This window comes from Rhizobium sp. Leaf321 (assembly GCF_001423215.1).
GTDB classification, from domain to species: Bacteria; Pseudomonadota; Alphaproteobacteria; order Rhizobiales; family Rhizobiaceae; genus Neorhizobium; species Neorhizobium soli.
Genome location: NZ_LMOF01000005.1, coordinates 1 through 169,634, shown reverse-complemented (window position 1 = coordinate 169,634; position 169,634 = coordinate 1). Strand labels below are relative to the sequence as shown.

At 60.2% G+C, this 169,634-nt stretch carries 149 protein-coding genes and 7 pseudogenes; 68 read left to right on the top strand and 88 right to left on the bottom strand.

Annotated elements, in window-relative coordinates:
- The 17 genes from ASF70_RS24405 to ASF70_RS04405 form a co-directional block, all read left to right on the top strand.
- On the top strand, positions 1-2,212 hold a 2,212-nt coding region (locus ASF70_RS24405), incomplete at its 5' end, for an Ig-like domain-containing protein (protein WP_200943510.1).
- Between the two features lie 84 nt (positions 2,213-2,296).
- Positions 2,297-4,504: a type I secretion system permease/ATPase gene (locus ASF70_RS04480; RefSeq protein WP_244473958.1), complete on the top strand. Its 2,208-nt coding sequence runs from the start codon at positions 2,297-2,299 to the stop codon at positions 4,502-4,504.
- 4 nt (positions 4,505-4,508) lie between these two features.
- Positions 4,509-5,708 carry an HlyD family efflux transporter periplasmic adaptor subunit gene (locus ASF70_RS04475; protein ID WP_062577794.1) on the top strand — a complete coding sequence of 400 codons (1,200 nt, stop codon included), beginning with the start codon at positions 4,509-4,511 and terminating at the stop codon, positions 5,706-5,708.
- 6 nt (positions 5,709-5,714) lie between these two features.
- Positions 5,715-7,427 (top strand): hypothetical protein, encoded by a 1,713-nt coding sequence (locus ASF70_RS04470; RefSeq protein ID WP_062577792.1) that lies wholly within the window; start codon positions 5,715-5,717, stop codon positions 7,425-7,427.
- Positions 7,428-7,608: 181 nt separating this feature from the next.
- Entirely contained in the window at positions 7,609-8,553 is a 945-nt protein-coding gene (locus ASF70_RS04465; RefSeq protein ID WP_162237948.1) for a DMT family transporter, read from the top strand.
- A 58-nt stretch (positions 8,554-8,611) separates the two neighbouring features.
- Positions 8,612-9,892 carry a 3-oxo-tetronate kinase gene (otnK, locus tag ASF70_RS04460; protein ID WP_062577788.1) on the top strand — a complete coding sequence of 427 codons (1,281 nt, stop codon included), beginning with the start codon at positions 8,612-8,614 and terminating at the stop codon, positions 9,890-9,892.
- A gap of 5 nt (positions 9,893-9,897) precedes the next feature.
- On the top strand, positions 9,898-10,545 hold the full coding sequence (locus ASF70_RS04455; RefSeq protein WP_062577786.1) for a class II aldolase/adducin family protein: 648 nt from the start codon (positions 9,898-9,900) through the stop codon (positions 10,543-10,545).
- Positions 10,546-10,565: 20 nt separating this feature from the next.
- Complete coding sequence (locus ASF70_RS04450) at positions 10,566-11,354, top strand: shikimate dehydrogenase (RefSeq protein WP_062577784.1); 789 nt, start codon at positions 10,566-10,568, stop codon at positions 11,352-11,354.
- A 124-nt stretch (positions 11,355-11,478) separates the two neighbouring features.
- Complete coding sequence (locus tag ASF70_RS04445; RefSeq protein ID WP_062577782.1) at positions 11,479-12,588, top strand: ABC transporter ATP-binding protein; 1,110 nt, start codon at positions 11,479-11,481, stop codon at positions 12,586-12,588.
- A 53-nt stretch (positions 12,589-12,641) separates the two neighbouring features.
- Complete coding sequence (locus ASF70_RS04440) at positions 12,642-13,463, top strand: ABC transporter permease (RefSeq protein WP_062578383.1); 822 nt, start codon at positions 12,642-12,644, stop codon at positions 13,461-13,463.
- Positions 13,460-14,251 carry an ABC transporter permease gene (locus tag ASF70_RS04435; RefSeq protein ID WP_062577781.1) on the top strand — a complete coding sequence of 264 codons (792 nt, stop codon included), beginning with the start codon at positions 13,460-13,462 and terminating at the stop codon, positions 14,249-14,251. The genes ASF70_RS04440 and ASF70_RS04435 overlap by 4 nt, the downstream gene beginning before the upstream one ends.
- A gap of 43 nt (positions 14,252-14,294) precedes the next feature.
- Positions 14,295-15,362, top strand: coding sequence for an extracellular solute-binding protein (locus ASF70_RS04430; protein WP_082471756.1), 1,068 nt, complete (start codon positions 14,295-14,297; stop codon positions 15,360-15,362).
- Between the two features lie 115 nt (positions 15,363-15,477).
- Positions 15,478-15,828: a hypothetical protein gene (locus tag ASF70_RS04425; RefSeq protein ID WP_062577779.1), complete on the top strand. Its 351-nt coding sequence runs from the start codon at positions 15,478-15,480 to the stop codon at positions 15,826-15,828.
- Complete coding sequence (locus ASF70_RS04420) at positions 15,818-18,064, top strand: N,N-dimethylformamidase beta subunit family domain-containing protein (protein ID WP_062577777.1); 2,247 nt, start codon at positions 15,818-15,820, stop codon at positions 18,062-18,064. The genes ASF70_RS04425 and ASF70_RS04420 overlap by 11 nt, the downstream gene beginning before the upstream one ends.
- An 82-nt stretch (positions 18,065-18,146) precedes the next feature.
- Positions 18,147-19,814, top strand: a complete 1,668-nt coding sequence (locus ASF70_RS04415) for a N,N-dimethylformamidase beta subunit family domain-containing protein (protein ID WP_062577775.1) — start codon at positions 18,147-18,149, stop codon at positions 19,812-19,814.
- Between the two features lie 61 nt (positions 19,815-19,875).
- Complete coding sequence (locus ASF70_RS04410; RefSeq protein ID WP_062577774.1) at positions 19,876-20,742, top strand: transketolase; 867 nt, start codon at positions 19,876-19,878, stop codon at positions 20,740-20,742.
- Positions 20,739-21,737 (top strand): transketolase C-terminal domain-containing protein, encoded by a 999-nt coding sequence (locus tag ASF70_RS04405; RefSeq protein WP_062577772.1) that lies wholly within the window; start codon positions 20,739-20,741, stop codon positions 21,735-21,737. The genes ASF70_RS04410 and ASF70_RS04405 overlap by 4 nt, the downstream gene beginning before the upstream one ends.
- A 23-nt stretch (positions 21,738-21,760) precedes the next feature.
- Here the strand turns inward: ASF70_RS04405 and ASF70_RS04400 are convergent, their stop codons facing one another.
- Positions 21,761-22,483, bottom strand: coding sequence for a GntR family transcriptional regulator (locus ASF70_RS04400; RefSeq protein ID WP_156461761.1), 723 nt, complete (start codon positions 22,481-22,483; stop codon positions 21,761-21,763).
- A 247-nt stretch (positions 22,484-22,730) separates the two neighbouring features.
- On the opposite strand from ASF70_RS04400, the gene ASF70_RS04395 reads away from it, so the two are divergent.
- Entirely contained in the window at positions 22,731-23,978 is a 1,248-nt protein-coding gene (locus ASF70_RS04395; protein WP_244473980.1) for an aminotransferase class III-fold pyridoxal phosphate-dependent enzyme, read from the top strand.
- 106 nt (positions 23,979-24,084) lie between these two features.
- Here the strand turns inward: ASF70_RS04395 and ASF70_RS04390 are convergent, their stop codons facing one another.
- The 6 genes from ASF70_RS04390 to ASF70_RS04365 form a co-directional block, all read right to left on the bottom strand.
- A complete protein-coding gene (locus ASF70_RS04390) occupies positions 24,085-25,188 on the bottom strand; it encodes an FAD-dependent oxidoreductase (protein WP_062577768.1) in 1,104 nt (367 codons plus the stop codon).
- Entirely contained in the window at positions 25,181-25,855 is a 675-nt protein-coding gene (locus ASF70_RS04385) for an ATP-binding cassette domain-containing protein (protein ID WP_062577766.1), read from the bottom strand. The genes ASF70_RS04390 and ASF70_RS04385 overlap by 8 nt, the downstream gene beginning before the upstream one ends.
- The gene (locus ASF70_RS04380; RefSeq protein WP_062578377.1) at positions 25,855-27,543 is read right to left on the bottom strand and encodes an ABC transporter permease subunit; all 1,689 of its coding nucleotides are present in this window, start codon (positions 27,541-27,543) and stop codon (positions 25,855-25,857) included. Before ASF70_RS04380 ends, ASF70_RS04385 begins: the two co-directional genes overlap by 1 nt.
- Before the next feature lie 42 nt (positions 27,544-27,585).
- Complete coding sequence (locus ASF70_RS04375) at positions 27,586-28,806, bottom strand: ABC transporter substrate-binding protein (protein ID WP_062577764.1); 1,221 nt, start codon at positions 28,804-28,806, stop codon at positions 27,586-27,588.
- 96 nt (positions 28,807-28,902) lie between these two features.
- Positions 28,903-29,148, bottom strand: a complete 246-nt coding sequence (locus ASF70_RS04370; RefSeq protein WP_062577762.1) for a zf-HC2 domain-containing protein — start codon at positions 29,146-29,148, stop codon at positions 28,903-28,905.
- A gap of 35 nt (positions 29,149-29,183) precedes the next feature.
- Entirely contained in the window at positions 29,184-29,975 is a 792-nt protein-coding gene (locus ASF70_RS04365; RefSeq protein WP_062577760.1) for a TVP38/TMEM64 family protein, read from the bottom strand.
- A 154-nt stretch (positions 29,976-30,129) separates the two neighbouring features.
- Here ASF70_RS04365 and ASF70_RS04360 point away from each other — a divergent pair, with 154 nt between their 5' ends.
- Positions 30,130-30,738, top strand: coding sequence for a sigma-70 family RNA polymerase sigma factor (locus ASF70_RS04360; protein ID WP_062577759.1), 609 nt, complete (start codon positions 30,130-30,132; stop codon positions 30,736-30,738).
- 17 nt (positions 30,739-30,755) lie between these two features.
- On the opposite strand, the gene ASF70_RS04355 is transcribed toward ASF70_RS04360, so the two are convergent.
- The 9 genes from ASF70_RS04355 to ASF70_RS04315 form a co-directional block, all read right to left on the bottom strand.
- On the bottom strand, positions 30,756-31,373 hold the full coding sequence (locus ASF70_RS04355; protein WP_062577757.1) for a CDP-alcohol phosphatidyltransferase family protein: 618 nt from the start codon (positions 31,371-31,373) through the stop codon (positions 30,756-30,758).
- A complete protein-coding gene (locus tag ASF70_RS04350) occupies positions 31,370-32,872 on the bottom strand; it encodes an FAD-dependent oxidoreductase (RefSeq protein ID WP_062577755.1) in 1,503 nt (500 codons plus the stop codon). The genes ASF70_RS04355 and ASF70_RS04350 overlap by 4 nt, the downstream gene beginning before the upstream one ends.
- 164 nt (positions 32,873-33,036) lie before the next feature.
- Complete coding sequence (locus ASF70_RS04345) at positions 33,037-34,296, bottom strand: DUF2254 domain-containing protein (protein WP_062577753.1); 1,260 nt, start codon at positions 34,294-34,296, stop codon at positions 33,037-33,039.
- A 254-nt stretch (positions 34,297-34,550) separates the two neighbouring features.
- The gene (locus tag ASF70_RS04340) at positions 34,551-36,539 is read right to left on the bottom strand and encodes a BCCT family transporter (RefSeq protein WP_062577752.1); all 1,989 of its coding nucleotides are present in this window, start codon (positions 36,537-36,539) and stop codon (positions 34,551-34,553) included.
- A gap of 363 nt (positions 36,540-36,902) precedes the next feature.
- Positions 36,903-37,613 (bottom strand): ribonuclease activity regulator RraA, encoded by a 711-nt coding sequence (locus ASF70_RS04335; protein ID WP_062577750.1) that lies wholly within the window; start codon positions 37,611-37,613, stop codon positions 36,903-36,905.
- Between the two features lie 20 nt (positions 37,614-37,633).
- The gene (gene araD / locus ASF70_RS04330; protein ID WP_062577748.1) at positions 37,634-39,370 is read right to left on the bottom strand and encodes an L-arabinonate dehydratase; all 1,737 of its coding nucleotides are present in this window, start codon (positions 39,368-39,370) and stop codon (positions 37,634-37,636) included.
- Between the two features lie 49 nt (positions 39,371-39,419).
- Positions 39,420-40,919: a tripartite tricarboxylate transporter permease gene (locus ASF70_RS04325; RefSeq protein WP_062577746.1), complete on the bottom strand. Its 1,500-nt coding sequence runs from the start codon at positions 40,917-40,919 to the stop codon at positions 39,420-39,422.
- A gap of 51 nt (positions 40,920-40,970) precedes the next feature.
- Positions 40,971-41,450 carry a tripartite tricarboxylate transporter TctB family protein gene (locus tag ASF70_RS04320; RefSeq protein WP_062577743.1) on the bottom strand — a complete coding sequence of 160 codons (480 nt, stop codon included), beginning with the start codon at positions 41,448-41,450 and terminating at the stop codon, positions 40,971-40,973.
- Between the two features lie 62 nt (positions 41,451-41,512).
- Positions 41,513-42,493: a tripartite tricarboxylate transporter substrate binding protein gene (locus ASF70_RS04315; protein WP_062577741.1), complete on the bottom strand. Its 981-nt coding sequence runs from the start codon at positions 42,491-42,493 to the stop codon at positions 41,513-41,515.
- 240 nt (positions 42,494-42,733) lie between these two features.
- On the opposite strand from ASF70_RS04315, the gene ASF70_RS04310 reads away from it, so the two are divergent.
- Positions 42,734-43,759 carry a LacI family DNA-binding transcriptional regulator gene (locus tag ASF70_RS04310; protein WP_062577739.1) on the top strand — a complete coding sequence of 342 codons (1,026 nt, stop codon included), beginning with the start codon at positions 42,734-42,736 and terminating at the stop codon, positions 43,757-43,759.
- 11 nt (positions 43,760-43,770) lie between these two features.
- Here ASF70_RS04310 and ASF70_RS04305 read toward each other — a convergent pair whose 3' ends face one another.
- Entirely contained in the window at positions 43,771-44,943 is a 1,173-nt protein-coding gene (locus ASF70_RS04305) for a mandelate racemase/muconate lactonizing enzyme family protein (protein ID WP_156461758.1), read from the bottom strand.
- Positions 44,944-45,058: 115 nt separating this feature from the next.
- On the opposite strand from ASF70_RS04305, the gene ASF70_RS04300 reads away from it, so the two are divergent.
- Positions 45,059-45,958, top strand: coding sequence for a LysR family transcriptional regulator (locus tag ASF70_RS04300; protein WP_062577736.1), 900 nt, complete (start codon positions 45,059-45,061; stop codon positions 45,956-45,958).
- A 211-nt stretch (positions 45,959-46,169) separates the two neighbouring features.
- Here ASF70_RS04300 and ASF70_RS04295 read toward each other — a convergent pair whose 3' ends face one another.
- The 5 genes from ASF70_RS04295 to ASF70_RS04275 form a co-directional block, all read right to left on the bottom strand.
- A complete protein-coding gene (locus tag ASF70_RS04295) occupies positions 46,170-47,051 on the bottom strand; it encodes a dihydrodipicolinate synthase family protein (protein ID WP_062577734.1) in 882 nt (293 codons plus the stop codon).
- Between the two features lie 15 nt (positions 47,052-47,066).
- Entirely contained in the window at positions 47,067-48,692 is a 1,626-nt protein-coding gene (locus ASF70_RS04290) for an ABC transporter ATP-binding protein (protein ID WP_062577732.1), read from the bottom strand.
- A complete protein-coding gene (locus ASF70_RS04285; RefSeq protein WP_062578373.1) occupies positions 48,685-49,614 on the bottom strand; it encodes an ABC transporter permease in 930 nt (309 codons plus the stop codon). Before ASF70_RS04285 ends, ASF70_RS04290 begins: the two co-directional genes overlap by 8 nt.
- A 14-nt stretch (positions 49,615-49,628) precedes the next feature.
- Positions 49,629-50,543: an ABC transporter permease gene (locus ASF70_RS04280; RefSeq protein ID WP_062578371.1), complete on the bottom strand. Its 915-nt coding sequence runs from the start codon at positions 50,541-50,543 to the stop codon at positions 49,629-49,631.
- A 97-nt stretch (positions 50,544-50,640) separates the two neighbouring features.
- Positions 50,641-52,158: an ABC transporter substrate-binding protein gene (locus tag ASF70_RS04275; RefSeq protein ID WP_062577729.1), complete on the bottom strand. Its 1,518-nt coding sequence runs from the start codon at positions 52,156-52,158 to the stop codon at positions 50,641-50,643.
- Positions 52,159-52,506: 348 nt separating this feature from the next.
- On the opposite strand from ASF70_RS04275, the gene ASF70_RS04270 reads away from it, so the two are divergent.
- The 3 genes from ASF70_RS04270 to ASF70_RS04260 are packed head-to-tail and all read left to right on the top strand — an operon-like array spanning position 52,507 to position 55,777.
- Positions 52,507-53,703, top strand: coding sequence for an exo-alpha-sialidase (locus tag ASF70_RS04270; protein ID WP_062577727.1), 1,197 nt, complete (start codon positions 52,507-52,509; stop codon positions 53,701-53,703).
- A complete protein-coding gene (pdxA, locus tag ASF70_RS04265; protein WP_062459984.1) occupies positions 53,700-54,659 on the top strand; it encodes a 4-hydroxythreonine-4-phosphate dehydrogenase PdxA in 960 nt (319 codons plus the stop codon). Before ASF70_RS04270 ends, pdxA begins: the two co-directional genes overlap by 4 nt.
- The gene (locus tag ASF70_RS04260; RefSeq protein ID WP_062577725.1) at positions 54,656-55,777 is read left to right on the top strand and encodes an iron-containing alcohol dehydrogenase; all 1,122 of its coding nucleotides are present in this window, start codon (positions 54,656-54,658) and stop codon (positions 55,775-55,777) included. Before pdxA ends, ASF70_RS04260 begins: the two co-directional genes overlap by 4 nt.
- A 93-nt stretch (positions 55,778-55,870) precedes the next feature.
- Here the strand turns inward: ASF70_RS04260 and ASF70_RS04255 are convergent, their stop codons facing one another.
- The 9 genes from ASF70_RS04255 to ASF70_RS23500 all read right to left on the bottom strand — a co-directional run bounded on the left by ASF70_RS04255 (position 55,871) and on the right by ASF70_RS23500 (position 65,803).
- Positions 55,871-56,575, bottom strand: coding sequence for a FadR/GntR family transcriptional regulator (locus ASF70_RS04255; RefSeq protein ID WP_062577723.1), 705 nt, complete (start codon positions 56,573-56,575; stop codon positions 55,871-55,873).
- A gap of 2 nt (positions 56,576-56,577) precedes the next feature.
- Positions 56,578-57,606 (bottom strand): four-carbon acid sugar kinase family protein, encoded by a 1,029-nt coding sequence (locus ASF70_RS04250; protein WP_062577721.1) that lies wholly within the window; start codon positions 57,604-57,606, stop codon positions 56,578-56,580.
- Between the two features lie 832 nt (positions 57,607-58,438).
- Positions 58,439-59,491 carry a sn-glycerol-3-phosphate ABC transporter ATP-binding protein UgpC gene (ugpC, locus tag ASF70_RS04245; RefSeq protein ID WP_062577719.1) on the bottom strand — a complete coding sequence of 351 codons (1,053 nt, stop codon included), beginning with the start codon at positions 59,489-59,491 and terminating at the stop codon, positions 58,439-58,441.
- Between the two features lie 63 nt (positions 59,492-59,554).
- Positions 59,555-60,880 carry an alpha-glucosidase/alpha-galactosidase gene (locus ASF70_RS04240; protein WP_062577716.1) on the bottom strand — a complete coding sequence of 442 codons (1,326 nt, stop codon included), beginning with the start codon at positions 60,878-60,880 and terminating at the stop codon, positions 59,555-59,557.
- 58 nt (positions 60,881-60,938) lie between these two features.
- Positions 60,939-61,781, bottom strand: a complete 843-nt coding sequence (locus ASF70_RS04235) for a carbohydrate ABC transporter permease (RefSeq protein WP_062577714.1) — start codon at positions 61,779-61,781, stop codon at positions 60,939-60,941.
- Positions 61,782-61,793: 12 nt separating this feature from the next.
- On the bottom strand, positions 61,794-62,702 hold the full coding sequence (locus tag ASF70_RS04230) for a sugar ABC transporter permease (RefSeq protein WP_062577712.1): 909 nt from the start codon (positions 62,700-62,702) through the stop codon (positions 61,794-61,796).
- Between the two features lie 78 nt (positions 62,703-62,780).
- Positions 62,781-64,067, bottom strand: a complete 1,287-nt coding sequence (locus ASF70_RS04225) for an extracellular solute-binding protein (protein WP_062577711.1) — start codon at positions 64,065-64,067, stop codon at positions 62,781-62,783.
- Positions 64,068-64,133: 66 nt separating this feature from the next.
- Positions 64,134-65,210, bottom strand: a complete 1,077-nt coding sequence (locus ASF70_RS04220; RefSeq protein WP_062577710.1) for a LacI family DNA-binding transcriptional regulator — start codon at positions 65,208-65,210, stop codon at positions 64,134-64,136.
- 440 nt (positions 65,211-65,650) lie between these two features.
- Complete coding sequence (locus ASF70_RS23500) at positions 65,651-65,803, bottom strand: DUF2256 domain-containing protein (RefSeq protein WP_342344795.1); 153 nt, start codon at positions 65,801-65,803, stop codon at positions 65,651-65,653.
- 230 nt (positions 65,804-66,033) lie between these two features.
- On the opposite strand from ASF70_RS23500, the gene ASF70_RS04210 reads away from it, so the two are divergent.
- Complete coding sequence (locus tag ASF70_RS04210; RefSeq protein ID WP_062577706.1) at positions 66,034-66,684, top strand: DUF2461 family protein; 651 nt, start codon at positions 66,034-66,036, stop codon at positions 66,682-66,684.
- Positions 66,685-67,564: 880 nt separating this feature from the next.
- Here ASF70_RS04210 and ASF70_RS24560 read toward each other — a convergent pair.
- Together ASF70_RS24560 and ASF70_RS04200 are read right to left on the bottom strand one after the other, a co-directional pair.
- Positions 67,565-67,755, bottom strand: a pseudogene (locus ASF70_RS24560) (ribokinase); the annotation flags it as partial.
- Positions 67,756-67,943: 188 nt separating this feature from the next.
- Positions 67,944-68,966, bottom strand: coding sequence for a LacI family DNA-binding transcriptional regulator (locus ASF70_RS04200; RefSeq protein ID WP_062460074.1), 1,023 nt, complete (start codon positions 68,964-68,966; stop codon positions 67,944-67,946).
- 314 nt (positions 68,967-69,280) lie between these two features.
- On the opposite strand from ASF70_RS04200, the gene ASF70_RS04195 reads away from it, so the two are divergent.
- The 8 genes from ASF70_RS04195 to treS all read left to right on the top strand — a co-directional run bounded on the left by ASF70_RS04195 (position 69,281) and on the right by treS (position 79,098).
- Positions 69,281-70,567: an extracellular solute-binding protein gene (locus tag ASF70_RS04195; protein ID WP_062578369.1), complete on the top strand. Its 1,287-nt coding sequence runs from the start codon at positions 69,281-69,283 to the stop codon at positions 70,565-70,567.
- Between the two features lie 213 nt (positions 70,568-70,780).
- Positions 70,781-71,728, top strand: a complete 948-nt coding sequence (locus ASF70_RS04190) for a sugar ABC transporter permease (protein WP_062460076.1) — start codon at positions 70,781-70,783, stop codon at positions 71,726-71,728.
- Entirely contained in the window at positions 71,725-72,669 is a 945-nt protein-coding gene (locus ASF70_RS04185) for a carbohydrate ABC transporter permease (RefSeq protein ID WP_062577702.1), read from the top strand. Before ASF70_RS04190 ends, ASF70_RS04185 begins: the two co-directional genes overlap by 4 nt.
- Positions 72,666-72,854: a hypothetical protein gene (locus tag ASF70_RS04180; RefSeq protein WP_062577700.1), complete on the top strand. Its 189-nt coding sequence runs from the start codon at positions 72,666-72,668 to the stop codon at positions 72,852-72,854. Before ASF70_RS04185 ends, ASF70_RS04180 begins: the two co-directional genes overlap by 4 nt.
- A gap of 3 nt (positions 72,855-72,857) precedes the next feature.
- Positions 72,858-73,955, top strand: coding sequence for an ABC transporter ATP-binding protein (locus ASF70_RS04175; protein ID WP_062577698.1), 1,098 nt, complete (start codon positions 72,858-72,860; stop codon positions 73,953-73,955).
- On the top strand, positions 73,948-74,943 hold the full coding sequence (locus ASF70_RS04170; protein WP_062578367.1) for an ABC transporter ATP-binding protein: 996 nt from the start codon (positions 73,948-73,950) through the stop codon (positions 74,941-74,943). The genes ASF70_RS04175 and ASF70_RS04170 overlap by 8 nt, the downstream gene beginning before the upstream one ends.
- An 11-nt stretch (positions 74,944-74,954) precedes the next feature.
- A complete protein-coding gene (locus tag ASF70_RS04165; protein ID WP_062577697.1) occupies positions 74,955-76,607 on the top strand; it encodes a dihydroxyacetone kinase subunit DhaK in 1,653 nt (550 codons plus the stop codon).
- Positions 76,608-77,031: 424 nt separating this feature from the next.
- On the top strand, positions 77,032-79,098 hold the full coding sequence (gene treS, locus ASF70_RS04160; protein ID WP_062577695.1) for a maltose alpha-D-glucosyltransferase: 2,067 nt from the start codon (positions 77,032-77,034) through the stop codon (positions 79,096-79,098).
- A 210-nt stretch (positions 79,099-79,308) separates the two neighbouring features.
- Here the strand turns inward: treS and ugpC (ASF70_RS04155) are convergent, their stop codons facing one another.
- The 7 genes from ugpC (ASF70_RS04155) to ASF70_RS04125 all read right to left on the bottom strand — a co-directional run bounded on the left by ugpC (ASF70_RS04155) (position 79,309) and on the right by ASF70_RS04125 (position 86,039).
- Positions 79,309-80,430, bottom strand: coding sequence for a sn-glycerol-3-phosphate ABC transporter ATP-binding protein UgpC (ugpC, locus tag ASF70_RS04155; protein ID WP_062577692.1), 1,122 nt, complete (start codon positions 80,428-80,430; stop codon positions 79,309-79,311).
- Between the two features lie 85 nt (positions 80,431-80,515).
- Positions 80,516-81,388, bottom strand: a complete 873-nt coding sequence (locus tag ASF70_RS04150) for a carbohydrate ABC transporter permease (RefSeq protein ID WP_062577690.1) — start codon at positions 81,386-81,388, stop codon at positions 80,516-80,518.
- A complete protein-coding gene (locus ASF70_RS04145) occupies positions 81,378-82,298 on the bottom strand; it encodes a sugar ABC transporter permease (RefSeq protein ID WP_062577688.1) in 921 nt (306 codons plus the stop codon). Before ASF70_RS04145 ends, ASF70_RS04150 begins: the two co-directional genes overlap by 11 nt.
- Before the next feature lie 75 nt (positions 82,299-82,373).
- Positions 82,374-83,093 (bottom strand): tyrosine-protein phosphatase, encoded by a 720-nt coding sequence (locus ASF70_RS04140; RefSeq protein WP_082471797.1) that lies wholly within the window; start codon positions 83,091-83,093, stop codon positions 82,374-82,376.
- 89 nt (positions 83,094-83,182) lie between these two features.
- On the bottom strand, positions 83,183-84,481 hold the full coding sequence (locus ASF70_RS04135; RefSeq protein WP_062578365.1) for an ABC transporter substrate-binding protein: 1,299 nt from the start codon (positions 84,479-84,481) through the stop codon (positions 83,183-83,185).
- Positions 84,482-84,510: 29 nt separating this feature from the next.
- Positions 84,511-85,362 (bottom strand): metallophosphoesterase, encoded by an 852-nt coding sequence (locus ASF70_RS04130; RefSeq protein ID WP_062577685.1) that lies wholly within the window; start codon positions 85,360-85,362, stop codon positions 84,511-84,513.
- Positions 85,363-85,403: 41 nt separating this feature from the next.
- Positions 85,404-86,039 carry a TetR/AcrR family transcriptional regulator gene (locus ASF70_RS04125; protein ID WP_174197842.1) on the bottom strand — a complete coding sequence of 212 codons (636 nt, stop codon included), beginning with the start codon at positions 86,037-86,039 and terminating at the stop codon, positions 85,404-85,406.
- A 1,409-nt stretch (positions 86,040-87,448) separates the two neighbouring features.
- Here ASF70_RS04125 and ASF70_RS24815 point away from each other — a divergent pair.
- Complete coding sequence (locus tag ASF70_RS24815) at positions 87,449-87,901, top strand: BA14K family protein (protein ID WP_082471752.1); 453 nt, start codon at positions 87,449-87,451, stop codon at positions 87,899-87,901.
- Between the two features lie 246 nt (positions 87,902-88,147).
- A complete protein-coding gene (locus tag ASF70_RS04115) occupies positions 88,148-89,197 on the top strand; it encodes a patatin-like phospholipase family protein (protein WP_244473956.1) in 1,050 nt (349 codons plus the stop codon).
- On the opposite strand, the gene ASF70_RS04110 is transcribed toward ASF70_RS04115, so the two are convergent.
- Together ASF70_RS04110 and ASF70_RS04105 are read right to left on the bottom strand one after the other, a co-directional pair.
- Positions 89,157-89,579: an ABC transporter permease gene (locus tag ASF70_RS04110; RefSeq protein ID WP_062463200.1), complete on the bottom strand. Its 423-nt coding sequence runs from the start codon at positions 89,577-89,579 to the stop codon at positions 89,157-89,159. The two genes, ASF70_RS04115 and ASF70_RS04110, sit on opposite strands and share 41 nt — an antisense overlap.
- Before the next feature lie 282 nt (positions 89,580-89,861).
- Positions 89,862-90,248, bottom strand: a complete 387-nt coding sequence (locus ASF70_RS04105; RefSeq protein ID WP_062577677.1) for a hypothetical protein — start codon at positions 90,246-90,248, stop codon at positions 89,862-89,864.
- 202 nt (positions 90,249-90,450) lie between these two features.
- Between ASF70_RS04105 and ASF70_RS04100 the strand changes: the two genes are divergently transcribed.
- The gene (locus ASF70_RS04100) at positions 90,451-90,765 is read left to right on the top strand and encodes a hypothetical protein (RefSeq protein ID WP_244473955.1); all 315 of its coding nucleotides are present in this window, start codon (positions 90,451-90,453) and stop codon (positions 90,763-90,765) included.
- Positions 90,762-91,385 (top strand): exopolysaccharide biosynthesis protein, encoded by a 624-nt coding sequence (locus ASF70_RS04095; RefSeq protein ID WP_062577675.1) that lies wholly within the window; start codon positions 90,762-90,764, stop codon positions 91,383-91,385. The genes ASF70_RS04100 and ASF70_RS04095 overlap by 4 nt, the downstream gene beginning before the upstream one ends.
- A gap of 309 nt (positions 91,386-91,694) precedes the next feature.
- Here ASF70_RS04095 and ASF70_RS24555 read toward each other — a convergent pair whose 3' ends face one another.
- Positions 91,695-92,012: an FCD domain-containing protein gene (locus tag ASF70_RS24555; RefSeq protein WP_280136583.1), complete on the bottom strand. Its 318-nt coding sequence runs from the start codon at positions 92,010-92,012 to the stop codon at positions 91,695-91,697.
- A gap of 18 nt (positions 92,013-92,030) precedes the next feature.
- On the bottom strand, positions 92,031-92,369 hold the full coding sequence (locus tag ASF70_RS24810) for a hypothetical protein (protein ID WP_348270986.1): 339 nt from the start codon (positions 92,367-92,369) through the stop codon (positions 92,031-92,033).
- A 154-nt stretch (positions 92,370-92,523) separates the two neighbouring features.
- Here ASF70_RS24810 and ASF70_RS04085 point away from each other — a divergent pair, with 154 nt between their 5' ends.
- Entirely contained in the window at positions 92,524-93,177 is a 654-nt protein-coding gene (locus ASF70_RS04085) for an NAD(P)H-dependent oxidoreductase (RefSeq protein ID WP_244473953.1), read from the top strand.
- Positions 93,178-93,273: 96 nt separating this feature from the next.
- On the opposite strand, the gene ASF70_RS04080 is transcribed toward ASF70_RS04085, so the two are convergent.
- On the bottom strand, positions 93,274-93,780 hold the full coding sequence (locus ASF70_RS04080) for a DUF427 domain-containing protein (RefSeq protein WP_062577673.1): 507 nt from the start codon (positions 93,778-93,780) through the stop codon (positions 93,274-93,276).
- A 284-nt stretch (positions 93,781-94,064) separates the two neighbouring features.
- Here ASF70_RS04080 and ASF70_RS04075 point away from each other — a divergent pair, with 284 nt between their 5' ends.
- Positions 94,065-94,505 (top strand): HAMP domain-containing protein, encoded by a 441-nt coding sequence (locus ASF70_RS04075; protein ID WP_062577671.1) that lies wholly within the window; start codon positions 94,065-94,067, stop codon positions 94,503-94,505.
- Between the two features lie 134 nt (positions 94,506-94,639).
- Here ASF70_RS04075 and ASF70_RS04070 read toward each other — a convergent pair whose 3' ends face one another.
- From ASF70_RS04070 to ASF70_RS04035, 8 genes are all read right to left on the bottom strand, one after another.
- Complete coding sequence (locus tag ASF70_RS04070) at positions 94,640-96,325, bottom strand: ABC transporter ATP-binding protein (protein WP_062577669.1); 1,686 nt, start codon at positions 96,323-96,325, stop codon at positions 94,640-94,642.
- Positions 96,322-97,266, bottom strand: a complete 945-nt coding sequence (locus tag ASF70_RS04065; protein ID WP_062577668.1) for an acetamidase/formamidase family protein — start codon at positions 97,264-97,266, stop codon at positions 96,322-96,324. The genes ASF70_RS04070 and ASF70_RS04065 overlap by 4 nt, the downstream gene beginning before the upstream one ends.
- A gap of 187 nt (positions 97,267-97,453) precedes the next feature.
- A complete protein-coding gene (locus ASF70_RS04060; RefSeq protein ID WP_062577666.1) occupies positions 97,454-99,082 on the bottom strand; it encodes an ABC transporter substrate-binding protein in 1,629 nt (542 codons plus the stop codon).
- A gap of 22 nt (positions 99,083-99,104) precedes the next feature.
- A complete protein-coding gene (locus ASF70_RS04055) occupies positions 99,105-100,025 on the bottom strand; it encodes an ABC transporter permease (protein WP_062577663.1) in 921 nt (306 codons plus the stop codon).
- Entirely contained in the window at positions 100,025-100,873 is an 849-nt protein-coding gene (locus ASF70_RS04050) for an ABC transporter permease (protein WP_062460046.1), read from the bottom strand. The genes ASF70_RS04055 and ASF70_RS04050 overlap by 1 nt, the downstream gene beginning before the upstream one ends.
- On the bottom strand, positions 100,873-101,454 hold the full coding sequence (locus ASF70_RS04045) for an ANTAR domain-containing protein (protein WP_062577661.1): 582 nt from the start codon (positions 101,452-101,454) through the stop codon (positions 100,873-100,875). The genes ASF70_RS04050 and ASF70_RS04045 overlap by 1 nt, the downstream gene beginning before the upstream one ends.
- Positions 101,451-102,578, bottom strand: coding sequence for a transporter substrate-binding protein (locus tag ASF70_RS04040; RefSeq protein WP_062577659.1), 1,128 nt, complete (start codon positions 102,576-102,578; stop codon positions 101,451-101,453). The genes ASF70_RS04045 and ASF70_RS04040 overlap by 4 nt, the downstream gene beginning before the upstream one ends.
- Before the next feature lie 260 nt (positions 102,579-102,838).
- Positions 102,839-103,636: a hypothetical protein gene (locus ASF70_RS04035; RefSeq protein ID WP_062463101.1), complete on the bottom strand. Its 798-nt coding sequence runs from the start codon at positions 103,634-103,636 to the stop codon at positions 102,839-102,841.
- Between the two features lie 110 nt (positions 103,637-103,746).
- Between ASF70_RS04035 and ASF70_RS04030 the strand changes: the two genes are divergently transcribed.
- Positions 103,747-105,261, top strand: a complete 1,515-nt coding sequence (locus tag ASF70_RS04030) for an amidohydrolase family protein (protein WP_244473952.1) — start codon at positions 103,747-103,749, stop codon at positions 105,259-105,261.
- A gap of 59 nt (positions 105,262-105,320) precedes the next feature.
- On the opposite strand, the gene ASF70_RS04025 is transcribed toward ASF70_RS04030, so the two are convergent.
- Both ASF70_RS04025 and ASF70_RS04020 read right to left on the bottom strand, forming a co-directional pair.
- Positions 105,321-106,958 carry an alpha/beta-hydrolase family protein gene (locus ASF70_RS04025; protein ID WP_062577657.1) on the bottom strand — a complete coding sequence of 546 codons (1,638 nt, stop codon included), beginning with the start codon at positions 106,956-106,958 and terminating at the stop codon, positions 105,321-105,323.
- Positions 106,959-107,518: 560 nt separating this feature from the next.
- Positions 107,519-108,529, bottom strand: coding sequence for an NAD(P)-dependent alcohol dehydrogenase (locus ASF70_RS04020; RefSeq protein ID WP_156461754.1), 1,011 nt, complete (start codon positions 108,527-108,529; stop codon positions 107,519-107,521).
- A 148-nt stretch (positions 108,530-108,677) separates the two neighbouring features.
- Between ASF70_RS04020 and ASF70_RS04015 the strand changes: the two genes are divergently transcribed.
- From ASF70_RS04015 to ASF70_RS03965, 11 genes are all read left to right on the top strand, one after another.
- On the top strand, positions 108,678-109,574 hold the full coding sequence (locus ASF70_RS04015; RefSeq protein ID WP_062577655.1) for a LysR family transcriptional regulator: 897 nt from the start codon (positions 108,678-108,680) through the stop codon (positions 109,572-109,574).
- Positions 109,575-109,703: 129 nt separating this feature from the next.
- Positions 109,704-110,093 carry a hypothetical protein gene (locus ASF70_RS04010; protein ID WP_156461753.1) on the top strand — a complete coding sequence of 130 codons (390 nt, stop codon included), beginning with the start codon at positions 109,704-109,706 and terminating at the stop codon, positions 110,091-110,093.
- A gap of 90 nt (positions 110,094-110,183) precedes the next feature.
- Positions 110,184-110,390, top strand: a complete 207-nt coding sequence (locus ASF70_RS04005) for a hypothetical protein (protein WP_062577651.1) — start codon at positions 110,184-110,186, stop codon at positions 110,388-110,390.
- Positions 110,391-110,467: 77 nt separating this feature from the next.
- Positions 110,468-110,779 (top strand): hypothetical protein, encoded by a 312-nt coding sequence (locus ASF70_RS04000; protein WP_062577649.1) that lies wholly within the window; start codon positions 110,468-110,470, stop codon positions 110,777-110,779.
- A gap of 150 nt (positions 110,780-110,929) precedes the next feature.
- On the top strand, positions 110,930-111,316 hold the full coding sequence (locus ASF70_RS03995; RefSeq protein WP_062577647.1) for a sigma 54-interacting transcriptional regulator: 387 nt from the start codon (positions 110,930-110,932) through the stop codon (positions 111,314-111,316).
- A gap of 738 nt (positions 111,317-112,054) precedes the next feature.
- Complete coding sequence (locus tag ASF70_RS23875) at positions 112,055-112,255, top strand: hypothetical protein (RefSeq protein ID WP_274604878.1); 201 nt, start codon at positions 112,055-112,057, stop codon at positions 112,253-112,255.
- Positions 112,256-112,388: 133 nt separating this feature from the next.
- The gene (locus ASF70_RS23480) at positions 112,389-112,607 is read left to right on the top strand and encodes a Rid family hydrolase (protein WP_062577645.1); all 219 of its coding nucleotides are present in this window, start codon (positions 112,389-112,391) and stop codon (positions 112,605-112,607) included.
- Between the two features lie 281 nt (positions 112,608-112,888).
- On the top strand, positions 112,889-114,073 hold the full coding sequence (locus ASF70_RS03980) for an FAD-dependent monooxygenase (protein WP_082471749.1): 1,185 nt from the start codon (positions 112,889-112,891) through the stop codon (positions 114,071-114,073).
- Between the two features lie 15 nt (positions 114,074-114,088).
- Complete coding sequence (locus ASF70_RS03975; protein ID WP_062577640.1) at positions 114,089-114,583, top strand: (2Fe-2S)-binding protein; 495 nt, start codon at positions 114,089-114,091, stop codon at positions 114,581-114,583.
- Positions 114,580-115,563: a xanthine dehydrogenase family protein subunit M gene (locus ASF70_RS03970; RefSeq protein WP_062577638.1), complete on the top strand. Its 984-nt coding sequence runs from the start codon at positions 114,580-114,582 to the stop codon at positions 115,561-115,563. The genes ASF70_RS03975 and ASF70_RS03970 overlap by 4 nt, the downstream gene beginning before the upstream one ends.
- Complete coding sequence (locus tag ASF70_RS03965; RefSeq protein ID WP_062577636.1) at positions 115,560-117,860, top strand: xanthine dehydrogenase family protein molybdopterin-binding subunit; 2,301 nt, start codon at positions 115,560-115,562, stop codon at positions 117,858-117,860. Before ASF70_RS03970 ends, ASF70_RS03965 begins: the two co-directional genes overlap by 4 nt.
- A gap of 56 nt (positions 117,861-117,916) precedes the next feature.
- On the opposite strand, the gene ASF70_RS03960 is transcribed toward ASF70_RS03965, so the two are convergent.
- From ASF70_RS03960 to ASF70_RS03945, 4 genes are all read right to left on the bottom strand, one after another.
- On the bottom strand, positions 117,917-119,416 hold the full coding sequence (locus ASF70_RS03960) for an ABC transporter substrate-binding protein (RefSeq protein WP_062577634.1): 1,500 nt from the start codon (positions 119,414-119,416) through the stop codon (positions 117,917-117,919).
- A 257-nt stretch (positions 119,417-119,673) separates the two neighbouring features.
- Positions 119,674-121,068, bottom strand: a complete 1,395-nt coding sequence (locus tag ASF70_RS03955) for a dihydroorotase family protein (protein ID WP_062577632.1) — start codon at positions 121,066-121,068, stop codon at positions 119,674-119,676.
- A gap of 42 nt (positions 121,069-121,110) precedes the next feature.
- Positions 121,111-121,788: an isochorismatase family protein gene (locus ASF70_RS03950; protein WP_062577630.1), complete on the bottom strand. Its 678-nt coding sequence runs from the start codon at positions 121,786-121,788 to the stop codon at positions 121,111-121,113.
- The gene (locus ASF70_RS03945; protein ID WP_062577628.1) at positions 121,785-122,672 is read right to left on the bottom strand and encodes an oxaloacetate decarboxylase; all 888 of its coding nucleotides are present in this window, start codon (positions 122,670-122,672) and stop codon (positions 121,785-121,787) included. Before ASF70_RS03945 ends, ASF70_RS03950 begins: the two co-directional genes overlap by 4 nt.
- A gap of 259 nt (positions 122,673-122,931) precedes the next feature.
- Between ASF70_RS03945 and ASF70_RS03940 the strand changes: the two genes are divergently transcribed.
- Entirely contained in the window at positions 122,932-123,837 is a 906-nt protein-coding gene (locus ASF70_RS03940) for an amidohydrolase family protein (RefSeq protein WP_062577626.1), read from the top strand.
- A 43-nt stretch (positions 123,838-123,880) separates the two neighbouring features.
- Here the strand turns inward: ASF70_RS03940 and ASF70_RS03935 are convergent, their stop codons facing one another.
- The 4 genes from ASF70_RS03935 to ASF70_RS03920 all read right to left on the bottom strand — a co-directional run bounded on the left by ASF70_RS03935 (position 123,881) and on the right by ASF70_RS03920 (position 128,494).
- Positions 123,881-124,567, bottom strand: a complete 687-nt coding sequence (locus ASF70_RS03935) for a GntR family transcriptional regulator (protein ID WP_082471747.1) — start codon at positions 124,565-124,567, stop codon at positions 123,881-123,883.
- Positions 124,568-124,752: 185 nt separating this feature from the next.
- Complete coding sequence (locus tag ASF70_RS03930) at positions 124,753-125,505, bottom strand: enoyl-CoA hydratase-related protein (protein ID WP_062577622.1); 753 nt, start codon at positions 125,503-125,505, stop codon at positions 124,753-124,755.
- On the bottom strand, positions 125,502-126,884 hold the full coding sequence (locus ASF70_RS03925; protein ID WP_162237946.1) for an AMP-binding protein: 1,383 nt from the start codon (positions 126,882-126,884) through the stop codon (positions 125,502-125,504). Before ASF70_RS03925 ends, ASF70_RS03930 begins: the two co-directional genes overlap by 4 nt.
- A gap of 107 nt (positions 126,885-126,991) precedes the next feature.
- Positions 126,992-128,494 carry an ABC transporter substrate-binding protein gene (locus tag ASF70_RS03920; RefSeq protein WP_062577618.1) on the bottom strand — a complete coding sequence of 501 codons (1,503 nt, stop codon included), beginning with the start codon at positions 128,492-128,494 and terminating at the stop codon, positions 126,992-126,994.
- 225 nt (positions 128,495-128,719) lie between these two features.
- Between ASF70_RS03920 and ASF70_RS03915 the strand changes: the two genes are divergently transcribed.
- Positions 128,720-129,547 carry a cupin domain-containing protein gene (locus ASF70_RS03915; protein WP_062577616.1) on the top strand — a complete coding sequence of 276 codons (828 nt, stop codon included), beginning with the start codon at positions 128,720-128,722 and terminating at the stop codon, positions 129,545-129,547.
- Between the two features lie 10 nt (positions 129,548-129,557).
- On the opposite strand, the gene ASF70_RS03910 is transcribed toward ASF70_RS03915, so the two are convergent.
- A complete protein-coding gene (locus tag ASF70_RS03910) occupies positions 129,558-131,249 on the bottom strand; it encodes an alpha/beta hydrolase (protein ID WP_062577614.1) in 1,692 nt (563 codons plus the stop codon).
- A gap of 133 nt (positions 131,250-131,382) precedes the next feature.
- Between ASF70_RS03910 and ASF70_RS03905 the strand changes: the two genes are divergently transcribed.
- Positions 131,383-132,981, top strand: a complete 1,599-nt coding sequence (locus tag ASF70_RS03905) for an FAD-binding oxidoreductase (RefSeq protein WP_082471744.1) — start codon at positions 131,383-131,385, stop codon at positions 132,979-132,981.
- A gap of 4 nt (positions 132,982-132,985) precedes the next feature.
- Here the strand turns inward: ASF70_RS03905 and ASF70_RS03900 are convergent, their stop codons facing one another.
- The 3 genes from ASF70_RS03900 to ASF70_RS03890 are packed head-to-tail and all read right to left on the bottom strand — an operon-like array spanning position 132,986 to position 136,849.
- Complete coding sequence (locus tag ASF70_RS03900) at positions 132,986-135,094, bottom strand: ABC transporter ATP-binding protein (RefSeq protein ID WP_200943509.1); 2,109 nt, start codon at positions 135,092-135,094, stop codon at positions 132,986-132,988.
- Complete coding sequence (locus ASF70_RS03895; RefSeq protein ID WP_062577609.1) at positions 135,091-135,930, bottom strand: ABC transporter permease; 840 nt, start codon at positions 135,928-135,930, stop codon at positions 135,091-135,093. The genes ASF70_RS03900 and ASF70_RS03895 overlap by 4 nt, the downstream gene beginning before the upstream one ends.
- A 1-nt stretch (position 135,931) precedes the next feature.
- Positions 135,932-136,849, bottom strand: coding sequence for an ABC transporter permease (locus ASF70_RS03890; protein ID WP_062577608.1), 918 nt, complete (start codon positions 136,847-136,849; stop codon positions 135,932-135,934).
- A 421-nt stretch (positions 136,850-137,270) separates the two neighbouring features.
- Here ASF70_RS03890 and ASF70_RS03885 point away from each other — a divergent pair, with 421 nt between their 5' ends.
- Positions 137,271-138,356 (top strand): Zn-dependent alcohol dehydrogenase, encoded by a 1,086-nt coding sequence (locus ASF70_RS03885; protein WP_062577606.1) that lies wholly within the window; start codon positions 137,271-137,273, stop codon positions 138,354-138,356.
- A 13-nt stretch (positions 138,357-138,369) separates the two neighbouring features.
- Positions 138,370-139,863 carry an aldehyde dehydrogenase family protein gene (locus tag ASF70_RS03880; RefSeq protein WP_062577604.1) on the top strand — a complete coding sequence of 498 codons (1,494 nt, stop codon included), beginning with the start codon at positions 138,370-138,372 and terminating at the stop codon, positions 139,861-139,863.
- A 55-nt stretch (positions 139,864-139,918) separates the two neighbouring features.
- On the opposite strand, the pseudogene ASF70_RS23475 reads toward ASF70_RS03880, so the two are convergent.
- From ASF70_RS23475 to ASF70_RS03860, 3 genes and pseudogenes are all read right to left on the bottom strand, one after another.
- Positions 139,919-140,531: pseudogene (locus ASF70_RS23475) on the bottom strand (3'-5' exonuclease); the annotation flags it as partial.
- 151 nt (positions 140,532-140,682) lie between these two features.
- Complete coding sequence (locus ASF70_RS03865) at positions 140,683-141,429, bottom strand: phosphoglycerate mutase family protein (RefSeq protein ID WP_062577598.1); 747 nt, start codon at positions 141,427-141,429, stop codon at positions 140,683-140,685.
- 108 nt (positions 141,430-141,537) lie between these two features.
- A complete protein-coding gene (locus ASF70_RS03860) occupies positions 141,538-141,729 on the bottom strand; it encodes a hypothetical protein (RefSeq protein WP_062578360.1) in 192 nt (63 codons plus the stop codon).
- A gap of 125 nt (positions 141,730-141,854) precedes the next feature.
- Here ASF70_RS03860 and ASF70_RS23470 point away from each other — a divergent pair.
- Positions 141,855-142,025, top strand: a pseudogene (locus ASF70_RS23470) (transposase domain-containing protein); the annotation flags it as partial.
- 329 nt (positions 142,026-142,354) lie between these two features.
- Here ASF70_RS23470 and ASF70_RS03855 read toward each other — a convergent pair.
- Genes ASF70_RS03855 through ASF70_RS03835 form a run of 5 tightly spaced genes read right to left on the bottom strand, consistent with a single transcriptional unit; the run spans position 142,355 to position 146,258 of the window.
- A complete protein-coding gene (locus ASF70_RS03855; RefSeq protein WP_062577596.1) occupies positions 142,355-143,143 on the bottom strand; it encodes a transporter substrate-binding domain-containing protein in 789 nt (262 codons plus the stop codon).
- Positions 143,144-143,202: 59 nt separating this feature from the next.
- Positions 143,203-144,186 carry an agmatinase gene (locus ASF70_RS03850; RefSeq protein WP_244473951.1) on the bottom strand — a complete coding sequence of 328 codons (984 nt, stop codon included), beginning with the start codon at positions 144,184-144,186 and terminating at the stop codon, positions 143,203-143,205.
- Positions 144,170-144,826 carry an amino acid ABC transporter permease gene (locus ASF70_RS03845; protein WP_062577595.1) on the bottom strand — a complete coding sequence of 219 codons (657 nt, stop codon included), beginning with the start codon at positions 144,824-144,826 and terminating at the stop codon, positions 144,170-144,172. Before ASF70_RS03845 ends, ASF70_RS03850 begins: the two co-directional genes overlap by 17 nt.
- Positions 144,826-145,635: an amino acid ABC transporter ATP-binding protein gene (locus ASF70_RS03840; protein ID WP_062577593.1), complete on the bottom strand. Its 810-nt coding sequence runs from the start codon at positions 145,633-145,635 to the stop codon at positions 144,826-144,828. The genes ASF70_RS03845 and ASF70_RS03840 overlap by 1 nt, the downstream gene beginning before the upstream one ends.
- Complete coding sequence (locus ASF70_RS03835; protein WP_062577591.1) at positions 145,632-146,258, bottom strand: urea carboxylase-associated family protein; 627 nt, start codon at positions 146,256-146,258, stop codon at positions 145,632-145,634. Before ASF70_RS03835 ends, ASF70_RS03840 begins: the two co-directional genes overlap by 4 nt.
- A gap of 356 nt (positions 146,259-146,614) precedes the next feature.
- On the opposite strand from ASF70_RS03835, the gene ASF70_RS03830 reads away from it, so the two are divergent.
- The gene (locus ASF70_RS03830; protein ID WP_062577590.1) at positions 146,615-147,790 is read left to right on the top strand and encodes a M24 family metallopeptidase; all 1,176 of its coding nucleotides are present in this window, start codon (positions 146,615-146,617) and stop codon (positions 147,788-147,790) included.
- 73 nt (positions 147,791-147,863) lie between these two features.
- On the opposite strand, the gene ASF70_RS03825 is transcribed toward ASF70_RS03830, so the two are convergent.
- From ASF70_RS03825 to pxpB, 8 genes are read right to left on the bottom strand one after another with little or no spacing between them, the layout of a single operon-like run.
- Positions 147,864-148,277, bottom strand: coding sequence for a VOC family protein (locus ASF70_RS03825; RefSeq protein WP_062577588.1), 414 nt, complete (start codon positions 148,275-148,277; stop codon positions 147,864-147,866).
- 35 nt (positions 148,278-148,312) lie between these two features.
- A complete protein-coding gene (locus ASF70_RS03820; RefSeq protein ID WP_062577585.1) occupies positions 148,313-149,497 on the bottom strand; it encodes a Xaa-Pro peptidase family protein in 1,185 nt (394 codons plus the stop codon).
- Positions 149,498-149,507: 10 nt separating this feature from the next.
- Positions 149,508-150,149, bottom strand: a complete 642-nt coding sequence (locus tag ASF70_RS03815; RefSeq protein WP_062577583.1) for a GntR family transcriptional regulator — start codon at positions 150,147-150,149, stop codon at positions 149,508-149,510.
- On the bottom strand, positions 150,146-151,402 hold the full coding sequence (locus tag ASF70_RS03810; protein WP_062577581.1) for a hydantoinase/carbamoylase family amidase: 1,257 nt from the start codon (positions 151,400-151,402) through the stop codon (positions 150,146-150,148). The genes ASF70_RS03815 and ASF70_RS03810 overlap by 4 nt, the downstream gene beginning before the upstream one ends.
- Positions 151,399-152,346, bottom strand: coding sequence for an NAD(P)-dependent oxidoreductase (locus ASF70_RS03805; RefSeq protein ID WP_062577578.1), 948 nt, complete (start codon positions 152,344-152,346; stop codon positions 151,399-151,401). Before ASF70_RS03805 ends, ASF70_RS03810 begins: the two co-directional genes overlap by 4 nt.
- Positions 152,343-152,987: a GntR family transcriptional regulator gene (locus ASF70_RS03800; protein WP_062577576.1), complete on the bottom strand. Its 645-nt coding sequence runs from the start codon at positions 152,985-152,987 to the stop codon at positions 152,343-152,345. Before ASF70_RS03800 ends, ASF70_RS03805 begins: the two co-directional genes overlap by 4 nt.
- Positions 152,980-153,954 carry a biotin-dependent carboxyltransferase family protein gene (locus tag ASF70_RS03795; RefSeq protein ID WP_062577574.1) on the bottom strand — a complete coding sequence of 325 codons (975 nt, stop codon included), beginning with the start codon at positions 153,952-153,954 and terminating at the stop codon, positions 152,980-152,982. The genes ASF70_RS03800 and ASF70_RS03795 overlap by 8 nt, the downstream gene beginning before the upstream one ends.
- Positions 153,939-154,694, bottom strand: a complete 756-nt coding sequence (pxpB, locus tag ASF70_RS03790; RefSeq protein WP_062577571.1) for a 5-oxoprolinase subunit PxpB — start codon at positions 154,692-154,694, stop codon at positions 153,939-153,941. Before pxpB ends, ASF70_RS03795 begins: the two co-directional genes overlap by 16 nt.
- Before the next feature lie 241 nt (positions 154,695-154,935).
- Between pxpB and ASF70_RS03785 the strand changes: the two genes are divergently transcribed.
- From ASF70_RS03785 to ASF70_RS03760, 6 genes are all read left to right on the top strand, one after another.
- Positions 154,936-155,703, top strand: coding sequence for a 5-oxoprolinase subunit PxpA (locus tag ASF70_RS03785; protein ID WP_062577570.1), 768 nt, complete (start codon positions 154,936-154,938; stop codon positions 155,701-155,703).
- A gap of 14 nt (positions 155,704-155,717) precedes the next feature.
- Positions 155,718-156,572, top strand: coding sequence for a D-amino-acid transaminase (locus ASF70_RS03780; protein ID WP_062578355.1), 855 nt, complete (start codon positions 155,718-155,720; stop codon positions 156,570-156,572).
- Between the two features lie 454 nt (positions 156,573-157,026).
- Positions 157,027-158,007, top strand: coding sequence for a TRAP transporter substrate-binding protein (locus ASF70_RS03775; RefSeq protein ID WP_062577567.1), 981 nt, complete (start codon positions 157,027-157,029; stop codon positions 158,005-158,007).
- Positions 158,008-158,085: 78 nt separating this feature from the next.
- Positions 158,086-158,619, top strand: a complete 534-nt coding sequence (locus ASF70_RS03770; protein ID WP_062577566.1) for a TRAP transporter small permease — start codon at positions 158,086-158,088, stop codon at positions 158,617-158,619.
- Positions 158,620-158,622: 3 nt separating this feature from the next.
- Entirely contained in the window at positions 158,623-159,924 is a 1,302-nt protein-coding gene (locus ASF70_RS03765; protein WP_062577564.1) for a TRAP transporter large permease subunit, read from the top strand.
- A gap of 738 nt (positions 159,925-160,662) precedes the next feature.
- Positions 160,663-162,315, top strand: a complete 1,653-nt coding sequence (locus ASF70_RS03760) for a sensor domain-containing diguanylate cyclase (RefSeq protein WP_162237945.1) — start codon at positions 160,663-160,665, stop codon at positions 162,313-162,315.
- Between the two features lie 164 nt (positions 162,316-162,479).
- On the opposite strand, the gene ASF70_RS03755 is transcribed toward ASF70_RS03760, so the two are convergent.
- Together ASF70_RS03755 and ASF70_RS24805 are read right to left on the bottom strand one after the other, a co-directional pair.
- Complete coding sequence (locus ASF70_RS03755) at positions 162,480-163,193, bottom strand: PH domain-containing protein (protein WP_062577560.1); 714 nt, start codon at positions 163,191-163,193, stop codon at positions 162,480-162,482.
- A 91-nt stretch (positions 163,194-163,284) separates the two neighbouring features.
- Positions 163,285-164,100 (bottom strand): annotated as a pseudogene (locus ASF70_RS24805) (HD domain-containing phosphohydrolase); the annotation flags it as partial.
- 581 nt (positions 164,101-164,681) lie between these two features.
- Between ASF70_RS24805 and ASF70_RS24545 the strand changes: the two are divergent.
- Positions 164,682-165,036 (top strand): annotated as a pseudogene (locus tag ASF70_RS24545) (IS5/IS1182 family transposase); the annotation flags it as partial.
- Positions 165,037-165,257: 221 nt separating this feature from the next.
- Here the strand turns inward: ASF70_RS24545 and ASF70_RS03740 are convergent.
- Entirely contained in the window at positions 165,258-166,073 is an 816-nt protein-coding gene (locus tag ASF70_RS03740; protein WP_062577554.1) for a diguanylate cyclase, read from the bottom strand.
- Between the two features lie 618 nt (positions 166,074-166,691).
- Between ASF70_RS03740 and ASF70_RS23455 the strand changes: the two are divergent.
- Positions 166,692-166,891, top strand: a pseudogene (locus ASF70_RS23455) (GntR family transcriptional regulator); the annotation flags it as partial.
- A 138-nt stretch (positions 166,892-167,029) separates the two neighbouring features.
- Here ASF70_RS23455 and ASF70_RS03730 read toward each other — a convergent pair.
- A complete protein-coding gene (locus tag ASF70_RS03730; protein WP_082471741.1) occupies positions 167,030-167,299 on the bottom strand; it encodes a limonene-1,2-epoxide hydrolase family protein in 270 nt (89 codons plus the stop codon).
- Here ASF70_RS03730 and ASF70_RS03725 point away from each other — a divergent pair.
- Positions 167,290-167,607: pseudogene (locus ASF70_RS03725) on the top strand (LysR substrate-binding domain-containing protein); the annotation flags it as partial. The gene ASF70_RS03730 and the pseudogene ASF70_RS03725 sit on opposite strands and share 10 nt — an antisense overlap.
- A 488-nt stretch (positions 167,608-168,095) precedes the next feature.
- On the opposite strand, the gene ASF70_RS23865 reads toward ASF70_RS03725, so the two are convergent.
- Entirely contained in the window at positions 168,096-168,266 is a 171-nt protein-coding gene (locus tag ASF70_RS23865) for a hypothetical protein (protein ID WP_156461751.1), read from the bottom strand.
- Between the two features lie 320 nt (positions 168,267-168,586).
- Between ASF70_RS23865 and ASF70_RS03720 the strand changes: the two genes are divergently transcribed.
- Positions 168,587-169,615, top strand: a complete 1,029-nt coding sequence (locus tag ASF70_RS03720; protein WP_062577549.1) for a zinc ribbon domain-containing protein — start codon at positions 168,587-168,589, stop codon at positions 169,613-169,615.
- Positions 169,616-169,634 lie beyond the last annotated feature (19 nt).

Here is a 169,634-nt window from a genome sequence, read left to right as displayed (position 1 = left end):
TGCCGATGCGGATGCCGACGCGGATGCGGACGCGGATGCGGATGCCGACGCGGACGCGGATGCTGACGCCGATGCGGATGCAGACGCGGATGCCGATGCAGACGCAGACGCAGACGCGGATGCCGATGCTGATGCGGATGCAGATGCTGATGCGGATGCAGATGCTGATGCAGACACAACCGCCTACGACAATACCGCCGTCGCCTCGATCAACCTTTCCCCCGTGGTGACCAACGTTGATATAGGTACCCAGACTTACGGCGTTGCCGTCAGCCTTGGTGGCTTGGATCTCCAGGTGCTTCCGAACGTCGAAACGATCGATTTCAACGTCGAGGAGGGCCATACGCTCGATGCACGTTTTGAACTCGACGAGGGCCTAAGTCTCGGCGTTCTGTCCGATTATCAGGTGGTCATCCAACGATTTGACGGTGTCCAGTGGACCAACGTCACAGGCACCGGCACCGGCAATGCCACACTGCTGGACCTGCAGTTGCTGGATGGTGCACCGACAGTGAGCCTGGAGGATCTTGGACCGGGCCAGTACCGCGCCTTTATCGCCTATGACGGCTTGCTGGGTGCGGGCCTCGGAAGCGAGCTGACGATCACCGGGACGGATACCGACACAACCAGTATCGGCGCCATCGCCGTAGTTGCTGCCAGCGGCAACGTGATCACCGACGCAGGTATCGGCGGCGAAATCGACGCGGTCAATCCCGGCACCATCATTCAGAGCATCAATGCCACACCGGTGACCGCTGCAGGCGCAACCATCCAGGGAGATCACGGTACACTGGTCATCGGCCAGGTTGGCAGCTACACCTACACCCCGAACCCCGATGCAGCCGGCATCGGACGGGTAGACTCCTTCGAATACACGATCTTCGATCCGCAAACCCAGGCGACTTCGACTGCGGAACTGCATGTCCAGATCGACAGCGAGGGACAAAACCTCACCTTCTCGACGATTGATCCAACGGCGGATGCGAGCCTTGGAATTGTCGCCACGGACGACGCTGGGGCGGCGACCGTCGTGACCACTCACCCGGTGACGGAGGCCGTGAACGCCGACTTCCTCGATGTCTCGTTGGGACTGTTTGGGGGAAGTGAAACGGGAACGTTCACGGTGGCCGCCGGATCCGTGGCAACGGTTCAGATCGGCGCGGACACAGACCAGCTTCTGGGTCTCCTCGGGACAACGACGATCGCCGTCGAAATGCAGCAGGCTGACCTCAGTTGGACGGTCGTCGAAACCAGCACAGGTGCCAATCTGGCCGAGCTTGCCGGTTTGCTTGGCGGCTCCACAGGCCTGGAACTGCAGGACCTGGACGCGGGCAACTACCGCGTTACGGTATCGCAGGATGGCGTGAACATCGGTGGCAACATCGACGTTCAGCTCGCCACGTCGACGAGTGACCTCGGAACGGTCATTTCCGATGGCGTAGTCGCGGCAGTCGGCAACGTTCTGGACGGTGATACGCTCGGCTCCAACTTCACCAACTTCCAGGTATCCAATGGGACAGTGTTTGTCGATCCGGCCGCCGCAGGTACCGTCATCGTGGGTGATCACGGCACGCTCAAAGTCTCTGCCGATGGCAGCTATTCCTATGAGCCGAACGACACACTCGGCCTTGATGGAATGACCGACAGCTTCACCTACCGTCTCGTTCATCCCAATGGAGAGGTCGTTGAAGCAGAGTTGACGATCCTCATCGACCAGGCCGAGCCCATCGCCGGAACGTCGATGATGATGGCGGCCGATACAGGCTCTGAAGCTTTGCAGCCGAGCATGCTGACGTCCGCGTTCGCAGACTTCGACCTCCTGGATCTCGATACCGGAAGTCACGGCCGTTTCGGCGATCTGACAGACGTCATCTCGCTGGATGGTGTGAGCACCGAACTCGGTGAGTTCATCGATCTCGGGAGCGTCAGCGTACTGCCGATCGACGTTGGCCTCCACGAACTTCTGAGCGGAGACCAGGGCCTTGTCGTGGACGGTGACCTTGATATCGGCGGGCTCGCCGGAGCCGACGGTGTTGCCGACCTGCCCGAGTTTGCCGGCAACCTCGTCCCCACGGTCTTGGAGGACACGACCGTGGACCTGCTGGACGGTTCGGCCGCAGACAGTGTGCTGCATGGCGGCTTGCTGGGGGGAACTGTGGGCAGCCTGCTCGACGACGACGCTCTGCACCATGCCGGTACCTCAGTGATCTAGCCCTCAGTCGTGCTGCTGCCGGTTCTGCGGCAGCGGCACGACACCCGCTCGCCCGTCGTTTGCAGACGCTTGAAAGGCACGGCATTGACCCAAGCAACACCTCAGTTCGACGTCGTGCAGCAGAACCAGGCGGACGGCTGGATCGAAATGTTTGAGCAGGTTGCCCGGATTTACGGACTGGGCTTCTCGATCGAAGCGGCCCGCAAGGCTGCGGCGGCTTATTCGCTGGAAGACCAGGCGAAATACGTCCAGCGGCTCGCGCAAAAATTCGGGCTTCGTGTGAAGCTGGCTCAACCCAGTCTGGACATGATGACCAGCTGGAGGCTTCCCGTCATCGTGCAGCTCAAGGACGGGTCGGTTGCAACGGTTGTCGCCATCGATGCGCGACGCAATGGCGCCGTCGTCTTTGCCGGCGACAACGGTCTGAAAACGACGCTGGCGATCGATGTGCTGTGTGCCGAGGCAACGCTTGCGGCCATTCCCAGGCCGGCACGCTCCACACCTGACTCGAGGGTAGACACCTATATCGCCCCGCATGACGAAAGCTGGTTCAGACGGTTCGCGCTCGGTGACCTGCGCCCCTATGGCTATGTTCTGGTGGCATCACTGATCGCCAACGCGCTGTCACTCGCCGGCGTCATCTTTTCGATGCAGGTCTATGACCGCGTTGTCCCCGCCAACTCCATGAGCACGCTTTATGTGCTGTTTGCAGGCGTCATGCTCGCCGTGCTGTTCGACTTTGTCGTTCGCAAGATCAGAGGTTCGATCATCGATATCCTCGGCAAGCGCTGTGATCTGCGACTGTCCGATCTGATCTTCGGCCACGCGCTGCGTGTGAAAAACAGCGTCCGCCCAAGATCGACCGGAACATTCATTGCTCAGTTGCGGGATCTTGAGCAGGTCCGCGAGGTGTTCACCTCGACCACCGTTGCCGCAGTCGCGGACCTGCCGTTCTTCTTCCTGTTTCTGGTCATCTTCTGGTTCGTGGGCGGGATGCTGGTCGTCATTCCGGCGGTCGCACTCGTGCTGCTTGTCCTGCCCGGAATTCTATCACAACGAAGACTGCACCAGAGCGCCAGCGCTGCAATGCGCGAGGCATCACTCCGCAACGCGATCCTGGTAGAGAGCATTCAGGGCATCGAAGACATCAAGATGCTGCAGGCGGAGGAGCGCTTCCAGCAGAAGTGGAATAACTACAACGCGGTCAATGCCGATGCCCAACTGAAGATGCGCGTTCTGACGTCGTCTCTGACCGGCTGGAGCCACAGCGTTCAGACGAGCGTTTACGCGTTCATCGTATTCTTCGGCGCACCGATCGTCATGGCTGGGGACATGACAACGGGTGCGCTTGTTGCCTGCTCCATTCTCGGTTCCAGGATGATGGCGCCGATGGCGCAGCTCACCCAGGTTCTCAGCCGTGTCCAGCAGGCAAAAATCGGGCTGAAGAGCCTTGACGCGATCATGCAGATGCCCGTCGACCATCCGGTCGCCGAGACACGCATATCCATCTCCGCCATTGCCGGAACCTACGAATTTCGATCGACCGCGTTCCACCACGCGGAGCCTGCCAGTAAACCCGCGCTGGTCTTGAGAAGCCTCAAGATCGCCGCCGGCGACAAGATTGCCGTACTGGGCAAGAACGGTGCAGGGAAATCGACTTTTCTGCAGGCGCTATCTGGGATGATCGAACCGAGTTCCGGCGAAGTCATGCTCGACAATATTGCGCTGAGACATATCGATCCGTCGGATCTGCGCCGTGACGTGGGGCTGCTGACCCAGAACTCCCGCCTGTTCCACGGGACCCTGAGGGAGAACGTTACGCTCGGTGCCTCCAACGCCTCCCAGTCCGCAATCCTCGACGCGCTCTCGATCGTCGGTGCCGACGAATTTATCCGCGCGCTGCCGAAGGGACTGGACTACCCGTTGCAGGAGGGCGGCAACGGGCTGTCCGGCGGGCAGCTGCAGGCGCTCCTCCTCGTCCGCCTGCTGGTGCGCGATCCCAATGTCGTCCTGCTCGATGAGCCGACAGCCGCCATGGACGAGGCCACGGAGCGGTTGTTCATATCGCGCTTCCAGACCTGGTCGCGCGACAAGACGGTTGTCATCGCAACCCATCGCATGCGGGTTCTGGAACTGGTCGACAGGGTGATGGTGTTCGACAAGGGTCAGCTGGTGCTCGACGAGGCAAAGGCAGATGCGATGACGACGCTGAAGGGCATCAAGCCGCTCGCCCCAGAAAAAACAGTGCCACCCAAACTGGTTCCTGTTCACAACACGTCTGGCGGGATTTGAAGACATGGCAGAGATCTCGAGCGACAAGGCTTCGGACTACGGGTGGGCTTTCGGTGACGAGGACGATGTCCAGCTGTCAAAGGCAAAGACCGTCATTCTTTTGGCCATGATCCTCCTGACAATCGCGACGGTTTGGGCTTATTTCGCCATGCTTGAAGAGGTCTCCACCGGCGCGGGTCGTGTCGTTCCGATCAGGCGCGAACAGGTCATCCAGTCGCTTGAGGGGGGCATCGTTTCGGAGCTCTTTGTTCGCGAAAACCAGATTGTAGAAACCGGTCAGCTTCTGGCGCAGCTGGATCCGACGATCACCGAATCGGATGTCGGTGAATCATCGGCCAAATACCGTGCCTCGCTTGCGGCCGCCGCACGCCTGACGGCCGAGATCAACCGGACAGCTTTGACCTTTCCGACCGAGCTGAATGCCTATCCGGATCTCATCCGTTCGGAAACCCAGCAATTCGAGGCGCGGACGACAAGCCTTGAACAGTCTCTGGAATGGATGGAACAAGCGATCGTGCTGGCCAAACGCGAGCTGGAAATGAGCGAGTCGCTTGCCAAGATCGGCGCCGCCAGCAATGTCGAGATCATCCGGCTGAAGCGGGAATTGGTCGATCTTGAAATGAAGAAGGTCGATATCGCCGCCAAGCAGAACCTCAGCGCCCGCGAGGAACTCGCCAAGGCAAATTCCGACATCACATCGCTGTCCTCGACCATCAAGGGACGGTCCGACAGCCTGCAGCGCCTGACGCATCGCTCACCGGTTCGGGGCATCGTCAAGAATATCGAGGTGTCGACGATCGGTGGCGTCGTGCCGCCAAACGGCAAGCTGATGGATATCATCCCGCTCGACGACGAGTTGCTGATAGAAGCGCGTATATCGCCACGCGATATCGCCTTCATTCACCCCGATCAGCGCGCCAGCGTCAAGATCAGCGCCTATGACTACGCCGTCTATGGCGGGCTGGAGGGACGGGTAACTGCGATTTCCCCCGATACCATGCGCGACGAGGTCGATCCCAACACGTTCTATTACCGTGTGTTCGTGCAGACCACCACAGATGCGCTGGTGACCGCGCAAGGGACGCGCCTGCCGATCGTTCCGGGCATGGTGGCAACCGTCGATGTCAACACGGGCAGCAAGAGTGTGTTGGACTACTTGATCAAACCCTTCAACAAGGCGCGCGAGGCGCTGCGCGAGCGATAGGTGACCATGCCCGCAGAAACTTTCGGCCTTGCGCGGCTGGATCGCCTTCGAGACCCTGTTCGGCAGGTCATCCAACCACTCGACGCACCGCATCCGGCTTATGTGCTGTTTGTCTCGATCAGCGACGGAGACAGACGAGCGTCCGTTGCAACGTTCGGCGCCGACAGTTTTGACGCAGCTTGGCAAAAGGCTCTAATTGCCGCCGGCGACCTCCTGGACAGCCAGAGGCTCGACGGCCGTCTGTTGCGGATCGACTGGCCGGTGCGGATCGAGAAGATCACGGTCAAGACCCTCCACAAACAGCTTGGTCGCACCAAGAGAAACTACTTCCGGCTCGGACTGTCGCTGGACGATCAATTCGAAACCGCGTTCCTTGACAACGAACTGAACGCCAACGCCATGCTTTATGGTGGCAACAAGGTCGAGCACTGCGTTCTAAACGAACGAAACTTCGCGCTCTATGCGAAGACACGATTTGGAAAAGCGTTCGAAACGGATTTTGCCGAGGCGAGAGCGCTCTGGGCGTTTACAACGAGCGGTTTTTTTCTCGATGAGGAAGGCCGACACTACCGTCTTTGCGGCGAAGGTGCGGGAAGCGGTCAGCGTGAAGGTCAGCCGCTTGATCGTGCCATGCTCGATCGCCTGATCGACTCCTCATCCAGCTATCTTGCGTCTCAGGTCAAGCCGGACGGCGCGTTCGTCTACGGCTATCACCCGTGCTTCGACCGCGAGATCCGCACCTACAATGTCCTGCGCCATGCAAGCACGACCTATGCAATGATCGAAGCTTACGAGGTAACGAGGGATAGCAAGACGAGAGCTGCAATAGAGCGCTCGCTCGGGCAGCTGACCGGTCATCTTACCCGGATCGCGAGACTGCCTGATGGGGCCGAGGCCGCCTTTCTGATCGACGTCGGTTCGGAGATAAAGCTCGGCGGCAATGCCGTCTTCCTCCTGGCGCTCGCGAAATATACAAGTGTCATGAGCGATGATCGATATCTGCCGCTGATGGATAAACTCGCCACCGGTATCGTTCATATGCAGGACGCAAAGACCGGTGAATTCCGCCACGTCCTGCTTTACCCGGACCTTTCCACCAAGGCCGAGTTCCGCACTGTCTATTACGACGGCGAGGCCGCCTTCGCGCTGATTCGCCTTCATGCGCTCACCCACGACATCCGCTGGCTCGGCGCGGTTGAAAAGGCTTTCGAGCATTTCCTGCGCCGGAACTACACGCAACATCACGACCACTGGCTGGGTTATTGCGCCAACGAACTGACGCTGTTTCGGCCGGAGGAACGCTATTTCCGCTTCTGCGTCGAAAATGTCAGCACCTATCTCGATTTTGTCGCCAATCGCATAACCACCTTTCCGACACTGCTGGAACTGATGATGGCAACCCGGCAGGCGCTGTCGCGGATTGCTGACCACCCGGATCTGGTTCCGCTCCTCGGCGAGATCGACCTTGCAGCGTTCGAGGTAGCGCTCGAGAAACGCGCTCATTACCTGCTGAACGGTCATTTCTACCCGGAGGTGGCGATGTTCATGCGCAACCCAAGGCGGATCATGGGTTCGTTCTACATCCGCCACCACGCGTTTCGCGTAAGGATCGACGATGTGGAACACTATCTGTCCGGGCTGATCGCCTATCGTGCGTATCTGAACGAGAAAGAGGCGTTCAAATCGCTGGTCTCTCGGCAAGAAGGAGCCGGTTCATAGTAGGGCTCAGCAAGGGCGAGTGGCGTAATGATCGGTTCGTCGCGCGGTGACATTTCCCCTATCAAGAATGACCATTGGGGAAGCTCGAACAGATCGAGATAAAGGATCCTCAGAAACTAGCGACCCTGGGCGTGGAAATATGATATATTTTCCATGTTCTATGCCATGGGATCGAATTGTCTTGAGACGTGTCTACATCCATGCACTCCTTGCCTATGCGGCCTTCTCCATCACTGACGCTAGTGTAAAGGCCGCCGGTGGCGGCCATTTGTCGGTCTTCCAGATGGCATTCATCGTCAACGTCTTCGCAGCTCTGGCCGTTCTCTTCACCCGCCATCCCGGCGAACGATGGCGCGACTTCTGGCGCACCGCCCATCCTCTTGCCGTGCACGGCCGCGCGATCTGCGGCGTTGTCGCCAGTCTTACAGGTGTCTACGCTTTCACCGCGATCCCGCTGGCGCAGGCCTACGCGCTGGTGTTCATGGCGCCCCTGTTCGTGACCATCATGTCGGCACTGGTGCTGAAGGAGCATGTGGGGATGTGGCGCTGGTCAGCCGTTATTATCGGCTTCATCGGCGTTCTCCTTGTCGTGAAGCCGGGCCACGAGGCATTCGAGGGCGGCCATCTTGCCGCGATATTCACCGGCCTCGGCACTGGCACGGCGGTCATCATTCTTCGGCGCGTTAACGGCAAGGTTAAGACAACGAGTGTTCTGGGAACACTCATCGCCTACCTTCTCCTAGTCAACGCGGGGGTTATGCTCATCCACGGCGCCATCGTGCCGACGTTGAAGGAATGCGCCCTGCTGGCGCTTGCCGGCATGTCTTACGGCCTTGGTCAATGGGCCTTCGTGTCGGCCACGCGCCACGGAAACGCTACCCAGATCGCGCCAATGCACTACTCGCAGCTGGCGTGGGCTGTGGTCTTCGGCGCATTGATCTTCGACGAATTTCCCGATGCCGTTGCGCTTGTCGGTATCTCGATCATAATTTTCGCTGGCCTCTTGACGGTCTTGCGCGAGAAAATGCGTGGCACGAGCGGTCCGATCGGTAAGGGTGCAACCGTTGACAACGCCGACCTCGGGCACGATGCCGCGGAAAATTATCCGCCACCCATTCCCAAATAAAATATTTGATATATCATGTATCGTCTATCTGAAGCGCAACAGGGATGGTCGTGCAGACATGATGGGCAAGCCGGTGTTCGGGGTCGTGGCCGACGATCTCACAGGTGGAATGGAAACTGCCGCAATGCTTGTCGCGCACGGCGTCGACTGCGCATTTGTGACCGATCCTGAGGCTGTGGATACAATCGGCGATGTCGACGCTATCGTCGTTGCGCAGAAAACCCGCGTCATTCCGGCGGCACAAGCCGTTGCAAGAACCGAAAGAGCGGCCCGAGCATTGCTTGCGCGCGCCACACGCCAAATCTTCTTCAAGTATTGCGCAACGTTCGACTCGACCGATGACGGAAATATCGGCCCCGTGGCTGACATCCTGATGGCGACCACCGGCGCGCCCTATGCCGCCTTCTGTCCTGCCTCGCCGGCACTGAAGCGTACAGTCTACAACGGGCACCTGTTTCTCGGCAGCCAACTGATTTCGGAATCCCCCAAGCGGCACGATCCACTGACACCAATGACCGATCCGGACCTCGTCCGCGTGCTGCAGCGGCAGACGAAGACCCGAGTCGGGCTACTTGCACACCCCGCCGTCAGCGAGGGCGGCACGACGCTCCGGCTGGCCGTCGCCGACCAAGCAGCAGAGGGCATCCGCTATTTCATTACCGATACGATCTACGATCGTGATCTCGAAGCCATCGCCGAACTGACCTGCGACTGGCCTCTAGTGACCGGCAATGCCACAATCGTCCAGCACTATCCGGCGCTGTGGCGACAGAGAGGTCTCCTGACCGGCGAACCGCATACGCGCAGCCTTCAGCCTGTGTCAGGCAAGGGTGTCGTGCTGTCTGGCAGTTGCGCCGAACGGACACTCGAACAGCTCGCCGACTTCGAGCGGTCGCATCCCGTCCTGCGGATCGATCTAACTGACATCGACAGCGCCGAGTCCGCGGTCGATGCAGCCCTCCGTTGGGCGCTGCCAAAACTCGAGACCGGCCCAGTCGGACTGTCGACATCCGCCGCGCCAGAGGCCGTTGCCGCTGCGCAGGCGCGGTACGGCAGGGATGGCGCTGCGGCGCTTGGCGAAAAGATCGTCGGCGACCTTGCCGTCGCCTTCCATGGCGCCGGCGTGCGGCGGTTCGTCGTCGCCGGTGGAGAAACGTCCGGGTCCGTCGTCGAGCGCCTCGGCATCCGCGGCCTGAATGTCGGTCCCTATGGCGGCCCGGGCGTCGGCACGGCAACCACGAACGGTGACGATCCCGTCGCTTTCTGCCTGAAGTCCGGCAAACTCGGCCCTGTCGACCTTTTCACCCGGGCGCTGGCGTCCATGAAGAACCCGGAGTAAATCGTATGAACGAGATGGACCTGCGAAAGACGATGCTCGACCTCGTCGCGAAGCTGGAAGTCAAGGGCTTTAATCACGGTTCGAGCGGCAATGTTAGCTGCCGCATCGGCGACGACATGCTGGTCACACCGACCGGTGGCAACAGCAGCAACATGACCGTGGAGCAACTGGTGCGGCTGGACCGGAATGGCGACAACGTCGGCAATGGCATCCCGTCCAGCGAATGGCATATGCATCAGGCAATTCTCCAAGCCTATCCGCATGTCCAGGCGATAATTCATACCCATGCGGACTGCTGCGTGGCGCTCTCCTGCCTCGCCAGGCCAATCCCTGCATTTCACTACATGATCGCCAGCTTCGGCGGCACGGACGTGCCATGCGCACCCTACGCCACGTTCGGCACGAAAGCGCTGGCGGATGGCGCCGTCGCGGCGCTGAAGGACCGGAAGGCGTGCCTTCTCGCCAATCATGGCATGATCGTTGCCGCCCCTTCCTTGCAGCAGGCCTTCGACCTGACGGTGAAGCTCGAGACGCTTGCCCGCCAGTACATTCTCGCCCGTCAGGCCGGCGAGCCTGCAATCATTCCCGACGACGAGATCGTACGGGTTCTGGAACGCTACAAGGGCTACGGCCGCAGCCGGTTGCCCGGCTGATCGTAAGGGGAGGATGCACCATGGAGATCACCGGCACCTCTAAGATCATGTTCGTACTTGCCGATCCCGTGGACCACGTCCGCGCCAGCGCCGTGCTGAATGCCTATTTCGCCGAGAGCGGCGAGGACCTCGCGACATCGCCGCTTGCCGTTCGCCCGCGGGACCTCGGCACCGTCGTCGACGCGATCCGCTGCATGGGCAACGTCGTCGGCTTCGGCGTCACTATCCCGCACAAGGTGGCGATCATGCCGCTGCTAAATGAGGTCACCAACCGGGCCCGGATGATTGGCGCCGTGAACTTCGTCCGGCGAAGCCGTGACGGCTGGCTGGTTGGCGACAATCTCGATGCACCAGGCTTTCTTGCCGGCCTCGACGCCCACGGATGCTCGGTCGAAGGCAAACGGGTTCTGCAACTCGGCGCGGGCGGTGCCGGCCGCGCCACGGCAATGGCAATTGCAGAAGCCGGCGCTGCGGAACTGCGGATCTCCAATCGTGACGAAGCGCGCGGCCACGCTCTCGCCGACGCGGTACAGGCCCTGTTCCCGGCAACAAGGGTATCGGCCGGACCCGCTCCGCCGGAAGACTTTGATCTGATCGTCAATACAACGCCACTCGGAATGAAGCCTGGGGATGCGGTCCCGGCAGAGATCGGCGGCATCGCCAGTTCTACTGTGGTTTACGACATCATCGTCAATCCGCCAGTGACCAGGCTGATGGATGCGGCCTGCGCGCGCGGTGCCGTCACCATCGGCGGAAAAGCCATGCTCGACGCGCAAATGGCCCTTGTCGCAACATTCATTAAGCAGTAGCATTCCGATATATCAAATATCGAACGGAGTTCGCCACGTATAGGTCCAATACTAATCGCATTCTGAAGGGTCTCGCGCCCTGAGCCAAGCCAAACAAAAAAAGTGGGAACAGGCTTCATTGACTATGGCAACAAACAGAGCACCGGCGGCTGGCGCGTCTATCCGCATAAGTCGTCTTGAGAAGCGCTTCGGGAGCGTCTTCGCCGTCAACGGCGTCGACATCGAAATCGCTGCAGGAGAATTTTTGGCGCTGCTCGGACCAAGCGGCTCCGGCAAGACGACGATCCTTATGAGTGTGGCGGGTTTCGAGTTTCCCACGAGCGGAAACATTGTCGTCGATGAGGAAGACCTCACCTATCTCCCCGCGAACAAGCGCAACCTGGGAATGGTATTCCAGAACTACACGCTGTTTCCGCACATGTCCATTTTGGACAACGTTGCCTTTCCCCTAAAGATGCGTGGCATGGCGAAAGCCGAGCGACACGCCAAGGCTGAAGAAGCGCTCGCCACCGTACGCCTCGCCGGTTACGGGGAGCGCTTTCCAAACCAGTTGTCCGGCGGCCAGCAGCAGCGGATCGCGCTGGCTCGGGCAATCGTCTATCGCCCCCGTGTCCTGCTGATGGACGAGCCTTTAAGCGCTCTCGACAAGAACCTTCGCGAGGATATGCAGCTTGAAATCAAGCGCCTGCATGCCGAGCTCGGCATTACCGTGATCTTTGTCACCCACGACCAGAGCGAAGCGCTCACCATGGCGGACCGGGTCGCGGTGCTGAAGGACGGCAAGATCCAGCAGATCGGACCGTCGCGCGAGCTTTATGAGCGTCCAGCCAATCTCTTCACCGCCGGATTTATCGGCGAGATGAACTTCATCAACGTCACGGTGGAAAGCATCGTCGACACGATGACGGTCCTGCTGCCGTCGGGCGAACGCTGGACCGTTCCGGCCGCTGCGGCCGTCGACACAATGCAGACTGGCCAGAAAGCCGTTCTAGGCTTCAGGCCCGAGCGCTTGGCTCTCGGCACCGGTGTTTCCGATTACTCGCTGCAAGTCACCCTGTCTGACGTCGTCTATGCGGGGGCCGCCCTGCTGCTGATTGGCACATTGCCCGACGGAACGGAAATCCGCGCTCGCCTTCCCGGCGCTTCCGATCTCGCCGCACTGACACGCGGCGCGACAGCGACCTTCAGCGTTCCGAAAGAAGCGATCCTGCTCTATGCCGAGGGGACAAAGTGACCAGTCGCACCCGATCCCAGTTCTGGCATTCTGACGGTCGACGCCTCAGCGGACTGGCAACGCTGCTGCTGCTGGCGCCGTTCTTCGCCATCATCGCATTCGTCTTCCTCTACCCAATCGCCCAGCTTCTTTACATCAGCTTCATGGAACCGGCCCCAACACTCGATAACTACGCACGGGTCGTCACAAATCCGGTCTATGCGCGGGTACTGATGCGGACCGTGTGGACTGCTGTGCTGGTAACCGGCCTTGCCATCTTGCTCGGCTTCCCGGTCGCCTACTTTATGAGCCGCGCCCGCGGCACCACGGCTGCCCTGGTCGGCGCCTGCGTCATTCTACCCCTGTGGTCGAGCGTGCTGGTGCGTACTGCTGCGTGGTCGTTCCTCTTCCAGCGTGAAGGCTTAGTGAATTCCGGCCTGATCGCTGTCGGCATCACATCAGAGCCGCTGAAGCTTCTCTACACGCAAGGAGCGGTCGTTGTGGCGATGACTCACGTGCTCCTGCCGTTCATGATCCTGCCGATCTTCGGATCCCTGCGCGCCATTCCCAACGACTATCTACGCGCCGCAGCAGTTCTGGGCGCGTCGCGGTTCGCCACCTTCCGAGAAGTGATCCTGCCACTCAGCCTGCCGGGCATCGCCAGCGGCTCGCTGCTGGTATTCCTGACCGCACTTGGCTTCTTCATCACACCGGCACTGCTCGGATCGCCGCAGGAACTGATGATCGCCACACTTGTCTCGCAGCAAATTCGCGAGGTCCTGGACTGGCCGTTCGCCTCGGCACTCGTCGGCGTCCTGACGCTGTTCGTTACCCTGCTCGCAATCATCTTCAGCAAGACGCTCCGGTTCGATCGTTTGATGGGGGCGCAATCATGAAACCACCCGTCGACAAAGGCTCGCTGGCTCTCGGCGCATATGTCTACGCCGTTCTCGCCTTCATCATCATTCCGCTGGTCATTGTCATCCCGATGTCCTTTGGCACAAGCGACTACCTGAAGTTCCCTCCACGCGGCTTTACGCTGAAATGGTACGAGGAATTTTTCGCCAGCCGCCAATGGCGCAACGCCATGTGGCTCAGCGTGCAGGTTGCCTTCCTCACCGCGATCTCGGCGTCGGTCATCGGCACCGCGGCGACGTACGCCATGGTCCGCGGAAGGAGCAGTCTCGCGACGCTCTTCCAGATCCTGCTGATCGGCCCGATCATTGTCCCGCACATCGCGCTGGCGGTCGGTCTCTACCTGTTTTTCCAGTCGATCGGGCTGTCCGGGACGGTTCCAGGCTTTGTGCTTGCCCACACCATCCTGGCGCTTCCCTTCGTCGTGTTCACAACCGCCTCTGCACTTGGGAAGGTGGATGCGAACCTGGAAGCGGCGGCGATGAGCTGCGGTGCGAGCCGTTTCAACGCTTTCCGTTTGATTACGCTTCCCCTCATTCTGCCGAACGTGGTGAGCGGCGCGCTGTTTGCCTTCATCATCTCCTTCGATGAACCGGTCGTTTCCTTCTTCCTGTCCGGTGTCCGCTACAAAACCCTTCCGCGACGGATGTTCGAAGACATCGAGCAAAACCTGACCCCCATCATTCCGGCGATCGCCACGCTGCTGATCGTCCTCTCCATAATAATACTCGCCGTCGCCTTCCTCATGAGGTCGCGAGCCAAAACCTGACTGGGAACCACGCGTAAAACTCAAAAAGAAGAGGAGAACCATCATGCCGATACAGAACTGGAAATGGACCACCGCAGCGATCACAATCGCCGCAGGAATAGCCGCCACGACGCCCGCCGTCGCGCAGGAACTGGAGGAGCAGCTGGTCATCGCCACGACAGGCGGCCTGATGGGCAATTCGCTTGCCAAGTATTTCTACGAACCGTTCGCCGAGGCCAAGGACGTTGAAGTGGTGCCCGTCGCCATCGAGGTTCCCGACCAGTGGGCGCGTGCGGAAGCGATGACGCGCACAGGAAACGTCGAATTCGATATCGTCACTGCCACCGGCCCCGATCTCGTCGCGCGCACTAACATGCTCGAGAAGATTGACTGTAGCCAGCTTCCCAGCGTGCAGAAATTCGGCGTTGCGGATGCTTGCACGCCCTACGGCGTCGCCCGGACCACCGGTGGCATGCTGATCAACTACAATACCGACGTGTTCAAGGACAAGGCGCCGAAGACCTGGGCGGACTTCTGGAACGTCAAGGACTTCCCCGGCCCGCGCGGCCTGCCTGACACGGGCGATCGCGACTGGTGGGTTCCGGTCGCCGCACTTCTGGCAGACGGAGTGAAACAGACCGAACTCTTCCCGCTCGATCTTGAACGCGCGTATAAAAAGCTCGATGAAATCAGGCCGCATGTCGCGGTCTGGTGGAAGACCGGCGACCAGGTGCAGCAGATCATGCGCAACAAGGAAGTCGTGATGACCATGAGCTACTCCGGCCGCGCGCTGGCAGTGGTCAAGGAAGGCGCGCCGGTTGCCATGTCCTGGGACGGAGCCATCCGCGACACCGGCTATATGGCGATCCTCAAGGGTGCGCCCGACAAGAATGCTGCGCTTGCCTATCTCGACTTCTTCTACGCCAATTCCGAAGCGCATGTGCCTTTCATGCGTGACGTGAACTACGCGACCGGCAGCAAGACCGTCTACGACCAGCTGAAGCCGGAGGAAGCAAAGCTGTTTGCGACTTCGCCGGAGAACTACGAGAAGCTGGTGAAACCGGACTTCACATGGATCGGCGCCCATCGCGACGAACTGCGTCAGCGCTGGACAGCCTGGCTGACCCGCTAATCGCTTTAAAACGGTCAGTCACAACTGCTCCTCATCGCCTTCTCCCCGTCTGTGGGGGGAAGGCCCAACATGCCGATAAGCAAATCCATACGACTGCAACGACAGGACGATTTCCATGGATCACACCAGTGACCCGAACGCGCTGCGCTATGTCATCGACCCGCAACGGCTCGATCTGGTGGAGGAGTTCCGCGACAGCCCGCTTGGCGTGCATGGGGCCGAACTTCGCAAGATGCTGGCCAAAATGCGCTGGGGCAAAGCCCAGGGTCGTCTCGTGCTGGTCGTGCTGGAGGCCGGCAAGGCCTGGCGCCTGTCGCGCATTCCCGAGCGGCGCGGCGATCCGATGCCTTTCGTCGACGAGCGCATCTTCACCTCGCTGGCCGAGGCGGAATGGCATGTCTTCAAGATCCGCTGGCAGGCCATGACGGGTGCAACATTACCCCCGGAGTATCAAGGTGATCTATAAGACCAACGAGTATCTCGGCTACCCCGACCGCATCAGCGTTCCGGCCGGAGAAACCGTCAAATTCCAGCTGTCGAGCAAACGCGACGCCGTCAAGGTTGAAGTCATGCGCCTCCGCTGCGGTGACGTCGACGTCAACGGACCGGGCTTCAAGTACGACCTGATGAATAGCACCATCGATGGCGTCCACACCTGCCTCGACCAGGAAATCCGCCCCGGCTCCTGCGCGGTGATCCCTCATGGTGGCGCACTCGTACCGAGCGGTACCGCATGGTCTTTCGGCTGCTACATTTATCCGACCCGCATCGCCGACAACGCCCGAGGTATCATGGGCAGCTGGTGCGAAAGCACAGCCGAAGGATATGCGCTCGAACTCGATGTCGAGGGCCATCCCGTTCTGCGCACCGGAAGCCTTAGCCTGACCCTCGACGTCAAGGCGCGCGAGCGTGTCTGGTCCTTCATCTCCGCAACTCTCGACTTCGCAAAGAAGACTGCAACGCTGTCGTTGATCGTGCCTGCCGACGGCACGCGTCCGGCTGTTGCCCATGCCGAGACTTTCGACCTTTCCGACATGTCGGCACTCGACAGCGGCCTGGATTTTCTAATCGCAGCGCATCATCTGGACGGCGCGAAACGTTACACTGCCCACTTCGACGGCAAGATCGAGGCGCCGCGGGTCGTGTCGCTGGCGCTGAGTGCCGAAGCGCTGAGGGTTTACGACTGCCAGCCTCGCACCGGCTCTGCCGCACCCGGTCTTGTCGCCTCCTGGGATTTCGGCGAAGGTATCACCTCGCTCGACGTGAAGGATCTTTCCGCCAACTGCCTGCACGGGCGTCTGCACCAGTTGCCCCGCCGCGGCGTCACGGGCTTTTTCTGGTCCGGTGCGGTTCATGACTTCCGGCTTGCGCCGCGCGAATACGCCGCCATCCATTTTCACAACGATGACATCTACGACTGCCAGTGGCAGGCGACCTTCTCTCTCGATGTGCCCGAGGAGTGGCGAACCGGCGTCTATGCGCTGCGGCTGACGCCGGCCGGCGACGAACCGGAGCCGGACTGCGAGAGCTATGTGACGTTCTTCGTCACACCCGGCGAGAAGACGAAGCGGGCCGACCTCGTGGTCGTGCTTTCGGTTGCCACCTATCTGGCCTATGCCAACAGCGCGCTGCGTCTCTATCAGGTGCATTTCGAGACGCTGATGGAGCACGTGCTGTGGCTGCCACTGGACGATGTCTACATGCAGGAGCATCCTCAGATCGGCCAGTCTACCTATGACAGCCATGTCGATGGATCCGGCCGCGCCTATTCGTCCTGGCTCCGTCCGGTGCTCAGCATGCGGCCGCGCGGCTACTGGTTCAACCTGATCAACGACACCCATATTCTCGACTGGCTCGAGGAAAAGGGCATCGCCTACGACGTCATCACCGATGTCGAGCTGGACCGGGAAGGCGCTCGGGCGCTCAAACCCTACCGGGCGATGATGACGCCGACGCACGCCGAATACTACTCGTTCAACATGATGAACGGCATCATGGAGTACCAGAATGCAGGCGGTCGCCACGTCTCGATGGGCGGCAATGCCTTCTACTGGCGCTGCGGCTTCCACCCGGCGGCTCCGGCGGCGCTCGAAGTGCGCCGCGGCATGGCGGGTACGCGCACCTGGGAGTCCGAGCCGGGCGAAGTGCATCTGGCCGGTACCGGCGAACCGGGTGCACTCTGGCGGCACAGCGGCTTTGCGCCACAAAAACTGGTCGGCACGGGCTTCTCGGCCATGATCAACGACACCTGTACCTACTATGTGCGCATGCCCGACAGTGAGGATCCGCGAGCGGCCTTCATCTTCGAAGGCACCGGCAGATACGAAAAATTCGGCGATTTCGGCTTCCGCTATGGCGGCGCCGTCGGCAGCGAGATCGACCGTCTCGACTACGAACTCGGAACGCCGCGCCACGCGCTGCTGCTTGCAACCTCCGAAGGTCTCGGCGCCGGCGCGCTTCCGACACCGGAGGAGTTCCGAACCATGGTCGACGGGCTCGACGGCACCCAGAACGCACTTGTCCGCGCCGACATGGTGTTCTTCGAGACAGCCAATGGCGGGGCGGTCTTCGCTTCGGGCTCGATCACGTTCGGCATGTCGCTAGGCTACAACAACTACGACAACAATATCAGTGCCATCACGCTCAACGTCGTGAAGCGGTTCCTCGACCCGGAACCGTTCGTCCTGCCGAGTTTGGCATAGGCGGAAATGCCGGGCCGCACATGCCAGTGCGGCCTTTCGAACCCGGCGGCATCGGCCGCAAATATCGCAAGAGACCATCACCATGGCAGACAGACCGGAATTCCAATCGCCTGAACTCGGCACCATGAATGTTGCGCCCCGCAAGGTGCGGCCGATGTATGCCGACGATCACTGGAACAGCCAGCCATGGTACGAAGCGCCGCGCGAAGATCCCGATATTCCCGAGGTCTATACCTACACAGATGCGATCTCCTACGATCCGGGCGACGAGGTCACCTTCCACTCGACCTCGACTGCCAAGACATGGCGCATGCAGATCTATCGTGACGGTTTGCACCCGGAGACGGTGCATGAGGTCGAGGCAATCAACGGCGTATTTTCGTCAACACCCAAGGATGCCTACCGTAACGGCTGCAACTGGCCGGTCAGCCATCAGTGGACGCTTCCGGTCGACCTCAAGTCTGGCTTCTACAGGGTCGTCTCGACCTGCGAGAGGCCGAACGGCATCAAGTTCGTCCAGCATCACTTCTTTGTCGTGCGCCCCACGGACAAAACCCGCCGCGCCAAGATCCTGATGGTCCTGCCTACCGGCACCTGGACGTCCTATAATGACTTTGGCGGTGCTAACCACTATTTCGGCGTCGAGGGCGAAAATCAGGACCAGCCCTCGCCCGTCCTCTCGCTGGAACGGCCCTGGACGCGCGGGATCGTCTGGCTACCAGCGGGTGCCCCGCGCATCTGCGCCGATCCCGCGCCGGAAATGGGTGATGCACCGCGATACGCGATGAAGGAATGGGCCTACGCCAACGGTTTTGGCCAGTATTATGCGGCTGCCGGCTGGGCGCAATACGACCGTCACTTCGTGCTTTGGGCCGAAAAGGAGGGGTTCGAGCTGGACATGATTACCCAGACCGACCTGCACTACCGACCGGAACTGCTCGACGCCTATCCTTGCGTCACAATTATCGGTCATGACGAATACTGGACCTGGGAGATGCGCGAGACGATTGAGCGCTATGTCGAAGGCGGTGGACACCTCGCTCGCTTCGGCGCCAACTTCCTCTGGCAGATCCGGCTTGAGGAGGATGGCAAACGCCAGATCTGCCACAAATTCAAAGCAAGCCAGAAGGACCCGGTCGCCGGCACGGACAAGGCGCACCTGCTCACCAGCGCCTGGGAAGACCACACTGTGAAGTGGCCAGGCGCCTCCACCGTCGGCGTCAACGGCGCGCACGGGATGTACGCATCCTGGGGTGGTTTCGCCCCGAACGGCCAAAAAGGCATGACCGTTTACCGACCGACCCACTGGGCATTTGCGGGGACCGGACTGCACTATGCCGATATCTTCGGCGACAAGCAGCATATCTTCGCCTACGAGGTGGACGGGCTGGACTACACGTTCCGCCACGGCCTCCCCTACCCCGTCGAGGTCGAGGGTCAACCCGACACGATCGAGATCCTTGCCATGTCGCCGGCGGTTCTCGCCGAAGACGAGCCCGAAGGCGAAGGCTTCCGCTACTATGTGCGCGGCAGCGACCATGAGGGCCTTGTCGAATGCGTGACCGGCGAAGTGACGCCGGAGGGGCTCGCCAAATACAAGTACGGTTCCGGCATGATGGTGCACATGACCCGCGGCAAGGGCGAGGTTCTAACGGCCGCCACCTGCGAATGGGTCATGGGCCTGAAACGCGGCGATCCCTTTACCCAGCGCATCACGCGCAACATCCTCGACCGGTTCACGGCCCGCTGAACCGCACTGAGGGAGCCGGAACAATGTCAGAAATGAACGATGGCTTAGGAGCGCCTTATCGATGAACAGTGCCATCAGCCGTGAACGACAGCCCGCCGCCCGCATCCGTGATGCAGCTGAACTCGCGCGCATCGCCCGGTTACTCCGGCGTGACGTGATCAATCTCGTGGCGCCCACCGGCCAGGGCTATGTCCAGCAGGGACTTGGTGCAGCCGATCTCTTTGCCGTCCTGTACTTCGCCGAAATGCGGATCGATCCGACCGACCCGAGGTGGCCGGATCGCGACCGCTTTCTTCTCTCGACGGCGCATAACACTGCGATCTTTTACGCGACGCTTGCTGCGTGCGGGCTCGTCGACCGAAATCTGGTGCGCGACTACTGCAAGGACGGCTCCGTATTCGAGGTCAACGCGTCGGAGCGGGTCGGCACGGCGATCGAAGCAACGCTTGGCTCGCTCGGACAAGGCCTTTCGGTTGGCATCGGCATGGCGCTGGCAGCACGGCGCAGGAAGTCGGACAGCCGCATCTATGTGGTGCTTGGCGACGGCGAATTACAGGAGGGCCAGCTCTGGGAGGCTGCCCTCTACGCTGGCAGCGCCGGTCTCTCCAATCTCTGTCTGATCATCGATTACAATAGCATGCAGGTCGAAGGTCACATCGACAAGGTAGTATCGGTTGAGCCCGTTGCCGAGAAGTTCAAGGCATTCGGATGGGCATCCGAGAACATCGACGGACACGATATTCCGGCATTGCTAACGGCGCTCGATCAAGCCCGTGGTCGGGACAGGCCGACCTGCCTCGTGGCCACAACGATTGCCGGCAAGGGCGTGCCTTCGCTCGAAGGGATCCTCGCACACAATCTGAAACTGCCAGCCGACGTCGCCGAGGAAGCGCTGGTCGCACTTGCTGACGCAAAGGAGCGCACATGAGCCAGAGCAAAGATCGCGGATCGCTGGAAGTCCTGGACTTCAACGCGCGTGGTGCGTCTGCGGCAACTGCACGGAAACACTACGGCGAAGCGCTATTGCAGGCCGCGCGCGACGACGAACGGATTGTATGCCTGACGGCGGATCTGACACTTCCAACGGAGACGGACCTGTTTCGGGATCAGTTGCCTGCGCGCTTTCACCAGGTCGGCATCGCCGAAGCCAATATGATCGGCATCGCCGGGGGCTTGGCCCGGTCCGGCGAAATCCCATTCGTTCACAGCTTTTGCGTCTTTGCAACCCGTCGATGCTACGACCAGGTGGCGATGCAAGTCGCCTATCCACGCGCCAACGTGAAGATCGTCGGCGTCATTCCCGGATTGACGACACTGCTTGGTGTATCCCATCAGGCGATCGACGATATTGCCCTGATGCGCGCTTTGCCGAACATGACGGTAATCGAACCGAGCAGCCCGGACCAAGTACGTGCATCGGTCGCCGCGATCGCCAAGTATGACGGTCCCGTCTACCTTCGGCTAAAGCGCACCGACGGGACGGAAAGAGCCGGTGAAATCGCGTCCGAATTCAGCATGGGGAAGATGCGGGTGCTGCGCGAGGGCAGACAGGGTCTGATTGTCGCCTGCGGCATGATGGTCGACATCGCACTGTCGGCCGCTGACGAACTGAGCCGCGAGGGCGTCGAAATGACGATCGTCGACATGTCGACGATCAAGCCGCTCGATCCCGACTTGATCGACCTCGCCCGACGGATGCCGCTCGTGGTTACGGCGGAGAATCACTCGATCATCGGCGGGCTCGGCAGCGCGGTGGCGGAGATGCTGATGGAGAACGACGTGTCGTCGAAATTCCGCCGCATCGGCGTCCGCGACACGTTTGCGGAAGGCGGCACCACGCCATTTCTCTTCGAGAAATATGGACTATCCGCAAATGCCCTAGCCGCGACGGTGCGACAGAGCCTAGCGCAACAGGAGCAATGACAGGCGCGACAAATTTTGCAGGGTCAGGGAGTGGGTGGCGGCAGGTAGCGGGTACCGCCGGATTTCTCTAGCAGGCGCACTAGGTTTTGGCCACCCTCCATCATGTCTGCCTGAATGGCCTCGCGTACCTTGTCCGCACGACGCTGCCGCAAGTACTTGAGGACGGAGAGGTGCTGATGCTCGTTCGGGTAGGTCGGGGGAGCGCTCGGGTAGTGAAAGTTCAAGAGCGGACCGTTGCGCATCCAGATATCGTCTAGTATGGCCAGGACCTCCGGCAGTTCGGACCCCTCGTACAGGCCGCGATGGAACTGCCAGTTGGCGCGCACGGCATCCGACCACCGCTGCTGCTTCTCCGCGGCAATCAGTTCGGCGTGGATGGCCTCCATACGATCGATGTCTGCTTCCGATACACGCGTCGTCGCGTGTTCCGCCGCAAGGCCCTCCAAGAACAGCCTGACCGTCCGCAGCTCGATATACTGCTTGGCGGTCATGTGGGACACGGCGATTGAACGACCCGCCTGCATTTCTAAAGCTCTGGCGCGAACGAGCTGCATTAGGGCTTCGCGAATCGGTGTTTCGGACACATTCATCGTTGCAGCCAGGTCGCGGATCTTAAAGCGATGGCCCGGCCAGAAACGCCCTTCCATCAAAGCCTGTCGAAGGTTGTTGTAAACCAGTCCGGTAAGGCTATCGCGTGCGACTGGTCCAACACCATTCGGGTCTGTCGCCCGATCCGATCCACTCATCTCATTCCCCATCACAGCCGAACCATGCCAACCAAAGCCACGGACTATATATAATATACGTGGAGGGCGCCGGTTGTTTCAAGCTTCGGCGGCCGGAGCGTTGATTTGGGTGCAGATGATGCCCTGCCTCCCACGGTTCTCTCACCATTTGTTATGATACGTCGGCGGCACGAGACAGGGGTACGCGTTCGAATTTCTCTATTAAATATTGTTTGCCACCGACATATATGATATATCAGATTATCAGATGGAGTTTTCGATGTTGGAGCTGGTCAGGATGCAAGACGCCGCGTTGCGCGCACGTGCACAAAAAGTCGTTCCTGGTGGAATGTGGGGACACCTGAATGCTGCAAAGCTGCCGGACAGATATCCGCAGTTTTTCAGCCACGGCGAAGGTGGCCTGCTTTGGGATGTCGATGGCAACCGCTATGTTGACTTCATGTGCAGTTGGGGTCCCAATCTCCTGGGTCACAAGCACCCCGAAGTCGAGGAGGCGGCCGAACGCCAGAGGCGCATGGGTGATTGCCTCAACGGACCAGCTGAAGTCATGGTCGAACTGGCCGAACTCGTAGTGGATACTATTTCCCACGCCGACTGGACAATGTTCCAGAAGAACGGCACCGACGCTACTACAACCTGCGTCACTGTTGCTCGCGCGGCGACCGGTAAGCGGAAAATCCTTGTCGCCAAGGGCGCCTATCACGGCGCAGTTCCGTGGTGCTCTCCGTCGCTCATCGGCGTAACGGCAGAAGATCGTGCTCACCTCGCCTACTACACGTTCAATGATATTGAATCGCTCGAAGGTGCGGTCAATGGAGCTGGTGACGACATTGCCGCGATCGTCGTCTCGGCCTATCGCCACGACATGAGTTTTGATCAGGAACTGCCCACTCAGGATTTTGCCAGGGCCGTAAGACGGCTTGCCGACGCCAAAGGTGCGGCCGTTATCCTCGACGAGGTTCGCACCGGTTTCCGTCTTCATACGGCCGGCAGCTGGGAGCCGCTTGGCGTCAGTCCCGATCTTTCCGCCTGGAGCAAGGCAATCGCCAACGGTTACGCCCTTTCGGCGGTGACCGGCAGTGACTGGCTGCGCAAAGCGGCCTCGCAGGTGTTCGTCACGGGCTCATTCTGGGCTGGTGCCGTGTCGATGGCTGCCGCTCTTGCAACGCTGAAGGTGGTCCGCCGCGACAACGTCCCGGACAAGATTGCGCGGCTTGGTCAAATGCTGCGCGATGGTCTGGAAACACGTTCACGCCAGTTCGGTCTATCGATCCGTCAGTCAGGCCCCGCGCAGATGCCGACCGTTCTGTTTGACGACGACGCCGACTTCGCAAAAGGATATGCGTTCTGTAACGCAACCCTTGCCAAGGGGGTGTACTTCCATCCCCGGCACAACATGTTCCTTTGCGCGGCCCATACGGAAGCTGACATCGCCGACGCTCTCGAAGCCGCCGAGCACGGATTTGCAACTGTTGCCAAGACCGCTCCGAATTAGCTCGGCGTGCCTCATGCGGCGTTGCAACGGTTACAGCTCGCTCGAGGCGCACTGAACGATCAACCAGAATGGGCTCGCTTCGAGAAATAGCGACAAGGCGGCCGCTTCACTCCCGATATTTCCGCATGAAGCGGCAGTCGATGCGATGCTTCCATTTGGCCACCCAGCGGCCGGCCACGGCTATGTTCCACTTGTCGGCAATGGCCCGCCCGTCGGCGAGAGAGATCAGTGCCAGCCACTGCCGTTGCGGTTGATAAGAAAGCGGGGCTTCTCCGCAGAGGCTGCGGCGGATGTTCTCGGCCAGGACCGGTCCTTGGCGCACGGCAAACACGCCGGCCTTTGGACGGGGGCTCGGCAGAGATGCGACGTCGCCGGCAGCGAAGACATCCGGATGCGAAAGGGATCTCAACGTTTCGTCCACACAAATGAAACCGTTTTGGTCGAGGAGAAGGCCGGTCTCGCGCAAGAAGCCTGGTGCGCCGCTCGACGTCGTCCAGATGACCTGATCTGCTGCGAGCCGCCGCCCATCACGGGCGATGAGTTCAGCGTCGTGGAAAGCGACGACATCGAACGCGGGGTGATGGGCGATGGCCGCCCTTCGCAATTCCCGCTCCAACAAATGCCGCGCCCGCCGACTGCGCTCCGGAACCGGCTCCGCTGCCCGTCCGACGAGTATTATGCGGATGTCTCGTCCGGAAAACCGGCGTCTGAGCGCAAAGGCGACCTCCACGCCTGCCACCCCCTGCCCGACGACCGCGATCGTTGAGAGCCGTCCTTCTGGGGCCAGCGCATCGAGCCGGGCAAGGCGATCGGCAAAGCTTGCGATCGGCTTTACGGAGATGCCGGCCGATATGCCGTCGGGCAGTATAGGGGTGGAGCCGATATCGATCGAGAGCAGCCCGTAGCCGAGGTTTTGGCCGCTCGCGACTGAGACCACCCGGCGTTCCGGGTCGATAGCGGTCGCCGTGGTTTCGGCAAAGGCGCCGCCAGCGCGCGCGCACAAGGTCGCCAGATCGATGTGGAAATCGTCGAAACCGTATTCCCCCGAGATATGGCCCGGAAGCATGCCGGAATAAGGCGCATAGCGCGATGGCGAAACCAGCGTGATCTGCGCGCCGAGACCCATCTGCCCCAACAGGCGCACCACCTCGACATGGGCGTGGCCACCACCGAGAAGCACGACCGGGATTTTCGCGTTCGCCTCAGTCATGAGCTGCTCCCTTCATGCCAATACGATGAACGGGACCGCCAGCGGCCTCGGCATCCGCTTCGTCATGGGTGACAAGAATGACCGGCAGGCCGGCGGTTCTTGCACGCTCGAACACGAGGGTTCGCATCTGGGCGCGCAACTCCATATCGAGCTTGGAGAAGGGCTCGTCGAGAAGCAGCAATCTCGGCCGGGAGACGAGAACGCGAGCAAGCGCCACCCTGCCCTTTTGCCCGCCGGAGAGCGTGGCCGGGTCCCGATCCGCAAAATCTGCAAGGTTCATGTCGGCGAGAATGTCTGCCGCGATCTGCCGGCGTTGGCGGCGATCTCGCACATCTGCCGGAATGGCGAAGGCGACATTGGCGCCAACAGACATATGCGGGAAGAGCAGCGGGTCCTGGAACAGGATCCCGGCGCGACGGGCTTGCGGCTCCAGCGACAGGAGATCGACACCATCGACAAAGACGGTCCCTTTGGCGTCGAATACAGGATCGAGAAACCCGCCGATGAAGGACAGCAAGGTGGATTTGCCCGATCCCGAAGGTCCCATGACGGTGACGACTGAACCGGGAGGAACGTCCGCGGTCAGCGCAATCAGGCTGACATCACCCAGACGGATCAACACATTCGAGAGGGAGAGGCCATTGGTCGGCTGTCGCTGGACGATCATCAGACCCTCATATCCCGGCGGTTGCGGTGGAGCGCTGCGGGGATCAGCGCGAAGAGCACGAAGGCGAGGAAAGGCAGGATGGTCTGCAGCAGGGCATAGACTCCGATGACACGGCGGTTGTTGCCGGAGGCTAGAGCGACGGCCTCCGTGGTGATGGTCGAGAGCCGCCCCTCCCCGATCAGGAGGGTTGGCAGATACTGCCCAACCGAGACGGCAAAGCCAAGGGCAAGTGCTGTCAGGATCGGACGGACCAGCATGGGCAGGCGGATCGACACGAGCACCGACAGCCGTGACCGGCCGAGTGCTGTCGCAATGATCTCGTAGCGACGATCGAGCGCGCGCCAGGGATCGGCGAGCGAGAGAAAGACATAAGGCAGCACAAAGACCAGGTGCACGAGCACGAGGGCTGTCAGCCTGTAATCGCCGCCACCACTACCGATGAAAAGCAGCTGCAGGCCGAAAACGAAGGTGATCTGCGGCACGATCAGCGGCAGGTAGAGCATCAACAGCGCCTTCTGGCTCACGCGGCGTCCCGTCTGAATCTCCCGCTCCAGGCAGCCGACGGTCAGCAGGATGGCCAGCAGCGTCGAGGCGAGACCTGTCACCAGTGTCGTTACGAGCGGATCGCCAATGCGCGGCAAGGCACCCATCCAGCTCCTCGGCGTAAAACTCTGCGGCAGGATATCGGGAAACTGCCACAGACCGGCGACAGACCAGATGGCCAGAATGGCGAGGCCTGCGAAGACGGCTCCGCCGATCAGGCCGACGACCAGGATCGACGCGCGGCGCAGCAACTGGTCGCGAACGAACCGCCATCCCCTGTCCCGCGATGCGCGGAGCAGGACCGCAGCGACCCGCTCCAGCATCAACCACAAGAGCAATCCTGCCAGGGTGACGCCCAGTTGCAGGACGGCACCGGCCGAGGCGAGGAAACGCACGGACAGATCCGGATCGTTCATCCACTGGACGAGCCGGGTCGCGAGCGTGCCGGGCAGGTTGGGACCAAGGATCAGCGCCACATCCACGACCGAGGACGAGTAGGCGATGACGGCATAGACGGCAAAACGGATCTGCCGGTAAAGCGACGGCCAGAGCAGGTAGACGAAGCCCGCAATACGCCCATAACCGAAGGAGGCTGCAAGCCTTCGCGCTGCGGAAAGCTCCACCTGCGGCAGGGCCGCCAACGTGACCAGAAACAGGAACGGTGTTTCCTTGATCACGAGGCCCGCGATCATCGTCAGCCCCATCGGGTCATGGGGGATAAGAATGTCCGGCGGCCGATCAATGCCAAAGAGAGGCGCGACGAGGCGAATAAGGAAACCCGATGGCGCGATCAGGAAGGCGAGCCCGAAAGCGGCCGCCGCATGGGGCACGGCCAGGAGAGGCGACAGCAGATGCTGCAGGCGTGACAGCGTCGGTGTGCCGGCGTAACTCGCAACGAAGATCAGCGTGATGCCGAGAGAAATCAGGGTGGCGGCGAGGCCGGTTGCTACACTCAAGACTGCCGCTGTTGGCAGACCCGGTGTCGCCGCAAGATCTCGAAAGGGTTGCAGGCTGAGGTCATGTCCGCCGAGTGCGGGCAGATAGCCGAAGGCCGGCAGCAACGTGCCGAGGAGCCCGAAAGTGATCGGCAGGACCAGAAGGCCAAGCGTGAGGGCAACCGCACTCCTCGGAAGAAGTGCGGTCATTCCGTTCAAAAAGGAGCGATCGGTCGCCTGGGCTGTCACAGCTCAGTTTCCGCTGGCGTAGCGCCGGCGCCATTCGACCTCGATGCGCTCCATCCAGCTCGCATGCGGCTCGGCAATCACGGGGCCGAGCTTGTCCGGCGCAAGGGTGGCTGCGCCGAGGTCGAGCGCTTTGAAGGCGGCACGATCCGGCTCCGGCAGTTTTGACATGGCGAGAACGGTCGGATCACCCCAATAAGTCGGGTCCTGCTTGCGAAGCTGCGCTTCAGGCGAGATGAGGAAGTTCGCCGTCACCAGCGCCCCCTCCTTCGCATTGGCATTGTAGGGAATGGCGACGAAATGGGTGTTGCCGAGCGTGCCTTTGGAGAAGGTGAAGGAGCGCACGGTCTGGGGCAGTTCGCCGGCCTTGATCCCGGCAGAGGCTTCCGACGGATTGAAGGCGAAGATGATGTCCAGTTCGCCGTCGGCCAGCTTCTGTTTCATATCCGAATAGTTCTGCGGGAATGTCTTGCCCGAACGCCAGGCTGCCGGATGCAACTGGTCGAGATAGGCAAAGAGCGGCTCGACATCAGCGTTAAAAGTCTCTTCGCTGACCGGCTTCGCCAGTTTGGAGGGGTCGGCGATCACCTCGCTCAAAACCTGTTTCAGAAAGGACGAGCCTGTAAAATCCGGTGGGGCCGGATAGGAAAACCGGCCTGGGTTCTTCTTCGCCCAATCGAGAAGCGCAGTCGCGTTGTCCGGCATGGCGACGGCTTCGGTGCGCGCGCTGTCATGGAAGAAAACCATCTTCGCGCCACCCCAGGGGCTTTCAAGGCCCTCTGTCGGCTCGGTGAAATCTGTGAGGATGGTCGGCTGGTTTTCGACATCGACATAGGCCCAGTTGGGCAGCGAGCTTGCCCAGCCGGGGGTGAGGAGCAGCCCTTGCTGCTTCATCGAGACGAAGTTTTCGCCGTTGATCCAGATGAGATCGACCGAGCCGCCGTCATTCTTGCCGGCGGCTTTCTCGGCGATCACCTTGGCGACCGCGCTTGCGGTATCCTCAAGCTTCACCTGCACCACGCTCACCCCGTAGCGTGACTGCATCTCGGCGCCCACCCATTCGAGATAGGCGTTGATGTTTTCCGAGCCGCCCCAGGCGTTGAAATAGACCGTCTGGCCGGTTGCTGCCTTCTCGACGGCTGCCCAGTCGGAAAGCTCGGGGCCGGCGGCTTTCGCCGGAAAGCTACTTGTGGCTGCCATCAAAGCGGCGGCGAAAATCCCTGTCATCAATCGCATTCTGTGCCCTACTCCCTGAAAGTCGACCGCCTGACGCTGACGCGCTGCGGCTCCTGTTTGAATTACGTCTTCGAGATGCTCCGGGTTTCATGCTTTCTTGCCGGGCCCCATTTTTCGTCGCGCGAGCGCGGCCGCAATCTCCTCGCTTGGTGCCGGATCATGCAGGGCGCCCGCCATTGCAGTCAGATCATGGGTGATGCGCATCTGTTCGACGAAGGCCCGGCATCCCCGGCAAATCGCCAGGTGGAGCTTGATGTTGAACCGCGGCCAGAAGCCGAGATCGCCGTCGATCAGAAGGCTGGCGCGCTCGACCACTTCATTGCATCGAAACATGGCTCAGCCCTCCCCGGATGTGGTAAAGTGAACGCTCATTGCGAACTCCTGCGCTTGGCGATCTGTCGCACGAGCGTCGGGATCAGCGCCACCAGCGCCAGCGCGAAGAAGGCGAGCGTGATATCGCGCGTCACGAGATCCGAAATCTGCGCTTGCCTTCCGCTCGCCTGCGCGGCGACCAGCACACTGTCAACTCCCTGGCCGAGATAGGCATAGGCGAAAGTGCCGGGCAGGATGCCGAAGAACGTGGCGGCTATGAAACGCCCGAGGCTGATGTCGAACAGGGCAGCCGCGATATTGACGACGAAGAAGGGAAAGACCGGAGCGAGACGGATGACGAAGAGATAGCCGAAGGCATTCTCCCGGAAACCGTCCACCATCTTCTTGATGACGCCATCAACCCGGTGGCGCAGAAAATTGCCGAAGGCCGAGCGCGTGGCGAGGAACAGGATCACCGCACCGACCGTGGCACCAACGGCCACCAGCGCCCCCCCGATCATCCAGCCAAAGAGGAAACCACCGAAGATGGTCAGCACGGACGCTGCCGGAAACGAGAAGGCGACGGCCGCGATATAGACGAGCAGGAAGATCACGGCCGACCAGAGGACATTGGTGTCGACGTAACTCCTCAAAGCCTGCCGTTGTTCGGCAAGAAATCCGAGGCTGAGATAGTCCTGCAGGCCGAAGGCATAGCCGAGTGCGAGGCCGGCTATGACGAGGACCAAGGGCATATAACGCCACATGCTACCTTTGCCGACAGCGCCCTTCGAGGTGGCGGGCTCGTCATCCGGCGGCGCGCCGTGTTGTGGGGAACGGCTGTCAATCATGGCGGTTTCCGTGAAGCTGCGGCACGCCTTGTGGGATCGGATGTACCGGCGCGACAGATCCCTCGTGGTCACTATGGCTTGATAGGATCGAATGCGGCTGGACTTTGAAGGCGATTGTTTTGCTAATGACGCCTGAGCTGAGGCTGGGGGCAGCATGGCGCAGGTTGATGGTGATGATCGGGCTCTGGCGCTGCGTCTCGTCGAGGGGGATGCGGTAGCGTTCGAGTTGCTCTATCGCCGGCACAATGCCGCGATGATCCGTCTTTGCAACGGCATCGTCCGCTCGCGTGTCATCGCGGAAGACGTCGCGCAGGACACCTGGGTAACAGTGCTCGACCGCATCGATCTCTTCGAAGGGCGCGGATCGCTTGCAAGCTGGATCTACACTATCCTGATCAACAAGGCGCGCAGCCGCGCCAGACGCGAAGGCCGCACGGTATCCTTCGACGATTTTGGTGTCGACGGCACCCTCAACGACGCGTTCGACGGGCGCGGCCACTGGCGCACCATGCCCGCACTTTGGGAAAATCTGACGCCGGAACGCCATGTCGAGGGTCGAAGCGTTCTGCAGCATGTGGAAGCCGTCATCGAAACGCTGCCGCAGGCGCAGCGCGCGGTGCTGATCCTGCGCGGCCAGCAGGAGCTCGATCCGGCGGAGGTCTGCACCCTTCTCGACATTTCCGAGGGCAATATGCGGGTACTTCTGCACCGAGCGCGGCTGACGGTGCGCAACGCGCTTGACCGGCTGAATGCGGATCCCTGAGAGCGACACGGCGTCGCTCATTGATCATCTCCGGAAAAGGCGACCCAGCCCTGGCGCCAGCGGATGACGGTCGTCACCCCGCAAAGCGCGGCAAATCCATAGGCAATCAGCGGGAAATGCCAAGGCAAGAGGCACATGGCGATGAAGACCGCGATCGTCTCGAAGCCTTCGGCGAGACCGCCAGCGTAGTAGATGCCCTTGGTGGGAAATTCCGGGGCCTCGCGGCCGAGTTTCGCCGCAACTGCCGAGAAAGCGAGGAAGGACGAGCCTGTGCCGACGAAGGACACGATCAGCACCGCTGCGGGCAGCGCATTGATCTCGGGCACCGCAACCGCGAAACCGAGCGGGATCAGCGCGTAGAAGACCATGTCGAGCGCGATGTCGAGATAGGCGCCACGATCCGTCGGACCATGGATGCGGGCAACCGCACCATCGAGCCCGTCCAGCGCCCGGTTCACAAGGATCAGCAGAAGCGCCACCCAAAAGTAGCCGAGGCAAAGCGCGGCAAAGGCGCCGAGCCCGCCCATGAAACCAACGAGGCTGATCTGATCTGCACGACCCCCGCGATGGGCCAGAAACGCAGCGATGGGCTGCAGAGCTGCCTTCTGCAGCGGCAGGATCTTGGCGTCGATCATCCGCGCCTCCAGGTCTGGAAGCGTTCAAGCAGCGAGAGCAGAAACCCGTTGATGTGATTGCGGCGCCACTGACCGGCCACCAGCTTGTTGGCCTCTGCGAGCGTCGGGTAAATGTGGATCGTGCCGAGGATCTTGCCGAGCCCATGGCCATGTTTCATGGCGAAGACGAATTCCGCCAGCAGGTCGCCTGCATGCTCGCCGACAATCGTTGCACCCAGGATCTTGTCCTTGCCCGGCACCGTCAGCACCTTGACAAAGCCACGGGCGGCCCCATCGACGATCGCGCGATCGAGATCGTCCAAGCCAAAACGCGTTACCTCATGCGGTATCTTCTTCTCACTCGCCTCGGTCTCGGACAAGCCCACCCGCGCCACTTCCGGATCGGTGAAGGTCGCCCACGGAATGACTGAGTAATCAGCCTTGAAGCGCTTGAGATCACCGAACAGCGCATTGACAGCGGCAAACCAGGCCTGATGTCCGGCGACATGGGTAAACTGGTAGGGCCCTGCCACATCGCCGGCGGCGAGAATGTTCGGATGAAGGGTCTGGAGGTATTCGTTGGTCTCCACCACACGATCGACCTTGATGCCGAGATCCTCGAGCCCGAACCCCTTCAGCCGCGGGGCGCGTCCGACCGCGACGATGATCTCGTCGAAGCCGATGCGGAACCTAGCCCCGTCCTGTTCGACCTCGATCCATTTTTCACCGGCATCCGACCCACAGGCGACCGCCTTGTGGCTGGTCAGCACATTGACGCCGTCCGCCTTCATCGAGGCTTCGACGACCCTGGCCGCATCATCATCCTCACGCATCATCAGCCGTGGTGCCATCTGGATCTGCGTGACCTCGGAGCCAAGTCGAGCAAAACTCTGAGCCAGCTCGCAGCCGATCGGCCCTCCGCCCAGAACGACGAGCCTCTGCGGCACAGAAGGGCGATCGCGGAGCCGCTCCCACATGGTATCGGATGTGAGATAGCCAATTTCGGCGAGGCCCGGTATCGGGGGCACAAAGGCCTGGGCGCCGGTCGCAATGATGATCGCGCGCGTCGTCAGACGCTGCATGCCGCCTCCGTTCAGGGCAATCTCCACCGTCCAGGGATCGATCAGCTTTGCGTAGCCTTGCAGGACGTCGACGCCCAGCCCCGTATAGCGTTCGACGCTGTCATGCGGCTCGATTTCGGCGATCACCTTGTGGATCCGCTCCATCACCGCAGAGAAAGGCACCTTCGGCTCGACCGGCTCCAGGCCATAATGGTCCGCATGGCGCATCTGGTGCGCCACCTTTGCGCTCTTGATCAGGGCCTTCGAGGGGACGCAGCCATAGTTCAGGCAATCGCCGCCCATCTTGTTCGCCTCGACCAGCGTCACCTTCGCCTTGGCGGCGGCAGCGATATAGGCCGACACCAGCCCGGCGGACCCGGCGCCAATGATCACCAGGTTGCGATCGAAACGCTTCGGCCGCGTCCAGGTGGATCGGGAAAAGCCCTCGTTCTGGTCCATAGATTTCGTCTTTCCACCCGCAATAGACGTTGCTTCAGGAAGACGCGCAGGAATCCACATTGTTACAAGGCTTCATCAAGATTTCCTGTGATGAATGGATTTTCCCTTCAGAACAGCGCTATTACGCGATGCTGGCTTCGCTCGTCACGCTTGAACAACCGCAGCTACAATCCCCCAACCGCCTCTGCCGCGGCTTTTACGCGCTCGAAATCCGCCGGCAAAGTCAGTCCATGTTTGGCCCGCTCAAGGGCCTCCCTCGAGTGGCGTATGGCATTTTCGCGATAGCGATCATGTTCAAACGTCGCGAGAATTCGCAGCACTTTCTGCAATCTCAGCCCGACTTCGACAACGCCGGCGCCGTCCCGCGCGATCGGTGTGAAGAGATCATCAAACAGTTCGTCAAGGCTGATCGCCGGCACGTAGACATTTGGATACGGCACTTCATGCTCATCCTCCCCTGTCGTTTCGTTCCAGACAGCCAGAACCCGCACTGTCCGCGTGAGAACATCGATCGCGGTACCGGGATCGTTGGTGGCCGCCGAAAGGGCGCGAGACGCAATCTCCGACAGAACTGCAGCGCCAAATCGCGGGTCCTGATCATAGGACCTGGTATCGCCCACCGTGAAACAGCGGGAGATTGCCGTTGTCTCCTCGCCGTCATCGGCGCCCTCGATCCACGCAACCGGCGTCGACGGATCCACAAACTGACCCGGAATCATGTGAATGTATATCTGCGCTTTCGCGTCGGTTGCGATGCCGGAAAGGGCGCCGGTATCAAGATGCTGCACGTACCCTATCCGATCGACAAAGACCGGTCTCGCCGTGGCCGGAATGGTCTCTGCAGCGCTTAACCGGCTTCCGCCGAGATACGGTTGCTTACGCCGGGACCGCATCGCCTCTACGGTGACCTTTTCCACTCTCTCGGTCGTTTCTGTGACACGCCCGAGCCTGGAAAGGTGGTCGATCCAATGCAAGAGCGTGACGACAATCAGCACAATCACGGCAACTGTCACAACAAAGAGAACGACGCGACCGCGGTCGCCGTAGGCGCCGGTGCTCAAAGCGATGATCCCGACAAGACTGAAGAGGAAGGAGCCGATGAAGGTCGCGAGCACGTTTTGCGTCGTGCTGTCCTCCATGACCAGCGTGGTCGCGCGGGGCGTGACGTTGCTGGTTGCAGCCGAATAGGCCGACACCATCGTGCTGAGAGAGAATGTCGTGACTGTCAGCATACTTGAGGCAATGATGCCTAGTATATTATCGACAGCGTCAGCGCCAATCTTCGTGGGAAGATCACCCGGAATGAACGGACTGGCGACGATGGCGACAAGTGCGGTGATAATGGCAAGGATGGAAAACAGACTTGCCCGAAACCAGATTTTCCGGACCAGTTTCGACAAAAGCCAAACCCAGCGTGACGTCATCGGTATTCTCACTCTTCTGGCTCATCGCGGGCCGTCTCTTGTCGACGTCTCAGGTGTACGCCTTTGCCTGCCAAGTTGGGATTAATCAGGTCGCCCGTCAGTCTGCCGCGACAGTTGGTGTCCGCTTTGGAGCTCAACCCACGTAGCGGGACCGAGGATCAAGCGTCTGCGAACAGACCGCCTTCCGCTACGATGAGCGTCGGACCTGTTATGGTAACAGGCGCGCCTTGCAACGAGGCCGCCCCCCATAACAGCTATATTCCGGATGGATGTTCTGGAGCACTGTGGACCAGCTGAAACTCCGGCGAATGCACCAGGTGAAGATAGCGTTCGAACTGCGCCAGGACGTCGCTGATGAGTTGATCGCGCGACATCCCCATCACGTCATACCCGCGATTGCCGCTCGAGAAATAGGTCCGCACCTCAAAGCGAAACTCAGGCTCTCCGGCCCGCACAGGCGTAAAACTCGCGACGCGCTGCTTTGTGGGTGTGACACCGTAGACAAAGTCACGAACATCTTGTGCGGGTGAGCGCAGGACGATCGCTCCGTCCGTGTCATCGACCACCTCAGCATGCCGTCCCCTGGAGGTCAGTTCCTGCGCGACCTGATCAAGGGCTGGACGCACATGCGTGTCGATGAAGCGACGGACATCGGCTTCGGTCGCGGTGGCCAGCATCAGGGCCAGTCTCCGCTGCCAGGTCTGCCCGGATGCCGGCTGGGCAGCCGGAAGTGTGGCGCCGTTGTGCGCATCGCGCTGTGCAAGGTCCTCTCGCATGCCCAGATACAGCGAAAGGACAAGACCGAGCATGATCACGGCGAACGGCAGCGCGCTGGCGACAGTGGCAGATTGCAGCGCCGTCAGGCCACCGGCGAGCAGCAGGCACCCCGCCACGAAACCCTCCATAACGCACCAGAAAACCCGCTGTCCTGTTGTCGTGTTCGTCTCGCCGCCGGCTGCAATGGAGTCCACGACCAGCGCACCCGAATCTGCCGAGGTGATGAAGAAGATTGACACCAGCAGAACCGCGAGCGTCGAGGTAATTGCCGGCAGCGGCAGATACTCGAAGAACCGGAACAGCCCGACTGAGACGTCGTTGGCGATAGCCGCGCCGAGAGCGCCGTTGGCGATGCCGGTATCGATGAACATCGCCGTATTGCCGAACACCGTCATCCAGAAGAAGGTGAACCCGGCGGGAATGAAGAGGACGGCGACGACGAATTCGCGCACGGTTCTGCCGCGGGAAATGCGGGCGATGAACATGCCGACGAAGGGCGACCAGGAGATCCACCAGGCCCAGTAGAACAGGGTCCAGGCATCAACCCAGGGCGTCGGCTCATAGGCGTAGATGTTGAATGTGCGCAGGACCAGCGTGTCGAAATAGAGACCGAGGTTCTGCACGAAATCCCGAAACAACAGGCTGGTCGGACCAACCACGAGAACGAAGATCATCAACAGGATGGCGACGATAAGGTTGGTTTCCGACAGGATGCGGACGCCCTTGTCGAGGCCGGTCACGACCGACACGGTCGCCATCGCGGTCACAACTGCGATCAACGGCAACTGCACAGCGATGCCGATCGGAACGCCGAGAAGATGGTTGAGACCCGCATTGATCTGCGAGACGCCGACACCGAGCGACGTGGCGATCCCAAACATCGTGCCGACAATCGCAAAGATATCCACCGCGTGACCGATCGGACCATCGATACGGTTTTTGAGAAGCGGATAGAGGCCGGAACGGATCGTCAGCGGCAGGTTGTAGCGATAGCCGAAATAGGCGAGCGACAGGCCGACAACGGCGTAGATTGCCCAGGCGTGTATCCCCCAATGGAAGAAGGTCACGGTCATTGCTTCGCGCATGGCTGCGACCGAACGCGGCTCGGCCGTCGGCGGCGCCATGAAATGCGTCATCGGTTCACCGACGGCGTAGAACATCAGGCCGATCCCCATGCCGGCGGCAAACAGCATGGCGATCCACGACAGGAAGCGGAAATCGGGAACGGAATCATCCGGACCAAGCTTGAGCTGTCCGAAGCGGCCAAAACAGAGCAGCAGGACGGATGCGAGAAATATGCCGACGGAAAGCAGATAGAACCAGCCGAACGCGCCGAGGATCGATGCCTGTACGGCGCCAAAAAAAGCGCCCGCTTGCCCGGGTATGGCGATGCCGACCACCAGAAACAGACCGATGACGATGACTGAGCCGTAGAAAACCGGGGGGTTGATGACAAAACTTTTCATACCGCGGATTTGTCCTCCTGCGCTCCGACTTGCGGATCATTGGGACGGACGATCCCGCCCCAATCCGGCCGCTTTTCATGGAAACTAGGCGGCGCTCCTGAAAAGTCCACAATGACGACGCAAGCCGATGCCTATCGCAAATGTCCATTCTTCGACCATGACGGCGAGACATGATACGAGACCGAAGTTTGCAATCGTGCTCCAGCTTGGCCGTCGTTACTCGCGAACAGCGTATGTCGGCCTCCGGTGAGGCGTTGAAACGCGCGGCAACCATCGATCATCGTGGTAGGGCAAAATAGCTCCGCAAGCGCCTTCTCCAGAGGTTTTGGCCGACCATCACCCTGGACCCCGACCTCCATCCCCTCACCGACCATTCGCCTTTCTCCATTCGGCAAAGATCGACAAATTGTTCTCGTCCGTGGCGGGATACAGGCCGATGATCGTGTGGCCGGCCTTGACCCGTTCGGCGACAAAATCCTCGTAGGCCGTCATCTCGACCGCCTCGTCTGCGATGTCGTCGGCGATTTCCAGCGGGATGATGATGACACTGTCGTCGTCGCCGACCACGATATCGCCCGGGAATACGGCGACGTCGCCGCAGCCGATCGGCACGTTGATGTCGATCGCTTCGTGCAGGGTGAGGTTTGTCGGGCTGGAGGGTCGGTGATGATAGGCGGGGATGTCCAGTTCGCCGATCACCATCGCGTCACGAAAGCCGCCATCGGTCACGACCCCTGCCCCGCCGCGCACCATCAGGCGGGTAATGAGGATATCGCCGGCGGACGCTGCACGCGCATCCTTTCGGCTGTCCATCACAAGCACATGCCCCTGAGGGCAGGTCTCGATCGCGTGGCGCTGCGGATGCTGCGGGTTGCGGAACACCGTCATGGGATTGCGGTCCTCGCGCGCCGGCATGTAGCGCAGCGTAAAAGCGGGCCCCACCATGTTGCGCCCCTTCGGCTTGACCGGCCGCACGTCCTGGATCGTCTGGTTCCTGAGGCCACGCTTGTAGAGCGCCGAGCAGAGCGTCGCGACGGAGACGCCCATCAGTTTGTCACGGGTTGCGGGGTTCATAGTTTCTCCTTGATGCTTGCTCAGTTGATCGCCGGCTCGGTCACCTTGGCGCCGAAGTCCGTCTTCAGGAAATCGAAGTCGCAGCCCTTGTCGGCCTGCTCGATGTGTTTGGTGAACATGAAGCCATAGCCCCGTTCATAGCGCGGTTCCGGCGCCACCCAGGCGGCTCGACGCGCGTCGAGCTCTTCGCCCGCGACCAGCATGTTGAGGCTGCGCGCCGGAATATCGAGTTCCACCATGTCACCGGTCTTCAGGAGCGCCAGCGGGCCGCCGACAAAGGCTTCAGGCGAGGCATGCAACACGCAGGCGCCAAAACTCGTGCCCGACATGCGCGCATCGGAAATCCGCACCATGTCGCGCAGTCCAAGCTTCAGAAGCGCCTTCGGCATCGGGATCATGCCCCATTCCGGCATGCCCGGCCCACCCTGCGGCCCTGCATTGCGCAGAACCAGCACGGTTTCCGGCGTCAGCGGGTAATCCGGGTCGTCGATGATCGTCTTCAATTCGGCATAGCTGTCGGCCACCAGTGCCGGGCCCCGGTGCTTGTGGAATTTGGGATCGCAGGCGGCGGGCTTGATCACCGCTCCATCCGGGCAAAGGTTGCCCTTCAGCACGGCAAGAGACCCTTCATGATAGACCGGATTGTCGAGCGGCCGAATGACGTCCTCGTTGTAGATCTTCACCTGATCCAGACCGTCAGTCAGCGGCAGGCCGGTAACGGTGATCGCCGTCGGATCGAGCTTGTCGCCCAGTTGCTTCATCAGTGCCCTCAGGCCGCCGGCATAAAAGAAGTCTTCCATCAGATAGGTGCTGCCGGATGGGCGGATATTGGCAATGACGGGCGTGGTGCGGCCGATCCGGTCAAGGTCGTCGAGTTCGAGCGGAATGCCGGCCCGGCGCGCCATGGCGATCAGGTGAATGATCGCATTGGTCGAACACCCCGTCGCCATCGCGATCGTCACGGCATTGTTCACGGCAGCCTGTGTGATCACCTTGTCCGGCGTCAGATCCTCCCACACCATCTCGACGATCCGCCTCCCGCAGGTGGCCGACATGCGCTGGTGGTTGGCATCTGCAGCCGGAATGGAAGAGGCGTTCGGCAGCGTCAGCCCCATGCCTTCGGCAATCGCCGTCATCGTGGAGGCCGTGCCCATCGTCATGCAGTGCCCATAGCTTCGGGCGATACCGCCCTCGATCCCCTGCCATTCCTCCTTCGAGATCGTGCCTGCCCGTCGCTCGTCCCAGTATTTGAACCCGTCCGTACCTGAGCCCAGCGCCTTGCCGGCATAGTTGCCCCGCAGCATGGGTCCCGCCGGCAGGTAGATAAAGGGAACGCCCATCGATACCGCGCCCATCACCAGGCCCGGCGTGGTTTTATCACACCCGCCCATCAGCACGGCGCCATCGATGGGGTGCGAGCGGAGAAGCTCTTCCGTCTCCATGGCCAGCATGTTGCGATAAAGCATCGTGGTCGGCTTCACGAAATTTTCAGACAGCGACAGCGCCGGCAGCTCCATCGGGAAACCGCCCGCCTGCAGAACGCCGCGCTTCACCCATTCCACACGCTCGCGAAAGTGCATGTGGCAGGGCTGCGCGTCAGACCAGGTGCTGATGATCGCGATGATCGGCCGGCCTTCCCAGTCCTCCGGGGCGTAGCCCATCTGCATCGTTCGCGACCGATGTCCGAACGAACGCTGATCATCCGGCATCATCCAGCGCGCCGAGCGTAGTTCTTCGTAAGTCTTCCTGCCTGCCATTCCAAACTCCCGTGCCGCGAGGGCACTCTTCCAAGATCAAGATGATCGCTTATTCGGTAAACGCCTCTTCGCGTTTGCGGCTGATGCTCGGCGCCAGAACGAGCGCGAGAACGGCGACGGCGAAGATCAGCAGCGACAGGCTGAGCGGGCTGCGCACGAAGATCGACGGATCGCCCTGGCTGATCAGCATCGCGCGCCGCAGGTTCTCCTCCAGCATCGGCCCGAGAATGAAGCCCAGCAGAAGCGGCGCCGGCTCGAAGCGCATCTTGCTGAGCGCAAAACCGATGACGGTGAAGGCTGCCATGACGAAGACGTCGAACACGCTGTTGTTGATGCTGTAGGCGCCGATGCAGCAAAATCCGATGATGGCCGGAAACAGCAAATGATAGGGGACCGTCAGCATCCGCACCCAGAGCCCGATCAGGGGCAGGTTGAGGATCACAAGCATCAGATTGCCCGACCACATCGAGACGATCATGCCCCAGAACAGTTCCGGCTCGTCGGAGATGACATTTGGGCCGGGCGTGATGCCCTGGATGATCATTGCGCCCACCATCAGCGCCATCACCGGGTTGCCGGGAATGCCGAGCGTCAGCATGGGGATGAACGAGGTTTGCGCGCTGGCATTGTTGGCCGCTTCGGGCGCAGCCACACCTTCGATCGCCCCTTTGCCGAATTCGGCCCGGTTGGGAGAGATCCGTTTTTCCACGGCGTAAGAGGCAAACGATGCCAGCATCGCCCCGCCACCCGGCAGCACGCCGAGGAAGGAACCGAGTGCTGTGCCGCGCAGGACCGGCGCGATAATCCGCTTGAAATCCTCCTTGGTCAGCATCAGGCCGGTCACCTTCTTGACGCCGACGGAGCGTTCCTGCTCGCTTTCCAGATTGCGCAGGATTTCGCAGATGCCGAATATGCCCATGCTGACGGCGACGAAATTCAGTCCGTCATAGAGTTCCGGAATGTCGAAGACATAGCGCGGCGTTCCGCTTTCGACGTCTGTCCCGACCGTGCCGAGGATCAGTCCGAACACGATCATCGCGAATGCCTTGAGCAGCGATCCGCTGGCAAGCGCCACGGACGCGACGAGGCCGAGAACCATCAGCGAGAAATATTCCGCCGGCCCGAAATTGAGGGCGACCGCGGCAAGCGGCGGTGCTGCGACCGCAAGCAGGATCGTCGCAACTGTGCCGGCGAAGAAGGATCCGAGAGCTGCGGTCGCAAGCGCTGCTCCGGCGCGGCCGTTTCTGGCCATCTGGTAACCGTCAATCGCGGTGACGACGGACGAGCTTTCGCCGGGAAGGTTGATGAGCACCGCCGTCGTCGAGCCGCCATACTGGGCGCCGTAGAAAATACCGGCGAGCATAATGAGGGCCGATTCCGGCGGCAGTCCGAAGGTGATCGGCAAAAGCATGGCGATCGTGGCCGTCGGGCCGAGGCCCGGCAGCACGCCGATCGCGGTGCCCAGGAGACAGCCGACAAAGCCGTAGAACAGGTTCATCGGCATGAAGGCGGTCGAGGCGCCGAGCCAGAGGTTAGAAAAGAGATCCATATGCAATCCAATCCGGTTTCGTCGGCTGCCCTAAGGCATCAGATGCGAGCGTCAGATGAGTTCGCCGATAAAGGGCACCCATGGGCCGAAGGCGCTGACAGGAAGCGAAAGGAGTTTTGTGAAAAGCAGAGAGGAACAGACCGCGAGAAACAGTCCGAGCAGGATCGAGTGCCGCCAGTTTGCGTATTTGCTTGCGGTCGCGACCCCGACGATCATGAGGAACATCGTAGGCGCAAGACCAAGGCCCGCGAGCAGCAGGCCGAAGGCGACCGGCGCCGCAATCACCAAGGCATAGGCCTTCCAGTTCCAGACCTCCGGCTCGCTCGCCTCGACGCCGACCATCACCGCCTGCACGATGATCAGCCCACCGATCCCGATCAGGAGCAGGCTCAGCATGATCGGGAAATAGCCGGGGCCCATCTGGAACGAGGTGCCGACTGCGAGCTCGCGGCCGAACCAGATGAACAGAAGTCCGGCGCAAATCATCGTCACGCCGCCGACGAAGTCGCGGCCGTTTCTAATTTTCAGCATGGCTTGATACTCAGGTGTGAAAGATGTGCCGGCCGGAGACTAGACCCGGCTGGCAGATTGTCTCACTGCAGCGGCACGTTGGCGGCCTTGATGACTTCGGCCCACTTCGCAGTTTCCTTGTCGATGAAAGCCTGGAACTCGGCCGACGTATTGCCGACAGGCGTCACGCCCATCGCTTCGAGCTTTGCCTTCATCGCCGGATCGGCAACGATCGCCTGCACTTCCTTGCTGAGCTTTTCGACGATTTCCGGCGGCGTGCCGGGAGGAGCAAAGAGCCCGTGCCACGAGGTCGCCTCGAAGCCGGGGATGACGCTTGCCATGGTCGGCACGTCAGCCAGCAGATTGGCCTTTTCCAGACTGGTGACGGCCAGCGCCTTTACCTTGCCGGCTTTTACCTGCTGTGCGGCCGTGGGAATATTGTCGAACATCATATCCACATGTCCGGCGACAACGTCCAGGATGGCCTGGCTGCTACCCTTGTAAGGGACATGCGTGATCTTGATACCGGTCTTTGTCGCGAGCAGCTCACCTGCAAGGTGGATCGACGTGCCGACACCTGACGAAGCGTAGGTATGCTTGCCGGGCTCCGTTTTCAGGAACGCGATCAGCTCCTCGACAGTGTTGGCCTTGATCTTGTCCGGGTTGACGACGAGCACGTTTGGCAGGCTGGCGATCAGCGAAATCGGCGCAAAGCCCTTTTCCCGGTCGTAAGGCAGGTTCTTGTAAAGTGTCTGGTTGATCGCGTTCGAGCTCACTGTCCCCATGCCGATCGTGTAGCCATCGGGCTTGGAGCGGGCGAGATCGCCAAGGCCGATATTGCCGCCGGCACCTGGCTTGTTCTCAACGATGAAACGCTGGCCCAACCGCTTGTCGAGTTCTTCCGCGACGAGGCGGCCGAATGTGTCGGTATTGCCACCGGCCGCAAACGGAACGACGACGGTCACGGTCTTTGTCGGATAGTCCTGTGCGCGGCTACCCGTCATGCCGGCCACAGATATCGCGGCCGTAGCGGCCGCCAGCGTCATCAAACGCTTGAGGTTCATAATACTTCCTCCACTTGTCCGGTAGCTGGCCGGTCCCATTAAACCACTCTTCGAAATCCTCCTCCCGAAGAAATGGAAGCGCTTTCATTCTATCGTCAAAATCTCCAACCGCAACCTCGAAGAGCAAATTTAAAATTATTTGGAATCAGATTGATACGCACATGATAGTACAATTTATCCTGTTCGCACTTGATTAGTTCTAAAATGAAAGCGTAACTCATTTTGAGAGGGACTTTCACGATGACAGACGATTTCAATAGCAAGCGCATGACGAGCAACAGCCCGGTGACACTTGCCGATATCGCGAAGCTCGCAGGGGTCTCGCCTGTCACTGTGTCCCGTGCCATCAACACGCCCGCTCTGGTCAAACCACGAACGCTGGAGGCGATCGAGAAAGTCATTGCGAGGACGGGCTATGTGCCCAATCTTCTCGCGGGCGGCCTTGCTTCCCGAAGGACCAGGCTCATCGCCGCGATCGTTCCCTCTGTGGCCAGCACCATCTTTGCCGAAACGATCGAGGGCCTCAATGCCGAACTGGTCTCTGCCGGTTATCAGCTTCTGCTCGGCCTCTCCGGCTATGAGCCAGCGCGCGAACTGGAACTGACCCGAGCCATTCTCGCTCGCCGGCCCGATGGCGTGATCCTTACCGGCATCACACATCTCAAGGAAACCCGGGCGATGCTGACGGGCGCCGGCCTACCAATCGTCGAGATCTGGGATTCGACACCCTCGCCGCTTGATACTGCCGTCGGGTTTTCGCATGCCGCTGTCGGCGCACTGGTTGCCGAGCATCTTCTCATCCGGGGATATGACCGTTACGCACAGGTCGGCGCCAACGATCCCCGCGCCGTCCAGCGCCGCGATGGTTTCGTCAGCCGCCTGAGAGGCGTCGCCGATGTCGAACTGCCGGACCTGGAAATGAATTCGCCCTCCACCTTCCGCGACGGAAGGCTGGCGATGGCGCAGCTTCTCGATCGCGGAAAGGGAACTCTCGGGGTCTTCTGCTCGTCGGACGTGGTTGCCCACGGGGCACTGGCGGAAGCTTACGCCCGCGGATGCCGCATGCCGGACGAACTTGCCATTGTCGGGTTCGGTGATTTCGACTTTGCGCCTCACACCCACCCGCCGCTGACCACCGTGCGCATCGATCGCCGCGATATCGGAACCAAAGCGGCCCAGTCGATCCTCAGAAAGATTGCTGGCGGCAAGGATGTGGAAGCGATGATCAATATCGATTTTCACATCGTTGTCCGTGGAACCGCCTGAGTCTCAGTGCCTCAGGCCCGCTTGCCGAACTCCGCCGTGCCGCGTGTCCAGTGGGCAGCCTGTTCCGAAAGCGTGATCCCGAGGCCCGGACGGTTTGGTACCAGCATGCGCCCGTCTCTGATCTTGAGCCGTTCGTTGAACAGCGGATCGAGCCAGTCGAAATGCTCCACCCACGGCTCCAGCTCGTAGGCTGCGGCAAGATGCAGATGGATCTCCATGGCGAAATGCGGGGCGAGCTGGAGTTTCTTTGTCTCGGCCAGCGCACAGATCTTCAGAAACGGTGTGATGCCGCCCACTCGCGGGGCGTCCGGCTGGATGAAATCGACCGAATTGTTCTGGATCAGTGCCACATGCTCCAGCACACTTGTGAGCATCTCACCGGTGGCGATGGGCGTATCGAACTGGGCGGCAAGCGCGGCATGCCCCTCGACGTCATAGGCATCCAGCGGCTCCTCGATCCAGGTCAGGTGATAGGGCTCCATCAGGCGGCCGAAGCGCATGGCGGTCGGGCGGTCCCATTGCTGGTTGGCATCGACCATCATCGCTGCCCGCTCGCCGATACGCTCGTGCACGGCCGCCACACGTTTCAGATCGTTCGCCATGTCGGGCTGGCCCACCTTGATCTTGATACCGCCGATACCCGCCGCGATCGACTGCTCGACATTCTCAAGAACCTCCTCGATCGGAGAAGAAAGAAAGCCACCAGAAGTATTGTAACACTGCACGCTATCGCGATGCGCTCCCAGCAGTTTTGCGAGGGGCAGTCCTGCGCGCTTGGCCTTGAGGTCCCACAGCGCCACATCAAAAGCCGCGATCGCCTGCACCGCAAGCCCGCTGCGCCCAACCGATGCCCCCGCCCAGCACAGCTTGTTCCACAGCTTGCCGATATCGTTCGGATCCTCGCCAATCAGCACATCGGCAATTTCCTTGGCATGCTCGTACTGGCCAGGTCCTCCGGCGCGCTTGGAATAGCTGAACCCTATACCGGAATGGCCATGCTTCGTCTCGATCTCGGCAAACAGGAACGCCACTTCGGTGAGCGGGCGTTGCCGCCCGGTCAGCACCTTCGCATCACTGATCGGTGTCTTCAGCGGCAGGAAGACCGAAGACAGCTTGATCCAGGCGATGCTATCCGCCTCAACGGCGGCCTGCGATGCAGTCTTCTTTTCCATTTGCGCGTCCATGTCTCCAACTCCTCCTGTCGTGCGCCCGCAAGGAGCGTCCTGCTTGACGAATACGCGTCCGATCAATTTAAGTCCAAACCGAAGATTGTCGCTCAGCGATACAGGAATTGAATAGATGCTCGATATGGTTCAGGTGAAATCCTTCGTCGCTGTCGCGTCGGAACTCAATTTCAGCCGCGCCGCGAGGCAGTTGAACATGACCCAGCCGCCACTCAGCCGGCAGATCAGGCTGCTGGAACAGCAACTCGACGTGACGCTCTTCGAGCGCAACAGCCGGCGCGTCACGCTGACCCCGGCGGGCCTCGCGTTTCTCGCCGAAGCGCAAAAGCTTCTGGCACAAGGTGATGCAGCGATAACGGCAACACGCCGCGCCGCCCGCGGCAGCGCCGGCTCCATCCGGATCGCTTTCGTCGGCGCCGCAACCTACGGCTTTCTGCCGCACTTCATATCAGCCGCCCGGACGCTTACGCCGCAGATCGAACTCGACCTGGTACAGATGGAAACGGCCGAACAGTTGCAGGCGATCAATCGCGGCGATGTCGACCTCGGCTTTTCCCGCCCGCTTTCCGGCACGCATCAACTGCAAAGCCTGTGCGTTGTGCAGGAACCGATGATGCTGGCCATCCCGCGGGCACACCCGCTGGGATCGCGGCGAAGGCCGACGCTGGAGGCGCTGAACGGCGAACCGATCATCATGTTCTCACCCCAGGCCCGCTATCTGCACGAAAAGCTCGCCGCATTGATGACCGACAACAACATCACGCCCCACATCGTCCAGAGCATGACCCATTCACAGGCCATCCTGTCGCTGGTCAGCGCCGGCATCGGCCTCGCCATCGTCCCGGCGGCAACGCGCCACGCATGCTACGACAACGTCGTCTTCCGCCCGCTCGACCTCAGGCAGGAATGCGTCGCGGAACTGCATGCCATATGGAGCAGCGAAAACCGCAATCCCCTATTGCCGGAGATTCGCTCTCTTGTTGGAAGCTCCGCAGTGCGTGATCTCTCCAGCTAGATCTGCAGAGGCAGTCGGTGCTCGATTTCAGGACCATCTCTCGCCAATCCAGTTCTCGGACGAGTCTTGGATGTTAATCGGGCCTCGTGCTGCCTGACTCCACTCTTCGTGGCCGAGTGCCCCAGAATAGCTGATCGCAGCATCAGGATCCGTCAGCGCTGCATGACTGGAGCACGGTTCCGGTCCGGACCTTCAATATCTCAGTCGCTGCTTACAGCAGTCCGAACGTCTTCAGCGTTTCGCCGATGCGGGCGTCCTGCTCCGCATTCGGCAGCAATGCCGGTTGGCGGCTGGCGCCGACGGAGGGATCCTGAAGGTAGAGCGCGCGCTTGACCATGGCCGGCGGGAAGCCGTGGGCATAGAGCTCGGTGCGGAAGGCGGTGTAGATCTCCTGCTGACGTTCGGCTTCTGCGATATCGCCTGAATTGAAGCCACCGACGATGCCGGCCAGCACGTCAGGCATGGCGTTTCCGAGACCGGAAATGCAGCCGGCAGCGCCGTTCTGCAGCGCCCAGAGCACCAGATGGTCGGGACCGGAATAGACTTCGAAACCTTCGACCTCCTTGGAAACCTGAAGATAGGCGGCGAGCGTTTCCTGCGCGCCACCGGAATCCTTGATGCCGGCGATGTTGCCGTGGGTCGCCAGTTTGCGGGCGGTTTCCGGCTCGATATGGTTCTGGGTCCGGGCGGGAATATCATAGAGATAGACCGGGGTGTCGACGGAATCAGCGACCGTCGAGAAATGGCGGACGAGACCATCCTGCGTGCAGGCTATGAAGAACGGCGTGATGACGGCGATGCCGGTCACGCCGATCCGGTCAAATTCCTTGGCAAGCTGCAGCGTTTCGAAAGTGGCCGGCATGCCGGCATTGACGATGACATCGACCTTGCCGCCGACTTCGTCGACCACTTCCTCGAGCAGCTTGATCTTTTCGCCGTGGGTCAGCGCCGAAAAATCGCCATTGGTGCCGGCGCACATGATGTTGTTGCCGGCCGCCACCTGACGGCGCACCTGGGCGCGCGTGGCCTCGTAATTGATGGTCTCGTCGTCGTTGAAGCATGTCACGATCGCGACGAAGGCTTTCTTGGTCATTATTCTACTCCGGGATCAAATCTGGGAAACGCGTGCGAGGCGCGCATTGCGGTTTGTGGCCTGCACGTCCGGGTCGGGGTCGAGACTGGCGGCAAGAAGCGCCTGCGTATAGGGCATTTGCGGATTGTCGAAGACCTGCGTGACAGTGCCGAACTCGACGACCTCGCCCTTCTGCATGACCATCACGTAATCGGCGAAATCGCGCACCAGCGGCAGGTCGTGGGCGATGAAGATAAAGGCGATGCCCATCTTCTTGCGCAAGCCGTCGAGCAGCCGGATCACCTGCGCCTGGACAGACACGTCGAGTGCCGACACGGCCTCGTCGCAGACGATCAGTTGCGGCTCGAGCGCAAGGGCGCGGGCAATGGCGATGCGCTGGCGCTGACCGCCGGAAAACTGGTGCGGATAGCGCCCCATATGCTCAGGCGACAGGCCGACCTGATCGAGCAGTTCCGCGGCCCGCGCGCGCCACTTGGCTTTGGGCAGGATTTCCGGATGGATGACCCAGGCCTCGGAGATCAGCTGATAGACCGTCATGCGCGGATTGAGCGACTGGGTCGGGTCCTGAAACACCATCTGCAGATCGCGGCGCAGCTTGAACAGGTCGCCCGGCGACATCGTGAAGAGGTCCTTGCCCTTCCAGCGCGCAGTGCCGCCATCTGGCTCTTCGAGGCGCAACAGGACGCGGGCAAGCGTCGATTTTCCCGACCCGCTTTCGCCAACGACGGCGACGGTTTCACCGGGCTTCAGCTCGAAGGACACGCCCTTCAGCGCTTCGAAGCCCCCATAGAACTTGCGGACATCCTTGACGCTGAGGATCGATGCGCCGTGTGCGTCCGGCTCATGCATGTCGCCCTTGCCGGGGGCGGCGGCGATCAGCTTCTTGGTGTAGGCGTGCTGAGGGTTGCGGTAGACGTCGCGCACAGTGCCGCTTTCGACAAGCTGGCCCTTTTCCATCACGACGACGCGGTCGGCGACCTCAGAGACGACGCCGAGATCGTGGGTGATGATCAGAACACCCATTCCCGTTTCGCGCTGCAATTCCTTCAAAAGTGCCAGCACTTCCGCCTGTACGGTGACATCGAGCGCGGTGGTCGGCTCGTCGGCAATCAGCAGGTCGGGTTTGAGCGCCAGCGCCATGGCGATCATGACGCGCTGACGCTGGCCGCCGGAAAACTCGTGCGGATATTTGTCGAGCGCAGCTTCAGGATCCGGCAGCGCCACGCGCTTGAAGAGACGCAAGGCTTCGGCCTGCGCCTGTGTGGTGCTGATGCCGTGGGTTTTTAGCGCCTCGCGCATCTGCCAGCCGACGCTATAGACCGGGTTGAGGTGGCTGAGCGGATCCTGAAAAATCATCGCGATGCGCCGGCCGTTGACCGCGCGGCGAGCCTCCCCCGACATTTTCAAGAGATCCTTGCCGTCGAGAAGGATCTCGCCCGATGTGATCTTGCCCGGCGGCATGTCGATCAGGTTCATGATCGCCGCTGACGATACCGATTTGCCCGAACCGCTTTCTCCGAGGATGGCGAGCGTTTCGCCACGGTCGAGATAGTAGGAGATGTTGCGCACGGCGTGGACGGTGCCGGTCACCGTATGAAAGTCGACGGAGAGATCGCGGACCTCGAGAAGATGATCAGCCATTTTTCGATCCTTTCATTTCCAGGCGCCAGCGCTGGACGGGGTCGAGCGCAATCCGCAGCCAGTTGGAGAGAAGGTTGAGCGACAGCGTGGTCAGGATAATTGCAAGGCCGGGCCAGAAGGACAGCCACCAGGCGTTGGTGAGGTACTGGCGCCCCTGGGCAATCATCAGGCCCCAGGTGATTTCCGGCGGCTGGATTCCGATGCCGAGGAAGGAAAGCGCGCTTTCGGCCAGCATCACATAGGCAAAGTCGAGTGTGGCAAGCGTCATCAGCGTCGGGAAGACGACGGGCAGGATGTGGCGGAAGAGAATGCGCTTGGACGATGCGCCCATGACGCGGGCGGCCTGCACGAACATGCGGCTCTTGATTTCGAGAACTTCGGCGCGGGTGGTGCGCAGATAGACCGGGATACGGGTGATCGACAGAACCAGCATCAGGTTGAGGATGGAGGAGCCGAGAATATAGAGAACGATCACCGCGACCAGCAGCGACGGGAAGGACATGATGACGTCGGCGATACGCATGATGACCTGGCTCGTCCGCTCCGACGCGAAGCCGGCGATCAGGCCAAGCAGCGTGCCGATGACAGCGGAGATCAGCACGGCACCTGCCGCGACCATGATCGTGTTTTGCGTGGCGACAATGATGCGCGGCCAGAGCGGGCGACCCAGCGCATCGGCTCCGAGCCACATGAACCAGTCGCGGCTGAAATCGAACGGCGCAAGGTTGCGGCCGCGCAGGTTCTGCTTGGTGGCGAGATCATCGAGAAGGGTCGGGCCGATGATCGCCATCACAATGACGAACACCAGAAATATCGCGGCGCAGAGCGCGAACTTGTCGGCCCACAGCATACGCGCCATGCGGACGAAGAAGCCCGGCTCGGCGGCAATGGCATTTTCGGGCGCGGGGGATGGGACGGCCATGGTCATGTCGATCCTCAGTAGCGGATGCGTGGATCAAGCAGAGCATAGGCAAGGTCGATCACGAGGTTCATGAGGAAGATGGCGAAAGCGGTGACAAGGATCGCCGCCAGCACGACGTTGAAGTCTCGCTGCAGGATGCTGTCTATCATCAGCTTGCCGACGCCCGGGAAACCGAAGATGGTTTCGACGATGACCGCGCCGTTGAGAAGGCTGGCAGCCTGATCGCCGATCACGGTTATGACCGGCAGCATGGCGTTGCGCAGGGCGTGGATAAAGATGATCGGCCCTGATTTCACGCCCTTGGCGCGAGCCGTCTTCACATAAGCCGAAGACAGCGCCGAAATCATCGAGCCGCGCACCACCTGGACGATGATACCGAATGGGCGCACGAACAGCACGCAGATCGGCAGGATCCAGTGCGAAAGCGTGCCCGTGCCCGAGGTCGGCAACCAGGACAGCTGGATGGCAAACGCCACGATCGCGACGATCGCGAGCCAGAAATCCGGGACGGAAGCGCCGATCAGCGACACCATCGAGGAAAACCGGTCGAAGAAGCCGCCGGTGCGAAACGCGGCAAGCGAGCCGACGACGATGGCCGCGATGGTGACCAGCGTCATGGTGATGACGGCAAGCCACAGCGTCCAGGTGAAGGCTTCGAGAACGACATCGAGTGCCGGGCGCGCCTTGCGCAGGCTTTCGCCGAGGTCACCGGTTACGACATTGCCGACATACTGGCCGAACTGCACGAGAAGCGGCTGATCGAGGCCGTGCAGTGCACGGAACTCGGCCTTCATTTCGGCCGATGCTTCGACGGGGAGAAAAAGGGAAGCCGGGTCGCCTGTCAGGCGCGACAGGAAAAACACCATGACCAGCAACCCGACGAGCGAGATGAGGCTGGCAAAGGCGCGCTTGCGAACGAAAGTGAGCATGGTGACCTCGATCTTGCTGGAATGGACGGCGGCAGGAGCGCCGCCCATTTCACTTCGATTGGGACGATCAGAATACGTCCTCGGAGTATGGTCCGCGTTAGTTCTTGATGCCGATCTCGGAGAGCTGCAGCATCGAGTTGGTGGCGATGCTCGGCTTGAAGTCGAGACGTTCGGACACGCGGGAATAACCAACCATGTGGAAGAGCAGAACGTCAGCGACGAGATCGTCGTGGACGTAGGCGATCAGCTCCGACCACAGCTTTGCACGTTCATCACCAGTGGCAGCGGAGGCGCGGGACACGAGGTCATCGACCTTCGGATCGGAATAACCCGACTGGGTGCCCTTCGAGTCGTATTTGAAGAACATGGTGAAGGACGGATCACCCTTGGAATTGTCGTGCATGGCGGCAACGATCTGCGGACCGCGACCTTCCTTGAACGGCTTCGAGTAGTAAACCTCGTGCTCGGCTACTTCGACAAACCGGAGGTCGATCTTGAAGCCTACATCCTGCAACTGTGCCTGGATGGCTTCCATGATCTCCGTCACGTTCGGGAAATTGGCTGTTCGAGCGACGACGGTGATCGGCGTGTCGACTGCAACACCGTCAGCTTTTGCCTCATCGAGCAGCTTCTTCGCCTCGTCCGGATCATACGGGAAAACTTTCACATCCGGATTCCAGCCGAGTGTCGTCGGCGGTACAAGCGCCGTTGCGAGAACCGCGTCCTGCGGCACGAGTGTGCCGATAAAGGCCTCCCGGTCGATGGCGAGGTTCAGCGCCTTGCGGACGCGGACATCATTGAGCGGCGCGATATTGCCATCGATGCGAAGATAAACGGTTTCGCTGTCGAGATAGGAGAAGTCCGTCTTGTCGTTGGTCGCTTCCACCTGCGAGATCGACGGAGCAAGATCCGCTTCGCCGGTCTGAACCATGGCGGCGCGCACGGCCGGATCGGAACGGAAAAGGTAGGTCGCCTTGGTAACCGCTGGCTTCTTGCCCCAGTAATCGTCACGCGCGTCGAGCACGATCTGCTGGCCCGGCGTCCAGTTGGACAGTTTGTACGGGCCGGTGCCGACCGGCTCGCGGATAAATTCGAGCGGCGTGCCCTCCGGAACGATCGTGACTAGCGACAGCAGCAGCGGCAGGATTGGCTGCACCGGATCGACCTTGAAATCGATCGTGGTCTCGTCGACGATCTTCACGTCGAACTTCATGCCGCCGAAGTAACGGCGGGATTCGCAGATGTTCTTGTCGCTGAAAATACGATCGAAGCTGTATTTGACGTCCTTGGCGCCGAAGGCTTTGCCGTCGGAGAATGTCACGCCCTGGCGGAGATGGAAGCGCCAGGTGCCGTCGCCGGTCTGCTCCCACTTTTCAGCAAGTCGCGGCATCACGCCCTGCTTGCCGCGCACATCGAGCTCGGTCAGCGTTTCGCTGACATTCTCCATGATGACGCGGCCGATATTGGAGCGCGTCGCCATGCAGGGCTCAAGCAGGTCGGCTTCCTCAGGCAAGACGATTTTGATGTCGCTCGACGCAGCCTGCGCCGGAGAAAAACCGGTACCAAGTGCAAGGACAGAGCACAGAAAGGCTCCAAATAGATGCGAAGTTTTCATGTCATTCTCCTCCCTCTAGCTGCGGATCGCACTGGTCAGTGCTCATCTTGCGATGGTCTCCCGACTGTGCGCTTCAGGCATTCCTCCGTGTGGCCCTGTGCGTCGGTCGGGATGCCTCCGTCCGTTTCGTCGCCATAAGCGGGCTGACGCAGACCATCTGATGTCTGACCAAGTTTGTCAAATTAATTATTCCGCTATAGGATTTGGACAAACTTTCGTGAGGATAAATACATTTATTATCATGATGATGAGGCTGAAGAACTGGCCTCAATCTTCAAATTTCAACGTCATTCAAACTTGACAACTTTGTTATTTTGGTGATTTTCACGGTGGCCAGAGGAGACGCCGATGACGCCTGAACAGATTGCAACCGTCATGACCGGCACGGTGAAAGCCGTCGGAAATGGACGACACGAGGCCATGCTGGCTTCCCCGATGATCCAGAACCACGCCTCATTCCTGCACCTCGCCGAAGACGGCGCGCTGATCTGCGCCTGGTTCGGCGGCACGCTGGAAGGCAAGTCGGATATCTCGATCTTTGCTTCCGTTCTGGCGCCGGGGTCTGACACATGGGGCGAGCCGCAGCGGTTGAGTTTCGACCCCGCCCATTCCGAACAGAACCCGGTTCTGTTTGCGGCACCTGAAGGCGGCCTGCTCTTGTTCCACACGTCTCAGCCTTCAGGCAATCAGGACGAATGCCGTATCCGCATGGCGGAGGTAAATCGCGATGCCGGTGACGCGACCAAACTGACGGTCAGCGATGGACGCTATCTCGATTTGCCGCGCGGCTGCTTCGTTCGAGCACCGCTGACCGTTCGCGACGATGGAGCCTGGCTATTGCCGATCTTCCGCTGCATCCAGCGCCCTGGCCAGAAATGGAACGGCAGCCATGATCGCGCAGCCCTCGGCATTTCCGAAGATCACGGCAAAACCTGGCGTCTGGACGATCTTGAGCAGTCGACCGGCTGCGTCCATATGAGCCCGGTGTCCATCGGAGACAACAAATACGCCGCCGTGTTCCGCCGCAGGCAGGCCGATTTCGTCTATCGCACCGAGAGTGTCGATGGCGGGCGTACATGGTCCGCGCCCGAAGCGACCGACGTTCCCAACAACAATTCATCGATCGCCGCAACCCGCCTGCAGGATGGCCGTATCGCGATGATCTGCAACCCGACCAATGCGGACATGTCCACAGACCGCCGCGCCTCGCTTTACGACGAGTTGGGCGAAGACGACGACCGGCCGGATGCCAATCCGGATGGCGGCTGCGTGCCGATCTGGGGTGTGCCCCGTGCGCCGGTTACCGTCTGCATTTCCGACGACGAAGCAAAAAGTTTCTCGCAACGGATCATCATCGAGGATGGTCCCGGCACCTGCCTGTCGAACAATTCGATCGACGGTCACAACAAGGAAATGTCCTATCCGTCGCTGCTTGAGGGTAACGACGGCAGCCTTCATATCGCCTACACCTACTACAGGCGCGCCATCAAATACGTTCGTCTGGCGCCAGGCTGGGCCAGTTCAGGAGCGGGAGAACAAGCATGAGCAATATCATCGGCATCACCATGGGTGACCCCTGCGGCGTCGGACCTGAAATCACGGTGCGGGCGCTGGCCGAAATGAGCGACGCGGATCGTGCGGTCACGCGCATCTATGGAAACCTGCCGACGCTGGAAGCCGCCCGCAAGGCGCTGAACGTCGAGATCGATCTTGCGGCCTATGTCGTTGACCTGCCGATCGAAGGGGCACCGCTACCCTGGGGCCAGCTTTCACCGGTCGCCGGAGATGCGGCATTCCGCTTTATCGAAAAGGCCGTGCGCGATTCCGAAGCCGGCGTGATCGGCTGCATCGTGACCGCCCCAATCAACAAGGAAGCCCTCAACCTTGCCGGCCATCATTACGACGGCCATACCGGCATGCTGCGCAGCCTGACGAAATCGGCAGCCGCCTATATGCTGCTCGCTTCGGAAAAGCTGAAGGTCATCCACGTTTCCACCCATGTCTCGCTGCAGGAAGCGATCCGCCGCGCCACCACCGAACGGGTGCTGGCCACCATCAAGGCCGGCAACAATCACCTGAAGCGCACCGGTTACGAGCGTCCGCGCATCGCGGTCGCCGGTATCAATCCGCATTGCGGTGAAAACGGCCTGTTCGGCACCGAGGATGACGACCAGATCGCGCCGGCTGTGGCTGCCGCCCGCGCCGAAGGCATCGACGCCTACGGCCCGATCTCGGCAGACACCGTGTTCCACCGTGCCTATTCCGGCGGCTTCGACCTGGTCGTCGCGCAATACCACGATCAGGGCCATATCCCGATCAAGCTCGTCGCTTTCGATACGGCCGTAAACGTCTCTGTCGATCTCACGATCGACCGCACATCCGTCGACCACGGCACAGCCTTCGACATTGCCGGCAAGGGCATTGCCAACCACGGCAACATGCTGTCGGCCATCGCCTATGCCCGCAAGCTGGTAGCCGGCGGCAAGGGAGAGCAGACATGAGCAGCGCTCCATTAATCGTCTTGCATCAACCAAAACGACTTGTCATCGGCGCCGGTAGCGTCGGCGAGGTCGGCAACTGGGCTGGAGCGGTTTCCTCCGCGCTGGTAATCGCAACACCGATTACCGCTGGTTTCGTCGACCGGTTGAAACTGCCGGGCAAGGTTACCCTGTTCGACGCCATTCCAGGCGAGCCGGAGATCGAAACGCTTGATGCCGCACTGGCGGCAGCGCGCGCCGCAAAGCCGGATCTCGTCGTCGGCCTCGGCGGCGGTTCCGTCATGGACGTCGCCAAGCTTGTCGCGGCCCTTTGGGATAGCGAGCAGACCCTGTCCGATGTCGCAGGACCCAACAAAGTGGCGGGGCGCAGCACGCGCCTGGCGCAGGTTGCCACCACGGCTGGAACAGGCTCCGAAGCCGGCATCCGCTCGCTGATCACCGATCCCGTAAAGGGCGCGAAGATTGCCGTCGAATCCCCTCACCTGATCGCCGATCTTGCAGTGCTAGACCCGGAACTCACCTACTCGGTTCCGCCGGCGGTCACCGCTGCAACCGGAGTCGATGCGATGGCGCATTGCGTCGAGGCCTTCACCAGCAAGCGTTCGCATCCGATGATCGACGGTTTTGCGCGCATGGGCATTCACCTCGTCGGCAAGTTCTTGGGCCGCGCGGTCAAGGACGGCGCAGATCGTGAGGCCCGCGAAGGGCTGATGCTGGCGTCCTATTACGGCGGCATCTGCCTCGGGCCTGTCAATACCGCGGCAGGCCATGCCATCGCCTATCCGCTCGGCACGCTGCTGCATCTGCCGCATGGACTGGCCAATGCCATCGTGTTTCCCCACGTCTTGGCGTTCAACGCGCCAGTGGCAAAGGACAAGACTGCGGAAGTAGCACAGGCGCTGGGGCTAGGCCAAAATCTCTCGCAGGCCGACCTGTCCGCGCAGGCCTATGGCTTCTGTGCTGATCTCGGCATCGAGATGTCATTGGAAAAACATGGCGCGACCGAAGCCGATCTTCCGCGCTTTGCCGCAGATGCGCATGCCATCCGTCGCCTCATGGACAACAACCCGGCCGATATGAGCGTGGATGACGTTCTGGCGATCTATCGCGCGAGCTTCTGAGAACCTCGCTCCAGTGAAAAAGGCGGTGCCGCCAAGCACCGCCTTTTGCGTACTATACCGAAGTCAAATCGCTCGCGATCCTTAAGATCCAGGCTAGAGATGCGACGACTGAAAGAGCCTCTCCCGCGATCCCTTCAGATGCTCGAACATCAGACGGCGCGCATCATCCTCGTTGCTGTTGCCGATCGCCGTCGCAATCGCTTCATGCTCGCCAAATACGCGCGACAGGCCGGACGCTTCCCGCTTGATCGAGGCGCCGTGAAATTTCATGCCGACGGCAATATGATCCTTCAGGGCTTCCATGGCGGTGGTAAAATAATTGTTCTGCGCGGCGCGGGCGATGGCGAGGTGGAACTGAAAGTCGGCATCCTCGCGGTGTGACTGACGGTTCGTGGCATCGCGCAGCAGTTCGAGCGCCTGGCGGATCGCCTTCAGACTGTCGGCATCGTGACGGGCGGCAGCGGCAGCGGCGGCAGCCGGCTCCATCGTCAGGCGGAATTCGTAACAGTTGAGAAGGTCTGCGACGTTTTCCAATTGGCCGAAACCGAGGGGATTGCGCAAGCCCACCGAGCGGACGAAACTGCCGGCACCGCGCCTTGAATAGATCAGGCTCTGGTCGCGCAGCCGTTTCAGTGCTTCGCGGATGACGGGTCGGGACACCTCGAATTCGGCGGCCAGATCGTGTTCCGTCGGCAGGCGCTCGTCGGGCTTGTACGCACCGGACTTGATTGCGCGCAGCATCCGCTCGAACACGATATCCGCAAGGCCCTTGCGGGCGGTTCCCGTTTCCAGTCCCATCGTCAACCTGCCTTTCGCAGGACCATGTCTGCAATTTGCTTCAACGTATGGGGATGACCGAAGCCACCCGATTTTGCAATAATGCAGCGCCCTTGTGCCGAAGCAAGACCAAGACCCGGCAGGCATTCGCCATGCAGACGCAGCCTCGACAGGCCCAGCCGACGCAGCACCGCCTCCGCCGTCGCTCCACCGGAGAGAAGCAGCGTTCCGTCGTAACCGGCAAGGTTCTCGTGCACGCCGTCAGCCAGAGCTTCCGCCACAAGCTGCGCATCGACCTCTTCCTCACCCGGCGTCGCGTGCACCAGCATCAGATCAGGTCTTGTCCCACTTTCCGCGTCCAGCCGGCCGTTCGGCGCAGGCAGATACGTCAGGCTGTGGCCGTTGCGCAGGGCGTCGATCTGCGCAAGCGTGATCGGATCGCGCGAACCGATGACAAATGTGATCGGACCGGACGGGATGGTCGCTGCCTGCGCATCGACCTTGTTCGTCATGCGACGGGCGAGCGCTTCTGCAAGACCGCGAGCGCCGATCAGCAGATCGGTCCCGTTGTTCTCAGCGACGTCGAGCGCAACGTCCATGTCGGCGGCTGAGCTAGCGTCAGGGATATGGGCACGAGCTGTGTGCGCACCGAGCCTGTCGGCGATCACGATCGGAGCGTCGATACCAAAGCCGGTGACACATCCGTTCGCAACGACCCGACCGAACTCTGGTATCCCAGGCGCAACGAGGGCACGTGTGAAAGGGATGGCGTCCAGTTCGGCAACGATATTTCCCTTGAGGCGGGAATCGACCTTCTTGAACAGCCGCATTCCCGGCGGCAGCAAGGCGATTGTCGCAGCCGTGGCGGCACGTGCTTCGCCGGCACTTGTTTCGCGGGTGTTGAGGTTGATGGACAGAACGTCGGGGCGATCGGCGACGATCCTAGTAATTGAATCAAGGTTGAGCGCCACGTCGGTGCGAATACCTCGCCCGGCAAAAGGCGCCGCCGAGTCGAGCGCACCGGTCAGGTCGTCCGCAAGAATGACTAACATACGCCTCCACCTACTTATGTTGTAAGCTTTATACCACGGAAAAGTGCTTATAAGTCAACATGGGTATGGAGTGAAATGACAAATGTAACGTATTGAGCTCGGTTGGGGCAACAGTGTTAAATTTCAGAGAGGTTGGCATGAATGACATCGTCGTCGACGACTAATCGCGACGGCGTGATCCGTGATCATCATTCGAGACGACCAGCCGTCAAAGTCCCCAAAAGTGTTTCCGGGAACCATGCCATTCTCGACCAGATCAGCGCGCTTGAATGCGTCCGTGACAATGTTGTCGGCTTTCGCCCGCATACGGATTGTATCCGGCGACCACGACCCTAGGCTGGTCGATGCCCGCAGCCTTCAGGCAGGCTCGCGTCAACTCGATTTCGCCGACAATGCGCTCGACCGAGAGACAGCTTGCAACGGCCGTTAGCGGGATATGCGAGATGGCGCGTGCATTTCAATCATTTTCAGCACGTTGAACTCGCGCATCTTGAGTTTGAACGACAGGGCATCTGGCAAGAAGATGGCGTCATCACTATAGCCGGGATCGGCTAGGTACATCGTCGACTTATCAAACACCCAGCGCTTTGCAGGTATCGCGCGCGCTCGGTGGTTACGTCGACATCTGGCGCGATATAGGCCTTTCCTTGAAACCGGCGAGCTTAAGCAGGCCGCCGGTCAGTTCCGGGCTAATACCCGCCGGATCGCTCGTCGCCAACGAGACGATCGGACGGTCATCGTGTTGCATATCGGTGGACAGAGTTTCTTTCGATTGAAGGCCGGTCATAGAACCGTGACGGCTTTGCCATGCTGATTGATGATAATCCTTTCCTTAGTTGAGGCGCAAGCCGGCGTCGTTGTCGAAGAGGTGCAGCTTTTGAACATCCGGTATGACGCGGATGATCTCGCCGGGCCGCGCCGTGATACGATCCCGGAAGAGGCAGGTAATTTCAGTATTGTTCGCCCGCGCGACAACCTGGGTCTCCGATCCGGTCGGCTCGACGACGACAATCTCCATCGGCATACCCTCGCCGGACATGATCAAGTGCTCGGGACGGAAGCCATACCGTGCCGGCCGGCCCGAGGAGCCCGACGGCGCATTGGCGATCGGGAACGTTAGGTCGCCGAAGGCGAAACCGGAGGATTCGATGCGGCCTTCCAGAACGTTCATGGAAGGCGAGCCGATGAAGCCGGCAACGAACAAATTGGCCGGCCGGTCATAAAGCTCGAGCGGTGCGCCGACCTGTTCGATGATGCCACCATGCATGACGACGATCTTGTCTGCCATGGTCATCGCTTCGATCTGGTCATGGGTGACGTAAATCGTCGTGGTTTTCAGGCGCTGGTGCATCGCCTTAATCTCGGTGCGCATCTGCACGCGTAGCTTTGCATCGAGATTGGAGAGTGGCTCGTCGAACAGGAAGACCTGCGGATCCCGAACGATGGCGCGGCCCATGGCTACGCGCTGGCGCTGGCCGCCGGAAAGCTGGCGCGGATGGCGTTCGAGTAGCTTGTCGAGGCTAAGGATCTCGGCAGCCTTTTTGACCTTCTCGGCAATCTCAGCTTTGGGCAGGCCCTTGAGCTGAAGTGAAAAACCCATGTTTTCGGCCACCGTCATATGCGGGTACAGCGCATAGTTCTGGAAGACCATGGCAATGTCTCGGTCTTTCGGCGGCACATTGTTTACCACTCGGCCACCGATGCTGATATCGCCGCCGGTGATGCTTTCCAGCCCGGCGATCATGCGCAGCAGAGTCGACTTTCCGCAGCCCGAAGGGCCGACGAGCGTGACGAACTCCCCGTCCTCGACGTCGACCGAGATCCCGTGGATCGCCGCGACCGCGCCATACGATTTCTTGACATTGCGAATGCTGACGTCAGCCATGATCTACTCCCATTATTGCAGTCGAAATGGCGGCGACACGGCATCGCGTCCGCCGCCCTCTCCTCAAGCGGATTTGCGCAGTGTGGTGGCGGTCCGACCGCGGATGCCTGCCGGCATCGCATCGCCGTGGGCCTCGATCAGTTCGTCGACCATGGCGCGGATGTCCTTGATTGACAGCACGCTTGTCGCATGGCGGTCGAGCATGGCGGCGCGATGCACTTGGTCACGATCGCCGTTGAGCGCTGCCTTTACGGTCAGGTCCTGAACGTAGACATGTGGGGCGCAGTACCCGGCAAGCTCAGGCGGCAACGAGCCGGCATTGCAGGCGCGCATGCCGCTCTTGTCGACGACGACTGGAACCTCGACGCAGCATCCGTCCGGAAGGTTGTCGATCAGGCCATCGTTGCGGACGTTGCCGTAGATCAACTGCGGTTTGCCGGTCGCCATCGCATGAATGATCAGCGAACCGTATTCGCGCGAGCGCTCCAGCGGGAAGGTCTCTCCCGCCAAGAGCTTGCGGCGGGTCTCGGCATAGCGACCAAGGTTGCGAACGCTACGACGGATGTACTCATCAACTGGAACGTCGTACGCGGCGATATCTGCTTCGCTCTTCAGGAAATAGGGCGTGTATTCCGCATTGTGCTCGCTGGACTCGCTGATGAAGCGGCCGAAGGAACGCATCAGTTCGAAGCGGACCTTGTCCTTGGCAAAGATTTCCGGATTCTCCATGGCCGCCCAGAGCCGGGGATAGGCATCCTCGTCGTCGATCTTGAGTTTCAGGAACCAGGTCATGTGGTTGATGCCGGCGCAATCGTAGGACAAGCTTTCGACCGGGACGTCGAGATAGGATGCGAGCTCATGCGCGGTGTTCTGCACGTTGTGGCAGAGGCCAATCACCTTCTGCTCCGGATAGGCTTCGTAGACGGCCTGGGTCAGGATGCTCATCGGGTTGGTGTAGTTGAGCAGGACCGCGTCCGGGCAGAGTTCGCGCATGTCGGCGACGAGATCCAGCATGAACGGAATGGTGCGCAGGCCGCGGAACATGCCGCCGATGCCGAGGCTGTCTGCGATGGTCTGCTTGAGGCCGTATTTGCGCGGGATTTCGAAATCCAGCAGCGTCGCCTCGTGCATGCCGATCTGTACCATGTTGATGACGAAATCCGCATCCTTCAATGCAGCCCGCCGGTCGAGATGTTCTTCGATGACCGGGTTCGCGTCGAACTGCGCCGCCGTCCAGCGGGTCATCATGCCCGCCGTCTCCAGCCGCTCCTGGTCGATGTCGTGGAGCGTGATGGTGACATCGCGGAGTTCCGGGAAATCAAGAATGTCGGTCAGCAGATTCTTGACGAAGACGACGCTGCCGGCGCCGATCATGGCAACTTTCAACATAGGTAGTCCTTTCACGTAGAATTCAAATTTGCATCGCCACCAAGTCTTGTGAGCCGGCTTACTTGAGGCCCGTTCCGGCAATGCCCTGGATCAGTTGGCGCTGGAAAAACACGAAAATGACGAGCATCGGCACTAGGGACAAAAGCGCGATGGACATGATGTCCGTCCATTCGGTGTTGTACTGGCCCTTGAGCAGGTTGAGGCCGAGCTGGACGGTGTACATCTCCTGATCAGTGAGCATGACCAAGGGCATTACGAAGTCGTTCCACCGCCACATGAAGGTGAAGATGATCAGCACCGCGATAATCGGCTTGGACAACGGCAGGACGATCTTGCGAAAGATCGTGAGCTCGCTGGCGCCATCAAGCCGCGCGGCCTCGATCAACTCGTCCGGGATCGACACCATGAACTGGCGTACCATGAAGATGCCGAAAGCTTCGGCAGCACGCGGCAGGATCACGCCCCAGTAGGAATTAAGCAGCCCAAGCTCGGACACGACGAAGAAAAGCGGGACGATGATGACCTGGACCGGTATCATCAGGGCGCTCAGCACCGCCAGAAACAGCACGTCGCGTCCGGCGAACCTGAACTTTGCGAAGGCATAACCGCACAGCAGGTTGATGGTGACGGTGATCGCCACTGCCACCACGGCGATGACGGTCGAGTTCCAGAACCAATGCAGGAACGGCATATGCGCCAGCGCGTCGGCGAAGTTCTGCCAGACCCATCCCGTGGGCATTAGGTTGACGTCAGGGATGAAGATCTGATCCTTTGGCCTGACTGCCGTCACGAACATCCAGTAGATCGGAAAGATCATGATGACGGCGCCAAACGCCATGAGAACCCAAAGACCGATCGTTTCCAGCCGCTTTTTCGTCGGAGTAGTAGTGGTGACCATCATGGCCGTGGTCTCCTACACAAATTCTTCGGTCCGCTTGTTCACGCGCCACTGCAGCAGAGTGAACAGGAGGATCAGAAGGAAGAGGACGATACCCATGGCGCTCGCATAACCCATTTCGGATGTCGCGAATGCCGACTGGTAGATGTATTGGACGATCATCGTCGTCGAGAAACCTGGACCACCACCCGTCATCACGAAGATCAGGTCGAAGACCTGGAAGGAATGGATGACGTTGAGGATGAGCAGCAGGAATGTCGTGGGACGCAGGAGCGGCCATGTGACGTGGCGAAACTGCTGAAGGCGGGTGGCGCCGTCGATTGACGCGGCCTCGTAATAGGTCGGCGAAATCGACTGCAGCGCCGCCAGATAGACGACCATACAGAATCCAACGCGCGTCCACAGCGTCGTGATGATGATCGACGGCAGGGCCCAGCTTGTGGTCGAGAGCCAGGCGACCGGCTGGATCCCAACGAGCTTCAGCAAAGCGTTGATGACGCCGTAATGGTCGTTGAACAGCCAGGCTGCGATGATCGCCGTCGCAACGCTCGACACGACGACGGGGAGAAAGTAGATGCTGCGCAAGAACGTGCGGGCATAGAGATCACGGTTGAGGCCGACGGCGAGCAACAGGCCAATGGCGAGGCTCGTCGGCACGGTTGCCACAGAATAGATGACGGTATTCTTTATCGCCTGCCAGAACTGGTAGTCGGTCAGGAGGCGAGTGTAGTTTTCCGCGCCGATATAGAACGGTTCATCGATCAGGGACCATTCGTGCACGCTGATGAAAGCCGCATAGAGAAGCGGAAAGAAGATGAAGACCGAAAATAGAACGAGATTGGGCGCGATGAACAGATAAGGCGTCAGTCGCGGCCGGAAGGATGCCCACCAGCCGGAAAACCGGCTGGTGGCAGTCTCGTTCATTGCCTTCTCAAGGGATATTGAGGTGAGGGCCATGACCTGCATTCGCTTTGATAAGATTTCAGGGGTTTAACGATTCGTTCAGGCCCGCAGCAGAAGCCGCTCGATATGGGCTTGGATATTCTCGGCTGTCTGCTCCGCAGACTGGCCGGATGTAAAAGCCAGATCGAGCTCGTCGGCCATCTTGGGGTTGAACCTGCCCCAGTTGGGATGGATGACCGTACTGACGAGATGTTCGGGAATGGTCTTCGTCTGCTCTACGAAGACCTTCATCTCATTCGGCCGTAGAGAGAACTCGATCCCCTTGTCCACAATCGACGTGCGCACCGGCAGAAGCTGGGCCGTATTGACGAAGCTGCGCATGTTTTCCTCGTTGACGAGGAATTTGACAAACTCGGCGGCCAATTCTGGCGTCTTGCTATCGCGGGAAACCGCGACGCAGGTGCCGCCAAGATCGTCGGCCATTGCGACGTCACGCGGCAGGTAGGTGACGCCCCATTTGGCCTTCATCTGCTGCTCGACGAAGGGAATCTGCCAATTGCCATTCAGCATCATGGCGATCGTGCCGTTGGCGAACAGGTTCTGCACCTTCTCGGCGCTCTTGACCGAGGTGCTGGGCGGAACCAGTCCTTCGGTGAACCAGCTCTGTGTCCATGCAATCGTCTCGATGCCGGCCTTCTCGGTGATGCGGGAGGCCGTCAGGTCCTCGCTCAGCAAGCGCCCGCCATGCTGGTAGAGATAGAACATCCAGCGATGCACGGCGCCGTTCTGCCAGCTCATGGCGAACGGATAGGATGAGCCGCCCTGCGTCTTGAGCTTTTTGGCGTTGTCGATGAACGCCGCCCATGTCCAAGCTTCGTCGAGGCTGGACGGTACCGCGATATTGGCCTTTTCCAACAGTTCCTCGTTGTAGAACAGGGCAAACGTATCGGTGTGATGCGGCAGCGCGTAGGGAGTGCCCTTGACGTTGGCGGCGCTCCAGACGGCAGGTGTGAAGCCCTTGCCGAAGTCCTTCTCGAGATACTGCGTAAGGTCGATGGCGGCCTTGTTGCTCGCGTATCGCCCGATCTGCTGATAGGTCACGCGGAAGAGGTCGGGCGCCTGGCGGCCCGCAAGGCGCGTATCGACCTGCTGGTAGAATTGCGCGAACGGCATCACATCAAGCTTGACCTTGACGCCGGGATTGGCGCTTTCAAATTTGGCGATCACGTTCCTGTAGCCAGCAACTTCTGAATCGCCGCCCCAGACGGCAAATGTCAGCTGTTTTTCCTGTGCAAGCGCCGGCATGCCGAGCGCGCCGGTCACAAGCCCCGCGCCGAGACCTGCGCCGGTCTTCAAAATGGTACGTCGATTGATAAATTGCGTCATGTCTTCCTCCCATGAGTGTCAATTTTCCAACGCCTCCCTCGACACACATGCCGGGAAGGCACGTTTTCAGTTGTGCGGCATTCCCTCCGAATCGACCTCCGTTCCACCGCACGATTCGCGCACAAGTAGCCTGACGGGCAGCAGATGATCCTGCCGCCCTTCCTTCTTATCGATTGCATCTATGACCGCTTGCATTGCCAGCTTCCCGAGCTCCTCCCGGGAGCTGTCGACTGTTGTCAACGTCGGGGCAGTAAAGCCACCGAAGGCAATGCCATCGAAACCGACGACGGCGAAATCATCCGGCACCCTCAGCCCGCGCTTGCGCAATCCATGCAAAGCGCCGATCGCGAGCCGGTCGTTATAGGCGAAGAGAGCCGTCGGCGGGACGTCAAGCGCCAGGATGCGGTCAAGGGCGAGGACACCGCCTGATAGCGAATTCTCGGTCACCACAACGAGATCTTCATCGAATGGCAGACCAGCCTCGGAAAGCGCATGCATATAGCCATCGATACGGTCGTGCCCGCCATGCGAACTTCGCAACGCCTGGGTAAAGTGTGCGATGCGCCGATGTCCAAGCGAAATGAGGTGGCGGGTGGCGATATATCCACCTCTCTCAAGATCGACGCGGACGCTTTGAATTCCCGGTGCGGGGCTAGGCTCCTGCAGCACGACAACGCCGACACCGCGCTTTACGAGAGCAGGTAGTTCCGGAGCAGCGCAGTTATTGTGTCCTGCGACGATGATCCCGTCGTAAGCCGCCCCTTGCAACAAGAGCGCAGTGTGAAACTCGCTCAGTTCGTTGCGGGACGAAATGATCGTGACCGAATATCCGCGCAAACTGGCTTCCGCTTGCGCCGCACTCGCGATCTCTAGGAAGTACGGATTCTCCAAGGTCGGCAGAATGAAAGTGATGATCTTGGTGCTGCGCTGCCGCAGGCTTCTGGCGGCATGATTGGGCGTGTAGCCCAACTGGGCAGCGGCGGACATCACGCGTTCCCGTGTCTCCGGAGAAATGCGCACGGCACTATCCCGGCCATTGAGCACGAGGGAAATGGTCGCTTGGGAGACACCCGCGAGGCGTGCGACATCAGCGCTTGTCGGTGCAGCGGCGGCCGAATGTTCACCCGTGGACTTGCGGTTCATCGCGGACCCTACACTTGCTAAATCGTATTAGCTAATACGTATTAGCACGAGCGACGGGCTGTCAAGCCCTCACATGGAGGCGAAATCAATCGCATCGTCGCGTCCTTTCTGGAAGGGAATAGGTGACCGTCGGAGGTAGCTTTTGTTGCCTTCAGCGTATGGGAGATCCGCTTCACGGTCTCGCCTACAGCGGGATGCTGAGGAGGCTCCGGACCCAATGGCTTTGCATGATCTTGAAAAAGCCCGTCCCCAGTAAGTGGCTCCTTCAAATCGAGAGCTATATGGTAGGGTCACTTGCAGCTGGGAGGATCGACGAGCAAACGTTCCTCGCCTCCGTTGCTGCGGCCACGTTCAGGTTTCTGCGAGGGCGCGATACGCTCGTGCGCCAACACACCCACCGTTCGACGGGTCTTGCACGCTTTATTATGCTAGCAACGTGATCATGACGTGGGTAATGGCTTGAGCTTAGAGCGGCGGCAGCGTTCAGAACAGTACTTCACGTCGCTCCAGTTCTTGGCCCACTTCAGCCTCCATGCAAAAGGTTTTCCGCATGTCGCACACGTTTTTATCGGCAGATCCGCTTTCTTGACCATTCTCGCCATATGGATCCTCTCCTATTCAACGTGTTTACGAAATGCGAACGAACCACTCGCCGCTCAGTTACCGAAGTGGCAATTCCACGAGCCCTACCCTATCTGGGGAAGCACTAAGCGATTGGAAGCACCCGACTTCAACCTCTTTTCATGTCCGCTCGAGCTATTTCTGTTCACTTTACGTTCCGGCTGCCCTATGACAGGCGGGTTTGCCATGTTTGAGACAGTGGATGATCAACCGATCGACTTTTGAATTTCTAGAGGAAGCCTCCAGTAATCACGGCGCCGAGTGGCTCGACGACAACCGAGCTAGACTTGATTGCGCGCGCCGCGACTTAATTGAATTCACCCTAGCGTTAGCTAATAGCACAGGGTCGATCGACAAGCGCGTAGATGAGGCCAACCGAGATCCCCGCAAATGTTTGAGTGCCGCGTCTATCTCGAAAGGCACCTGCTGCATCACGTTGCGAGTTTCGCCTTCGAAGAACGCAGCCGCGACATATTACATGCAAATCTCTCCGCACAGCTCATACAGCGGAGGCGGAGCGCTGCTACCCCCGCCACGGCTTGCCCGCATTTTGCGGCAAACAATCGCAAGCCACACCGGCAAATGGAGAGGGATCGTCGAGGGTCCATTATTTCGGACATATTTCCCAAATGGTCTGACGGGCGGTCATGATTTGAGCGCCAGCGGGTACGTCAGAAATCACGACGCGCTCGACTTTTTCAATCTCAAAAACTTCGGAGCCTGTCGCAACGTTTCTGACGAGATGCTCGTGTCCTCCAATCTTGTCGAGGAAATAGTAAAATCATTCGCCGCTGCCCGCGCGCTGGTCGATTACATCAATCGGGCAACGACTAAGCTCCCCGAGTCTCGATAACCGGAAGGCTCTTACGGGCAAACTTACTGACCCGAAGCTTATAGAGATGAAAAAGTAGGCTCGCGACTATCAGCACGGTCGGGATGTGCTTGATCGGTTTCCTGTCATTGAGATTGTTTAGGACGCTAAAAAGGTGGCCGCAGACGTCTCGGCATTAGAGATTTTGCTTGCTAGCACTTATACGGTAGGGACCGGCTCTCTCCCCCATTACGACAGATTTCCAGGAAAGGGTGATCTCTCGTCGCGCAATCAAGGCATCAACCGCTTCATGGACGGCTGGCATGTAGTCACGCCACTCAAGCGGAGCGTTGTGATCATTTGCAAGGCTGCGCGCAACTTCGCTCGGGCACGTCGTCCCATCAGGTCGACTGACGACAAAACTTAAAATGGTCGATTCCGCATTCGCTCGCATGGCTCGTCCCCATTTAACTGAACTGTCTCGCGGGTCATTTGACAGTTACATTGTCTCAGCAAAGCATCAGGCAAGACCATCTCTGCGCAATATGTCTTACAGCGGTGGTGTTGCGCTGGACGGCTCCGTTTTGAATAAGCGAGAGAGCTACTTCGTTCAGGCAAAGCGATATGGAAAACCGTTCAACCATGCGGCGGCTTTTGACGCTGTCTCAGTTGCCGGGAAACGCAGCGGATCGTTACTCAAGATCTAACCGATGCGCCACCCCGTCATCGCAGAGGCTTTGGAGGCGCCATTGATTGTCAGCTTGGGATACTTGAGCCACTGCTCGATAGCAACAGTGGTGACGAACCTGAAGGCGTCATAGATGGTATTGCTGATCGGACTTGAGGCGAAAACCCGCGTCCGCGTCGCAGGCATCATGACCGGGACGCCGCTGCAGATCTCGACGTTGTCCGAATACGGGGTTGCCGAGCGCACGCCGGCCTTGGCTGCGGAAACCGCTCGGTTGCCGCCCTTGCCGCAACATGCCGGGTTCCAGGCGGAGCCGGTGACTGTTTCGCCTTTGCGCGGCCGTGCCGGACCGGACATTTGACGATGATGTCGTAATGCAGACTGCCGAAAACGACGACAGCGGGGCTGGGTGCGGTCTTAGAAATTTGTCTTTCCGTCTGGAGGCGACGGCCGCCATAGTCTTTTCTGGATTTTCCCAAAATTGCCTATTGCACATCACCGGTCGCCGAAGTCCCGCCGCCAGGCGCAAGTAAATGTAAGCGCTCGTTTATTTGCTCCGCATCCGGCCAAATCAAAGCCTCTGACCAATCGCGCGCGCCGCCCTTCATATGGCTCAAAGGTTTTCCTTGAGTAGAATTTCGATGCGGATCTTTTCCTGTGCGGCGAGCGGCTCGCGGGCATCCGAGCGGGCGCGCATGATGCGAATTGCACTGCGCACCGCATGGCCCGGATCCTGTGCGATCACGGCATCGATACGGTCGTCCCGGAGCGCCTGTTCGGTGAAGGGAGTTCGCTCGTGGACAACCACGGCAATGGTGCCGAGATCGACGTTTCCGGCAGCAGCCAGGATCGGCACGCGAGCCTCTGCGCTCAGCACGTAGATTCCGGAAACATCGCGATTGCCGGCCAACACGCGGGCCATCACCTGCTGGCTACGTGCCTCGTCGGCGTGGGTTTCGATGGACGGCAGACAGGTCAGATGCGGAAAGGCGCTGTTGATCACGTGGTCGAAGCCAAGGCGGCGCTGGATGCTGTCGAGCGACTGCATGGTTTCCGCGATCACCATGACCTTTCCCGGATGGGAACCCGCAAGCATGCCCATCAGCTTGCCCGCACTCGCACCCGCCGCAAAGTTGTCGATACCGACGAAATCAGCCTCTGGCAGCTTTTCCTGACCGGACAGGAATTGCACCACCTTGATGTTGCGCTGGAGAAGCCGCGCCATGGCGTCTCGCACCTGAGGCGATTCGGGCGCCATGACAGCCACGCCATCGACCTCCTCCTTGTCGAGGCTGGAGAGCAGCTTTGCCACGCCATGCGCATCGTCGATCCCGATCTGGCGGTAGGCAATCTCGGTGAGGTCGCCCTTGAGCGCATCAGTCAGCTCTTCAACGTGCCGCAGGAGCTCCTTGAGGTATAGATCGCCGCTTGCCGGAAGCAGGAAGAGAAAACGGTACACCTTGTTGCGGGCAAGGCTGACAGCCGCCGGATTTCGAACGAAGCCGATCCGCTCGATTGCGTCATTGACCAGCCGGGCGGCCTTCGGGCTCACATTCGGTCGTTCGTTCAAGACACGATCGACCGTTGCAAGGCTGACGCCTGCAGCCTCGGCCAGATCCTTCGCTGTTGGACGCATGACGACTTCCCATGATTTCCGCCTTCCAGAGCTTTCCTTCAAAACATCAGCAAACGCAAGAATTGATGTGCGCACCTCAAAAATCACTTGCTTTGAGGTGCGCACATCAATTAGCCTCCATCTGGGTTCGGGAGAGGCATCCATTACACCCCGTTCCGCTGGAGGAGGCCGGCCAGAGATTAGGGTCCGGAGCCGGCATTTGGCCCGCAAGGGCGTTTCGCCATCCGCAGGAGACCGGACGGCGCTGGGAGGATGACATGATGAAATCGCTTTACGTGAAAGGTCTGCTTGCTGCCGGAACGGTCGCCTGTTCGATGGGTTTCGGCACTATGATGGCGCATGCCGACGAAAAAGAACTGACGCTCTGCTGGGCAGCATGGGACCCGGCAAACGCACTCGTCGAACTCAGCAAGGGCTTCGAGGCGTCGTCCGGCATCAAGATGAAATTCGAGTTCGTCCCGTGGCCGAACTTCGCCGACCGCATGCTCAACGAACTCAACTCGGGCGGAAAGCTCTGCGATCTGATGATCGGCGACAGCCAGTGGATCGGCGGCGCCGCCGAGAACGGTTGGTATGTGAAGCTCAACGAGTTCTTCGACAAGGAAGGCATCAAGATGGATGCCTTCGTTCCGGCAACCGTCACGGGTTATTCCGAATGGCCGAAGAACACCCCGAACTACTGGTCGCTGCCAGCCTTCGGGGACGTGGTCGGCTGGACCTACCGCAAGGACTGGTTCGAGCGGCCCGAAATTAAGACAGCCTTCAAGGATAAGTTCGGTCGCGACCTGACGCCGCCCGCAACCTTCGACGAACTGAAGCAGGTCGCCGAATTCTTCCAGGGCCGCAAGATCGACGGCAAGACTGTCTACGGCGCCTCGATCTATACCGAACGTGGCTCGGAAGGCATCACGATGGGCGTGATGGACGTGCTTTACAGCTATGGCTTCAAGTACGAAAATCCGAAAAAACCATATGATATGAAAGGCTTTGTCGATTCCGAGGGCGCCGTGAAGGGCCTCGAATTCTACAAGTCCCTCTATGATTGCTGCGTCGCACCGGGCACATCCAACACCTACATGGGCGAAGGCATCGACGCCTACAAATCGGGCCAGGTCGCCATGCAGATGAACTTCGCCTTTACCTGGCCGGGGTTCGAGGCTGATCCGAATGTCGGGAGCGGAAAGACTGGCTATCTCGTCAATCCCGCAGGGCCCGGTGGCGAGAAGTTCGCCCAGCTCGGCGGCCAGGGCATTTCGGTCGTCGCCAACACCGACAACATGGACGGCGCACTGGGCTACATCAAATGGTTCGCCCAGAAGGATGTACAGGACAAATGGTGGTCCATGGGCGGCTTCTCGTGCCTTCGCGCCGTCGTCGAAGACCCGAATTTTGCCAAGAGCCAGCCCTATGCGCAGACCTTCCTCGACAGCATGGCGATCGTAAAGGACTTCTGGGCCGAGCCGTCCTATGCGACGCTGCTGCAGGCATCGCAGAAGCGGTTCCACGACTATGTCGTCGCTGGCAATGGCACCGCGAAGGAAGCTCTGGACGGGTTGATTGCCGACTGGACGGAAACGTTCGAGGACGAAGGCAAGCTCTGACAGAAGAAAAGCCTGGCTCCTGGACCTGATCCGGGGGCAGTGCCCTTAATCTCTCCCCCGGCAATGCCGGGGGAAAGTCCAAAGCCAGCGTTGCCGCCGGCACATCTTCGAAACCCTCAAGCCTGCCGGCACAACCCGAGCTTTGCCTTGTTGCCTCACCGGCCACGGCACCGCATGCGGTTGCCCTTTGGAAACGCCACACGGATCCGGACGATGACCGACACACCCGCAGACCGCCTCGCCCGTGCGACGCCACAACCGGTTGCCAGACGCATCCGGGGCTTAAGCGACAGGGCAATCGCCTGGATCTTCGTAGCACCCACGATCTTCCTGCTTCTGTCGGTCAACATATTTCCGCTGATCTGGACGATCCGCCTGTCCTTCACGAACTTTGCCGCGAACAAGCCGAACGCGGAGGTGAAATGGGTCGGATTGCGCAACTACACGCGCATCCTCACCGACGCCGACACCTGGGCGAACATGCAGACGACCGCCCATTTCCTCATCTGGACGATCACCTTCCAGGTGCTGATCGGCTTCTCCCTGGCATGGCTGATCAACCGCAAGTTCAAGGGCAACGACCTGGTGACGACACTAATCGTCATCCCGATGATGCTCTCGCCCGCCGTGGTCGGCAACTTCTGGACCTTCCTTTACCAGCCGCAGATCGGCCTCGTGAACTACGCCGTCGAATTCCTGACCGGCATTCCCGCCGACAGCTTCTCGATGCTTGGCCCCGGTGGCTGGGCGCGCTGGGCGATCGTCATCGTCGACACCTGGATGTGGACGCCCTTCGTCATGCTGATCTGCCTCGCCGGACTGCGCTCCATCCCCGATTACATCTATGAAGCAGCGGAAGTCGACCGCGCATCGAAGTGGCGGCAGTTCTGGACGATCACGCTGCCAATGGCACTGCCATTCCTAATGCTTGCAGTCCTGTTCCGCGGCATCGAGAACTTCCGGATGTTCGACCTGGTGGTCCTCCTCACCGGCGGCGGGCCGGGGGACGAGACGCTGCTCGCCTCGATCGACCTCAAGCGCGAGGCCTTCGAGAAATGGCGGACCGGCTATTCCAGCGCCTATGCAATTGTCCTGTTCGTCACGGTATTCGGCCTCGCCTCCATCTACGTGAAGGCCCTGAACAAGGTTAAGGAACGATGAGCGCCCATTCCGTCACCGAACCGTCGCCTGCCTCGAAGTGGATTGCCGGCATCTTGGTCGGACTATATGCGGTGATCACGCTGATCCCGCTCATCTGGATCATTTCGACGAGCTTCAAGTCCGGCCCGGATTCGATCAGCTATCCGCCGAAGGTCGTCTTCGAGCCGACGCTTGAAGGCTACGTAAACCTCTTCACGACACAGTCGCGCCCCTCGGCGGAAGACCTCGCCAAACTGCCGGCACCCACCACGTGGTATGACAAGATCACACGGGAAAGGGGCATGATCATTTCGGGCCCGTCGCGCTTCGGGCAACGATTCCTGAACTCGGTCATCATCGGCTTTGGCTCGACATTCCTGTCGATCTTCCTCGGGACGCTGGCAGCCTACGCCTTCAGCCGCTTCAAGGTGCCGCTCAAGGATGACCTCCTGTTCTTCATCCTGTCGACACGCATGATGCCGCCGATCGCCGTCGCAATCCCGATTTACCTGATGTTCCGTCAGTTGGGGCTTTCGGATACACACCTCGGCATGATCCTGCTTTATACGGCGGTCAACCTGTCGCTGTCGGTCTGGCTGCTCAAGGGATTTATTGACGAAATCCCGCGCGAATACGAAGAAGCGGCACTAATCGATGGCTATACCCGCTTCCAGGCCTTCTACAAAGTCGTCCTGCCGCAGGCGGCAACAGGCATCGCCTCGACCGCGATCTTCTGCCTGATCTTCGCCTGGAACGAATATGCTTTCGCAGTCCTGTTGACGAGCGGCAATGCCCAGACGGCGCCCCCCTTCATCCCGACCATCCTGTCGGTTGGCGGCGGTATCGACTGGCCGGCCGTTGCGGCTGCAGCGACACTGTTCCTGCTGCCCGTGATCATCTTCACCGTGCTGCTGCGCAAGCATCTGCTGCGCGGCATCACCTTCGGAGCCGTGCGCAAATGATGAACTTCCTTGCCCGCCTGCGTTGGTTCCGGCGACCCGAATGGGAGATGTTCGCCTCGGCGCTGATCGCGCTCGGCGTGATCATGCTCATGCAGCCGCTTTCGCTGACACTCTTTACCTTCTCCTTTCCGGTGACGCTGATCGGAACCGTCATGTTCATCGTCGTCAGTCATTTTCCGGAGTAAGTCATGGCCCAGATTCGCGTTGAAAACCTGCGCAAGGACTTCGGTGCCTTCAATGCGGTGAAGTCGTCCAGCTTCACCGTCGAGGATGGAGAGTTCTTCATGCTGCTCGGCCCGTCCGGCTGCGGCAAGACGACGACGCTGCGGATGATGGCCGGCCTTGAACTGCCGACCAGTGGCGAGATCTATATCGGCGGCGAAGAGGTCGGCATGAAGCGCGCGAGCGAGCGCGACATCGCCTTCGTCTTTCAGATGTTTGCGCTTTATCCGCACATGAACGTGCGCAAGAACATCTCCTATCCCCTGGTCAGCCAGGGCATAGCGCGCTCGGAAGTCGATCGCCGCGTGGCGGAAGTCGTCCGTATCCTGCAGATTGAATCCATCCTCGACAAACCGGTCGGCGGGCTTTCGGGCGGCGACCGCCAGCGCGTCGCACTCGGCCGTGCGATCGTGCGCCAGCCGAAGGCCTTCTTCATGGATGAGCCCCTCGGGGCGCTCGATGCGGAGTTCCGTGAGCATATGGCGGAGGAGCTGCGCGCCCTGCATGACCGCATGGGGGCGACCACCGTTTATGTCACCCACGACCAGCTGGAAGCCATGCAGATGGGCGACAAGATTGTCGTCATGAACCATGGCGTGATCGAGCAATTCGGCAAGCCCCAGCAGATCTATGACTGGCCGGCAACCAAGTTCGTGGCGAAATTCATCGGCTCGCCGCCGATGTCGTTCCTGGAATTCGAAGGTGCGATCGACGACGGGGGCAACGCGGTGACGATCGGTGTATCCCGCATCGAGGTTCCAAAGTCCCGCGAAGGCCGCAAGGGTGCGCTCACGCTCGGCGTCAGGCCGGAACATGTCCACCTGTCGGACGAAGCCGGTCTTCGCGGACGGGTGGCCGCCGTCGAATATCTCGGCACCACACAGATCGTCACGATCGAGACGGCCCATGGAGAGATCAAGGCGCGGACGGCGTCGAGCGATGCCATCCGGACGGACGTTCCCGTCGGGCTTGAATTCGATCGCCGCTCACTCACCCTGTTTGACCCAGAGAGCGGAAAGGCACTGGTGTCCGAGGCCAATGAAGGAGTCCTCGCCCGTGGCTGAAGTCGTTCTCTCCAGCATCCGCAAGTCGTTTGGCGCCACCCGCGCGCTCGACGACGTGACGATGACCGTACCGGACGGCGCATTCGTGGTGCTTCTCGGTCCGACCGGAGCCGGCAAAACCACGCTGCTGCGCTTGGTATCGGGCCTCGACACGCAGGACAGCGGCGACATCAGGATTGGCGGACAGTCCATGGCGGGGCTGACGCCCGCACAGCGCAATGTCGCCATGGTCTTCCAGCAATATTCCCTCTACCCGCACATGACCGTGCGGCAGAACCTCGAATTTCCGCTGAAATCGCCGCTGTTGCGCACGCCGCAGGCGGTGATCGACCAGAAGGTGAAGGCAATCGCCGAGGTCCTGCAGATCGCCCACAAGCTGGACAACCGGGCAACGGCCCTTTCGGGCGGCGAGATGCAGCGCGTGTCGATCGGCCGGGCGCTGGTCCGCAATCCGCAGATCTATCTCATGGATGAGCCGCTGAGCTCGCTCGATGCGAAACTCCGCGCCGACCTTCGGGTCGAACTGAAGAACATCCAGGCCCGGTCCGGCGCCACCTTCCTCTACGTGACGCATGACCAGATCGAGGCGATGACCATGGCAACCCATGTCGGCGTGCTCAAGGAAGGACGCCTCGTGCAGTTCGGTTCGCCGCGCGAGATCTACGAGGCGCCGGTCAGCATCTATGCCGCGACCCGGCTAGGCCAGCCGCGCATCAACGTGCTCCCCGCACACCTCTTCCCCGGAGCATCGGCGGGGGCCCATACGATCGGGCTTCGGCCCGAGCATATTCTCCAGGGAGAAGGGCAGGAAGCCAAGGTGGTCCGGGTGGAGCATCTCGGCGATCAGACGCGTCTTCATCTCATACTTGGGGAATATCCGATCATCACCGTCACCGATGCCCACACCGCCCTCAAGGGCGGCGACATCATCAAAATCCAGCCGCACCAGCCGATCTATTTCGATGCGGCCGGAATGCGTCTCGTCTAAGGGAGGGTCTCATGTCTCAATTCCTCAACAGCCGCGAAAATGCCGTCACCGAGGCGATCGATGGCATGCTCATGGCCTCGGCTGGAGCGCTGAGCCGCCTCGACGGCTATCCGCACATCCGCGTCGTGTTGCGATCCGACTGGGACAAATCGAAGGTCGCGATTGTCTCGGGCGGCGGATCCGGCCATGAGCCGGCCCATGCCGGTTTCGTCGGACGCGGCATGCTGACAGCCGCCGTCTGTGGTGATGTCTTCGCTTCGCCGAGCGTTGACGCTATCCTGACCGCAATCCTCGCGGTGACTGGCCCGCTCGGTTGCCTGCTGATCGTCAAGAACTATACAGGCGACCGGCTGAACTTCGGCCTTGCGGCCGAACGCGCCCGTGCCTTTGGGCTGAATGTCGGCATGGTGATCGTGGACGATGACATCGCGCTCCCCGATCTGCCGCAGTCCCGCGGTGTGGCGGGCACGCTCTTCGTCCACAAGATCGCCGGTGCGATGGCGGAAAACGGCGCAAGTCTTGATGACGTCATCGACACTGCGCGGCGGGTGATCGCCAATACCCGCTCGATCGGCATTGCACTCGACACCTGTACCGTGCCGGGCTCGCCGAAGGAAAAACGCATTCCCGAAGGTCACGCCGAACTCGGCCTTGGCATCCACGGTGAGGCGGGTGTGGAGCAGATCGAGTATGACGGCGTGCGCGGCGCCGTGGCCGCCATGGTGGACCGGCTTGCGGCGGGCATGGAGGACAAGCCGCATGTCGTACTTGTCAACAATCTCGGCGGCACCTCCGTGCTGGAAATGGCCGTGGTCGTCAACGAACTGGTTCAATCGGCGATCGGCGCGCGCCTCTCGCATATCGTCGGGCCTGCTGCGATGATGACCTCGCTCGACATGCAGGGCTTTTCGATTTCCGTATTGCCGGCGGAAAAGGCCGATCTCGACTTGCTGGCCAAGCCGGTCGGCCTTGCAGCATGGCCAGGCGTGACGGCGATGCGACCCGTCAACGTCATCGCCCTGCCCGATGGACTGACCCCGATCGCGCCGCTTGCCTCGCAGCATCTGCCCACCCGTCAATTCCTCACAGAGTGCTGCAAGCTCCTGATCGAGGCGGAAAAACACCTTAACGCGCTCGATGCCAAATCCGGCGACGGTGACACCGGCTCGACCCTTGCAAGCGCCGCGCGTGCCCTGATCGAGGCCCTCGATCGGCTACCGCTTGCAGATCACACCCAGCTCTTTCGCGCCATGGGCCAGGAACTCAGCCAGACCATGGGCGGCTCTTCCGGCGTCTTGCTCGCCATCTTCTTTGCCGCGGCAGGCGATGGGGCCTCAAGTGGTCTTGGCATGCGCGACGCGCTCAAGGCCGGCCTTGCCCGCATGCAGGAAATCGGCGGCGCAGAGCTCGGCGACCGCACCATGGTCGATGCGCTCTCGCCTGCACTGGACGCCTATGACAAGGGTTTTGCAGCAGCGGCCAGTGCAGCCCGCGCCGGCGCCAACCTGACCGCAACCTATCTCAACGCACGCGCAGGCCGGGCGGCTTACCTGAATGCCCGGCAGCTCGAAGGTCACATCGATCCCGGCGCGGAGGCAGTCGCGCGTCTCTTCGAGTTTCTCTCCCTTCGACATAGCAGGTCGGAGGACAAACCCGCGGACTGACGGCGGGGATCGGCGCGGCGGGAGCCATCCTGGGCGAGGTCTGCCGCAACGCAAAACACCCGCAGCTTAGAGCTACGGGTGCTTTTTGATGATTTGGTTGCGGGGGCCTGATGGCGCAGCGATCTGAAAACTCGACCGCCTTAAACCCAAAGGAACCGTCGACTCGGTACTTACGCGGTTTGCAGAGTGGGTGTGCCGGCAGCTCCGCTCTTTACTGGGCACCGCGAAACCTGGATTTGAGGATGTCGCGCTATCGGTGTTCGGACGCTTTGGGTGTGAGGAAAGCAAGAAGTCTGTTGGTAGAACCGACAACTCCGGGGTAAGTGAGGATGCAGTTTCCAATAGGCAGGCTCTTTTCGGGAGGCTTGCTACCTGCATCGGCCTGCAATAATCCCTGTACTCCCGCTCCGGCTTCGAGGCATTAATGACGCTACCAAGCAATGAATCAATCGAAGAGCTCGTCGCTTTGTCGATGTTGCAACAAGCACGTACATTTGCCGAGGCCTACGGCGGGCAGTCGCGCCTATGGCAGCGGCCCTATGCAGAGGCGCGGCCTCGTGTCGCTTCATCGATCGCATCGGTATGGATGACGGCCTATCCCCCTTCGGTAATCCCGTTGCCCGGCGAATCCGTTCTCAAGACCCTTGGCGACGCACATCTGTGGTCAGCCCTTTCGGCGATCGGCGTACGCGGTATTCACACGGGACCGATGAAACGTGCCGGCAGTATGAAAGACGGCGTCTACAGCCCGACGATCGACGGCAATTTCGACAGAATAAGCTTCGACATCGATCCGACTTTCGGCACGAACGAGGAATTCGTTGCCATCAGCCGCATGGCGGCGGCACACAACGCCATTGTCATTGACGATGTCATTCCTTCACACACGGGCAAGGGTCCGGATTTTCGGCTCGCCGAAATGAATCATTCGACCTACCCTGGTCTCTATCACATGGTCGAAATTCCAGAGGAAGAATGGCAGCGTCTTCCGGACGTGCCTGAGGGCCGGGAGGCGGTCAACCTGCCTGCCGATACCGTTGACTACCTGAGGGATCGTGGCTTGATTGTCGGCCAGCTCCAGCGGGTCATTTTCTTCGAGCCCGGCGTCAAAGAGACGGACTGGAGTGCGACCGGCCCTATTACCGGCGTCGACGGCAAGGAGCGCCGCTGGGTTTACCTGCACTACTTCAAGGAGGGGCAGCCGAGCCTGAACTGGCTGGATCCATCATTTGCCGCGCAACAGATGATCATCGGCGATGCGTTGCATTCGATCGACCAGATGGGCGCCCGTGGCCTGCGGTTGGACGCGAATGGATTTCTCGGCGTCGAGCGCCGAGTGGAGGGGCCGGCATGGTCGGAAAGCCATCCGCTTTCCGTGACGGGCAACGCACTGCTCGCTGGCATGATCCGCAAGGCCGGCGGGTTTTCGTTTCAGGAGCTTAACCTGACGATCGATGATATTGCCGCGATGTCGAAGGGTGGAGCGGATCTGTCCTACGATTTTATCACGCGCCCGGCCTATCATCACGCGCTGTTGACAGGCAATACCGAGTTCTTGCGCATGATGCTGCGGATGGTCCATGAATTTGGCATCGATCCTGCGTCGCTTATTCATGCGCTTCAGAATCACGATGAACTGACGACGGAACTCGTGCATTTCTGGACATTGCATGCAGACGATATTTACACCTTTGCCGGCCAGACTTGGCAGGGGCGAACGCTGCGCATGCATATTCGCGACGTAATACGCGAGCGCCTTTCGGGACCTAACGCCCCCTATAACCTTCCCTTTGTCACGAACGGAATCGCCTGCACGACAGCGAGCGTCATTGCCGCAGCCCTCGACATTGCCGACCTGGAAAGCATCGATGACGAGACGACAAAGCTGATCCAGAAAATTCACCTTCTGCTGGTGATGTACAACGCTTTTCAGCCGGGCGTATTCGCGCTTTCCGGATGGGATCTGGTCGGCGCTTTGCCATTAACGCCGGCTCAGGTGCAGCACCTGATGGCCGACGGCGACACCCGCTGGATCGAACGCGGCGCCTATGATCTGACGGGTCAGAACTCTGGCGAGGAGTTTTCCGCCGACGGCATGCCGCGTGCCCGCGCCCTATACGGCCCGATCAGCGAGCAGCTCGCGCAGCCGGACTCGTTTGCCTCGCAGCTCAAACGCCTGCTGGCCGTTCGGGAAGCTTATGGGATCGCGGCCAGTCGACAAGTCTCGATACCTGATACCACTGCCCCAGGTTTGCTCATCATGGTCCACGAACTTCCGGATCTACGAGGCACGCAGGTGACCGCCCTGAATTTCAGCTCCTCGGCGATCTCCGAAGTCGTGATCTTGCAGAACGTCAGGCCAGGACCTGTCGTCGACATGATTGCGGAGTCAATCGAAGGCGACCTTACAGAAGATGGCGCATTGACTATCAATCTGGAGCCCTACGAGGGTCTATCCCTCAGAGTTGTTGGAACGCTCCCGACGCTCTAAATGTCACGCGCATATCTCTGCGAATAGCCGCGCTTGTGCGTTCGCTTGCGGGTCTACGACCCGCTTGCGGACGTGATACATGACGGGATTTTACACGCCTTGGCCGGCGGTGATCCAACGATACGGGATCTCTGACGCCTACACCTGCTGTCGAGTGGCAACCGATCGCAGGACCACGCGGGCGACATTAAGCTGCCTCCATGCATGACATCACATGGACAGCTCGAAAGCGCTCGGGATGCTGCTCCTGGCGGCATGGACCGGCACGTCGATGCGTTGTCCTGTGGTCCGGTCGTAGAGGTGCAGTGCCTCTGGCGGCAGGGTCAGCCAGACGGGCCGGCCTTCCAGTTGCTGGTCGCCGGGTGGCAGGGTCGCTGCGATCTCCCGGTCGCCAAGGGTGCAATAGGCGACACGCGAGCCACCCAGTTCCTCGACAAAGTCGACCGTCGCCGGAAGGCCGGCTCCGGCAGTTTCACTCAGCAGGAGGTTTTCCGGCCTGACCCCGACGGTGACCGGAGTTCCTTCCGCAAGGCTTGTCCGGCCGATGCCGACCCCGCCAGTTGGCGCATCGATGACGAGAGCGCCGCCGGCCCCGATAGCGGCCGGGAAAAGGTTCATGGCCGGCGCCCCCATGAACCCGGCGACGAAGACCGAGGCCGGCTTTCGGTAGACCTCGGCGGGCGATCCGATCTGCTCGACGCGACCGGCATTCATCACGATCAGCGTGTCGGCAAGCGTCATCGCTTCGACCTGATCATGCGTCACGAACACCGACGTCGCCTTGAGGCGCCGGTGCAGCTTCTTGATCTCGATGCGCATCTGGACGCGCAGCAGTGCATCGAGATTGGACAGCGGTTCGTCGAACAGAAAGACGTCGGGTTCGCGCACCATCGCGCGGCCCATGGCCACGCGTTGCCGCTGCCCGCCGGAGAGCTGCGCCGGGCGCCGGTCGAGATACTCCGTCAGGTTCAGGATCTTCGCCACAGCCTCGACCTTGCTGTCGCGCTCGGCCCGCGGCAGCTTGGCGATCCGAAGCGGATAGGCGATGTTCTGGCGCACGGTCATGTGCGGATAGAGTGCATAGTTCTGGAACACCATGGCACAGCCACGATCGGCCGGCTCGATGTCGTTCATCACCGTTTCACCGATGGAAATCGTGCCTGACGTGACCTCCTCCAGTCCCGCGATCATACGCAGGAGGGTCGACTTGCCGCAGCCCGATGGACCGACGATGACGACGAAATGGCCATCGGGGATGGTGATGTCGACGCCATGCAGGACCGGCTTGCCGTCGTAGGATTTTTTCAGGTTTGAGAGTGTCAGATCAGCCATCAGATGTCTCCCGGACGACGGTTGTGCAGGTGTGCAATCGTGGACGTGTCGCGGCCGATGCCTGCGAGAATGGGTCTGCCGCGCATCAGCGGATACCGGATTTCATGAAGGACTGGACGACCTGGCGCTGCAGGAGGACGTAGATGACGAGGACCGGCAGGCTTGCGAGCGTCGAGGCGGCCATCAGTGGTCCCCACTGGTTGCCCTCGGCCGTCATGAACATCTGGATGCCGATCTGGATGACGGAATTTTCGGCCGTGCGGCTGAGCAGTAGTGGCCAGAAATACTCGTTCCAGGTCGAGATGAAGATGAGGATGGCAAGCGAGGCGATCGTGCCGCGCAGATTGGGCACCATCACCTCCCAGAGAATCCGCCAGTTGCGTGCGCCGTCCATACGCGCCGCCTCAATGACTTCCCGGGGGAAGCTGCGCATGGCCTGGGCAAGAAGCAGGATGGCAAGCGCCGAGACAAGGTTCGGCAGGATCAGCGCCACGATGCTATCGAGCAGACCCATCTGGGCAATCAGCAGATAGTTCGGGATCATCACCACCTGAAAGGGTACCAGCCAGGTCAGCGCCACGGCGCTATACACCAGCTTGTCGAGAGCGAATGTCCAGCGGGCGAAGGCGAAGGCGGCAAGAAGCCCGGTCAGAAGCTGGAAGGCCGTGGACACGACGGAAAAGACCAGCGTGTTGACCAGCATGCGGCCGATCGGGATGGCCTCCAGAGCCTGCCGGTAATTGTCGAGCGACATGCTCGTCGGCCATAGGCTCGTCTCGAACATGGCATTGGCGGGACGCAGCGAACTGGCCAGCATCCAGTAGACCGGGAAAAGGCACAGGATCGACAGGAGGACCATGAGAACATGACCGGCGGCGGTGTCGAGGCCAGATTTGTCCGAGATGCGGCGAAGCGGGCGCGTCATCGGGCGGGGCGCGCGCAGGACGTCAGTTGTCATGGAAAGTGTACCTGTCGATCAGGCGGAAGAGCACGAAGGCCACTGCGCCGAAGCCGAGGAAAAGGATGACGGCCGCAGCCGAGCCCCAGCCCACCGACATGGTGGAGAAGCCGAAATCCCAAAGGAGATAGTAGATGTTGGAGGTGGAGCCGAGCGGGCCGCCGCCGGTCAGCACGTTGATGTAGGTGAAACTCCACTGCGCGCCGAGCAGGATCGTCATGACAACCAGGAACAGGGCCGTGGAACTGAGCAGCGGCAGGCGGATGTCGCGGATGATCTCCCATTTGCTGGCGCCGTCCATGCGCGCGGCCTCCACCAGGGAGGGGTTGATGTTGGCATTGGCGGCAGAAAGGATCAGCGTCGAAAACCCGATCAGCTTCCAGCCGGTGATCAGGATGACGATCCAGATCGCGGTGTTGGGATCGGAGAGGAACTTCACGGGCTTGAAGCCGATGCCCTGGAGCATCTGGTTGACCAGGCCGCAGCCGGGATCGAGCAGCCAGCGCCAGACGGCGGCGGCCACCACCGGCGCGATGATCATCGGCACGAAGATGATGGCGCGGTAGATGTTGCGCGAGCGCTCGGGAAGGTCATGAGTATAGATGGCGATCGCCAGCGGGATCAGCACGGCGAGCGGCAAAAGACCGAAAATATAGATCCCGGTATTGCGCAGCGACTGCCAGAATTTGGGCAGGGCAAAGATGCGCGTGTAGTTGTTCCAGCCGACATAGATCTGCGGCGAATTGGGCAGCATGTTCCACTGGTAAAAGCTCAGACGTAGCGCATCGACCAGCGGCCAGTAGATCCAAACCACAAGCAGGATGATGGCCGGAGACAGGTAGAGCCAGGGTGCCCAGCGCGACTGGGTCATCCGTCTGCGGCGGATCGGTGCTTGTGTGGCCAGGGCCATTCTACGCTCCAGTGGGTTTGAAAGGCGTTGGCCTTTTCGTCGGTCCGGTCGTGGCAAAAGCGCGCGACGGGTGTCTTACGCGCACAGACGGTCCGTCAGCGCGTCGATCTCCGCGGCGTTAAGACCGATCCGGGCGAGATAGGCCGCGATCCCGCCATGCCCCGCATCGAGACAGTCAAGGAAGGCTTCCATCGTCACGGCGTCGCTGGCGAGCATCCGCTCGACATGGTCGGCATCGATCCCGGCCGCAAGCGAGCGGGCGCGAAGCTGCGCGATCAGGCCCTCGGCGGAGGCGGTGAGCGCATAGTCGGCCACGATGTCGGCATGCGAGACGCCGGCGGTGGCCAGAAGCATGGCAGCGACGACGCCGGTGCGGTCCTTGCCGGCGGTGCAGTGGAACAGCACCATCCCCGGCCGGGCCTGCCCGATGGCGCGAAAGACCGTGGCGAACTGCGCGCCACAATGATCCAGCGCGCTGCAATAGCGCTCCGCCATGTCGAAGGGCTGCCGCACCATTGCGATCGGCGCCAGCGCGTCGAAGAGCACGATATTGCGGTAGGACACCGTCTCGTGGCCGATGAAGGGATGGTCTGTGACCGCAGTCTCGTGCGGCCCGCGCAGGTCGATGACGAGCGAGAGATCATCGGCGACAAGCGTCGCCAGGCTCTCGCCATTGAGCGGGTGCAGTGCTTCCCCGCGCAGGATCCGGCGCCATTGCGTGGTGCCGCCGGCCTGCCGATTGTAGCCGCCGAGGTCGCGGATGTTGTGGGTGTCGGGCAGCGTCCAGTGACGCATGGTGGCCTCCTGCTGTGCTTCGGTCTGTTCGTCTTGGTACAAATGCGGGCGCGCGTCGTCGCGGATGCAACGCCCCCACTCGCGCGTGGTCAGGGCATCAGCGCCTGGGCATTGGCCTGCGCCTCGGTCAGCGTCTTCACCACGTCATTGGGACCGAGCACGGCCTCCGAGACGGCTTCCTTCATCATCGCTTCGGCCTGGCGATAGTTCGGGCCGGGGAAGGCGACATTGGGGGTAAGACGCGACAGCTGTTCGAGGTTCGGACGGATCAGCGGGTGCGTCGCTGTCCAGGGACCGAGCAGCTTCGGATCGTCGACGATGTTGAGGCGAAGCGGCAGATAGCCGATCTTCGAGGTGATGATTGTGTAGCCGTAGTCGGAGGTGAGGAACTTCATCAACTCGTATGCGGCGCGCTGCTTGACCGGATCCTGCGAGAAGGCATAGAGCGCCGAGCCCGAATTGGTGGGCGCGGTCGGCTTGGTCCCGAAGGCCGGCATGCCGGTCACGCGCAGTTCCCACTTGCCGTCGGCGGATTTGGACAAGGAGTTCTGCAGGGCGCTGGTGTAGAGATACATGCCCAGCCGGCCGGCGGCAAAAGCCTCCTGCGGATTGGCCGGGTCGAGGCGGGCATGGGCGCCGCTTTCGACCATGTCGCGCAGCATCTGCACCGCTTCAATGCCGTTCTTGTCGGCGAAGGTCAGCGTGTTGTCATCGCGGACCTTGCCGCCATTCGACATCAGGATCGCCTGATAGACGAAGGTGCCGTCTGTCGGGCCATAGGCGCCGGGAAAGAAGCCGTCCACGCCGGTCTTGGCGACGATGGCTTCGGCTGCCGTCTTCACCTCGGCCCAGGTCTTGGGTGGCGTCTCGGGATCGAGGCCGGCTTTGCGGAAGAGATCAGCGTTGTAGTAGAGGATCGGCGTCGAGAACGTATAGGCAAGCCCATAGGTCTTGCCGTTGATCTTGCCGAGGTCGACGCCACGCGGGATCAGTCCGTCGGTAAGGGCAGCGTAGCCCTTGGCCCCGGCCATGTCCTCGAGCGGCTGTGCACCCAGATCGGAGGCAAGATAGATGAGGTCGCGAAACACCAGCTGGGCAACGTCGGGCTGCATGCCGGCGGCCATATCGGCCTGCAGGCGCGTGATGATGTCGTTGGAGGGAACTCCGACAGTCTTCACCTTGATCAGCGGGTTTTCCTGCTCGAACTTGGCGATCATCTCGCGGGTGGCGTCGGCACCGGCGCTCGCCGTGGCGAGGTTGTAGTTGTAGAAAGTGATGGTCACCGGCTTGGTAATCTCGGCGGCCATTTCGGCATGCGCGGCGCCGGTTGTTCCGGCGGCACCGAGGACTGCGGCGACCGCAAGGCCGAGGAAGGTGCGTTTTCTCATCGCGGGAAGCTCCTGTTGGGAGAAGTTGGTCATTCGGTGGCGCCCGGCATGGCCGCATCCTGTTTGTGGCGCAGCAGGGACAGGTCGTAGCGGTTGAGTTCGTTGCGGGTCTGCGGCAGGGGAACGAGCGCCATGGTCAGGCCCGAGGTACGAATGGTGCCGATCCCGAAGGAGGCGCCTTCGACCATGCGCAGTATGTCTGTCGTCAGAATATCGGTTGCTGCATGCTGGCCCATGCCGACGATGACGGGGATGCCATGCCATGAGGAGAACCGGTCGTGATGGATATGACCGGAGAGGATCCCGAGGATGTTGCGGCCCTTGAGCACGCCGGCCAGCTGCTGGCTTTGGCTGAACTCGATCGTGCGCCAGTGGTCCCATGGAACAGCGTCGCCCAGCACCGGGGCATGGTGGGCAACGATCAGCTTGGGCAGATCGCCGTGCCGGTCGAGCGCCTGAGCGAGCCAGGCGAATTGCGCCGGCGTCAGGCTGCCGCCGATCTCGCCGGGGGTCGTGGTGTCGAGCGTGACGATATGGATGCCGCCGATTACCTGGTCGTGGTCATAGGGAGCATCGAGATCGTTGGTTCGGTCAAGCATCGCTTCGTAGAAGCCGGCGCGCGTGTCATGATTGCCGATCGCGTAGACGACCGGCACGTCGGTGGCCGCCATCAGCGACCGCAGCTGGCGGTAGCTCTCGACATCGCCGCGATTGGTGAGATCGCCGCTGGCGATAATGAACTGCGGCTTCTGATCCATCGACCCGATCAGCGCGAGCACGCGCGAAAGCGTGGCCGAGGTGTCGCTGAACAGATGGCTATCGGCGACGGAAGGATTGCCGACATGTAGATCGGTGATGTGGATGAACGTCGTTTCGACCATGGGGAGCTCCTGCGTTGGAGCCTGTCTAGGCGCTTCCCGTCTCAGCGGGATGACGGCTTTGAAACGCTGTTTGAAATCGGCGTGGTAAACATCGGCTCCGTTGCTGCAACAACGAGGGCAATGATGCTGCTGGCATTGCCAAGATCGAGCTGGTGGTCCGTCAGTTCGTCGGTGCGGCCGCGGCTTCTCGTCATCTGCGTGCGCACCCCGAGAAGGCACGAGATGCGGAATCCGACATCGACCTCGCTCAGCCATGGCGCGATTTTTCTGAAGTGCGGGACGAACTGGCGATGATGCTCGATATCCTCGACCATCGGCCGGAATATTTCCGGGTCGTCGCTGGATTGTGCAAGCGTCGTCAGATGACGCAGCACCCCGTAACTGGAATGGGGATCGAGGCTCCAGCGGATGGATGGCCCGACAAGCGCTGCGATAAGATCGCCGGCGCAGGCAGGTGCCGGATCGGCCCGTTGGACCGCAGCCTGAAGCAATGCCAGGCGCTCCGCATTGAGGCGGAGATAGACGCGCTCGGCAGCCGAAAAAATCAGGTGCTGGAGAGTTCCGAAATGATAGTTGACCGCCGCCACATTGGTGCCCGCCCGACAGGTGATCGTCCGCACCGTCACATCATCGGGGTGCCGAGCAGCCGACAGCAGTTGCTCGCACGCAGTGCGCAATTTCTCTCGCGTATGGCTTGCTATCATACGGTTGCGTAGCGCAATTTCTGTGACATCCGAGTGAAGGTCAAGGAGAAGGCTGGCGCGGAGACCACGCCTCTCGCGCAAATCGGGTCGGGCAGGCCCGCGAGAACGCCCGTCTCCTGAAAGGGGCTACCGGCGACCGCGCCAGAGAAGCGATGAGGTTTGTCGCAACACGCCGAGCCGGTTGGGACTTTCAGTGAAAAGAGGCCACTCGAGACCAGATATACGTGCGTCGCCAAAGCGGCGGACCTTCCGCAGGTACGTAATGAAGGCGGTGAAGAACCGGAACACGCTAAGCGAAGTAGCTGTACCGGGAGGGGGCAGGAAAACAGGCCATCCCTTCGTACAACGACGTTAACGCCAGCCGCGTCGAAGCTGTCCCCTCATTGAGGTAGTGACCATTCACCTCCTCGTGCTCGGCGAAACGGACGTCATGATCCCATAAGAGGCCAAAATTACTCCTATCTACGCGCGCAATCCCTCGGACCAGACAGATGTGCGTATCGAGCTGCAGATCGAACTTTGTCAGGACTTTAGCAAGACCCGCGGCTGGCGTCTGCTCGAACCCTACTCACACAAGGCGATCAGCGGGACGGACTATAATGGTGGGTCAGCATGTGCTGTCGCGCCAACTTTCAGGCAACCTTGGCAATCAGCCCAGAACGCGAAAGCTGCTCAGCGATCATGCCGAGGAGCTTTTAGTAGAGTTTTCCCGAGTAGGAGGATTTACAAGTTTTATTGGTTTCAGGGCGTAATTGCGCCGCGACCTGTAAAATCGGCCACCTTGAACGGGTTCGAACCTCCGACTCTGTTATATTAGAATCAACGCGATGAAACTGCTCAACAGAGAACGTCGGTTTGTCGTATGGAGAACGACCGATATAGGGCCGTGCGGGGGCAGTCCGCTCCTAGCGACGGTACCACGGAAGCGGACATATCTGCTCAATGAGCCAGCGGTGCCAGACGCGGGGCTGAACAAATCTTCGCCGCTAGCTCAAGCCCATTTCCGATGTAGACATGCACGGCTTAGGCCGTGTTTGATAGATCATGGCGCTATGGTCCCAGGGAACACGGCTTTTGAGCAAGGCCCTGTTTTGGCCCAAAGCGTTTTCATTCAAAAAAGCATCCACTACAAAATCCATCAGAACGCGGACACGTCGCGGCAACTGTCCGCGGGTAAGATAGACGAGTTGCACCGCGGCGCCGAACTCGTCCTAGCCGGTCAAGATCTGTACCAGAGGGCTTATTCCCCGAGTTGTCTAATCTGTTGTTAAGATAATTACGACTTTAGTAAAGCAGAGTAAATAAGACGCCATCACACAGTAATCGCTCGATTTTTGCCATAGTGTGCCGACTTTGGTTCTCGCGTTAACGAGAGAACAAACATGAATAGAATATCGATTGCACTTCTGGCAGTGTCCGTCGTCATCGCCTCGCCGGCCTGGGCACAATTCTTCCCGCCTGTTAATGAGGCCCCCAAATCCATCATTGTCGCGCAGAATGGGCCCGGTTTTTTGAACGGCTATCGCGGCGAACCTGAGCCTAGAGGCGGTTTACGTCGTGGCCCCGATGGATGGTGGTACCCACTGTCGGCGTTTGCGGCCGGCTCGATAGTTGGCGGAGCGATCGCCGCGCAGGATGATGGTCCGCCACCTCCAACTCCGGGTTACGAGCCGCCACCACCAGGATACAGACCACCTGGCCACCGCATGCGTCAGGATTTGCCACCGGAACATTTCGCTTGGTGCGCGAAGCGTTACCGATCCTATGTCGCATCTGACAACAGCTATGTTCCGCGAGCAGGAATACGCGCGCATTGCATGTCACCCTACAGCTAACGCGTAGTGTGAGAGCCGTCCTGATCGCGAAGAGCTTTCGCGATCAGGATAACGTTGAAGCGCTGATCAAGGCCTGCAAAATTGGCGTCACCCTTCCGTGCGGCTTTGATACCGCTGCCAACGTTCTGCTTAAGAGGCGTGCTTAGCAGCCTCATCATCGCTCTGGGTTTGTTCGGCTGTACATCGGCAAGAGAGCCTTACTCTCGAGACGATGCGCGTGGCGCCGAGATCCCCGGATTTGCGAATGTGCGCAAGCCTTTGGACGGCGAAGTCGGACTATTTGCCAAGAAAAGAGTACCGCGGACACCATCTCCATTGCGGCATCAATATCTGGCAATTTCTGGCGGCGGCGCTGGCGGTGCGTTCTCTGTGGGCGCTCTCAAAGCGTGGTCGCAACGCGGCGACCGTCCAACATTCGACGTTGTCAGTGGCGTCAGCACGGGAGCACTCATCGCCCCGTTTGCGTTTCTCGGCCCTGACTACGACGATACGCTGGAGCATCTATACACGAGTGGAGTCGCTGAAGATCTGCTCCAACGCAGACCAATTATTTCTGGGCTTCTCGGCGAGAGCCTATACTACCAGAAGCCTTTAATGAACATGGTCGAGCAACACGTAACGCAAGAAGTACTCGACCGAATTGCGGTGGAATACCGAAAAGGCAGAGATCTTTTTGTCCTGACAACCAATCTCGATACTCAGCGCGGCATGCTCTGGGACATGGGCGCGATTGCCGCCAGCTCGCGCCCGGATGCGCTTAATCTGTTCCGCAATGTATTGGTGGCATCTGCCAGTATTCCCGGCGCTTTTCCAGCGGTAAAGATCATTGCTACGATCGATGGTCGAACGATTTCCGAGCTTCATTCAGATGGAGCCCCGTCTTCCCAGATCGTGACTGTTCCCGAAGCGATGTTGTCGGTTACGAATGTCTCGTTGCCCGCAGTCATTCGCGGGGCGGACATGTATTTCTTAATCAACAATACACTGATGCCTGAGTTTTCTGTCACGTCCAATTCGACCGTACCCGTAGTGACGCGGGCTTACGCAAGCTTGGTTAAATCTCAGACACGGCAGTCTCTCTACGCGGCCTACGAGTATTGCAGGCGTACCGGAGTAAACTTCCACATGGCAGTCATTGACGCCCCTGTCCCCTACAATTTCAGTCAACCCTTCGGCAATGTGTACATGAGGGCGGTGTTCAAGATCGGTTACGATCGCATGGAACAGGGCCGGATATGGCGACAAAAGCCTATTTTCACTCCCGGCGTACCCCAAGCCCTTTCCGGTGCAAGATAGCTGTCTCGTTTGGCGACACGAGCATGATCGCAGCTGACGAGATCGCCCGGTCGAAAATTGAACCTCTCCAGATGGCGGCGACGATACCGAGACCGAGCGCCAGCGGAATGGTGATCGCCATGGTGATGGCAGCGAGTGTGAGCGAGTTCGGCAGGCGTTCGGCGACGAGGTTGGCAACCGGCCGGTCAGAGACATGCGAGTAACCGAGGTCGCCGGTCAGCAGCCCAAAAATCCACTCGAAATAACGCAGGATTGCCGGACGATCGAGACCGAGCGTTTCGCGAAGCTGGGATGCGGCTTCCGTCGTCACGGCCTGGCCAAGCAGTTCTTGTGAGGTATCGCCGGGCAACAACTCCGTGATGAAGAAGACCGCCAGCGACACGAGGAACAGCGACAGTCACTTCCAACGCATCGTGAATCCCGTCAAAGCACCACCGAGCACTTCCGCAAGGCGACCGACATCGGCTGTCGAAATCATCCCTCTGCGATTTTCTTCGAAGGGCAGGATGCCTAACCATGCTTGCAGCAAAAAAAAGCTGCTTGCTGAAAGCGCTGTGGCGCATGGCTAATTTAACGGTTGCGGCGGTGACGCTTCCAGTCCGAACGATCCCCTCAAGGAACAGTAGCAGCTCTTCTCAACTGTCTTCCGGAAGTTTCCCTTGGCTCATCCATGAGTGCGATCAAATAAAGCCATGATGACCAGCCCCGCTGTTACGCCGGCTGCAAACAGGCTCAATCCTAGAATAACACTCCTGGCTGACAGGACAGGCCGCTTGGAGACATTTGCATCGGCTTGATTGACGCCTGAGGCCTCAAGCACGATGTCTTGCTGGATCCGTTTCGGGGATGATCGAGGATCTTGCGCAGTCGGTTGCGCGGCTCCCCATGCAGGGACGTTGGCAACCGTCACCTGCCGGATCGTCTCTTCATCGTGTTTGACGGTGAATCTCACGGCGGAATCCGACTTCAACTTCGTGAGGACTTTCCGAGCGGCTTCAACTTCATCCCCACCCTCCACGAGCGACGTCTGGGTGACGAGGTAATATGGCATGCAGCATTGCTTTCTGTTCACGCGATTGCAGTGTGATCGACCAGGCCGACTTGCGCCGTCAAGGCCCCACAGCCTTGAACACTCCCACTCCTCTTCCCAAATCATGTTCGACCCGCTGGTCCGGGCCCCTCTGGTGAAAGTCTTCGGCGCTTTCACGATGTCGGACCCCATACCGACAGATGCCGTAAGACACGGGACCAGGATGATGATCGCAGACATTGCCGCATGGATTTTTACGCTATTCGTTATCGATCCGCTGCATGCCGAGATGCGGCAACATCTCGATAACGCTAACGCGCCGGTAGAGCTTGTGCAGCAGTCGCGCCAATGCCTCGCTATTGAGGTTCCACGCCTCATCGACAAGGCCGGCAATGAGCCGGGCTGGGCGACGGCTACAGCGATCGGCATCTCGATTGGGTGGATGTCACCTGAACGGGTGTTTGATGGTGCCGATCCGAGCTGCGGCGCGTTGCGCGCACTGATCAGCACTAAAAATACGCGCGAGGCGGAAGGTTGACCCTGGCAGGGCCCGACGGCGAGCACGATACCGGCACAGCGTCCAAGACCTTGTCACATCTTGTAGCAAACGCACGCACCCGGGACGGCCTGACGATTGCCGACGCTCTCGAGCTCATAGGGAGGTCCGGCTTCGGTTTCGTGATGCTTCTTCTGGCACTGCCGGCGCTGATCCCGATCCCCGGTCCTTTCGGGATGATATTCGGCTCCGCGCTCGCAATTGTTTCGCTTCAATTCGCGATCGGACTGGAATCCCTATGGCTTCCGTCGCTGCTAGCCAATCGACGCATATCGGCAAAGGCATTCGAAGCGTTGGAGCGGTATGCATCGCCGTTGGTCCGACGGATCGAACAATTTGTCCGGCCGGGTCGGATGAAGGCATTTGCCGGACCACGCATGCCTTACCTGCTTGCGCTTCCGGTCTTCTGCCTTGCAGTCGCCGTCGCTCTGCCAATCCCGTTTGGAAACCTTGCCCCCGTTGCGGCACTCTGTGCGATCGCCATCGGTCTGATCGAGCGCGACGGGCTCGTGGTTCTTGTCGGGCTTAGTATGACGGCCATCGCGCTCGGCATCACGGGAGCGCTCCTTTACATGGCGGCTGGCGCCATCCCGTGGCTTTGACGTTCGCCCTCCCGGACATGAAGTGCGAACGTCATGGGGGCTGAAAGAATGGAGCAGACGTCAGCCACATTTCTCGCAGTCCACCCAGATATCCGTGACTGCAACTTCGAAGGCGTCCAGGATGCAAAGCCGTTCAAACTCGACTGTCCGGTAAGACAAGGATCGCAGACACTCGACAAGCTGATGTATTGCCTGAACGGATCTGAACCCAAAACACCATGTGAAACCGGCGCAAATCGTTGATACGCCGTTCAACCGGAATCTTTTGCTGTGGATGAATTCACATGGTGATTCCTCTCTCCCTTCCCATCATATGATCTTGCGCACTTCGACCTCGAAACTCAGGACGTGGTTCATCGACGGCTTTTCGGCATCCTCGCCATGGCCGGCGCAGACGGCTTGGAGCATTGCGATCTGCTCGCGCAGAACGTCCTCCAGGCGTGGCACGAGAACGGGGAAGCGTTTTATTGCGACGTAGAGTATTCGCAGGGACAGGTTGTGATAGTGCTCGAGTGTCGTGAGAAGATATGGATTTTTCGCCGCCCGATAGATGAAACGGTGCACCCGGCGGTCAAGAGCGAGGATGTCGCTCAGCTCCCATCGGACCTTCCGTGCGCTGCAACTCATCGACCAGCGCTAGGGCCTCTACGCGCTCATATTCGCGCAGACGTTCTGCTGCCAGCCGGGTGGCGTAGGATTCAATGCGTGCCCGTGCCTCATAGACTGCGGTGAGATCGGTAATATCGACCTTGCTGACAAACGTGCCCCGGCGAGCGCCGACGACCACGAACCCGTCGTGCTGTAATCGTTGCAGGGCCTCCCGGACAGGGTCCTGCCGCTTTCAAGACTCTCCATCAGCTCGGCCTCACGCAGCAACGTGCCGGGAGGCAGTTGCGTGGTGATGACCTCTTCGCGCAGCCGAACATAGGTTCGATCGGCAAGTGTCAGCTCCGGCTCGGCATATCCTGGTTCTGTTACCAGCATTTCTTCATTCCCTTTCGACCAACCAAGCCGCTTTGGCTAAGATCGGCTCATAAATTAGGAGCCAAGGGATCAGGATGCGGGGACAAACGGCGCGGAAGTTTTCGAACTGGAACCCCGACCGCTGATGCGGCGGGCAACGACTTGGAGCTTTGACATGCGCGTACTCGTCCTCCACTCCCATCCCCTCGAAGAAAGCTTCGGCCGGGCGCTCTGCAAGCTCACCTGCGAGAGCTTGGAAAATGCCGGCCACGAGGTGGACGGCTGCAATCTCTACGAGGAGGGTTTCGATCCTGTCCTCTCCGCCCATGACCGCCGCGTCTATCACGACATTCCCGACAATCTCTCCCCCGTTCAGCCCTATGTCGAGCGCCTGAGGAAGGCGGGAGCACTTGTCATCGTCTCCCCCGTCTGGAATTTCGGTTTTCCCGCCATGCTGAAGGGCTATTTCGACCGCGTCTGGCTACCGGGCGTCTCCTTTGACCTCGTGGATGGCAAACTGACTCCGACGCTGCGCCACATCAGGAAGCTCGCAGCCGTCATGACCTACGGCGCCACCCCGATGCGCGCCTTCCTCGCCGGCAATCCGCCGAAAAAGATCGTCAAGCGCGTGATCCGCGGCCAGATCAAGATCGGAGCCCCAGTGAAGTATCTCGCCGATTACGACATGAACAACTGCACCGAACAAACCCGCTCCGCCTTCATGGCCAGGGTCCGCTGCGCGATAGAAAACTTCCGAGAGGAACGCAGCCGGTCAGACCACCGTGCCCGCCGTCACATCGACTTCTACGAGGAATTCCGGGGACGTTGAACGGAAGGCCCAAGGTCCTCTAAGCTAACTCTGCCGTCTATCGGTCTGCAGCGTCGCTGGTACATCGCAAGCCCATTGAACGTTGTCTGGCCCCATTCACCAACGCTCTGTCCCAGGCGGACCTTTGAACGGGCCAGCAACGGCTGAGGTGATCCATCCGCCGTAGAACGTCCCGGCCTGGGGCACAACGGCCTCGTCGTCTACGAGGCACAAGTCCATAGCCTTTGGGTAGAAGGCTATGAAATCCTTAATCAGGGCAAAGGATGTCGTGGGATGCGCATAGGCCCAGGCTGCGTTCCTGCTCGTTTTGTCGCCTGATTGAATATCGAAATAGCGCGCCTGTCCTTTCCACTCGCAGATCGACCTGCTGCTGCTCTCAAGCAGCATAGAGAGATCTACGTCGGCGGGCGGAAAATAATAGGTCGGCGGATGGCTTGTTTCGATCGTGCGCACTGCGGCCGTCGTCTCCGCGAGAACGCGGCCGTTGTAGATGATTTTCAAATGATTGCGCACAGGCTGGGCGATGCTCGGCCTCGGGAAAGACCAGACACTCTCCTGCCCGGGCAGGCATGGGTCTGGAACGGGATAAGTAAGTGTAGCCATGATGTCCTCCAGTCCGTGCCAGGATGCATCAACGACGGTAATTTACAAGGCCGGAAGGGCGACATGGCTGGTCCTCGCAATCGGCCGTCTCAACAAACATTCAACCTGCGCCGCAGCCGCCGGCGCATTTCTACAAGATGCTGGGCGAGCGCGCCGACACATCAGCTGATGAGAAGGTTATTACCAACGACATTGCTGACATACAGGCTAAAACCAACCCGGTCGTCGCTCAGATAATCTCTATTGTCCGCAACGGGAACAGTGCAGACGCTTAAGTCCTGCTGATGCAAAAGGCCCGCCCATACTTTGTGGAATGGCTGGCCGCAATCAACCGCTTCATCGACTATCAGGAGACACAGAACAAGACGATCGGTGCTGATGTCTCGGAGGCTGCCGGCAGCTTTCCCTACCTGCAGATGATCGGACTTGGATCTGCACTGGTTCTCGCCGCCCTCTCAATCTGGGCCGTCATCGCCAGCGTCACCGTCCCCCTCAACGCGATTGCAAAGGCAATAGGCTCGCTTGCGCACGGCAACGTCGATGTCTTGATATATAGCGAAGGCAGATCAGACGAAATCGGCGCGATGGCCTCAACCGTCGCGATCTTCCGCGACAAGGTCCGCGAACGCAGTCGTCTCGAAGAAGAGGCCTCCGCGAACCGCCCCATGTCGGAACAGGAGAGAATGGAGCGGGAGAAGCGCCGAGCGGTTCAAAGCGACTTCTGAGACCGTAGGGCGTTGGTGCGCGGATCAGCAAATATGCGAAAGTCGAGGTTAGATGAGGCGATTGCCTGGTTGCTCCGTCAAGGGTTGGCAACGGACCCGCATCGAGGTCAGGCAATCCACGAATACGCGTCGCCTTAACCGTGATGGCGACGCGCAGCGGGATCGGGGATCGGCACCGCAGCCATCAACGCCCGCGTATACTCGTCCTTCGGCTGTTCGAAGACGTCTCGGCGGCTGCCCATCTCGACGATCGACCCGCCGCGCATCACCGCGACATTGTGGGACATGCGCTCGATCACCGCCATGTCGTGGCTGATGAACAGATAGGCGATCCCCATCGTCTCCTGCAGTTCCAGCATCAGGTCGAGCACGCGCGCGCGCACCGAGACATCGAGCGCCGCAACGCTTTCGTCGGCGACGATGAGCTTGGGTTCGAGAGCTAGCGCCCGGGCGATGCAGATGCGCTGGCGCTGGCCGCCTGAAAACTCGTGCGGATACCGGCTGGCGGCCTCCGGCGGCAGCCCGACGCGGCGAAGCAGGTCTGCGACCCGGTCCTGTCGTTCGGTTCTGTTGCCGATACCGTGGATGACCAGTGGTTCGGCGATCGCCCGCCCGACCGCCATGCGCGGATCGAGCGAGGCATAGGGATCCTGGAAGATCATCTGCGCCGACCGGCGCACCGCCTGCATATCGCGTTGGCTAAGCATGCCGATCTCGCGGCCGTCGATCATCACCTGGCCGGTGAAGGGAACGAGCCCGAGGACGGCCTTTCCGGTGGTCGATTTGCCCGATCCGCTTTCGCCGACCAGACCCAGCGTCTCGCCGGGCAGGATATCGAAGGCGACGTCGCTGACCGCATTCACCGGCGGCTTGCCCTTGAAAATCCGGCCGGCGACGCTGCCATAGCTGACGCCGAGATCGCGGACATTGAGGACAGGCGACCGATCCGGCGCGGGAAGCGGCTGTTTCGGCTCGGCCGAGACACGCGGCGGACCGTCGGTTCCCGCATGCGCACCAAGGATCGGCACGGCGGCCAGCAATTGCTGCGTATAGGTAGCCTGCGGCCGGTGGAAGATATAGATGACGCCGCCTCGCTCGACGATGCTGCCGTTCTGCAGGATGACGACGCGGTCGGCCATTTCCGCCACAACACCCATGTCGTGGGTGATCATAATGATCGAGGTGTCGAACTCGCGCTTCAATTCGCGCATCAGCGTCAGGATCTGCGCCTGTACCGTTACGTCGAGCGCGGTTGTCGGCTCGTCGGCGATCAGCACTTTCGGCCGGCAGGACAGCGCCATGGCGATCATCACCCGCTGCCGCATGCCGCCGGAAAGCTCGTGCGGAAACTGCTTCATCCGGCGCGCAGGTTCGGTCATATGCACCGCGTCGAGCATCTGAAGCGCCACGGCTTCCGCATTGTCGCGACCCTGATGCTCGCGGATCGCTTCGGTCAGCTGCGTGCCGATCGAGATCACGGGATTGAGCGAGGTCATCGGCTCCTGGAAAATCATGGCGATATCGCCTCCCCGCACAGCGCGCATCGCCCGGTCGGAAAGCGATGTCAGGTCGCGATCGCCGAGCAGGATCTTGCCCGCGGTCACCGTCAGCGAGGCCTTCGGCAACAGTCCCATGATCGACAGCGAGGTGACGGATTTGCCCGACCCGGATTCGCCGGCGATGCAGAGCGTTTCGCCCGCCGCCAGATCGAAGCTCACGTTTCGCAGAACCGGCTTGCGCCCCTCGGGCGTTCGCGCATCGACATCGAGATCGCGGACGCTGAGGATCGGCATTGCAGCTGTTGCGGAATGCTCGTTCACGCGAAGACGATCCGTGGGAAATAGAACGACACCACCCAGTTCGGCGCATCGACGATCTCGCTGATCCTGAGATCGCCGCAGACCGAGCAGAGCATATAGGCATCGACTGGGTTCAACCCGTGTTCGACGGTCAGCAGATCGATCATTCGCATGACGCTTTCGCGCGCACCGGTCATCAGGTCCGGCCCGATGCCGGTCGTGACTTCGTATCCGGCGCCGTCGAGATGGCGGGTCACCGGCTCGGTCACGGTGAAGCGCGGGGACTGGAGCTTCGCATCCTTGACCAGCTCGATCGTCGCCTCGACATTCATCTGGCTTTCGATCGCCGTGCCGCAGACCTCGCCGTCGCCCTGGGCGGCATGCGTATCGCCGATCGAGAACAGCGCACCCTCGACTTCAACCGGGAGGTAGAGCGTGACGCCGGCCGACAGGTCGCGAATATCGAGATTGCCCCCGACCCGGCGCGGCGGCACGACCGAATGGGTGCCCGGTTCGGCAGGAGCGACACCGATCGTCCCGGCAAACGGCTTCAGCGGCACCCGTCCACCGGGGCCGAACAGCGACGGCGCCATGGTTGCGGTATCATAGGTCCAGACATGCAGCGCCGGATCCTTGAACTGGTCGGCGAGAAGACCGAAGCCCGGAATGTTGGCCGTCCAGCCGACGCCTGACGGAATAAACTTGCGCAGCGTGACCTTCAGCGCATCGCCGGGCTTGGCGCCTTCCACATAAACAGGTCCGGAAACCGGATTGATCTTTCCGAAATCGAGACTGTTCAGCGTCTCCAGCGTCGCATCGCGACCGAGCTGGCCGCCGGAGGAATCCAGGCACTCGAAATGGATCGTCTCGCCCGCTTTCGCGACCACGGCCGGTTCGAAATCCTTGTTCCAGCCGAAATTATGCTGGGCGCGGTGAATGGTGTGGGTACAGGCTATGCACATGAATGTTCTCCCTGGTATCTTTTGTTAGCAAGTCCCCTCCCCGACCCCTCCCCACAAGGGGGAAGGGCTAGCCTGCCGCTCCGTCCGCGATCGAAACTAGACGTCGCCGCGGATTTTCTCCCCCCTTGTGGGGGAGATGGCCGGCAGGCCAGAGGGGGTATCGACCTCAGGCGAAAGCCGAAAGCGTCTACTGCTTCACGAAGATCGCGTCGTAATTGATGACGCGGGTCGGATCGATGTAGATGTTGTCGGCACCGCCCATGCGCAGCGACTTGGCAACGACGCGGCGCTCGTTGATCACAGGCACCCATGGCGCGTCAGCCATGATGTCGGTGAAGACCTTGCCCCAGGCAGCGGTACGCTCGGCAGCCTTTGCCGGATCGGACATCGAATCTGCCGCAACGGCGCGTGCATCGAGATCCTTGTTGCAGTACCAGGACCAGTTCCATCCGCCCTGTACCGCGCCGGCGCAGCCGAGGATCGGGCCGTAGAAGTTCGACGCATCCGGGAAGTCGGCGATCCAGGCCATGCCGCCCGACCAGATCATCGGCGCTTCGCCTTCCGTGCCGCCGGCAGCAATCACGTTCGCCTGGGCAAGCGCCCGGATTTCAGCCTTGACGCCGATTGCTGCCAGATCCTGCTGGATGGCCTGGGCAATGCGCGGCTGCGGATCGGTATTCGTCGAGTAGAGCACGGTCTCGAAACCGTCGGCAAAGCCTGCCTCGGCAAGCAGCGCCTTGGCTTTGGCAACGTCGTAGGCATAGCCGGTAAACGACTTGTCGTAGCCGGGCATCAGCGGCGGCAGTGGCTGGTTGGCGGGCGTGGCGCGACCGTTGAGAATGCGCGCGACGCGATCCTTGTTGACCGCCATGTTGAGGGCCTGACGCACCTTGACGTTGTCGAACGGCTTCATCTTGGTGTTGAGCGTGATGTAGCCCGTATGCAGCTGCGCGCCGTCGACAATGATCTGGGCGCCGTCGGGCGAGTTCTTGATTTCCAGGAACTTTGCCGGCGGAATGCCGTCACCGGCGATATCGACCTCGCCCTTCTGCAGGCGAAGCAAGGCAACCAGCGGCTCCTGGCCAACCTCCACGGTGAACTTGTCGATATGCGGCATGTCCTTGACGTAGTAGGCAGGGTTCTTCTCGAACACGAGACGCTGGCCGATCGTCCATTCCTTCAGAGTGAAGGTGCCGGAGCCGACAGGGCTCTTGCCGAAATCACCACCGGCTGCCTCAACGGCTTCCTTCGGCACGACCGAGGCGAAGTTGATGGCGAGCACGTGCAGGAAGGTCGCATCCGGGCGCGACAGCTTGAACACGACCGTGCCGGCATCCGGCGTCTCGATGCCCGACAGTGTCGTCGACTTGCCGCCCGTTACGTCCTCGAAGCCATTGATGGCGCCGAAGAAGCCGGCACCGGGGCCTTGCGTCTTCGGATCGACGGCACGCTCGATCGAGTATTTGACGTCGGATGCGACGACTTCGCGACCGTTGGAAAATTTCACGCCCTTGCGCAGCTTGAACGTGTAGGTCAGCCCGTCCGGAGCGACCTCAAAGCTTTCGGCCAGCGACGGCACCGGGTTCGGCGTGCCCGGCTCGTAATCCATCAGCCGCGAATAGAGGCTCTTGATCATCGACCAGTTGACCCAGTCGTAGCCGATCGCCGGATCGAGTGTGGTGATGTCGTCCTTGTAGGTGACGACGATATCGCCGCCCTGCTGCGGTGAGCCCTGCGCCATTGCGGACATGGTGCCCGCGGGGGTGATTGCCACCATGGTTGCAACGGTTGTGTTTCGAAGCCAGCGTTTGAACATGTCGTTCCCCTTTTTGTTGCTGTCAGCGGGTTCTAATGCGCGGGTCGATGACCGGCGCGATAAGGTCTGCAACGAGGTTGCCGAGAATGATGGCGAGCGCAGAGGTGAGCGTGACGCCCATGATGATCGGAATATCCACCTGCTGGATCGCCTGCCAGGCCAGCTGGCCGATGCCCGGCCAGCCATAGACGGCCTCGACAACGACGACACCGCCCATGAACTGACCGATGTCGATGCCGATCATGGCGATGACCGGAAGCACCGCATTGGGCAGCGCATGGCGCAAGGTGATGCGGCGCGACGACAACCCTTTGGCGCGCGCCGTGCGAACGAAATCCTGGTTCAGCACGTCGATCATTGCCGAGCGGACCATGCGGGCATACCAGCCGGCACCGAGCACGCCGAGCGTGGCGGCCGGCAGAACCACATGGGAGAACGTGCCGTAGCCGCTCATCGGAAACCAGCCGAGCGTCGCGGCAAACACATAAAGCAGCAGCAGCGCCACCACGAATTGCGGCGCCGACACGCCGACAAAGGATGCCATCATCACCACCCGGTCGACGAACCCGCCGCGGCGGACTGCTGCGATTGTTCCAAGGGTCAGACCGAGCACCACTTCAACGACGATGCCGGAAAACATCAGCGTCAGGGTGGCAGGCAGTCGCGCCATGATCAGCGTCGCGACTTCGGTCTTCTGCGCATAGGAGCGACCGAGATTGCCCTGCAGCAGGTTGGAGAGATACGTCCAGAATTGCACAGGCAACGACTGGTCGAGGCCGAGTTCGCGGCGAATGTTGGCGACCGTCTGCGCCGTTGCGCTGCGGCCGGCAATCATCCGTGCCGGATCCGCCGGCAGGGCGTAGAGCAGCACGAAGGTGATCGCCGCGACCCCGAGCAGGATCAGCGCCATCTGCACCACGCGCCGGAGAAAGAGCATCGCCATCAGCCGCGTCCCCGCTGCGTCGGATCGAGAATGTCGCGAAGGGCGTCACCGACGAGGTTGAAGGAGAGTGCCGTCAAAAGGATGATCGCGCCGGGGAAGAACACCAGCCACGGTGCCGCCTGGAAATAGCTCTGGCTCTCGAAGATGATATTGCCCCAGGACGGCTGCGGCGGTTGTACGCCGATCCCGAGGAAGGACAGCGTCGCTTCAAGAAGCACGGTCGTTGCAATGCCGAGCGTGCCCCAGACGATCGCCGTCGGCATCAGATGCGGCAGGATATGCAGGAACAGGATCCGCCCGTGACCGGCACCGAGCGAGCGTTCGGCCATGATAAAGTCACGCTCCACCAGCCCGCGGGTTTCGGTATACACGATGCGGGCCACCTGCACCCAGTTGACCAGCGCGATCACCATCGCGACGATCCAGAGGCTCGGGCGAAGCAGGGCGGCCAGCACGATCGCCAGCAGCAGCGCCGGAAACGCCATCATCAGATCGGTAAAGCGCATCAGCAGCGTGCCGAAGAAGCCGCGCACATAGCCGGCCACGATGCCGACGAACAGCCCGATCGTAACAGCCACGCCATTGGCGACGAGCCCGATGATCAGCGATGTGCGGGCGCCGTAGAGAAGACGCGAGAACAGGTCCCGGCCAAGCGTGTCGGTGCCGAGCAGGAACGGTCCGCCCGGCGGCAGCGGCGCACCTTCGAGCGAAAGCCCGTCGAACATCTGGTTGTCAGGATCGAACGGCGCGATCATCGGCGCGGCGAGCGCTGCAATGACGACCGTCAAGACGATGAGAATGCCGAACAACGCGACCGGCTGCCTCAGAAGCTCTTTCATCACCCGCATCAGATTGCCTCCGGGAGCGGTTCGGCGCCTGCGACGATAAAGGCAGCGATCTGCTCCATCGGCAACCGGCGGCGCATCGCGCATTCGCGCAGCGTCCGATAGGCCTGATCCTCGCCGATTGCATGCGAGACCATCAGACGCTCGACCGCCGCATAGACCAGCGGCCTCAGGCGCGAGCGCTCCTCCAGATGCCGAATGCGATCCTGTGCTTCCTCGCGCTCCTGTTGGATGGACAGCGCCATGACAAGCGCGGGATAGACGGCGGAACTGGCGACGGGCTTGGCGATGATGGCGCCCGCCCCTTGCGACAGCGCCCAGGCAATGCGACCGGGCGCTTCCGATCCGAGCAGTGCCACGACAGGGCGAAGCGGCGCCTGCCTGTCGAACGGCAGGAGATCGTCCCAGCCTTGGTCCGCATCGACCATGACGATGTCGGGCAGATCGCCTGAAGACAGCGGCGCCCACTGGACATTTGCCTCGACACCGAGCAGCCGAAGCTGGCGCACGAGCTTTTCGGTATTGCCGTCTTCGCGGTGCAGGATCGTGACCTTTGAGCCGGCGAAAGTCGGGGTCTGCCTCATGACACCACCCGCAGTCTCGGCTGCAGACGGTTGCCGCCGGTGAGATAAGGATCTGCCGCAAGCGGCGGCCGCGATGCAATCACGTCGAAACCGTTGTTGCCGTTGATGCGCCCGAGATGGAAGGGCAGCGCCGCATGGTTGGTTTCGGCATCGATGGCAAGCGGCCCGAACAGGCTCGGCCATGGCTGGCGGCTGAGCTGCTGTCGCACGGCCCGCGGATCGTCGGTTTTAGCGGCAGCAATCGCCGCAAGCGCCAGTTTGACCGCCGTATAGGCGCTCGCAAAGACGCTCGACACCCGGCGCTCGCCGAACCTTGCAAGGACATTCTGCTTGAAGCGCGCGTTTTCGGAGGTCGCCAGCGTATCGAAATAGGAGGCGGCGCAGAGCTGCCCGGTGGCAGCACCCGGCGCGATATCGGCAAGCTCGCATTCCATCAGGTCGCAGCTGACGACCGGGCAGACCTCGGGCCGAAATGCGGCATCCCTGTCAGCCAGCGCCCGCATGGCGGCCAGAAACGCATAGCTGGACGGCCCGATGAGATTGTTGAGGATGAAGCTTGGACGACGCTGCTCGATCTCCGAGATGATCCGTTCGACGGCGGTTTCATCAAGCGGCAGGTAACGCTCACCGAGAACCTCGCCGCCGGCATTGCCCACCAGTTCGCGCGCCAGCCGGTTCATTTCCCAGCCCCAGACATAGTTGGCGCCGACCAGATAGGGCCGCTTGCCATAGCGCGGGATGAGATACTCGAACAGCGGCAGGAGATGCTGGTTCGGACAGCCGCCGAGATAGATGACGCTTTCATTGGCCTCGAACCCCTCGTAAGGGCACATGTACCATAGAAGACCGTCATGCTTTTCGATCAGCGGCAGGACTTCCTTGCGGGCAGCCGAGGTGATGGTGCCGACGATGTGGCGGCATCCCTGTCTTAGCAGATTGCGGGCACCATCCAGATAGGCGGCAAGATCCGCGTGGGGATCGAAGAACACAGCATCGACGCCGCCATCAGACGCGTTGCCGAATTCGGCAATCGCGAGATCGGCACCGTCGCGCGCGTCCCGCCCCATCGACCCATAGGGTCCGGTTGTCGAAAAGAGAATGCCAATCCTGATCGGGTCGCTCATGCGGGTGCACCAAAACCAAAAAAACCCACAACGCAGATCCCGCACGGGGCGGGGCGATGTGAGGCGAAACTGCCTGGAGACAATCGAAGTCATGTGATGCGGCGGCGCATGCCTATTCCGCGAGCTTGAGTAAAATACAGGCAGCACTGCGTTGTCAAGTGCGACGGGTCTTCGACTTCGGGATCGCACGCTGTCTGCTGGACATCCAGACGTCCTCGCTGACTTGATCTCGGATGCAGATCACAGGGATCGAGACACCGTCAGAAACGCATGGAAAAGCCCAATACCGGGCCATGCTGGGTAACGTCCCAGCGAAATTTGTTTCCGGTGAAATCGTCCGTTTCGTAGTCTTGCGAAAGCACACGATACCCAACGCGCAAAATCGTTGGATGATTAAACATGTAGGTCCGGTATCCGAGATAGGCCTGGGCATTTACAGCGAGCTTCGACCCAATATCGAACCCGCCAATGTCGGCTTCGCCGGCCAGGTTCCACCGGTCGGAAAGGTCTGTGCTCAGACGCATGCCCACGAACGGGTCAAGCCAGTCCGCAGACTTGTTTGCCGAGGTGAAGCCTGCATCAGCATGCGCTTCGAGTTTTGTCCAACGGATGCCGACCGTAGGCTCGACGGTGAAATGCCGCGGTTCACCAAACACCGTGTCGCCCCCAAGTGCGAGGTCGTAGACGCGGTAGTAAGCGCCGGCTGCCAGAATAGTCGTCTTGATCTTCAAGCCGACCTCGAAGTCGGCGAGATCCTCGTCCTGGCTCGTCTGAACGTACTGTCCATCAAAGTAGAAGCCGAAAAGTCCGTTCGTCACTTCGACATTGCCCATGGCCGCAAGATCGAGGTGTTTGAAAATATCCGAAAACGGAATATCGACATTGCTATCCAAACCTGCCAGCGACGCATCGCCATCCAGGGACGCAGCCCAGACATAGGGACTGACGATGATGCTCCATTCACGGTCAGCAAGTAGATCAGTCGCCTGATCTTCGGCGGATGCCGGAAGCGACAATGCGAGCGTAAGTCCGGCCGCGAGAACGATGTTGTAAAACATAGGTTTCTCCCATCGGAACCTGTGCGTACTTCCACGATATCACTATAGTTTTTGCTTGCAAGCAGTGGTTATTCACGCGTAACCTATTTCGACTTTTCGTGGAAAACTGAATGCGGGCGTATGCTTGTGTCGTGATGCTCGCGGAGGGGGGAAGCATGAGATTTCGGTTTGGCACCAAGTACGATCATCCCACCAGCGACCTGCCGTGCAAATGTTGCGATCCCGTATTGCAGATGCTCACGCGCCGAATGAATGCCGATCTCCGGCGCCGCGGATTTTTCGTCGGCGCTGCTGCGATGCTGGCGGGGTTCGGGCTGGCGGGTGTGCCGAGCGCCGTGCAGGCTCAAGCAACGCCGACAAAAGCCGTGTTGTTCGAAAACGTGCGCATATTTGACGGTATGTCGGAAACATTGTCCAATCCATCCAATGTGCTGGTGATCGGCAACCGGATAACGTCGATTTCACCATCACCGATCCAGATTCCAGCCGATCTTTCCGTCACGCGAATAGCGGGCGGCGGGCGAACACTGATGCCGGGCATGATCGACGCGCATACCCACATCATGTTTGCGACGGTTCCCCAATTGGCCGTCCTGACGTCTGATATCGGCTTCATCAATGTCGCGGCAGTGAAGGCGGCCAACGACACCTTGATGAGAGGGTTCACCACAATTCGCGATATGGGCGGCCCCTGCTTCGGGTTGAAGCGCGGCATCGATGCCGGGCTCGTTCCGGGGCCCAGGATCTGGCCATCGGGTGCGTTCATTTCGCAAACGGGTGGCCACGGCGACTTCAGGCTTCCGATCGACCTCCCCGCGCGGCCGGACGATTTCACATACAGTGAGCGTGTGGGCGGCTCCGCCATTGCCGACGATCCCGGCACGGTCCGAAAGCGCGCCCGCGAACAACTGGCACTCGGCGCGTCGCAGATCAAGATCATGGCGGGCGGCGGCGTGTCATCCGCGTTCGACCCGCTCGATGTGACGCAGTTCACGCTTGAGGAGATGCAGGCGGGCGTCGGCGCTTCTGAGAACTGGGGGACCTATGCGACAGTCCATGCCTATACGCCAAAAGCAGTCGCCCAGGCGGTCGCCGCTGGCGTTCGGTGCATAGAGCATGGCAACCTGCTCGACGACGAGACGGTGGCCCTGCTCGCGGAAAAAAGTATCTGGTGGTGCCTACAGCCCTTTCTGGACGATCAGGACGCAACGCCCTTTGCCGAGGGGTCGCCAAAAAGACGCAAGCAACTGCAGATGTTTTCCGGCACCGACGCCGCCTACGCGCTTGCCAAGAAGCACAAGGTCAAGACGGCCTGGGGTACCGACACGCTGTTCGATGATAAGGCAGCCGCGCGGCAGGGTGCACAACTCACAAAACTCGCCCGCTGGTACAAGCCTGCCGAAATCCTGAAGATGGCGACGGGGGACAATGGCCAGCTACTCGCGCTCTCCGGCCTTCGGAGCCCTTACGAAGGGAAGCTGGGCGTGGTTCAGGAAGGCGCACTCGCCGACTTGCTGCTGGTCGACGGCGACCCGATTGCGGACATCGCCTTGATCGAGTACCCGGCGAAAAACTTCCTTGTGATCATGAAGGATGGGCAGTTGAACAAGAACATTGCTGCGTAGATCAGTTCGTCCTCTGGCCGTCCCCTCCCACGGAGATTATTGGATCACGCCGAAATCGGTCACTTGGCAAACCGCGCCTTGAGTTGCTCGACCACCGAGTGATCCATATTGGGCGGATCGGTCAATGCGATCCAACTGTCAATGTAGTCCTCCGGTGCATAGACGTGGCCAAACACCATTGGCGATGTTGTGCCGATCGCCATGTCAAATGTCAGTTGCAGCATGGTCACCACGGGAAACCACCTGAGCCGCGGCGAGACATCCGGGCCTCTTTCCCCTTTCATCCAACCCGGCTCCTTGAACAACGAAGCAGTTTCAAAAAAGACGATCGGGTCACTGGCATATTGCAAGTAGACAAACCGTATCGGTCCCCAGGACGCATCAAACTGGACAGGAGGGGATGCCTGGTTCGCAAAGCGCACCAAGGAACCATCGCGAAACCTGGGAAGCCACGCAGGCGAAAGGTCTTGCCGCTGATCTGTGATTGTGCGCCATCTTTGACTGCGAAATGGGGGGCCGGTCCAAAGTGCTCCCTGGAACGGATCGGCCACAACATCATAGATGTCCGTCGATAGCTGCGAATTGAGCGCACCGAGGCTCAAGCCATACAGATAAAGCTTCGGCCGCCGTTCACGCGGAAGCGTTTTCCAGTGGCTGTAGACTTCGGTGAACAATGCCCTCGCCGCAGCCTGACCATTGTCCGGCTCCACCATCAAAGACAACCAGCTCGCAAGATAGGAATATTGGAGCGAGACGCTGGCCACATCGCCGCGGTGAAGAAACTCGAGCGTGTCCATGGCAGCTGGATCAACCCATCCGGTTCCCGTCGGGACGATAATGACGAGGATCGACCGATCGAAACCTCCCTGTCGCTGAAGCTCTCTCAGGGCGAGCGCGGCTCTTGCTTCCACCGTATCGCCGTTGTTGAGCCCGACATAGGCGCGGATCGGCTCCTCGGCTGTCTGCTGCCAGAACGCGCCGACGTCGGGCGCAGTGGGGCCAGAGCTGACAAAACGGCGCCCCTGCAGTCCAAGGCCCTCCCACGACACCAGTGAAGATGCGCTCCCGGTTTTCGCCTGGTCGGTCGGCTCAGGAGTGTCGTCATCAATCAGCGCGTCCACTTTCTGGAACGAGGCATCCGTTGCGTCCAGCGCCCATCGCAGCAGCAGCCCCTGCCCGGCAGTCCAGAACAACAGGGCGGCCAGTGTTACGCCAAGGGCGTTCGCCACCCGTCGAGGAACGTACCTGTTGATCCACCCCGAAAGACCGCGAGCCGCAAGCTGAAAGACACGTCCTGTAAAGAGCAGCACGGCGAAGGCGAGGATGGCAACGGCCGCCAGTTTCAAAGGTTCAGCGCTATCGAGCGCATCCATGCCCCAAAGTGAGCGAATGGAATTTTGCCATTCGACCGCGTGCCAGAGAAAAACACCCAGGATGGCAATGGCAGCGATGAGGAATGCGACCTTCAGAGGTCGTTCCCTGCTCGAGGCGCGAGGAAGTTCCAGGTAGCGCCAAAGCCAAGCCACTGCCACGCCCGCCATATAGCCCACGGCGGCGCAGACGCCCGAAAGCGCTCCTTGCACCAGGTAAGACCGAGGCAAGAGACTTGGAGTGAGAGAGGCAGCAAAGAAAACAAGCGCGATGAACGTGCCTGTGTGGGACAAAGAACTAAGAAAACGTCGGACCATTTGGTACATCAAACCGCTCCTAACCGGAGTTTCGCTACCCATAGCATCACATCGCGGGAAATCGTCGCCGGCATCATTGCCCTATGCTCAAAGCTGATTTTGCGGTGCGTGCTCGAAGGCGTCGACACCCAATAGGAGATGGCTGTTCTTGCTGCCCTCAAGCCGCGTCTGATCAAGGGATACCTGTTCGGACTGCCCATGAGCGATAGGGATGCCAGCCAACTCATCGAAAGTCAGCGGCAATCAAATGCAAATCAAACAGCATTACAAATCCAGTCAGCTCGAGGGATCAAGATTTGAACCCTTCACTGGATCCGACAGCGTAGTCTCCCCGTTTCAGAAGCTGAGACAAGTGTTTCACAAAGCTATTGGCTTGCCATCGAAGGCGCAGCGAACGACTGGTTACGGGATTTAGGTCCAAGGTCGCGAATGACCGATTGGCGGGGCGCGGTGCGGAAATTATTCCCGCATGCGGCCCGAAGCGTCTACCGGCGATCGTAGCGGCGTGCCGCTACGATCGGTTTTTGAGGCATTGATACAGGTGATCCGACTGCTGACTGCGGCATCTTCTATTCGGCTACGTCGATGACGATTTTCCCAAATGCTCCTCGATCCAAATGGTCGAAGGCCGCTGGAAGATCGGCCAGAGAATAGCAGGAGTTCACAACAGGGACGATACGCGTCTGATCGATCGCTCTAACGAACCTTTCCAGCGCCGTCCTGCTCCCAGTTCCAATACCATGAACTGTTATGTCCTTGAGCATCAGCGGCATAGCTGCGGAACTGATGTCCCAACCGTCGAGCGCGCCGATCTGACAGACATGACCGCCCACCGTCGTGACCTGGATGGATTTGCCGAAATGCTTGCCGCCAATAACCTCCAGGGCGACGTCCACGCCCCGATCCGTCGTCAACTGGTAAACCGTTTCCATCCAGTCGGTGCTTGCGTCGATGAAATGGTCCGCGCCCTGGGCCTTCACGTAGTCTTCGTTTTCAGGTCGACCACAAACGATCACCCTTGCACCGTGAGCTTTTGCGATCTGCAGTCCGAACAGAGCAACGCCGCCGGTGCTGGGGATGAGCACCGTATCGCCAGCTCGAACGCCCGCCCGCTCGACGAGCGCAAACCAGGCCGTAAGACCAGCGACTGGGAGTGTACAAGCCTGCCGGGCGGTGAGTGTCTCAGGTGCCACGACAAACCAGTCTTCCGGCATCGCGACGTATTCAGCCAGCACACCCGGATAAAAGCCACCTAATGTTTGATAGGCGGGCGTTCGGGCAGTGCCGTCGCGCAGACCGTCGATCCAGTCCGGCGTTGCCGTCGAGATTACGTTCGAGCCCAACCTCAATCGGGAAGCGCCCTGTCCGAGACCGACGACTTCTCCGGCGAGGTCCGAGCCCGGCGTGAAAGGGAAGGTCAGAGGAAGTCCTCGTCCTGTCTCGACAACCATCTTGTCGCGGTAATTCAGCGCGACCGCGTTCACTTTTATCAAGACCTCTTTCGGACCAGGTTTTGGCACTTCGACATCGTTCAGTTTCAGGTGCTGCCTGCCAACCGCGTCAATTTCCCAGCGCTTCATCGTCGCATCTCCGCTCGTTTCGGAAGACGACTGCGACCCGATAGTTCATCGGTCCGTTCACCCTGTCTCCTGTCACAGTTATGCAGCATGGCGATTGTGGTTGAATATGGTATCAATTCGGCATGACGTATTGCCTTTGAGGATCATAATGGACGGTGCGGAATTTTCCCAACTCAAGGCCTTTGTCGCAGTCTGCGATGAGCGGGCGTTCGGCCGTGCTGCAAAACGGCTGGCGATATCGCCTTCTGCTTTGAGCCGCATCGTCCGCGCGTTAGAGAGCCGTCTCGGGATACGCCTCCTTAATCGAACCACCCGCAGTGTCGGGCTGACGGAAGCGGGAAGCGTGCTCTACGATCGCATCAAGCCGATGATGATGGGGATGGATGACGCCGTCTCCTCCGTCGGAGCCTACCAGAGTGAGCCGAAGGGCGTGGTTCGTGTCAATCTGCCGAGCATTGCCGCGCAGATTGCGGTTCTGCCAAGACTGCGCCAGTTCCGTCTTGCCTATCCTGAGGTCCGCCTTGATCTGGTGATAGACAACGATATCACGGATGTCGTTGCGGAAGGTTTTGACGCGGGCGTTCGGATTGGCGGGCAGATCAGCCGGGATATGATCGCTGTGCGGATCACGCCCGATCTGCGTATGGCGGTTGTGGGCGCACCCTCTTATTTTGCTAATCGGCCGCCGCCTCAGGCGCCAGCCGACCTCAAGGACCACCTCTGCCTCACTTACAAGTGGAAAAGCACGGGAGCCCTGTACCCATGGCGGTTCGAAGGTGCCGATGGCGTCCTCGATGTTGATGTCGAGAACGTCGTTACTGTCAACGATACGGAGCTACTCCTTTCAGCAGCTCGCGAGGGACTTGGACTGGCTTACCTCATCGAGGACCTGGTGGAACCCTATTTGAAAACCAACGAGCTCAAGCGAGTGCTCGAACCGGCTTGCAAGCTTTTCCCCGGCTTCTATCTCTACTACTCCGAACGCTCTCACATGGCCGCATCTGTTCGGGCATTCATCGATTTCATGAAAGCCAGGAGCTCTTAGACGATCGGCCGATGCGAGAGATTGCTTCCCAGCCTTTCAGAAGGAGGCAACCGGTAATTCGCTGTTTTGACCCGACCGTATCGCGCGACATTGAGGAAGATGGTGTTGACCGACGGAGGGAAAGGCAGGATGGCGGAAAATGAGTTTGCGATAGACCAATGTCATACGCACGCCTTCTGCGATCAATCTCTTGCTTTGAGCACGAAAGGACACGCTCGACGGTTTAGGCGCTATGAAGGTGATCCGGTTGCTGGTAGCACGTTGCATCACATAGGAATGATCATGACCCTGGACGAATCAAACCAAATCATCGTCAACGCTTTTAAGAATAACAAGTTTGGCGTATCACCGACTTCAACACGCGGTGCTGTGCAAAACTTTTCGAAGAAGCATGGCCTCGAAGGTGCCGAATTCACAGAGGCCCTCGCTTCAGCGATAGCAAGCGGCCTTATCGCACCCATGGCGGACTCAGCGCTCACAATTAGAAATGCCGGCCGAGCCATGCTGCCTGCGCGCTAATCCTGTCTTCTTATCTTCTGGTGCGGGCAAGGCTGCCACTTGGGATAGGTGGGAGTGGTCTGATGAATACCCGTTTGCTGGAAGTCGGATGTGAACGACCATTTCGCGATGATCACGCCGTTGGGCAGTAAGCGGGTGATCGACTTCAAGCAGGCGCAACCACGATCGAAGGTCGTCGAGGGCGCGGCAGTGTGGCTCGACCGCCCCAAGGACCTCGTGGATGTTCTTCCTGAGCGAGACTTGTGTTCTCAATTTCCACCGTCTGATCCCGCTTTCTGGTTCCCGAAATTCTCTTAAGAAGCCCGCAGCACCGACGAAAGGAACTAAAATCGCGCAACATCCGTTCTTCAAGTGAATAGAAGATCGGTTCTCAGATGCGCAACGTCGCCAAGCTCGCCTCCATCGTCTCCTTCAGCGGTCTCATGTTTGCCGCTTTCGTGGCCCCTGCCAATGCGTTTCAGTTCCCCGAGCCCCAGGCGAACGCAGAAGCTTTCGGTGGGAACTCGGCCTCGGCATATGCCGAGAATGGACAAGGTTTGGCGACCGCGAATTCCTCCAAGCTGTCGCCGAGCGAAGTCCAACATATTACATGGTGCGCCGCCCGGTATCGGCTGAGCTACGATGCAGTCAATGACGTCCACATCGGCGAAGGCGGCGTCCAGTCAAAGTGTATATCTCCCAGATAACGTATCAGCGGCACCTTGACGGGTGACTTCCCGCCTGATGGGTTTCATCCAGACCGTGTTCTTTGCTGCCAACAAGGCATGACGGACGCGTTATCCCACCTCGCGACGTCTACAGTCGACGCATGATGGCAGCACGAACTAGTCGCGGCCGTGCTCGCGGAACTGGCCGCCCATCTGATGCCTGGCATCATTGCGAACAGTAACGTCGAGATCGATCCGGTCATTCTCCGGATTAGCGTAGCCGCCTATCTCGATCTGAAGCAGGCCGTGCAGAACCCGGAGTTTCGGGAGGATCTCTTCTTCCGTCTGGCGGTCCTCCCGATCGAGTCGGTGCCTCTGCGGGACCTGAGGGAAGACATTCCCCTCATCGCCCAGCATTTTACGGGACGGCAGAGCGTCGCCCACCGGCGCGAGTTGACGCTGTCGAACGCCAACCTTCAGACCCTGCAGCGATATGCCTGGCCGGGCAATGTCCGCGATCTGCAGAACGTGAACGAACGGCCGCCATTTTGGCGCGACAGTGCCGCATGGATTTAGACCTCCCGGACGCTCCTGCACCCAGCAGGGCGCAGCCCTTTACCATCCGATGCGGCTGGAGCGGTCCTCACGGAAGCCAGATGCGCCGGCAAGACTTGGACAATAGCAGCAATGCCCTGCAGCGTTGCAGCGGCAAAGTCTCCGGGAAAGGAGGGGCCCCCGAACTCCTGGACATGAAGCCGATAACGCTTGCCTCGAAGGTGAAGGCACTCGGCATTGTCTGACGGCTCGGGACATAGGATCGCAAGTGCGGGTTACGGCTGGAGACTTCGCTCCAGCCCCGCACGTAAAGTAATCCAAACGCAAAACACCCGCAGCTTGTCGCTACGGGTGTTTTTCAATAATGATGATTTGGTTGCGGGGCCTGAGTGCACTAGACTTGTAAAATCGGCCGCCTTGAACGGATGCGAATCTAATACCCTATCCCCGCGAGAGGCAGTCGTCATATGCTGCCTTTTGGTATTTAATCGCAAGACAGATATTTCCACAAATTCATATCCTTAGCGCTTCACGTAATTTGAGATTTGGCACTTAATTTGAGATTCATCACGATATTCATTACGAACATCTCGCTCGCGATACCTTTACAAATCTCGACGATTACAGAAGGTTGTCTAGCTATATCGTCGTGCCGGACCGGGATTCACGTCACGCTAGTCTCATTTTAAATGCTCAACCTTGGATGAACGGCCGCATTCTCACGATTAGGTGCCAAACGACACGCAGGGCCCCGGCTAGCTGAAAACCTTTCTATGCAACGGCATGGGCCATTGCCAGGGCCGTCTTTGCGGCTTGACCGTGACCGATATTTTGGCGCAGCAGCTTGGACAATCGCCCGCAAAGATCGGCTATTTTCATCTGCGCAATCACGTCAAGCCAATCACGCTCGGCGCCCTTGCCGCGCTCAAGGGCGAAGGCGAAACCACGCGTCTGTTTTGACCACCATTCGACCTCTTATCTAATAGAGAATTGCCATGATCGAACGCTTCGAAACCGGATCGCCCATGAGCCGCATCGTCATTCATGCGGGCGTCGTCTATCTGTCTGGCCTTACCGCCAGACGCGGCAAGTCGTGGCGAAAGCGGAACAGACGCTCGGTCCGGCCGGAACCGACAAGGCGCGTTTGCTGACCGCCGCCCTCTGGCTGCGCGACATCGCCGACTTCGATGCGATGAACGATATCTGGGACGGCTGGATAGCCCCCCAGAAACCGCCCGCGTGCACCTCCTGCGAATGCCGTCTTGCCAATCGCGACATTCTGGTCGAGATCACGTTTACCACTGCGCAATGATGCTGGCGTGTGGTGTCGCTGCTGCGAAAGAAGAACGATCCCAAGTTTCTCTTCGTTTTGACATTTCAAGATTGGCATGCGGCCGGCGTCATTCCGGCGAACATCCGCTACTACCTGCATTCCATGAGGATGCGACCAGCGACGATATCCGATCGCACGCCACTAGATGATAGGTTCGCGGATCAAGAATTTGCACCTCTGTTGACATCGCAGCCATAACACTGTCAATTGTTGACAGTTTACGTGTTGTGAACTTTAACGATCGGGGCGAAGCCATCCATATGTCACAAACCAATCGTTCCGCTCACATCCTCATCGCCGGAGGTGGAATTGGAGGCATGTCGGCGGCTCTCGGGCTGTTGCGCGCGGGGTTCAAGGTCAGTCTCTTTGAGCAGGCACCCGCTCTTGGCGAGGTCGGCGCAGGCTTGACTGTCCAGCCAAGCGCGACAAGAGCCATGGACTTCCTTGGGCTCGGCAAGGAACTGAGGGAACTCGCCGATCTCTCGCTTAATCCGATCGTCTACCACTACAAGACCGGTGAGGCGATGTCGGAGTTCATGGGCGCCGGACAGACCGTTGATGAAAACGGCGTCAGTTGGTTTCATCGAATCCACCGCGCCGACTTCCAAAGCATGCTGGAGCGTGCCATCCGGGAGGTCAGCACGGACACGATCCATCTTGGCTCACGGGTTGCCCGTGTGGAGCAGGACGATCACGGCGCATCGGTCATGCTCGAGAACGGCGCCGAGGTTAGAGGCGATATCATCATCGGCGCCGACGGGGTCCGCTCGCCGATCCGCGGCCAGTTGTTCGACGAGGCGCCGCCACAATTTCGAGGGCAGGTCGCCTACCGCTTTCTAGTTCCGATGGAACGCGTGCGCGACATTCTTGGTGGACGGCCGGCCGGCACCTATATCGGTCCCGGCTGCATCTTCAACCGCTACCCGGTGCGCCACGACACGATCCTCAACTGTGTCGGCATCGTCAAGACTGACGGCTGGAAAGACGAAGGCTGGTCGACACCTGCGACACGTGAGGAGTTGCACGGCCAGTATGCGGGCTGGCATGAAAGCCTGACCGGGTTGATCGAACACGCACCGAGCGAGAACCTGATCAAATGGGCGCTCTATGACCGGGAGCCGCTGACGCAGTGGACGAATGGCCGGGTCACGCTGCTCGGCGATGCCGCTCACCCCATCCTTCCCTTTCTCGGCCTTGCCGGCGCGATGGCGATCGAAGACGCTGTGGTCTTGGCACGGGCATGCGCCGCCTCCCCGGATGACCTTCAGGCAGCCCTTCATACGTACGAAAAAATCCGCCTGCCGCGGACCACGGATATCCTGATCAATTCCCGGCTACAGGGTGAGCTTTACCAGGATCCCGACACCGACTCCTTTCTCAGCAAGAAGCGTCCTCATACCAATCCCGAACTCTATGGCTACGACCCGGCCACCGTCGCGTTATGAGATCGGTGGCCGCTGATGTGCGAACCTGATCCGTCACCCTCATCGGCACGTGTCCTGCGATTGCGGGTCAACGGCAATCGGCACCTTACGACGGCGGATGGGAGGGCCACTCTTCTGGATGTTCTGCGCGAACGCCTGCATCTGGTCGGCACGAAAAAGGGCTGTGATCATGGGCAATGCGGTGCCTGCACCGTGCTTTCCGATGGGCGCCGCGTTCTATCGTGCCTGACCCTTGCCGCACAGGCCGAGCGGCATGAGATCACAACGATCGAGGGCGCCGGATCACATGACATCGGCTGCGCCGTTCAGGCCGCATTTCTGGAGGAGGACGCATTCCAATGCGGATTCTGTACGCCCGGCCAGATCATGTCCGCAATCGCCTGCGTGATCGAGGGGAAGACCACAACCGACAATGAAATTTGCGAGGCAATGTCCGGCAACCTCTGCCGCTGCGGCGCATATCCCAATATCGTCGCGGCAATCCGGCGCGTGTCCCGGGAAAGCCGATGAGGGATTTCTCATACCAGGTAGCCGGATCGATCGCCGAGGCCAAGACATTGGCCACACAGCCTGAGACCATGCTTCTAGCCGGCGGTACGACACTGGTCGATCTTGCCAAATGCAATGTCGAGCGGCCGGCGGTGGTCGTCGATATCACCGCCCTCCCCGGCATGACCGACATCGAACTGCAAGCATCCCGGATCAGGATCGGCGCTCTTGCGAAAATGTCGGACGTCGCCCGGCATCCGCTTGTCGCGAGGCATCTGCCGGCCCTCACGGCATCTCTCGATCTTGCCGCCTCGGCGCAGATCCGCAACATGGCATCGATCGGCGGCAACCTGCTGCAGCGAACCCGATGCGCCTATTTCCGTGACCCAGCTGCGTTTGTTTGCTGCAACAAGCGACGACCGGGTTCCGGCTGCGCCGCTCTGGGTGGCGTCACTCATAACCACGCAATACTGGGGACGAGCCCGTCTTGCATCGCCACCTATGCAGGCGACATGGCCATTGCCCTGACCGCACTGTCGGCGACCATCCATCTCGACAGCCGCGATGTCGAAATCGTTGATTTGTTTCTTTGCCCGCTTGCCAATCCTGAGCGGGAAACGGTGCTTGAAGCCGGCGAACTGATCGTTGCCATTTCGGTACCGGTCAGTTCGGCTGCGAGAAACTCCCGCTACCTGAAGGTTCGCGATCGCCAGTCCTATGAATTCGCCGCAGCCAGCGCCGCGGTGGCGCTTGCAATCGACGATAGGGACGGCAGTGTGCGGGAGATCCGCGTTGCCGTCGGCGGCGTAGCCACCAGGCCGTGGCGTCTCTTCGCGGTGGAGGCTGCACTCGCGGGGCGTATCCTGACGCATAACGCAGTTCGGGAAGCCGCAACACTTGCAGCCGTCGGCGCCTTCACCACTGAGGATAATCGGCACAAGCCCCGGCTGCTTTGCAACGTCGTGGAGCGCGCCATCATGGAAGCGGCGGGCTTGAGATGAAAATTCATACTGAAGACCGCAAACTGGGCGACGCAGCCGACGGGACGATGCGGCTCGGCCAGTCATTTCAACGGGCGGAAGGCGCGCTGAAGGTGCATGGCGCAGCAACTTACGCCCAGGATTACGTGCTGGAAAACACCGTTCATGCAGTGCTGGTCCAGGCCACAATCGGTGCCGGCGAGGTACTCTCGATCGACGCTACCGCCGCAAACAGCAGACCCGGCGTTCTGTTGATAATGACGGCGGAAACGATCGAGCCGCTCAGTCCCGCAACAGATCCGGTCGGTGGCCCGATGAGGACCGAGCCCTATAATCCTCTGGCTCGCACCGTGCTGTACCACGGCCAGCAGATCGCCGCCGTTGTCGCCGAGACGCGCGAGCAGGCCGAGGAAGCTGCGTCCCTCCTCGCCATCACCTATCGCGAAGCCGACGTCATTGCCGATTTCCACGCAGCCAATGCCGGCGCCGGCATCGCCGTCGCACGCGCCGACCTTGATTGGGGCGATGCGCAGGGAGCGTTCGATGCGGCCGAGATCAAGATCGAGCAGACCTACCAGACGCCGCGCGAATACAACGTGCCGCTTGAGCCGCATGCGGTCATTGCTGATTGGCAAGGTGACCAGCTGACGATCCATGAGCCCAGCCAGTGGGTGGATGGCATGGCCAGAACCTATGCGGAATGGTTCGGTCTACCCTTCGAAAAGGTTCGGCTGATTTCTCCCTATGTCGGCGGCGGCTTCGGCTGCAAGGTATTTGCGATGCCGCATGGCGCAATTGCCGCCATGGCCGCGCGCGCGATTGGCCGGCCGGTAAAACTGGCGGTCACCCGCGCGCAGACATTTACCGCCTTTGGCGGTCGCGCCGCCACCTGGCAGACACTCAAGCTCGGCGCCGACAAGACTGGCAAGCTCGTCTCGATTCTCCAGACTGGCGCCAGCGAGACCGCGATGGACAGCATCAGACTGGAGCAACTCAATCAGGCAACAGCGGTAATGTGGGGCGTCGACAATTTTCATTCGCGGCAAAACGCCGTTCCGGTTCACACAGTGCTTCCAGGCGCGTTGCGGGCTCCGGGCAAGAATCCAAGCGCGTTCGGGCTCGAATGCGCGATGGATGAATTGGCCTACGCGACCAATATCGACCCGCTGCAATTGCGACTGATCAACGAGGCCGAGAAGAACCCGCAGACCGGCGAACCCTGGTCGTCGCGAAAAATGCGCGATGCCTTGGCGGAAGGCGCTAGAGCTTTCGGCTGGGACCGCCGCCCGATGGCACCCAGATCGATGCGGAACGGACATGAACTCATTGGCTGGGGCCTCGCGTGCGGAACATTTCCAGCGCGTCATACGCCAGCCGAAGCGACTATACGCATCCTCGCAGACGGCTCTGCCGAAGTGTTATCCAGCGCCATTGATATGGGCACCGGCACCTATACCGTCCTGGCGCAGGTTGCCGCCGATGCGCTTGGCATCGCCATCGACGACATCACGGTCAGGCTCGGCGACAGCATCCTGCCCCGCGCGCCCATTGCTGGAAACTCGCAGATCGCCAGCCTGATGGCGGGCGTCGTGCACAAGGCGTCAATCGCAGCCAAGGAACGGCTGATCGAAATCGCCCTGACGGCAAAAGGGTCTGCTTTCGCGGGATTGCAGGCAAATACGCTTGAGGTCCGGGACGGACGGGTTTCTTCGGCAATGGCGCCGCAGGAGACCATTCCAGTTTACGAGATCCTGCGCTCTACCGGGACCGAAATCATCGAGGTCACGCGCGATACTTTCCCGACAGATGTATCGGCTGCAGACCGATACAGATCCTACACGACAACAACGGGGATGCAGGCACCGCCAAACGGCGGCTATTCGGTCTATTCCTGGTGTGCCCATTTCATCGAGGTCCGGGTCGATGAGGATTTCGGCACTGTGCGCGTCTGCCGTGTCGTGTCTGCTCTGGACTGCGGGAGGCTCTACAATCCGAAACTATCGGAAAGCCAGTGGCGCGGCGGTATCATCATGGGAATTGGCCAGGCGCTTCTTGAGGCCGGCAATGTCGATCCTCGCAACGGCCGCGTCATCAACAACAGTCTCGGCGACTACCTGATCGCCACCAATGCCGACATCCCCTCGATCGAGACAATCTCTGTCGGCGTTGAGGATTACAGGGCCTCGGAAATGGGTGGCAAGCCGGTCGGAGAAATCAGCATCGTCGGAGTTGCCGCCGCGATCTCGAATGCGGTTTTCCATGCGACGGGGAAACGGTTCCGAAGGCTTCCGCTCAATATAGCCGAAATTCTGGACTGAGTTCGGTCTGGAAGACGGGAGAAGGCGGCACTTCCGTGCCGCCTTCTGTGGTTTGCTTACTTGAAATCGTACAAACGCACGACACCATCGGGGAATGGCTTATAGCTGATCGTCTTCTTGATGCCGAAAATCTGCAGCTGATCGTAAAGCGGCAGGTAGTAGCGGTTCTTGCTCGCTTGGGCGAAGATCTCGCTGATGGTCTTCTGCTGGGTCGGCAGATCCACTTCTGTGCGCTGTCTCTTGACCAGAACGTCGCTAGCCGGATCGACCTTGTAGGCGTGTGAACCTTGCTCGTAAAGGGTCTGAAGGACCGTCTCCGCGTGATACTGCGACGAGCCGAAGGCGAAGAAACTTATGCCGTCGAACTTGGCCTGAAGCCACAGCGGAAAGAACGCGGTGAATTCCATTGGCTTCAGCTCGACCTTCAATCCCGCCGCCGTCATATAACCTGCAATGGCCTGCGCGACCTCGTTTGCCATCACGAAGTTGTTGTTGGGATATTGGAGCGGAATAACCTCGCCCTTGTAGCCGGATTCCTTGACCAGCTTCTTGGCAGCCTCGGGATCGTAGGCGGTCGGCTTGAATGAGGGGTCGTATCCGACATTGCTCGGCGGCACCATGATGCCGGTCGACTTGCCGACGCCTCTCAGCAGCTTGTTGGCGATACTGTCCCGGTCGATTGCCTTGTCCACGGCCTCGCGGATCAGCGGATTGTCGAGCGGCGGCTTGTTGACGTTAAACGTAAGGTAATTGACGCGAAAGCCCGGGGCTGTCTCTACCGTCAGCTCAGGCGATGCCTTCAACTGTGCCATCAGTGACGGTGGCAGCTCGGCGACGAGATCGACCTCACCGGACAGGAGCGCCGTGGCGCGGCTGGCTTCTGCGGGGATTGGCCGGAACACGCCCTTTTTGATAGCAGGAGCACCGCGCCAGTAACTCTCGTTGGCTTCAAGAACCATGCGGTCGTCCTTGACCCACTCGACGAGCTTGTAAGGGCCTGTACCGATCGGCTTCTTGGCATAGGCATCCGGGCCGGCTTTGTCGAAATAGGCCTTCGACATGATGTATGTGTAGCTGATCTGGCGATTGAAGATTGCATAGGGCTGCACCAGCGTGAACTTGACGGTGTAGTCGTCAATCTTTTCGACGGTCTTCACGATCTTCAGGAATTGGCGCAGTGGCGTCGTGTTGTCCGCCAGGACCTTTTCAACGGTAAACACCACGTCACTGGCGGTAAGATCGCCACCATCGTGGAATTTTACGCCCTTGCGCAGCTTGAAGGTCCACTCCAGAAGGTCAGGACTGTAGCTCCAGCTTTCAGCAAGACGCGGATTGACGCTGCCGTCGCGCTTGATCTCGGTTAAGGCATCGAACACGTTGATGCGGTAGTTGGTGCCAAGCGGAGACGTGTCCTTGCTTGGGTCAAGCGCCGGAAAATCTCCCGACAGGCCAACGGTCAAGGTTTGCGGCGCCGCCGCCAACGCCGGCACGGTCAGCAGCAACGCTGCCAGTGACGCGGCTCCAGCCGTTTGGACTATGCGTTCAAAATAGGTCATCAAATTCTCCCGGAGAGTGGCGATAAGTCGCGTTATGACCGAGAACTGGCGAGCGCCGATCTAATAGTAAGGAAATGAGACCAACGTTCAGGATGTCGCTTATCCGCGACTTTTCCTTTGTTCCCCAATGCTTTGGATGTCTATACATCCACCTGGGAAGCTAAATAGAGAACTGCAGACTGTCAACAGTTGCCTTCTTACATCTTGAGAGTTGTGCCGTCAAAGCACGCGCGTATTCGCGGAGTCCGGCAGTAGCTTCAAGCAAAGTTAAGCTTGCGATGCACGTAGCGACCGCTTCCAACCCTATCATCTGCCAACGCCCGGTTCTTGAGCGCGAACTGTCCGCGCACCAGGGTATGTTCGACGCTTCCTGTGAACACCTTGCCTTCGTAGATCGAATAGCCGGCAGCGCTTTTGACGTCTTCCCGTTTCAGCGTCCAGCGAGCGTCGAGATCCACCAGCGCAAGATCCGCATCCAGGCCTGGGGCAATCCTTCCCTTGGCGTGGTCCAGCCCCATCAGCCTTGCAGGATTGGACGAAGTCAGCTCGGCGATACGCTCCAGAGACAGGCCCCGGTCGTGAAAGCCGTCCGTCAACAGAACCGGCAGGAGGGTTTCGAGACCCGGACATCCCGGCGAGGCCGACCAGATATCTGCGGCTTTGGAGGAAATGTCGCGATGCACATGATCGGTCCCGACGGTATCGATCTCGCCGTTCAGCAACCCCTGCCAGAGCCGTTCGGAGTCACTGCGCTCGCGCAGAGGCGGATTGATCTTGCCCATGCGCCCGCCTGACCAGGTTACGTCATGCGTCAGATAATGCGGACACGTTTCGAAATAGACCTTTGCGCCGCGGGCCCGATGCATGAGCCCGAGTTCAAGAGCTTCTTTCGATGACGTATGCACCACATAGAGCGGTGAACCCGCCTGCTGGGCAAGATAGGCCGAACGCTGAACTGCGTCCGCCTCAACAAATGGTGGCCGTGAGGCGTTCCAAAGGGCCAGATCGCCGAGCCCTCCGCTATCGGTCTTCAACCGGTCGCGCAGAACCCAGGCGACTTCAATATTCTCCGGATGCGGGCAGACCATACCGCCGTTCTCGGCCGCGAGCTCGCAAAGGCGAAACAAGAAGGCGTCATCGATATCAGGCAGGCCGAGACGCTTGCCCTCACCACCGCGGTTGTTCATGAAAATCTTGAAGGTCGGCGCACCCATTTCAGCCGCGTAACGGGGAACAGCCGCAAGTTGCTCCGGCGTCGAGATGATAAAGTGGTAACCGAAATCGATGCGCGCACCGCCTTCGGTAACGCCTACGACCTCTTCAAAAACGTCTTCAAACGGCTCGGTTGCCAGAAGATACGGGATGAAGCAGGTGATGCCGCCTGCCGCGGCCGCAGCCGTCTCGCGATCGGCATCCTGCGGCTCGCGAGGCCTCGAAATATCGCCGCCATGACCGAGATGCAGATGCGGATCGATCAGTCCCGGCAAGATTACCAGACCTTGAGCAGACAGGGTCTCTGTGGCTTCCAGCGCAGTGCCCGGCTCCAGAATGGCAGCAATCTTGCCACCGGAGATGGCGATATCGCAGCGTGTCCTGCCCTTTTCCGGCAGGATTGCCTCACCGTCTCTGATTACCAGGTCACACGTTGTCATGATGAACTCGCTACTTGTTAAAAGACCAGGCCGGCAGACGGGTCAGATGGCGCGGAGCTTATCGACAATCTCGTCCGTCGAACCGACATCGGCATATTTTGCCGCCATATCGAACAGATTGACCGCATGCGAAGTGGGCGAACGGTCATAAACTGCATCGTGCGGGACAAGGGCTCGGAAATTGTAGGCGAAGGCGTCTACGACAGACCCACGGACACAGCCGCTGGTCGAACACCCCGTGACGACGACAGTGTCGGCCTGGGCGTTGATCAAGTAGCTCGCAAGCGGCGTGCCGAAGAATGCGCTTGGATGTTTCTTGGGCAGCAGGATGTCGCCCTCGACCGGTGCGATATCCTCGACGAAGTCATATCCCGTAGCCGGGATGCCCATGATGCTCGGCACCTTCTCCGAGAGACGACCGGCGTCGAAGGAGAGCTTTGGTGCGACATGCGGATACATCACCGGCCAGCCCTTGGCACGGAAAAGGTCCAGCAGCACCCGAATGCGGTGCACGGCAGCCCAGGCGACGTCACCGCAGGACGTCGCATATTCCTTGATCGCCTCGGACATCGGCATTGGATGCGAGCCGACGGTTCGGTATTGCACGTCAATGATGAGGAGGGCCGGACGTTTTCCGATCCCCGACGGACTGCCGAACCCTACCGCCTTGTAGGCCGCCTGTTCCTCTTCGCTGACGATCCCATCCCAAGGATAACTCATTCGGCCGCTCCCTTGATTCGGCTTGCGCTATATTGTTCCTCTAACGCATCCCAGGTGTGTTTTGCCACGACGCGCTGGCGTTCGTCGAAAGATGCAAGACGATGCGCCACAGCATCCAGCGACCCGTCGCGCTTCAGCGCCCCCAGCACCTCGTAGTGGGCCCGGACTGATGCCTGCAAAGCGGCGTTGGCATAAAGGACGATCGAGAAACCCATCTCCGAGAGGCGTGCATTGCCGGGATCCGGTGTCTTGCCGCCGAAGACTATGTTGGCGACCTGTGGCGTCTTCAGTTCGTGCGTGATCTTGGCGAGTTCTTCGAACGATCGCGGTGCTTCGACAAAGGTCAGATCCGCACCGACTTCGGCAAACGCTTGCGCACGCTCGATTGCCCGGTCCAGACCCTCGATTGCAGCCGCATCGGTGCGGGCGATAATCTGCAGGTCGGGGTCGGTGCGGGTGTCGAGAGCCGCCTTGAGCTTGTCCAGCATCTCGCTTAGCGGCACCACGCCCTTGCCCGAAAAATGACCGCATTTCTTCGGGAAAACCTGATCCTCGATCTGGAGCCCCGCGGCCCCGGCGCGCTCCAGCATCTTGACGGTACGCACCATATTCAGCGGATTGCCGAAGCCGGTATCCGCGTCAACGATGATGGGCAGATCGACTGCATCGGCAATCATCGCCGTCATTGCGGTCACTTCCGTAATCGTCGTGAGGCCTATATCCGGCACACCCAGGGACGTGTTCGCAAAGCCAGCGCCAGTGAGATACACGACCTCAAAGCCAAGATCTTCGATCACCCGCGCGCTCAACGCGTTTGCGGCACCGGGCACGATAACCGCGTCACGGCGCGCCACGATCCGTTTGAGTTGTGTGGCTTTTGACATCCGTATTCTCATCCTTAAAGGTCGTAGGTAAAAGTGAGCATAGCCACTCACCGTTAACTGTCAACAGTCTACAAAGATTCGCGTTCAGCACAATGCGGGCGTTGGGCGACGAACCTAGGCCCACCTCCCAATCAACGCCTGTGCATTCCGACGCGAGTGGCATGTTCACTGCGATGTCACAAAATTCGAACGGCCAACTGTTGACAGTTATGCGTTAATGGCCAAACTGGCACCTGTCAATGAGAGCCGGTGAGTGCAGATGAGCGAAAAAAGAGCCTACGAATTCAATAGTTCCAACACCCGCGACGGCTATGGCGCCATCGATATCGTCACCAATTTTTACACACCCCGCGTAATCGCTGAAAAGCGGGTGCCTACGGACGAGAACTTTCGCGATCAGGTCCGCATGGAAGAGTCTCATCGCAAGGGCATGACCCCGGAACAATACATAGAGAAGATGGACCGTGCGGGGATCGAACGCTCGCTGCTGATTGCCACGCGCTGCGGCGATCGCCGCATGAGCACGTCAACAGAAATACCCTACGAGTATGTCTACGAGGCCTGCCAGGAGCACCCACACCGCTATTCAGGGCTTGCTGGGATCGACCCCCTGCGCGGCATTGCCGGGCTCAAGGAACTCGACAAGGCAGTGCACGAATACGGCTTCGTTGGTGCGCATCTCTATCCCCACTGGTTCGGCCAGTCGCCGGACGCAGCGATCTACTATCCCTATTACGCCCGATGTGCCGAACTGGGCATCCCGATCATGATGCAGGTCGGCCACTGCCTCGTCTACCGGGACGACAACCGGCTCGCCACCGTTGCAAGACCAATGGCGCTGGACAGGATCGCCATCGATTTTCCGGAATTGACGATCATCGGGATCCATCTCGGGTATCCATGGACCGAGGAAATGATCAGCGTTGCAACCAAGCACAGAAACGTCTTCATGTGCGGCGACGCCTACGCTCCCAAACACTGGGGCGCCTCCGCCGTGCATTTCGCCAACACGTTCGGTCAGGACAAATTCCTGTTCGGTACGGACTGGTGGGTGATCGATCCGGAACGCGCGATGAAGGAAATTCACGAGTTCGACATGCGCCCGGTTTCCAAGCGCAAGCTTCTTCGTGACAATGCCATCAAAGTGTTCAATCTACCCGGCTAGGATTTAGGGACAAGCGCGAGGCAAGGCGTCGCGCTTGTCCTTGTCAGGCCGTCTTTTGCGTCGGCTCTATGGCGACTGACGCCAGCGAACTGAACCGCGCATTGCGCAGGTGCGTTCGCATCGCCGCTTCCGCCTTGTCCGGATCGCGACTTTCCAAAGCTTCGACGATCAGGTGGTGTTCCTTGAGTGCCGCCTGAGCTCGGCCAGGCTGGGCGCTCGACTTGCGGCGATGGATCCGCAGCTGATAATAGATTTCATCCATCAACAGCCGTTCGATGCGCTCACACTGGGCGCTGTGGATGATGGCGAAGTGAAAATCCTCGTCCCGTGACCGCTGTACATAGGCTTCTCCGGCCGCCAGTTCTGGCTGGTGCGCGTGATTTTCAAGCAGTTCGCGTAGATCCTTGAGTTGCCTTGACGTCATCCGCTCGGCAGCGAGACGCGCGGACATGCCTTCCAGGGCTTCGCGCGTCAGAAACAGGGATTCGAGATCCTCCTTGGTGAAGGAGATAACCCGCACTCCAATCCGCGGTGTCCGCTTGACCAGCTTGCCTTCCAGCCGCCCGAGCGCTTCGCGCAGCGGGCCTCTGCTGATGCCGAGATTGCGAGCCAGTTCCGCTTCGGAAATCCGCTGGCCGGGATCAAACTCGCCGGACGTGATCGCTTCGACGACCTTATCGAAGGCCTCGGAACTCAAAGACGATGTGACTATGGGCTTAATCGTTGACAAACCATGCTCCTCAGATGCGCAGAAGCGACACATCCGGCGTGATTTCCGAAGGTATAGCGGCGTTGACTGTCAACATAATATTGTTCGACGCTCCGCTCAACTGAAATCGCCGGTGGTGCAGGCCTCCCCACATACACGTTGCCTCCACAAGACGTTGAATTTGCTTTCAAACATGGATTTAAGCCTTACTTCACTGCGAACGAGTGGCGTTCGCTGGCAAGCGCCCTGATCCGTGCTTCTGCCGCATCGATGCTGTTCATGTAGGCTTGGCTGTCGTGGCCCTTCAAAGCCCGCAATCCCTCTGAAATCAACCGCGCTGGTTGAAGAGTGAGCTCGCGCATCAAATCCATCAGCGCCTCATCGAGTTCCGCACGCGGTACGCAATGGGATATCATCCCGATTTCCAGAGCCTTCGCGGCGGATATCGGCAGACCGCTCAGGGCGAGCGATGTAAGCGCCATTCTCGAGACCCTGTTGTCGAAGCCGGCAAGAACGACGTACGGAAACAGGCCGAGCTTGATTTCCGGAAGACAGAACCGCACGTCGTCGCAAGCAACTGCCAGGTCACAAGCTGCAAGCAACCCTAGACCGCCGGCATAACAGTGGCCGTTGATCCGGCCGATAAGAGGTTTGGACAATAGGCGGCAGCATCGGAGGTAGTCACCGAGCCCTGTCGTCGTGCCTTCCTCAAGGCCCTGCCAGAAGACGTCCTTGGACGAAATGTCCGCGCCCGAACAGAATGAGCGCTCGCCCTCACCCGTCAGCACGATTGCCCTGACGCTTGCTTCGCTGGCTGCCTTTTCGAGAAGATCGACAAGCCGAGAGAAATGCCGTGGCGTCAGCGCATTGCGCTTGTGCTCGCGGCAAATGGAAATCGTCGCGACACCGTTTGATAGGTCGTACCTTACCTCCCCATCGATGTCCGGATCAGATTTCATCTGGCCAGGCGTTGATCGACAATGCGCTTCGGTTTCGCCGGCGAGGTCGGATCGTAGATCTTGTCGCGTTCGACGAGCTCGATCCGCGGGCGGAGGTTGGTCAGCCGCTTCACCTCCTCGACCATCACGTCGGACATGTCGGACGCCCTTCCCTGCGCCGGGGCAAGGCGGATCACAAGTTCGTCCATCGAAAACGGATCAGACGGATTTTCCGAGGCGACGACGATCTGGTATTCGTCGATCCCGTTCATCCGGTCGAATTCTTCCTTGAGGTTGCCGAGATTGACCAAAGCGCCTCGGATTTTGACGATATCACCGGTTCGAGTCGGCTTTGAGGACAGGCGCACCGAAGTACGACCGCAATGTGGGCAACTGTCATGCGTAAGTGACCCCACGTCGCCCATCTTGTAGCGAAGGAACACCGTGCCGCGACGATTGAGATGGCTGAATGCCAGCATGCCACTTTCGCCATCCGCCAGTCTCTTGCCAGTCTCGTCGTCAACGACCTCGTGGTAGAGTTGGTCCGGCAGTGCGCTGTGGAAACCGCTGCCTTCGCAGCATTCAATCATCGTGCCGCCCTGCTCCGTCGAGCCATAGCGGTTGACAATCTGGGTATCGGCGCAGTTGAGATTGCGCATGCGCTCGCGGAAGTCTTCGCGCATCGCCGGAGACGACGCTTCGCCCGTCGTCATGACCATCCGGACGCTGCTGAAATCCGCGCCGGTCTCCTGCGCGCGGATGAGGATCCGGCGGACAAAGCCCGCGACCCCCCAGAGCACCGTGGCGCGATGGCGGGCAATGGCAACGACCGCGGAATCGAGGCTTCGGTTGACGGGAAACATCGAGTCGGTCCGGCCGGTATTGCCGAACATGATTGCAGCGCCGATGGCGCCGGCCTCGTCCGCTGCGCGAGAGAACGCACCCATCGGGAAACCTGTCATCGGAAAAAGGTTGGCGACCCGATCGGCATCGGTAAGCCCGACCAGTTCGCGGCGGTCCTGAAAGGCGAACATATAGGCAAAATGATCATGCGCCGTGACGAAGATCGGCGCCGGCTTCCCCGTGGTCGTTCCGGTGGTGTAGATCACCTTCCAGAGAATGCCTTCGTTCCCGGGCAACCCTTCGGGTCGCAGACGAAAGGCCTCAGGGTCAGCCAGGAACTCCTTCTTTGATGATGGCGGAAGCCGCTTGAGATCGGCGCGGGTACGGATATGGTCCGGCTTTAGACCCTCAGCACGCATCAGCTTGGAATAGTAGGGATGGTGATCGTAGCAAAGCTGCACCATCGTCTGCAAAAGCCGGTCCTGCAGCGCTTCGACTTCCGCCTTCGGCTGGCGCAGGATGTCAGGCAGGGTGAAGCTTGGCGTTTCCGTCGTCATCTTTGCGTCGTCCATTACAGTTGAAGTTGCGATCGGCGTATCGGCGGGATTGAAAGGCGCTACGGCGAACGATCGATGACAGTTCGCCGGGATAGGTTTGGGAAAAGCTATTTGATGTCGTAGAGGCGCACGAAGCCATCCGGCCACGGGTTATAGCCAACCGTCTTCTTGACGCCATACGCCTGCATTTCGTCATAGAGCGGCAGGTGGTAGCGATTCTCGTTGCTTATCCGAAAAGCCTGGACGAGAAGCTTCTTCTGCTTGTCGACGTCGGTCACGGTGCGCTGTTCCTTGAGCAGCCGGTCGATTTCCTTGTCCACCTTATAGGCATGCGATCCTTCCTCATACATCGTCGTCAGGACGCTTTCAGCGTGATACTGCGACGAGCCGAAGGCGAAGAGATACATGCTGTCGACCTTGGACTGCAGCCAGATCGGGAAGAAGGCCGTGAACTCCATCGGCTTGATTTCGACCTTGAGGCCAGCCGCCGTCATGTAGCCGGCGATCGCCTGCACGACCTCGTTGGCCATGACGATATTGTTGTTGGGATACTGGATCGAGATAACCTCGCCCTTGTAGCCGGACTTTTCAACCAGCGCCTTTGCTGCGGCAGGATCGTATTTTGTTGGCGCGAGCGAAGAATCGTAGCCGATGTTCATCGGCGGAACCATGATCCCAGTGGGCTTGCCAAGACCGCGCAGCAACTTGTCGGTAATCGCGGGGCGATCGATCGCCTTGTCGACGGCCTCGCGGATCAGCGGATTGTCGAAAGGCGGCTTATTGACGTTGAAGGCGACGAAGATGACGCGGAAGCCGGGCGCAATACCAACATTCAGATCCGGCGACGCCTTGACCTGCGCCATCAGCGATGGCGGCAATGCCGGCACCAGGTCGACTTCGCCGGTCAGAAGCGCCGACACGCGGCTGGCGTCGGCGGGGATTGGCCGAAGGGTCGCGTCCTTAATTGCAGGCGCGCCGCGCCAGTAGCTCTCGTTGGCCTTCAGGACCATCCGGTCGTCCTTCTTCCATTCGACGAGCTGATATGGACCCGTACCCACCGGCTTGGTGGCATAACCCTGGTCGCCCACCTTGTCGAAATAGGTCTTCGACATGATGTTAACGTAGCTGATCTGGCGATAGAAAATCCCGTATGGCGCCGACAGGGTGAACTTGACTGTGTTGTCGTCGACCTTCTCAACGGTCTTGACCAGCTTGATGAAGGTGCGGACCGGCGACTTGCTGTCGTTGAGAATGCGCTCCACCGTAAAGACGACGTCATCGGCGGTGAACGGGCTGCCGTCATGGAATTTGACATTCTGGCGGAGCTTGAATGTCCACTCCAGGAGGTCCGGAGAAACCGTCCAGGATTCCGCCAAGCGTGGGTTCATCTGGCCGTCACGCTGCAACTCTGTCAGGGCATCAAAAACGTTCAGGCGGTAGTTAAAGCCCAGCGGAGACGTGTCCTTGCTTGGATCAAGGCCCGGGAAATCCCCGGGCAAGGCCACGCTGACCGAGGCCGGTGCCGCGTATAGGACGGCCGGGAGCGCCATCAGCCCCATCGTCACCGTCGCGGCACCCGCGACCGTCGTTAGTTTGCGCAGAAAATTCATCGGCCTCTCCTGAAAAACTAAGGGTTCAATCATCGTCGGACGTGGCAAGGACGCAAAGCCATGCGGTCGGCGTGAGTTCATCATCCCCCGCTTTACCGATACGCTATTCGGCCAACTGACAACTGTCAACAGTTGTCTTTCGGCTTGATTTGCGCTGTGATAGGCATGGAATACGGCGGCGAAATCGTGCCGCGATTACCGACAGAAGCAAGCGGAGTAGAGGCCATGCGGGAACATATCGACTACATCCAGGCGCAGCATCTGCCTTGGGAACAAGCAGACCAGCTGGGATTCGACGTCGCAAGGATGAAGCTGCTCAGCCGTGACGACGAGACGGATGCCCTCAGCTGTATCCTTTCGGTCCCTGCAGGCTGGACCCGCGCTGCTGGCAGCCTGCCGTTTGATGAGGAAATCTATGTGCTCGATGGCGCCCTGATCGTCGACGGCAGCGACTTCCTGGCGCATTCCTACAGTTTCCTGCCGACCGGCTATCAGGGCAATGCGTTCTCATCGGAGACCGGCGCCACCCTGCTTTACTTTCGCTCGGAACAGATGGCGCAAGAGCTGGGCTCGGATGCGGAAAAGATCCGAGCAAGACTGGTACGACATATCGATCTCTCTGAAGGCCAGTGGGATGGGGATTTCGATCAGTTCGGCTTGGGCAGCATGAAAGCAGGTGCCCGCATGCGCGTTCTGCGGCAAGATCCGGTCTCCGGCGAAACCACCTATATCACGGCAACGATCGCCTTTCGGCGCGGCGAAAAGGCCGAGCGTCATCCGATCGCGCAGGAATTCTTCATGCTCTCGGGCGAACTGTCAGGTCCGCTCGGCACAATGCAGGCCGGCGCCTACTGCATCCGCCCACCGATGGCGAAGCACGCTCCCTACGGCTCGCCCACCGGCGCGCTGATCCTGTTCCGCGGTTTCGGCGGCCGACAGGAGACATTTTGGGAAGAAGCCGATCCGTTTACCTTCTATCCCACCCACCAGCCGATCCTGCCGGATAGGCTGAAGCCATTCAGCAAGCAGCAGCCGCCGCAGCCGCGTTACTGATCCGCGGCTTTCATGAAAACAGATCGGATGGAAAATCCGGTTTGCCGTTGTCGAGCAAGGCAACCGGCGACCGGTCGCCTCTGAGCCGTCCCGCCGCGTCGGCCGCGAAGGCGAACAGGTCCTGTTCGTGGGTGACGATCGCGCCCGGAACTGCATGCGTCTTGAGAGCGTCCGTGAGCGGATAGGCCAGTACCGTCTGCCAGATCACACGATAGGTCAGTGGCTGCCGCAGCAAGGTAATTGCGCGTCGGTTCAGGAAAGCCGGCGCGATCCGCGGCTCGGTCCGACGGGCATGAGCGACGGTGCGCTGGTTCCATGGCCACCATAGTTCCTGATCCCGCAGATGATGCCACAGTTTCAGGAAGTTTCCGCCGCTCCATTCCGGAGCAATGTCCGGCGCGTAGGTTTCCACAAAGCGGCTGTCTGCCTCGATTGCCGGCGGGGAGCGGAAAATGATGCGATCGATCAGGTCTGGTGCCAAACGGGCGCATTCGGCAGCGACCGCTGCGGACGTGCCGGAGGCATAGATCCGGACCTGGCGATAACCAACCTTGCGCAGGATCTCGACTGCCTGTCTCGCCCACAGCCCGATCGATAGCTCTTCGCCGTCCGCGGCGATCGAATTGCCGTTGCCCCAGGGATCGAAGCCCAGAACCGGCCCATGCTGGGCGAGCATTTTCAGTTCATCGACATGCAGATCGACGCCACCCGGGAGGTCAGGCAAAAAGAGGATAGGTGGCCGGACGTCGTCCAGCCCCTCGCCGCGGATATAGACCGGGCCGAGCTCCAGATCGAGATAGCTGCGCACCGACCGTTTTTGTCCGTCGATCCGATCGTCATGGACCGGCACCGCCCCGTCATTGACGTTCTGAAGCAGGATCTCTAGTTCCGCTGCCGCGGCTTCCTCATGGTCACGGGAAAATACCTGGACCCGGACATGGTCAGGATAGGCGCTGACGGTTTTGAACTGGCTGTCGCCCGGCCGGTTGCCGTAGACGACCGGCACCTTGACGTCATCGATCATGGCAAGGCCGGGGTGACGGAAGGCGGAGGCGTAGACGTCCGCATAGGTATCCGCAGCCGCGAGCAGCTCTGTCGTGCCGCGATAGAGGAAATCGAGGTCAGGCAGATCGCTATCCGCGCGATGCGCCAGGGACGACTTGTCCCACGGCCAGAACATATGCTGTTCGCGATAGCGAAACCACGTCCAGGTGAGATGCCCTCCATCCCATTGCGGCTTGATCTCGGTCAGATATTCGGCAAGCCGCTCCGGCGTGTAGGGCGTGGAGAACACCGGAAATCCGTCGGTCAGCACAAAATTGCAAAGCGCCGGATGCCGGCGGGCGAGTTCGACTGCGACCCCTGCCCCCGTATGGCGTCCGTAAAGGGTGATCTTCTTAAGCCCGAGCGCCTGCACTGCCCCTGCGATCGCATCCGCCAGGTCGGCCGTCTCTAGCGGCGCGGCATCGACCATGTCGGATATGCCAAAGCCTGGAAGGTCGAAGGCAAACGTGGTGAAGTGCTGCGACCATTTCGCCTGCAGCGGCTCCATGACCCGCGCCGAGCAAGGCGCAGCGTGCAATAGAACGAGAGCCGGACCACGGCCCTGGCGCATATAGTGAATCAGCCTTCCGCCGACTTCAACGAAGCCCCTGTGAATGCGCAAGGCGACTGGGACGTCAAATTCACGGGTATCCGACATAAGCGCTCCTGAAGACTCGCTGGCCTCGAATCTGTTGACAGTTTACACATAACCGCAGTATGCATGTCCAGACAATTTTGCCGTCTTCCCTCCCTGAAGCCAGGACAGGCCTGCTGACAGACCTGATGTTTGCATGAGCGCTCGCGACCCTTCTGCCCTATCCGCTTCTTTGCTTGACGCGGTCGTTACACGGCATCCTGACCTACCAATCTCCACCGACGATCTCGATCTGTACCGGACAGATATCTACTACGTTTCCGAGCATCTGCCGATCGGCATTGCCGCGCCACGATCTGCCGCCGATGTCGTTGCCCTGGTCGCAACAGCGCGCGCGCTAGGCCTGTCCCTTGCCACGCGCGGAGCGGGTCTTTCCTACAGTGCCGGCTACATTCCGGGAAACGCCAGGACCTTGGTCCTCGATATGACCAAGATGGACGCCATTATCGCGCTGTCCGAACAGGATCGCTATGTCACTGTCGAGCCGGGCGTGACCTGGGCCCAGTTGCGGCAGGCGCTCGAACCCTTGAAACTGACGACGCCATTCTGGGGAACATTTTCCGGCCTCTACGCTACGATTGGCGCGACCGTTTCGCAGGGTGGCAAATTTTACGGCTCCGCCTCGCGTGGGACGTCGGCAGAAAGCGTCCTTGGCCTCGATGTGGTCACCGGAAACGGTGAGATCATCACCACCGGTTCGGCTGCAGGAGTTGTCAATTCCTCACCCTTCTTCCGCAACTACGGACCGGACCTGACTGGCCTCTTCCTCGGCGACTGCGGCGCCTTTGGTATCAAGACAAAGATTACGCTGCAGCTGATCCCGCAGGCTACGGCAATGCGGTTCTGTTCGTTCTCGTTTGCCGATCCGGCAGCTCAGCTGGCCGCCATGGGCCAGATCGGTTCCGAGCTTTTAGCTAGCGAATGTCTCGGCATGGACCCGTTCACCGCGCGCAGTCGCATGAGCGGAGAGGGTCTCGCCAAGGATCTTGCCACTCTTGTCGCGATAGTGAAAGGCAGCGGCTCCCTGCTCAAGGGCCTGCGTGATGCAACCTTGATCGCGGCACGCGGCCGACGCTTCGCCAACGACATCGGATACCTGATGAACTGCGTCACGGAAGGCCGCGATGCACAGGAGGCTCAGTCGAAGCTGCGCCGGGTCCAGGAGATCGCCACAAAGGCCGGGGGCCGGGCCGTACCGGCATCGATCCCCAAGGTTATGCGCGCCATGCCATTTCCGCGCATGAACGGATTGCTGACGCCATCTGCAAAACGGATGAACTGGCTCCATACGGTCGTGCCCAATTCCCGTGGCAGCGACTGTTTTCTGCAGACCGAAGCGGTTTTCGAGAGGCACTCCGCCGCCATGAAAGAGCATGGCATTGACCGGGGTTATCTTCTCTCGACCCACGGCCCATCCGGTGTCGGCATAGAGACGCTTATACGGTGGTCCGATATGCCTTATGCACTACATACGCATTTCATGACGCACGAGGAACGCGCCAGGATCCGCAAGCGGGCGTCCAATCCAAAGGCCGCTGCGGCAATCATCGCCCTGTCGCGTGACATCATCGATGCCTGGCGCTCGCTTGGCGGCGTGCATATGCAGATCGGCCGGAAATATCCCTATCTTGAGACCAGAATGCCCGCGACGGCTGACTTCCTGTCGAGCCTCAAACAGACGCTCGACCCGGACGGCGTCATCAACCCGGGCAATCTCTTTCCCGCCGGGACATGATCCGTCAGGCTTCCTGCAGGTTTTCGTCTGCAGGAACAGCCTCAATCTTTCGCCGATCGACATTACCGGGAAACAGGCAGGCGCTGAGATGATCCTCGGCCGTGCGCGCCTTCAACTCGGGCTCGATCCTGGCGCATTCCTCCACCGCCCGGAAACAACGGGTGCGGAACGTACAGCCCGAAGGCGGCGACAGCGGATTGGGAAGATCGCCCGACAAGATGATCCGTGAATGGGTCTGCTTGCCGCTCGCATCCGGACGCGGGATCGAGGACAACAGCGCCTGTGTATAAGGATGCGCCGGGTGCTCGAACACACGCCGCACAGGGCCATGCTCGATGATCCGCCCCAGATACATCACGGCCACCTCGTCTGAGATATGCCGGACAACCGATAGATCGTGCGAAATAAACAGATAGGTGAGGCCGAGTTTGCTCTGCAGGTTGCGCAGAAGATTGATGATCTGGGCCTGGATCGACACGTCCAGCGCCGAGACCGCCTCGTCCAGGATCAGCACATCCGGGTTGAGCGCGAGCGCCCGCGCAATCGCCACACGTTGCCTCTGGCCGCCGGAAAATTCAGGCGGGCGCCGCTTGCCGGCATCCGGTGTCAGCCCGACATGCGCGAGCAGTTCATCGACGCGGCTGGGATCATAGCGACCGTGAATGCGCAGCGGCTCCGCGATGACTTCATGAATGGTCATGCGCGGATCAAGCGACGAATAAGGATCCTGGAACACGACCTGCAGGTCGCGCCGCTTGGTTCTGAGCTTTGTACCGGTCATCGTCATGAACGGCTCACCATTGAGGATGACGTTGCCGCCTGACGCATCGAACAGACGCAGGAGGACGCGGGCCAGGGTCGATTTGCCACAACCGGACTCGCCGACCAGCCCAAGGGTCCGACCGCGCGGCAGTTCGAAGGAAATATCCCGAAGCGCCTTCAGGCTCTGGCTGCCGCGCAGGAACTTGAAACCAACCTGGAATTCCTTGGTCAGGCCGGACACCTTGAGGATAGGCTCTAGCGTCTCCGTGGCGTCCAGCATCCGCTTGTGATCGACGGACTGCTCCATCAGCCGCTCCTGGGCTGCGCGCCAGCCCGGCGTTTCCTCGCTGAAATGACAGGCGACAGCACGATGTGTACCCCGCGGCGCCAACTGCGGCTTGTAGTCGCGACATTGCGCGCGTCCGTTGGACATGGCGCAGCGCGGGTGAAACACACAGCCGCTCGGCTTGTTTGCCGGATCCGGCACAAAGCCCGGAATGGAATAGAGCTCGCCCACTTCGCGGTCAACGCGCGGCAGGCTGGTGATGAGGCCGGCGGTATAGGGATGCGCAGGGTCGGAAAACAGCGAACCGGCCGGCGCGCTTTCCATCATACGGCCACCGTACATAACAGCCATCCGGTCGGCAGTTTCGGCCACCAGACCGAGATCGTGCGTGATAAGCACCATCGCCGCCTTGGTGCGCTGGCGCACCTCGGCCAGAACCCGCATTACCTGCGCCTGGATCGTGACGTCGAGCGCCGTTGTCGGCTCGTCAGCAATCAGCAGGTCCGGCTCGTTTGCCATGGCGATGGCGATGACCACGCGCTGACGCATGCCGCCGGAGAATTCATTTGGGTACTGACGATAACGCTGCTGCGGATTGGGGATACCGACGAGCGACAGAAGCTCGATAACCCGGTCACGGATTTGCTGCTGGTTCAGTTTCGGATTGTGGAGGCGAACCGCCTCGCCGATCTGCGCCCCGACGCGCAAGACCGGGTTGAGCGTCGTCATCGGATCCTGGAACACGATCGACATGGTCTTGCCACGGATCTTGCGCATCTGCTCGAACGTCAGATCGGTCAGCTCCTGCCCTCGCAGCCGGATCGAACCCGAGACGATCTTGAGCGGATGCGACAGCAGGCCCAGCACCGCCAGCATAGTCAGGCTCTTGCCAGACCCGGACTCGCCGACGATGCCAAACACCTCGTTCTGCCGGACATCGAAGGAGACGTCATCGACGAGGCGGACGTTGCCGCTCGCCTTCGGGACCTCGATCGACAGGTTGCGAACGCTGAGGATGACGTCGGGATCGATCGCGTCGGATGGTGAAACTGCGGCCATCATCATTTCGACCTTTCGGCAACGCCGACTACTTCACCTTCGGAGGTGAAGGCCTGTGACAGAAATTGAAGCCCGGCCACCAGTATGAACAGGGCGATGCTGGGCAGGATCGACAGGGATGGTGCAAGCGCCAAGTAAGTCTGGCCTTCGCTGACCATCATCCCCCAGCTCGGCAGGGGCGGCTGCACGCCAAGGCCCAGGTAGCTGAGTGAGGCTTCCATCACCACGATCTGACCAAACTCGTAAGAGCCGACGATCAGCATTTGCGGCAGCACGTTGGGCAAGAGATGCTTCCGGATGTTCCAGGTGGCGGTCGCGCCCTGGGTGCGGGCAGACAGGACGAACTCACGTTCCCGCAGGCTGAGCGCCATGCCCCGCGCCACGCGACCGTAGGCGACCCAACTGGTGATGCCAAGCAGGAGCGCGAGATTGGTGACGCTCGGCCCGACAACCGCGCTGACGGCGATCAGCAGCAAGACGCGCGGGATCGAAAGCTGAAGATCGGCGAGCCCCATGATCACGGCCTCCACCGGACCTCGAAAATAGCCTGCGACGAGCCCGAGAAAGACGCCGATCACAAGGCTGACGGCAACGGCGCCGAGGCCGATCAATGCGGAGACCTGCCCAGCAAGGGCGAGGCGGCTGAGAATATCCCGGCCGAGCGTATCGGTGCCGAGTAGATAGAATCGGCCCTCGAGGGAGGATCCGCCGACAGGCACAAGACTGCCGGCGAGGTCCTGCGCGTAGGGGTCGTAGAACGGCATCACCGGCGTGATGATCATAAACAGTGCCATGATCGCCAGGAGCGTGACAGCAATGGTTCTGGAAAGGTCGAAACGCATCTCAGGTTAGCCTCACACGCGGATCAAGGAAGCCGTAAAGCACATCCACGATCAGGTTGATCACGACAAACATCAGCGAAATCAGGAATACTCCGGCGATGATGACCGGGAAGTCCCGCTGGCTGACGGACTGGACAATCAGACGCCCTACACCCGGCCAGCTGAAAACGGTTTCGGTGACCACGGTACCGCCCAGGAGCAGGCCGAGATTGATGCCGGCGACAGTGACCAGCGGCAAAAGTGCATTGGGCAGCATGTGGCCAAGCAGAACCTGTATCCGGCCCTGCCCCTTTGCATAGGCGGTGCGTACATAGTCCTGACGCTGCTCGGTGGCGAGCGAGGCATTGAATAGACGAAGATAGAGCGCCAGCTCGTAGGTTCCGAGCGTCATAGCCGGCAGAACCAGATGCGCCCAGGTGCCTCTTCCGAGAGACGGCAACCATCGCAGCCACACCGAAAAGATCAGGATCATCAGCAAGCCAAAGGAGAAGATAGGGATTGCCTGTCGACCAAGCGCAATCCACATGATCACCTGACGCACCGTCCTTGACCCGGTCATGCGCATGATGATGCCAAAGAGAAACGCAAGCCCGATACCGATGAAGAAGGAGGTCAGTGCAAGTTCCAGCGTTGCCGGAACTCGCTCCAGCACCAGATCCATGGCCGATATATTCTGCCGCAGCGATACCCCGAAATCGCCATGTAGCACGCGCCAGAGGAAATCACCGTATTGAACGATCATAGGCCGGTTGAGGCCAAGCGCTTCCCTGACCCTCTGAATATCGTCTGCCGTCGCTTCGGCGGATAGCTGCAGGACGGCAGGGTCACCGGCCATCCGCACGAGAAAAAACGCGGCGGTGATGACGCCAAGTACAGTTAGGATCGACTGGAATATGCGCCGAAGCAGAAATTTGGTCATTTGCATCCTCCGCCTTGCGTCGAATGCCGGCATCAGCCGGCTCCAGTCAGACGTGAGAGTTCCCATTGCCGTTTTCGTACGGCGTTGACCCAAGCTACCGCGCGACCATTGAACTGTCAACAGTCTACAAAAACTCAATGATGCTGCTTAAAATCTGTGCTTCGATAGGTTTTTGGGGAAAATGTGTTCGATAAGTGGTCGAAGGTTGATCTTCGTGAACTGACGAACCTCAGGTCTCGTGAGACGAGGATAGGAAAGAGTGCAAAGATACCTAGCTGTCTTAGTAAGATCTCGCAGGTGCTTCAGACATATCACGGCGTCAGAAATGCGCAATCGACTTAGCAACTAGACCTTGACGTCAACTGTCAACAGATTGCAGTATGGTCGTAGACTTTGTCAACTTAGAGAGCAGGATAGACCGATGAAAGCCGCAGTGATCTGGGAAGCTGGTCAGCCTATGACTATCGAGAATGTCGAAATCGGCAAGCCCGCGCGGAGAGAAGTGTTGATCCGCACATCCTATGCCGGTGTCTGCCATTCCGATCTTCACTTTGCTGACGGCACCTATGCCTACCCCTTGCCATTCATACCGGGGCATGAATCGTCGGGCATCGTTGAGGCCGTCGGCGAAGACGTGACCTACGTCCAAAAGGGCGACCACGTCGTTACCTGCCTTTCGGTGTTTTGCGGCACATGCCCGAACTGCGTTACTGGCCGACCCAATATTTGCGAGAGCGTCGATGTGAAGCTCCCGCCGGGCAAGGCTGAAAGAATGTGGCTGAATGGCAAGCTCGTGCACCAGTTCTCCAACCTGTCGTCTTTTGCCGAGCAGATGCTGGTGCATGAAAATGCGATCGTCAAAATCAACCGCGACGTGCCGCTCGACCGTGCATCACTGGTCGGCTGCGGTGTGTTGACCGGTGTCGGCGCTGTCATTCATGCCGCCAAGGTCAAGCCGGGCTCAACTGTCGCGGTGATAGGCTGTGGCGGTGTCGGACTTTCCGTCGTTAGCGGCGCGATGCTTGCCGGTGCTGGCCGCATCATCGCCATCGACATGCTCGACAGCAAGCTCGATCTCGCCCGGCAGCTCGGCGCGACCGACGTCATCAATGCCTCGACGGTCGATCCGGTCGCGGCCGTAATGGATATGACCTCCGGCGGCGTGCCCTACTCGTTCGAAGCGCTCGGTTTCAAGAAGACCGCCGAACAGGCTTTTGCGATGCTGAGAATGGGCGGTACAGCCACCATCCTCGGCATGTTCAAGCCCGGCATGAAGCTTGAGCTCGAGGGCTCGATGTTCATCAAGGACCGCCGTATCCAGGGCTCGTCGATGGGTTCAAATCAGTTTCGCGTCGATATCCCGAACCTTCTCGAATATTACATGCAAGGGCGTCTGAACCTCGATCACTTGATCTCCGACCGCATCCCACTCACCTCCATCAACGATGCCTTTGCCAAGCTGCGCACCGGCGCACCGGTGCGTCAGATCATCGACATGGCCGCCTGAGGAGAGCTATTCCATGAATATCCAGATAACGTCGCCGAGCGCGGCAACCCAGCAATATGTCGCGCGCAGCCATGCCATGATGATCGATGGCCAGTGGGTACAGGCCCATGACGGTGCAATGACGGATGTGTTCGATCCGGGCACCGGCAAGGTCATCACCTCGGTACCGAGGGGCGATGCCGAGGATGTCAATCGCGCCGTCAAGGCCGCCCGTGCGGCATTTGACAACCCCGCGTGGCGGCTGATGAAGCCGAACGAGCGCTCCAAACTGCTGTGGCGCTTTGCTGACCTCATCGAAGCCAATACCGACAAGATCGCAGAGATCGAAACCATCAACAATGGAATGCCGCTGGCACTTGCAAAAGCGGGTCATGTCAGCTCCTCGGTCGATCTGATGCGCTATACCGCCGGCTGGCCGACCAAGCTGACCGGTGAAACAATCCCGGTGTCGTCGCCCGGAGAATGGCACGCCTACACGCTACGTGAACCAATCGGTGTCGTATGCCAGATCGTGCCGTGGAATGGACCAGTGCTGATGGCGAGCTGGAAGATCGCGCCGGCTCTTGCGACTGGCTGCACGGTGATCCTGAAACCTGCCGAACAGACACCGCTCACCGCACTTCTGCTTGCCGAACTGGCCTTGGAAGCAGGCTTCCCCAAAGGCGTGTTCAATGTCGTGACCGGCGGTGCCGCCGTTGGATCGGCGATGGCATCACACCCGGATGTCGACAAGATCGCCTTTACCGGATCGACACAGGTCGGCCGCGCCATCGTCGCAGCATCCGCCGCCAGCAATCTTAAGCGCTGCTCGCTCGAGCTGGGCGGCAAGAGCCCGGTCATCATTTTTCCCGACGCCGACATGGATCTGGCAATTCCGGGCGTCGCGACCGGTATCTTCGCCAATTCCGGTCAAATCTGCACGGCGGGATCACGGGTCTACGCCCATCGCGACGTGTTCGACCGGATCGTTGAGGGCGTGTCGGCTGCGGCTCAGGCGCTCAACGTGGGGTATGGCTTCTCCCAGGGCGTGCAGATGGGGCCGCTGATCTCCTCGGCACATCTTGCGCGGGTCTCTTCGATGACCGATATCGGCGTCAAGGAGGGCGCATCGGTTATTACCGGTGGCGAACAGATCGGCACGGACGGCTATTTCTACAAGCCAACGGTGCTTGCCGGCCTTCGACCGGACATGAGTGTCGTCAATGACGAAATTTTCGGACCAGTGCTTAGCGTCCTTCGATACGATGACGACGACCTCGACCGCATTGCAGCAGAAGCCAATCGCAGTGTTTACGGACTTGCCGCAAGCATATGGACGCGCGATTTCAAGGTCGCCCACAAGATGGCGGCACGGGTGCGCGCCGGCACAATCGGCATCAACCGTCACTTCGTCGGCGACAGCGCCCTCCCCTTTGGTGGCTTTCGCCAGTCCGGCTGGGGTCGCGAACGTGGCCGCGATGTTTTCGACAGCTATCTTGAGACAAAGACCATCGCGAGCCCGCTGTAATCCAGCCTTACAACAAAAAACGCCGTCACTCGTCAGGAGTGGCGGCGTATCAGCATTAAACAGGGTCGAGAAATGACAAAATTAACGAGGCCGCACTAGAGGTCGTAGCGGCTTCGAAGGCCGTCAGGATTTTGGTTAGCGGATCGGCTTCAGGATACGGGTAGATCTCAGTTCGCAGGTAGCAAAGCTCGTCCTCGAGGTCGGCCTCATCAACATCTATCCACCAGATTCTCAATCCACCCTCTGCTCCGTCCGACCAACGATAGCCACGAGCCTTCAGGTGATCATTGAAATCGTAAGGGCTGCTCTCGGCAAATTCGGACACGTGACCGCTGGGTCGCGTTGTAAAGCTCTGCGAACGGTGAGATACCGTCGGCTTCACCCTTCCGGTCGAGGACCTCCAGTAACGCAAAGCAGTCGTCGACCGCTCGATGGCCATTGTGGAAAAATCCTGCCTGGCCGATCAGGTAACCGCGTTTGGTGCCTTCGAAGCCTCGCGACGACCAGTCGATTTCGGCGTTCGAGCAGGTCCATGCCTTGCCGGAAAACATCGGCGAAAATACCTCGCAGAAGGAGCGATCGAATCTGGCATTGTGGGCAATAACCAGATCAGCAGGTTCGATGAGCGACCGTAGCTCCGGTATATCAATGAACTGACCGGCAACCACATATGGCCCTACCTGCACCTCGCATCGCCGACCTGTAAAGAAGCGCGCCAAGTTCCGGCTCGCTGGCCCTAAAGGGACCGAGTTTACCGCCGCATACCTACGAGATAACCCACTTATTATCCGCAGTATCCCTCGCGGGTTGTTATGTATTTCAGGCCTCCGGATCTGACCGTATAGTTGTCGCGGCGCCATACGCCTGGCGCAGATCGTTATGACCAGGCTGACGGTCATTTGCCCGGTGCAGCATCGTCGAGGTGTATCCCAACTCGCGCGTTTCCTCGATCAGGGTGATGTCGGCATTCCCGGGATTGGCGGAACGTTCGAACCAGTCGACCGGATGCTGCAGGAAATTCATTTCGAAGGCACGGTTGGTGACACCGTGGCCGACGATCACCACGTTGTCGTGGCCGTGTCGGGCTTCGTGCATGATGGTCTGAAGGAACAACCGCATGCGCTGCGCAACATCGGCGCGGCTTTCACCATCCGTTGGCCGGGCGTAGAATTTGCCGTTGTTGCTGCGCAGTCTCGCCCACTTCTCGAATTCGTCGGGAAACTTTTGCTTCCGCTCGGCGCGGTCATAGATTTCAGTGAAGAGGCCGAAATCCTGCTCCCGCAACAGATAGTCTTCGCGCACCTTGCCGATGCGTTCGACAGGCAAGGCTTCAAGGAGCGCGTCCTTACTTTGCCGGGTCCGCAGGAACGGCGAGTACCATACGCGAAGCTTCTGCGACCCCCGCTCTGCCTGGCCGGCCAGATAGGCCGCGATCACAGCCCCGGCTTCCTCGGCCTGGTGATCTCCCCATTGCGTCAGCGGTACGTCACGATCGCCGAATTGGCTGTAAGCATGTTCATCGAGGTTGCCGAGGGATTCGCCGTGGCGAACAAGAAAGATGCGCATCAGCCATCCCGCTGCAAAGGTTTGGACATGACCGCCACCATGGACGCGTGTCGAACGATCGGAAATCCTGTCGGCATTGCCAAGGCAAGCCTTTATTACCCTGGGTTTTCAAATCCGTCGCGACCACAAAAGCAGCGCCACGCCACAAGCTGCCGTGATCGCCCCGCGGAATATCCAGGGCCGTTGGTCGATCATGAAACTCGCGGCGGGATAGGGGAAATAGCCGCTTCCCTGCGCCGCCCAAATCAGCCCGGCAACAAGCAGCAGCAAGCCGAAACCAAATAAGATTTTTCCAACCATTGCTGCCCCCTTGCCGGCGCGGTAAACGCCGCGCTCGATCGATTGGTAAAACTTTGGGTGGCTGTCGTAAAGACTGCTGCCAGACACCCACAGGATCAACTCAACTGAGCCTGCCTTCCCATCTGCGCGCTGTGTTCATGGCAACACTGATTATGAGCGCCAAGCTCAATGACATCGACCCTCAGGCCTGGCTTGCCGACATCCTCGCTAACAATCCGGACTGGCCGATCAGCAGGACTGAGCAACTGCTGCCGTGGAACTGGACACCCAAGACGCTCAGACCTCAGGCGGCCTGACCTGCGGCCTTCGGCGCTAGCTTACGACGTTGGCGACGCGCTCCGGCGGAAGCTCAACCCTGGAGCAGGCGTATTGGTCAAGGTACGGATGGTATCCTTTTCCTGGGGTGCCTGAACAAGGCGTAAGCCAGGCCAAACAGTGCCACCCGAGGACAAACTTAGAATGCGGGGAAGCCCTTCGATGTCAGGATCGTCCTGTCTGCGAACCACAGGACCGGGCAAAGCGCTGCGATGCTGCGGTGTAATGTCCGTGCCAAACAAAGCGCCGGCAACGATCGCGATGATCGTTGCCGGATTGGGTGAGCCGGATACTCCGGGATACCTAAGGTCTACTTAATGGTCTTGATAGGGACCTTCGGAGCCGGATCGAAACCGACCAGGTCGCTCGTCAGCTTGGCATAGGTGCCGTCGGCGTTCATGTCGGCAAGCGCCTTGTTGACCGCTTCAACCAGGTTTGGCTTGCCCATCTTGAAGGCAAAGCCCTTCTGTACGTGGCTGACGTAGTCATCTGTCATCTTGAGGGGCATCTTGGCAGAGGTGATCGCATAGGCCGCCGCGATCGAATCGGTAATCACCGCATCGACATTGCCGTTGACGAGGTCCTGCATGGCGTCGGACTCGGCCTTGTAGCCCTTGACCGTTGCGCCCTTTTCCTCGGCGATCTTGGTCCAGCTGGAAGCGACGAGCGCGCCGACGGCCTTGCCCTTGATCTCGGCAGCACTCGTGATCTTGCTGTCCTTGGCGGTAACGACGCGGCCACCGGATTCCAGCCAGCCGTTGGAGAAGGTGACCTGCTTCTGGCGGGCCTCGGTGATGTCCATCGCGGCGCTGATCACATCATACTGGTCCGCCTGGAGGCCAACGAGCAAAGAATCCCACTTGATCAGAATAGGTGTGTATTCAAGGTTCAGGCGCTTGGCGACTTCCTGCATCACGCGAATTTCCAGGCCGTCGAGCTTGCCGTTCGGCGCACGCATGCTGAATGGCGCGTAGGTGCCTTCGGTTGCGACCACGAGCTTGCCGGGCTGCAGCAGTTCGAGGTCAGCCGCCTGGGAGATCGAGGTCATGGCAAGGCCCGCAAAGGCTGCAGCGGCAAGGATGAAAGACTTCATTTTCATGTTTCAGTTCCCTTTTTTATGATGGATTGGTCGTTCGGCATCTGGGTAATCGGTGCATTTCAACCCGGCGTGGAGGATCGGCGGGAAGCGAGGAGAGCCAGGAATTCAGCCATGATGGTGGCGGCGAGAAGTGCCGTGATTTGTCCGGTGCTGTCGTAGAGCGGATTGGCCTCGACGACATCGCAGCCGACCAGATCGATGCCGTGGAGGGCGCGGATGATCTGCAGGGTCTCGCGCGCTGTCGGTCCGCCGGCCTCCGGTGTCTGCACCGCCGGGGCGGCGGACGGATCGACGAAGTCCATGTCGAACGAGATGAACACCGGCTTGCCGGCAACCCGGCTTGCGATCCGGTCGGCAAGCGCCCTGGGGCCGAGGTCGAGCGCCTCATCGGTGGTCAGAACCTCGTAGCCGAGTTCGATGGACTGTCTGATATCGGTCTTCTGGAACAGGGAGCCGCGCATGCCGATCTGGATCGAAGATGCCGTATCGATGATCTGTTCTTCCACGCCGCGACGAAACGGCGTCCCGGCGCTGTATTTCTGGCCCGCGAAATAGCTGTCCCACGTATCGGTGTGGGAATCGAAATGAACGAGCGAGATCGGGCCTTGCACCTTGGCCAGCGCCCGCAGTTCGGCAAGCGTGATGGAGTGATCGCCGCCAATGCCGAAGGGCACGATGCCGGCCGAGACGAGCGCACTCACCGATTCCTCGATGCGCTCCAGCGACTGGATCTCGTAGCCGGGCACCACATTGGCATCCCCGACATCGGCGACCCTAAGCGCCTCGAAGATGTTCAGATTGCCGCGATAGGGATTGATCGGCCTCAGCATGACGGACATGGCACGCACCGCGTTGGGGGCAAAGCGAGCCCCCGTCCTGTAAGGCCCGCCGCTGTCCGACGGCAGGCCGATGATCGCCGCATCCAGCTCCTTGAGGGACGTCGCCTGCGGCAGCCGCATGAACGTCGGCACACCGCAGAAACGAGGAGTTTCAAGGGAATCGACGGGCAGCACGCTCATGGCCGCATCATCCGAGGTTGGCATAGCGGCGCTCCAGCCACGACGCGACAAAGGTGAGGATGGTCGTCAGCAGGAGATAGATGACGGCAACCGCGATGTAGAATTCGAACGGCCGGAAGGTCGAGGCGATCAATGTCTGCGCATAGAGGGTCAGCTCGACGACCGTGATGGTCGAAAGCAGCGAGGTGTTTTTCAGCGTCGAGATCGCTTCGTTGGTGATCGAGGGCAGGATGATCCGGAAAACCTGCGGAAGAATGATGGTTCGCATCGTCTCGGCAGGGCTGAACCCGAGTGCAAGCGCCGATTCCGTCTGCCCGCGCTGGATGGCGGTCAGGCCGCCGCGGACGATCTCGGCCACATAGGCGCCGCTGTTGATGCCGAGCGCAATGACCCCGGCCGTGAAGGGATCAAGCCGGATGCCGATTTGCGGCAGGCCGAAGTAGATGAGGAAGACCTGGATCAGCGTCGGCGTGCCGCGGATGAACCAGATGTAGAAACCGGCAGCCATGCGCACGGCCTTCCAGTCGGAGCGCTGTGCAAGCGCTGCTACCAGGCCGCAGACCCAGCTGACCGCAATGGTGAGGATGGTGATGCCGAACACCGTCCAGGAGGCTTCCAGAAAGCCCGGCCCGTAGATTTTGAACTCGTCGAAGAAGTTGGCCATCACGCCTGCGCTCCTTCGCCGCTGGAGTTGGAGACGGCATGCGCCACCCTATCGTGCAGGATGCGGTGCAGGAACTGCTGCAGCCTTTCGCTTTCGGGATTCCGCAGGATTTCCGGCGACCCCTCCTCGGCGATCACGCCCTTGTCGAAGAACAGCACGCGCGACGACACATCACGGGCGAACGCAATCTCATGCGTGACCAGCAGCATCGTCATGCCTTCAGAGGCAAGCGAGGCCATCAGCACCAGCACCTCATGCACCAGCTCGGGGTCGAGTGCTGAGGTGACCTCGTCAAACAGCATCAGTCGCGGCTTCATCGCCAGCGCCCGGGCAATCGCCACACGCTGCTGCTGCCCGCCGGAAAGCCGTGCGGGGTAGCTGTGACGCTTTTCATAGAGCCCGATCCGCGACAGAAGCGCTTCCGCATCTTCACAGGCTTGCGCCCGCGGCATCTTCAACAGCCTGATCGGCGCATGGGTGACATTTTCAAGCACGGTCATATGGGGCCAGAGATTATAGCTCTGGAACACCATGCCGACGCGGGCACGCAGCAACTGCAACTGTGCCGGTGTCGGGAAGAGGCGTGATTCCGGACGAAAATCGAAGGACAGTCCCTCAAATTCCATAAACCCCGACTGGGGCACTTCCAGCGCGTTGATCGAGCGCAGGAACGTGCTCTTGCCGGAGCCGCTGGCGCCGATGATCGAGACAACCTCGCCGGCCGCCACCTCGAGCGAGACGCCCTTGAGCACCTCGTTGTCACCAAAGCTCTTGCGGATCTCCCTCAGTTTCAAAAGCGGATCGCTCATGCGGCCTCCTCCGGTGAAAAGGCGTCCGTGATGGAGACGGCCACCTCCTTCGGGGTGCGGGAAGCACCGTTGATCGGTGTGATATCCTGCGGGCAGGCCGACAGCACCAGGACGAGATCCATGTCTGCCCGCAGCACCACAGAATCGCCTGCGGTCGTTGCGGGCGGCAAGCGATCCACGGTTCCATCCGGCCCGACCGGAACGTTCATGAACAGGTTCAGCGAGGCCGGCGTGAAGGCGTGCTCGACATCCACCTGCGCAAGCGCTTCATGGAAATTGTCGGTGCAACTGCGGTGATACGCGGTGCATCCCAGCTGCTGATAGAGATCCGAGCTACAGGGGCAGAGCAAGGTATCATGGCGAACCCCGGCACTATCGGCCACCATGGTCAGCATCGAGCGCCGACGCGAACTCTTGAGGCTCATGCCCTTGGTGAAAAAGATGTTGCTGTTGACGGAGCGGGTATGATCCATCGACGAGACCTCGGCAGCATCGCTTGCAGCGACGGCCCAGGTATCGACGACCTGATTGCCGTGGGTATTGGTGATGCGGGCGAACTGCCCGGCCCTCATCCGAAGCGCACGTCCCTGGCTCGCGGGTACAACCTGAGTTTCCAAATCCATTCCAACTCGTCTTCGCGGGTATGATCTGCGCCTATGCAGGAGCACATTAGCGGGAGATAAACCCGTGGTCCTATGGGTCGATCGAACCTTATTCAGTATACCAGTGGAGTTCAAGTAGCGTTTTCAACAATTTAGAGCACAGAAAACAGTCATGTTGATCACAAAACAGGCTGAGAGTGCGCGCTTTTTCGGCATCCGTGCAGATCGCGGACACTGTCGCTAAAACACCCTCGGTAGTCGATTGACTGAAGGATACTGCCGGTGTACCGAAATTGGAAAGCCGGTTTATGGGCTTTTCCCGTAACTGCGCGTAGACGTGATAGCGCGTGCGCGAGCCGCAGCATCAGGAGCGAGTGATGGCCCGTTATTTTCCGATCGACGAGTATGAGCACCGTTGGGATCGCCTGCATCGTGAGATGAAGGCGCGCGGCTACGAGACAACAGTGGTGTTTTCACGCGCCGGCGGCACCACCGACAACTGCGGCGACGTTCTCTACCTGTCCAACCACTATGCCATCAGTAGCGGCATGGATTCCACCATCTGGACCGCACGCTCCTTTGCCGGCGTCATCCTGCAGGAAGGTCACGCGCCGCAACTGCACATCGACGAGCCGGAGGTCCGGCGCGATCTCGTTTCGATCGACGATGTCCACTGCAGCAACCATCCGTTCGAGAGCGTCGCCAAGGCCCTTGTCGCCCGCGGCATCAAGGGAGGCGTGGCACTGGTCGGCACCAATTTCATTCCGGTGAAATACTATCGCCAGCTGGAGGCGACGGCCCCTGAGATCGAATGGATCCCGGAAGACGATCTCGTGCGCTCCGTGCGACGCATAAAGAGCCCACGCGAACTCGACTGTTATCGCATAGCCGGGGAAACGGCGACCGCGGGCATGACCGTCCTCATGCAGAGCCTCGTCAGCGGCATGTCGGAGCGCGAGGCCGCCGGCGAAGCCGCCCGCGAAACGGTGCGGCGCGGCGGCCGCGTCCAGATGATTGGCACCAATCATGGCGAGACGCTCGGCTTCGACCAGCGCTTTCCGCTGACCGGCTATAGCGCCGATACGCCTGCCGTCGGGGACATCGTCACCGGAACGCTGCACGGCCCGCTCTATCAGGGTTACTATCTTGATCCTGGCCGCACTGCAGTCCGCGGCCCGGCGAACGCGGATCAGCTCCGCCTGATCGAAGCCGCCGCCGGCATCGTCCACCGTCTCTCCGACATGCTGCGACCAGGCGTCCCCTTGCTCGACGTGGCAGGCGAAGGCGACCGCATGACCGCAGCCTTCGGCGGCTCCATCTCCGCGATCATGAAGAATTTCCCCTTCTACGGCCACGGCATCGGCCTTGGCTTCGAACTGCCGCGCATCTCGACGTCCATGTCGACGCCGCAGGACATCGTCGAGCAGAACATGGTGTTCGGCGTCGAGGCCTTCCTGTCCCTGGATGGCGTTGGCGCGGCCTTCTACGAAGACATCCTCATCATCGGCGAACAGGGTAACGAACTGCTGACCCGCTCGCCAAGCATGTTCTGAGCGCAGCTAACCGAGCAATAGAAAATCCGGGCTGATCATCCATCTGCCCGGATTTTTCGTAAATGCGTGCTAATCAGCGGGCAAACAGCCCGTCGAAATCCTTGAAACCCTTGACCTCGATCGGGTTGCCGCTCGGATCGAAGAAGAACATCGTGCGCTGCTCGCCCGGCTCGCCTTCGAAGCGCACCACCGGCGGAATGTCGAAGGCGACACCCTTTTTCTTCAGGCGTTCGGCCAGTGCCAGCCAGTCGGCGAGCTCCAGCGCAACGCCGAGATGCGGCATCATCACCATATGGTTGCCCACCTTGCCGGTGCGCGTTACTTCGAACGGCTTGCCCAGATGCAGCGAGATCTGGTGGTTGAAGAAGTCGAAGTCCACCCAGGTGTCGGTGGACCGGCCTTCCTGGCAACCGAGAACGTCGCCGTAGAACCGGCGGGCCTCGTCGAGGTCGGTGACATGATAGGCCAGATGGAAGAGAGAACGCATGCGAGAGGCTCCGTTGGTGAAGGGAAAGTGGGAAATCAGCGAATGGTGAGGCTGCGCGGCAGGCTCGACAGCGGTTCGGCGCCGTGCTCGGTGACGATCACGGTCTCGGAAGCGCCGACGGTCCAGTGCCCGTAGCTGCGCAGCGTGGCTGGCAGGTGAAACACCATGCCCGCTTCGATCGGGCGGGAAACATCGGCGAAGAGGGAGAGGATCGCCCCCTCGCCCCAGTCCGGCGCAAAGGCGACCCCCATGGAATACCCGATCCGCTTGCGGAAAGCCGGGGTGTAGCCAGCCTCGTCGATCACCGCCTGCGCCGCATTATGCGGGACGCAACAGGCCACGCCCGGCCGGATTGATGCCAGTGCGGCATCCAGCGCGTAGAGCGAGCAATCCATCATCCTTTGCGCTTCGACCGGCGGCGCTCCGAGCCAGACCGTGCGCATCAGCGCCGCGTGATAGCGGGCGTGGCTGCCGGCAAGCTCCAGGAAGACGGGATCGCCGTCGCTCAACCTGCGCCGGCGCCATGTCATGTGCGGCAGGCCGCTGCGCGGTCCCGAAGACACCAGCGGCTCCATGGCCATCGCCTCGGAACCCACCTGCGTTGCCGCATGAAGCATCGCCGCCGCAATCGCATTCTCATCCGTTCCGGCTGAGCAGGCCTCGATACCGGCGATGATACCCGCTTGCGCATAGCTCGCCGCTCCCCGGATAGCGTCGAGTTCGGCTGCAGATTTTAGCATGCGCAAGGGCGGCAGGATATGCGAGCCGTCCAGCAACTCGCCGACGTTCAACCGCGCGGAAATCTCGGCGGCAACCCGCGGCGACAGAAACCAGCCCCCAAGCTCCATCGCCGGCTTGCGGATCTGTTTCGCCTTGAGGACCGCCAGCAGGGCATCGACGGGATTTTCGCCGTCCTGGTAGGCCACGATATCTTCGAGCCAGGTATTGGCGACCGCACCGAACAGCTCCAGCTGCCGGACGATGAGGGTCGGCTCGCCCTCTGCAGGAAGGACCAGCGCCTGGAAGGCGAAATAGCCTGCCGTCTGGCGGCCGGTCAGCCAGTAGATTGTTTCGGGACCGGAGACGATGATCGCTTCCTGTCCGCTGGAATGCAAGGCGGCTTGGGCGCGTTTCTGGCGATCGAGGAACTCGGCCTTCGGAAAGGCGGCCTCGCAACCGCGCAAGCGCTGAAGATCCTCGGGGAATGCGGCAGATGTCATGGGTCAGGTCTCAATCGCGGGCCAGCCAGCCAAGGAAACGTGCCCTGACGCTGTCGAAATGCAGTTCCATCGCCGCCTGCGCGGCAGCGGTATCGCCGGCCTCGATGGCATCGACCACGGCGATATGCTCGCGGGCCTGCTGGTCGAAGCGGTCATGGGTGCGGGTAATGGTGCAGCGGCGCGCGACGCTGCGCATTTCCGTCAGCATTGTCGCAAGCAGAGGTAGTTCGGCGGCCTGCGCGACGGCGAGGTGAAACGCGTCGTCGTCCAGCCAGAAATTGTCGAAGGCGATATCGCCGCCCTCCGCATAGGCACGCATGCGGGTGCGGGAGTCATCAAGCTCCGGCGTCAGCGCCGATGTCTCGGCGGCCTTGGCGGCCGCCGCACCTTCGAGCAGCCTGCGGATCTGGACGATCTCCAGCAGTTGTTCGACGGTGACCGGGCGAACCATCAGCGCCCCGTTCGGCAGCCGCGAGATGACGTTTTCCTTCTCGAGGCGGGAGATCGCGGCGCGCAGCGGCGTCCGCGAAATGCCGAATTCCACCGCCAGCGTGCGCTCGGTCAGCATCTCGTCGGAGGAGAAGCGGCCTTCCAGAATGCGCTGCTTGAGATCGCGGTAGAACTGCTGCGCCAGGGTTTCCTTGTCGCTCATCGTATTGACGTTTCCCCCATGCCGGCCAGAGCCCCATGCAATGCCTTGACCGCCGCCACCAGATCCGCGGGGTCCATCGCCTCGTCGGGATTGTGGCTGCCGTTCCAGTTGCGCAGGAACACCATCACGCTGTCCCATCCCGCCTGCGCAAAGGCCGCCGCATCATGGCCGCCGCCCGATAGCATGCGGCGGGGCGTGTGCCCGAGCACGACTGCGGCCTCGGCGATCTGGTCGCCGAGTACCGCCGAAAGCTTCGTCGGTTGGCTGCGCGATTGTGCCCCCAGCGCAAACCGCACGCCCCGCGCCGCCTCGATCGCCTTGGCGTCGGCCAGAAACACCGCGTCCATCCGGTCGAGCACGTCCACATCGTCGCTGCGCAGATCAACGCAGAAATCGACCCGGCCCGGTACTTTCGCAAAGGCATGTTCGGGCGTTGCGGCATCGACCCGGCCGAAGGTCACGGCAAGGTCGTCTCCCGCCCGCAGCGCCTCGTCCCAGCGACGGTCCATGGCGACGATCAGGTCGGCAAGGGCGAATACGGCATCCGATCTCTCCGACCTCGCCGGCCCACCGGAATGCGCCCAGGTGCCGTCGATCCGGGCCTGCCGGTAGCGCAGACCGCCGCGCACGCCGCTGACGATCCCATAGGGTTCATGCGCGGCATGCAGCACTGTGCCCTGCTCGATGTGCAGCTCGATGAAGCGTGCCGGCGCAAGAGGAGTGTCCGTCAGGATGTCGTCAGGCCGGCCGCCTTCCGACAGGATATGATCATGCAGCGTCCGGCCGGTATCGCTGCGCACCGCCTGCAGCTCCTCTGCGGTAAGCCGGCCGAGTGCGGCGCGCGAACCCACATAGGACACGGGGAACCAGACGCTTTCCTCCGCCCGGGTGACGGTAACGACCAGATCGACCGGCGGCGGTTCGCCGCTGTCGACAAAGGCTGAGGCAAGCGCCATGGCGCCGGCAACGCCCGCCTGCCCGTCATAGGCACCGCCCATGGCAACGGTATCGAGATGGGATCCCACGTGGATGGCAGGGGAACTCCGGTCCTTCCCCGGCAGCCGGGCAAACAGATTGAGCGCGGCATCGCGGGTGACGATCAGGCCAAGCGCGGTCGCCTCGTCCTCGATGACGCGATGCGCCTGGCTTTCCAGCGGGCTGTAGGATGGGCGCGTGAATCCCGGACCACCCGCCGAAATCGCGTTGATGCGGTCCAGCAGCCGCTCGACGGTATCCTTGACGATGTCGCTCATAGGGCAGCCTCTGCATGAAATTCGATCGTGGTCGCTGGGCGGCCTCCCGCAAGCGCCGTAATGACGTGCCGGGCGGCGGCGATGGCGACGCGCTGCAGCGCCTCCCCGGTTGTGCCCCCCAGATGCGGCGTAAAGATCACTCTGTTGGAGATCGCGAGCGCCCCGGTCGGCGCCGTCGGCGAATAGACGTCGAGGCCCGCAGCAGCGATGGTGCCGTCTGACAGCGCCTGCGCGAGGGCCTCCTCGTCCACCAGCCCTGCCCTTGCCGTATTGACCAGGATTGCGCCTCGCTTCGTCGCCGCAAAGGCAGCAGTATGGAACATGCCCCGCGTCTCGTCCCGCAGCGGCGTATGCAGCGAAACGAGATCGGCGATCGCCAGCCCCTCGGCGAGGTCGGACACCCGCTCGAACTTGCCCGTATCCGGATTGCGCGGCGAATAGACGATGACGCGCATACCAAAGGCGCTGTCGAGCATCTGCCCGAGCCCGGCGCCGGTCGCCCCCCAGCCGACGATGAGCGCCGTCTTGCCGGAGAGTTCCTGGAAGACATGGCCCTCGCGAAACCCACGGCTGCCGGATCTGACCGCCTGATCGGCGGCAGGAATGAGCCGGGCGGCGGCAAGCGCCAGCCCCAGCGCAAGCTCCGACACCGAGCGCGCATTGGCGCCTGGCGTATTGCAGACCAGCACGCCCTTGCTTGCGGCGGCCCTTTTGTCGACGGGGTCGTGACCTGCGCCGTGAACGACGATCACTTTCAGGACGTCGGAGGCGGCAATCGCTTCCCCCGACAGGCCGGCGTCACGGGTGATGACCGCCTGGAAGCCGGGGATCCACCGAGAGACGGTCTCCATATCCGCTGACGGGCAAAACACCGGCTCGATCCCGGCCTCTGTGAGGAGAGCCAGTCCGTCCGCATGGATCGGCTGAACGATCAGGCATCTCATCGCTTGTGCCTCTGGTTCGAAAGGCTGAGGCGCCCGAGGATGGCGTCGCGGGCATGGGCGATATGTTCGTCCATCAGCCGCGCAGCACGCTCGCCGTCGCGACTGCGCAGCGCCTGGATGATATCGAGATGCTCCTCACAGCTCTTGCCGAACCGCTCGGGAACCTGGCTATGGTCGAACATGCAGGTCCGGCGGCGCAGGTCGCCGATGGTGCGAACCATCATCTGGTTGCCCGCGGCACGCGCCAGCGCATAGTGAAAGTCGTCGTCCACCTGCCGCTGCTCGTCCTCTTCCCCGGGTCCCTCCCGTTGCAGGTCGAGCACGCGACGCTCTAGATCGTCGAGGATACGCGGATCGATGGTCACCGAATTGCGGGCACACTGCCGCTCCAGGACGCGCCGCAGGAAGAAGATTTCCTCGACTTCGGCTTCCGTCAGCGTGCGGACCTTGAGAAACCGCCCTTCCTGGACGGCGAGCCCCTCCGCCTCGATGCGCTTGATCGCCTCGCGCACGGGCGTTCGCGACATGGCAAGTTCGTCGCCGAGCTTGCCTTCCTGCAGCAGATCTCCCGGCTTCAAAGCGCCAGCCAGGATCATCTCGATGATGCTGGCGTAAGCCTGTTTGGCGAGCGGCTTATTCATCGACCTGCTCCCGTTGAAGATTGCTCATCTCAGATTTTTCCTCAAGCCCTGCCAATGCGGCTTTGAGCGCCTGCGATTGGGCGAGATACAGCGTTTCCGCCTCATCCTGCAATATCACCTTGAAGCGCACCGGCGCACCGGTCATTGCCTGCGCAAGCCGCGGAAGGTCGATCGAGGCCACCGTGGCGATCTTGGGATAACCGCCGGTCGTCTGCCGTTCGGCCATCAGCACGATCGGGCGCCCGGATGCCGGCACCTGGATGGACCCGCTGACTGTCCCGTCGGAGACGATATCGTGCCCCAAAGCGGCGCGCACCAGCGGCCCCTCGAGCATTTGCGCCATACGGTCGCGCTGGCCGGAAACCACAAAGCCGGTTCCAAGGAAGTCCTGCCAGGCGGAGGCATCGAAATGATCCGCCTGCGGCCCTTTGACGACCCGCACCGGACCGAGCGGACGGCGAAAAGCCTGCGTCAGCGCAAGCATGGGTGCCGGATGTGTTGTCCCCAGCGGCAGACGATCGCCGGCCGCAAGCCGCCGCCCTTCGAGCCCGCCGATGCCGGTTCGTAAATGCGTGGAACGGGCGCCGAGAACCGGCGGCGTCTCTATACCGCCCGACAGCGCCAGATAGCCCCACACCGCATCGCGCATGGCGCCGATCTTCAGCACCTGGCCCGGTACAAGCGCAAAGCTTTCCCAGCCATGCCGGCGCTCGCCATCGACTGTGATCTCGACGTCGCCGCCGGTGACCGCAAACCGCACCGGCTCAGCCGCTTCGAAATGCCCGCCCACATGCGCGAACTCGAAAACCGCCAGCCCGTCGTCATTGCCGACAAGGCGATTGGCCATCCGCATCGAGGGGCCATCCATGGGTCCAGACCCCGACACACCGAGATGCTGCAGGCCTTTGCGACCGAGATCCTGGACGGTCAGCATCGGCCCCGCCTGCCTGATCAGAATGCTGCCCATGGGCTTTCCCATTCTGCGGCAAGAGTGCCCTGTGACGAAGCTGCATCGAGTGCCGCCGCCTCGTCCGCCTCGACGGGGCGAAAGCGAACCCGGTCGCCGGCCCGCAGCAGGAAGGCGTCTTCTCGCGCCGGATCGAAGAGCTTCAGCGGCGTACGGCCGATAAAGCGCCAGCCGCTGGGCCCGGGCACGGAATTGATGCTGGCCTGCTTGCCGCCGATGCCGATGGCGCTCGCCTCGATCCGCTGGCGGGGAACCGCAAGGCGCGGCGTGTGCAAAACCTCGGGCAATCCTCCGAGATAGGCAAAGCCCGGAGCAAACCCGATCATGTAGACCCGGTATTCGGCCGCCGAATGCAGGGCAATCAGGGCATCGGAGCTCATCTGCTTCATTTCGGCGAGCTCATCGAGGTCCATGCCGACCGGACCGCCGTAAACCACCGGCACTACGATCCGCCGCTGCGCAACGTTTGCGGAGGAGATGTCCGCCAGACGTTCAAGCAGTAATGGCGCCAGCTGTTGGCCGCGCACCAGCGCCGGGTCGTAGACGACCAGTAGCGACCGATAGGTGGGAACCGTTTCGACGATCCCGTCGATCGCCTTTGCCGCAAGACTGTCGGCCAGCGCCACGACCCGCCGGTTGGTCTCTTCGTCGATCTCATCGGAAAGCTCGATGACGAGAGCGCTGTCGCCGCAGGCAGCGATAAGGGGGAAGCGCCGTGGCGCAGGATCGCGCTCCGTCATGTCATCGTTCCCATTCCCAACGGCGTCCCTTAGCAATGCCCAGCGCCCAAAACGATCTGCGACCCTTCATAAGACCTGCCGACAAACGATCCGTCATCGGCTAGCCTACGCCTGAACGGCACCCGTCCGGCCATGTCGCAACCCGCTTGTCATTTCAGTACACCAAATGTATGTCAAGACAGTCGCGGGCTTTTTGGATGCCGCGCCGTGGCTTTGAAGACCCATCTGAGGATAGCGCACCATGCCGACCATCGATCTGAACTGCGACATGGGCGAAAGTTTCGGCGCCTACAAGATCGGCGACGACGCAGGGATGATGGAGACCATCTCGACGGCCAATATCGCCTGCGGTTTCCATGCGGGCGACCCGAGCGTCATGCGCGACACGATCCTGGCGGCCAAGGCAAAGGGCGTGTCGATCGGCGCCCATCCCTCGTTCATGGATCTCTACGGCTTCGGCCGCCGGCGTATTTCCGGCGAGCGTCCGGAAGATATCGAGGCCCAGCTGATCTACCAGATTGCCGCCATCCAGGGCATGGCACATGCGCTGGGCTGGCCGATTACCCATGTGAAAACGCATGGATCGCTGGGCAACATGGCCGCCGAGGATGCCGATCTTGCAAAAGTCTGCGTGCGCGCCATCCAGGCGGTCGATCCGCACCTCGTCTTCATCACCCTCCCCTATTCGCAGACCATGAAGGCCGCAGTAGCCGCGGATCTTCCCGTCGCCTGCGAGGTCTATGCCGATCGCCGCTACGACGAAAAGGGCATGCTCGCCTCCCGCCAGCTGGAGGGCGCCGTCATTCACGACCTGCAGCAGAGCGTCGATCAGGTCCTGTCGATGGTTTGCGACAAGCGCATCCCGACAATCGGCGGCAATTTCCTGCCCGTGGAGGCGGCAACCGTCTGCATCCACGGTGATACGCCCGGCGCCGCGGTGACGGCCGCCGCCCTGCGCGGCAAGCTCACCGCGATGGGCGTCGAGATCGCACCCTTCACCAAAACATGAACGAGAGAAACGACTTGACCCGTATTGTCTATCTGAATGGCGACTGGTTGCCGGAAGCCGAAGCCAAGGTGTCGATCTTCGATCGCGGCTTTCTGTTTGCCGACGCCATCTATGAAGTCACGGCCGTGGTCGGCGGCAAACTGCTCGAATATGCCGGCCATGCCGCACGCCTGCAGCGCTCCACGGCAGAGCTCGGCATCACCTGCCCGCTGACACCGCAGGCACTTCTGGAGGTCCATCGCGAGATCATCCGCCGCAATGCGCTGGAATCAGGCCTGATCTACCTGCAGATCTCCCGTGGCACCGCGGATCGCGATTTCGCCTACCCTGAGAACCCGACCCCGACGCTGACCCTGTTCACGCAGGCAAAGTCCGTGCTCGAAAATCCCAAGGTCGCGACCGGCATTTCCGTCGCCTGTGTCCCGGACGAACGCTGGGGCCGCCGTGACATCAAGACCGTGCAACTGCTCTATCCCTCGATGGCGAAGATGGAAGCAATGGCAAAAGGCGCCGATGACGCCTGGCTGGTCGAAGACGGCTTTGTCACCGAAGCCAGTTCCGCCACCGCCCATATCATCACCAGAGATGGCAGGCTGGTGACGCGCGGCCTGTCCAACGCGATCCTGCACGGCATTACCCGCGCCAGCGTGCTGAGCATTGCCGAGACGGCGGGCATCCCATTTGAAGAACGCGCCTTCACCCCTGATGAAGCAATGAAGGCTGCGGAAGCTTTTATCACCTCCGCAACCAATTTCGTTCTCCCCGTGACGGCAATCGATGGCCATACGGTCGGGGACGGTAAGCCTGGGCCACTGACGCTGCGACTTCGCGAGCTTTATATCAAACAGAAGCTGGCTGATGCGATTTGATGACGTGACGCGGCCGGAGACAGGGAAATGCCCTTCACTCCCTTGAGGTCGTCACCGGCGCGGCAACCGATTTCGGGCAGCCGAAGTTTGTTGCCGCCCGCCCCCCCAAAATCCCCGGATTTTCTGGTAGCCCGAAGGCGGGACTGTTCCACGCCCTGCACAGGCATTGAGAGACCGCGTCCGTGAAGGACCTCTCGCCGTAAAGGAGCTCTCGCCGTGGAGCACCATGACGCCAGCCTGCCACAGCGCGCAGATCGCAGTCTCATACCTCGCTGCATCCGAAGAATCTAAATGCATAAATAATAACCCCGTCAAAATCACGGTGAAAAAAGCGCCATAAATCCTTGTTATTTTCAGAATACGCCCTGTATACTGAAAATGCGAACATCGATATCAGCGCGCATGCTGCTCCCAAGGATTGGGCGCAGAAACATAAAAGAGGGGTTACTGCATCATGAAGAACATGCTCCGCGCCGGCCTGGCCGTGCTTCTCGCCAGCCTTGCCGCACCCGCTGTCGCGCAGACCGCCTGGGATATGTCGGTCGTCTGGCCGCCCGGCAATTTCCACACCAAGAATGCCATGAAATTTGCCGAAACGGTCAAGGACGTCACCAAGGGCGAGGTGGTCATCACCGTGCATCCCGGTGGCGCTCTCGGCATAAAGGGTCCCGAAGGCATGGCCGCGGTGCGCGACGGAATCGTGCCGGTCGCCGATATCCTGATGAGCCAGCAGGTTGGCGAAGCGCCGGAGCTGGGCATCGAAACGCTGCCCTATCTGGCGCCGACCATGCCGGATCTGGCGCTGCTGCACAAATTCTTCCGCCCGAAGATCGAGGAAGTTGCCACCTCGATGAACCAGAAGCTGCTCTACATGGTGCCATGGCCGGGCCAGGCGGTCTATTCGCCGAACAAGATCGAGACGATCGAAGACCTGAAGGGCCTGACGATCCGCGTTGTCGACGCCAATGGCCACAATTTCTTCAATGCGCTCGGTGCAGCCCCCGTGCAGATGCCTTGGGGTGAAGTCGTGCCGTCGCTGGCGGCCGGCACGATCAAGGGCGTGACGACATCCTCTTCCTCGGGCGTCGACGGCGCCTTCTGGGAATTCAGCAAGAACATGAGCACGTTCAACTGGCAGGCGTCGAGCAACATCGTCACCGTCAACCTAGACGCCTGGAACGCCCTGTCGCCTGAACATCAGAAGGCGATCGAAGCTGCCTCCAAGACGCTTGAAGGCGAATTCTGGTTGGTGAGCCGTGCCGAAGACGACGCCAAGCTCGCCATCCTGAAAGACAAGGGCATCGATGTCTCCGCACCGTCGCCGGAACTGCAGGCTGCCCTGATCGAACGGGCAAAGCCACTTTGGGAGGAATTCAAGGCCCGCGTTCCGGACGCCGCTCCCTATATCGACGCCTATCTGAAGGCCCAGAACTGACGCCATCGTCCGACACTCGCCGTCACCGATCCCAAGCGGTGACGGCAACCCCTTGTGAGCGCATTCCGGAGAATGGCCATGGACCCCAGCCCATCCCAACGCTTTTCACGCGTGATCGACCCGATCGATGACTTGACGTCGCTTGGCAATGGTCTTGCAGCCCTCTGCCTGCTTGGCATCTTCGTGCTGATTGCCGGAGAAATCTTCCTGCGCAACATTCTTGGCTTTTCCTTGAGCTTTTCCTGGGACGTCGCCGCCTATCTGATGGGGGCCTGTTTCATGCTCGCTGCCGCCAGCGCGCTGAAGTCCGGAAGCCATGTGCGGGTGACGGCCATCGCCGAGATGCTTCCCCTTCGCGGCGCCCGCTTAATCGAAATGGCCGCTTGCCTGATCGGACTGGCTATTTCCATCGCCCTTTGCCACGCCCTGATCGAAATGGCGTTTCTCTCCTATCAGCGCGGCTCGACCTCCGCTTCGGTGATCCGCACCCCCCTGGTCTGGCCGCAAGCCGTGATCGCAATCGGCGCCGTGCTCCTCTGCCTGCAGATGGTGGCGCAATGCTTGAGATTGCTGCGCGGCGAAGCACTGACCACCGGACCGGGACTGGAATAGACCATGGGAAAGATTTCACTCAGCCTTCTCGGCCTGATGACCCTGATTCTGGGCACCGGCGTGTGGATCGGCCTCGGCCTGATCGGCACTGCCGCCGGCCTGCTGATGCTGTACCGGCCGAATCTGCCGTTTTCAAAGCTGCTGGCTCAGCAGACCTGGAACACCCTGGTGTCTCCGGAAATGCTGGCGCTGCCGCTGTTCATCTTCATGGCCGACCTGCTGTTCCGCACCAAGATTTCAGAGGCCCTGTTTTCAGGCCTCGCCCCCTGGCTGCGTCGCGTGCCCGGACGGCTCAGTCACATCACGGTCCTTGGCTGCACCCTGTTCGCCTCGGTCTGCGGCTCATCCGCCGCGACGACCGCCACGGTTGGCCGCATTACCGCAAAGGAACTGATCTCGCGCGGCTATGACCGCGATCTGGTGACCGGCAGCCTGGCCGGCGCCGGTACGCTGGGCTTTTTGATCCCACCCTCGACCATTATGATCATCTACGGCGTGATGGCGGAGGAGTCCATCCTGCGGCTGTTCATGGCCGGCATCCTACCAGGTCTCCTGATGGCCGCAGCCTATATGGGCTATATCGGCATCCGTGCCTATATGAAGCCGTCGCTCGTCGGCGCCACCCCGCCGTCCACGACACTACGGGAAAAGCTCGTGGCGCTAAAGGATCTAGGCCCCCTGCTGTTGCTAATCATCGGCGTTGTCGGCTCGATGTATGGCGGCTTCGCGTCGCCGACCGAGGCGGCCGCGGTTGGTGTCGGCGGCTCGATGCTGATCGGCTTCTGGCAGCGGACCCTGAACTTGCAGCGCCTGATGGAAGCCGCCCGTCAGGCGGCCGACAGTTGCGCCATGATCGGCCTGATCATGGTCGGCGCCATGTTCCTCTCCACCACCGTCGGCTATCTCGGCATGCCGGCCTATATTGCCGGAATGATCGAAGGCTGGGGACTGTCGCCTTTCGCGCTGATCGTCGTCCTGCTGATCTTCTACATCCTTCTCGGCACGGTCATGGAAGGCCTCGGCTGCATCGTCATGACGCTGCCGATCACGCTTCCCCTGGTCATGGCAGCCGGCTATAGCAAGGTCTGGTTCGGGATCTTCATCGTGATCGTCGTGGAAATGGCGCAGATTTCACCGCCGGTCGGCTTCAATCTGACCGTCATCCAGCGGCTGACCGGCGACAGCATGGCGCGTATCACCCGGGCAACGATGCCGTTCTTCTTGATCATGGCCGGCTTCGTGATCCTAATTGCATTGTTTCCCGGCATCGTCATGCTGGTGCCCGATATGATGAGCAGGCCGTAGCCCGGCCATAGGCCGTGCCCCCTCGGATGACATCGGCAAACAATCACTTGCCGGCATCCGAGGCGGTATTGCGCCGCAAGTAACGGTCCATATCTGTCTGGCCCCGCCACGATCCCTGTCCAAACGTCCCCTTCCAGCCATGCGCCTCTATGGCGGGACACACGCACTGAACAAAAGACGTTCAAGCTGCCCGACTTCGAACTGGTTCGCTGACTTGAAGCATCGACCTGTGCTGACGGTACGACGTAAAGGGTCATCCGGCGGCTCAGCCTATACCAAGCCTTGGAACAGCCCTGACCTACGATTGCGGAAGGCTTTCTTCGGTAATGGGCTATCCGGCGGCGAGCTTGCGACATGGCCACGTGTACCCGAAGAAGGTTGATTTCCTAGGCTCTGTGTCAGCGGTCTTAAGGGATATGAACAGCCAACCTTGCACATGAAAGGTGCTAGAAACTCAAACGTGAGGGCCTCACACACAATCAATGCGAGTATCGAGGGACCAAGGTGGTCATTTTAACCAGCCCGCCGTTTATTAGGCCTCCCTTGCGGATATTAATTAGCCGGGCACTAACTATTTCTGAGTAAAAAGGCTTCGAATCTTACACGGAGGCTTTTGTGCCGCTTAGCAGCTGGTCTTTTCAGAATTTCCGAAACCGGATGACAGTCCGTCTGCAAGTTGCCCTCGTTACAGCTGTCACTTGCAGCGCGGCTGTCGGGGTAGCAGCAATCGGAGCCGCTGTGGTTGCAAAAGACAGCGCGCAGGCCAATGCGAACCAGCAGCTTCAGACACTTGCCCGAACTATGGCGGATCGTCTTGACCAGCATATGTTCGAGCGATATCGGGAAATCCAGAACGTCGCGAGTCTTGGGCCGCTACAGACGGTCTGGAGCAAAGACGCTGCGGCGACCCGGACCATCCTAGAAAAACTACAAGCGAGCTTGCCGGAATATGCTTGGCTTGGCTTTGCCACGCCGGACGGCGTAGTGCACGCTGCAACGAAAGGCATGCTGGAGGGGGTATCCGTTGCTCAGCGCCCCTGGTTTGTCGACGGGCTGAAACAGCCGACAGTAGAAGACGTCCACGACGCAAAACTCCTGGAAAAGCTGCTGCGCACGTCACCCGACGAGGCTCCTTTCCGCTTCGTCGATGTCGCTATGCCGGTGTTCGACGAACATCAAGTTCTGGCAGGCGTACTGGGTGCCCATATGAGTTGGACATGGGCTGACGATGTCCGGCGCACCGTCCTAACCACGCAGGATACAGCCAATGCTGCCGAGCTTTGGGTATCTGCCCGAGATGGTAGCCTGTTAATCGGCCCCGCTGATCACAAACTGGATGTTGCACTCCTAACTGAAGCCGCCAGTTCCGAGGGTGTTTTATTCACCGACGACACGTCAAGCGCGCCGATGCGCTCGGCGGTGGTTGCCACCCGGGGCCAGGGAAGCTATCCGGGCCTTGGGTGGGCAGTTGTCGCACGCATGCCGGTTGCGGTGATCTACGCGCCCGCGCATCAATTAGTCCTGCAAATACTGCTGATCGGAGCGGTCGCTGCAGTTTCTGCATCTGCCGTTGCTTGGATGCTTGCCGGCTCTGTGACCAAACCCTTGAAAGCACTTGCCGCTAGCCTAGACCTGATTGGTCGTCAGGCAAACGTCACCAGCGTCGAACGCCAGCATGGCTCACTTGATATACTGCAGCTGTCGGCCGCCGTCCGCTCGTTGTTACGCCGGGTCGGCTCCGCCGAGGCGAGCGAGCAAACTGCAAACACCACGATCAATGCGCTGCAGCGTGAGGCAGAAGATCAAAAAAAGGACATAGAGCAGAAGATCCTGCGCTACGGAGCGGACCTTCATGCACTTCAAAAACTCGCCGATACCGACAGTATGACCGGACTTTTGAACCGCCGTGCTTTTCTTCCTTTTGCCAACGACGCCTGGAATTATTACAAACGGCATGGCCGGGCATTCAGCATACTGATGTTCGACATCGACCATTTTAAGCGCATCAACGATACGTTCGGCCACGCCGCCGGCGACGAAGTCATTCTCGCGATGGGAAATATTATCAGCGCTGGAATCCGCGCGACTGACAAGGTTGCCCGCTTCGGCGGCGAGGAGTTTGTCGTACTTCTGAGGGAAACCGACGAGGCGGCTGCTTTATTGATGGCCAATCGACTGCGCGAGGAGATCGCCAGCACCATCGTCACAGCGGGACAGCAAAAGATCAGCTTTACCACCAGCGTTGGGTGCGCATTCGGGACCAGTTCAGCACGCGATCTGGAGGATGTCATTCAGCGTGCGGATACTGCTCTATACGAGGCAAAGACAAGCGGGCGCAACTGTGTGGCAATGGCCGGCGTTGCTGCAGAAAGCCGACGAACGGCCGCTTGAGATTATTGCACCTCATTATAGGTGTGAGGATAGAAAATAGTGACTTAATTTCGATTGGACCGCCGTATGCGGTGTGGCCACAGCACATTGACTATGACGGGATTCCTACCGGCGTTATTCTTGCCTTCGCTGCAAGGCGGACGGGAGCGCTCTTACGGCGGCGGTCAGTAACGGTCGCCATCAGAGATCGCTCGTCGCCTCCACGCATTGAGGGCATAGGCTAGTTCATCGTCAGACAGGCCGAAGTGGTTAGGAAAGCTGGTGGACGCCCCGATCCGTCTCTTCTGTCGATCAGCGCGAGCCGTTTTTTTGGCGTTACGATCATCGAAACCGATTTTGTCCTTCACTTTTATGATGCGTTCTCCGTACGTCACCGCAGAGATCGCTCTGAAGTCTTGGATGTCACGCCATTCCCATCGTCTGGTTTGAAAGATGTTTTTGTGAGTTAGGCCTTCCGCGTCAATGGTTAGGCGATTTGGTTTGATTGTTGCGGCTGCCAGAATCAGGGCCGGAGCGCCGAAGACCACCACCAAAACAGTGTAAAGAACCACGCTTCCTAGAAACGCAGGGGAGGACAACAGGCCGAATAGATACACCAGCGCAATCATAGATGAGGCTAGAGCCAAAAAGAGGCCGCGGCCTCTGCGTCCCGTTAGTGTAATTGGCTTTGGGTACTGGCTGATTTGGGTTAGGAGTACCTCCGTCCGAGGTTGTGCTGTGGACAGAGATACGATGAAGATAATGGTGAGCGCGGTGGCGAACAAGACGAGCGGCCATCCCCCTTTCTGATCTGCAATGACCGTTTCGATTCCAGCCGATGCGAAGACGAGGATGAGGATAAACATGATCACAATGCGCGGTTTTGACCAAATGATCATGCTGCTTCCTCGAATTTGCCCTTACGGAGACGATCTGAGATTACTGTGAAGACATTTAGTTGGAATGCCTTGTATTTTTAGAGCTTTTCCGGACAGCATATTTCCACGTCATCAGCTCGTTGATCTTGCTTTGCGTGTGACCATTGACGATGGCAGTGAGCGTGGCGCTCAGATGGGCCAGTGGAGCGACGGCATTGAGTTTGCACGTCTCGATCAGCGACGCTATGGTCGCCCAGATCTCTGCCCCAGCATCGTGAGCGGAGAGTGCGTTCTTCCGATTGAGAGAAATCGGCCGGATGGTCCGCTCGACGCTGTTGTTGTCGGTCTCGATGCGGCCGTCTGTCCCCGCAATGCCTCCTCAATGGATGGTGCCATTGACAACCATCTTCGATACGAAGGCTTTCAGCAGGTCGGGATCAAAATATTCCCGGGATTGTAGCATGGTCTCTACAGCCTCAGCCTGAGACCAAGCGCGCTTGTAGGGCCGCACCGACGTCAGGGCGTCATAGATGTCACAGATCGCGGCAACGCGTGCTGCATCGGGTATCGCCGATCCAGATAACCGGTATGGATACCCTGTGCCATCGAACTTCTCATGGTGGTAGAGGCAAATATCTAGAACAGGTTTCGGCGAGTCCTCAATCTGCTTCAGCATCTCGTAGCCCCGTATCGGATGTGTTCGCATCACTCCGAGTTCATCGGTTGTAAGTTTTCCGCGCTTACGCAACAATTCCGCCAGCAACAACATCTTACCCAAATCATGAACAAGCCCGCCTAATCCCAGAAGCCTTACCTTCTCCTCATCCAGGCCGAGCTTCCGCCCGAAGGTAACCATCAGCGCACTGACAGCCAGCGAGTGCAAAAACGTCCCCTCGTCCTTCTTCTTGAGTTTTGCCACGGAGATCATCGCACCGGCATTGGTCATGGCCTCCAACATTACCCGTTCGACAGCCTTGTCCGCTACGTCCAGACGAAATGCCCCTTGAAGCCGAGCTTCCACGAGAAGATCTCTCACACAAGGTCGCGTATCCTCAATGGCCTTTCTTGCTAGCTGGATTTGCTCAGCGCTGAACTTCGAACCGAGATCGGACTCGAAACTGGCAAGAGCAAGCGCGTTACCATCGCGGCGGTCGAGATCGACGTCCAAACCCTTACGCGTGTCGATCACGACACTGATCGCACGGCTGTTCATCAAGAGGTCGATGTCACCCGGAGACGAGATAGAACCAACCATATGAAAAGATGACACTTCCGCAGCCTCGAGTTCGTCAACGTACCTTACGAATATCGAAAGAGCTCAATATTGCCGAGATGCGGCTTCGACTAGCCGCCTCAGACGCTTTCGCCGTTTCGCCACGCGCTATGAACGAAGAAAGATTAACTTCACCGGATCCATCCCGCCGCGATCATGATCTGGAGTTGATTAATGTCGATCGGCCGGCCGGGAAACAAGCTGCCTTCATCTGCTCTCGACCATGCGGCTGTCCCGGTCGATTCGAGGTCAGTAGTTTGAGGAACCGCCGCCGCTTCAACGATACGCCCGTTGCCCGGGACATTTTTGAAGCGACCGTCAGCCAGGCTGATTGCCCGAGGTCTGGTCGACGGCAAGGTCCTTTGTACGGATTCGACCGATCTGAAGGCCCATGCCAACAAGGGCAATTATGACCTCGCAATGCTGCAGAAGTAGCGCTCCGACTCTTGGGCGAATCGCGACCGGGCGATCGAGACAGAGCGCGTGGCCCACGGCCAGAAGCCGCTCAAGAAGAAGGAATGCAAGCCGCAGGTGAAGGAAACCAAGGTCAGCCGCACCGATCCAGACGGCGGCTACCTGGTCCGCGACGGCACGTTTCTGATCCAGCTCCGCCTCATAATCAGGGGCGATGGTCATTTGTTCTTTCCATAGTCCGTCAGCCAGCGCCGCATCGATAATTTAAGTCCGTAAAACTGGCGCCATCAGCTGCAGTGATACCGTTACGGCCCTCGTCTAGCCGCCCGGGCCATTGTATCGTCCTCGTAGCCGGCGCGACGGACCGACTTATACGCTGGACGAGAGCCGCGGACAGCTCATGGCGTAAACTCGACGGCTGGTAAGCCTGTTTCAGTGGCGTCGGTACTTGTGGCTCCCAAATTTTGGTCCCGACACACGCGGTTTCTACCCTGCTGCTTTGCTTCATAGAGTGCTGCGTCGGCCGCTGCGAGAATCGACTCGCGCGATACGCCAGGAACAACCATGCACGATACAAGGCCAATGCTAACAGTCTGCGACGGCGGAGATCTCTCCGTGCCAATTATCCGCGTAAGTTGAACCGCCTGCCGCGCGCGTTCGGCAACGCGAAAAGCGCTGGAGTTATGGTGGTCGGGTAAAATTGCCACAAACTCTTCCCCGCCGTAGCGCGCCAGTAGACCGCTCGGCGAAATTACCTCGTTGAGAGCTTTCGATAGCACCTGCAAGCACCTGTCACCTGCCTGATGCCCATAGGTGTCGTTGAACAGTTTGAAGTGATCGACATCGATCATCATCAGGGAGATTGGGGTCTGTCGCTCAGGGGCGTCCGCAAGCGCCTCATCAAAAGTTTCGTCGAATTTTCGCCTGTTCGCCAGTCCCGTAAGGGGATCCTCGAAAGCCTTTTCTGCCAGTTTGTCGTTCGCCACGCGGAGGAGATCATTCTTGAGGGTGAGCTCTTTAAGCAGCCGTTCGCTCATCTCCTCCGCACGCAATTGCCCCATCCGGTTTCTCACCATCTGAACGATGAATGACGACAGAAAGCAGTAGTATAGAATGCAGGCTGGGATAAAGACGTAGTTGCCATCCAGAAATGCAGCAATTCCCATTAGTCCAAGAACAAGAGCGATGTTGATAAAGGCCGTTCCGGGCATCATGAATGCCCTTCCAGCCGCACCCTGAACGATCGCACAGGCTACGCCAACAGTGATCGTCTGAGTGGTCGCTGATGCTCCATAAAGGAGTACCGAGCAAGAAATACCCCACCCAAGTCCCGAAAGCAGCGATCCTGCAACGAAAAGCAGAACCCATCTTTCCTGCACAGGGAAGGAGGCACGCCTGACGTAAAAATACTCAATAAGGATCCGGATAGCAGGCACGTCACCGCGACAACCGTTGCTACAACGCCTGCCCGGCCCGCCCCAGACCAGGCTGCGCTTCGGCTCGCAAGCGCAATGCCCAGAGTTGCCATAACATGGGGCCTGCTACTGTAAAGCTCGCGAAGGGTAGACTCCACCTGTTCTGGTGAAGCTATGTCGGAGCCCGCCAGGGAAAAAGGATTTAGCATTCCAACCAGACGCATGGCGTTTTCCGGATCGATCGATGACTCTACTGCAGACCTCCCTCATTATTATCAGCTGCTAGTAAAAAATTCGAACTGAACAGGTCGCACTAGACCTATGATGCGTGCTGTCTCCGTTCTTGGTGCCGCTGATCGAGGCGAAGAAAACCGCCGCGTCGCTGCCGGCGACCCGGGTAATCGAGGGCTTGGACCGGTCGTGCGTGGCGCCCTAGCGTTCTGGAAAGCGACCACCGCTTGGAACGCAAGAAAGACAGTGACACCTTCGTGGCCGAACCGGGCATTGAAGAGGCCAAGGCCTTGTTCGAGGCCTGTCGCAAGCTCAAGCACATCATCCTGGAGCTTCTCCTGGACTACTCGACCTCAGATCAGTCCGGCGCACTTGGGAAACTGACCGGAGTGGCCAATATGGGGCCGGGAGCGGCCTGTCCGATGCTGCTGTGCCGAAAGGCGATAGTGGACATCCAAGTATCTGTTGGTGCTGCTGTCCGAGTTTGACCCAAACGCCACCTCTTGTCAGAGGCCTTGGTTCGACTACTTCCCGATCTGGTTCAACTGGCGGTCGAAGTCTGCCGGATCGAAATAATCACGCCAGACCGTGATCACGCCGTTCTCGACCGTCACTGTCCCCATGACGGGCAGCGTGATCCGCCAGCCGTTTTCATGAAGGAAGATGTCGTTCCGCTCGTTCAGCACGACGTTTCCTGCCGCCGCGATGTGCACCACCGTCCAGTCGACAGTAAACTTGTTGCCGATCCCGAAATCGCAGTGAAATTTTCGAACGTTCTCGCGGCAATGGCGCATTGTTCCAATGGCGGTTCGAGAAGGAGGGTGCAGAACGACAGCTCGACGTCGACGGGCCGATCACCCTTGACGAAGCATCCCTGGCGCGGATCGCGGTGGCGAACGGCGTGGGGATCGGCTATTTCATGGAAACCGATGTCCGCGAAGACATCGCAGCGGGACGGCTCGTGCGTATTCTCGAAGACTGGACGCCGCCGCTCGTGCCGCTGTGCCTCTATTATACCAATCGGCGAAATTTCTCCGCCGCCTTCCAGGCCTTTATTGCGCTTGCGCGCGACTACGCCGCCGGGCGGCTCTCACAGCCCTAAGCCTGCTGGTGCGTGGCGGCCGCTTTTGTAAAGTGCGGCTGATGTCCGAACTGCCACGTTACGTTAAACAGGCACGACATCTTCACCCTTTGCGGGATGACCTCCCTAGAGGAGCCGATCCCGTTCCCGATGATCTTGGGCAATGACGCCGCAGGATTGCTCGAAGACGGGACGCCAGTCGTGCTCTACCCGGTGATGGGACAGATACGGTGCCCAGCAGTGCGGGACGCGGGCTGCTGATTTAAATCTTCTCCTTTAGCTCCAGCCCATCCCCGATGTATGTATGCGGGGCAAAGACGGCGGCTGAGAGAGCATGGCTCGGTGTCACAGGGGAACACGGCTTTTGAGCAGTGCCCTGTCTTGATCCAAAGCACTTTCGCTCAAAAGCGCATCGACGAAAAAAGCCATCAAGGCGCGGACACGTCGCGGCAACTGCCTGCGGGGAGGATAGACGAGTTGCGCCGCGGCGCCGGGCGCTTCCTGCCCGGTCAAGACTGCAGCAGAGCGCCTGTGCGCGCCTGCCTCGCATAGGTCTCTGGGGCCTGCACGATACCGATCCCCGCGGTCGCCGCGTCGACCATCGCCTCACCATTGGTAAACGTTGCGACTGCCCCGCAGGTATCGATCGCGACGTCGTTTCCAGCTGCCGAATAGACCATGGACCTGTGACGGCCCGAGGGCGGCAAGAAGGTGATCAGCCGATGCGAGACAAGATCTCTGGCACCTTGGGATGTCCAAAGCGTTCAAGACAGTCCGGACAGGCTTAGGTGCCCTGGCGGAGAAATCCGAGCGGCTTTGCGACCAGATCTTCGCTTGAAAGCTGGCCCACCCGCAACGCTAGATCCGCACCTTCTGCGATGAGGTTCACGTGATGGTCACTCATGCGGACCTCGACCTTCAGCTGCGAGGAACCGACCAACGAGCGCGGACGGCGCGGCCTAACGATGCCAGTGAATGGGTATCATCTGAGGTTCCGTCAATGCGTATGGTCACCGACGCCCTGTGGGCCCGCGCGCGGGAACGCGATGTGGTGATTGGCGACCTGTACGAGAATAACACCAGCAACCGACTGACCGCGACGCGCAGACCAGAATATCTCTTGAGCCGGATGCTGGAATGCGCCGAATGCGGCGGACCCTTTGCCATCAGTGGCAAGGAACGCTACAGCTGCACCAACCGCAAAAAGCGCCTGCCAATCGACGAACTTGGCGGTTCCTGCTGCGGTAACAGCAAGACGATTACGCGTCATGAACTTGAATACCGCGTCCTCAACTGCATCCCGGCGGCCTTCTATTCGCTCGCTACCTTCGACCGAATTTCAGAGAAGATGATCGCGCATGAAGTCTCAGTGCTGAAGCCTACACCATCCTGCAAGGCCTCGCTGGAGGCCGAACTTGGGTCGATTAACACAGCCCAGAAGAGCCTGATGCAACAGATCCAGGACCGGCACGCTGAAGGCCGGCCGCGCCTTGCCATCCTCGATGACCAACTCGATGAACTGGAAGCCACGCGTGGGAAGCTGGTTTTGGAACTTGCCGGCATGGACGCGCCGGCGGAGGATTATCAGGAGAAGATCGCAAAGCTGAAGGAGCAGTTCAATCCCACCAATGTCGAGGTTGCCATTCGCAAACTGCTGTTCCTCGCCCGTAACAATGGCAACGAAGAAGCAAAGCAGCATCTTATGCCGATCGTTCGCGATCTGATCCAGACCGTTGTGATCGGTAAGACACCAGGCCATGAGCCGGCGAGTTTGCAGGTGCACGGCTCGATTGCCAACATCATGGCCTCGATGGAGGTCCTCGATCTGATGAAGCAGCATTTCATCGCTGCGGCAGGCAACGATCTGATGGCGCGGATTGCGTCTGGTGAGATCGACACAGAGGAAAAACGCGAAAAGCTCCTCGGCCAGTATGCCGAGGAGCTTCGTCTTCTTTACCCCGAGTGGGAGAATTTACAAGTTACAGTGGTTGCGGGGGCAGGATTTGAACCTGCGGCCTTCAGGTTATGAGCCTGACGAGCTACCGGGC

Excerpts from the sequence above, each read along its gene's own strand:
- ASF70_RS04415 (WP_062577775.1), top strand. The coding sequence starts at position 18,147 with ATGGCAGACAGACCGGAATTCCAATCGCCTGAACTCGGCACCATGAAT.
- ASF70_RS04390 (WP_062577768.1), bottom strand. The coding sequence starts at position 25,188 with ATGACTGAGGCGAACGCGAAAATCCCGGTCGTGCTTCTCGGTGGTGGC.
- ASF70_RS04260 (WP_062577725.1), top strand. The coding sequence starts at position 54,656 with ATGAGCAGCGCTCCATTAATCGTCTTGCATCAACCAAAACGACTTGTC.
- ASF70_RS03860 (WP_062578360.1), bottom strand. The coding sequence starts at position 141,729 with ATGGTTGGAAAAATCTTATTTGGTTTCGGCTTGCTGCTGCTTGTTGCC.
- ASF70_RS03815 (WP_062577583.1), bottom strand. The coding sequence starts at position 150,149 with ATGAGCGACAAGGAAACCCTGGCGCAGCAGTTCTACCGCGATCTCAAG.
- ASF70_RS04225 (WP_062577711.1), bottom strand. The coding sequence starts at position 64,067 with ATGACGCAATTTATCAATCGACGTACCATTTTGAAGACCGGCGCAGGT.
- ASF70_RS04395 (WP_244473980.1), top strand. The coding sequence starts at position 22,731 with ATGGAGTTTTCGATGTTGGAGCTGGTCAGGATGCAAGACGCCGCGTTG.
- ASF70_RS04340 (WP_062577752.1), bottom strand. The coding sequence starts at position 36,539 with ATGAAAAGTTTTGTCATCAACCCCCCGGTTTTCTACGGCTCAGTCATC.
- ASF70_RS03840 (WP_062577593.1), bottom strand. The coding sequence starts at position 145,635 with ATGAGCGATCCGCTTTTGAAACTGAGGGAGATCCGCAAGAGCTTTGGT.
- ASF70_RS04345 (WP_062577753.1), bottom strand. The coding sequence starts at position 34,296 with ATGACGTCACGCTGGGTTTGGCTTTTGTCGAAACTGGTCCGGAAAATC.
- ASF70_RS04135 (WP_062578365.1), bottom strand. The coding sequence starts at position 84,481 with ATGAGAAAACGCACCTTCCTCGGCCTTGCGGTCGCCGCAGTCCTCGGT.
- ASF70_RS04220 (WP_062577710.1), bottom strand. The coding sequence starts at position 65,210 with ATGAACCGCAAGTCCACGGGTGAACATTCGGCCGCCGCTGCACCGACA.
- ASF70_RS04355 (WP_062577757.1), bottom strand. The coding sequence starts at position 31,373 with ATGATCGACGCCAAGATCCTGCCGCTGCAGAAGGCAGCTCTGCAGCCC.
- ASF70_RS04235 (WP_062577714.1), bottom strand. The coding sequence starts at position 61,781 with ATGATGGTCACCACTACTACTCCGACGAAAAAGCGGCTGGAAACGATC.
- ASF70_RS04325 (WP_062577746.1), bottom strand. The coding sequence starts at position 40,919 with ATGGATCTCTTTTCTAACCTCTGGCTCGGCGCCTCGACCGCCTTCATG.
- ASF70_RS03845 (WP_062577595.1), bottom strand. The coding sequence starts at position 144,826 with ATGGCCAACTTCTTCGACGAGTTCAAAATCTACGGGCCGGGCTTTCTG.
- ASF70_RS04445 (WP_062577782.1), top strand. The coding sequence starts at position 11,479 with ATGGCAACAAACAGAGCACCGGCGGCTGGCGCGTCTATCCGCATAAGT.
- ASF70_RS04425 (WP_062577779.1), top strand. The coding sequence starts at position 15,478 with ATGGATCACACCAGTGACCCGAACGCGCTGCGCTATGTCATCGACCCG.
- ASF70_RS24815 (WP_082471752.1), top strand. The coding sequence starts at position 87,449 with ATGAATAGAATATCGATTGCACTTCTGGCAGTGTCCGTCGTCATCGCC.
- ASF70_RS23500 (WP_342344795.1), bottom strand. The coding sequence starts at position 65,803 with ATGGTCAAGAAAGCGGATCTGCCGATAAAAACGTGTGCGACATGCGGA.
- ASF70_RS03980 (WP_082471749.1), top strand. The coding sequence starts at position 112,889 with ATGTCACAAACCAATCGTTCCGCTCACATCCTCATCGCCGGAGGTGGA.
- ASF70_RS03755 (WP_062577560.1), bottom strand. The coding sequence starts at position 163,193 with ATGATCATTTGGTCAAAACCGCGCATTGTGATCATGTTTATCCTCATC.
- ASF70_RS04255 (WP_062577723.1), bottom strand. The coding sequence starts at position 56,575 with ATGGGACTGGAAACGGGAACCGCCCGCAAGGGCCTTGCGGATATCGTG.
- ASF70_RS04010 (WP_156461753.1), top strand. The coding sequence starts at position 109,704 with ATGGCGGAAAATGAGTTTGCGATAGACCAATGTCATACGCACGCCTTC.
- ASF70_RS24555 (WP_280136583.1), bottom strand. The coding sequence starts at position 92,012 with ATGAGTTGCAGCGCACGGAAGGTCCGATGGGAGCTGAGCGACATCCTC.
- ASF70_RS04230 (WP_062577712.1), bottom strand. The coding sequence starts at position 62,702 with ATGAACGAGACTGCCACCAGCCGGTTTTCCGGCTGGTGGGCATCCTTC.
- ugpC (WP_062577692.1), bottom strand. The coding sequence starts at position 80,430 with ATGGCTGATCTGACACTCTCAAACCTGAAAAAATCCTACGACGGCAAG.
- ASF70_RS04310 (WP_062577739.1), top strand. The coding sequence starts at position 42,734 with ATGACAGACGATTTCAATAGCAAGCGCATGACGAGCAACAGCCCGGTG.
- ASF70_RS03915 (WP_062577616.1), top strand. The coding sequence starts at position 128,720 with ATGCGGGAACATATCGACTACATCCAGGCGCAGCATCTGCCTTGGGAA.
- ASF70_RS04450 (WP_062577784.1), top strand. The coding sequence starts at position 10,566 with ATGGAGATCACCGGCACCTCTAAGATCATGTTCGTACTTGCCGATCCC.
- ASF70_RS03975 (WP_062577640.1), top strand. The coding sequence starts at position 114,089 with ATGTGCGAACCTGATCCGTCACCCTCATCGGCACGTGTCCTGCGATTG.
- ASF70_RS03940 (WP_062577626.1), top strand. The coding sequence starts at position 122,932 with ATGAGCGAAAAAAGAGCCTACGAATTCAATAGTTCCAACACCCGCGAC.
- ASF70_RS03965 (WP_062577636.1), top strand. The coding sequence starts at position 115,560 with ATGAAAATTCATACTGAAGACCGCAAACTGGGCGACGCAGCCGACGGG.
- ASF70_RS03890 (WP_062577608.1), bottom strand. The coding sequence starts at position 136,849 with ATGACCAAATTTCTGCTTCGGCGCATATTCCAGTCGATCCTAACTGTA.
- otnK (WP_062577788.1), top strand. The coding sequence starts at position 8,612 with ATGATGGGCAAGCCGGTGTTCGGGGTCGTGGCCGACGATCTCACAGGT.
- ASF70_RS04315 (WP_062577741.1), bottom strand. The coding sequence starts at position 42,493 with ATGAACCTCAAGCGTTTGATGACGCTGGCGGCCGCTACGGCCGCGATA.
- ASF70_RS04055 (WP_062577663.1), bottom strand. The coding sequence starts at position 100,025 with ATGGCGATGCTCTTTCTCCGGCGCGTGGTGCAGATGGCGCTGATCCTG.
- ASF70_RS04270 (WP_062577727.1), top strand. The coding sequence starts at position 52,507 with ATGACGCCTGAACAGATTGCAACCGTCATGACCGGCACGGTGAAAGCC.
- ASF70_RS03955 (WP_062577632.1), bottom strand. The coding sequence starts at position 121,068 with ATGACAACGTGTGACCTGGTAATCAGAGACGGTGAGGCAATCCTGCCG.
- pdxA (WP_062459984.1), top strand. The coding sequence starts at position 53,700 with ATGAGCAATATCATCGGCATCACCATGGGTGACCCCTGCGGCGTCGGA.
- ASF70_RS04410 (WP_062577774.1), top strand. The coding sequence starts at position 19,876 with ATGAACAGTGCCATCAGCCGTGAACGACAGCCCGCCGCCCGCATCCGT.
- ASF70_RS03740 (WP_062577554.1), bottom strand. The coding sequence starts at position 166,073 with ATGATGCCCGGAACGGCCTTTATCAACATCGCTCTTGTTCTTGGACTA.
- ASF70_RS03805 (WP_062577578.1), bottom strand. The coding sequence starts at position 152,346 with ATGAGATGCCTGATCGTTCAGCCGATCCATGCGGACGGACTGGCTCTC.
- ASF70_RS03775 (WP_062577567.1), top strand. The coding sequence starts at position 157,027 with ATGAAGAACATGCTCCGCGCCGGCCTGGCCGTGCTTCTCGCCAGCCTT.
- ASF70_RS04015 (WP_062577655.1), top strand. The coding sequence starts at position 108,678 with ATGGACGGTGCGGAATTTTCCCAACTCAAGGCCTTTGTCGCAGTCTGC.
- ASF70_RS23865 (WP_156461751.1), bottom strand. The coding sequence starts at position 168,266 with ATGGTCTATTCGGCAGCTGGAAACGACGTCGCGATCGATACCTGCGGG.
- ASF70_RS04000 (WP_062577649.1), top strand. The coding sequence starts at position 110,468 with ATGCGCAACGTCGCCAAGCTCGCCTCCATCGTCTCCTTCAGCGGTCTC.
- ASF70_RS03970 (WP_062577638.1), top strand. The coding sequence starts at position 114,580 with ATGAGGGATTTCTCATACCAGGTAGCCGGATCGATCGCCGAGGCCAAG.
- ASF70_RS04370 (WP_062577762.1), bottom strand. The coding sequence starts at position 29,148 with ATGTTTCGATGCAATGAAGTGGTCGAGCGCGCCAGCCTTCTGATCGAC.
- ASF70_RS04360 (WP_062577759.1), top strand. The coding sequence starts at position 30,130 with ATGGCGCAGGTTGATGGTGATGATCGGGCTCTGGCGCTGCGTCTCGTC.
- ugpC (WP_062577719.1), bottom strand. The coding sequence starts at position 59,491 with ATGGCTGACGTCAGCATTCGCAATGTCAAGAAATCGTATGGCGCGGTC.
- ASF70_RS03895 (WP_062577609.1), bottom strand. The coding sequence starts at position 135,930 with ATGCGTTTCGACCTTTCCAGAACCATTGCTGTCACGCTCCTGGCGATC.
- ASF70_RS04385 (WP_062577766.1), bottom strand. The coding sequence starts at position 25,855 with ATGATCGTCCAGCGACAGCCGACCAATGGCCTCTCCCTCTCGAATGTG.
- ASF70_RS04190 (WP_062460076.1), top strand. The coding sequence starts at position 70,781 with ATGACCGACACACCCGCAGACCGCCTCGCCCGTGCGACGCCACAACCG.
- ASF70_RS04380 (WP_062578377.1), bottom strand. The coding sequence starts at position 27,543 with ATGACCGCACTTCTTCCGAGGAGTGCGGTTGCCCTCACGCTTGGCCTT.
- ASF70_RS03820 (WP_062577585.1), bottom strand. The coding sequence starts at position 149,497 with ATGACATCTGCCGCATTCCCCGAGGATCTTCAGCGCTTGCGCGGTTGC.
- ASF70_RS03800 (WP_062577576.1), bottom strand. The coding sequence starts at position 152,987 with ATGAATAAGCCGCTCGCCAAACAGGCTTACGCCAGCATCATCGAGATG.
- ASF70_RS04430 (WP_082471756.1), top strand. The coding sequence starts at position 14,295 with ATGCCGATACAGAACTGGAAATGGACCACCGCAGCGATCACAATCGCC.
- ASF70_RS03885 (WP_062577606.1), top strand. The coding sequence starts at position 137,271 with ATGAAAGCCGCAGTGATCTGGGAAGCTGGTCAGCCTATGACTATCGAG.
- ASF70_RS03730 (WP_082471741.1), bottom strand. The coding sequence starts at position 167,299 with ATGCGCCATTGCCGCGAGAACGTTCGAAAATTTCACTGCGATTTCGGG.
- ASF70_RS03770 (WP_062577566.1), top strand. The coding sequence starts at position 158,086 with ATGGACCCCAGCCCATCCCAACGCTTTTCACGCGTGATCGACCCGATC.
- ASF70_RS03905 (WP_082471744.1), top strand. The coding sequence starts at position 131,383 with ATGAGCGCTCGCGACCCTTCTGCCCTATCCGCTTCTTTGCTTGACGCG.
- ASF70_RS04075 (WP_062577671.1), top strand. The coding sequence starts at position 94,065 with ATGCAAAAGGCCCGCCCATACTTTGTGGAATGGCTGGCCGCAATCAAC.
- ASF70_RS04365 (WP_062577760.1), bottom strand. The coding sequence starts at position 29,975 with ATGATTGACAGCCGTTCCCCACAACACGGCGCGCCGCCGGATGACGAG.
- ASF70_RS04030 (WP_244473952.1), top strand. The coding sequence starts at position 103,747 with ATGCGGGCGTATGCTTGTGTCGTGATGCTCGCGGAGGGGGGAAGCATG.
- ASF70_RS04045 (WP_062577661.1), bottom strand. The coding sequence starts at position 101,454 with ATGAGGCAGACCCCGACTTTCGCCGGCTCAAAGGTCACGATCCTGCAC.
- ASF70_RS04435 (WP_062577781.1), top strand. The coding sequence starts at position 13,460 with ATGAAACCACCCGTCGACAAAGGCTCGCTGGCTCTCGGCGCATATGTC.
- ASF70_RS03960 (WP_062577634.1), bottom strand. The coding sequence starts at position 119,416 with ATGACCTATTTTGAACGCATAGTCCAAACGGCTGGAGCCGCGTCACTG.
- ASF70_RS03930 (WP_062577622.1), bottom strand. The coding sequence starts at position 125,505 with ATGAAATCTGATCCGGACATCGATGGGGAGGTAAGGTACGACCTATCA.
- ASF70_RS04150 (WP_062577690.1), bottom strand. The coding sequence starts at position 81,388 with ATGACAACTGACGTCCTGCGCGCGCCCCGCCCGATGACGCGCCCGCTT.
- ASF70_RS04185 (WP_062577702.1), top strand. The coding sequence starts at position 71,725 with ATGAGCGCCCATTCCGTCACCGAACCGTCGCCTGCCTCGAAGTGGATT.
- ASF70_RS04165 (WP_062577697.1), top strand. The coding sequence starts at position 74,955 with ATGTCTCAATTCCTCAACAGCCGCGAAAATGCCGTCACCGAGGCGATC.
- ASF70_RS04080 (WP_062577673.1), bottom strand. The coding sequence starts at position 93,780 with ATGGCTACACTTACTTATCCCGTTCCAGACCCATGCCTGCCCGGGCAG.
- ASF70_RS03835 (WP_062577591.1), bottom strand. The coding sequence starts at position 146,258 with ATGGATTTGGAAACTCAGGTTGTACCCGCGAGCCAGGGACGTGCGCTT.
- ASF70_RS03945 (WP_062577628.1), bottom strand. The coding sequence starts at position 122,672 with ATGTCAAAAGCCACACAACTCAAACGGATCGTGGCGCGCCGTGACGCG.
- ASF70_RS03950 (WP_062577630.1), bottom strand. The coding sequence starts at position 121,788 with ATGAGTTATCCTTGGGATGGGATCGTCAGCGAAGAGGAACAGGCGGCC.
- ASF70_RS04145 (WP_062577688.1), bottom strand. The coding sequence starts at position 82,298 with ATGGCCCTGGCCACACAAGCACCGATCCGCCGCAGACGGATGACCCAG.
- ASF70_RS04035 (WP_062463101.1), bottom strand. The coding sequence starts at position 103,636 with ATGTTTTACAACATCGTTCTCGCGGCCGGACTTACGCTCGCATTGTCG.
- ASF70_RS03920 (WP_062577618.1), bottom strand. The coding sequence starts at position 128,494 with ATGAATTTTCTGCGCAAACTAACGACGGTCGCGGGTGCCGCGACGGTG.
- ASF70_RS03785 (WP_062577570.1), top strand. The coding sequence starts at position 154,936 with ATGCCGACCATCGATCTGAACTGCGACATGGGCGAAAGTTTCGGCGCC.
- ASF70_RS04085 (WP_244473953.1), top strand. The coding sequence starts at position 92,524 with ATGCGCGTACTCGTCCTCCACTCCCATCCCCTCGAAGAAAGCTTCGGC.
- ASF70_RS04300 (WP_062577736.1), top strand. The coding sequence starts at position 45,059 with ATGCTCGATATGGTTCAGGTGAAATCCTTCGTCGCTGTCGCGTCGGAA.
- ASF70_RS03880 (WP_062577604.1), top strand. The coding sequence starts at position 138,370 with ATGAATATCCAGATAACGTCGCCGAGCGCGGCAACCCAGCAATATGTC.
- ASF70_RS04275 (WP_062577729.1), bottom strand. The coding sequence starts at position 52,158 with ATGAAAACTTCGCATCTATTTGGAGCCTTTCTGTGCTCTGTCCTTGCA.
- araD (WP_062577748.1), bottom strand. The coding sequence starts at position 39,370 with ATGGCAGGCAGGAAGACTTACGAAGAACTACGCTCGGCGCGCTGGATG.
- ASF70_RS03850 (WP_244473951.1), bottom strand. The coding sequence starts at position 144,186 with ATGCCAACCTCGGATGATGCGGCCATGAGCGTGCTGCCCGTCGATTCC.
- ASF70_RS04280 (WP_062578371.1), bottom strand. The coding sequence starts at position 50,543 with ATGCTCACTTTCGTTCGCAAGCGCGCCTTTGCCAGCCTCATCTCGCTC.
- pxpB (WP_062577571.1), bottom strand. The coding sequence starts at position 154,694 with ATGACGGAGCGCGATCCTGCGCCACGGCGCTTCCCCCTTATCGCTGCC.
- ASF70_RS04475 (WP_062577794.1), top strand. The coding sequence starts at position 4,509 with ATGGCAGAGATCTCGAGCGACAAGGCTTCGGACTACGGGTGGGCTTTC.
- ASF70_RS04175 (WP_062577698.1), top strand. The coding sequence starts at position 72,858 with ATGGCCCAGATTCGCGTTGAAAACCTGCGCAAGGACTTCGGTGCCTTC.
- ASF70_RS03865 (WP_062577598.1), bottom strand. The coding sequence starts at position 141,429 with ATGCGCATCTTTCTTGTTCGCCACGGCGAATCCCTCGGCAACCTCGAT.
- ASF70_RS03855 (WP_062577596.1), bottom strand. The coding sequence starts at position 143,143 with ATGAAAATGAAGTCTTTCATCCTTGCCGCTGCAGCCTTTGCGGGCCTT.
- ASF70_RS04050 (WP_062460046.1), bottom strand. The coding sequence starts at position 100,873 with ATGCGGGTGATGAAAGAGCTTCTGAGGCAGCCGGTCGCGTTGTTCGGC.
- ASF70_RS03765 (WP_062577564.1), top strand. The coding sequence starts at position 158,623 with ATGGGAAAGATTTCACTCAGCCTTCTCGGCCTGATGACCCTGATTCTG.
- ASF70_RS04180 (WP_062577700.1), top strand. The coding sequence starts at position 72,666 with ATGATGAACTTCCTTGCCCGCCTGCGTTGGTTCCGGCGACCCGAATGG.
- ASF70_RS04065 (WP_062577668.1), bottom strand. The coding sequence starts at position 97,266 with ATGTGCATAGCCTGTACCCACACCATTCACCGCGCCCAGCATAATTTC.
- ASF70_RS04100 (WP_244473955.1), top strand. The coding sequence starts at position 90,451 with ATGATGATCGCAGACATTGCCGCATGGATTTTTACGCTATTCGTTATC.
- ASF70_RS03720 (WP_062577549.1), top strand. The coding sequence starts at position 168,587 with ATGCGTATGGTCACCGACGCCCTGTGGGCCCGCGCGCGGGAACGCGAT.
- ASF70_RS04350 (WP_062577755.1), bottom strand. The coding sequence starts at position 32,872 with ATGGACCAGAACGAGGGCTTTTCCCGATCCACCTGGACGCGGCCGAAG.
- ASF70_RS04025 (WP_062577657.1), bottom strand. The coding sequence starts at position 106,958 with ATGTACCAAATGGTCCGACGTTTTCTTAGTTCTTTGTCCCACACAGGC.
- ASF70_RS03900 (WP_200943509.1), bottom strand. The coding sequence starts at position 135,094 with ATGATGATGGCCGCAGTTTCACCATCCGACGCGATCGATCCCGACGTC.
- treS (WP_062577695.1), top strand. The coding sequence starts at position 77,032 with ATGACGCTACCAAGCAATGAATCAATCGAAGAGCTCGTCGCTTTGTCG.
- ASF70_RS04295 (WP_062577734.1), bottom strand. The coding sequence starts at position 47,051 with ATGACCAAGAAAGCCTTCGTCGCGATCGTGACATGCTTCAACGACGAC.
- ASF70_RS03810 (WP_062577581.1), bottom strand. The coding sequence starts at position 151,402 with ATGAGCGACATCGTCAAGGATACCGTCGAGCGGCTGCTGGACCGCATC.
- ASF70_RS04210 (WP_062577706.1), top strand. The coding sequence starts at position 66,034 with ATGATCAACCGATCGACTTTTGAATTTCTAGAGGAAGCCTCCAGTAAT.
- ASF70_RS04305 (WP_156461758.1), bottom strand. The coding sequence starts at position 44,943 with ATGGACGCGCAAATGGAAAAGAAGACTGCATCGCAGGCCGCCGTTGAG.
- ASF70_RS04195 (WP_062578369.1), top strand. The coding sequence starts at position 69,281 with ATGGGTTTCGGCACTATGATGGCGCATGCCGACGAAAAAGAACTGACG.
- ASF70_RS04130 (WP_062577685.1), bottom strand. The coding sequence starts at position 85,362 with ATGGTCGAAACGACGTTCATCCACATCACCGATCTACATGTCGGCAAT.
- ASF70_RS04060 (WP_062577666.1), bottom strand. The coding sequence starts at position 99,082 with ATGTTCAAACGCTGGCTTCGAAACACAACCGTTGCAACCATGGTGGCA.
- ASF70_RS03795 (WP_062577574.1), bottom strand. The coding sequence starts at position 153,954 with ATGGGCAGCATTCTGATCAGGCAGGCGGGGCCGATGCTGACCGTCCAG.
- ASF70_RS04400 (WP_156461761.1), bottom strand. The coding sequence starts at position 22,483 with ATGAGTGGATCGGATCGGGCGACAGACCCGAATGGTGTTGGACCAGTC.
- ASF70_RS04140 (WP_082471797.1), bottom strand. The coding sequence starts at position 83,093 with ATGCGTCACTGGACGCTGCCCGACACCCACAACATCCGCGACCTCGGC.
- ASF70_RS04020 (WP_156461754.1), bottom strand. The coding sequence starts at position 108,529 with ATGAAGCGCTGGGAAATTGACGCGGTTGGCAGGCAGCACCTGAAACTG.
- ASF70_RS04290 (WP_062577732.1), bottom strand. The coding sequence starts at position 48,692 with ATGGCTGATCATCTTCTCGAGGTCCGCGATCTCTCCGTCGACTTTCAT.
- ASF70_RS04040 (WP_062577659.1), bottom strand. The coding sequence starts at position 102,578 with ATGAGCGACCCGATCAGGATTGGCATTCTCTTTTCGACAACCGGACCC.
- ASF70_RS04285 (WP_062578373.1), bottom strand. The coding sequence starts at position 49,614 with ATGGCCGTCCCATCCCCCGCGCCCGAAAATGCCATTGCCGCCGAGCCG.
- ASF70_RS03925 (WP_162237946.1), bottom strand. The coding sequence starts at position 126,884 with ATGACGACGGAAACGCCAAGCTTCACCCTGCCTGACATCCTGCGCCAG.
- ASF70_RS24810 (WP_348270986.1), bottom strand. The coding sequence starts at position 92,369 with ATGCTGGTAACAGAACCAGGATATGCCGAGCCGGAGCTGACACTTGCC.
- ASF70_RS03825 (WP_062577588.1), bottom strand. The coding sequence starts at position 148,277 with ATGCGTTCTCTCTTCCATCTGGCCTATCATGTCACCGACCTCGACGAG.
- ASF70_RS04455 (WP_062577786.1), top strand. The coding sequence starts at position 9,898 with ATGAACGAGATGGACCTGCGAAAGACGATGCTCGACCTCGTCGCGAAG.
- ASF70_RS04250 (WP_062577721.1), bottom strand. The coding sequence starts at position 57,606 with ATGTTAGTCATTCTTGCGGACGACCTGACCGGTGCGCTCGACTCGGCG.
- ASF70_RS03830 (WP_062577590.1), top strand. The coding sequence starts at position 146,615 with ATGGCCCGTTATTTTCCGATCGACGAGTATGAGCACCGTTGGGATCGC.
- ASF70_RS04200 (WP_062460074.1), bottom strand. The coding sequence starts at position 68,966 with ATGCGTCCAACAGCGAAGGATCTGGCCGAGGCTGCAGGCGTCAGCCTT.
- ASF70_RS03910 (WP_062577614.1), bottom strand. The coding sequence starts at position 131,249 with ATGTCGGATACCCGTGAATTTGACGTCCCAGTCGCCTTGCGCATTCAC.
- ASF70_RS04405 (WP_062577772.1), top strand. The coding sequence starts at position 20,739 with ATGAGCCAGAGCAAAGATCGCGGATCGCTGGAAGTCCTGGACTTCAAC.
- ASF70_RS04320 (WP_062577743.1), bottom strand. The coding sequence starts at position 41,450 with ATGCTGAAAATTAGAAACGGCCGCGACTTCGTCGGCGGCGTGACGATG.
- ASF70_RS04335 (WP_062577750.1), bottom strand. The coding sequence starts at position 37,613 with ATGAACCCCGCAACCCGTGACAAACTGATGGGCGTCTCCGTCGCGACG.
- ASF70_RS04240 (WP_062577716.1), bottom strand. The coding sequence starts at position 60,880 with ATGTTGAAAGTTGCCATGATCGGCGCCGGCAGCGTCGTCTTCGTCAAG.
- ASF70_RS04470 (WP_062577792.1), top strand. The coding sequence starts at position 5,715 with ATGCCCGCAGAAACTTTCGGCCTTGCGCGGCTGGATCGCCTTCGAGAC.
- ASF70_RS04105 (WP_062577677.1), bottom strand. The coding sequence starts at position 90,248 with ATGCCATATTACCTCGTCACCCAGACGTCGCTCGTGGAGGGTGGGGAT.
- ASF70_RS04375 (WP_062577764.1), bottom strand. The coding sequence starts at position 28,806 with ATGACAGGGATTTTCGCCGCCGCTTTGATGGCAGCCACAAGTAGCTTT.